At 40.2% G+C, this 230,686-nt stretch carries 237 protein-coding genes, 1 pseudogene and 1 riboswitch (2 of these 239 running past the window's edge); of the genes and pseudogenes, 83 read left to right on the forward strand and 155 right to left on the reverse strand.

Annotation, left to right across the window (positions count from 1 at the left end):
• From AC5WOE_RS03120 to AC5WOE_RS03140, 5 genes are all read right to left on the reverse strand, one after another.
• On the reverse strand, positions 1 to 847 hold the 5' portion of the coding sequence (locus tag AC5WOE_RS03120; protein ID WP_496051885.1) for a cytochrome ubiquinol oxidase subunit I. It extends 512 nt beyond the left edge of the window; only the first 847 of its 1,359 coding nucleotides appear in the window; the start codon lies at positions 845 to 847; the stop codon falls past the left edge of the window.
• Positions 848 to 933: 86 nt separating this feature from the next.
• The gene (locus AC5WOE_RS03125; protein ID WP_496048527.1) at positions 934 to 1,908 is read right to left on the reverse strand and encodes an alpha-ketoacid dehydrogenase subunit beta; all 975 of its coding nucleotides are present in this window, start codon (positions 1,906 to 1,908) and stop codon (positions 934 to 936) included.
• Positions 1,880 to 2,932, reverse strand: a complete 1,053-nt coding sequence (locus AC5WOE_RS03130; protein ID WP_496051886.1) for a thiamine pyrophosphate-dependent enzyme — start codon at positions 2,930 to 2,932, stop codon at positions 1,880 to 1,882. The genes AC5WOE_RS03125 and AC5WOE_RS03130 overlap by 29 nt, the downstream gene beginning before the upstream one ends.
• A gap of 183 nt (positions 2,933 to 3,115) precedes the next feature.
• Positions 3,116 to 3,376 (reverse strand): AbrB/MazE/SpoVT family DNA-binding domain-containing protein, encoded by a 261-nt coding sequence (locus AC5WOE_RS03135; RefSeq protein ID WP_028777806.1) that lies wholly within the window; start codon positions 3,374 to 3,376, stop codon positions 3,116 to 3,118.
• Between the two features lie 185 nt (positions 3,377 to 3,561).
• Positions 3,562 to 5,502, reverse strand: coding sequence for an AMP-binding protein (locus tag AC5WOE_RS03140; protein WP_496051887.1), 1,941 nt, complete (start codon positions 5,500 to 5,502; stop codon positions 3,562 to 3,564).
• A 213-nt stretch (positions 5,503 to 5,715) separates the two neighbouring features.
• Between AC5WOE_RS03140 and AC5WOE_RS03145 the strand changes: the two genes are divergently transcribed.
• Complete coding sequence (locus tag AC5WOE_RS03145; protein ID WP_496051888.1) at positions 5,716 to 6,435, forward strand: alpha/beta hydrolase; 720 nt, start codon at positions 5,716 to 5,718, stop codon at positions 6,433 to 6,435.
• A gap of 219 nt (positions 6,436 to 6,654) precedes the next feature.
• On the opposite strand, the gene AC5WOE_RS03150 is transcribed toward AC5WOE_RS03145, so the two are convergent.
• From AC5WOE_RS03150 to AC5WOE_RS03175, 6 genes are all read right to left on the reverse strand, one after another.
• Positions 6,655 to 7,587: a UCP032817 domain-containing protein gene (locus AC5WOE_RS03150; RefSeq protein WP_496048531.1), complete on the reverse strand. Its 933-nt coding sequence runs from the start codon at positions 7,585 to 7,587 to the stop codon at positions 6,655 to 6,657.
• Between the two features lie 112 nt (positions 7,588 to 7,699).
• Positions 7,700 to 8,116 (reverse strand): BrxA/BrxB family bacilliredoxin, encoded by a 417-nt coding sequence (locus AC5WOE_RS03155; protein ID WP_496048822.1) that lies wholly within the window; start codon positions 8,114 to 8,116, stop codon positions 7,700 to 7,702.
• A gap of 343 nt (positions 8,117 to 8,459) precedes the next feature.
• The gene (queF, locus tag AC5WOE_RS03160) at positions 8,460 to 8,936 is read right to left on the reverse strand and encodes a preQ(1) synthase (protein WP_496048532.1); all 477 of its coding nucleotides are present in this window, start codon (positions 8,934 to 8,936) and stop codon (positions 8,460 to 8,462) included.
• A complete protein-coding gene (locus tag AC5WOE_RS03165; protein ID WP_496051889.1) occupies positions 8,937 to 9,329 on the reverse strand; it encodes a 6-pyruvoyl trahydropterin synthase family protein in 393 nt (130 codons plus the stop codon).
• A gap of 47 nt (positions 9,330 to 9,376) precedes the next feature.
• The gene (gene queC, locus AC5WOE_RS03170; protein ID WP_496048534.1) at positions 9,377 to 10,048 is read right to left on the reverse strand and encodes a 7-cyano-7-deazaguanine synthase QueC; all 672 of its coding nucleotides are present in this window, start codon (positions 10,046 to 10,048) and stop codon (positions 9,377 to 9,379) included.
• A gap of 2 nt (positions 10,049 to 10,050) precedes the next feature.
• Positions 10,051 to 10,737: a 7-carboxy-7-deazaguanine synthase QueE gene (locus AC5WOE_RS03175; protein ID WP_496048535.1), complete on the reverse strand. Its 687-nt coding sequence runs from the start codon at positions 10,735 to 10,737 to the stop codon at positions 10,051 to 10,053.
• 180 nt (positions 10,738 to 10,917) lie between these two features.
• On the opposite strand from AC5WOE_RS03175, the gene AC5WOE_RS03180 reads away from it, so the two are divergent.
• Positions 10,918 to 12,297, forward strand: a complete 1,380-nt coding sequence (locus AC5WOE_RS03180; protein WP_496051890.1) for a TcaA 3rd/4th domain-containing protein — start codon at positions 10,918 to 10,920, stop codon at positions 12,295 to 12,297.
• Positions 12,298 to 12,455: 158 nt separating this feature from the next.
• The gene (locus AC5WOE_RS03185) at positions 12,456 to 13,241 is read left to right on the forward strand and encodes a hypothetical protein (protein ID WP_496048537.1); all 786 of its coding nucleotides are present in this window, start codon (positions 12,456 to 12,458) and stop codon (positions 13,239 to 13,241) included.
• Positions 13,242 to 13,265: 24 nt separating this feature from the next.
• Here the strand turns inward: AC5WOE_RS03185 and AC5WOE_RS03190 are convergent, their stop codons facing one another.
• From AC5WOE_RS03190 to AC5WOE_RS03210, 5 genes are all read right to left on the reverse strand, one after another.
• Positions 13,266 to 13,697: a hypothetical protein gene (locus AC5WOE_RS03190; protein WP_496048538.1), complete on the reverse strand. Its 432-nt coding sequence runs from the start codon at positions 13,695 to 13,697 to the stop codon at positions 13,266 to 13,268.
• 19 nt (positions 13,698 to 13,716) lie between these two features.
• Positions 13,717 to 14,457, reverse strand: a complete 741-nt coding sequence (locus tag AC5WOE_RS03195; protein WP_496048539.1) for an IclR family transcriptional regulator — start codon at positions 14,455 to 14,457, stop codon at positions 13,717 to 13,719.
• Between the two features lie 234 nt (positions 14,458 to 14,691).
• Positions 14,692 to 14,844 carry a hypothetical protein gene (locus tag AC5WOE_RS03200; RefSeq protein ID WP_496048540.1) on the reverse strand — a complete coding sequence of 51 codons (153 nt, stop codon included), beginning with the start codon at positions 14,842 to 14,844 and terminating at the stop codon, positions 14,692 to 14,694.
• A gap of 205 nt (positions 14,845 to 15,049) precedes the next feature.
• Positions 15,050 to 15,661 (reverse strand): DedA family protein, encoded by a 612-nt coding sequence (locus tag AC5WOE_RS03205; protein WP_496051891.1) that lies wholly within the window; start codon positions 15,659 to 15,661, stop codon positions 15,050 to 15,052.
• A complete protein-coding gene (locus AC5WOE_RS03210) occupies positions 15,627 to 16,217 on the reverse strand; it encodes a class I SAM-dependent methyltransferase (protein ID WP_496048541.1) in 591 nt (196 codons plus the stop codon). Before AC5WOE_RS03210 ends, AC5WOE_RS03205 begins: the two co-directional genes overlap by 35 nt.
• Positions 16,218 to 16,409: 192 nt before the next feature.
• Between AC5WOE_RS03210 and acnA the strand changes: the two genes are divergently transcribed.
• Together acnA and AC5WOE_RS03220 are read left to right on the forward strand one after the other, a co-directional pair.
• A complete protein-coding gene (acnA, locus tag AC5WOE_RS03215; protein ID WP_496048542.1) occupies positions 16,410 to 19,121 on the forward strand; it encodes an aconitate hydratase AcnA in 2,712 nt (903 codons plus the stop codon).
• Positions 19,122 to 19,305: 184 nt separating this feature from the next.
• Positions 19,306 to 21,213 (forward strand): FUSC family protein, encoded by a 1,908-nt coding sequence (locus AC5WOE_RS03220; protein ID WP_496051892.1) that lies wholly within the window; start codon positions 19,306 to 19,308, stop codon positions 21,211 to 21,213.
• A gap of 33 nt (positions 21,214 to 21,246) precedes the next feature.
• On the opposite strand, the gene AC5WOE_RS03225 is transcribed toward AC5WOE_RS03220, so the two are convergent.
• Entirely contained in the window at positions 21,247 to 21,507 is a 261-nt protein-coding gene (locus tag AC5WOE_RS03225) for a hypothetical protein (RefSeq protein ID WP_496048544.1), read from the reverse strand.
• A 214-nt stretch (positions 21,508 to 21,721) separates the two neighbouring features.
• On the opposite strand from AC5WOE_RS03225, the gene AC5WOE_RS03230 reads away from it, so the two are divergent.
• The 4 genes from AC5WOE_RS03230 to AC5WOE_RS03245 all read left to right on the forward strand — a co-directional run bounded on the left by AC5WOE_RS03230 (position 21,722) and on the right by AC5WOE_RS03245 (position 25,962).
• On the forward strand, positions 21,722 to 23,284 hold the full coding sequence (locus AC5WOE_RS03230; protein ID WP_496051893.1) for a hypothetical protein: 1,563 nt from the start codon (positions 21,722 to 21,724) through the stop codon (positions 23,282 to 23,284).
• Between the two features lie 164 nt (positions 23,285 to 23,448).
• On the forward strand, positions 23,449 to 23,988 hold the full coding sequence (locus tag AC5WOE_RS03235) for a hypothetical protein (protein ID WP_496051894.1): 540 nt from the start codon (positions 23,449 to 23,451) through the stop codon (positions 23,986 to 23,988).
• Between the two features lie 214 nt (positions 23,989 to 24,202).
• Positions 24,203 to 24,781 carry a hypothetical protein gene (locus tag AC5WOE_RS03240; RefSeq protein ID WP_496051895.1) on the forward strand — a complete coding sequence of 193 codons (579 nt, stop codon included), beginning with the start codon at positions 24,203 to 24,205 and terminating at the stop codon, positions 24,779 to 24,781.
• Positions 24,782 to 25,431: 650 nt separating this feature from the next.
• A complete protein-coding gene (locus AC5WOE_RS03245) occupies positions 25,432 to 25,962 on the forward strand; it encodes a hypothetical protein (RefSeq protein WP_496051896.1) in 531 nt (176 codons plus the stop codon).
• Between the two features lie 120 nt (positions 25,963 to 26,082).
• Here the strand turns inward: AC5WOE_RS03245 and AC5WOE_RS03250 are convergent, their stop codons facing one another.
• Both AC5WOE_RS03250 and tpx read right to left on the reverse strand, forming a co-directional pair.
• Positions 26,083 to 26,889 carry an ATP-binding cassette domain-containing protein gene (locus tag AC5WOE_RS03250; RefSeq protein WP_496048566.1) on the reverse strand — a complete coding sequence of 269 codons (807 nt, stop codon included), beginning with the start codon at positions 26,887 to 26,889 and terminating at the stop codon, positions 26,083 to 26,085.
• Between the two features lie 326 nt (positions 26,890 to 27,215).
• The gene (gene tpx / locus AC5WOE_RS03255; RefSeq protein WP_496048567.1) at positions 27,216 to 27,737 is read right to left on the reverse strand and encodes a thiol peroxidase; all 522 of its coding nucleotides are present in this window, start codon (positions 27,735 to 27,737) and stop codon (positions 27,216 to 27,218) included.
• A gap of 128 nt (positions 27,738 to 27,865) precedes the next feature.
• Here tpx and AC5WOE_RS03260 point away from each other — a divergent pair, with 128 nt between their 5' ends.
• Both AC5WOE_RS03260 and AC5WOE_RS03265 read left to right on the forward strand, forming a co-directional pair.
• Positions 27,866 to 28,207 (forward strand): iron-sulfur cluster biosynthesis family protein, encoded by a 342-nt coding sequence (locus AC5WOE_RS03260; protein WP_496048568.1) that lies wholly within the window; start codon positions 27,866 to 27,868, stop codon positions 28,205 to 28,207.
• The gene (locus AC5WOE_RS03265; RefSeq protein ID WP_496051897.1) at positions 28,200 to 28,772 is read left to right on the forward strand and encodes a YdcF family protein; all 573 of its coding nucleotides are present in this window, start codon (positions 28,200 to 28,202) and stop codon (positions 28,770 to 28,772) included. Before AC5WOE_RS03260 ends, AC5WOE_RS03265 begins: the two co-directional genes overlap by 8 nt.
• On the opposite strand, the gene AC5WOE_RS03270 is transcribed toward AC5WOE_RS03265, so the two are convergent.
• Positions 28,746 to 29,129, reverse strand: a complete 384-nt coding sequence (locus tag AC5WOE_RS03270) for a DUF309 domain-containing protein (RefSeq protein WP_496048570.1) — start codon at positions 29,127 to 29,129, stop codon at positions 28,746 to 28,748. The genes AC5WOE_RS03265 and AC5WOE_RS03270 overlap by 27 nt on opposite strands.
• Positions 29,130 to 29,164: 35 nt before the next feature.
• Here AC5WOE_RS03270 and AC5WOE_RS03275 point away from each other — a divergent pair, with 35 nt between their 5' ends.
• Positions 29,165 to 29,383 (forward strand): DUF1128 family protein, encoded by a 219-nt coding sequence (locus AC5WOE_RS03275; RefSeq protein ID WP_496048571.1) that lies wholly within the window; start codon positions 29,165 to 29,167, stop codon positions 29,381 to 29,383.
• On the opposite strand, the gene AC5WOE_RS03280 is transcribed toward AC5WOE_RS03275, so the two are convergent.
• Positions 29,371 to 29,763 carry an acyl-CoA thioesterase gene (locus AC5WOE_RS03280; protein WP_496048572.1) on the reverse strand — a complete coding sequence of 131 codons (393 nt, stop codon included), beginning with the start codon at positions 29,761 to 29,763 and terminating at the stop codon, positions 29,371 to 29,373. The genes AC5WOE_RS03275 and AC5WOE_RS03280 overlap by 13 nt on opposite strands.
• 202 nt (positions 29,764 to 29,965) lie before the next feature.
• Between AC5WOE_RS03280 and AC5WOE_RS03285 the strand changes: the two genes are divergently transcribed.
• Positions 29,966 to 30,238, forward strand: coding sequence for a hypothetical protein (locus AC5WOE_RS03285; RefSeq protein ID WP_496048573.1), 273 nt, complete (start codon positions 29,966 to 29,968; stop codon positions 30,236 to 30,238).
• Between the two features lie 2 nt (positions 30,239 to 30,240).
• On the opposite strand, the gene AC5WOE_RS03290 is transcribed toward AC5WOE_RS03285, so the two are convergent.
• The 8 genes and pseudogenes from AC5WOE_RS03290 to AC5WOE_RS03325 form a co-directional block, all read right to left on the reverse strand.
• On the reverse strand, positions 30,241 to 30,819 hold the full coding sequence (locus AC5WOE_RS03290) for a carbohydrate-binding protein (protein ID WP_496051898.1): 579 nt from the start codon (positions 30,817 to 30,819) through the stop codon (positions 30,241 to 30,243).
• A gap of 417 nt (positions 30,820 to 31,236) precedes the next feature.
• Positions 31,237 to 31,731 (reverse strand): DinB family protein, encoded by a 495-nt coding sequence (locus AC5WOE_RS03295; RefSeq protein WP_496048575.1) that lies wholly within the window; start codon positions 31,729 to 31,731, stop codon positions 31,237 to 31,239.
• A 261-nt stretch (positions 31,732 to 31,992) separates the two neighbouring features.
• Positions 31,993 to 32,121 (reverse strand): annotated as a pseudogene (locus AC5WOE_RS03300) (hypothetical protein); the annotation flags it as partial.
• A gap of 190 nt (positions 32,122 to 32,311) precedes the next feature.
• On the reverse strand, positions 32,312 to 32,554 hold the full coding sequence (locus AC5WOE_RS03305; protein WP_496048576.1) for a hypothetical protein: 243 nt from the start codon (positions 32,552 to 32,554) through the stop codon (positions 32,312 to 32,314).
• 333 nt (positions 32,555 to 32,887) lie between these two features.
• Positions 32,888 to 35,668 carry a type 2 lanthipeptide synthetase LanM family protein gene (locus AC5WOE_RS03310; protein WP_496048577.1) on the reverse strand — a complete coding sequence of 927 codons (2,781 nt, stop codon included), beginning with the start codon at positions 35,666 to 35,668 and terminating at the stop codon, positions 32,888 to 32,890.
• Between the two features lie 601 nt (positions 35,669 to 36,269).
• Entirely contained in the window at positions 36,270 to 37,766 is a 1,497-nt protein-coding gene (locus AC5WOE_RS03315; RefSeq protein WP_496051899.1) for a malate:quinone oxidoreductase, read from the reverse strand.
• 375 nt (positions 37,767 to 38,141) lie between these two features.
• Positions 38,142 to 39,983 (reverse strand): HEAT repeat domain-containing protein, encoded by a 1,842-nt coding sequence (locus AC5WOE_RS03320; RefSeq protein WP_496051900.1) that lies wholly within the window; start codon positions 39,981 to 39,983, stop codon positions 38,142 to 38,144.
• Between the two features lie 208 nt (positions 39,984 to 40,191).
• Positions 40,192 to 40,731 carry an Rrf2 family transcriptional regulator gene (locus tag AC5WOE_RS03325; protein WP_496051901.1) on the reverse strand — a complete coding sequence of 180 codons (540 nt, stop codon included), beginning with the start codon at positions 40,729 to 40,731 and terminating at the stop codon, positions 40,192 to 40,194.
• Between the two features lie 167 nt (positions 40,732 to 40,898).
• On the opposite strand from AC5WOE_RS03325, the gene AC5WOE_RS03330 reads away from it, so the two are divergent.
• A complete protein-coding gene (locus AC5WOE_RS03330; RefSeq protein ID WP_496048581.1) occupies positions 40,899 to 41,336 on the forward strand; it encodes a carboxymuconolactone decarboxylase family protein in 438 nt (145 codons plus the stop codon).
• Positions 41,337 to 41,587: 251 nt separating this feature from the next.
• Here the strand turns inward: AC5WOE_RS03330 and AC5WOE_RS03335 are convergent, their stop codons facing one another.
• The 3 genes from AC5WOE_RS03335 to AC5WOE_RS03345 are packed head-to-tail and all read right to left on the reverse strand — an operon-like array spanning position 41,588 to position 45,336.
• Entirely contained in the window at positions 41,588 to 42,676 is a 1,089-nt protein-coding gene (locus tag AC5WOE_RS03335) for a GerAB/ArcD/ProY family transporter (protein WP_496051902.1), read from the reverse strand.
• Positions 42,677 to 42,679: 3 nt separating this feature from the next.
• Complete coding sequence (locus AC5WOE_RS03340; protein WP_496051903.1) at positions 42,680 to 43,852, reverse strand: Ger(x)C family spore germination protein; 1,173 nt, start codon at positions 43,850 to 43,852, stop codon at positions 42,680 to 42,682.
• The gene (locus AC5WOE_RS03345; RefSeq protein WP_496051904.1) at positions 43,849 to 45,336 is read right to left on the reverse strand and encodes a spore germination protein; all 1,488 of its coding nucleotides are present in this window, start codon (positions 45,334 to 45,336) and stop codon (positions 43,849 to 43,851) included. Before AC5WOE_RS03345 ends, AC5WOE_RS03340 begins: the two co-directional genes overlap by 4 nt.
• A gap of 268 nt (positions 45,337 to 45,604) precedes the next feature.
• On the opposite strand from AC5WOE_RS03345, the gene AC5WOE_RS03350 reads away from it, so the two are divergent.
• Genes AC5WOE_RS03350 through AC5WOE_RS03360 form a run of 3 tightly spaced genes read left to right on the forward strand, consistent with a single transcriptional unit; the run spans position 45,605 to position 48,384 of the window.
• Entirely contained in the window at positions 45,605 to 46,453 is an 849-nt protein-coding gene (locus AC5WOE_RS03350; RefSeq protein ID WP_496048585.1) for an ABC transporter ATP-binding protein, read from the forward strand.
• On the forward strand, positions 46,431 to 47,288 hold the full coding sequence (locus AC5WOE_RS03355; protein WP_496048586.1) for an ABC transporter permease: 858 nt from the start codon (positions 46,431 to 46,433) through the stop codon (positions 47,286 to 47,288). The genes AC5WOE_RS03350 and AC5WOE_RS03355 overlap by 23 nt, the downstream gene beginning before the upstream one ends.
• 55 nt (positions 47,289 to 47,343) lie before the next feature.
• A complete protein-coding gene (locus AC5WOE_RS03360) occupies positions 47,344 to 48,384 on the forward strand; it encodes an ABC transporter substrate-binding protein (RefSeq protein ID WP_496051905.1) in 1,041 nt (346 codons plus the stop codon).
• A 41-nt stretch (positions 48,385 to 48,425) separates the two neighbouring features.
• Here AC5WOE_RS03360 and AC5WOE_RS03365 read toward each other — a convergent pair whose 3' ends face one another.
• From AC5WOE_RS03365 to AC5WOE_RS03390, 6 genes are all read right to left on the reverse strand, one after another.
• A complete protein-coding gene (locus AC5WOE_RS03365) occupies positions 48,426 to 49,121 on the reverse strand; it encodes a response regulator (RefSeq protein WP_496051906.1) in 696 nt (231 codons plus the stop codon).
• Between the two features lie 14 nt (positions 49,122 to 49,135).
• Positions 49,136 to 50,713, reverse strand: coding sequence for an ATP-binding protein (locus tag AC5WOE_RS03370; protein WP_496051907.1), 1,578 nt, complete (start codon positions 50,711 to 50,713; stop codon positions 49,136 to 49,138).
• Positions 50,714 to 51,127: 414 nt separating this feature from the next.
• The gene (locus AC5WOE_RS03375) at positions 51,128 to 51,277 is read right to left on the reverse strand and encodes a hypothetical protein (protein ID WP_496051908.1); all 150 of its coding nucleotides are present in this window, start codon (positions 51,275 to 51,277) and stop codon (positions 51,128 to 51,130) included.
• 440 nt (positions 51,278 to 51,717) lie between these two features.
• Positions 51,718 to 52,494, reverse strand: a complete 777-nt coding sequence (locus AC5WOE_RS03380) for an SDR family NAD(P)-dependent oxidoreductase (RefSeq protein ID WP_496051909.1) — start codon at positions 52,492 to 52,494, stop codon at positions 51,718 to 51,720.
• A 5-nt stretch (positions 52,495 to 52,499) separates the two neighbouring features.
• A complete protein-coding gene (locus AC5WOE_RS03385) occupies positions 52,500 to 52,934 on the reverse strand; it encodes a GNAT family N-acetyltransferase (protein WP_496048591.1) in 435 nt (144 codons plus the stop codon).
• A gap of 130 nt (positions 52,935 to 53,064) precedes the next feature.
• A complete protein-coding gene (locus AC5WOE_RS03390; protein WP_496051910.1) occupies positions 53,065 to 53,559 on the reverse strand; it encodes a DNA glycosylase AlkZ-like family protein in 495 nt (164 codons plus the stop codon).
• 222 nt (positions 53,560 to 53,781) lie between these two features.
• Here AC5WOE_RS03390 and AC5WOE_RS03395 point away from each other — a divergent pair, with 222 nt between their 5' ends.
• Entirely contained in the window at positions 53,782 to 54,387 is a 606-nt protein-coding gene (locus tag AC5WOE_RS03395; protein WP_496048593.1) for a pentapeptide repeat-containing protein, read from the forward strand.
• Between the two features lie 365 nt (positions 54,388 to 54,752).
• Here AC5WOE_RS03395 and AC5WOE_RS03400 read toward each other — a convergent pair whose 3' ends face one another.
• The 4 genes from AC5WOE_RS03400 to AC5WOE_RS03415 form a co-directional block, all read right to left on the reverse strand.
• Positions 54,753 to 55,649, reverse strand: coding sequence for a quinone oxidoreductase family protein (locus tag AC5WOE_RS03400; protein ID WP_496048594.1), 897 nt, complete (start codon positions 55,647 to 55,649; stop codon positions 54,753 to 54,755).
• Between the two features lie 99 nt (positions 55,650 to 55,748).
• Positions 55,749 to 56,306, reverse strand: a complete 558-nt coding sequence (locus tag AC5WOE_RS03405; RefSeq protein ID WP_496048595.1) for a TetR/AcrR family transcriptional regulator — start codon at positions 56,304 to 56,306, stop codon at positions 55,749 to 55,751.
• Positions 56,275 to 57,117, reverse strand: a complete 843-nt coding sequence (locus AC5WOE_RS03410; protein ID WP_496051911.1) for an alpha/beta fold hydrolase — start codon at positions 57,115 to 57,117, stop codon at positions 56,275 to 56,277. Before AC5WOE_RS03410 ends, AC5WOE_RS03405 begins: the two co-directional genes overlap by 32 nt.
• Positions 57,118 to 57,487: 370 nt before the next feature.
• Positions 57,488 to 57,958, reverse strand: a complete 471-nt coding sequence (locus tag AC5WOE_RS03415) for a hypothetical protein (protein WP_496051912.1) — start codon at positions 57,956 to 57,958, stop codon at positions 57,488 to 57,490.
• A 291-nt stretch (positions 57,959 to 58,249) separates the two neighbouring features.
• On the opposite strand from AC5WOE_RS03415, the gene AC5WOE_RS03420 reads away from it, so the two are divergent.
• Entirely contained in the window at positions 58,250 to 59,716 is a 1,467-nt protein-coding gene (locus AC5WOE_RS03420; protein WP_496048599.1) for a tetratricopeptide repeat protein, read from the forward strand.
• 302 nt (positions 59,717 to 60,018) lie between these two features.
• Here AC5WOE_RS03420 and AC5WOE_RS03425 read toward each other — a convergent pair whose 3' ends face one another.
• From AC5WOE_RS03425 to pdhA, 5 genes are all read right to left on the reverse strand, one after another.
• Entirely contained in the window at positions 60,019 to 60,699 is a 681-nt protein-coding gene (locus AC5WOE_RS03425; RefSeq protein ID WP_496051913.1) for a DUF1361 domain-containing protein, read from the reverse strand.
• 233 nt (positions 60,700 to 60,932) lie between these two features.
• A complete protein-coding gene (lpdA, locus tag AC5WOE_RS03430; RefSeq protein WP_496048601.1) occupies positions 60,933 to 62,339 on the reverse strand; it encodes a dihydrolipoyl dehydrogenase in 1,407 nt (468 codons plus the stop codon).
• A gap of 1 nt (position 62,340) precedes the next feature.
• Positions 62,341 to 63,630 (reverse strand): dihydrolipoamide acetyltransferase family protein, encoded by a 1,290-nt coding sequence (locus tag AC5WOE_RS03435; protein ID WP_496048602.1) that lies wholly within the window; start codon positions 63,628 to 63,630, stop codon positions 62,341 to 62,343.
• Between the two features lie 62 nt (positions 63,631 to 63,692).
• A complete protein-coding gene (locus AC5WOE_RS03440) occupies positions 63,693 to 64,670 on the reverse strand; it encodes an alpha-ketoacid dehydrogenase subunit beta (protein WP_496048603.1) in 978 nt (325 codons plus the stop codon).
• A 12-nt stretch (positions 64,671 to 64,682) separates the two neighbouring features.
• A complete protein-coding gene (gene pdhA / locus AC5WOE_RS03445; protein WP_496048604.1) occupies positions 64,683 to 65,780 on the reverse strand; it encodes a pyruvate dehydrogenase (acetyl-transferring) E1 component subunit alpha in 1,098 nt (365 codons plus the stop codon).
• A gap of 720 nt (positions 65,781 to 66,500) precedes the next feature.
• Between pdhA and mnmL the strand changes: the two genes are divergently transcribed.
• The gene (mnmL, locus tag AC5WOE_RS03450) at positions 66,501 to 67,481 is read left to right on the forward strand and encodes a tRNA modification radical SAM protein MnmL/YtqA (RefSeq protein ID WP_496051914.1); all 981 of its coding nucleotides are present in this window, start codon (positions 66,501 to 66,503) and stop codon (positions 67,479 to 67,481) included.
• Between the two features lie 196 nt (positions 67,482 to 67,677).
• On the opposite strand, the gene AC5WOE_RS03455 is transcribed toward mnmL, so the two are convergent.
• The 5 genes from AC5WOE_RS03455 to AC5WOE_RS03475 form a co-directional block, all read right to left on the reverse strand.
• Positions 67,678 to 69,105, reverse strand: coding sequence for an MATE family efflux transporter (locus tag AC5WOE_RS03455; RefSeq protein ID WP_496048606.1), 1,428 nt, complete (start codon positions 69,103 to 69,105; stop codon positions 67,678 to 67,680).
• A 95-nt stretch (positions 69,106 to 69,200) separates the two neighbouring features.
• Positions 69,201 to 70,175 (reverse strand): threonine ammonia-lyase, encoded by a 975-nt coding sequence (locus AC5WOE_RS03460; protein WP_496051915.1) that lies wholly within the window; start codon positions 70,173 to 70,175, stop codon positions 69,201 to 69,203.
• 316 nt (positions 70,176 to 70,491) lie between these two features.
• On the reverse strand, positions 70,492 to 71,292 hold the full coding sequence (locus AC5WOE_RS03465) for a hypothetical protein (RefSeq protein ID WP_496051916.1): 801 nt from the start codon (positions 71,290 to 71,292) through the stop codon (positions 70,492 to 70,494).
• A gap of 94 nt (positions 71,293 to 71,386) precedes the next feature.
• Complete coding sequence (locus tag AC5WOE_RS03470; protein ID WP_496048609.1) at positions 71,387 to 72,190, reverse strand: hypothetical protein; 804 nt, start codon at positions 72,188 to 72,190, stop codon at positions 71,387 to 71,389.
• A gap of 172 nt (positions 72,191 to 72,362) precedes the next feature.
• Positions 72,363 to 72,767, reverse strand: a complete 405-nt coding sequence (locus AC5WOE_RS03475) for a S1 RNA-binding domain-containing protein (RefSeq protein ID WP_160801283.1) — start codon at positions 72,765 to 72,767, stop codon at positions 72,363 to 72,365.
• Between the two features lie 271 nt (positions 72,768 to 73,038).
• On the opposite strand from AC5WOE_RS03475, the gene pckA reads away from it, so the two are divergent.
• Positions 73,039 to 74,610, forward strand: coding sequence for a phosphoenolpyruvate carboxykinase (ATP) (gene pckA, locus AC5WOE_RS03480; RefSeq protein WP_496051917.1), 1,572 nt, complete (start codon positions 73,039 to 73,041; stop codon positions 74,608 to 74,610).
• Positions 74,611 to 74,811: 201 nt separating this feature from the next.
• Here the strand turns inward: pckA and AC5WOE_RS03485 are convergent, their stop codons facing one another.
• From AC5WOE_RS03485 to AC5WOE_RS03505, 5 genes are all read right to left on the reverse strand, one after another.
• The gene (locus tag AC5WOE_RS03485) at positions 74,812 to 75,228 is read right to left on the reverse strand and encodes a hypothetical protein (RefSeq protein ID WP_240873161.1); all 417 of its coding nucleotides are present in this window, start codon (positions 75,226 to 75,228) and stop codon (positions 74,812 to 74,814) included.
• 186 nt (positions 75,229 to 75,414) lie between these two features.
• Positions 75,415 to 75,639 (reverse strand): DUF2553 family protein, encoded by a 225-nt coding sequence (locus AC5WOE_RS03490; protein WP_496048611.1) that lies wholly within the window; start codon positions 75,637 to 75,639, stop codon positions 75,415 to 75,417.
• Positions 75,640 to 75,657: 18 nt separating this feature from the next.
• Complete coding sequence (gene gcvH / locus AC5WOE_RS03495) at positions 75,658 to 76,038, reverse strand: glycine cleavage system protein GcvH (RefSeq protein WP_496051918.1); 381 nt, start codon at positions 76,036 to 76,038, stop codon at positions 75,658 to 75,660.
• Entirely contained in the window at positions 76,035 to 76,484 is a 450-nt protein-coding gene (locus AC5WOE_RS03500) for a TlpA family protein disulfide reductase (RefSeq protein ID WP_496048825.1), read from the reverse strand. The genes gcvH and AC5WOE_RS03500 overlap by 4 nt, the downstream gene beginning before the upstream one ends.
• A gap of 70 nt (positions 76,485 to 76,554) precedes the next feature.
• Positions 76,555 to 77,094: a peroxiredoxin gene (locus tag AC5WOE_RS03505; protein WP_496048613.1), complete on the reverse strand. Its 540-nt coding sequence runs from the start codon at positions 77,092 to 77,094 to the stop codon at positions 76,555 to 76,557.
• 437 nt (positions 77,095 to 77,531) lie between these two features.
• Here AC5WOE_RS03505 and AC5WOE_RS03510 point away from each other — a divergent pair, with 437 nt between their 5' ends.
• Both AC5WOE_RS03510 and AC5WOE_RS03515 read left to right on the forward strand, forming a co-directional pair.
• Entirely contained in the window at positions 77,532 to 78,299 is a 768-nt protein-coding gene (locus AC5WOE_RS03510) for an AIM24 family protein (protein ID WP_496048614.1), read from the forward strand.
• Between the two features lie 512 nt (positions 78,300 to 78,811).
• Positions 78,812 to 79,543, forward strand: a complete 732-nt coding sequence (locus AC5WOE_RS03515; protein ID WP_496051919.1) for an LPXTG cell wall anchor domain-containing protein — start codon at positions 78,812 to 78,814, stop codon at positions 79,541 to 79,543.
• A 41-nt stretch (positions 79,544 to 79,584) separates the two neighbouring features.
• On the opposite strand, the gene AC5WOE_RS03520 is transcribed toward AC5WOE_RS03515, so the two are convergent.
• The 17 genes from AC5WOE_RS03520 to AC5WOE_RS03600 form a co-directional block, all read right to left on the reverse strand.
• On the reverse strand, positions 79,585 to 79,938 hold the full coding sequence (locus AC5WOE_RS03520) for an arsenate reductase family protein (protein ID WP_496051920.1): 354 nt from the start codon (positions 79,936 to 79,938) through the stop codon (positions 79,585 to 79,587).
• Between the two features lie 16 nt (positions 79,939 to 79,954).
• Positions 79,955 to 80,509, reverse strand: a complete 555-nt coding sequence (locus AC5WOE_RS03525) for a cob(I)yrinic acid a,c-diamide adenosyltransferase (protein WP_496048617.1) — start codon at positions 80,507 to 80,509, stop codon at positions 79,955 to 79,957.
• Positions 80,506 to 81,291, reverse strand: a complete 786-nt coding sequence (locus AC5WOE_RS03530; RefSeq protein WP_496051921.1) for an ABC transporter ATP-binding protein — start codon at positions 81,289 to 81,291, stop codon at positions 80,506 to 80,508. Before AC5WOE_RS03530 ends, AC5WOE_RS03525 begins: the two co-directional genes overlap by 4 nt.
• Positions 81,292 to 81,295: 4 nt before the next feature.
• Positions 81,296 to 82,306 carry a FecCD family ABC transporter permease gene (locus tag AC5WOE_RS03535; RefSeq protein WP_496051922.1) on the reverse strand — a complete coding sequence of 337 codons (1,011 nt, stop codon included), beginning with the start codon at positions 82,304 to 82,306 and terminating at the stop codon, positions 81,296 to 81,298.
• Positions 82,307 to 83,227, reverse strand: coding sequence for an ABC transporter substrate-binding protein (locus AC5WOE_RS03540; protein WP_496048620.1), 921 nt, complete (start codon positions 83,225 to 83,227; stop codon positions 82,307 to 82,309).
• 77 nt (positions 83,228 to 83,304) lie between these two features.
• A riboswitch (cobalamin riboswitch) is annotated at positions 83,305 to 83,510 on the reverse strand.
• 54 nt (positions 83,511 to 83,564) lie between these two features.
• Positions 83,565 to 84,068 (reverse strand): glycerol-3-phosphate acyltransferase, encoded by a 504-nt coding sequence (locus AC5WOE_RS03545; RefSeq protein ID WP_496048621.1) that lies wholly within the window; start codon positions 84,066 to 84,068, stop codon positions 83,565 to 83,567.
• A gap of 209 nt (positions 84,069 to 84,277) precedes the next feature.
• Positions 84,278 to 86,905, reverse strand: coding sequence for a transglycosylase domain-containing protein (locus AC5WOE_RS03550; RefSeq protein WP_496051923.1), 2,628 nt, complete (start codon positions 86,903 to 86,905; stop codon positions 84,278 to 84,280).
• A 346-nt stretch (positions 86,906 to 87,251) separates the two neighbouring features.
• The gene (locus tag AC5WOE_RS03555; protein ID WP_496048623.1) at positions 87,252 to 87,431 is read right to left on the reverse strand and encodes a hypothetical protein; all 180 of its coding nucleotides are present in this window, start codon (positions 87,429 to 87,431) and stop codon (positions 87,252 to 87,254) included.
• Between the two features lie 41 nt (positions 87,432 to 87,472).
• A complete protein-coding gene (locus AC5WOE_RS03560) occupies positions 87,473 to 87,814 on the reverse strand; it encodes a DUF2085 domain-containing protein (RefSeq protein ID WP_496048624.1) in 342 nt (113 codons plus the stop codon).
• Between the two features lie 3 nt (positions 87,815 to 87,817).
• Positions 87,818 to 88,060: a hypothetical protein gene (locus tag AC5WOE_RS03565; RefSeq protein WP_496051924.1), complete on the reverse strand. Its 243-nt coding sequence runs from the start codon at positions 88,058 to 88,060 to the stop codon at positions 87,818 to 87,820.
• Between the two features lie 52 nt (positions 88,061 to 88,112).
• Positions 88,113 to 88,391: a hypothetical protein gene (locus AC5WOE_RS03570; protein ID WP_496051925.1), complete on the reverse strand. Its 279-nt coding sequence runs from the start codon at positions 88,389 to 88,391 to the stop codon at positions 88,113 to 88,115.
• Between the two features lie 108 nt (positions 88,392 to 88,499).
• Complete coding sequence (locus AC5WOE_RS03575) at positions 88,500 to 90,143, reverse strand: transglutaminase-like domain-containing protein (RefSeq protein ID WP_496048627.1); 1,644 nt, start codon at positions 90,141 to 90,143, stop codon at positions 88,500 to 88,502.
• Positions 90,144 to 90,392: 249 nt separating this feature from the next.
• Positions 90,393 to 92,399 (reverse strand): NAD-dependent DNA ligase LigA, encoded by a 2,007-nt coding sequence (ligA, locus tag AC5WOE_RS03580; protein WP_496051926.1) that lies wholly within the window; start codon positions 92,397 to 92,399, stop codon positions 90,393 to 90,395.
• Between the two features lie 12 nt (positions 92,400 to 92,411).
• Positions 92,412 to 94,550, reverse strand: coding sequence for a DNA helicase PcrA (pcrA, locus tag AC5WOE_RS03585; RefSeq protein ID WP_496051927.1), 2,139 nt, complete (start codon positions 94,548 to 94,550; stop codon positions 92,412 to 92,414).
• Complete coding sequence (gene pcrB, locus AC5WOE_RS03590; RefSeq protein ID WP_496048630.1) at positions 94,551 to 95,261, reverse strand: heptaprenylglyceryl phosphate synthase; 711 nt, start codon at positions 95,259 to 95,261, stop codon at positions 94,551 to 94,553. It lies immediately after the preceding gene.
• A gap of 72 nt (positions 95,262 to 95,333) precedes the next feature.
• Entirely contained in the window at positions 95,334 to 95,630 is a 297-nt protein-coding gene (locus AC5WOE_RS03595) for a YerC/YecD family TrpR-related protein (RefSeq protein ID WP_496048631.1), read from the reverse strand.
• A 257-nt stretch (positions 95,631 to 95,887) separates the two neighbouring features.
• Positions 95,888 to 96,559 (reverse strand): PIG-L deacetylase family protein, encoded by a 672-nt coding sequence (locus tag AC5WOE_RS03600; RefSeq protein WP_496051928.1) that lies wholly within the window; start codon positions 96,557 to 96,559, stop codon positions 95,888 to 95,890.
• 405 nt (positions 96,560 to 96,964) lie between these two features.
• On the opposite strand from AC5WOE_RS03600, the gene AC5WOE_RS03605 reads away from it, so the two are divergent.
• The 3 genes from AC5WOE_RS03605 (at position 96,965) to AC5WOE_RS03615 (ending at position 98,387) form a co-directional block, all read left to right on the forward strand.
• The gene (locus AC5WOE_RS03605) at positions 96,965 to 97,144 is read left to right on the forward strand and encodes a hypothetical protein (RefSeq protein ID WP_496048633.1); all 180 of its coding nucleotides are present in this window, start codon (positions 96,965 to 96,967) and stop codon (positions 97,142 to 97,144) included.
• Positions 97,145 to 97,675: 531 nt separating this feature from the next.
• Positions 97,676 to 98,113, forward strand: a complete 438-nt coding sequence (locus AC5WOE_RS03610; RefSeq protein ID WP_496048634.1) for a peptidylprolyl isomerase — start codon at positions 97,676 to 97,678, stop codon at positions 98,111 to 98,113.
• Positions 98,114 to 98,174: 61 nt separating this feature from the next.
• Positions 98,175 to 98,387 carry a hypothetical protein gene (locus tag AC5WOE_RS03615; protein WP_496048635.1) on the forward strand — a complete coding sequence of 71 codons (213 nt, stop codon included), beginning with the start codon at positions 98,175 to 98,177 and terminating at the stop codon, positions 98,385 to 98,387.
• Here the strand turns inward: AC5WOE_RS03615 and rlmD are convergent.
• The 8 genes from rlmD to AC5WOE_RS03655 all read right to left on the reverse strand — a co-directional run bounded on the left by rlmD (position 98,371) and on the right by AC5WOE_RS03655 (position 105,762).
• Entirely contained in the window at positions 98,371 to 99,747 is a 1,377-nt protein-coding gene (rlmD, locus tag AC5WOE_RS03620) for a 23S rRNA (uracil(1939)-C(5))-methyltransferase RlmD (RefSeq protein ID WP_496048636.1), read from the reverse strand. The genes AC5WOE_RS03615 and rlmD overlap by 17 nt on opposite strands.
• Positions 99,748 to 99,755: 8 nt before the next feature.
• Positions 99,756 to 100,505 (reverse strand): sirohydrochlorin chelatase, encoded by a 750-nt coding sequence (locus AC5WOE_RS03625; protein WP_496048637.1) that lies wholly within the window; start codon positions 100,503 to 100,505, stop codon positions 99,756 to 99,758.
• Positions 100,502 to 100,807: a hypothetical protein gene (locus AC5WOE_RS03630; RefSeq protein ID WP_496051929.1), complete on the reverse strand. Its 306-nt coding sequence runs from the start codon at positions 100,805 to 100,807 to the stop codon at positions 100,502 to 100,504. Before AC5WOE_RS03630 ends, AC5WOE_RS03625 begins: the two co-directional genes overlap by 4 nt.
• Before the next feature lie 183 nt (positions 100,808 to 100,990).
• Entirely contained in the window at positions 100,991 to 102,418 is a 1,428-nt protein-coding gene (gene gatB / locus AC5WOE_RS03635) for an Asp-tRNA(Asn)/Glu-tRNA(Gln) amidotransferase subunit GatB (RefSeq protein ID WP_496048639.1), read from the reverse strand.
• Complete coding sequence (gene gatA, locus AC5WOE_RS03640; RefSeq protein WP_496051930.1) at positions 102,415 to 103,863, reverse strand: Asp-tRNA(Asn)/Glu-tRNA(Gln) amidotransferase subunit GatA; 1,449 nt, start codon at positions 103,861 to 103,863, stop codon at positions 102,415 to 102,417. Before gatA ends, gatB begins: the two co-directional genes overlap by 4 nt.
• A gap of 11 nt (positions 103,864 to 103,874) precedes the next feature.
• Positions 103,875 to 104,165, reverse strand: coding sequence for an Asp-tRNA(Asn)/Glu-tRNA(Gln) amidotransferase subunit GatC (gene gatC / locus AC5WOE_RS03645; protein ID WP_496048641.1), 291 nt, complete (start codon positions 104,163 to 104,165; stop codon positions 103,875 to 103,877).
• Between the two features lie 225 nt (positions 104,166 to 104,390).
• On the reverse strand, positions 104,391 to 104,540 hold the full coding sequence (locus AC5WOE_RS03650; protein WP_496048642.1) for a hypothetical protein: 150 nt from the start codon (positions 104,538 to 104,540) through the stop codon (positions 104,391 to 104,393).
• Between the two features lie 265 nt (positions 104,541 to 104,805).
• Positions 104,806 to 105,762, reverse strand: a complete 957-nt coding sequence (locus AC5WOE_RS03655) for an MBL fold metallo-hydrolase (RefSeq protein WP_496051931.1) — start codon at positions 105,760 to 105,762, stop codon at positions 104,806 to 104,808.
• Between the two features lie 117 nt (positions 105,763 to 105,879).
• Between AC5WOE_RS03655 and AC5WOE_RS03660 the strand changes: the two genes are divergently transcribed.
• Positions 105,880 to 106,689, forward strand: a complete 810-nt coding sequence (locus AC5WOE_RS03660) for an HAD family hydrolase (RefSeq protein ID WP_496048644.1) — start codon at positions 105,880 to 105,882, stop codon at positions 106,687 to 106,689.
• A gap of 234 nt (positions 106,690 to 106,923) precedes the next feature.
• Here AC5WOE_RS03660 and AC5WOE_RS03665 read toward each other — a convergent pair whose 3' ends face one another.
• Positions 106,924 to 107,220 (reverse strand): hypothetical protein, encoded by a 297-nt coding sequence (locus tag AC5WOE_RS03665; protein WP_496048645.1) that lies wholly within the window; start codon positions 107,218 to 107,220, stop codon positions 106,924 to 106,926.
• Between the two features lie 171 nt (positions 107,221 to 107,391).
• Here AC5WOE_RS03665 and AC5WOE_RS03670 point away from each other — a divergent pair, with 171 nt between their 5' ends.
• Positions 107,392 to 108,351 (forward strand): DMT family transporter, encoded by a 960-nt coding sequence (locus AC5WOE_RS03670; protein ID WP_496051932.1) that lies wholly within the window; start codon positions 107,392 to 107,394, stop codon positions 108,349 to 108,351.
• A 69-nt stretch (positions 108,352 to 108,420) separates the two neighbouring features.
• Here AC5WOE_RS03670 and AC5WOE_RS03675 read toward each other — a convergent pair whose 3' ends face one another.
• From AC5WOE_RS03675 to uptA, 5 genes are all read right to left on the reverse strand, one after another.
• Positions 108,421 to 108,627 carry a DUF397 domain-containing protein gene (locus AC5WOE_RS03675; RefSeq protein WP_496048647.1) on the reverse strand — a complete coding sequence of 69 codons (207 nt, stop codon included), beginning with the start codon at positions 108,625 to 108,627 and terminating at the stop codon, positions 108,421 to 108,423.
• A 233-nt stretch (positions 108,628 to 108,860) separates the two neighbouring features.
• A complete protein-coding gene (locus AC5WOE_RS03680; RefSeq protein ID WP_496048648.1) occupies positions 108,861 to 109,064 on the reverse strand; it encodes a DUF397 domain-containing protein in 204 nt (67 codons plus the stop codon).
• Between the two features lie 206 nt (positions 109,065 to 109,270).
• Positions 109,271 to 109,480: a DUF397 domain-containing protein gene (locus AC5WOE_RS03685; RefSeq protein ID WP_496051933.1), complete on the reverse strand. Its 210-nt coding sequence runs from the start codon at positions 109,478 to 109,480 to the stop codon at positions 109,271 to 109,273.
• 115 nt (positions 109,481 to 109,595) lie between these two features.
• Positions 109,596 to 109,784: a twin-arginine translocase TatA/TatE family subunit gene (locus AC5WOE_RS03690; protein WP_496048650.1), complete on the reverse strand. Its 189-nt coding sequence runs from the start codon at positions 109,782 to 109,784 to the stop codon at positions 109,596 to 109,598.
• Between the two features lie 80 nt (positions 109,785 to 109,864).
• The gene (gene uptA / locus AC5WOE_RS03695; protein WP_496051934.1) at positions 109,865 to 110,473 is read right to left on the reverse strand and encodes an undecaprenyl phosphate transporter UptA; all 609 of its coding nucleotides are present in this window, start codon (positions 110,471 to 110,473) and stop codon (positions 109,865 to 109,867) included.
• Between the two features lie 222 nt (positions 110,474 to 110,695).
• On the opposite strand from uptA, the gene AC5WOE_RS03700 reads away from it, so the two are divergent.
• The 5 genes from AC5WOE_RS03700 (at position 110,696) to AC5WOE_RS03720 (ending at position 114,711) form a co-directional block, all read left to right on the forward strand.
• Entirely contained in the window at positions 110,696 to 111,376 is a 681-nt protein-coding gene (locus AC5WOE_RS03700; RefSeq protein ID WP_496051935.1) for a response regulator transcription factor, read from the forward strand.
• The gene (locus AC5WOE_RS03705) at positions 111,369 to 112,418 is read left to right on the forward strand and encodes a sensor histidine kinase (RefSeq protein ID WP_496051936.1); all 1,050 of its coding nucleotides are present in this window, start codon (positions 111,369 to 111,371) and stop codon (positions 112,416 to 112,418) included. Before AC5WOE_RS03700 ends, AC5WOE_RS03705 begins: the two co-directional genes overlap by 8 nt.
• A 129-nt stretch (positions 112,419 to 112,547) precedes the next feature.
• On the forward strand, positions 112,548 to 113,336 hold the full coding sequence (locus AC5WOE_RS03710) for a hypothetical protein (protein WP_496051937.1): 789 nt from the start codon (positions 112,548 to 112,550) through the stop codon (positions 113,334 to 113,336).
• Positions 113,337 to 113,391: 55 nt separating this feature from the next.
• A complete protein-coding gene (locus tag AC5WOE_RS03715; RefSeq protein ID WP_496051938.1) occupies positions 113,392 to 113,646 on the forward strand; it encodes a hypothetical protein in 255 nt (84 codons plus the stop codon).
• 711 nt (positions 113,647 to 114,357) lie between these two features.
• Positions 114,358 to 114,711 (forward strand): hypothetical protein, encoded by a 354-nt coding sequence (locus AC5WOE_RS03720; RefSeq protein ID WP_496051939.1) that lies wholly within the window; start codon positions 114,358 to 114,360, stop codon positions 114,709 to 114,711.
• A 146-nt stretch (positions 114,712 to 114,857) separates the two neighbouring features.
• Here AC5WOE_RS03720 and pruA read toward each other — a convergent pair whose 3' ends face one another.
• Positions 114,858 to 116,402 (reverse strand): L-glutamate gamma-semialdehyde dehydrogenase, encoded by a 1,545-nt coding sequence (gene pruA, locus AC5WOE_RS03725; RefSeq protein WP_496051940.1) that lies wholly within the window; start codon positions 116,400 to 116,402, stop codon positions 114,858 to 114,860.
• A 166-nt stretch (positions 116,403 to 116,568) separates the two neighbouring features.
• On the opposite strand from pruA, the gene AC5WOE_RS03730 reads away from it, so the two are divergent.
• From AC5WOE_RS03730 to AC5WOE_RS03740, 3 genes are all read left to right on the forward strand, one after another.
• Positions 116,569 to 117,492 (forward strand): proline dehydrogenase family protein, encoded by a 924-nt coding sequence (locus tag AC5WOE_RS03730; protein ID WP_496051941.1) that lies wholly within the window; start codon positions 116,569 to 116,571, stop codon positions 117,490 to 117,492.
• 144 nt (positions 117,493 to 117,636) lie between these two features.
• On the forward strand, positions 117,637 to 118,125 hold the full coding sequence (locus tag AC5WOE_RS03735; RefSeq protein ID WP_496048659.1) for an Lrp/AsnC family transcriptional regulator: 489 nt from the start codon (positions 117,637 to 117,639) through the stop codon (positions 118,123 to 118,125).
• A 21-nt stretch (positions 118,126 to 118,146) separates the two neighbouring features.
• A complete protein-coding gene (locus tag AC5WOE_RS03740) occupies positions 118,147 to 119,349 on the forward strand; it encodes an aminotransferase class I/II-fold pyridoxal phosphate-dependent enzyme (RefSeq protein WP_496048660.1) in 1,203 nt (400 codons plus the stop codon).
• Between the two features lie 55 nt (positions 119,350 to 119,404).
• Here the strand turns inward: AC5WOE_RS03740 and AC5WOE_RS03745 are convergent, their stop codons facing one another.
• The 3 genes from AC5WOE_RS03745 to AC5WOE_RS03755 all read right to left on the reverse strand — a co-directional run bounded on the left by AC5WOE_RS03745 (position 119,405) and on the right by AC5WOE_RS03755 (position 126,179).
• On the reverse strand, positions 119,405 to 120,181 hold the full coding sequence (locus tag AC5WOE_RS03745; RefSeq protein WP_496051942.1) for an alpha/beta fold hydrolase: 777 nt from the start codon (positions 120,179 to 120,181) through the stop codon (positions 119,405 to 119,407).
• Positions 120,182 to 120,325: 144 nt separating this feature from the next.
• Complete coding sequence (locus AC5WOE_RS03750) at positions 120,326 to 124,657, reverse strand: PDDEXK-like endonuclease domain-containing protein (protein ID WP_496051943.1); 4,332 nt, start codon at positions 124,655 to 124,657, stop codon at positions 120,326 to 120,328.
• Between the two features lie 385 nt (positions 124,658 to 125,042).
• On the reverse strand, positions 125,043 to 126,179 hold the full coding sequence (locus AC5WOE_RS03755; protein WP_496051944.1) for a transglutaminase domain-containing protein: 1,137 nt from the start codon (positions 126,177 to 126,179) through the stop codon (positions 125,043 to 125,045).
• A gap of 191 nt (positions 126,180 to 126,370) precedes the next feature.
• Here AC5WOE_RS03755 and AC5WOE_RS03760 point away from each other — a divergent pair, with 191 nt between their 5' ends.
• Positions 126,371 to 126,763: a hypothetical protein gene (locus AC5WOE_RS03760; RefSeq protein ID WP_496051945.1), complete on the forward strand. Its 393-nt coding sequence runs from the start codon at positions 126,371 to 126,373 to the stop codon at positions 126,761 to 126,763.
• Between the two features lie 157 nt (positions 126,764 to 126,920).
• Entirely contained in the window at positions 126,921 to 127,655 is a 735-nt protein-coding gene (locus tag AC5WOE_RS03765; RefSeq protein WP_496051946.1) for a YheC/YheD family protein, read from the forward strand.
• A 99-nt stretch (positions 127,656 to 127,754) separates the two neighbouring features.
• Here the strand turns inward: AC5WOE_RS03765 and AC5WOE_RS03770 are convergent, their stop codons facing one another.
• Together AC5WOE_RS03770 and AC5WOE_RS03775 are read right to left on the reverse strand one after the other, a co-directional pair.
• Positions 127,755 to 127,880 carry a hypothetical protein gene (locus AC5WOE_RS03770; RefSeq protein ID WP_496048666.1) on the reverse strand — a complete coding sequence of 42 codons (126 nt, stop codon included), beginning with the start codon at positions 127,878 to 127,880 and terminating at the stop codon, positions 127,755 to 127,757.
• A gap of 72 nt (positions 127,881 to 127,952) precedes the next feature.
• Positions 127,953 to 128,963, reverse strand: a complete 1,011-nt coding sequence (locus tag AC5WOE_RS03775; protein ID WP_496051947.1) for an asparaginase — start codon at positions 128,961 to 128,963, stop codon at positions 127,953 to 127,955.
• Between the two features lie 465 nt (positions 128,964 to 129,428).
• On the opposite strand from AC5WOE_RS03775, the gene AC5WOE_RS03780 reads away from it, so the two are divergent.
• Positions 129,429 to 131,180, forward strand: coding sequence for an MFS transporter (locus tag AC5WOE_RS03780; RefSeq protein ID WP_496051948.1), 1,752 nt, complete (start codon positions 129,429 to 129,431; stop codon positions 131,178 to 131,180).
• Positions 131,181 to 131,339: 159 nt separating this feature from the next.
• Here AC5WOE_RS03780 and AC5WOE_RS03785 read toward each other — a convergent pair whose 3' ends face one another.
• Both AC5WOE_RS03785 and AC5WOE_RS03790 read right to left on the reverse strand, forming a co-directional pair.
• A complete protein-coding gene (locus AC5WOE_RS03785) occupies positions 131,340 to 132,236 on the reverse strand; it encodes a YitT family protein (RefSeq protein ID WP_496048670.1) in 897 nt (298 codons plus the stop codon).
• Positions 132,237 to 132,295: 59 nt separating this feature from the next.
• Positions 132,296 to 133,243 (reverse strand): tyrosine-type recombinase/integrase, encoded by a 948-nt coding sequence (locus AC5WOE_RS03790; protein WP_496051949.1) that lies wholly within the window; start codon positions 133,241 to 133,243, stop codon positions 132,296 to 132,298.
• Positions 133,244 to 133,486: 243 nt separating this feature from the next.
• Between AC5WOE_RS03790 and AC5WOE_RS03795 the strand changes: the two genes are divergently transcribed.
• Both AC5WOE_RS03795 and AC5WOE_RS03800 read left to right on the forward strand, forming a co-directional pair.
• Complete coding sequence (locus AC5WOE_RS03795) at positions 133,487 to 134,323, forward strand: hypothetical protein (protein ID WP_496051950.1); 837 nt, start codon at positions 133,487 to 133,489, stop codon at positions 134,321 to 134,323.
• A gap of 246 nt (positions 134,324 to 134,569) precedes the next feature.
• A complete protein-coding gene (locus AC5WOE_RS03800) occupies positions 134,570 to 134,866 on the forward strand; it encodes a hypothetical protein (RefSeq protein ID WP_496051951.1) in 297 nt (98 codons plus the stop codon).
• Positions 134,867 to 135,041: 175 nt separating this feature from the next.
• On the opposite strand, the gene AC5WOE_RS03805 is transcribed toward AC5WOE_RS03800, so the two are convergent.
• The 5 genes from AC5WOE_RS03805 to AC5WOE_RS03825 form a co-directional block, all read right to left on the reverse strand.
• On the reverse strand, positions 135,042 to 135,824 hold the full coding sequence (locus AC5WOE_RS03805; protein WP_496051952.1) for a trypsin-like serine peptidase: 783 nt from the start codon (positions 135,822 to 135,824) through the stop codon (positions 135,042 to 135,044).
• Between the two features lie 220 nt (positions 135,825 to 136,044).
• On the reverse strand, positions 136,045 to 136,305 hold the full coding sequence (locus tag AC5WOE_RS03810; protein WP_496051953.1) for a hypothetical protein: 261 nt from the start codon (positions 136,303 to 136,305) through the stop codon (positions 136,045 to 136,047).
• 113 nt (positions 136,306 to 136,418) lie between these two features.
• Positions 136,419 to 137,435 (reverse strand): P1 family peptidase, encoded by a 1,017-nt coding sequence (locus AC5WOE_RS03815; protein ID WP_496051954.1) that lies wholly within the window; start codon positions 137,433 to 137,435, stop codon positions 136,419 to 136,421.
• An 89-nt stretch (positions 137,436 to 137,524) separates the two neighbouring features.
• On the reverse strand, positions 137,525 to 137,995 hold the full coding sequence (locus tag AC5WOE_RS03820; protein WP_496051955.1) for a helix-turn-helix domain-containing protein: 471 nt from the start codon (positions 137,993 to 137,995) through the stop codon (positions 137,525 to 137,527).
• 5 nt (positions 137,996 to 138,000) lie between these two features.
• Positions 138,001 to 138,528, reverse strand: a complete 528-nt coding sequence (locus AC5WOE_RS03825) for a DUF6932 family protein (RefSeq protein ID WP_496051956.1) — start codon at positions 138,526 to 138,528, stop codon at positions 138,001 to 138,003.
• Between the two features lie 382 nt (positions 138,529 to 138,910).
• On the opposite strand from AC5WOE_RS03825, the gene AC5WOE_RS03830 reads away from it, so the two are divergent.
• A complete protein-coding gene (locus tag AC5WOE_RS03830; RefSeq protein ID WP_496051957.1) occupies positions 138,911 to 140,041 on the forward strand; it encodes an SMP-30/gluconolactonase/LRE family protein in 1,131 nt (376 codons plus the stop codon).
• Between the two features lie 444 nt (positions 140,042 to 140,485).
• Here the strand turns inward: AC5WOE_RS03830 and AC5WOE_RS03835 are convergent, their stop codons facing one another.
• The 3 genes from AC5WOE_RS03835 to AC5WOE_RS03845 are packed head-to-tail and all read right to left on the reverse strand — an operon-like array spanning position 140,486 to position 145,738.
• Positions 140,486 to 142,207, reverse strand: a complete 1,722-nt coding sequence (locus AC5WOE_RS03835) for an acyl-CoA dehydrogenase FadE (RefSeq protein ID WP_496051958.1) — start codon at positions 142,205 to 142,207, stop codon at positions 140,486 to 140,488.
• Positions 142,208 to 142,218: 11 nt separating this feature from the next.
• Entirely contained in the window at positions 142,219 to 143,397 is a 1,179-nt protein-coding gene (locus AC5WOE_RS03840; protein WP_496051959.1) for an acetyl-CoA C-acyltransferase, read from the reverse strand.
• Between the two features lie 13 nt (positions 143,398 to 143,410).
• Positions 143,411 to 145,738, reverse strand: coding sequence for a 3-hydroxyacyl-CoA dehydrogenase/enoyl-CoA hydratase family protein (locus AC5WOE_RS03845; protein WP_496051960.1), 2,328 nt, complete (start codon positions 145,736 to 145,738; stop codon positions 143,411 to 143,413).
• A 353-nt stretch (positions 145,739 to 146,091) separates the two neighbouring features.
• Here AC5WOE_RS03845 and AC5WOE_RS03850 point away from each other — a divergent pair, with 353 nt between their 5' ends.
• Entirely contained in the window at positions 146,092 to 146,949 is an 858-nt protein-coding gene (locus AC5WOE_RS03850; RefSeq protein ID WP_496048684.1) for a PIG-L family deacetylase, read from the forward strand.
• A gap of 27 nt (positions 146,950 to 146,976) precedes the next feature.
• Here AC5WOE_RS03850 and AC5WOE_RS03855 read toward each other — a convergent pair whose 3' ends face one another.
• From AC5WOE_RS03855 to AC5WOE_RS03865, 3 genes are all read right to left on the reverse strand, one after another.
• Positions 146,977 to 147,249 (reverse strand): hypothetical protein, encoded by a 273-nt coding sequence (locus tag AC5WOE_RS03855; protein ID WP_496048685.1) that lies wholly within the window; start codon positions 147,247 to 147,249, stop codon positions 146,977 to 146,979.
• Between the two features lie 82 nt (positions 147,250 to 147,331).
• On the reverse strand, positions 147,332 to 148,102 hold the full coding sequence (locus tag AC5WOE_RS03860; protein WP_496051961.1) for a sporulation protein: 771 nt from the start codon (positions 148,100 to 148,102) through the stop codon (positions 147,332 to 147,334).
• A gap of 30 nt (positions 148,103 to 148,132) precedes the next feature.
• Positions 148,133 to 148,936, reverse strand: a complete 804-nt coding sequence (locus AC5WOE_RS03865) for a hypothetical protein (RefSeq protein ID WP_496048687.1) — start codon at positions 148,934 to 148,936, stop codon at positions 148,133 to 148,135.
• A 210-nt stretch (positions 148,937 to 149,146) separates the two neighbouring features.
• Here AC5WOE_RS03865 and AC5WOE_RS03870 point away from each other — a divergent pair, with 210 nt between their 5' ends.
• Complete coding sequence (locus tag AC5WOE_RS03870) at positions 149,147 to 149,584, forward strand: hypothetical protein (protein ID WP_496051962.1); 438 nt, start codon at positions 149,147 to 149,149, stop codon at positions 149,582 to 149,584.
• A 376-nt stretch (positions 149,585 to 149,960) separates the two neighbouring features.
• Positions 149,961 to 150,572, forward strand: a complete 612-nt coding sequence (locus AC5WOE_RS03875) for a hypothetical protein (protein WP_496051963.1) — start codon at positions 149,961 to 149,963, stop codon at positions 150,570 to 150,572.
• Between the two features lie 133 nt (positions 150,573 to 150,705).
• Here AC5WOE_RS03875 and AC5WOE_RS03880 read toward each other — a convergent pair whose 3' ends face one another.
• The 3 genes from AC5WOE_RS03880 to AC5WOE_RS03890 form a co-directional block, all read right to left on the reverse strand.
• Positions 150,706 to 152,220, reverse strand: coding sequence for a carboxypeptidase M32 (locus AC5WOE_RS03880; protein WP_496051964.1), 1,515 nt, complete (start codon positions 152,218 to 152,220; stop codon positions 150,706 to 150,708).
• Between the two features lie 150 nt (positions 152,221 to 152,370).
• Complete coding sequence (gene speD, locus AC5WOE_RS03885; RefSeq protein ID WP_496048691.1) at positions 152,371 to 152,784, reverse strand: adenosylmethionine decarboxylase; 414 nt, start codon at positions 152,782 to 152,784, stop codon at positions 152,371 to 152,373.
• A gap of 206 nt (positions 152,785 to 152,990) precedes the next feature.
• Positions 152,991 to 153,764, reverse strand: coding sequence for an enoyl-ACP reductase FabI (locus tag AC5WOE_RS03890; protein ID WP_496048692.1), 774 nt, complete (start codon positions 153,762 to 153,764; stop codon positions 152,991 to 152,993).
• 137 nt (positions 153,765 to 153,901) lie between these two features.
• Between AC5WOE_RS03890 and AC5WOE_RS03895 the strand changes: the two genes are divergently transcribed.
• Entirely contained in the window at positions 153,902 to 154,084 is a 183-nt protein-coding gene (locus AC5WOE_RS03895; RefSeq protein ID WP_496048693.1) for a hypothetical protein, read from the forward strand.
• On the opposite strand, the gene AC5WOE_RS03900 is transcribed toward AC5WOE_RS03895, so the two are convergent.
• On the reverse strand, positions 154,085 to 154,471 hold the full coding sequence (locus AC5WOE_RS03900; protein ID WP_496048694.1) for a hypothetical protein: 387 nt from the start codon (positions 154,469 to 154,471) through the stop codon (positions 154,085 to 154,087). It lies immediately after the preceding gene.
• Between the two features lie 62 nt (positions 154,472 to 154,533).
• Here AC5WOE_RS03900 and AC5WOE_RS03905 point away from each other — a divergent pair, with 62 nt between their 5' ends.
• The 5 genes from AC5WOE_RS03905 to AC5WOE_RS03925 all read left to right on the forward strand — a co-directional run bounded on the left by AC5WOE_RS03905 (position 154,534) and on the right by AC5WOE_RS03925 (position 156,292).
• Positions 154,534 to 154,842, forward strand: coding sequence for a DUF1811 family protein (locus AC5WOE_RS03905; RefSeq protein ID WP_496048695.1), 309 nt, complete (start codon positions 154,534 to 154,536; stop codon positions 154,840 to 154,842).
• Positions 154,843 to 154,928: 86 nt separating this feature from the next.
• On the forward strand, positions 154,929 to 155,336 hold the full coding sequence (locus AC5WOE_RS03910) for a hypothetical protein (protein ID WP_496051965.1): 408 nt from the start codon (positions 154,929 to 154,931) through the stop codon (positions 155,334 to 155,336).
• Positions 155,337 to 155,597: 261 nt separating this feature from the next.
• Entirely contained in the window at positions 155,598 to 155,768 is a 171-nt protein-coding gene (locus tag AC5WOE_RS03915; RefSeq protein ID WP_160801367.1) for a hypothetical protein, read from the forward strand.
• A 178-nt stretch (positions 155,769 to 155,946) separates the two neighbouring features.
• Positions 155,947 to 156,084 (forward strand): hypothetical protein, encoded by a 138-nt coding sequence (locus AC5WOE_RS03920; RefSeq protein ID WP_496051966.1) that lies wholly within the window; start codon positions 155,947 to 155,949, stop codon positions 156,082 to 156,084.
• Positions 156,085 to 156,124: 40 nt separating this feature from the next.
• The gene (locus AC5WOE_RS03925; protein WP_496051967.1) at positions 156,125 to 156,292 is read left to right on the forward strand and encodes a hypothetical protein; all 168 of its coding nucleotides are present in this window, start codon (positions 156,125 to 156,127) and stop codon (positions 156,290 to 156,292) included.
• A 157-nt stretch (positions 156,293 to 156,449) separates the two neighbouring features.
• On the opposite strand, the gene AC5WOE_RS03930 is transcribed toward AC5WOE_RS03925, so the two are convergent.
• Both AC5WOE_RS03930 and AC5WOE_RS03935 read right to left on the reverse strand, forming a co-directional pair.
• A complete protein-coding gene (locus AC5WOE_RS03930) occupies positions 156,450 to 156,647 on the reverse strand; it encodes a YwbE family protein (RefSeq protein WP_496048698.1) in 198 nt (65 codons plus the stop codon).
• A gap of 271 nt (positions 156,648 to 156,918) precedes the next feature.
• Positions 156,919 to 158,316: a ubiquitin family protein gene (locus AC5WOE_RS03935; RefSeq protein WP_496051968.1), complete on the reverse strand. Its 1,398-nt coding sequence runs from the start codon at positions 158,314 to 158,316 to the stop codon at positions 156,919 to 156,921.
• Between the two features lie 396 nt (positions 158,317 to 158,712).
• Between AC5WOE_RS03935 and AC5WOE_RS03940 the strand changes: the two genes are divergently transcribed.
• The gene (locus AC5WOE_RS03940) at positions 158,713 to 159,177 is read left to right on the forward strand and encodes a hypothetical protein (RefSeq protein WP_496051969.1); all 465 of its coding nucleotides are present in this window, start codon (positions 158,713 to 158,715) and stop codon (positions 159,175 to 159,177) included.
• A gap of 378 nt (positions 159,178 to 159,555) precedes the next feature.
• On the opposite strand, the gene AC5WOE_RS03945 is transcribed toward AC5WOE_RS03940, so the two are convergent.
• Positions 159,556 to 159,984: an exosporium protein C gene (locus tag AC5WOE_RS03945; protein ID WP_496051970.1), complete on the reverse strand. Its 429-nt coding sequence runs from the start codon at positions 159,982 to 159,984 to the stop codon at positions 159,556 to 159,558.
• Positions 159,985 to 160,105: 121 nt separating this feature from the next.
• Between AC5WOE_RS03945 and AC5WOE_RS03950 the strand changes: the two genes are divergently transcribed.
• A complete protein-coding gene (locus AC5WOE_RS03950) occupies positions 160,106 to 160,300 on the forward strand; it encodes a hypothetical protein (RefSeq protein WP_496051971.1) in 195 nt (64 codons plus the stop codon).
• 98 nt (positions 160,301 to 160,398) lie between these two features.
• Here the strand turns inward: AC5WOE_RS03950 and AC5WOE_RS03955 are convergent, their stop codons facing one another.
• Positions 160,399 to 161,784, reverse strand: coding sequence for a tetratricopeptide repeat protein (locus tag AC5WOE_RS03955; RefSeq protein WP_496051972.1), 1,386 nt, complete (start codon positions 161,782 to 161,784; stop codon positions 160,399 to 160,401).
• Positions 161,785 to 162,061: 277 nt separating this feature from the next.
• Here AC5WOE_RS03955 and AC5WOE_RS03960 point away from each other — a divergent pair, with 277 nt between their 5' ends.
• Positions 162,062 to 162,310, forward strand: coding sequence for a hypothetical protein (locus AC5WOE_RS03960; RefSeq protein ID WP_496051973.1), 249 nt, complete (start codon positions 162,062 to 162,064; stop codon positions 162,308 to 162,310).
• A 17-nt stretch (positions 162,311 to 162,327) separates the two neighbouring features.
• The gene (locus AC5WOE_RS03965) at positions 162,328 to 162,642 is read left to right on the forward strand and encodes a hypothetical protein (protein WP_496051974.1); all 315 of its coding nucleotides are present in this window, start codon (positions 162,328 to 162,330) and stop codon (positions 162,640 to 162,642) included.
• A 65-nt stretch (positions 162,643 to 162,707) separates the two neighbouring features.
• On the opposite strand, the gene AC5WOE_RS03970 is transcribed toward AC5WOE_RS03965, so the two are convergent.
• Entirely contained in the window at positions 162,708 to 162,938 is a 231-nt protein-coding gene (locus AC5WOE_RS03970) for a DUF397 domain-containing protein (RefSeq protein WP_496051975.1), read from the reverse strand.
• A gap of 791 nt (positions 162,939 to 163,729) precedes the next feature.
• Between AC5WOE_RS03970 and AC5WOE_RS03975 the strand changes: the two genes are divergently transcribed.
• On the forward strand, positions 163,730 to 164,971 hold the full coding sequence (locus AC5WOE_RS03975) for an MFS transporter (protein WP_496051976.1): 1,242 nt from the start codon (positions 163,730 to 163,732) through the stop codon (positions 164,969 to 164,971).
• Positions 164,972 to 165,625: 654 nt separating this feature from the next.
• Here AC5WOE_RS03975 and AC5WOE_RS03980 read toward each other — a convergent pair.
• From AC5WOE_RS03980 to AC5WOE_RS03990, 3 genes are all read right to left on the reverse strand, one after another.
• Positions 165,626 to 165,922 carry a hypothetical protein gene (locus AC5WOE_RS03980; protein ID WP_496051977.1) on the reverse strand — a complete coding sequence of 99 codons (297 nt, stop codon included), beginning with the start codon at positions 165,920 to 165,922 and terminating at the stop codon, positions 165,626 to 165,628.
• A gap of 98 nt (positions 165,923 to 166,020) precedes the next feature.
• Positions 166,021 to 166,854, reverse strand: a complete 834-nt coding sequence (locus AC5WOE_RS03985; protein ID WP_496051978.1) for an Rpn family recombination-promoting nuclease/putative transposase — start codon at positions 166,852 to 166,854, stop codon at positions 166,021 to 166,023.
• Positions 166,855 to 167,040: 186 nt separating this feature from the next.
• Positions 167,041 to 168,003, reverse strand: a complete 963-nt coding sequence (locus AC5WOE_RS03990; RefSeq protein WP_496048711.1) for a 4-hydroxy-3-methylbut-2-enyl diphosphate reductase — start codon at positions 168,001 to 168,003, stop codon at positions 167,041 to 167,043.
• 143 nt (positions 168,004 to 168,146) lie between these two features.
• Here AC5WOE_RS03990 and AC5WOE_RS03995 point away from each other — a divergent pair, with 143 nt between their 5' ends.
• Together AC5WOE_RS03995 and AC5WOE_RS04000 are read left to right on the forward strand one after the other, a co-directional pair.
• Positions 168,147 to 168,542, forward strand: coding sequence for a hypothetical protein (locus tag AC5WOE_RS03995; RefSeq protein WP_496048712.1), 396 nt, complete (start codon positions 168,147 to 168,149; stop codon positions 168,540 to 168,542).
• 489 nt (positions 168,543 to 169,031) lie between these two features.
• Positions 169,032 to 169,844, forward strand: a complete 813-nt coding sequence (locus tag AC5WOE_RS04000) for a sporulation protein (protein WP_496048713.1) — start codon at positions 169,032 to 169,034, stop codon at positions 169,842 to 169,844.
• A 41-nt stretch (positions 169,845 to 169,885) separates the two neighbouring features.
• Here AC5WOE_RS04000 and AC5WOE_RS04005 read toward each other — a convergent pair whose 3' ends face one another.
• The 6 genes from AC5WOE_RS04005 to AC5WOE_RS04030 form a co-directional block, all read right to left on the reverse strand.
• Complete coding sequence (locus tag AC5WOE_RS04005; protein WP_496051979.1) at positions 169,886 to 170,647, reverse strand: DUF4397 domain-containing protein; 762 nt, start codon at positions 170,645 to 170,647, stop codon at positions 169,886 to 169,888.
• Positions 170,634 to 171,254, reverse strand: coding sequence for a DUF4397 domain-containing protein (locus AC5WOE_RS04010; RefSeq protein ID WP_496048715.1), 621 nt, complete (start codon positions 171,252 to 171,254; stop codon positions 170,634 to 170,636). Before AC5WOE_RS04010 ends, AC5WOE_RS04005 begins: the two co-directional genes overlap by 14 nt.
• A 7-nt stretch (positions 171,255 to 171,261) precedes the next feature.
• Positions 171,262 to 171,882 (reverse strand): DUF4397 domain-containing protein, encoded by a 621-nt coding sequence (locus tag AC5WOE_RS04015; protein ID WP_496048716.1) that lies wholly within the window; start codon positions 171,880 to 171,882, stop codon positions 171,262 to 171,264.
• A 94-nt stretch (positions 171,883 to 171,976) separates the two neighbouring features.
• Positions 171,977 to 174,166, reverse strand: a complete 2,190-nt coding sequence (locus AC5WOE_RS04020) for an NHL repeat-containing protein (RefSeq protein WP_496051980.1) — start codon at positions 174,164 to 174,166, stop codon at positions 171,977 to 171,979.
• Between the two features lie 9 nt (positions 174,167 to 174,175).
• The gene (locus AC5WOE_RS04025) at positions 174,176 to 174,826 is read right to left on the reverse strand and encodes a hypothetical protein (protein ID WP_496048718.1); all 651 of its coding nucleotides are present in this window, start codon (positions 174,824 to 174,826) and stop codon (positions 174,176 to 174,178) included.
• A 143-nt stretch (positions 174,827 to 174,969) separates the two neighbouring features.
• A complete protein-coding gene (locus AC5WOE_RS04030; protein WP_496052041.1) occupies positions 174,970 to 176,508 on the reverse strand; it encodes an FAD-dependent oxidoreductase in 1,539 nt (512 codons plus the stop codon).
• Between the two features lie 193 nt (positions 176,509 to 176,701).
• Here AC5WOE_RS04030 and AC5WOE_RS04035 point away from each other — a divergent pair, with 193 nt between their 5' ends.
• A complete protein-coding gene (locus AC5WOE_RS04035; RefSeq protein ID WP_496051981.1) occupies positions 176,702 to 178,483 on the forward strand; it encodes an ankyrin repeat domain-containing protein in 1,782 nt (593 codons plus the stop codon).
• Positions 178,484 to 178,636: 153 nt separating this feature from the next.
• Here the strand turns inward: AC5WOE_RS04035 and AC5WOE_RS04040 are convergent, their stop codons facing one another.
• The 5 genes from AC5WOE_RS04040 to AC5WOE_RS04060 form a co-directional block, all read right to left on the reverse strand.
• Complete coding sequence (locus AC5WOE_RS04040; protein ID WP_496051982.1) at positions 178,637 to 179,098, reverse strand: hypothetical protein; 462 nt, start codon at positions 179,096 to 179,098, stop codon at positions 178,637 to 178,639.
• A 179-nt stretch (positions 179,099 to 179,277) separates the two neighbouring features.
• The gene (locus AC5WOE_RS04045) at positions 179,278 to 179,625 is read right to left on the reverse strand and encodes a hypothetical protein (protein WP_496051983.1); all 348 of its coding nucleotides are present in this window, start codon (positions 179,623 to 179,625) and stop codon (positions 179,278 to 179,280) included.
• Positions 179,626 to 179,759: 134 nt separating this feature from the next.
• Positions 179,760 to 180,233 carry a hypothetical protein gene (locus AC5WOE_RS04050; RefSeq protein ID WP_496048722.1) on the reverse strand — a complete coding sequence of 158 codons (474 nt, stop codon included), beginning with the start codon at positions 180,231 to 180,233 and terminating at the stop codon, positions 179,760 to 179,762.
• Between the two features lie 19 nt (positions 180,234 to 180,252).
• Positions 180,253 to 180,798, reverse strand: a complete 546-nt coding sequence (locus AC5WOE_RS04055; RefSeq protein ID WP_496048723.1) for an NAD(P)H-dependent oxidoreductase — start codon at positions 180,796 to 180,798, stop codon at positions 180,253 to 180,255.
• 347 nt (positions 180,799 to 181,145) lie between these two features.
• Entirely contained in the window at positions 181,146 to 181,352 is a 207-nt protein-coding gene (locus AC5WOE_RS04060; RefSeq protein ID WP_496048724.1) for an oxidoreductase, read from the reverse strand.
• A 173-nt stretch (positions 181,353 to 181,525) separates the two neighbouring features.
• On the opposite strand from AC5WOE_RS04060, the gene poxB reads away from it, so the two are divergent.
• From poxB to AC5WOE_RS04075, 3 genes are all read left to right on the forward strand, one after another.
• Positions 181,526 to 183,244 carry a ubiquinone-dependent pyruvate dehydrogenase gene (gene poxB / locus AC5WOE_RS04065; protein WP_496048725.1) on the forward strand — a complete coding sequence of 573 codons (1,719 nt, stop codon included), beginning with the start codon at positions 181,526 to 181,528 and terminating at the stop codon, positions 183,242 to 183,244.
• 285 nt (positions 183,245 to 183,529) lie between these two features.
• Complete coding sequence (locus tag AC5WOE_RS04070) at positions 183,530 to 185,536, forward strand: hypothetical protein (protein ID WP_496048726.1); 2,007 nt, start codon at positions 183,530 to 183,532, stop codon at positions 185,534 to 185,536.
• Positions 185,537 to 185,854: 318 nt separating this feature from the next.
• Complete coding sequence (locus tag AC5WOE_RS04075) at positions 185,855 to 186,412, forward strand: DUF2179 domain-containing protein (RefSeq protein WP_496051984.1); 558 nt, start codon at positions 185,855 to 185,857, stop codon at positions 186,410 to 186,412.
• 40 nt (positions 186,413 to 186,452) lie between these two features.
• Here the strand turns inward: AC5WOE_RS04075 and AC5WOE_RS04080 are convergent, their stop codons facing one another.
• The 5 genes from AC5WOE_RS04080 to AC5WOE_RS04100 all read right to left on the reverse strand — a co-directional run bounded on the left by AC5WOE_RS04080 (position 186,453) and on the right by AC5WOE_RS04100 (position 192,284).
• The gene (locus AC5WOE_RS04080) at positions 186,453 to 187,307 is read right to left on the reverse strand and encodes a hypothetical protein (protein WP_496051985.1); all 855 of its coding nucleotides are present in this window, start codon (positions 187,305 to 187,307) and stop codon (positions 186,453 to 186,455) included.
• 17 nt (positions 187,308 to 187,324) lie between these two features.
• The gene (locus AC5WOE_RS04085; protein WP_496051986.1) at positions 187,325 to 188,320 is read right to left on the reverse strand and encodes a DUF4097 family beta strand repeat-containing protein; all 996 of its coding nucleotides are present in this window, start codon (positions 188,318 to 188,320) and stop codon (positions 187,325 to 187,327) included.
• 143 nt (positions 188,321 to 188,463) lie between these two features.
• The gene (locus AC5WOE_RS04090; protein WP_496051987.1) at positions 188,464 to 189,711 is read right to left on the reverse strand and encodes an RNA-guided endonuclease InsQ/TnpB family protein; all 1,248 of its coding nucleotides are present in this window, start codon (positions 189,709 to 189,711) and stop codon (positions 188,464 to 188,466) included.
• Positions 189,712 to 189,891: 180 nt separating this feature from the next.
• Entirely contained in the window at positions 189,892 to 190,713 is an 822-nt protein-coding gene (locus tag AC5WOE_RS04095) for a hypothetical protein (RefSeq protein ID WP_496051988.1), read from the reverse strand.
• 161 nt (positions 190,714 to 190,874) lie between these two features.
• A complete protein-coding gene (locus tag AC5WOE_RS04100) occupies positions 190,875 to 192,284 on the reverse strand; it encodes a protein kinase domain-containing protein (RefSeq protein ID WP_496048732.1) in 1,410 nt (469 codons plus the stop codon).
• A 134-nt stretch (positions 192,285 to 192,418) separates the two neighbouring features.
• On the opposite strand from AC5WOE_RS04100, the gene AC5WOE_RS04105 reads away from it, so the two are divergent.
• The 3 genes from AC5WOE_RS04105 to AC5WOE_RS04115 all read left to right on the forward strand — a co-directional run bounded on the left by AC5WOE_RS04105 (position 192,419) and on the right by AC5WOE_RS04115 (position 194,947).
• Positions 192,419 to 193,474 (forward strand): tetratricopeptide repeat protein, encoded by a 1,056-nt coding sequence (locus AC5WOE_RS04105; RefSeq protein WP_496048733.1) that lies wholly within the window; start codon positions 192,419 to 192,421, stop codon positions 193,472 to 193,474.
• Positions 193,475 to 193,486: 12 nt separating this feature from the next.
• Complete coding sequence (locus AC5WOE_RS04110; protein ID WP_496048734.1) at positions 193,487 to 194,023, forward strand: SgrR family transcriptional regulator; 537 nt, start codon at positions 193,487 to 193,489, stop codon at positions 194,021 to 194,023.
• Positions 194,024 to 194,089: 66 nt separating this feature from the next.
• Positions 194,090 to 194,947, forward strand: a complete 858-nt coding sequence (locus tag AC5WOE_RS04115; RefSeq protein ID WP_496051989.1) for an SAM-dependent methyltransferase — start codon at positions 194,090 to 194,092, stop codon at positions 194,945 to 194,947.
• Between the two features lie 112 nt (positions 194,948 to 195,059).
• Here AC5WOE_RS04115 and AC5WOE_RS04120 read toward each other — a convergent pair whose 3' ends face one another.
• From AC5WOE_RS04120 to AC5WOE_RS04130, 3 genes are read right to left on the reverse strand one after another with little or no spacing between them, the layout of a single operon-like run.
• Positions 195,060 to 195,587 (reverse strand): class IV adenylate cyclase, encoded by a 528-nt coding sequence (locus tag AC5WOE_RS04120; RefSeq protein WP_496051990.1) that lies wholly within the window; start codon positions 195,585 to 195,587, stop codon positions 195,060 to 195,062.
• 1 nt (position 195,588) lies between these two features.
• Entirely contained in the window at positions 195,589 to 196,671 is a 1,083-nt protein-coding gene (locus AC5WOE_RS04125) for a radical SAM protein (protein ID WP_496051991.1), read from the reverse strand.
• The gene (locus tag AC5WOE_RS04130; RefSeq protein ID WP_496051992.1) at positions 196,661 to 196,993 is read right to left on the reverse strand and encodes a hypothetical protein; all 333 of its coding nucleotides are present in this window, start codon (positions 196,991 to 196,993) and stop codon (positions 196,661 to 196,663) included. Before AC5WOE_RS04130 ends, AC5WOE_RS04125 begins: the two co-directional genes overlap by 11 nt.
• Before the next feature lie 159 nt (positions 196,994 to 197,152).
• On the opposite strand from AC5WOE_RS04130, the gene AC5WOE_RS04135 reads away from it, so the two are divergent.
• From AC5WOE_RS04135 to AC5WOE_RS04145, 3 genes are all read left to right on the forward strand, one after another.
• Complete coding sequence (locus AC5WOE_RS04135; protein WP_496051993.1) at positions 197,153 to 197,872, forward strand: GntR family transcriptional regulator; 720 nt, start codon at positions 197,153 to 197,155, stop codon at positions 197,870 to 197,872.
• 238 nt (positions 197,873 to 198,110) lie between these two features.
• Positions 198,111 to 198,848, forward strand: a complete 738-nt coding sequence (locus tag AC5WOE_RS04140; RefSeq protein ID WP_496048737.1) for an AAA family ATPase — start codon at positions 198,111 to 198,113, stop codon at positions 198,846 to 198,848.
• Position 198,849: 1 nt separating this feature from the next.
• A complete protein-coding gene (locus tag AC5WOE_RS04145; RefSeq protein WP_496051994.1) occupies positions 198,850 to 199,677 on the forward strand; it encodes a hypothetical protein in 828 nt (275 codons plus the stop codon).
• Between the two features lie 130 nt (positions 199,678 to 199,807).
• Here the strand turns inward: AC5WOE_RS04145 and AC5WOE_RS04150 are convergent, their stop codons facing one another.
• Complete coding sequence (locus AC5WOE_RS04150; protein WP_496051995.1) at positions 199,808 to 200,146, reverse strand: hypothetical protein; 339 nt, start codon at positions 200,144 to 200,146, stop codon at positions 199,808 to 199,810.
• A 140-nt stretch (positions 200,147 to 200,286) separates the two neighbouring features.
• Here AC5WOE_RS04150 and AC5WOE_RS04155 point away from each other — a divergent pair, with 140 nt between their 5' ends.
• The 5 genes from AC5WOE_RS04155 to AC5WOE_RS04175 all read left to right on the forward strand — a co-directional run bounded on the left by AC5WOE_RS04155 (position 200,287) and on the right by AC5WOE_RS04175 (position 205,648).
• Positions 200,287 to 201,186 (forward strand): LysR family transcriptional regulator, encoded by a 900-nt coding sequence (locus AC5WOE_RS04155; RefSeq protein ID WP_496051996.1) that lies wholly within the window; start codon positions 200,287 to 200,289, stop codon positions 201,184 to 201,186.
• A gap of 127 nt (positions 201,187 to 201,313) precedes the next feature.
• A complete protein-coding gene (locus AC5WOE_RS04160; protein WP_496051997.1) occupies positions 201,314 to 202,489 on the forward strand; it encodes a M20 family metallopeptidase in 1,176 nt (391 codons plus the stop codon).
• A 24-nt stretch (positions 202,490 to 202,513) separates the two neighbouring features.
• A complete protein-coding gene (locus AC5WOE_RS04165; protein ID WP_496051998.1) occupies positions 202,514 to 203,914 on the forward strand; it encodes a YfcC family protein in 1,401 nt (466 codons plus the stop codon).
• 205 nt (positions 203,915 to 204,119) lie between these two features.
• On the forward strand, positions 204,120 to 204,788 hold the full coding sequence (locus tag AC5WOE_RS04170; protein ID WP_496051999.1) for a hypothetical protein: 669 nt from the start codon (positions 204,120 to 204,122) through the stop codon (positions 204,786 to 204,788).
• 266 nt (positions 204,789 to 205,054) lie between these two features.
• The gene (locus tag AC5WOE_RS04175; protein ID WP_496052000.1) at positions 205,055 to 205,648 is read left to right on the forward strand and encodes a class I SAM-dependent methyltransferase; all 594 of its coding nucleotides are present in this window, start codon (positions 205,055 to 205,057) and stop codon (positions 205,646 to 205,648) included.
• Positions 205,649 to 205,724: 76 nt separating this feature from the next.
• Here AC5WOE_RS04175 and AC5WOE_RS04180 read toward each other — a convergent pair whose 3' ends face one another.
• The 8 genes from AC5WOE_RS04180 to AC5WOE_RS04215 form a co-directional block, all read right to left on the reverse strand.
• Positions 205,725 to 207,758 (reverse strand): hypothetical protein, encoded by a 2,034-nt coding sequence (locus AC5WOE_RS04180; protein ID WP_496052001.1) that lies wholly within the window; start codon positions 207,756 to 207,758, stop codon positions 205,725 to 205,727.
• Positions 207,759 to 207,776: 18 nt separating this feature from the next.
• Entirely contained in the window at positions 207,777 to 208,448 is a 672-nt protein-coding gene (locus AC5WOE_RS04185) for a DUF11 domain-containing protein (RefSeq protein WP_496052002.1), read from the reverse strand.
• Positions 208,449 to 208,464: 16 nt separating this feature from the next.
• The gene (locus AC5WOE_RS04190) at positions 208,465 to 210,090 is read right to left on the reverse strand and encodes a DUF11 domain-containing protein (RefSeq protein WP_496052003.1); all 1,626 of its coding nucleotides are present in this window, start codon (positions 210,088 to 210,090) and stop codon (positions 208,465 to 208,467) included.
• A 29-nt stretch (positions 210,091 to 210,119) separates the two neighbouring features.
• Positions 210,120 to 211,772, reverse strand: coding sequence for an alpha-helical endospore appendage domain-containing protein (locus tag AC5WOE_RS04195; protein ID WP_496052004.1), 1,653 nt, complete (start codon positions 211,770 to 211,772; stop codon positions 210,120 to 210,122).
• A 99-nt stretch (positions 211,773 to 211,871) separates the two neighbouring features.
• Positions 211,872 to 213,524, reverse strand: a complete 1,653-nt coding sequence (locus AC5WOE_RS04200; protein ID WP_496052005.1) for an alpha-helical endospore appendage domain-containing protein — start codon at positions 213,522 to 213,524, stop codon at positions 211,872 to 211,874.
• 27 nt (positions 213,525 to 213,551) lie between these two features.
• On the reverse strand, positions 213,552 to 215,591 hold the full coding sequence (locus tag AC5WOE_RS04205; RefSeq protein ID WP_496052006.1) for an alpha-helical endospore appendage domain-containing protein: 2,040 nt from the start codon (positions 215,589 to 215,591) through the stop codon (positions 213,552 to 213,554).
• 905 nt (positions 215,592 to 216,496) lie between these two features.
• Entirely contained in the window at positions 216,497 to 217,183 is a 687-nt protein-coding gene (locus AC5WOE_RS04210) for a GNAT family N-acetyltransferase (RefSeq protein WP_496048751.1), read from the reverse strand.
• 649 nt (positions 217,184 to 217,832) lie between these two features.
• Entirely contained in the window at positions 217,833 to 218,009 is a 177-nt protein-coding gene (locus AC5WOE_RS04215) for a hypothetical protein (RefSeq protein ID WP_496052007.1), read from the reverse strand.
• 274 nt (positions 218,010 to 218,283) lie between these two features.
• Here AC5WOE_RS04215 and mgsA point away from each other — a divergent pair, with 274 nt between their 5' ends.
• From mgsA to AC5WOE_RS04230, 3 genes are all read left to right on the forward strand, one after another.
• Positions 218,284 to 218,691: a methylglyoxal synthase gene (gene mgsA, locus AC5WOE_RS04220; RefSeq protein ID WP_496048752.1), complete on the forward strand. Its 408-nt coding sequence runs from the start codon at positions 218,284 to 218,286 to the stop codon at positions 218,689 to 218,691.
• Positions 218,692 to 218,869: 178 nt separating this feature from the next.
• On the forward strand, positions 218,870 to 219,469 hold the full coding sequence (locus AC5WOE_RS04225; protein ID WP_496052008.1) for a hypothetical protein: 600 nt from the start codon (positions 218,870 to 218,872) through the stop codon (positions 219,467 to 219,469).
• Between the two features lie 155 nt (positions 219,470 to 219,624).
• On the forward strand, positions 219,625 to 220,215 hold the full coding sequence (locus AC5WOE_RS04230) for a hypothetical protein (RefSeq protein WP_496048754.1): 591 nt from the start codon (positions 219,625 to 219,627) through the stop codon (positions 220,213 to 220,215).
• Between the two features lie 42 nt (positions 220,216 to 220,257).
• Here AC5WOE_RS04230 and AC5WOE_RS04235 read toward each other — a convergent pair whose 3' ends face one another.
• Complete coding sequence (locus AC5WOE_RS04235; protein WP_496048755.1) at positions 220,258 to 220,479, reverse strand: hypothetical protein; 222 nt, start codon at positions 220,477 to 220,479, stop codon at positions 220,258 to 220,260.
• Between the two features lie 116 nt (positions 220,480 to 220,595).
• On the reverse strand, positions 220,596 to 220,928 hold the full coding sequence (locus AC5WOE_RS04240; RefSeq protein ID WP_496048756.1) for a metal-sensitive transcriptional regulator: 333 nt from the start codon (positions 220,926 to 220,928) through the stop codon (positions 220,596 to 220,598).
• A gap of 675 nt (positions 220,929 to 221,603) precedes the next feature.
• Here AC5WOE_RS04240 and AC5WOE_RS04245 point away from each other — a divergent pair.
• The gene (locus AC5WOE_RS04245) at positions 221,604 to 221,975 is read left to right on the forward strand and encodes a hypothetical protein (protein ID WP_496048757.1); all 372 of its coding nucleotides are present in this window, start codon (positions 221,604 to 221,606) and stop codon (positions 221,973 to 221,975) included.
• A 24-nt stretch (positions 221,976 to 221,999) separates the two neighbouring features.
• Positions 222,000 to 222,320 (forward strand): antibiotic biosynthesis monooxygenase, encoded by a 321-nt coding sequence (locus AC5WOE_RS04250; RefSeq protein ID WP_496048758.1) that lies wholly within the window; start codon positions 222,000 to 222,002, stop codon positions 222,318 to 222,320.
• 82 nt (positions 222,321 to 222,402) lie between these two features.
• On the opposite strand, the gene AC5WOE_RS04255 is transcribed toward AC5WOE_RS04250, so the two are convergent.
• The 5 genes from AC5WOE_RS04255 to AC5WOE_RS04275 form a co-directional block, all read right to left on the reverse strand.
• Positions 222,403 to 222,774, reverse strand: a complete 372-nt coding sequence (locus AC5WOE_RS04255; RefSeq protein ID WP_496048759.1) for a hypothetical protein — start codon at positions 222,772 to 222,774, stop codon at positions 222,403 to 222,405.
• Positions 222,775 to 222,878: 104 nt separating this feature from the next.
• A complete protein-coding gene (locus tag AC5WOE_RS04260) occupies positions 222,879 to 223,553 on the reverse strand; it encodes a phosphatase PAP2 family protein (protein ID WP_496048760.1) in 675 nt (224 codons plus the stop codon).
• Positions 223,554 to 223,558: 5 nt separating this feature from the next.
• Positions 223,559 to 224,437 carry a hypothetical protein gene (locus AC5WOE_RS04265; RefSeq protein ID WP_496048761.1) on the reverse strand — a complete coding sequence of 293 codons (879 nt, stop codon included), beginning with the start codon at positions 224,435 to 224,437 and terminating at the stop codon, positions 223,559 to 223,561.
• On the reverse strand, positions 224,434 to 224,952 hold the full coding sequence (locus tag AC5WOE_RS04270) for an anti-sigma factor family protein (RefSeq protein WP_496048762.1): 519 nt from the start codon (positions 224,950 to 224,952) through the stop codon (positions 224,434 to 224,436). Before AC5WOE_RS04270 ends, AC5WOE_RS04265 begins: the two co-directional genes overlap by 4 nt.
• 5 nt (positions 224,953 to 224,957) lie before the next feature.
• Positions 224,958 to 225,500 carry an RNA polymerase sigma factor gene (locus AC5WOE_RS04275; protein WP_496048763.1) on the reverse strand — a complete coding sequence of 181 codons (543 nt, stop codon included), beginning with the start codon at positions 225,498 to 225,500 and terminating at the stop codon, positions 224,958 to 224,960.
• Positions 225,501 to 225,796: 296 nt separating this feature from the next.
• On the opposite strand from AC5WOE_RS04275, the gene AC5WOE_RS04280 reads away from it, so the two are divergent.
• On the forward strand, positions 225,797 to 226,600 hold the full coding sequence (locus AC5WOE_RS04280; RefSeq protein ID WP_496052009.1) for a polysaccharide deacetylase family protein: 804 nt from the start codon (positions 225,797 to 225,799) through the stop codon (positions 226,598 to 226,600).
• A gap of 47 nt (positions 226,601 to 226,647) precedes the next feature.
• On the opposite strand, the gene AC5WOE_RS04285 is transcribed toward AC5WOE_RS04280, so the two are convergent.
• Positions 226,648 to 227,730 (reverse strand): low temperature requirement protein A, encoded by a 1,083-nt coding sequence (locus AC5WOE_RS04285; protein ID WP_496048765.1) that lies wholly within the window; start codon positions 227,728 to 227,730, stop codon positions 226,648 to 226,650.
• Positions 227,731 to 228,003: 273 nt separating this feature from the next.
• Here AC5WOE_RS04285 and AC5WOE_RS04290 point away from each other — a divergent pair, with 273 nt between their 5' ends.
• The 4 genes from AC5WOE_RS04290 to AC5WOE_RS04305 all read left to right on the forward strand — a co-directional run.
• On the forward strand, positions 228,004 to 228,423 hold the full coding sequence (locus tag AC5WOE_RS04290; RefSeq protein ID WP_496048766.1) for a hypothetical protein: 420 nt from the start codon (positions 228,004 to 228,006) through the stop codon (positions 228,421 to 228,423).
• Between the two features lie 146 nt (positions 228,424 to 228,569).
• Positions 228,570 to 229,085 (forward strand): hypothetical protein, encoded by a 516-nt coding sequence (locus AC5WOE_RS04295; RefSeq protein WP_496052010.1) that lies wholly within the window; start codon positions 228,570 to 228,572, stop codon positions 229,083 to 229,085.
• 204 nt (positions 229,086 to 229,289) lie between these two features.
• The gene (locus AC5WOE_RS04300) at positions 229,290 to 229,958 is read left to right on the forward strand and encodes a phosphatase PAP2 family protein (protein ID WP_496052011.1); all 669 of its coding nucleotides are present in this window, start codon (positions 229,290 to 229,292) and stop codon (positions 229,956 to 229,958) included.
• A gap of 182 nt (positions 229,959 to 230,140) precedes the next feature.
• A protein-coding gene (locus AC5WOE_RS04305) for a class I SAM-dependent methyltransferase (protein WP_496052012.1) crosses the window boundary here: on the forward strand, positions 230,141 to 230,686 show its 5' portion. It continues 99 nt past the right edge of the window; the window shows 546 of its 645 coding nt (coding positions 1-546); its start codon is at positions 230,141 to 230,143; the stop codon falls past the right edge of the window.

Raw genomic sequence — 230,686 nt, forward strand, 5'->3', positions numbered from 1 at the left:
CTTCATGAGTAGCGGGGTCAGTATATCCACCGATAGACAAGGGGGCATAACGCTGGGTTTCAAATAAGCCCTCAGCAGCAGCAAGTTTTTCTGGTGAGTGTTCATGCAGCCCTTGAGCAGAGCCATGACCCGATAATGCTGTGATGGCACTCATCACGAATCCCACAACCAACGAAACAAATAAACTTTTACGATGAAAAGTGAGTACTTTTCTATCTTGTGTCGGCGTTTTGAGGTAGCGATAGGCAGATACAGAAGCAATAGCAAATGCACCTGCCATAAACGCGCTTATCGCTACATGAAATGCTGCCCATCCATAACTTGGATTGAAAAAGGCAGCCCAAGTATTCACATTTTTAATGGTTCCATCTGCATACATATCAAAGCCTGCTGGAGTGTTCATCCACGTATTTGCAGAAGTAATGAGTGTCGCAGATGCAGTAGCTCCCACACTTACAAAAAAAACGGATAAGACTCTCATTTTTCCGGACAAGCGATCTGCAGCATAAACATAAATAGACATAAATAAAGCTTCTAAAAAAAAGGCAAAAATCTCGATTTGAAACGGAATCGAAATCACTTGCCCAACGATTTTCATGAAACCAGGCCATAGCAATGTAAGCTGAACACCGACAATCGTTCCACTCGGTATACCTACACCTAATAAAATAGCAAATGCTTTTGTCCATCGTTTTGCCATTAGCTCATAATCTTTATCTTTTGTTCGTTGATAAATGATCTCGCTTACCAAAATCATGAATGAAATGCCAACTGCTAAAGTGGCAAAAATGATATGAAAAGCTAAAGAAGTGCCAAAGAAGGCTCTTGTGAGTGTCGTTTGATCCATTTTTCGAGCCCTTTCAAAAACGTATTTGGCTTCATTCTTTCCTATTGAACCCTCTTTTATGAGAAATTATGGAAGATAATTTTGATTCATTGAAAGTAGACAAGCTCCATTACTGCATGCACAATCTTATCAACACTCGGCAAATAAGCATGTTCTAAAGCAAATAACGGATAGGGGACATCATAGCCAGTAACACGTTTTATCGGGGCTTCTAATGAATCGATCACTTCTTCGGCAAGGCGCGCTGCAATTTCTGCTCCTACTCCACATGTACGAGGTGCTTCATGAACAATGACTGCTCGACCTGTCTTTTTAACGGATTCAAAAATCGTAACTTCATCAATCGGAGAAAGCGATTGTACATCGATTATTTCTGCTGAGATGTCTTGTTCAAGCAGCAATTGATCTGCTTCTTTCAATATCGAAATCATTGCACCCCATCCAATTAGTGTCACATCTTCTCCTCGTTTGATCACCTTCGCTCTATCGATAGGGAGAGTGTAATGGTCAGCAGGCACCTCTTCTTTTTGGGTACGATACAGGCGCAGAGGCTCTAAAAACAATACTGGATCAGGACATTCAATCGCACCGAGCAACAATCCTTTTGCCGTAAAAGGGGAAGAAGGAACAACAACCCTCAGACCCGGAGTGTGAGCAAAATACGCTTCCGTTGAATCTGAATGCAGCTCAGGAGCGCCAATACCGCCTCCATAAGGTGCTCGGATGACGATGGAATTAGAAAATGTACCTTGTGAACGCAGACGCATTCTGGCAACATGGGACACAATTTGCTCAAATGCTGGTGTAATAAAACTGAGAAATTGTATTTCTACTATTGGTTTAAAACCACCCATAGCCAGTCCTAAGGATGAACCAACAATCCCTGCTTCTGACAAAGGTGTATCGATCACCCGTTCACTTCCAAACTGCTTCCAAAGCCCTTCTGTAGCACGAAAAACACCACCATTTTTCCCGATATCTTCCCCCAAAAGCAAAACACTTTCATCCGTTTCTAAGGCAACACGTTGTGCATCAGCAATGGATTGAACCATTGTTAGCATATGATGCTACCTCCTCTTGCTGCTTTTTCAAGCATTCTGGTATTTGGTGATAAACATGTTGAAATAAACCTATTGGTAAGTCAGGTTGGTATTTTTCGACTTCTCGAATTGCTTGATCTAACTGTTTTGCCACCTGCCCATCTCCTTGTAATTGCTCATCCTCGTCTAGTAATCCTTCTCTTAGACATAGTTGCTCATAACGGTAAAGAGGATCACGATTTAGCCAAATACGTACCTCTTCTTCTGAACGATATCGACTTGCATCATCAGCGGTAGTATGAGCTCCAGTCCGATAGGTGATCGCTTCGATCAATGCAGGCCTTTGTTTACCTCTAGCTGTCTTAACAACATCATATACTGCTAATACATCGTTTCCATCTACTTGATAAGCATCCATATCATAGGAAACTGCTCTTTCTACTACCGTTTTGCTGGCAGATTGCTCTGAAAAGGGCACGCTGATCGCATAGCCATTATTTTGGCAAAAGAATAGAACGGGTAAGTCATATACACCAGCAAAATTTAACGCTTCATGGAAATCGCCTTCTGAAGTAGCCCCATCCCCAAAGTAGGCAATTGCAATCCCTGTCTCTCCTCTTTTTTTCATGGCCCATGCTGCCCCTGCTGCTTGAGGCAGCTGAGTTGCTATTGGTACGGTTGGTGGTACGTAACGATATCCAGCGGGAGGTTTGCACCCTTCGATTTGTCCGGACCAATACTGAATGATAGAGGTAATAGGAATACCTAACGTATAAGCTACTCCTTGTTCTCGGTAACTTGGAAAAATCCAATCCGTTTTATCTAATGCATAAGCACTTCCAACTTGTGCCGCCTCTTGGCCTTCAATTGGAGCATAAGTACCAATTTTTCCTTGTCGTTGCCATAAGACCATTCTACGATCAAAAAGTCTTACTGAACGGAGTAAACGTAAGAGATCTAATTTCTCCTGCTCCCTAAGTGTCAACCAAAAAGAGGCTCCATCATCTGTTAAAGTACCGCATGGCAATAAATGGTTAATTAACATTGAGCCACCCCGTCATCTTTTTGTTAAATTAGTCTATTCATCACGGAGTTAGGCGTTCGTGGAAAAACAAACTCAATATTTAACCTGCCTTTTCGCAAAACAGACAATATTTTCATATATAAAATTACATAAATTTAAGATTATTTATTCTATTTATCTATAAAAAATAGCCGGTTGAACCGGCTATTCTGTAGGTGATGTTGCATATTTTGATGTTTCATTTACACAATCTTCGCAGATTATTTTTTCACGAAAATAAAAAAGTTGTTCAATACTTCCACAGATCACACAGCTAGGATTATAGCGTTTTAGCACAATATGAGTTTCATCAACAAATATCTCTACCCCATCTTGAGGTTGGATATTTAATTTTTCTCTTAATTCTTTTGGCAATACTATTCTACCTAAATGATCTACTTTTCGTATGATGCCAATGCCGTTCATGTTCCATCCCCTTTGCTTTATTTAATTATGCAAACATTGCCATCCGTTCTATCATACCAAATTTTGCGAAGTTAGAAATGAGACAATCTGGGGACAAATCAAAAAAGCCATCGATTTTCTTCATCAAATGGCTTTTTTGATATGTTTAACGTCTATTTTTTCTTCTTTTCAACAAGGGTACTTCATCAGAATTTTCGACATTGTTTGATAGCCTCTACAGCCTTTGATTTGTCTAATGTTGCATAATCTTCTAGCTGCTCTCCTAAATAAGAAGCCTTCACTACGGATCGCAAAATTTTTCCAGTTTTTGTTTTAGGAAGATCAGGAACAATATGCACACGTTTTGGTCGAAAAACTTTGCCCATTTTATCTGCTGCAAAGTTCATTAACTCTGATTCTATACCACTGGTATCTTCAATTTCCGAAATATGATGTAAAATAACAAAACAAATAACAGACTCACCTTTTTCCTCATGCGGAACTCCGATGGCACATGCTTCTAAAACAGCATGATGCCTCATTAAAATAGATTCCAGTTCAGCCGGGCCAAGTCTTGCACCACCTATTTTGATCGTATCATCCGATCGTCCATGAGTAAACCAATGACCGTCTACTTTACTGACCCAATCACCATGAACCCATACGTCTTTCCATCTTCCCCAGTAACCTTGCATATATCTCGCTTTGTTATTCCAAATTCCTTTCGTCATTCCTACCCAAGGCTGTCGTAACACTAACTCTCCAATTGTCTGAGTGATGGAAGTACCAGATGGATCTAATATATCTGCATCCATCCCAGGTAAGACACTGTTAAAGCCACACGGCACATGTGGTTTTATTAAAACATTGCTGAGTATTCCTCCAGATACTTCTGTTCCTCCTGCATAATTAAAAATAGGTACTTGTTTTTTGCCAACTTGCTCAAATAGCCAATACCAAGAATCTTCCGTCCATGGTTCCCCAGTTGAACCGAAAACACGTAATGAACTGATGTCATGCATGGTGAGCCAAGATTGATCATGCTTCATAAGCCTACGAGCAATAGAAGGGGAAATCCCAAGATGTGTTACTCCATGTTTCTCCACAATGGCCCAAAGTCGATCGGCTGTAGGGTAGTCAGGAGTTCCCTCAAAAAGAAGCATGGTACTTCCATTCATCAGTGCTCCAAATACCATCCAAGGTCCCATCATCCAGCCCATATCTGTTGACCAAAACAATATATCTCCAATTCCCACATCCATTCCATAACCTGCATCAAACCCAGATTTGATCGGAAAACCAGCATGTGTATGTACTGTCCCTTTTGGTTTACTCGTATTTCCGGAAGTATATAAAATCATAAAAGGATCATCTGCATGAGTGATAAAAGGAACAGCTGGAGGCAACTGTTCCACAGGAGTATCCCATAAAACATCTCTTGCCTCATTTTTTTCAATATAACATCCTAATTTTTTTATCACTACCACTTTTTCGATAGTGGTTTGTTCAATTGCTTTATCCACTTCATCTTTCATATGTATTAATTTGCCGCATCTCCAGAACCCATCCGCCGTGATGACGACTTTTGCTTCACAGTCTTTGATTCGATATTGAAGGGCAACAGATTTATATCCAGAAAAACAGGGAACAGCAATTGCACCAATCCGAGCAATTGCCAACAGTGCAATCACATTTTCCGCAATCATTGGTAAATAGATGAGAACTCGGTCAGATGGACCAACACCTAATTGAAGAAGCAGTTTTGCAAATCGATTTACTTCATACAAAAGATCACGATAGGAGTACTTGATCGTTTTTCCATCTTCTCCTTCCCAGATAAGAGCCAATTGGTTTCTCATCTTCGGGTCTTCTACATATCGATCTAAACAATTGGTGGTAATATTCACCTTCCCACCTGCAAACCAGTGAGGAAAAGCTTTCCCTTGATTCAAATCGAGTACTTGTTGATACTTTTCATGCCAAACAATTCCCATATCTTCTTGAACGGCAGCCCAAAACTTACCCACATCATCAATAGAATATTGATAAAAATCATCCCAGTTATCATAGCCTAACTTTTGCATAAATGAGTAGAGCCTGCTTTGTTCTATCTGTTCTTGTTTCGGAATCCAGACAGATTGTTTCATCTTAAAAAAACACTCCTTGAAAATAGGACATAAATTAAAATTGCGAAAATAAAAAGACTATCATCCTTAAATAATAATAATAACTACTCTATCAAACTCTTTGCATTTTACCTAATCCCTGTTAATCTTGCTGACAAAAACGACATGGATTGATACGATATGGTGGAATAATAATAGGAACTGTACTACCTTGACTACGAAGGAGAAGTAAAAATGGAGCAGAAATATTTGAAACGAACCATAAAAAAAGAAAGTTTACTGAGCAGATACCTAGAAACTGAGAAGAAAGCTTTGGTATATCTTCCACCAAACTTTGATAAAAATCACAAATATCCTGCTTTATTCCTGCATGATGGTGATGATTACTTTTCATTGGGCAGAATTGCTACTCAGGCAAATAAGCTCATCGACGAGCAAAAAATAGAACCTATTATCATGATTGCAGTACCTGTAGAAAAAAAATTACGAACACGTGAATACTCTCCTATTGGAGATCGACAGCAAGCTCACATTGATTTCATGACAAAAGAACTACTTCCTTACATACAAGAACGTTATCCAATCAATAATGAAAACTTAGTTGCAGGGGGTTCTTCTCTTGGAGGGACTGTATCCTTATATATGGCTCTTCAGGACCCTATTTTGTGGAACAAGGTATTGTCTCAATCTGGTGCTTTTCTACCTCAGACCACTTCTTTGCTTTCTGGTAAAAAACTCGACTGGCTTTCCATTTACCAATCGATTGGTCTAGAAGAAATAAGTGTACCAACACATGTTGGAAATGTCGACTTAGTCAAACGAAATCGGGAGGTACATGAAATTTTCCAAGCAGCTGGAGCCAATGTTCATTACGTAGAACAAGATGGAGATCATACGTGGGGCACTTGGCAAAAAGAACTGCCTGTAGCTTTACAATTTTTCTTTGCAAAATAGGACAAAAAAAGGACTGTATTCTCTTTTTTAGAGACATCCAGTCCTTTTTAAACAAATTATTTATCGCGATGGGTTTTGGATCAATGGTATTTAAGTGACTAGGTTGTAATGGTTAAGAAGAGAACAACTGCCAGTAGCAAGTGGATAAGTCCACCAAATGTTATTTCATCAATAACCCGATGAGCCAAACGATAAATACAATGCTATAAATATGCAAACCTAAGCTCCTACTTTTATTTCTTTGTACCACCTTTTGTTTTTCTCATAAAAATCTTCACGGTGATACATCGCTAAAAATAACGTACCAACGAGATGATTTTGGAGTGGATGTTCGTTTTTCGGTTGGACAGTTGTATTGAGACGGAATCGTTTCACATCTATACCGTGAACATCAACATGGGTTGCTAATAACTCAAGCATTGATTGTATTTTTTCAATTAAGGTATGAACAATCTCCTGCATAAAGGCAAAATGCGTGATGACATTTATATGGAAATATTTTTTCTCAAGTTCATCAGGTGTTAATGTTTGAAAATCGTGAATAACATCTTGCGAGAGTGCATGGCGCAAAAACGGCCCTAAAGCTGTGATACTATATGGTGTTGGTTCAAAAAGAAGCAAATAGATTAAATCAAACCAAGCTCGCTGCTCCCCGGGAGTTTCCGCTGTTTTTGGTTTCTCAACAATATCTGATTTACCTTCTGGAGGTCTAGAAACATTAGGTGAATGATGCAGTGTTGTCTTGATATATCGACTGGAAAACTCTTCATACTCCCTTGTAAACATCAGCATTTCATGCCAGATCACGTCTATTTCCTCGCTGTACATGGGAGCAGTTTTGAGCAATGCCGCCATAATTAAAAATCGTTGCCACTCAAACCATCTATTTTCAAATTCAACCATATTAATGTAATACTCTCGTATTACTCTTTCTTGAATCCAGGCTGGATAGTTTTTAGGATAAGATTCTTCTAAATGTTGCAACATATGTTTCATTGCTATTTGGTATTCTTCTCCATGGTTTACCGTACCGAGATTGGGCATTACATAGCTTTTTTCTATATTTACTTTCTTTGCTTGTCGATAAAAGACCATACCCATGATCATCATACCTATCAAAATAAACAACAAAAACGCAGCAAAAAGCTCCAAAAAAATTCTCCTTTCTCCTATGTTAGAAAACTTGTCCAAATGTGCAAAGGCACAAACCGCTAAAAAAAAGACACCCCAAACACTCTGATAAAGAGAGTGTTGGGCGGGTCTATTATTTACAGTGTTTATTGTAAGCTTCTGTGAGATTAGCTGTAATATTTTCTACTGGGACATTTTCAATTTCATGACGATGAATCATATGAACCAATTTCCCGTCTTTCATGATCGCAAAAGACGGGGATGAAGGCGGTTCTTGACCAAAATAAGTACGAGCTTGTTCTGTCGCCTCACGATCTTGACCTGCAAATACCGTATACAGATGATCTGGCTTAATTTCATTTTGTAAGGAAAGACCTACTGCAGGACGAGCAAGCCCAGCAGCACAGCCACAAACTGAGTTCACTACAACGAGTGCAGTACCTTTTGCGGCCTCCCCAGTTAAAGCCTCATCCACTTCTTCTGTAGTACGTAATTCTTTTATTCCTAATTGCGTAAGTTCGTCACGCATATGCTGCGTCATCATACGCATTTGATCCAAATAGAAATTTTGCATCGATTTCCGTTACGAAATGTATCCCTTATTTATTTCGTAACAGTTTCACCTCCTGGTTACTAAAATCTATAAAAATCTAAAAGAGGGCCACCGAACCAAGTAAAAGATGACATACCGTGGAGATTCTCACTCCATTCCGTCAGAAAGAGCGTTGCACTTGTCAGGTACCTACTGTATCAGACACAATCTGCGGCTCCCTGTTAGGGACGGCGATTGCGACAAACCATTTCTGTCATGGATCAGTTTGTCGAAAGGAATTTTAGCAGCTCCTCTCGCTATTGTAACCAACTATCGTGCGAGAGTAAATGGGGGAGAATTCCTATCGATTTGTGATTACTTCGGGATTCATATCATGTTGGAACAGTCGCTGATTCGCAACTTCTTCCCATCTTGTCCCTTTTTTACCGTAATTGGCATAAGGATCGATACTAAGTCCTCCTCGAGGTAAAAACTTACCCCAAACTTCGATATATTTTGGATCCATGATCTCTTTTAAATCTTTCATAATCGTCACAATGCAATTTTCATGAAAATCACCATGATTTCGATAACTAAATAAATATAGCTTTAACGATTTACTCTCCACGATTTTCTCATCTGGCACATAACTGATATAAATGGTAGCAAAGTCGGGTTGGTTGGTGATGGGACATAAACTTGTAAACTCCGGGCAATTGAATTTCACAAAATAATCTGTATCTGTATGGCGATTAGGAAATACTTCAAGTACATCAGGATCATAGGTAAAAGAGTAGACTGTCTCCTTTCCTAAGTGCTGCAAATTATGCTCTTCCATTTATGTCAACATCCTTTCGAAACGAACTGTAGCTTCATCTGTCTCTTGGATTTCTATCCACATCACTGCTGGTTGATTGTCCTTTTCTCTACATAAGCGATCCACTTCATGAAAAAAAACTTCAGCTACCCGCTCTGTCGTAGGAGAAAATCCACCCATTTCCGGATTAAACTCAGGGAACTCATTTAACAAATGATGGTCATACTTTTTTGCGATGGCATGTTTAATATCACGATAATCGATTAGCATATGCTTCTCGTCTAGTTGAGTACCTTCTATACAAAACGTAACTTTATAGTTATGACCATGAATTCTTTCGCATTTACCTGCCCCATAAACTTGATGTGCACAGGCGATCCAAAAATGTTTCACTAAACGATATTTGCCTCTCACGTAAATGACATCCTTTATTAACCATTTTTCTTCTTGTTCATACCATCCTATTGATAAACAATGGGGTCCCTGATACCAGCTTCTTCAAAGCCCTTTATCCGAAGTCTACAGCTGTCACAAACTCCACAAGCAGCTTTAGCACCTATATAACAAGAAGTTGTTAAATGATAGGGAACTTGCAATTTTGCACCTAATTTTATCGTCTCTGCCTTACTCAATTGAATAATCGGGGTTTCAATCGATAATTTTTCTTCACTCGTCACCCCTATTTTGGTAGCTAAGTTTATGGTTTGATTCATCGATTCAATAAACTCTGGACGACAATCAGGATATCCACTGTAATCCACAAAACTAACTCCAGTATATATTTTTTTTGCCCCGATCACTTCTGCATATGCAGTCGCCAAAGATAAGAAAATCATATTGCGTGCTGGTACATAAGTGTTTGGTATCTGATCGGTTATTCCATCTGTTTGTACCATTTCCGTTTTATCCGTCAATGAGCTCCCGCCCAATTGCTGGAAAAAAGAGAGATTTACAATACGATGATGCTTGCTGACACCATAGTAAGCTGCAATTTGTTTGGCACACTCTACTTCTCGTTCATGTCTTTGTTCGTAATGAAAAGTAATGGGATATAATTCATATCCTGCATCTTTTGCAATTCCCATACAAGTGGTGCTATCTAATCCTCCACTGAGAACGATCACTGCTTTCATCCTTAAACTCCCCTTAAATCTGGATCCCAAATATATTTATGTGTTTGCAAGTTTAATTTCACTTTGGTAAGTTTATCAGCTAAAATCCAATTTACCAAGGTATCTGGTGCAAGTTTCCCCCAGACAGGACTAAACAACCCTGTTCCTTTGCGGTGAAGGTTTTTATAAGTGTGAATAGCGACCTCATAATCATTTCGATCTTGAACGACAAACTTAATCTCATCTTGATGATCGAGTAGATTAAAATTTTCTTCTATCATTTTATCTATCTCGCCACTCGCCGGGAGTTTATAGTCCATTATAAACCGCATCTTTTTCCCTACATTTTCATTTTTTTTGCGTAACGCTACAAATGGATCAAGTGCTATTGCTCCATTTGTTTCGATATGAATATCTTCAATGAATGATAAATTTGCCAATTCCTCAATTAGCTTTAATGACTTCTCCCCATGCATCAAAGGTTCTCCGCCTGTGAGACACACATTTACATTTCCCAAATCTGTTACTTTTTGGACAATTTCCTCAATGGTCGCGTAAAACTCCGCTTTCGATGGTGCATAGCTGTATGTAGTATCACACCACGTACATCGTAAATTACAATTAAATACTCTTACAAACGTAGTAGGAAATCCAGCCCGTAAACCTTCTCCCTCAACCGTTTCAAAAATTTCCACCATTGGCAATTTCATGTGATCACTCCGTTCTCCGATGTCCGAAATATAACGATTCATTATAGCATAAAAGAAATAGTGCCAATATTAAATTCCTTTTTCTTCTACATTTTGTTTAAGATAGCTATTATCGAAAGACATCTTTATTTAAATCTGTTAAAATACGTAATAGTCTGATACGCAATGGAGGAATTTTCATTGGAACCAAAACAACAGCTGACCGATTTTCAAAATACGATGAAGCAAGCTACAAGTAAAGTAGTGCCTTTTTTCCAAAGGAATAAAAAATTAAGCTTCATCCTTCTTGGAGTTATTTGTATTATCATCTGTGCGTATATTGCAGGGGCATATTTGATGGACCCCAGAGACAAAGTTGCCAGCTTTGAACAAGCAGTACGAGATGGAGATGTAAAGACACTATCAAGTTTGCTTCATTCACCAGACAGCAAACTGGACATCGATGAAAAACATATCAAAGATCTCATCACATACAACAAAGAAAATCAAGATTATTTACCTGAGCTTATATCCAGTATGATGACCCAGATTAATGATGAGGAAAATGGTATCACAAACATCGGGGCAGACCATGACTATTATCTCAAACGCACCAAAATCCCTCTATTCTACAGTCTGTATTCGATTCAAATCCGTCCTTATTTTCTTGAGATTTCTACCAATGAACCTGGCGCAACCATTAAAGTAGATAACAAGCAGGTCTTTAAAACAACAGATAAAGAAAAGACTTATACCATGGGACCTCTTATGCCTGGAAATTATATTACGTATGCAGAAAAGAAATATCCCTATGCTCTGCTCAGCCAAGATGATACTGTCAGTGCATTTGACGAAAAAACTGCAACTTCCGTGTCCGACCTTGAATTAAATGGCGGCAATCTCAAATTAGAAAGTAACTTCGAAAATACCAATATTTTCGTAAACGGAAAAGCAATCAGCAAGACAGTGAAAGACATGCCTGAAATTGGTCCGATTTCTTTTAATGGCACAATTCGTGTCCATGGAGAACTGCAACTTCCTTGGGGTCTTGAAAAAAGTCCTGATATTCTAGTAGAGGATGATACAAGCAGTGCAGATATTTCTCCAGTTCCATTTGCAACAGAAGCAACTCGCAAACCGATTATTGATCTCATCAATCTTTTTTCCAAACAAGACATTGAGGCCAAAGTGAAACATAATGCAAATATATTGACTACGGTTGGCGACAGCTTAAAAGCTGCATATATCGAAAACATCAACAATGACGTTCAGTGGAATTATACTTGGAAAGGAAATGCTCTTGGAACTCGAATCGACTTTGATCATATCACCTTGTCACAAGATGATGAAACGAAAGTATATCAAGCAGCTGTACCTGTCGAAGTACACGCCAAATACCGAAAATATTATTCCATTGAATCTGGAAACGAGCCGCTTGAAGACAAAATAGAGTACTATGAAATTGTCCTTTCTTATAACGAAAAAACAAAAAAATGGCTGATTACCTCAACAAGTGATCAGTATTATTCCACTGATGAATATTTTAATGGTAAAAATACGGTTAAAAGTGAATTTAAATAATTACACCTGAAAACTCCGCTAAAAAAGTGGAGTTTTCTTTATTTGCATTTAATTACAATTTAGTGATTTATATTAAAATAATAAAAAATTATTTTATTTTCGATTCATTTTATAATAAAATAATGTTATTGGATATTTATTACTAAGGACATGGTGATATGATGAAAAAACTTGGATTTATCGCTTCTTTTTTAGCACTAATATTTTTACTTGCTACTGGTTGTACCTCCAACAAGAAAACAAACGATGACACAAAAAAGACTGATAAACCTGTAGTTGTCGAGGAAAAGAAAACTCCACTTCAAGTGTTGAAAGAAACCCAAAAAGTTTTACCAACTATCAAAGCTTATAAGTTTACTCGTACTACTTTAGAAAAAGGAACGAGTGGATCGAATTACAACAATACAGAAACAGGAGTAGAACAACTCAATCCTGAAGTTGCTCATTTCACCAACTCTCGAAATGTAGAATACTATTATGATAAACAGAATGTTTACATGAAAAAAGATGGACAATGGCTCAAACAGGCTAATTCAGATGGAAAAGTTCTAGTTAGTGTTTTATTTACCAATAACATAGACTTTCTTATCGAAAATCTCGCAACAAAAGATGCACTCCCTGGAATCACCGTAACAAAAAATGGAGATGAATATGTAGTTTCTATCGATTATTTAATTTTTAAAGATCCACAAATGACCGATGCTGAGTATGCACAATCCAAGGCTGAAACCATCAAACGTAAAACAGAACTTACCATAGACGCCAACACATTCGAACCCAAAAAATACACCTTTAACTATGAATCAAAAGCTGGTAGTTTGCGCTCAGTTGAATTGGACTTAAGTACGTATACTTCTCCGATTGTTATACCTAGCGAAGTCGTGCAGGGTGCTACACAGGCTCCTGCTCAAAACCAAACACAATCTACTACTCCTACAACCTAAAAACTAGGGCATTTGCCCTAGTTTTTATCCTTTTAACCAGAAGTAAATCGATGCGATCGTTGCTAGAAACCACACTGGCCACAAGTTGGGTATCCATCGACCGAACAAAACCTCAAAAAAACCCTCCTCTGTACCAACCATTGAAGCACTTTGCTCGCTCCAAATCAGTAGATAGCCGGTCTTTACATCCAATATTCGATCTAAATAGTTACCCTCTAATTTCTGTGTCATTTTCTCCTCTTGTCCAACAGGTATATAGGTGACCTGCTGTTCCACACCCGCTATCCAATTTTCATCAAGATGAAACAACCACCCACTAGAACGATGAACTCCAACTTCCATAAAGTCAACCACTTGAAGTCCTGTGCCTAGCTGTTGCTGTAACCAGCGAACCATTTTTTCTGGCTCTGTATGGGCAGGGAAAAATTGATATAACGGGACTTTTCGTTCTCCCATTTCCCATTTCCTCCCGAAATTATTTGGCGATCTGCCTGCAATGTTCTGCTGCACGTTTCAAACTACTAGCAAAGGCAGACATCTGATCGATACTCATTCTCGATACTGGACCAGAAACTGCAAGCGCAGCTAGCAAATGTCCGTCTCGATGGAAAACAGGTACCGATATTGCTGCTGTACCTGTTTCTCGCTCCTCTACACTCAATGCATAGCCATGTTGTCTTATTTCTTGCAACTGTTTTTCATATTCTCGTTTTTCTTCCTCAGACATGCCGGATTCTGTTAATAACTGATTTCGATCATGCTGCTGTAAAAAAGCCATAAACACTTTACCAGAGGCACCGACAAGAATCGGCATACGTACACCGATTGGGGCTACTCGTCTTATCGCTTGATTGGACTCAACAGCTTGAACACGAATACGCTCTGCCTCATCTCTTATGTAAAGACTTACTGTTTCATCTAAGGTATCTCGTAATTGTTCCATTTCAGGTAAAAATAACACCGCAGGGTCACTAGATTGATAAATTTGCCCTGCTAATTCCCATATTCTTATCCCAAGTTGATACTTATCCGAACGCAAATCTCGTTTGATAAACCCTTTCCCCTCAAGAGTCGCAAGGAGTCGGAAAACAGTACTCTTATTTAAACCCGTCTTTTTTGCTATATCGGTTAATCCTAGTTCTGCTTGGTTGGTAAAACATAATAATATATCCAAAGCACGTTCTGCTGCCCGTACTGTATTTTTCTTTTCATCCATAATATGTCTTAAGACCTCCCTCGCAAAGTCTTTTGTCTATTATATAACAAAACACATTTATGGAGGTGCTTGTCTTTATAGATTAATAGATGATACTCCTCTGATCCTACTATTTCTCACTCTTACAGCCTTTCATAAAACAATTCTTTACATGAATCTTGTGCTCGCATTTTATCTACTATAAAATTTATATAATCCACAGAAGTTCTGTGGTCATGTGATCTTAAGAGGAAATCATGAGCCAGTCTGAGAACCGTCCGTCCGCTGTGGACCCAACCAACGACCTTCCCACTGTCGCGGACATGTGGGCAGAAGTAAATCAGGAGTACCACGATGGTGAGCGCCGGGAGATGCAAGACCTCCGGGAACAGCGGTAACTCGACCCAAGAACTCCTCAAATGATCCAAGGTGGTGCATCTGTCAATAGTAGTTGCACCGCCAGCGAAAATAAGCACATTCATATAGAAAGGCTAACGTTTTGATAACGTTAGCCTTTGTTATTTCTGATCTCTCACAAGGAAAACATGAATTCAAATGTTATTTTTCCTTTGCCACCGTTTGTTTCATGCACTACAAGAATGATTATCGGTATTTAACTGCTCAACTTCGTAACTTTTTTTTGTCGATAAACACGGATTACTTGAAAAATAACGATACTAACAAAAATCACTCCTAAGGCTACAAATCCCCAGTTACGGCTTGCTGAAGCTATCGCTGGAATCGCTTCTCCAAATTGATATCCAACTAAAAAGAATGCTGCTGTCCAAATCAGTCCAATGGAATAGGAGTATAAAGCATAATGTCTAAATTTCATTTTGTGGCTGCCTACTACATATGGGATTACATGGCGCACAACTGGCAAGAAATAACTCAAAATAAGGGCAAACTTGCCGTACTTGTCCACCAATTTCTCCGATTTTAATAGATAAGGACGCCACTTTTCTTTCTCTTGAAATTTCTTCGTTAAACCTACTCCATATTGCCTTCCTAATGTGTAACCGATCGATAGACCTGATACTACTCCTAGATAAGTTACAATAAATGAAGGAACTAACTGCAACACTCCAAGAGACGAAACAAAACCGCCTGTCATTACAATTACTTCATCTGGTATTGGCATCCCTACAATCCCTAGCCAGAGACAGAAAAATAAGGCAAAGTAACCATATTCACTGATCCATTGCATCAACTGTTCCATTCCCATCGGATCTACCTCCATTCGGCTTACAAATATAAACAAAACTCGGTGGTATATTTATAGGTACAAAGCGAACACTTACTTGAGAAAAATGTGCCAAGAGGTGTTTGCGCATTTGTAAGGAATATTGAAATTGAACAAAAACTCCATCGTCATGCAGAGCACGACTTGATTCCTGTAAGATTCTCGTTGTTAAGTAGCTGGGAAAGTTGGCAAATGGCAAGCACGATATAATTGCATCCACTTTTTGAACTCCATTTTTCTGAAACACATATCGCATTTGCTCCGCATCTTCTGCATGCTGAAAATGTGGAAACCGCTCTCTGAGTTGTCTGCTAAAAATAGGATCGTTTTCAAATATGATGGCTTTTGCATCTGGTGCAATCCGCTTTTGAATTTCCTTGGTGACTACACCTGTGCCACCCCCAAGCTCTACTACTGTTTTTATCTTGTCCCAAGGAATTGGATTAACCAAAGCATGTACCAAAAACTTGGAACTGGGTACAATACTACCTATACTCCTTGGTGAAGTTAGAAAACGTTCCAGCAGCTGAAAATGCATACCGCCACTTCCTTTCTTTTCGATTACAGCTCAACAAGGAAAAATGAAATGAAAAGTAAGGTATTTTTAAGATTCCCTGAAGAAAAATAGTTATAAGTTGATTTACAGAATTACGAAATCACGTTATAATGAGTACGAAAAAAGAAACCGAGTTCCGCCTGATGAAACAACCAATAAAGGAGGTCCTTTTCTATGGATTTATCCAAAGTAAAAGTTCCCTTGAAAATCAAAGATCGTTCTTATGTGATGTATGATATCAACCAATTAGAAAAACAAGGATTAGGTGATGTTTCTAAACTTCCCTTTTCCATCAAAGTAATTCTAGAGGCGGCTGTCCGCGGATTTGATGGAAAATCGGTAACAACTGAGCACATTGATCAACTCTTGAAATGGACAAAAAACAAAAGCGATAAAGAAATCGCATTCAAACCTGCACGTATTGTACTTCAAGACTTTACAGGAGTTCCTGCTGTTGTAGATCTTGCAGCTCTTCGCTCTGCTATGGCACGTGTTGGTGGCGATCCAAAACGAATCAATCCCCTCATTCCAGTCGATCTAGTCATTGACCACTCTGTCATGGTAGACGAAGCAGGAACAGCAACTGCGCTCACTACTAACATGAAATTGGAATTCGAGCGCAATGCAGAACGTTATCGTTTGCTCCGTTGGGCAAAAGAAGCATTCTCCAACTTCCGTGCAGTTCCACCAGCTACTGGGATCGTGCACCAAGTTAACTTGGAATTTCTCGCAAGCGTCGTTACATCAAAAGAAGAAGCTGGAGAAACCATTCTCTATCCTGACTCCCTTGTCGGAACGGATTCCCATACTACCATGGTAAATGGTCTTGGGGTTGTCGGATGGGGTGTCGGTGGTATCGAAGCAGAAGCAGGAATGCTCGGTCAACCATTATATTTTGTAACTCCAGAAGTAGTTGGATTTAAACTTACCGGAAAATTACCAGAAGGTGCGACAGCTACTGACCTTGCACTAACTGTCACCGAACTTCTCCGTAAAAAAGGAGTAGTTGGGAAATTTGTTGAGTTTTATGGAGCTGGACTTAGCAATCTCAGCCTAGCTGACCGTGCTACTGTTGCGAATATGGCCCCTGAGTATGGAGCGACTGTTGGATTTTTCCCAGTTGATGAAGAAGCGCTTCACTACCTAGCTCAAACAGGTCGAGATCAAAATCATATTGATTTGATCCGTGAATACTGCATCAAACAAGGATTATTCCGTACCGATAACACACCAGATCCATTCTTCCGTGATACGGTAGAATTGGATTTAAATGATGTAAAACCAAGTTTAGCAGGTCCTAAGCGTCCACAGGACCGTGTAAACCTCAGCGATATGAAAAAAGTGTGGCAAAATACACTTGAAAAACCAATCGATGAACGTGGTTTTGGTCTTACAAAAGACCAATTAGACGCAGCTGGAAGTATAACAAGAGATGGAAAAACCTATGAGCTGCCTCACGGAGCTGTTGCTATTGCTGCAATTACTAGCTGCACCAATACTTCCAACCCTTCTGTCATGATTGGTGCCGGGCTTATCGCCAAGAAAGCAGTAGAAAAAGGGTTAGAGGTTCCAGCTTATGTGAAAAGCAGTCTCACCCCAGGTTCGCAAGTCGTAACCAGATACTTAGAAAAAGCAAACTTGCTTCCTTCGTTAGAAAAGTTAGGCTTTAATGTCGCAGGCTATGGCTGTGCAACTTGTATTGGAAACAGTGGACCACTTGCTGATGATGTGAACAAAGCAATCACCGATAATGACCTGACCGTTGCTTCTGTACTCAGTGGGAACCGCAACTTTGAAGGTCGGATTCACCCATTGGTAAAAGCAAACTACTTGGCTTCTCCTCCACTTGTTGTCGCCTATGCCCTTGCTGGAACAGTCAATTTTGATTTTGAAACAGACCCAATTGGTAAGGACCAAAACGGACAACCAGTTTATCTTCGTGATATCTGGCCAAGTTCATTTGAAATCAGCCAAGTAATGGAGAAAGCGATCGACAGCGAACAATTCCGTACACAATACAGCAAAGTATTTGATGCAAATGAAGAATGGAATGCGCTGCCAACACCAAAAGGTATGTTATATGAGTGGGATGAAAAATCTACCTATATTCAAGAGCCACCTTTCTTTGTCAATCTGGATTCCAATTTGGAAAATATCGAAGCAATCCGCGGTGCACGAGCACTTGCCGTCTTAGGTGATTCAGTAACTACGGACCATATTTCACCGGCAGGCAGTATTGCGCCATCCAGTCCAGCAGGACGACACTTGCAAGATAACCATGTTGCTATAAAAGACTTTAATTCTTATGGTTCCCGTCGTGGTAATGACCGTATCATGACAAGAGGTACCTTTGCTAATATCCGTATCCGCAACAAAATGGTTCCTGGTTCAGAGGGTGGTGTGACCAAACACCTTCCAACAGGTGAAGTGCTCTCTATCTACGATGCTGCTATGCGCTATCAAAAAGAAGACACTCCACTTGTTGTGCTGGCTGGAAAAGAATATGGTACTGGCAGCTCCCGTGACTGGGCAGCAAAAGGTACCAATTTGCTCGGTGTCAAAGCGGTTATCGCAGAAAGCTTTGAACGGATTCACCGCAGTAACTTAGTCGGAATGGGCGTCTTGCCTCTTCAATTTAAAGAAGGTGAATCTGCAAGCTCGCTTGGTTTAACTGGTGAAGAAGTGTTCCATATCGCTGGTTTAAATGACCAAGTAAAACCAGGAGATATCCTGACAGTAAAAGCGGTAAAAGAAGATGGCACCACTACTTCCTTCCAAGCAATCGTGCGTCTGGATAGTGTGGTAGATGTAGAATACTACCGCAATGGTGGTATCCTTCAAACCGTTCTTCGTCAAATTTTAGATGATCAAGGTGTTACGGTTTAATCTTGATCTTAGCTTATCGAAATGGAAAGATAGACGATACCATCCACAGTTTTATCTTTTACTACGACTCAAGTCTTAAAAAAAAGCGGCCAAATTTGGCCGCTTTTTTTGATTGTACATGGTACAGAGCAAATTATCGAATAATAGAACCAATACTTCCCACCATTCCTAGAAAGGAATAGATATGAAAAAGACATTCCGATCGAATTCATTAATGAAACAATCTTTGTCGCTTAACAAGCAATCTTTTCCGTGGGGAAAAGCATGTGGTGCAGGTTTTGCTGCCTCTCTTCCCGTATTTATCGGATTGTTGTTTGGAAATCTCACATATGGGCTTATTGCTGGAATGGGCAGATTCACCTATTTGTATGTATTTCATATCCCATATGCACAAAGAGCAAAAAAAATATTTTATGTCTTACTCGGAATGACCTTCGTTTCAATACTAGGGTCTCTTGCTGCCCCTTATCCACTTGTAATTGCATTACTTATAGGAGTAATAAGTAGTTGTACGATATTCGTTTTTGGAGCATTAAAAATAAAAGGTCCGTCTGCATTATTTTTTGTTTTGGTTTTTTCCATGACAGCAGCCATGCCGATTCATCTCGAACTAACTCTGCTTCGAGCTGGCCTCATATTTTCAGGCGGAGTCTTGTCTTGGTTAATTGCTATGATTGGATGGTTTTTTGATCCTCATGGTCCTGAAACAGGAGTGATAAAAAGAGTTTATCTGCAATTAGCTAATCTACTTCATACTGTGGGAACAAAAGAATTTGATGAAACAAGACGCAAAGTTATGTCAAACTTAAAAGAAGCTGAAGAAACACTAATAGCAGGATATATACCATGGAAACAGACGGACCATTTTAACAGGTTGATGGTGTTAAATCAGCATGCAAAGGCTATATTTTTGTATGTGCTTGAAAATTTTTCAACAACCAAACAAAAATTGCCTATAGAGTTCAGCGTTTTTTTAAAGGAAATTGCTAAGTCGCTCGATCAAAAAAACCAGCATTCCATTCCTAAAAACATAAAACTGCCAAAAGAAATGAATGATTCTATGAAAGAACTTTTCACCCAAATTACCGATGCAGACGCTATCATGAACGAAACTATTTCTAAAATTAATGAAGATATTCAAATTCATAAAACACCACTAAAAACCATCTTCTCGGAAGCTTTTGATAAAAACTCAATTGTTTTTACCACTGCTAGTAAGTTCTGTATTATCACTACTATTGCTGCGATGATCGCATACTTATCTGGCTTCTCTCGTCCATTTTGGATTCCTATTTCTTGTGTTGCTGTTATGTCAGGATTCACCATTATTGCAACTTATCATCGTGCAGTCCAAAGAGCCTTAGGTACGGTTCTTGGAATTTTGATTGCAGGACTCCTTTTTGCCATTCATCCCAACGGTGTTTTCATTGGTTTATTCATTTTCTTCCTAACCATGGCGACTGAGTTATTGATTGTAAAAAATTATGGTCTTGCTGTAGTCTTTTTTACACCTAATGCACTGCTTATAGCAGAAAGTATGAGTCAAGGAAACTTCCGTTATTTTGCATCAACGCGATTAGTTGATATTCTTATTGGGATTCTATTTGGCTTGATCGGAGTATTTTTTATAGGGAGACGTTCTGCCTCTAACAAACTTCCGTATTTCTTATCTAATACGCTTCGCAGCCAAGCCCAAGTTTTATATGCTCTCTTCTCTGATAAAAATATAGATTCACTTGCTGGCAGCAGGGAAATCAAGGAACTGCAAACAAGTATTCATAATCTAAAAACCGTATACGATACAGCTGTTGGGGAGATCCCTGTTAATCATAAAACGTTAGCGTATTATTGGCCTATCGTGATCTTTGTGGAACAAATCGAATACTTATTGGAGAACTACACAAAAAAAGAGAGTACTCTTACTCTACCAGAATCTGCACTTGCTCCAATATTGATTTTTTATGAAGAAATGGCTCACTCTGTTTCCCGAGGAAAGTCTCCTGCCACGAAACAGATTCCACGACTAAAAGAATTTCCCAGCCTGGAAACAGAATTAAAAGCTTTACAAAAATCCTTGCAAGCTCCCATCTAAATCAAGGGACTGATCGTACAGTCCCATTACTACTCAAGATTTATTTAACCACCAATAAGATTTTACTTGTAATTCTGCTTCTAATCGATGGGTCTCTTCTTGTATTTCTTGCAATTTTGGCTCGGCAAATTCTCTGGCCAAATCTCCACGAAGATGTTTTCGTATAAGGTCAATCTGATATTGTCTCGCATCAAGTAACTCCATTGCAGTCTGATCTATGTTTAGATTGGTTTTATTTGACTGAAACCCCATTACCTCTTGGATCAATTTCTCCATATCCAATTGTTTTTTCATGATGTTATAAACCCCTTTTTCAAGACATTAAATATTATTATAAACGAAATTGTTTCTATATTCCTTTCCCGTATAAAACTGTTGTTTAAAAAATATAAACGCTGTCAGTAATCATAATTATGAATATTGCGAACATTGATTAGCCATACCATTTATTCTATAAGCTACGATTGATATAATGATGTTGTAGGTTTCCTCATCCAAGGAGAACAAAATGCTTCGACTCCCTCCCGTTCACATCGATCTGGCCATCATGTCATTGGCTGCCACAGAAAAGAAAACACGGAGCCAAGCATGGAGGACAATGATCGGTACTTGGGTACTTCTTGCAGGCTACGGATGGGCAACAGATGGATTTGTGCCATTCCTGCATATCGCGACTCACTTCCTGACAGGAGATCTGGCAACCGTTCGATCCTATCGTATGGCCGCTGAAGCAACGATTATCGCTACAACAGTTGTCATGATGGTTCTTACTGTGATCGCTGTTGTTCTTGCAATTTCTAAATTGCATCCCTCCAATGCAGATGAGGACCCAAACAATACCCGTATTAGAAAACGACAATTGGGTGAAAATTTGGGTTACTTGTTTGGAGAGGAACTCATTTTCCGGCTTTTCTTCTTGGGTATCCTAACAAAAATTCCAGGACTAGATGGATATCTCGCTTTCTATCTACTCGTTCTAGTAGGAAACGGCATATTTGCTGTCATCCACTGGAAGACTTTTGATGAAAAAAGTCTCCAGCTGCCTCTGATCACCAAGTTGCTGCTAGTTCTCCCTCAGTTCGTAGGCGGTCTTTTCCAGACCATGATCTATGTGTCCCACGGGTTCTTCGCAACCCTCCTAACACATTTCATCTACGATACAGTGATGTTCTCTGCCTATCGTGCTAATACATCACTTACGTTGTGGGGATTTAGAGTACTTTACTGGTACCACTTGATGTGGCTGAGCGGGGGATTGTTTTGTTTCTTGGTGTGGAGTGATCACTCCATTTGGGAAACATGGCAACTACTCACGTTCCAGTCGGATATAGTGGAAAGGGAAGATTGGAGCGACAATTTCATTGCAGCTGTCCTTCTTCTCTCTTTCTACTCCCTGTTGCTGGATGTACTTCAGTATGACCACGAAAAAGAAAGAACACGAAAGCTGGAGAAGCGCTCCTTGCTCCTTTATGGCGCTTTTCTATTTCTTTCTTATCCAGTATTGATTGGGATGGAAATATTCCTTCCAGGCAACTTTGAAATCAAGGCAATGGGAGTTGCCATCTTGCTGGTTTCACAAGATCAGACAAAAAGCTCGTGCGGTGTGGCTCGTCTGATCTGGAAGAGCTTGCTGATCGCCCAGCTAATGACTCTCATGCATGCTCTGAATATTGTAGCGATGTTTAGTCTCATCGCTCTCTTTCTGATTTACCAAGCGGGAACGCGGTTTATCATGTACTGCATGTACTACTTCCCCGTTCGCTATGTGATATATCTCCACAAGATCAAGTATTGGCTCTTTTTGAGGGGAAGAAAAGATGTTGCGCTTGAGGACCTAAATTCTCATATGGTTCATATCCAATCAAGGTTAAGAGTGCTTCATCAACGATTCTCCTCTGATCCTTCATCCGTAATCCCAGAATTTCAAGAACTGCAAACCCTTTTGCTTTCTTGTATAGAGAGAATCTTGGAAGAGAAGGATCTCTCACCTGAGGAACGAGACTTGTATGGAAGTCTCATCTATTTTAGTACGACAATTGCACAGAGAAACATAGACAAAAAACAAAAGTAAAAATTGGCGACCATATCCAAATATGGTCGCCACGAATTTCTAGGTGGTTTGGGACAAAAAAATTAACAGAATAATCAAACTGTGATAAAATGACAAAGAACCTGCTTAGTCTACTTCCTACATAGGGTAGGGAGGATTGTACTAAGTGGTGGAAGGGTCATTAGTTGAAACTTCAACTCAATCTCGGATGGGGTATCCTCTCCCTCAGGTGGAAGAACGGCAGCATGGACGGAAGCACCTGCGTCGACGTCGCCAAGATCGGACCCGACCTGGTCATCATCCGCGACTCCAAGGACGAGGACAGCAACCAGCTTCCCATCCTCGTGTCCGAACTGTCCTACATCTGTGGGCAGGTTCTGGACGGGGAGCTGACCGAAACCGCCAAGGTGTTCCGGTCTCACACGCTCGTACTGGTGAAGATCCAGTCCGGGAAGGGCAAGCCGGAATACAAGATGTACCTCGAAGGTGATGAGGACTACTTCCTCCTCTTCACTCAAGAGGAGATCGCCGCTTTCTGCGACGGCGTACGCAAGGCCAAGTTCTACGAACACACGGCCGGCGCCACCTACACCGCCACTGTCGATGAGGCAATCGCCCGGCTCTACGCCAACATCGACAGCGGAACGTTCACGGATGTTGAGGAGATCACTCCTCTCCTCAACTGGCTTCAGAAGAACCAGAAGCATCTCCTCGCTGTTTCGTAGCCAAAGACAAAAAGAAAAGGGCTGCTAGCAGCAACATAGTCCCCCTCGGATGAATGAGACTCATCCGAGGGGGACGCTGCTTTTATATAGCTATGAAGTAAACAACCCACCTTCGATCAAATACATTTACAACCTTTTGTATTTTGCACAACTATTATGTCTTTTATAAATAATGATATAATAAGGGAAAATAGATCTACCCTAAAGGAGTGCCATGCTTCGACTACCTCCCATTCCCATTCACCATGCCATCATGTCCCTGGCTACGACAAAAAAGAAAAAACAAAAGCCAGCATGGAGCACGTTGATTGGGACATGGGGACTAATCGCGATTTTCGCTTGGACAACGAATGGATTCGGCCTTCTTTTCCCTATCATGACCCATTTCCTAACAGGCGAACTAGCTGAGGTGCGGTCTTATGATACAACATCAACAGCTCCAATCATTGCTGCTTCGGTAGTAGTCTTGGTGCTTACGATTATCATTATTGTTGCGTTTTTGTCTAAGTTGGTTCCGTCGGATTCTGACGAAGATTTGAACGCAACTGATCAACCTACACGGCGTTTTGCAGTATGTGTGAGTTATATGTTTGGAGAAGAACTCGTTTTTCGGCTGCCTTTGTGGCACAAACATCGTTGGCATGTTCACTCTTATCACACTCTTTCTGCTCTACCAGGCTGGAGTGCGGTTTATGATGTACGGCATGCATTTCTTCCCCATTCGCTATATGGTGTTTGGAGCGAAAATAAGCTACTGGCTCCGATTGAAGGGAAAAGAGGATGTTGCCATTGAGGATGTAGACTTCCACATGGTGAATACCCTTGTCAAGTTGGATTCTCTGAAACGACGGTTTCCCTCAGACCCTTCATCCGTAATTCAAGAATATGGAGAAATGCAAACACTTTTGCTATCCTGTATAGAAAAAGTGTTGAGAGAAGAGGAACTTACGGATGAAGAACGAGATCTGTATACAAGTCTCAGCTTCATGAGTACAACCTACCTGCTGAGAAACCTAGACAAAATAACAAAAAAACAGAAGTAATAATCGGCGGCCATATGGGAACATGGCCGCCGCGAATTTTTGGGGAAATTTGATGCAAGAACAATAAAACCAATTACCTAGGAACAAATCTGCTTAGATAACTTCGGCGCTCTCCTCTACAAAGTTTATCCCCCAAGATTGGACAGCTCTCATCCACATTCCAAAATTTCACACTATTAATTTTCTAATCACTATTGTCATCATCTATATATTTATAAGTATATGCATTGTATTTTAAATAATTTATCAATTATTCAGAATATGATATAATGATTCCAAATCCACTTAACCAACACCTTACACAAGGTAGGATGATAGTGTTAGGTGGTAGAAGGGTAATTCGTGAGGAGTTTGAGGCTCAACCTCTCCCTCAACATCTTGGTGGGAGGTCACTCGCAGTTTGAATGGCCAAACGTGCTACACAGGCGCCCAGCTCTCCGACCACGGCAACATGGTCGCAGTGGAAGACAGCAAGACCGAGGGACGTGGAACCGCGCTGCTCTTCTTGAAGTGGGACCTCTTCCACTTCAAGAAGAAGGTCCGTGAACTCCTGAAGGGAAAGAACCCGAAGAAGCTCACACCGGATACGCTGTCCGATCTGATCGCCGACCTGAAGGACACCTCCGGCAACCACGTGTTGGAGCAAGTACTGCACGGGTCTCTCTATCAGGTGCACCACCGCCTGGACTCCCGGCGTCGCCTTCAGTTCACCTTCGAAGAGGTGCTTGTCCTCCTCGAAGGGTTCGTCAAGGACACCTACGACGAACACACCAAGTACGACGGTGTGGTCACCGACTACGCCGCCACCTTCGAGCAGGAGCTCGACTACCTCCTCAAGAACTGGAGGGAGATCGAGAACCCCGAGGAGGTCGAGAACATCCTCGCTCAGATCAACGAGGGAGAGTTCAAACGTCTGACTCTCGCCGCCTGAGCGAAATGCTGCCGGACAAAAAGAAAACATAGATTGAAGGCAGCATGAAATGCCCCCTCGGATAATGTAATATCTTTCCGAGGGGGGCGCTGCATTTTTATTTCTCATCAAGGATTACTTTCACTGTTCTTGTATTTTCAAGTCAGAAAACGTTTGCATGGCTCTGTACCAATCTTCGACTGTTCCCTTTTTAACACTTGCAGTGAGATATTTCTTTCTCCCCAATCTCCGACATGAACCCTTTTCCAATAAAATCAAATCATCTGCACACTCGGCGAATGCTAAATTGCTCGTGCTGATCAAAATGATCCGATCTTTTGGTTGATTGGTGATTTCTTGCCATAAGATATGTTTACCTATTGGGTCCAAGCCTTTTGTCGGTTCATCTAACAATAAGATCGTAGGGGATTTAACGAAGCATTCAGCCAAGTAATAACGCTTAAGAACAGGCCCAATTAATTTGGTAACACTTGTTTTTCTCCAGCCTGCTAAGCCCCACTTGGCAATGCACTCTGCTGTATACTTTTTCGGAGAGGCCACCCGACGAACCTGTGCAAAATAGAGCAAGGTTTCTTCTACTGTTTCGTCATAACGAAGTGCTGGTACGGATGGCAGATAGGCTATCTTATCCCGCCAATCACTTAAACTAGTAGAATCACTGGCTACGACACTACCTCGTGACCAAATAAAACGATCTCCTTCTTTTGAACCATAAGTGATTCTCCCATCATCTGGTAAAACCGTAGCTGCTGTAAGTCTTAGTAGAGTTGACTTTCCCGCGCCTTCTGGTCCTAATATCACTGTAACACCTGCGCGTACTGTCGCAGAAAAATCTAATAAACCGATCGTACTTTTTTGTTCTCCTGCTTTGTTTCTATTGTTATTTGTATTATACTTTTTTGTAATATGAGACCATTCAATCCACAAAGAAAACTCCCATCCTTTCTATTAGAAGTCTTGTTAGTTTAATTGTTGAGCCGATTAAAAAACAACTTTTTTACTCTTTTAAAAATTATATCTAGATGGTAAATAATTCTATCTGGAAATATCTTATCATATAGAATGGAAAATAAAAGGTGAAATTACTAAAAAACACATATTTGTAAATTTTGTATATTTGCCCTTCATTTACCAATCAATAATTTTATTATGTTTATTCTGATAATTTTATGGAAAATAATTTCAACTAACTAAAAATTGATAAAAAAAACGACCCCATACAATATCATTGAAGTCGTTTTTTATTACCATTATTAAGCTTGATTTGCTTTTTTTGCAGCTTCCACTGGTGCTTCATAGTTTGGATGATTGGTAGCTTCTGAGCAATATTCCACATACACTACTTTATCATTTTTATCGATTACAAATACAGCACGAGTGAGAAGACGAAGGTCTTTAATCACAACACCAAAAGCTGTCCCAAAAGAAAGATCACGATGGTCAGATACGGTTTGCACTTGATCGATCCCAGCTGCTCCGCACCAACGTTTTTGAGCAAATGGAAGATCCACGCTGACTGTCAATACTTTTACATTGTCTAATTTGCTAGCTTCTTCGTTGAAACGACGAGTTTGGGCATCACATACACCTGTGTCCAATGAAGGAACAACACTAATAATACGTACTTGCCCTTTGCTATCCTCTAATGTTACAGGAGATAGATCATTTGCAAGCACAGTAAAGGAAGGAGCTTGATCTCCTACTTTGATTTCTGGTCCTACTAAAGTTTTCGCAGCGCCTTTAAAGGTAATAGCTGCTTCGCGTTCGATTGCCATTGGTTTGCCCTCCTACATATGTATCTAAGTTCAATGAACTTAAGTTTATAGCTATGATTACAATTTTTAGTTTACCATATCCTATGCAATAGTGATATTAAGGTTTAAAATAAACAGTGGTGATAATGATGGAAATTAAATTAACAGAATTAGCTGCGACAAAACTACGACTATTATTATTTCAAGAAACGATTGATATACCCCTTGCCATCCGCATTGTGCTGCTCACTTCCGGATGCAATACACCATCGTTTGGTTTAGAAGTGATCGAACAAAAACCTGAATACCAAAAAACCAAAGTTCGAAATATCCCTTTTGTCTGGTATCCTGATGATGAACAATGGTTACACGGCATATCGATTGATATGAACCGAGAAAACGGAAAGTTTATTATCGATCATCCTGATCCTTCTCAGCTAACCAATTGCCCAATGGTACCTCAAGGGGTGGATGAACATCAAAATGAATAAAAGCTTATGGTTTATATTGGGCTGTCTCCTGTTTTTGTGTCTCTCGATCATATACCAATATATAAAAGTATCCTTTTATGACAACCAATACCCTGATAACAAGAAACGCGATGCTGCGATTGTACTGGGAGCCTCTCTTTGGCATAATAAACCTTCTCCTGCACTAAGAGAAAGATTAAATGCTGCTCTTAAACTATATCGAATGGGGAAAATAGATTATTTTATCTTATCTGGTGGATTAGGTGATGATGAACAGCAATCAGAGGCAAATGCGATGAGAACCTATTTACTCGAGCATCGTGTACCTGTTGATAAGATGATTTTAGAAGATAAATCCCGTAACACAAAAGAAAACTTACAAAATACAAAGGCTTTATTGAACGGTATTCCTATTCATTCGCTTTACCTCGTCACACATGACTACCATATGTATCGAGCATTAATCTATGCGAAGCAAGCTAATCTTGAGGTTTCCCCTGCACCAGTACACTCCACTGTATTATTTGGCCCGTATCATAAACTACGGGAATGCCTAGCACTATGGAAACTTTACTTGTTCAACTAACTCAATCAATTTTGGGTCCCAAATTTCAATCCATATCTCTTCGGGTATCTTTTTGCGATCTGCTGTCAACTCATTTAAGTAAACAGTTGCATCCGTGATCACTTTATCTACTTTTATCCCAAGCCAGCTAGCTGGATATAAGGATAACTTGGGAATAGCAGACTGCATCAGTTTGATCGCTCCTGCACGATTCCCATTTTTCATGTGGTAACAGGAAACTGCTACTTGAAGCAATCCTTGGTAGAAAGGCTCTCGTCCTTCTTCTAACCACAAATCTTCAAGTAAATCGTGACACTCATAATAGTCTCTCAAGACGTTAAAGGTGTACAAAAATATGATATACTGACGGTCATACATAGCAATAATTCCCCAAACAAAAAGGATGAGAACTTTTGAATACCAATAAGAACTTAGAAACACTGATCCTAGAGATCAAAAGTCAATTAAATGTGGTAAATGCTGCCTTGATCCAGCCGGAAGATTATTCGGAAGCTAATTATGATGATATCTTTGAGTTATATGAGTATGTAAGCAAGAAACAAGGGAAACTGACCTTGATGGAAATCGAAGGCGTTTTGGAAGAACTTCGCTCCCTTCGTCAATCAAAATAACGCCTGAGCAATTCTGGAAGTGGTTTGCTCTTTCGATTTTTCAAATCGATCGTTACACTGATGACTTCTGCATCAGCGACCACTTCTCCTTTTTCATTATGAATCTCTTGGAAAAAGACAAAACTACTATTTCCACAGCGCAACGGCCTTGTTTTAATCATCAGTTTTTCACCAAGGGTGGCTTCTTTCCGATATTGGATATGAATACTAACCGTCACCGTGCCTATTCCCATCTGAGTAAATTCATCAAAAGGCAGTTTTGCTTGGTTATACCACTCTTCTCTGCCCCACTCCATATACTCCAAATACTTGGCATTATTCACGTGCCCCATCACATCGATCTCTGTGGATCGCACCTCAATCGGTAAACATACTTGCATCCTATAACCCCCCTCTATTTTTAAGTTTATAAACAATTTGTGCTGCTTTGCAAGCGTTTTCCCGAAAAAATTACCAGAAGGAATGCGAAAGAATAATGGTTATCCATTATTCTAGAAAAGAAAATATGATTTGTTCCTCTTGACCCGAACAAATATTTGGTTATAATAAGAGTAACAGAACTTTTGTTCGGGAGGTTTTGCCATGAATCGTCTTTTATTAGAATCCAATCAAACTACTTCATTACCAGCTGTTCCTTATATCACGATGGAAAACGACCTTATGTACAAATTAGAAACTGCGTTTACAAAAGAAAAACCACTCCTCATTTTGTTTCAAACCCCTTTTGGTGATCATCAATTCAGTGGATATATTACAGAAATTTCCTTCCATGATAAATGGATTGGAATCGAAAATGGAGTGTTGGCGAAGCGAATTTTTATGGATCAAATTTTATTAGTGGTAGAATGGAGTTAATCTCATTCTCCCACTTCATCCCATGAACCCCCAAGCAAAACATTATTTTCATCAGGCGGAGAGTTCTTGTTTGTCTCATTGGCTTGATATTCTTTATCCTTATACATCACCCGCTCCCCTGCTTGATATGTTTTATTTTCATGCCACTCGGGATAGATTTGAGACGGAATGTTTTTTGCTCGATTTTCTTTCGGTTTTACTGGGAATACAGTTATTTTTTCTGTTACAACTTGGCTAGATGCTGGTGCAACTTCTTCTTGTTTGTCCATGCTTTGATGCGCTGTAGGGGGCATTGTTTTTTTATCTCTTGTTTGTATTGGCTTATTTGTTTTTTCTTTTATGATCGTAAAATCTGCATTTTCAGATTGAAGAGGAAGGGCTTGATGGTCATTTATCACATGCATAGTACCTTCTTTGACTGGGACTGGAAAAATAACTGAGTAAGCTACAAATACGATCATACTCAATCCCACTGAAAATAGCATCATTCGATATCTCCTGATTTTGGCAAGCTTTTCTACTGCTGCTTTTCTGGCGAATTTCTCCAAACGACTTTCTAGCATTCGCTTCTCTCTAACCACAAATTTTCCTTCTTTCCAATTACTTTCCAATTTTCATTATACCGAATATTTCGGATAAAGAAAGGAGGAAAATGGAAGCAAATTTCTAAGTTTTTCTTTCCTGGTTCTATATTCGTCTATTGAACTGGACAATATACTATATATCAGCAAATCCTTTGACTTGAAGGGATTGTTATCATTCTTTATTTGAGTCCACATCACAATTGAAAAATTGGGAGATTCATTGCAAAACGCTATTCTTCCTATATCCCTATAGAAAAAATAGCGTTTTTCTAATACTATTCTATTTTTTAGCTTGATTGGGGTATGGCAACCAAAAGCGAAATATGGAGCCAGATACAAGACATCCCCTCAGGTCTTCACTTTTCCTCTATTGGGTTTATTGCCTCAGAATCTGTTTATCGCCATGAATTTATTTCAGGATTCTCCGAATGACCGCTTAGCCGGCCAAGAACCTTGAAGTTTGCAGATTTGTATAATTTGCCCGGTGTGATACGCATCGTGAAGAATGAGGCTGTATAACCACATGCCAACAGGGTCCGGAATCTCGCGCTCCAAATCGTAATCGCTGTACCCAGCAATGATGTTGCGAATCGATTGATGTACGTCGTCCAGTTTCTTAACAGATTCTTCCCAAGCGGACGGTTCTACAGAAGTGACGGCAAATGTGTCGTTGTTTGTCAAACCTGAAGGATTCTCGGTTTCTTCACCCGTTAGACGCTTCAGGAACCGTTCCTTGTAAAACGTCAAATGGTGAACGTTCTCCCAGATCGTATTGATCGGAGCGCCTTCAGGCTTCCAATTCGCTTGCTCCGCCGTAATGTCTTTGAGCGCATCCGCCAACGGAGGATACCAGTCTTGTTTGTCGTAACCAATTTCCCATCCGTGCAATAACAATGCTTTCATGTCCATACGATTCCTCCTGAAATAAAAATATGTAACGACTAATAAATGAACCTTCGCTCAAACTTAGAGGCGGGGATTTCTTACCATAAAAAGCAAAGAAGTTCCTGCATCCACCAAGGTTACACTTGGGAAATTCAGGTCTGAGAACCGGGAATCCTCTCGGGTTCCTAAGTAAGCAACATACATCAGAAGGTGCAAGGGGCGGAACAACCCACCTACTACTTCTTACTTTAGCAATTTGTAAATATTTTCAATTGGTAATTGTGACTATATGTAGTATCTTACCATATAGAGCTTTGGAAAAGATATTTCTTGCTCCATGGATATCTCAGTGTTCGTTATACTCCACCTGCATCGATAGTTTTGAGAAGAGATTTTCTTCTTGCAGACCGGACATGTCTGACTCGTATAGGATTCGTCTACTTCGTGAAGTCAGGGCTAGAAGCCGGGGACTTCTTGTGCCTATTAATAAAAAAACCGATTCTAATTGGAGAATCGGTGATTATCATTATTTGATTAAAATGCACTTCGTGTGACGTTACTGGTTTTAAGCCTTCTAAATTACTTTATCGGCTCCTCACATGAATTATTTCACATACCAGCATGGACCACATCCACATCCCTGAGCATCACAGCAACCACCGTCATCATCCCAACTGCCGTCACTACCATAACTATTTAAACTTGGGCCACTGAAAAACGAAGATAGAACTGGAACCACTCCAGAAACTACCAGCGCTGGAATACCAACTAACAAATAGCCTCCTGAAATCAATTGAACTCCACTGATAGCAAAGATAAAAAAGCTCATGATGGATAAAAGAAACAAATTACCCCTCCTTTTCTTTGCAATACATGAATTTTGATTTTTCTATAAAATCATTATACTATAATTTAGATTTATTGACAGGTTTTCTATTTGCTTTTGATTCACTTCTCTACTTCTAAATTACTTTTTCAAATATCATGCAATCCATGTTTTGTATATTATTCATCTATGGACAGAACTCTTACAAATTTTAAATATTAATCCTTCATGAATACCGCCTCTTCTAGTTTTGAACGTAAAAATACCACTCGGTGCGTGAGTGGTTTAGCATATTTCTTCATCACTATCTACTTTATTATCCAATCGACTAGACAGCAATTCTTCAATGAGGTCTTATTCTAATACCAAAACACAGGGAACAACCTCAGGAGCAACCATACGAAGGGCACCATAACCAATACCAGCAAGTCCAGTCATAAACCCTGGTGTTCTCACTTGCTGAGGAGTTCCACAGCACCAATCATTTCTCACCAAACTGTCTCCTACATATGATTTAATATTTTCTATTTGTTTCCTCCATCGGCTATCTTCGAGAAACCTATTGGCTAAAACCAAGAAATCGAGATTTCCGAGATCACCGTGACATAAAGAGTGGTTGTTTCCAAATCCCCTTGCAAGGGTAGTATCTGCTGAGATGTGTAATTCCTCTTGTAGTACAGGATCATCCATGATCGGAATCAGCCTCAAACGAGAAAAACCAACGCCGACTGCTCCTGCACACCATTTCACAACATAACTGGAACTACGTAAATCTATCCAGTTTCTCTCGTTTGGGTTATACTGACTTCGCTCATATGCCAGCGATTTTCGCACTGCCTCTTTATATCGTTTATCACCTGTATTGGTATAAAGTTCAGACAAGGATAACGAAAAACCAGAAGCTCCATGAGCCATGCCAGTTAAAGGTTGACGATCCTTTACTGATGACCAACCAATACCAGTGTCCATCGGAGACGCTATATCAAGTAAGCGATCTCCATATCGAATCGCAATTTGTTTCAGTTGGGAGTCCCCAGTAGCTTCATACAAACGAAGCAAGATCAGCAAAGTCCCCGCAGATCCACCTATCCAATCCAGTTCTTGATCTTTCTCAGGAATGTCTAGATGCTGAACGATAGATATCGCCTGCTTAAGTAATGATTGATCTCCCCATAGCTTGGAGAGATGCAAAAAGACATAAGCGACCCCACTCCAGCCTGAAAAAACACCGATAGGTAAATCGTTTGTATCTGTATTCTGAAACATTTCCCATATTTTCTCGCAGATATCCTTTGCTATCGTTGTAAAACGATTCTTTCTTGATAGTTCTCCTAGATAACCCATAAATAAAGCAATACCAGACAGCCCATTATAAAAATCATGATCCAGTCCTGTTAACTTCCAACCATTGTTCGTTTGATGAAGACCAATCCAATCATCTTGAATTTTATAGGTTTGTATCAGATGATCACCAATAGCTAATGCTGGTTGCAGCCAATCTGTCACAAGACCAATACCTACATCCCTTTTTCTCATGACTGATAGTTTCTCTTCGTGCTTCTTTGGATCTAAAATAGACAAAGCAGCACGAATCACCCAAGATTGTCGTTCCATATTTTCCTTGGAAAGCGACAAAATTCTTTCATTCACCAACGCCTGAGAGGAAGAAGAGAAAAAATTTTTTATCTCTCCTCCTTTATCGTTCCAAAGACTACAAGAGTCAGGTGATGATTTAAAATAAGGAATATCCATTATTTTTAAACTATTTATCTCCCACTCCAGTACGTCACCTAGATAACCTTGATCTTTGAGTGCGAGTTTCAAATAATTAGCAAAAAAAGACTTTTGAACATCATTCGATTGTACCAGCTTTGGATGATTCGCATCTCTAAGCAGTAGCCCGTAAGTCCTAGTATCGCGGAGAATCACACGAATCGAATCAGATCGAAACAAATCAGTACGCCTGATAAGTTCATGTTTATATTCTGTTAAAAACAGGTACATCTTTTGAAATCCATAGATAAAGGAATCCGCATAATCATACGCAGATACAGATTTTCCATTTTGCGATGGTCTATTTTCAGAAGGTGACGACTTGACCTCCTTGTATACCAAATGCATGGTATCTGTTCCTTCCTCTTTCCAATAACCCCTCTTATTTGGGATAACCTGCCCTTCTTCTCCACCAAATCCGCTAATATCAATCCCATCCGTTTGATCTTTTCCTCGAATTCTAATCGGTACCAAACATGTTCGAATTACAGAATCACTTAATGGGTCCTTCTTCCCGATTCGCGGATGGAACAGAGACTCTGTATCGACAATCACGGGATATTTTCCTACTGCAATACAGTTTTCTTGATGTATATCTGTTGCATCAAACACATACAAAACAGCTAATAATCCCCCTAAATGCTCATAAAAAAAGACAAGTTCCTCTTCTTGTTTACAGGTTTCCTGTTTCACTACTTCTACCCAACCACTATGTTGGCTGCTAATCATCGTTAACAACTTAAACTGAAATCCACTACTTTCATTTAACCAGCACAGCAATTGCTGAAAGTGTTTTTCAACTGCAATGGATCGTGGCTTATAAATGAGTTCGATACCAGTATCAAACATTAATTTTGTCACCGTTTTACCAAAATTATGTTCATCTCCCAAGCCTAACTCCATGCCCTTTACCTTTCCAATAACACCGTTTTCTCCAAATGTATGATTGATCTGATCCCAATCCGATTGCAGAGCATCAATCAAAAAGGAGAGCGAAGAAACCCAATTAGAGAGTAAGATGTACAATTGGTCTTGGAGGACAGGATATTTCTCCCAAAAAGCTTTTTTATGTTCTTTCAAAGACAATTGATAACAAAAAAAAGCAAATCTCGTTCGCGGGGAATCTCCTTCTAATTTTCCGTCTACTCGTTGATAGTTGAGTTCCAGTACCAACGCTTTTCCCAATAGATGAAATGTCTTGAAATGAATGTATGGGATCAAATCATTCAATACTAAGTCAACATGTACAAGATCAGAGTCTTGCATCTTTGTCCTTACTTGAGCGATCGCTTCCTCTAATTCATGATCAATAAAATGCAACATAGCTACTTTTGATTCAGATAGTATATCTTTTATCTCCATTAACCCCCTATTTTTATGATGAATCAAAACCACCCGTTCACACACGAGTGGTTTGTTCAGCATCGAAAAGCTTTTTTACAGGGCTATATACGGTTTGCCAACTGTCTTTTTCTAGAAGACTAATGGACTAACCTACCAACATATGTCGGTTCGACCATAGCTATCGCTAAGTCCTAGAGAAGATTCGATATCGCTTTCTGATACTTGGATATCACCAATCACTGTTTCCATTAACAACTCTTTTTCCAATTAAACTGCACCCCTTCAATTCATAGTATCGTAATCATACATCATAGGAATATAGCTCTTCTTTTTAGAAGACTATTCTTATTATAATAGAAAACACAAAAATTAACAAGTTTTCCCTAATTTGCAAATAATGATCACTTTTACCGTTTAAGGTTGATTTGATTTCCATTACTTTGGGACATGACTAGAAGCTACTCCATGTTGATTTTCATTTCTTGGATTTAGCTATTTACAAAAAAACATATAGGCATGTTTGTAAAAGGAAAAAGCGCATGCAGACTTATGACATGCGCCAAAATAATAAAAAATCTTGTTTTTTCATTTATACCTTGGTTTTCACCTTCAAAAATAGCTAAAAACCAGCTGCTTTTTCGGTTAGACCTAGCGTCTGCACTGTTAAAGCATGAATTTCGTGCAGAAGCGATGGGTTTTCCCGTAGCGACACACCATAAGAGGGTATCATTTCTTTGATTTTTGCTTCCCACTCTTCTATCTGGTGCGGGAAACATCTTTTGACGACTTCAAGCATCACATGAACAGCTGTAGAAGCACCGGGAGAAGCGCCTAGCAATGCAGCAATCGAGCCATCAGCAGCCGTAATTACTTCCGTACCGAATTGAAGCGTCCCTTTTCCGTTATCCGTATCTTTGATAACTTGTACACGCTGGCCTGCCACTACTAAATCCCAATCTTCACTTTTAGCGTTTGGGATAAACTCACGTAACTCTTCCATGCGCTGTTCTTTCGACAGCATCACTTGCTGAATCAAGTATTTCGTCAGTGACATCTCTTTTGCACCTGCCGCCAACATTGTTAGGACATTATTTGGTTTTATGGAAGTTACTAAATCGAACATGGAACCAGTTTTTAAAAACTTTGGTGAGAAACCAGCAAATGGCCCAAATAATAACGATTTTTTATTTTCGATATATCTGGTGTCCAGATGCGGAACAGACATTGGCGGAGCACCAACCTTAGCTTTACCGTATACTTTTGCATGATGCTGTGTGATGACATCTGGATTATTGCAGACCATAAATATTCCGCTTACTGGAAATCCACCGATATGCTTTCCTTCTGGAATACCAGATTTTTGCAATAAATGCAGACTTCCTCCTCCTCCACCTATAAAGACAAATTTTGCAGTATGACGTTTCGTATCTCCACTATCGAGATCCCGTACTTTTAATTCCCACAACCCGTCGCTTGTACGTTTCATATTAGTCACACTATGTTTGTAGTGAATATCGACATTTTTACGCTCTAAGTGGTCAAATAACATGCGCGTCAAAGCACCGAAGTTGACATCTGTTCCAGAATCTATTTTTGTTGCTGCTATAGGTTCGTTCGATGCACGGCCCTGCATGATAAGCGGAATCCATTCCTTCAGTTTTTCCGGATCATCAGAAAACTCCATATCTTGGTATTGAGGATTGTCTGACAGCGCTTCAAAACGTTTCTTTAAAAACGCTACATCTTGTTCCCCCTGTACAAAACTCATATGAGGTAATGGCATGATAAAATCATGTGGATTATTTATCAGCTTTCTATTAACAAGATAAGACCAAAACTGCATGGACAGCTGAAACTGTTCATTTATTTTTACCGCTTTACTAATATCTACAGACCCATCCGATTTTTCGGTCGTGTAGTTAAGCTCACACAATGCAGCATGTCCTGTTCCCGCATTATTCCATTCATTCGAGCTTTCCTGTCCTGCGTTTGGGAGCTTCTCAAACACTGTAATTTCCCATTCTGGTACTAACTCTTTCAAAAGTGTCCCCAAAGTCGCACTCATGATTCCAGCACCAATTAAAATCACATCTGTTTTCGTTTCTCTGTTGCTCATTTTTACCAACCTTTTACCCTGAAATTTGCAGAAAAGATGTGGGCGTCACATTAAGCTAAGGCGTAGTCACACACCTTCCTGTTCCACTATGACCATAACATAGCGTACTACAATTACTTGTAGAATGAAATATCTTCAAACATATCATTATTTACTAGTTTGAATCTGGTAGGTTCCATGTTGTTCATCTAACTCCATGAAATGCTTTCCATGACTTTCTGAGACCAGGACGGAATTACTACTACATCATCTATTTTACAAACAACTTTAAATAAGTTCAATTTCATATGACATATTAATCTTCTTGAATGAAATGTATTTTATGAAAAACTATAAAACCTCGAAAAATAGATATTTCTTCTTTTCTTCCAAACTCTAGTTCTTTTTTAGCACAATGATATGTGGAGTTAATCCACCCATTTCAACAGGTTGATCTAATTCCAGCGTAAATTTATTTTTATAAGGAGATATCGCATGATGTAACAATTTTACTTCTTGCGTTAATAGGACTGCTCTTCCACCTGAATCAAGTACTCTGTTAACTTCCTTTATAAATGATGGATACAGGGCAACATTTGCCTCATGATCACCTACGCGTCGACCGAAAGGTAAGTTCGATACCATTACAGACACACTGTTGTCTGCTAGCGGGAGAGATGCAGCATTCCAAACTTGTAAATCAACATTCTCACATTCGCTTAGGTTTCCAGCAGCTGTTTGCACTGCTTCCTCATCCAGATCTCCACCTTTTAATGAACGATAAGTTCCAAATGCCGCTCGATCAAGCAACAAAGTTCCCGATCCACAAGTGGGATCAACAAAAACATCATGTGGAGAAGGCTTTGAACATAAAACCATTGCTCTGGCAACCCGCCAATCAAGAGATGTGGAACGTAATCTCCTCGCAGGTCTACTCATTTCTTTTTCTGTAATAACAGGTACCATTTGGAATATTGTTGACTGTATTTTTATTTCCTTAAATCGATTGGTTAGCTGCCCTATGTTGTGATCATGAACATAAGGATTGATGGTAATATCCTCCTTTTCCTTCTCATTGAAATAAGCTAGAATACCGTGAACCTGCATGATGGTATGTAATGATCGAAATTTTTCCAAGTCGAATTCGTCTAGTACGACTTCGATCCAGCCATCACCTGTTACACCTTTATGAAGTGTAACCCCTTGCAAAGCTGCCTCTTCCGCTATAAAATTTTCCAACCCTGGTAAAGTTTCTAAAATGTAGCGGCCCCATTTTGGAACTAATGATTGAATCTGCTGCAATACTGTTTCATTTTCTATCATTGTTTCTGCGAGATTTCTTAGTTTGGGAGAGGCATGATTTAATTTTAATGACTCTATGCTATTCTTGACTTTTTCCTCATTCAGATAAGGAAAAAGATGTTCTAAAGAAGATTTAACAACTGCATTACTAGAATCACTGAGCAATTTGATAAGATAAGACAGCTTAATATTTTTGGGTAACAATGAATTTGCTATCGAGCGACAAACCGCTAATCGAACATTTTCACGAGAGTCATCTACTAACCTTTTATAATCAGCATCATAAAAAGTAACATAAGGTAGTGCACGGAGTAAGGACGATAACACTTGATTATCTTTTGTTCTAACAATTGCTCGAATAAAAGCGCCTCTAATATCCCCACTGGAACTAGAAGCATCTTTTAAAGCAGCTTGAACAGCTTCTTGTGTACAGTCCAATGATGGAATGAGTTTCATAAATGCAGAGTGACCTAACTTCATGCCACTAACCAGTACTCCTTCTGTTAACCTTGCGCTCGCTCCTTGCAATAGTTGATTCAAATCAGCTATAGCAGATTGATCTCCAATTTCCCCTATCGCCCAAACAACCGTCTTTGTAACTTTGAATCCAAATCCTTTGTTCAACAACTCAGATAAAGCAGGAATACCTTTTTTCCATCTAAGCTTACCCATCGCCCATACAGCCATCTGCACGACATCAGAATGCTTGTCTTTTAATCCTTTTAGGATTTGATCCGCAAACCCCATATCATGCATTTCACCAATTAAAGCGAAGGTTGTTCGACGAACCTTAAAATCTTTTGCATATAATCCTTGCACGATAGCCTCTTCTCTTTCCTCAACAGAAGAAGACAAGAGTTTTTTTGCCACTTTTACACGAGACTTTTCTTTTCCTTTTGCTAAATCCAAAATAGATACATATAAAGTGCTGTTCAAAAAGCCTACCACCTTTATTTTCAACCTCCATAAAGCACAAGGTCTTTTTCTCCACCCTTATGTACTCTCAAAAACACTGTTTCTAATATATCCTACCTAGAGCTAATGTGGAAAAATATTAAGGTAGAAACTCATCATTAGTTGACATCGATTGAATTTTCAGCCCAAAAAAGATGCCCTAAAAAACTGGACATCCATAAGCCAAGCTTTATTTACCTTTTGTTTCCTTTATCTGCTTATCCGCCCGGATTGCAGCAAAATATGCTTTTGCATCTTCCCGAAATTTCTCTGATAGATGCTTCTTGAGCTGGTTATCTAACCATCTCAATGTTTTATCGCGTAACTCTTGGCGCATTTTCTCTTCCGCTCTGAGCATCGAATTATTAATTACACAAAAAGGATTTGGTGAATCCATATCCACACATCCTGCATCATTCTTATCACTCAAAATACTTTTGCATGAGACATTTTTACATTGGAAAATAGGTTTTGCACCTTCTACTGCCTCAATAACATCCCAAAACGAAACGGATTCTGGTGTTTTGGCTAAACGATAACCTCCTTTAACCCCAGGAACAGAATCAACAATCCCTGATTTTGATAGCTTACCAAACATCTTGGATAGATATGTTTCTGAGATTCCTTGGAATTCAGCAAGTTCCTTAATCCCGATTGTAGTGTTAGGCGGAATATCTATTAAATAAACGAGAGAATGCAGACTATATTCTACTCCAACGCTGTATGCCATACTAATTCCTACTTTCTTATTGCTAATCCTTGTATAAATCCTAGTGAGAATAGTATTAATCTGTCAAGTACAGAAAATACTGTTGACATATTTGTAAATCGATAGTATCATCAACTTGTGTTATCGACGATATAATTAGTCTACAATACAACAAAGGAGTGTTCAACATGGCACAACGCATCAATTACGCGGGACAAAAAAGTGAAAGTCTCGATATCTTATATGGAATGGAAAAATATATTATGAAATCTTCCATTTCAAAAACAATTAGGGAACTAGTTAAAATTCGTGTTTCCCAAATCAATAAATGTGCTTTTTGTATTAACATGCACACAGAAGATGCTCGTAAAGCAGGAGAAACTGAAAAACGTATCTATGGTTTAAATGCTTGGGAAGAATCTCCTTTCTATACAGACGAAGAAAAAGCGGCATTAAAATTGGCAGAAGACATGACTCTATTACCATCAAAAGGCGTTCCAGATTCACTATATGATCATGTTCGTACCTATTTTAGTGAACAACAATTTATAGATCTAGTATTGGCTATTACCCAGATCAACACTTGGAATCGTATTTCCATCGCAACAGGTAATGTTCCTCAGTGAATGAGAAATTGAGACACGGTCCATTTGGACCAAAATTGCAAAAGATCGTTTCCTAACGAGGAAAATGTAATACAAAAAGGATGGATTCCGTTAAAGGTTTCCATCCTTTTTTGCCAACTACTGCCGCCCTTCCAAGACTTCCGATTAAACTCATGAAATAACTCGATCATCGTTCGTTTTTCAATTCGTGAGACATAGGAACAGGATATCCTTAAATTCTTCGCAATCTCCCTCCATCAATTAATTTCTTACTACCTTTGTTGAACAAAACGACTTTTGATTAAATGAACAATCCATAAAAGCAATGGAATTCCGATGATGTCCACTATAAATATCAATTGATACCATATGGTCTTCCAGAAGGTTAAATTTGTCATTCCTGTTTTGGGTACAGCAAAGAATCCAATACCAACCAGCAGAAGAACTACAATTAAAACTTTTTTCCAATCTTTTAGGTGAAAGTATTGAGCTATCCCATAGCTAAGCATAAACGTAAAGGTGGACAGCAAAACCAGATATTGTAATATCCAAACCGAGACAGTGAAAATTTCTATATTTTGAATAAAGTCAAAGATCGAAGTCATTTTTACATAGCTAATGAGGGGGTAAGACAAATCCATTGTCACCTTAGAGCCAAAAGCAAGGAAACATATTACTGTCCAAATGACAATTACAATCAACATGGAACTGACACCCCATAGAGCTGTAAAGGTTTCCTGCTTTGGCTTAGAAAAGTAGGGGATGAGCATTAGTGGTAGTGAGGAGACTAAACTCATTATGGAAGTAGCGATAAATGCCCCATAGAGAATATTTTTCCATCCTGATTCTGCATAGATAGGTAGAAGTTGTTCCCAGTCCCATAGTTTTATATTAGCAACCATAATGATGACAATAACGACACAAAAGAGTGGACCCACCCATTCACTAAGTCGACAAATTGCGGTTAAACCGCCTTTAAATAATAGGTAGGCAATAGCTAGGAGGAACAGTAAGAATAATATGGATATAGGTGTTTGTTTGATGACAGCAAGATTTAAGATCCCGATTAAGTCAAAAAAGCATGCTACGATTAACAGGTACCAGGCAATAAAATAGGGAAGAACCAGTAGTTTACCTAGCCATCTCCCCATGATTTCCTGGCTAAATTCTACAATCGTTTTATTTGGATATAACATACATAGTTTTGCTAATAAATAAGTAATGCCAACGGTAAAACAAGTTGCTAAGATCATGGAAATCCAAGCATCTTGTTTCGCGTATAATACGGGAGGACTAATAGCCCAAAAGACGACACTCATCAGGAAAAAGAGCCAAAATATTTGCCACTTAGATATTTTCACCAGCTATTCTCCCCGCTTAAAAGGTATGCTTGGTCCTGTATATCCATGATTACGAATCGTTACCTTGACTTTCACCTTGACAACTGCTTGTGGAAATAGTTTTTGCCATTTGGATTTAATCTTTTTCCAATCAGAGGGATGATAACGACGTAAATTCTCACCAAATCCTAAAATGTCCGTTTTATATTGATGTTGTATCTTTTGGATTGTACGTTCTGTTTCTTGTTGGAGCTGTTTGCTGATTATCTTCTCTATCTTCTCCAAATTTTGCTGTGGAGTTAGGTCAAAATCAGATTGGTTTTCATGAATTACTCCTGTTCCGGAAAGTTGAATATCGATGTAAACTTGATTACCCTTTAATTTGGATGAGATATTACGCTTCATTTTTTGCATGTTCACAGACAAATAACCTTGTCCATTAGGTATCCATTGCGTAAAAATTTTGTTGGATATTTTTCCAGAAACCCATAGTGCTTCTGCAGCCTCATCATCTTTTAAATAACCGACCAAAAATTGTTTTCGATTGAACAGTGCAATTTGATTGATTTGCACTGGTTGTTCCTCATTAAATTTATCTTTAGGGTGAATTTCAATGGTTTGTATGATAGGACTGGTTCCCTGACTATTAGCAACTATAGAATATGTACGAAAATCAGTAAATCGTTCCTGTATCATACTAACTTTATTTCCTTTAAAAACGGCATCTGTTGAGAATATTTCCAAAGGAACCTCCATTTTTAGAAAGTCTACTGCATCTATACCTTTAATTAAAAACATTTTCGTTTTTAAATTACTTTCAGGACTTCGCGCTATAAAATCCATCCACTTCCCAATTCCATGCTTACAGAAACGTTCACTTAAGAAAACATCGTCCCGATAACCAAGAAATATTTTTCGTGGCAATTTCTCTTGAAGATGTTGAACTGCTGCTTCAATTGTCTTCCCAACAGCGGAAATCACAGTAAAGCTTTTTTTCTTGTTGCCACTTCCTGTCGACTGTCCGCTGATTCCTCCAGGAACAGCTATTTCATAACTTACCTTAACCTGTCCGTCAGATATTTCGTCAAAAGAAGTTGATTCGATTATAGCTCGTTGATTTGGTTCTACCATATCCCAACATCCTGTTAATGGAAAACAACAAATGAGAATAACAAAAAAAATTAAGGCTGCTCTCACTTTTGATTCTCTCTATACTTACTTCGAGCCATAATATCACTTGAACGATTCTCACTAAAAGGAGCAATGGGAGATAGGTAAGGAACACCAAAAGGTTCCAACATCATCATGTGAATAAGAATCATACTGATGCCTAATACCAATCCAACTAATCCAAAACATCCAGTCAAAACAATTAAGAAAAAGCGAAGTAAACGTAATGGAGCACTGAAACTATACCGAGGGATGGCATAGGAGGCGATTCCAGTAATTGCCACAACTATAACGATTGGAGCGGAAATAATACCAGCTTGGACAGCAGCTTGGCCAATTACAATTGCTCCAACGATGGAAACAAGAGGCCCAATCTGATTTGGTAGTCGAATTCCTGCCTCCTGTAAACCTTCAAAAACAAATTCCATCAGAATTACTTCGATTACAGTTGGAAAAGGGGAACGCTCACGGGCAGTAGCAATGCTGGTCATGAGAGATTCGGGCATCATTTCTGGATTGTATGTACTTAAAACAACATAGATAGCAGGCAAGGCAAGAGACAAACTAACCAAAATATACCGTACCCATTTTCTAGCTATGGCAAATACATAACGGTCATAATAATCATCCGATGCCTGTAATCCAGACCAAAAGGTAATGGGGAGAACAAGTACAGCCGGACTCCCATCAACGATAACTACTATCCTGCCTTCTACTAGGTTAGCTGTTGCCACGTCTGGTCTTTCCGTGTTTTGGATTTGTGGAAAAGGGCTATAAGAGTTATCTTGAAGCTGCTGTTCTACCTGACCTGAATCAATCACATCATAGTCAGCCATTTGTATGATTCGTTTTCGAATCACTTCTAAAATGGATGGATCTGCAAGATTCTCAATATATGTCATGGTTATTTGTGTTTGTGTCAATGAACCTACTTGGAATGATTCCATTTTTAATCTGGAGGATACAATCCGTCTACGCAGCAAAGAAGTATTCACACGGATACTTTCTGTAAAACCTTCTCTTGGTCCGCGAATAGCTGCTTCATTGCGCGGTTCCTCAACTGATCGTTTTTCAAATTTATTTAAGCTAGTAATAAATGCTGTTATTTCATGATCGACTAGGATTGCCACTTTTGCTTTTAAGATGGATGTTACCAGCTCTTTGAATTGGCTTGTGGAACTGACATTCAGTAATGGAAATAGTTCGAGTTCAGTGGCTTCAGTGAGGTTCAACTCTTGTCTAAATCCTTTTGGTACCCCTTCATATACAAGAGGTTTTACTAAGGTTTGTTCTAATATGTTTGTATCGACCAGTCCCTCGACATAAACAATCAACATGGATGTATCCTGATCAAGGCGAAGAGATCGAAAAACAATATCTGAACAGTTTTTAAAGGCTAATTTTAAATCATCCATATTTTGTTGTAAATTTGTGGACAGTGGATGATCTAACATATCTATATTTTCAGTTGGTTTGAGTGGAGTCTTTTTCTTTGAAAACCATATATTCATCATGATAATCCCCTAAGCGTTGATCTTATGTAGTATGATTCAATATTATGGTTTTCATTCTTTCTACATAGTTGTGAAGTAAAGAAAAAGACACCATCAGTTGTATGACATCGCTTATAAGCTGATGTACTTTTCATTGCATTAACAAAATCGTCAAAATCACTTTTATTGTTTATTTGTAATTAATTAACGAAATGTATGCAAAAACTGCAACATTTTATAAACTTCATGTAAGCGCTACCATAAAAATGGAGAAAGGAGCAGGAAATTGAACTTGACAACAAAAATAAGCCTTGCAAATAAACCAAACCAAAATGATTCTGTCATGATCGAGTTATCGGGAGTTAGTAAAGAGTTTGTCAAACCATCAGGTGAAGTTCATACTGTTTTGCGCAATATTGATTTACAAATTGGCAAAGGAGAATTTTGTTCTATCGTTGGGCCTACGGGATGTGGGAAATCTACTACGTTGGGTCTAGTAGCTGGATTTGATCAACCGACAAATGGAACCATTAAAATCCAAGGAGAAATGCTTCAAGGTATGAATCAACATGCTGCGTGTGTATTTCAAACAGAAAATGCTTTTCCTTGGAAAACAGTGATCGATAATGTTTCTTTAGGACTTACTTTAAGAGGAGTCGAAAAAGCAGAAGCATACAAAGAAGCGAGGATATGGATCGAACGCGTTGGCTTAAAAGGATTCGAGAAACATTATCCTCATCAATTATCGGGTGGAATGCGGAAACGTGTTGCGCTGGCACAATGCTTGATCATTCAACCACAAATATTGCTGATGGATGAATCCTTTTCGGCACTTGATGTCCACACTCGCTCTTTAATGGAGAGTGAACTTCTCACCATTTGGGAAGAGACATCTGCATCGGTCATCTTTATTACGCATGATCTAGAAGAGGCTATAGCGCTTAGTGATCGTGTTATTGTACTCACAGCAGGTCCTGCCGCGACTATAAAAGGTGACTATCGAATTGACCTTCCTCGTCCGAGAAATGTATCAGAAATTCGGTTTGACTCTGATTTTATGAGATTACATGAACAAATTTGGAATGATTTACGAGATGAGGTGATGATTAGCTATGAGCAATCCAATCAGTCTTAATAATTCGCTCTCTTCTGAGCCGGTTTCTCGTTTGAAAGAAATGCGTACAAAAGCACTAAAGCGTCGTTTACGTAATCTTGGGCTGCAAATTGGTGTATTTATTGTCATCATGGGTGCTTGGCAACTGCTTGCTAATTACAAACTGATTGACCCTTTCTTTTTCTCCAGCCCCAAAGCAATTTTTTTACAAATCATAGATTGGTTTCAAAATGGAACCAGCCAAGGCCCTCTATATACGCATTTTATAATAACCTTTGAAGAAACGATTCTGTCCTTTGTAATTGGTGTTATTTTGGGTATCATTGCTGGTTATGCACTAGGTATGAGTGAAGTGTTATCTGTCATTTTTGGACCATATATACAAATGTTAAATGCTCTGCCTCGTGTTGTATTAGCTCCGATCTTTATTCTTTGGCTTGGTTTGGGGATGTCTTCAAAAGTGGCTCTCGGAGTGACACTTACCTTTTTTGTAGTATTTTTTAACGCTTTTCAAGGCGTAAGAGAAGTGGATCGTAATCTAGTTAATAATGCACGTCTACTAGGTGCAAACAAAAGGCAATTGGCTATTCATGTCATTATTCCATCCGCACTTACTTGGATTCTTTCGAGTTTGCATTCTAGTTTTGGATTTGCATTAGTAGGTGCAGTGGTAGGAGAATTTATCGGTGCGACAAAAGGACTAGGCTTTCTTATTTCGCAAGCGCAAGGGGCTTTCGATACAACTGGAGTATTTGCAGCGATGGTTTTATTATCTATCACAGCATTAATTGCAGACTGGGCTGTTGGACGATTAGAAAAACGATTTATCGCATGGCGAAATGTACGTCAAGACTAAGCCTATAAATTCGAATATTCGTAATATAATACATGCACAGAGGAGATAGGTAAAAATGAAGGGAAAATACAGGAAACTAAGATGGACATTTATCGTTGGATTAATCGCTTTATTAGTAACAGCGTGCAGTAGTAATGCCGGCACCAATTCTTCTGCACCCAAAGTAAAAATAATGGTTGGCGGAATGGAGAAAATTATCTATTTACCAGCAAAACTGACGGAAAACCTCGGTTACTTCAAACAAGAAGGAGTAGATGTACAACTGATCAACCAAGGCTCAGGACAAACTGCTGAGGAAGCATTGATCGCCGGACAAGTAGAAGGGGTTGTCGGATTTTATGATCATACCATCGACCTACAAGCAAAAGGCAAAAACCTCACATCCGTGATCCAGTTTGCCTCTACACCTGGTGAAACGCTGATGGTTTCCAATAAACTATTAGGTCAGGTCAAAGGAATACAAGATTTGAAAGGCAAAAAAATCGGTGTCACTTCTTTAGGCGCTTCGACTAATTTTTTGGCTAACTATCTGGTTACTAAGGGTGGATATACATCAAAAGATTACATCCCTGTCCCTGTAGGATCAGGTAATACACTGATTGCTTCCATGCAGCAAGGCAGAATTGATTTAGCAGTAACAACAGAACCAACGGTTTCCCTGCTGCAAGCAAAACATCTCGCTACTCCGCTTGTAGATATGTCAGGTGAAGAAGGAACCAAACAAGCACTTGGAGGAGACTATCCGGCTTCCAGCTTATACATGCAATCGGATTATGTGAAATCACATCCAGAAGTAGTTCAAAAAATAGTAAATGCATTTCAAAAAACATTAAAGTATATTCAAACACATACACCAGAAGAAATTGCTAGCAAAATGCCTGGCGAGTACTATGCTGGTGACAAAGACTTATATATTAAAGCATTGACGCATAGTATATCGATGTTTACTGCTGATGGGAAAATGCCTGCTGACGGTCCAGCAAAAGTATATGATGTATTGTCTACATTTAAGCCAAAATTGAAGCAAGCAAATATCAAGTTAGAAAATACCTATACGACAAAATTTGTGGATCAAGCAAGTAAATCCAATAAATAACCAAACAAGTTGCCCAACTCTATGAGAATGGGCAACTTGTTTTAATCTTTGCAGCGATACAATCGTTGGGGACGCCCTACTGTTCCATATAATAATTGTTCTTCTGCTTGCTGAGATTCAACTAAATGGACAAGGTAATTTCTAGCTGTTGAGCGACTAACACCTGACATACTAGCTACTTCTTCTGCACTTAAAAAACGATTTGCTTGCATTAAACAGTCTCGAACACGTTCTAGTGTACGCAAATCGATTCCTTTTTGCTGAAGTTGATTTAGCGGTTGGTTGACAGAGCGCAACTGTTTTAAATCATCGACAACAGTTTGATCGATGGAAATTGTATTTGATTTTGCTAATGACATTTTGTACTGAAAATATTTTTTTAACGTCTTCTGTAAACGATCCAGATCAAAAGGCTTGATTAAATAATCAAAAACTCCAAAGCGAAATCCTTCTTCGATTACTTCCAATTCTTTCGCAGCCGTGATTAAAATGACATCACAAGGTAAAGTTTTGGCTCGAATGGTTCTTACTAACTCCATTCCTGATCGATCTGGCATATATACATCTAATAATAATAAATCCGGCTGTAATTCGTTTACTAAATGTAATGCGGTTTCATAATTATTTGCTGTTCCAACTAATTGGTAATAAGGGATAGAATCGACTAGCTTACCATGTAACCTTCCGATCATAAAATCATCATCTACTACAACTACTTGAATGTTTTTTTGCGACAAAGTTGATCCCCTCTTTACTTAGGCAATGTTGCTTTTAAAACGGCTCCAGTACTTGTTGATGTTATGGAAATCTTCCCACCGATGTTTGAAACTAACCGGTGAACGATAGTCAAGCCAAAACCACGGTTCTTTCCTTTTGTAGAAATTCCGTCTTCAAATATACGTTGTTCAATTTCTGAATCTAGGCCTGGACCTGTGTCATGAACTTTGATTTCTAGGTGATCTGTTTGGTCATTGATATAGATACGAATAATTGAATTTTGATTGATCTCCATCGATTTTGATAGCGCTTCCAAAGAATTTTCTATTGCATTTCCTAAAATAGAGATAACAACCTCTCTATGTGGGCAAGGATCGAGCACATGGGAGGATTGATCGATAGTTAATTGAATACCTAACTCTTTTGCTCGATGCATTTTACCGATTATAATACCGACTACTGCTGGATCATGTATTTGTGCTAGGAAAAATTCCATAAGCAGCTGTTGTTCTTGATTTACTTGACTGATAAATTCTGTCACTTGGTCATATTCTTTTAATTGTATCATGCCAGAAATAGCATGGAGACGGTTCATGAATTCATGTCTCTGACTTCGTAAATCGTTTAAATAATGCCCTACATCATTCAGCTGTTGGTTTATTTGATCCAATTCTATCTTATCACGGAAGGAGGAGACAGCTCCGATAACTTTCCCATCCAACCAAATGGGTAATAGATTGGCGACAACTAATGTATTTTGAATGATGATTGGTTGATCAATCTGACTAACTCCATCTTCCAAAACTTCTGGAAGTCTAGAGTTTGGTACAATAGCTTGAATCGGCTGACTAATAATCTCCTCGGAAAGATCTAACCCCATAATTCGTTTTGCCTCTTGGTTACATGCAGTAATTTTTCCTTCTTGATCTACTGCTAAAATTCCCTCTCGGATTGATTCCATAATTGCCACTTGATTTTGAGCTAACAAAGCGATTTCATATGGTTCCATATTGAAAATTTGTTTTTTGATATGACCAGAAAGCAAATGAGCACCAATGAAGCCGAGTAGAAGACCAATCCCAGCAACAATCCCAATGTTCTTAAGCGTTGCAAAAATATCATTCCATATATCTTCAATCAGGAAACCGACAGAGACGACACCAATTTGATGATGGTGATCATCGAAGATCGGTACTTTACCGCGTATGGAGAGTCCAAGTGTACCGACTGCTTGGGTAATACTTTCTTTCCCGTGCAAAACCAAGTTATTGTCACCACCAACCATCTTTTTTCCAATTAAAGCAGGATTAGGGTGACTATAGCGGATTAAGTCCATATTACCTACAACAATAAACTCTGCACCAGTTTCTTGCCTTATTTTTTCAGCTAATGGCTGTATTTCGGCAGCAGGATTTTTTTTACGAAATGCTTCCCGTATTTGGATAGAATCTGCAATCGTTCTTGAAAGAATGAGTGCACGATTACCAACATCTCGAAACCGTAATTGAATAATGCTGAAAGATAAGACGGATATAACAAGAATTAAGATTAACATAATAATCAAAACTACAAAAATATTAATTTTTGTACGAAGTTTTACATTCTGTTTCATCAATTTGTAATTCACCTCTGTTAAGGGGTAAATATAATCCTTTCAAAATATTAAAAATAAGAAGATGCCTCTTTCACGGAAATACAAAACTTGAGGGGATAGTTTCTATATAAAATTTAACTTCTTTTAAAAATATTATATAATTTATTCTCAAAAAAGAAGTGGAAAAGTTTACAATTATACATTTCCACACCTGATTGATCATGATGTTTTTATACGACTGAAAAAACGAACGAGAACTACTCACTTTAAACCAGAACACATGTATGTGAAATGAATCATACATAAGAGCCTATTACATTTTCCATCTCAAAAGCACAGATGGTGCAAGAGTAAAGTAAAAAAATGATCAATTGGATAACCAAACGATCATTATACTTGAGAATCCAAGCGGCAAGCGTACCCTTGTCGTATCTATGTACTATCAAACAAAAATCTATGCATCTGCTCGATTTTGTTTTTGATCTGCTTTTTTACTTCTAAATTTACCTTTTCAAATGTCATCCAATCAATGTTTCTTTTACTTTTATCTATTGTCCATACACCGATTGCTTTTCCATTCAAGATAATACTAGCTCTTGATTCGCTAGATCACCAAGCAATATCCTTGATAAAAACAGGTTCAAACCGATCAAATTTAATAATATTTTACAATTAATACTAGTGATTGGCAGTTTCATTAGTTTGTTATGATTCTAGTTTTGAGTTTAGCATGGGGTTATTTGATAGGTTATTTCTTATTTCATGCGTCAGAAGAATAGGTTGAAGGAGTTATAGTTGGAATTATTGTTTTCTTGATCACTTTGAGGCTAAAAACACTTGATTGATTACTCTTTCTTCGATAGGTACTGAATATTACATAAAGTTTAAGTTTAAACAGATAGTGTAAAATAATGCATTTAAAACAAATTGTTATATGGATAGAGGCTGTTGCATGAATCAATTTGAACAAGGGTCACAGAGAACAAACTTCTATGTAACCCTTCTTGAAAGTACAATACTGTTTACTCAGCAGGTACAATGTGAGGATGTCCAGCTAGAAAGCCTCCATCGACAGGTAAGGCCACTCCCGTAATAAACGAAGCTGCGGATGAAGCCAAAAAGCACACTGCTTCTGCGACTTCATCAGGCTTCCCAAACCTTCCTTGGGGTGTCTTTTTTAGAAGGTTGTTTCTATATTCCGGCAGTTTCATCACGTTTGCCGATAACGAAGTTTGAATATATCCCGGACTAACCGCATTCACTCGAATATTATGTTTTGCCCACTCGACAGCAAGACTCTTTGTGTACTGGAGCAACGCTCCTTTCGACGCTGCATAAGCTCCTTGGTAAGGTGCCGTTATATGGGACATCATCGATGTAATATTGACTATGGAACCATTGCCTTGCAGGATCATCTTCCTTCCCACCTCCTGGCACATTCTGTATGTTCCTGTTAAGTTAATATTAAGAATAGTCTCCCATTTATCTTCGGGATAGTCTTCAGCAGGGAAACGTGAATTAATACCAGCACAATTAACCAGTACATGTACCCGATTGTATTTCGAATATAATTTCTCGACAAATTCGGTACAGCTTACACGTTCGCCAACATCCAGTGTATATCCATCCGCGCGACCGCCGTTCTCTTGAATGTGCGCTACCGTATCGTCAACTTCTGAAATCGTTCGGCTGCCAATCACAACTTTGGCTCCGTAAACAGCGAATTTTTCTGCAATAGATCGTCCAATCCCACGCGAACCGCCGGTTACAACTACAACTTGGTCTTGAAGCTCCTTCATCTAAATCACTCCATTAATGTTTTCTTGAAATATGTGGCGGATTCATGATACCCAATGGCGCTGTAGAAAATTCTGGCTCTTCTAGTAGCAAGTGCAACCAGTTTGGAACCACGCTCAACAGCTTTTTCTTCTATTAGTACCATCAGTTTCTTCCCAATTTTCATTCCCCTATATTTTTCTAAAACAAATAATTCTTCTACCCAACTTATTACACCATTAGCGTAGAAAGTTGAGTGATGAAATGCTAATACATATCCAATTATTTTTGATTCTTTCTCTGCAATAAATAAATCAGCATTTTCGTTGCTTAAAATCTCTTTGAAAACTGTAGAGAAATCCCTTTTATTTATTTGAAAACTTGTCGCAAGTTTTGCTGCTAAAGAAAATAATTCCTCTTCGTCTTCAAGAAGTACTCTTCTGAAATAAATATTAATACTCATTCCAATCACCTTCAACAATTTATTTAAATATCAGTAGGGGTCACCTTAATATTGAGTAAGATAACCAAAATGAATTTCAATGTCGCATTGGATATTATGTACTAACCAAACAAAAAGCTATGCATCTGTTCTATTTGCTTTTGATCTGTTTTTCTATTTCTAAATTTACCTTTTCAAATGTCATCCAATCAATGTTTCTTTTACTCTTGTCTATTGTCCATACACCGATTACTTTTTCATTCAAGACAATACTAGCTCTCGATTCTCCGATCTTATTCAACAATAGTTCATAATGCTTTTGGTCAACATACAAAAAACGACTTTCATAATATCCTTTTAAAGTTGGGTCTTCATAAGCTAAAAAAGTTAGCCATCCATCATGCTGAAAAGAGGTGTCTAGGTACTGAGATAAACATTTTGAAGTCATATAATACTCGGTATTCGCTGCATCTAACTCAACTATGATTACCTCACCAACTAATTCTTTTATTGAATCTCGGATTACTTTTACACTTAATCCTGACCACCAAGCAACATCCTTGATAGAAACAGGTCCAAACCGATCAATATGATAATAGACTAATTTTCTCTGCGCTTCTTTTATGTTGGAAATTCGCGAGAACATTGTGTTTCATAAATATATAGTTCATCACTTTTGATCTATCTAATTTTTCTTTTATAGCCCTCATCATATCTCCTCATTCTTGCAAAAAACTCCAAAAATATTTTCTTAATAACAAGAAACTAGTTCATTATTAACTTTACTGATTCTCATTCATACAAAGCTGTTTGAGTAGAGTCTTTTCATATATAATTACTCTATTCCAATATAAAGGGAAGAAATGATATGGGTAACTGGATTGACCGTGAATTTATTAATGAAGACTTTAGCCATAGAAGATTCCCAGTATCTAAATTAAAGAACTGTCGCTTCACTTCCTGCAACTTTCATCTTGCTGATCTACAAGAAATAAATACTACAAGTTGTATGTTTGATCATTGCAGCTTTGTTAATAGCTCTTTAAATTCTTCTCACCATAAAAATACTGCCTTCACGAATTGCAAATTTGAAGGAGCTAATTTGTTTGTAGTAGTATTTCAAGATTGTAAAATGACAGGCTCTTCTTTTGGCGAAGCAAACATGTCGGGCGTCTCTATCAGAGGCGGGAATTGGTCGTACACCTCTTTGAGACATCAAAAACTGTATCGTTGTAACCTATCCGGTGTACAATTTATCGAAGCTGATCTATATCAAGTGAGTTTTGAAAAATCAGATTTAAAGAATGCCGATCTATCCTACGCACAGGTAGCAGGTGTTTCCTTTCAAGGGACCGATTTAAGAGGAGCAACATTAGATGGTATTGACCTTAAAAATTTAAATCTTAAGGGAGCCCAGATGGATTTAGTACAAGCTGTACAATTAGCAAAATCCCATGGTGCAAAAGTAGAATAAAAAAATGATCGGTTGGATTAGCGACCAAACGATCTTTTATATTATTTGTAAAAGATGAGTATCCATTATTGAGTCGATCTATTAAATGCTTTAAGATTTTCAATTCTTCCAGTGTATTTATCTATCCCTTACTATCTTCCTTAACTCGTATTCCCCCGCCTAAGCAGAGCTGATAGGGGTCAATCCGGGTGATTCTCCCGTTATCGGCTAGGTGGGCATGGGCGTTTCGCCTTCTTCCAAGTCAAGGTATCCATACGCGCCGCACCGCCGATGGTTGATAACCCATACTGTTAACCGACGCCGCTTCGATTCTGCTGACTCCCTAGGTTTATCAATGGCATCAGCCTCTACCAAACCCTAATTCTTCACCAAGACGTAGGAAGTAATATGATTTTCCCCGTCGTTTGACGAGCTTCCATTAAGCGATGCGCTTGCGCTGCCTCCTCCAAGGGGAAAAGGTGATTCACAATCGGCCTGATTTGTCCTGAACTCACGCGACGGAAAAGATCGCTCAAGTCCTGAAGAAACAAGTCGGGTCGAGTACTAATAAACCCGGAGTAATACCCTGTCACTGTATGACATCGTGAAGTGAGCTTTTCGCTGTCAACGATCCCTCGTTGCCCACTAATAGCTCCGAACATGACAATGCGCCCCATCGGTGCCAAGTAGGTGAAGTTCTCGGAAAATGTGCTCCCTCCCTTCATTTCAAGAAGCAAGTCGACTCCTTTTCCATCCGTTTCTTCCATAACGCGGTCTATCCACCCCGTTTGGGTGTAATTGATCCCTACGTCGGCCCCAAGGGAAAGCGCTAGATCGAGTTTCTCCTGGGTACTGGCTGAGGCAATGATCTGCCCTGCACCCAATGCTCTGGCCAATTGCACGGCCATTGTTCCTACTCCTCCCGCAGCGGCTTGAATAAAGATTCGTTCACCTGGTTGCAAACGCCCAAAAGTGGAAATAATTTGGTATGCAGTGATTCCCTGCAATGGTAGAGCAGCCGCATCCACCGCATCCATACCTGCCGGTATTGGGAAGACCACAACGGCAGGTACCGTAAGATACTCTGCGTAACCACCGTGTGGAACTAGCGCGATCACTTGTGATCCGGTTGAGACACCTGTAACACCCTCTCCTATTTCTATCACTGTTCCCGCCACTTCAACTCCAGGAGTATACGGTAATGGCGCTGGTTTTCTAGTGGCATTGCGACGAACTGAAATATCGGTGTAATTGACGCCAATTGCTTCGGTTTGGATTAACACCTCGCCAGGTTTCGGTTTGAGAGGATCGGTCTTCTCTACCTTCAGTACTTCAGGTCCGCCGTATTCATACATACGTATAATCTTCATGATTTCATCCTTTCAATCCTCATTGTTTTTTTCAGCACCCTGTTCAATATGCGCAAAGCGCCAGAGTGCTTGTCGAACAGCATCGTTATGGCCCGTTTCCAGTTCTATCAGTGCAGCCTCCGCTATTAGAACAACAAAGAGTTGGGCGCTGATATCGGCATCTGGCCATCCGAGTGCCGTAAAATCCGCATGAGCCAGAGTGAAGAATTCCGCTCTGCGCCGTTGCACCTCCGCGCTAATCAGTGTTTCAGAACGCGCCTCCAGCAAAAGCGCTTTGACTGCGCGCTCCTGCAAACACCCATCCAAGTACGTTTTCGTGCTAGTACGAAGGCGCTCTCCCCCCGGAGATAATCCTGCGATTGCCTTGAAAATTGTGTCACTTAATCGATCGTAAAACTGCTCGTGGAGCGCAGCAAGAAAGCTGGTGCGATCCTGGAAATGCACATAAAATGTGCCTTTGGCCACCCCTGCCTTTTTGACTATAGCGTCTACCGTAAGACGGGTGAGGCCTGTGGTCACGCTGAGTTCGTAGCCAGCATCAAGAAGAGCTTGTCGTGTTGGATGAACCATAAGATCTCCTTTCCGATAAGAGAGATTGCAAAAATGGATCGATCGCTTGCAAAAATGCTTCCGGATCTTCTGAAAAAGGCTCATGACCTGTTTCCAAAACAACCGTTGTTGCACCTGGCACACTTGCTAGGGTATTCTGGCCATCACGGTCAAAGCGAATAACTGGATCATAACGACCGTAGACTAAAAGTGTTGGAGATGTAATATGTGAGGCTGAGGAACGTAAATCATACTCGGGATGGAGAAAGCTACGCCAGACAGCAGCGTCAACCGCTACCCGTGAAGAAACTGTACGTCCTTTATCTATACGTGAAATAATTTTCTCCACAAGTGGTGTGCGATTTTTGAGGTAAAACTTAGCAAAACGAGTAGCAATTTGACGAGTGACAAATTCGTTCCCTTTGATTCTACACAACAATCGGGTCAACATCGTTTTTGACGTAAATCCACCCGAAGAAACAAGGATAAGCCCGAGAATGCGATCAGGTTGTCGAATCGCAAGACGTGCGGCTGCATAACCTCCAACAGAATTTCCTATAAAAATGGCAGATTCGAGATTCATCTTCTCTACGAACTCTTCCAACACATCAGCCATCAACATAGCGGTGGCCGATTGAGAAGGTTGGGGTGCTGGAGAACCTCCGTAGCCAGGCCAGTCAAGAGCAATAGTGCGATATGTTCGGGAAAGAGTTGGAATGATACCTTCGAAGTGCTGGTGATCACCTGGATTCGCATGAAGAAGAACCAAAGGAATTCCAGTTCCTTGTTCCTTGTAAGCCACCCTTCCGATGCTTGTTTCAATGGTGAGCATGTAAAGACCTCCTAAAGATGTTGGAAATACTCCATTCAAATACTGAGACTGACCAGTCAGTCATATTATATGAATTAGTTTAGAATATGTCAACTCGGTTCCGGTGCAAGAAATCAAAATTGACTAACCTTCTCAATTATCCCCAGTTCGAAAAAATCGAAAGAAATTCTCCAGTCTCTTCTGGTTCATTCCCTTCATTTTTTGATTTAAATAATGATCTCCGTAATGCAGGAGAATATAAACCGCTTCCAAGAGAGTGTAACGGGTATCGGCTTTCTTTAATCTTTCTACAAGCTCCACATAGTGATCTCCCTCGCCGCAACAGTAACAAAATATTCTGATAATTCTTTGCTTGTCTCCACTGTTTCTCTTAGTTCCATCTCTGACATTCTTCCTTTGTATCCACCACTGTGCATGTAACTACTTCTACTTCGTTCCTCTGAGTGTGAATGGGATTGGCGAATATGTCATGCGATTTCCCCTGTATATAGGTCATTCCATTCAGCATTTCTATGACCTGAACATTTAACAAAGAGAATTCAATCTTTTTTCCATCTATCGTTTGAATTTGAACCATACTCTCTTTCTTACGAAAACGAGATAGAAAGGATGGTGTCTCTTCTAACTGCATGACCATATGCAAATCTTTCTTCTGATCCAAATGATCAAATAGTTTCTGGTAATTATGAGACAATCGATATCCTGAAAAAGACTTGATAAACTCCCAAAATCTTTTTACTTTGTCCCAACTTCCAGCAACGATAAGCTGAAAAAAGTTTGATTCTTTTTCCTTCCAATTTGGTAGAGATGGTAAAGATGTATTTACTTGATTTGCTTTCATGATCATCCTCCTGATTTATAATAGTGTTTGTTTAAAGGTTATACTCAACACACCACGAATAAAAAACAAGCAAGTAAAAGTTTAATTTCACATTCTTTATTGTAATTTCATTTGAAAACAATCCATTTCACAGTCATTTTCAAAGCAAACATCTTAAAAACATCAATTAGTACTCTACTCCATTATTCTGAACAATTATAATTGTAATTTAATTAGAAAATAATTACAAATTTATATATTTACTGTTTTTTCTAATAAAAATCCATCAATCGGAAGGAATTACCGTTTCTTTTGCTTAATTATAAAAACACTAATGTAAACTCTAAGAAAAATACAAGGAGGATCATTTTCATGTCCCTTCCGAATTTTAGCAAAGAAAAATTGGGAGAAATTTTTCGTACAGCTAGAAAGAAACTTGGGTTAAGACAAGAGGATATAGCCCACAAATCAGGATTATCTGTTTCGACGGTTAGTAACATCGAACTTGGAAACCACCGAGTCAAAGAAGAAAACCTGATTTCTTATGCAGAAGTGATAGAGATGAAAGAAGATATATTCGGATTACTATCAGAAGCAAAAAAAAGAATGCAGGATACTCAACAAGAACTCTTAAAAATTGAAATGATTACTTCTGCTGAACCGGATGAAGCGCTAATGAAACTAGATAAACTTAATAAAAATAAATATCTCGAACACAGTAAAAATCTTGCACCTATTGCTTTTTATTTATGGGGGAAATGTTATTTTGAGAAAAAAAAATGGTCACAGGCTGAAAAATCTTTACGAGATGCTATTGCACTTATAGAAGAGCAATATGAGGAAAATCAAGAGTTGAAGAAGTCTAATATTTTAGCTGGTTGCTTGAATGATCTTGCAAGGATTGCCTTTTTCCAAAGTGATTTTAAACGAGCACTTCAATATGTTGAAAAAGGATTACAGAGTTTTATTGATCAAGGTGATCGGTTGTATATGAAATATTTTCTATTGTTAAATAGATGCGTATACCTTGAGAAAATGAACAATGATAAGGTTAACAATCAAGAGAAAATCATCGTATCATTAGAACAGTTACAAAAAAGTATTTCTGCATTTGACAAAACAGAGGATATGTTTCAGCTTGTAAGATTATCAGTCATCATCCAGTATTATGAAATGTATGCGAATGTATGGAACAAAATTGGTATGACCGAAAAAGCATACGAACTTGCTCAAAAAGGTATTAATATCGCTTGGTTAAACCTTGAATTCGACAGGTTATTGACACTTTGGAATACAATGGGTAATATATTTCTCCATAAGGGTAACATTTTGAAAGCTAAAGAATACTTCTTTCAAGCTTTAGACATTCAATCAAAAATAAAGCGGGAATATTTATTAATACCTACTTATATGAATGTAGGAATGCTATATTTGAAAGAGAATGATCCAGAAACTGCAAATAAATATTTAGAGAAAGCTTTATTTATCAGTAAAAAAAATGGGGATGCAATTGGACAAATCAAAGCATTACAAGCAAAGGGACATGTAAACATCGTACAAAATGCCTACACTGATGCTATCTCCTCTTTTGAAAAAGGCTATGAACTTGCAGAACATCATGAATTTCTCTATCTTAAACTTGAGATGATGGACAACATATGTACGTGTTATAAGAAACTTGAGCAAAAAGATGAGTTTTTAACATCTGTTGAGAAGACATATCTTATCAGGCAACAAATTAGAGATAAAGAAGAAGGAGGTCTTTTAGAAAATGTCTAGTTATTATGAAGGCGATCCAGAAGGTTAACTATTAAGGATAAAAAACAGACTTTTATTATAATTAGTTCTGTTTTATAAAATTCAGTAACATATTTTGAGGTTCAAGCGGAGTAATCAATTAAATTGATTACTCCTTTGTTTGAATAGCTTTCTTTTACTCCTAGCCAACTACTTCCTTTTAAAACCCCAACATTTTTAAAAAGAAGGCTCTGTTAAATAATATTGTTGATAATCGTATAAAATGAAAGGACCTAAATTAAGGTCCTTTCATTTTGTTACCCCTTCACAGAAAGATAAGCATTCTAATCAAATAAACGAATATATTTTTTTATTCTTTGAAAAAACAAACTACGAAAAAGAAAATAAATGAAGTTACAGAGTAGTCCAAATAATATTAACAGTTTTAAAAGATCAAAAGACACGAAGATATTTATCACTAATTCAACCACTTTTAGTGGATTGGTAAACAGTATCCAAGAATTTATATGCTGAAATCTCCCCAACACCACTCCAAAAGCAACAAGGAAATTAAAAAGGATTAACCATATAACTTTTCTTTTTTTGAAAACATTTACTCGTTCCACAATTTTCTCGATTGGAAGAAATGAAAAGAGAAACGTTATTATTCCGAACAATTCCATTAGTAAATACTGCACAAGCAACAGCATGCGACTAGATGGAAATGCTGTAATATTCCATTGATAACTTAAATGTCCCAAATCGGTGAATAAGTAAGCTGTGTTTGGCAAAAAGAGTAACCATAATAAACCAAAGATAAATTTTGTGACTCTTAATCTCACACGTAAAAAGAGATATGTGAATACTACTGAGATAAGTGCGATGGTACAATTTGAAACTTCAATTTTGAGCCATTTGGGTTTTTCTAAAAATCCCCAAATCAAAAACAACACAGAAAAAATAAAGAAAATTGCGATTAGAACACCCCACCAGGTCTTATACCATACTGGTTTTGACTGATCCACACTAATCACCCTCCTAAGTGCTTTCAAGCTTATATGAAAACTCATTTTTAATGATGTCCTTTCATGCCATTTGAAACCAATCACTTTTGCCATAATTATATAACCGTTATAGAACAAAAATTCATTTTATTCAATTATCAACAAAATCGTTTAACAGAGCCAAAAAAAAAAAGCATCACCATGAGCATATCCCAAAAGGAAACTGCCATGACAATGCTCTATATAAGCTAACTCTACTTATTCAACCGCAATACCAAAGAATCAGCAGCTTCCATGATTACCTCAGGTAATGTTGGATGCGCATGGATGGTGAGGCTTAGGTCTTCCGCTTGTGCACCCATTTCGATGGCAAATGCTGCTTCTGCGATCAAGGAGGATGCTTCTGGGCCGACGATTTGTACTCCTAGAAGGAGTCCACTGTCTTTGTCTGCTACGACTTGGGCAAATCCTTCGGATTGGTTCATGGACAATGCGCGTCCATTTGCTACGAAGGAGTAACGTGATGCAACAGGGTTATAACCTTGTTCTTTTGCCTGTGTTTCGGTGAGACCGGTGTATGCGATCTCTGGGTCACTGAAGATAACAAAAGGCATCGCTTGATAATCGATCGCACTGTTTTGTCCTGCGATCACTTCAGCGGCTACTTTCCCTTCGTAACTTGCTTTGTGTGCAAGGAGTGCTCCACCTGCACAGTCACCGATTGCATAAATATGTTCCACGCTGGTGCGGCATTGGTCATCAATTTTAATGAAACCACGCTCATCCAGTTCTACACCGATATTTTCAAGGCCGATTTCATCGGTATTAGGTTTCCGTCCAACCGCTACAAGGCAGTAATCTGCGGTGAACTCTTTTTCTTCTCCGCCTATTTGGGCCTTGACGACAACTTCTTCCCCTTTGTTTTCTCCACCTTGAACCATAGCCTCGGTAATTACTTCTACACCGAGTTTTTTCAGTTTACGGGAAACGATACGGGTAAGTTTGTCATCTGTACCAGGCAGTAAAGATTTTGTTCCTTCTAAGATGGTAACTTTCGCACCTAGTTTTGCATAAGCGGTTCCTAGTTCAAGACCAATATATCCACCGCCAACGACTACTAGTCTTTCAGGAACTTCTTGCAGGTTGAGTGCTTCGGTTGAAGACAGAATGCGTTTTCCATCAAAAGGCAATATCTTCAATTCAAATGGACGGGAACCAGTTGCGATGATGATGTCCTGGAATTTATATGTTTGGCTTGTTGTTTCGCCTACAACGCGAACAGCATCTTTGGCATTGAAAAAGACATCACCTGTAACTACTTCTACTTTGTTGCCTTTCATCATTTGGCCTACGCCGCCAGTCAGCTTTTTGACTACGCCATTTTTCCATTCCATCAGTTTTTGCATATTGACTGCAACGTCACCTTTTACTTCCAAACCAATTTCTTCTGCTTCTTTGATTTGGGTAAAACGCTCTGCCGCAGTAATGATTGCTTTACTTGGAATACAACCGCGATTGAGGCAGACTCCACCGAGTTCATCTTTATCAACAATCGTAACACTACGACCTAATTGTGCTGCACGTGCAGCAGCAACGTATCCACCTGGTCCAGCTCCGATAACGAGTACATCTACTTCTTGTGCTAAGTCTCCAACTACCATTTTATCTCATCTCCATCATCAATAGGTTGGGGCTCTCAATGAGGCGTTTTACTTGGCTGAGGAAACGAGCAGCCACATCTCCATCAACTAAGCGATGGTCCACTGTAAGGGACAAGTACAACTGTGGACGAGCTACAATTTCACCTTGATATACAACGGGTTTTTCTTTAATCGTACCTACACCAAGTATCCCCACCTCAGGGTAATTAATAATTGGTGTAAAATGTTGTGTTCCATATCCACCAATATTGGAAATGGTAAAGGTACTGCCTTTAAACTCGGACGCTTCTAATTTCATATCACGTCCACGAACAGCTTTATCGATAATTTCGTCTGCAAGATCAAAGATGGACTTGCGGTCTGCATCACGCAGAACAGGAACCATCAAACCATTGTCGGTAGCTGTAGCCATACCAATATTGTAGTAGTTCTTGATCACAATCTCTTGCTTCTCATCATCAATCGAAGCATTCAAAGTTGGGAATTGACGAAGAGCAGCGATTACAGCTTTTATGATGAACGGCAAATAGGTAAGTTTTGTGTTGCGCTCCTGTGCAATCGGCTTTGCCCAACTGCGTATGGCTACTAATTCCGTAGCATCTGCTTCATCCATGATGGTTACATGTGCTGCGGTATGCTTGCTCTCTACCATACGTCTAGCAATGGTACGGCGGATGCCGCGCAATGGAATACGTTCTTCAGAACCGATCTCTGCTGGTGCAGCAGGACTTGTTGTACTTGGTGTTTTTTCTGTCAACAGTTTCACTTCATCTGCTTCGGCAGCTTTCGCTTCTCCACCCTCGGCAAATTTCCGCACATCTTCTGCGGTAATTCTGCCGTTTTCACCCGTAGCTGTTACCTGATGAATATCTACACCAAGTTCACGAGCTAACTTACGAGTTGATGGCATTGCCAGCACTTTTTGCTTCTTATCACTAGCTGGTTTACTTTCCTCTTTTGCAGCAACAGGTTTTTCTTCTTTTACTGGCTCTTCTACTTTTGCAGGTTCTTCTGGTGCTGCTTCCTCTTCTGCTTGATCATGAACTTCGCCTTCTGCATCAATAACAGCGATGACAGAGTCTACAAGGGCGACTTCTCCTTCTTCTACCTTCACTTCTTTGACAGTTCCAGTTACAGGAGAAGGAATCTCAACTACTGCTTTATCTGTTTGTATTTCAGCAAATGGGGCAAATTCTTCAATTTTATCCCCAGCTTTTACAAATAGCTTAACAATTTCACCTTCGTGGATACCTTCACCCACGTCAGGCAGTTTAAATTGATAGGCTGCCATATGTAAGTCCTCCAATCATCTTAAAAGCTCTTAAGAGACGGTGGTGCATCCACCGCCTTACCTTAGTAAGACATCACTTTTTGTATCGCTTTTTTCACACGTTCCGGACTTGGAATCCACTCTTCTTCAATCAGCGGGAAACCAAGTACGGTACTTGGTCCAGTAACACGAAGTACAGGAGCTTCGAGATGAAAAATAGCTTTTTCATTAATTTGAGCAATTAACTCTCCAGCAATACCTGCTTGCTTAGGTGCTTCTTGGACAACAATTGCCCGGTTTGTCTTTTCGATGGACTGGACAACTGTATCCATATCCAATGGACTCAATGTACGAAGATCGATCACTTCTACGCTCACGCCTTCTTTTTCTGCTGCTTCCGCCGCTTTTAAAGAAGTGTGAACCATTGCTCCATAAGTAAAAAGACTGACATCTTTACCTTCTTTCACCACATTCGCTTTGCCAATCGGCACTGTGTACTCGCCTTCTGGCACTTCGCCTTTTATGGAGAAATACAATTTTAGATGTTCCATAAAGAACACAGGATCATTATCTCGAATGGCAGAGATCAGCAGTCCTTTTGCATCGTATGGATTGGAAGGACAAACTACTTTGATCCCAGGTGTTTGTGCGATAAGCCCTTCTAAACTATCACTATGTAACTCTGGAGATTTTACACCAGCACCAAAAGGTGCACGGAATGTTACAGGGCAGTTATAACGGCCGCCAGAACGATAACGCAGACGAGGTGCTTGCACCAGAATAGAATCCATCGCTTCAAAAATAAATCCGATAAATTGAATCTCAGCAATTGGCCGGAAACCTTGTGAGCCAAGTCCTACTGCGAGTCCACCAATCCCAGATTCTGCAAGTGGTGTATCAAAAACACGGTCAACCCCAAACTCTTTCTGTAAGTTTTCCGTAGCTCGGAATACTCCACCATTTACCCCTACATCTTCCCCAAAAATAAGGGTATTTTCATCTTTGGATAATTCTACACGCATAGCATCATTGATTGCTTTTACCATTGTTAGTTGTGCCATGTTAATGTCCTCCTAGTCTGCATACTCCGCTTTTTGTTCTTCCAGATGGGGAGGAGTCGTTTCGTACATGTTATCGATCAAATCGACAATTTTCATTTTTGGATATTGGTCTGCTTTTTTGATCTCCGCAGTGACCGTATTTTTTGCTTCTTCGATGACCCCTGTTTCCATCTCTTCTGTCCAAAGTTTTTTGCCTTCCAGATATACACGGAAACGGGTTAGTGGTTCTTTTTGTTCCCATTCGGTAGGTTCTTCTTTGGTACGGTATCTCGTTGGATCATCTCCGGACATGGAGTGAGGCCCAATTCGATAATTCAATGCTTCGATCAGAGTTGGTCCTTCACCATTGGCAGCACGTTCTTTTGCTTTTGCCACAGCTTGGTAAACAGCTAGTACGTCCATTCCATCTACTTGAATAGAAGGGATTCCAGCAGCTATTCCTTTTTGAGCAAGAGAAGCGGCAGCAGTTTGTTTGGTTACAGGTGTGGAAATCGCATAGCGATTGTTTTGAACAACAAAGACAACAGGCAGTTTATAGACACCTGCAAAGTTCATTGCTTCATAAAAATCACCTTGTGAACTGCCACCATCACCGGTATATGTAATTACGACGTTTTTGGTATTTCGTTTCTTAAGAGCCATCGCTACACCAGAAGCTTGTACATATTGTGCACCAATAATAATTTGTGGTAACAGGACATTTACCCCTTCAGGTATTTGTCCGCCGTGTTGATGTCCACGAGACCAGAGAAACGCTTGATACATGGGATAACCATGAAAATGAAGCTGAGGAATATCACGATATCCTGGCAAAATAAAATCTTCTTTGTCCAGTGCATATTGGCTGCCGATCATGGTAGCTTCTTGACCAGCAACTGGTGCATAAAATCCTAGACGACCTTGACGTGCAAGTCCTGTAGCACGCTGATCCCAAACACGAGTAAATACCATGCGTTTCATCAATTCTTGCAGCTGTTCGTCACTGAGATTGGGCACTTCATCTTCATTGACGATCTTACCTTCAGGTGAAAGCACGGAAAAAGTTGTAATCGGTGCAACTTTAATTTCCGATTCCAGTAAACTCTGGGCTTTCAGTTTGGTTCTAGCCATGAAAGATCACCTCGAAAAAAATATCAACAAAATAAGTATGATTCAACAAACGATCTGGAGCTTTCTTGGTAGTTTAACGATTAAAAGAAATCAATGCTATGTATCCTGACGAGCCTACTTGTTTTACTCATGTCTATCATACCGTAAGCCTGCCCCTTCTTCAAAGGCATGAGAAAAGAATACATACGCAGTGCAACATATGCCCATAAGAAAACATGAATTTATCAGTAGCATTAGCCTAACAAACTGTCGCTATACCAATTATACCTCCAAATGTTGTAAACCCGAAAAACAGACAACATAAAAAGAATTCCCTCTCTAACTCTACTGCTTTCCTCTGAAAGAAACAATACATAAAAGCATAGTATTTCAATCGACTGCTCTGAACATATGTAAGTCGGATTTTTTTAGGGATTCCTTGATTTAAAAAGCAAAAACATGCTTGGATAACACTTACATTTTTTTGAAAAAGTAATATTATGGAATTATTTACCAATATCATTCCGATCATATACACCTTGTGATAAAATAGAGCTATTTGAAAATAAAGTTAGGACACAGAATAAGTTCTCCATCTAATAGATCAAAATCAAAATACAAACACAACATACCTCCCTCATTTAAAATACATGCATTCTTATTTTAACATATTTGCGCAGGAAGTCTCTCGCTTCTATATAAGCTAAGAGGGAAGTTCATCAGATTAAAGGATGATTACTCATGATTTTACCAAGTCAACATACACCCTTACTATGGGGAGACAAACGTTACCATACATGGAACTATCATTTGCGCCAAGTTCATGGGCAAAAAATATGTAAAATTCCGCTGGATGGAGGATTTACATGCCCAAACCGCAATGGCGAAGTCGCTGTGGGCGGATGCACGTTTTGCAGTGCTCGGGGCTCTGGCGATTTTGCAGGTTATCGACGAGATGATTTAGTAAAACAATTTGCAGCAGGAAAGAAAATGATGCATGAAAAATGGCCGAATGCAAAGTATCTTGGTTACTTTCAAGCATTTAGCAATACGTATGCTCCAGTAGAAGAATTGAGGGAAAAATACGAAGCCATCTTAGAACAAGAAGATGTCATCGGTTTATCGATTGCCACCCGTCCTGACTGCCTTCCAGATGATGTAGTAGAATACCTATCGGAATTAAACGAACGCACTTATCTTTGGGTAGAACTGGGACTGCAAACGATCCATGAACACACTTCCAACTTGATCAACCGAGCACATGATTCACAGTGTTTTATAGACGGAGTTGCCAAACTGCGAAAACATGGCATTCGCACTTGTGCACATATCATTCATGGATTACCAGGTGAAACACCCGATGAAATGCTAGAAACCGTCCGAGCATGCGCCAATATGGATATTCAGGGGATCAAGATCCACCTCTTGCACCTTCTACGCAATACTCCGATGGTGAAACAATATGAAGCAGGGCTACTAGAGTTTTTGGATAAAGATACGTATGTAAATTTAGTATGCGATTCGCTAGAAATGCTGCCGCCTGATGTCATTATCCATCGGATCACAGGTGATGGACCGCCAGAGATCATGATGGGACCGATGTGGAGTACAAAAAAATGGGAAGTTTTAAATGCGATTGATCAAGAGATGGCAAGACGAGGGTCTTGGCAAGGGAAATTTGCCAAAGTAAGAAATGAAAAGGAAATTATTAAAACGGCATGAGTACAGTTTGATTAACCGATTAATTAGAAAAGTAGTATCACATCATTGATCTAATCATTATGATCTCACTCCACCTTCTAAAGAGATTTATGGATGTTACTTAATTGAAGTTACAAAAACATCAGAGATGTTCAGTCTTATTACACTTCCATATACGGCTACACCCCTCCTGTTGAAGCAGGAGGGGTGATCTGTCTCAATTCGTTTTCTTTTTCTTATCGAGACGAGTGATCCATCTACGGAAATAGAACCACACCGATGCAAGCAGGGCAATACAGACGTACTGAGCAGTCTGTGCGATGAACAGTTGTTGCCATCCCCAGTGGTTATGGGAGACCAGCCACACCCCGCCGACAAGCAGTGCAGATCCCACCACCCAACCAAAGAGAATTGGTCTGGTATTGGAAGTACCTCGAAAAGCACCATTTACGATCGAACCGATTGCCCAGAAACTATCCATGATCACGAACACAGACAACATGAAACTAGCATGTTGCAATACCCGAGGATCATTGGTAAATAGACGAACAATCCAATCACCGATCAGGAATTGGATGAGCCAAACAACCCCTGAAAAGCAGGTAACTAGACCGATTCCCCAACTACAATACCTCATCACTTCCCGGTAGTTTCGCTTTCCATATTGCTCTCCTACCAGTGTAATGGTGGCATTGGTATATCCAGACACCATCGGAGGCATCAGAACTTTTTTAATCTGTTGTGTGATTCGTGAAGCAGCGTAGACATCTGGCCCATAGGAAATGAGGATGCGGAAGTAGTAAAACATCGTGACCTCATTGGACAAATTAGATCCCATGAGTGGCAGGGACTCCGTCACCAATCTTTTCTGAATTGGCCAGTCCAGCTTCCACGAAACCTTCTTACCAAGGAAGATCTTTCGCCGAAGCTGAAAAATCAGATAGCTCATGCCCACCATACGAGAAAGGACAGTTGCACATGCAACCCCCACAACTCCAAAGTGGAACCAGAAGATGAATGCTGCATCGATTACCAGATGAAAAGCATTCATCCAAAATCCTGCCTTAAGAGCAGATTTGCTATCTTTGATTCCTCGAAGCGCACTTCCAAACGTGACCATCAGAAATGAAAAGATCGAAGCACCACCCACGATTCGCAGATAATCCGCGCCGATCTCCACGATCTGTTCGTCAGCTCCATAGAGCCGGAACATTTCTGGTGCAAAAACGATACATAGCAGCCCCAAGAGCAAACTGAGCCCAGCAGATAGGTACACCGCCTGGATGATCATCATTTGACGAAGCTCGTTTGTTCTTACCCTTACACCAAGTGAACGCAAGTGCTTCACTTTCCAATGAGGAAAATGCTTCGATCCGGGTAGCTTCCTCTTCTTATAGGTAAGTGAATCCCTCTTCTTCGCACCCAGTGTTTGTGCTACCATGGCATTTGTCATGCTGCCGACTGCACTTGGGAATACGCCTACCACAATCAGAATAGAGGATGCCAATCCTAGCGAACTCACTGCACCTAGACCCAACCTCGCTACGAAAATAGCATCTACAAATACCACTCCGATTTGTAGTGCATTTTCGAGAATGTTCGGCCACGCTTGTTTGTTCAAATCTCGCACATATCGGTTAATCATTACCTTTCCTTACACTAGAAATACCACTATATTAAGTATACTACAAAGTAGCAATGATTCTAATATTCATTCTAAGATTATCGTGCCTTAAAATCTTACGAATGAGTTCGAATGATCTCTCTGAACTCCTGTTCATCTACATTACATCCAGTAAGAACAGCTGCTACGTTCCGCCCCTTCACATTGACGTATCCAGCGAGCAGTGCAGCGACACCAACGGCTGCCGAACCTTCGATCTTCAGATCATGTTCCTTGTACAGCCACGCCATCGCCAGAGCGATATCATTCTCTTCGACGAGCACAATATCGTCGACAAGACGAGTCACGATATCAAAACATCCTTGGCCAATGCCGCCACTGAGTCCCTCCGCCAAAGACTCTTCGTATGTCACCTTGATGATTTCGCCTGCACGAAAAGAGCGGAACCAAGGCGGAGATGCCACCGACTGAACACCGATGACCCGAATATCGCTTTTGATCGCCTTGGCCGCAATAGACAATCCACTTAATAGACCACCTCCACCAGCTGGGACAATCAGTGTGTCGATGTCAGGATTTTCTTTTAGTACCTCTAACCCAATCGTACCGTGTCCAGCGATGATCGACTCGTCTTCAGACCCATGAATATCGATCCAATCATTGCGGTAAGCAAGTTCTTGGGCGTGAGCCTCCGCCTCGTCGTATGTGCTGCCATACTCAAGCAACTCCGCTCCATTGGATTGGATTGCTTCCCGCTTCTTCAGAATGGTATACTCAGGCACGACGACTTTGGCTAGAATACCCAGTTTATTTGCTACATACGTGACTGCCAAGCCATGATTCCCGCACGAAGCGGTGATCACCCCCTTTTCACGCTCTTCTGCTGTCATCAACAGCATCCGATTGATCACGCCGCGGAACTTAAACGCGCCAGTCATTTGGCGGTTTTCCTCCTTGAGCCAAATATTGTTCGCCCCTATCATCGCCGACAGCTTGGGCGACTTTTCCATTGGTGTCTTGTTCACATAGCAACTAATCCGCTTCTGTGCCTCGCGGATATCAGTGTACGTTACATCCAAATGATGCTGCACTATGTCTCCTCCCCATTTATCCTGCTTGATATTTCCCTGTTAGTCTAACTCGTTTTGAAAACGCCGCGGTCTGGTAACGCCACTGAGTTATTTGTGCAACCTTATATTTCTAACAGTTAAAACACTGTTCTGCACTTCTAGCGCAGCTCTTATTAGTTATATTTCAATTTCAATATTATGAATAAATAAAAATTATTTTAGATGTTATTACAGAATTTCTTAACATCTATATTTTAATGATATTTTCAACTATATTACATGTTTTCCGACTCCTCCATGTTTTGAATTTGTTGAAACTAACATGGAGGAAATTTTCCTAATTGTAACTTTGCTTTATTCTTCCTGCTATTAGAGCTACTCGATTGTATCCTAGTCGAATGTCATTATTCCCAGATGTGACATAAATTTTATATTCCACTGGCATTTGATTGAAAATCTTATACAAATCCTCTAAAGTAAATCTCCCTAACGGAATACGAATCCCATCCGGAGTTATAAATTCTTCGGACTCCAACATAACAGCAGTGGCAAAAAATCCTTCTGGCTCCAGATATCCAAGCATGTTGTGCCAAGCGCGAATACAAATAGATTTCCGATGAGAAAAAGCCTCTCCTACAAAAAAAGCAACCACAGCACCATACGGAAAATCTGCAGGCGCCAGCATATTACCAGCAATCACACGAGTAGCTTTCCATGTTTTTTCCAGTGAATTTCGAAAGTAGCGCCCTCCTAGTTGACTTATGACAGAATCATACTGCTCAAAAGGTTCGTGAGTATAAAAACTCAATTGATTGCCATTCACGTCTCGATAATAATAGATTTTCTCATAGCTTAAGAGTGAGGCCATGAAATGAACATCATTGTAAGTGTGCTCCAAGTGATCAATCAAACCATATGGACTAAGTAATCCCACCATTCCCATAGCAGTAGTAAAATTAGCTCCAAGATTGAATATTCCTATTGAATCCAAACTCATTGCTTGTACTTTAAAGTCTTCTTGTGCTTCAAAAAGAAGAGTAAAGAGTTCGAGATCATCTATTGGAATTTTGGCGAAAGTCTTTGCATAGCTAACAGAATTCAGGTAACGGTTCCACAAATCAATGTTAACGTTTTTCACAGATACCCCTTTTTCATAATTTTTTTTAGAAAAATCCAATTAGCTCCCCTGTTTAACTCAAATGAAATAAACGTCTAGTTACATAAATTTGATACTATACCCTTCGACCAACGATTACAGCAACTCCTCCATGATCGGGGCGGAAGGTGTGTGGAGTCATGAATAAATTGTAATTAATAGGCATTCTGCTGAGAATGTCATGAAAATCTGCTTCTTGGAGATTTGTAGCAGGGAATTTCGTATACTCCCCTGCTCTATATCCGTCACTTTCCAACACTGCAGCTATTCCAAATGGTGCTCCTTCTATCAAAGAGTGAAAAAATTTTGTCCACATGTATTCAACTTGATTTTTAAAAGATGTAGCTGACTCTGCACAGTAAAATGAAGTGCCTATCGAAAACACTCCAGTTGGAAGTCGATTGATATCACCATAGACTGGCTCCCCAATACGCTGATATCTCTGAAACGTATTCTTAAAAGGGACAGGATCACCAAATATCTCTGTCCCTTGCTTTAAAATTTCTTTGTCGAACTTATCCCATGGACGAATAGTATCGATCTTTACTTTCCTCCCGCGCATATCTTCACTTTCGTAGACATGAGTTCCATTACCCACACGAAAAGCTATGTCGATCAGGTTACTATCACTAATATCCAAAGATTTAATTCTAGAACCATCGTTAAGAAAAATACTTGCTAGCATGGCGTCTAAAGGAGTAGGTCCTGCTCCAACACAAGCACAAATTCCCTTGATGCTTCTTGGCATGATTTCTAAGTCATAGAACCCACTGAGGAAAAGGCTGATCACATCTTTATCAACCGCCTGCATCTCACCATAGTTAGCACGATTGTATTCCGCAGAACTAAATCCAGTACTAAACGGAGTAAAAGCACCCATTTTTTCACCCCATTTTTATAATTTTCATAAATCAAAGATATAATTATTGCATTTATATGTTAATTGTATATATATTCAAACAATAAGTAAATACTTCCAAGCGGAATTAGACAACAAAAAAGTATCCCAAATAAATGGGATACTTTAAAAAATAAAAAGCGAAAAACCGATATCAACGGTTTTTCTTCTGCTTCGCAGCTAAAGCACTAAGACGTTCCTCGCTACTCTTCATCCACTTTTTCATCATATCTTCAAAATCGGTAGGATTATTGTTGTTGTTTCTCCGTGATCCACCACGGCGGTCTCCTCCGCCACGTTTGTTGTCGCGCGCTGGTCGATCGTCACTTAATGCTTTGATCGAAAGGGAGATTTTTCCGGATGGGTCTATCGATAGCACCTTTGCTTTTACGCTTAGTCCTACTTGGAGAACGTCTTCAACTTTTTCTACATATTTACTAGAGATTTGGGAAATATGCACTAAGCCTGTTTCCCCCGACTCTAATTTAACAAAGGCACCAAAGGGTTTTGTAGAGATTACCTCTCCCGTAACGACGGCCCCTTCCTTTAACTCACTCATTATAACACTCCCGATAGGATAATCAGTTCTGTAAGAAGATATCATTATTTTTATTCCTTGTCAATGGGCGTTTATGACTCTTTACAATCGATTTTCTTATTCTAACACCAATTTTCATATTCATATAAACCGAAGTATAATATTATTTAAATATTCAATATAATTCTCAACTATCTTTTACCCTGTTTAACAAAGATGTGAATTTTGTTATACTAGATCGAATGCATTCATACTTGATAAATATTTAAAAACAAAGGAATGAGGATGCTCGATGGATATGGTTCTTGGGAAAGCAGCTAATACCATCCCCCTTCAAGGATTGCTGCACAAAAATCTTACCGTTGCCCAGTTGACAGAACAAGCTGTTAAACGGAAAGAAGCTGTTTTGACGGAAAACGGAGCATTACGTGCAGTAACTGGTGAATTTACAGGTCGTTCACCACTTGACAAATATACCGTAAACAGCGAACTAGTGGCCGATAAAATGGACTTCACTACTAACCAAGCCATGGAACCTGAAAAGTTTGCCAAAATCTACGAACGCTTAGAAGAATATTTGAAAGAAAAAGAACTTTTTATTTTTGATGGATTCGCTGGTGCTGACAAAGACTATCGCTTACCAATCCGTGTAATCAACGAATATGCTTGGCATAATTTATTTGTACACCAATTATTTATTCGTCCTACTGAGGAAGAACTCGCTGAACATGTTCCATCCTTTACTGTGATTTGTGTACCACATTTTGAGATCGATCCTGAGAAAGATGGAACACGTTCCAAAACACTGATTGCAGTTAACTTTGAACAACGTGTCGTCGTCATCGCAGGTACACATTATGCTGGTGAAATGAAAAAATCTATCTTTACCGTGATGAATTATCTGCTACCAGACAAAAATGTCATGCCGATGCACTGCTCTGCAAATGTTGGCAAAGCAGGAGATGTGGCACTTTTCTTCGGTCTATCTGGGACTGGTAAAACAACATTGTCTGCTGATCCAGAACGTGGATTAATCGGTGACGATGAGCACGGTTGGTCTGAAAATGGGGTATTCAACTTTGAGGGTGGATGCTACGCAAAATGCATCGGACTTTCCGCTGAAAAAGAACCACAGATATGGAACGCTATTCGTTTTGGTACAGTACTTGAAAATGTAGTTTTAGATGATAATCGCACACCTGCATACGATGACAACACTTTGACAGAAAATACACGTGCAGCTTATCCAGTAGACTTCATTGATGGCGCAGTAATTCCTGGTGAAGCTGGTCATCCAAAAGTTATTTTATTTTTAACTGCTGATGCTTTTGGTGTACTTCCTCCTATTTCCAAACTTACACCTGAGCAAGCAATGTACCATTTCTTGTCTGGATATACCAGTAAATTAGCAGGAACGGAGCGGGGTGTAACAGAACCAGAAGCTACCTTCTCCACTTGTTTTGGTGCTCCATTCTTACCAAGACCTGCTCATGTATATGCAGACTTACTAGGAAAGAAAATCGCAGAACATCAAACACAAGTTTACCTTGTGAATACAGGTTGGACTGGCGGTGCTTATGGTGTTGGGAAACGGATGAATCTCAAATACACCCGTGCCATGGTCACAGCGACTTTAAATGGAGAACTCAACAAAGTAGGTTACATCCATGATCCAGTCTTCCAATTCGCTGTACCAACTCGTTGTCCTGGTGTTCCAGCAGAGCTATTAAATCCACGCAACACATGGAGCGATCATGCTGCTTATGATGAGCAAGCTAAGGCACTAGCAGCGCGCTTCCAGAAAAACTTTACGAAGTTCTCTGATGTGGAAGAGAAAATATTAGCTGCTGGACCAAAACTTTAGATTGGTTTTGAAGAAACGACTCCTTTCAGGAAGAAGGAGTCGTTTCTTATACTTCTATTGGAAATAAGTTATATTCACCGGATCATCAATCCTTTTTCATTGGAATAGTGATCCATTCTCCTCCCTTATAAAAAACATCAATCAATACGCATTTTTAGAATTAACTGAAAGAAAAAAAGCCCTCAAGGGGCTAAAAAGCTATTACAAACTGCTCTCCTTTTGTTTTTCCAATTGGACTAACCGTTTACTCAGAACTCGGAGGCGGTTCTTCAGTTCATTGGCCCAAGATTGGTCGGGTTTCGAGATGAGCAGAAGATCGAGAGATAAATCAATCTGTTCTCTTAATACTGCCTCTACATCATCTTCCTGGAAGCTAAAACAGGATTCCTTCCAAGTAGCCATAAGTTCGGGGTCGACTTGTTCGTAGAGGGACGTTTCTTTCACACGATCTTCTAAAGCATACTCTAGCACCAAATCAAACTGCTCTTTGGCTGCTGGGTGAACCTCGACATTGTGGCATACAGGACAAAATAGCAACGGTACCTGATGAACCTTCACTGATTTTTGTTTCAGTGATCCAACCATCCCAATCATGCTAGCTCCACAACAGTAGATCATGTATATTCCCTCCTTACCCCTCATTGATCAAGAAAGATCAAAAAAGGTCTGAAGAACTTGTTTGTTACTAATATTTTACCACAAAATTTTGTTTATCAAACCAAAAAATAATAGCTAGAAGACCTTATTTTCTTAAATTTTGGCCTCTAGCTATTAGAATCTTACTTTTTTCTGCTTATTTCCTTACTAACACCAACCCATGTCGCAGTTTTTGGCATATTGTTCTTCAAAAGCATACGTTCCTACTGCATAGACATGATACTGATCCAATTCAAAACCATCATACATGGTCATACCTTGGTCTTGTACAGGTAACTCACCGATTGGTTGATGATTATGATACAAGATCAACTTTCCGTCTTCCAATTTTCCGGTAATTTTTCTTGTAATATTAACTCGATAATCGCTCATCGGTGAACCCCCTGTCTCTTATTCAGAGATACTTTCTTGATATTGCGCAGCAGAGAGCAAATTTGCCAATTCACTTTCATTTGCAATTTCGACCTTGATCATCCAACCTGCTGCATATGCTTCTTGGTTCACATGTTCTGGTGTATCTTCCAGCTCGCCATTTACTGCGATTACTTTTCCAGAAATCGGAGCATACAATTCAGAGACTGTTTTCACGGATTCTACACTACCAAACACGTTACCAGTACGGATAGCAGAACCTGCTTCTGGCAATTCGACAAATACGATATCCCCAAGCTCGGACTGGGCAAAATCAGTAATCCCAATAATAGCAGTGTTACCTTCTACTCTCACCCATTCATGTTCTTCTGTGTAACGAAGTTCATCTGGTAGATTCATGAAGCTGCCTCCTCTGTTTGCAATACTCTCTCTAATGGTTTTTTGAGCATGGAAAGTGCTTTCTCACCAGCTGATCGATGGCGAAGTACTCCTTCTCTATCGAACAGATAAAAGGCAGGAACAAACTCATTTTGAAAAGCATCTACAACATTATGTTCGTTGTCGATCCCTTGGGAATGTTGTAATTCATATTTTGCAATTGTTTCCTTTACAGCATCGATGTCCGTATCTTTTTGGGAACGCGGCATATGAATACCAACAATCTGCAAGTCTGGATATTCTTCGCGCATTTTATTAATTGCTGGCAGACTTTCCTTGCACATTCCACAGCTGATCGACCAAAAGTGAACAAGCACAGGTTTGGAAGCAAGGTCATTCTTGTTAACTTCTCCATTAATCCACTCTGTTATACCGGAAATTTCCGGCATTTCCGTACGCAAACGCATCGGCATCATTTAGTTCCTCCTTAACATAAAGACTTAGCGACCCCTACTATAGGAGCCGCAAAAGTCTAACTTATAGGTTATCTTGTCCAGGTTTCCAGTCTGCTCCACAAAGCCCGCCTGTTTGTAATGCTTCGAGCACACGCAATGTCTCATCTACACTGCGCCCAATATTATTATCTGTTACAACTTGGTAGCGAACAATACCCTCTGGATCAATGATAAAGAGTCCACGAAGGGCAATTCCTTCATCTTCTAAAAGAACTCCGTAGTCTCTACTAACTTTATGTGTGGTATCGGCTCCAAGTGGATATTTGATGTCACCTAGACCGTTATCATCGCGGGATGTATGTATCCATGCACGGTGTGAGTACTTACTATCTGTACTCACTCCAAGAATTTCGCAATCCAAATCGGTAAATTCTTCGTAACGATCACTCAAAGCAGTGATTTCAGTAGGACATACAAATGTAAAGTCTAGTGGATAGAAAAATAAAACCAACCATCTACCTTCATAATCTGCAAGGGACACTTTTTCATCTAAAGTTTCAAGATCTTTTGTACTCTCTAGTTCAAAAGCTGGTGCTGGTAATCCTACTAAACGTGATGCCATTGCTTAATTCCTCCTAAAAAATAAAAGCTATTTTTTCCTAATATATCCAAATCGGTCTTTGCAATCCAAGGCTAAGATAACACATTTTTTTATTGATAGTCAATCCTAAATAAAAGTTACTATAATTTGAAAAATATTCTCAGGTAGTAGGATTATTTGTTTTAAATATGAGAAAAATCCACTAAAATGAAAGAAATATGAATCATTAGTAGTTATTGAACCAATCGAGCTGAAATATCGAAAATCTCCCTGCAATATAGGAAACGAACGATGCAGGAGCGAAAAAGCAAAATCTGCGAGAACATTCTTTATCAAAAACGTTTTCTTAACAGGAAAAACTCTCAAAACTAGTAAAATTTTTCGTTCTTTATGGCTATTTTCATGTATCATAGAAGGAGAAATTTATTTTTTCTTCATTCGAGGAGGAACAACTGTATATGTCAGAAATGTTTGATGTTGTAGAGTCTGTCCAAGGTGCAGCAGCACGATTTGATATCTTACGCTACAAACCTCTGCAAGTCGCCAGCTTGTACAGTGCTCAAAAAGCAGGAGCACGCCTTCATCAAGTACGTGTTACTCTTCAAAATGGCAGTGTGATTACCGAAGCTGGTGCACTATCCTTTGCCAAAGGGCATATTACGGCAGAAAACTCCATTGGTGGCGGAAAAGGTGCAGCTGGTTTATTGAAAAATCTCGCTAGTTCTGTACTCACTCAAGAATCCACCTTTAAACCAAGCTATACCGGCTCTGGTGAAGTATACTTGGAACCTAGTTTTGATCACTTTCTTCTATATCAATTGAATAACGAAGAAATTATTGTCGACAAAGGAATGTTTGTAGCTTGTGAAAGCTCTGTAACTGTAGGAGTAGCAGCACAAAAATCGATTTCTGCTGCACTAAAAGGTGGAGAGGGACTTTTCCAAACAAGCTTAAAAGGTTACGGTCTAGTTGTCCTCTTAAGCCCAGTTCCTGCTCATGAAATCATGAAACTTCAATTGAACAACGAGCGTCTACAAGTGGATGGTAACTTTGCTATCCTTCGTAATGGGAACATTAGCTTTACAGTAGAGCGTTCCTCAAAATCGATCGTTGGATCTATGACAAGTGGAGAAGGTTACTTGCAAACGTTTACTGGTACTGGAACCGTTTGGGTAGCACCTACCTACTCGATCTATCATCCACCAGTTGTCCCCACAAGACCATAAGGAACATCGAAACAACCAGTTATATACTGGTTGTTTTTTTATGTCTACTCTCGATTAACATCTGCCTTAAATTTTCCATATATGACAAAAGCAAAAACTATATTCCCAAATAATATTTTATTTGTTAGACTATTCGAGTGTCTTTCTCACCATAAATTAACTAATCAATCTACTACGATCGAAAAGTATTTACGAATCTTATTGAAAATACGTACATTTCGAATACTAAAATATCAATTTGACCTGATTTTATGTCTAAATTGTTAATGTTAAGCAAAAATGGCAAATTTTTTTGCAAATGGAGAAGGAGATACTCGAGAAATAAAAAATATATATAAGCATAACAAGGAGGTAAGATTTAAATGTTAAAATCTGTTAAGCGTTATTCTGCACTTGCTCTTGTAGCTGTATCTGCTTTTAGTTTTCTCCCATCTGTAACTTCTGCAACTGAGGTGAAACAGGATGTAGACGTTAAAATTCTAGGTGAAGCTAATGTACTAAATCTTGTAAAAGTGGGCGGAGAATGTGACAAAATTTATGTTAAACTTCGCACCAAAGAACTAAATAAAATTGTTGATATTAGCAAACTTCAAGTTTCTGTTAAATATGACATCTACTTTGATCTTCACAAAGATGCATTAAAAGGTAAAGTTGTAGGTTCTGGTGAAGTTAAAACCAAACAAAAAGGTGACTTCTACGAAATCGTTTATGATCCAACCGCTAATCCAAACGGACCAGCTGGTAACTACGCATTGAAAGTTTACCTTGTTATCGGTAAACATCATTCCAAAATTCCAGTGATTGTTCGTGTGAAAATCAACGAGCCATGCAAAGGTGACAACAACGGTGGCGCTAACAATGGTGGTCACAACAACGGTGGTACAAACGCTGGTAACGGTGGTACCGACAACGGTGGCGCTAATGCTGGTAACGCTGGTAACAATGGCGGTGCTAATGCTGGTAACGCTGGTAACAACGGTGGCGCTAATGCTGGTAACGCTGGTAACAACGGTGGTGCTAATGCTGGTAACGCTGGTAACAACGGTGGTGCTAATGCTGGTACAAACGCTGGCACAAACGCTGGTACTAATGCTGGTGCTAATGCTGGTACAAACGCTGGTGCAAAAAATGGTGGTAAACTACCAAAAACCGCTAACGACTTCGCTAACTCTGTAGCTACTGGTGCAGCAATTGCTTTAGCTGGTACAGCACTTCTTGCTTATCGTCGTCGTGAAACAAACTAATAATGAATGACATAAAAAAAGCTACGATCTCGTAGCTTTTTTTATGTCCACTTTTCTTCCCATTCTGCTTCCTTAAAACCAACAGTCACTGATTCTCCATCTGATATAATAGGCCGCTTCACCAACATTCCATCCGAAGCTAACAGCTTCAATTTCTCTTCATCTGTCATATTCGGCAGGCGTTTTGATAATTCTAATTTACGATACACTTGCCCGCTTATGTTAAAAAATTTCTGGATAGGTAGGCCGCTAATAGTGATGAATTCCCTTAATTCTTCTACTGTTGGAGGATCTTCTGCGATATGACGTTCTTCATAAGATACTCCTTTGTCATTCAAAAATTTTTTCGCCTTTCGACATGTACCGCATTTTGGATATTGAAAAAAAGTTAACATGTTTCGTGTTCCCCCACTACCTGAGCTCTTGAGCCTTTTTGTATGAAATATCTGTTTTTCCTGCTCTCGCATTTGCAACTCTTGCCAAAACAAAGAAAAAATCCGATAAACGATTGAGATAACGACGTATTTCTTCATTTGTTTCTTCCGTCGAACATAGCGTAACTACTCTTCGTTCTGCTCTCCTAGCCACAACTCTACAGAGATGGAGAGCCGTTGACTGAGCTGTTCCACCAGGGACAATAAAGTTAGCAAGCTCAGAACACTCTCTATCATACTGGTCTATTAAATATTCTAAATCATCCACCATTTTTGCCATTACAAGATAAGTTCGGTTTTTCCCAACTTGCGCTAAATCTCCACCAGCATCAAATAACTGATGTTGGATAATCGCCAAATCTTTTCTCATATCCGAATAAAGGTCTTCTTGCAACCTCACAATAGCTTCCCCAATGAACGCATTTAACTCATCGATCGTACCATATGCTTCCACTCGCAGATTATCTTTTCGTCTTCTTTCCCCTATTAATCCTGTTTCTCCTTGATCTCCTGTTCGGGTATAAATTTTCACGAAGACTCTCCTTTCAATAAAATTTGTGGTACTTTCTTCACTGGATGCTCCAAGATAATTGGTTCAATACCATAAGTTTGTTTTACATTGTCTAACGTGAGGATTTCTGTTACCTCTCCCCCATCGATTAATTTGCCATCTCGTAGCAATAAGCAACGATCACTATATAGACTTGCTAAATTCAAATCGTGTAAGACAGAAATAATGGTGGTTTTGTTCCTTTTTTGCCACTTTTTCAGAAGATCAAAAAATGCTAGTTGATAGTATACATCTAAATAAGTTGTCGGTTCATCAAGCAGCAGAATTTCCGGCTGTTGTGCTAATGCTAATGCCATAGAAACTCTTTGCCGTTCTCCTCCACTTAACTGACTCATCTGTCGATGACGCAATGAAATAGTTTCCGTGAATACCATCGCCTCTTCTACTACTTGCATATCCTGTTTTTGTAACCACGGTAAACGAGACGTTTGATGCGGATAACGGCCCATCTGGACAATCTCTTCCACCGTATTCGGCATATCAGGCAGTGCTTCCTGCGTTAAAAAAGCCATGATTTTTGCTTTTTCTTTTTCTGCATATTGATAAATATCTTTCCCTTTTATTTCAATCTTACCAGAGTCAATTTTACTACTTCCTGCTAGGCAAGATAATAATGTACTTTTCCCACTGCCGTTTGGTCCTAAGATACTAACCCATTCGTTTGGTTCTATCAGTATGTCTACCCGATCTAAAACGGTTTGCGACCCGAAAATCTTTGATATCTCTTTTGCATGTATAATCATTTGATCACCTTAATGTGGAAGCAGTAGTTTTTTTCAAGAGGATTGCAAAAATAGGCGCTCCCAAGCAAGCTGTTACAACCCCAACTGGTATTTCTCTAGATTCAAATAATACACGAGACAAGGCATCACTTCCGACTAAAAATACGGCACCAACTAAAAACGAGTATGGCAACAAATAACGATGATCCGAAGTACGAATTAACATTCTCACAAAGTGAGGAATAATCAACCCAACAAAACCAATCATCCCAGAAACGGAAACAGCAATCGATGTAATCAAAGATGCGATAATCAAAAGAATAAGACGAGTCCGATATACAGATACGCCTATATGAGCAGCAGGACGTGTACCTAATAAAAAAATATTCAACTCCGGACTCTTAAGCCATACGAAAATACTCCCAATCAGACTTACAGGGAGCACCAACAGTACATGATCCCAGTCCCGAAGGGTGAAACTGCCCATCAACCAATATTGTATTCTAGCTAGTTCTGCTTGGGATATGGAGAGCAAAAATGTGAGAATAGCAGCAAAGAAAGCATTTACGACTACTCCTGACAAGAGCAATGTTTGCACCTGAAAATGGGAACGTGACAACAATAAAACACAAGTTAGAGCGAGTAAAGCTCCTATGAAAGAAAAAATCGGAATTTGCCACTCCTGAAGCAATGCAGCACCAAAACCCCCTGTAATAGCAATAACGCTGCCCACAGCTGATCCAGAAGATACTCCCAAAATATAGGGGTCAGCTAACGGATTTCGTAATAAAGATTGATAAATGACTCCTGCTAATGCCAATGAACCTCCTACTAATGCTGCAATACATACTCGTGGAAAACGAATCTTCCAGATAATTGCATTAATGGCAGGATCATTGCTTCCAAATGCAAAGATGGTTTTCCACACTACTACTAATGGAATAGAAGAACTCCCTACTGACAACGCAATACTCAATGTTAGAAAAAGAGTGAGGAGAAAAAATCCTCCCCACCCCATTTTGCCAAATCTTTTCATTTATTTTACCTGACCTGGATAGAACGTTTTTGCAAGTTGGTGGAGCGCTTCAATGATTCTTGGACCAGGCCGGGAAACGATATTCGGATCGATTGCAGTTATTTTTTTCTCTTTTACCGCATTTATGGCATTCCATCCTGCCCGGTTACGAATAGCAGAAGTATCTCCATACATGGAAACAATCACATCTGGGTTCCAAGTCACTACCTGTTCTGACGGCACTTGGGGCCAACCATTTAAATTTTTCGCTACATTGTCTCCACCTGCAATCGTAACTAATTCATTTAACAGTGTGCCTTTTCCAGCAGTGTACAGAGATGGATCAGACTCCAGCCATACTTTTACAGGTTTGTCCTTTTTCGCTTTCGCTACTTCCTGGAACACTTGTAATTTCTCTGCTTCCATGTTCCCAATTAATTGATCTGACTGATGTAATTGATTGGTGACCTGTCCTGCTAAATCAATCGATTGATAAACCCCTTTGATCGAATTTGCATCTAAAACAAACACCGTCAATCCTAGTTTTTTTAATTTATCAATTGTCTCTTGTCCATTTAATGCAGATGCAAAAATGATATCAGGTTTAAGTGCCACAACCTTCTCTGCATTTATCGTCATGTCTCCTACTTTTGGCAGGTTTTTTACTTCTTTTGGATAATCATCATTCGTTGTTACTCCTACAACCTTCTTACCAGCACCAATGGCAAATAAAATTTCTGTATCGCTGGGAACCAAGGAGACAATACGTTCAGGAATTTTAGAAATCGTTACTTTGTTTCCTGCTTGATCCTTAAGAGTCAGTGGATAGTGAACATCCCCAGGATCTACAGGAGAATCTTCATTAGACAGGTTTACAGATTGGCAACCTATGAGACTAAATACAAATAACAATAACGCAAAGCTCCAAGCAAACTTTTTCATCTTTTCCTCCTCAAACTTATATGACTTTCTGGGAGGATACATGCGAAGTAGTCGCATCTCCTTTATCCCGAAGGAGAACGAAACAAAAAAAATAGGCAGGTATCCTGACTCAGGGGTCTACAGCTTCTAGAACCTTCCCATCACCATTTTTATCAATGGTTAAGCATTATGCTTATAAATGACAGTGGTCTCTCACTAGTCGCCTCATCCATCACAGTGGCGGGACCGTGCTGGATTCACACCAGCTTCCCTTTTTTAAAACACCTATTTTTGTACTTATCGTTCACTTCATTATACACAAAAAGATCACAAAAAAGCAGGTACTCTCTTATGTGAACTACCATTTCATCTGTTTTTCTACACCATGTTTATATCGCCGAAAATGTTTTCTATGCTCCATACAGATGACAATCCCAAGGCAAACTATGGTAGCCCAAATCGCGATATGCGCCGCAAATACTAGTCCCAAAATAATAACCGCAGCTACAGTGAGATAAGTAGAGAGAAAATAATATCTAGTGACTAAGAGACTAATAGCAAAAACGATAATACCAAGCAAAATCAAAATCGGACTTAAAACCAAAGTAGCACCTGAGGCAACAGCAAGGGTATTGCATTTGAGAGAATACATAGAGGTGATGACAGCAAGTATAGACGCCAAATATGCAGCTGCCCATCCACCAAGCAAATAAGCTAAATAAGTAATACATATCCCTTTTCCTAAATCCAATAACCAATACGTGATAACTGAAATAGAATAATGACGTGGATGAAACACAACAAATTTGGAGACTGGCAAAAGTATGATAGCGATAGCAAGCAAACTAGTAAGAATAATCATGTCTTAACATCCTGTCCTTTTTTGGTAGACAAGTGAAAATAAATTTTATCTTATTCGCAAAGCGAGACTAGGAGCATAAGTGCAACTAAGCCTCTGTCTACGTCTTGAACGGCAAGACACATCGGCAAGTTTTCTTTACAACTTTATGAGAAAAATAGAAACTTAGAACACAAAAACAGACCAGTTTAACTGGTCTGTTTTCTTAAATCTTATTGTCCACCATTTTTACGATTTCCACTGTTTCCACCAAAGATATTTCCACCATCATTTGTGGAGTTCGTTCCATTGTCTGTTGTTGTTCCATTTGTTTGGCCGCCGTTGTTAAGCCCGCTGCCATTAGCATTGTTTTGGCCGCTGTTGGCATTTCCATTATTTTCTTGCGGAGTACAACCTGCTGGTTGACCATTCTCATCACAAGTTTGTTGCGAATTGTCTTGTTGTTTGGCTTTTACTTTCACTTGCAGTGCTCCAGATGCTTTTTGGGCTGCTGCTTGATCTGTGGCTTGAGTATCAGTCGCAATTACTTTGTAGTAATAAGATTTCTCGTTGTCACTGCTGCCGAATATACCACCAACGCCACCGGGCTGCTGCACACTTGTATCGGTAAAGGAGTTACCACTTACGTTGGTTTGAAGATCTGTAAAGTTCACTCCATCTTCTGAACGTTGAATCGTGTAGACGACTCTGCTATCTTGTTGTTGCCAACTTAGCTGAATACTGTTGTTATCTGCATTATAACTTCCAGATAAGTTTGGTGTTTGCAATTGGAATGGTGGTACTGGATCTTTTACACCATCCGGTTTCTGGAAGTCTTTTGCTTGGGTTCCTTCCAGTGTGTGTTTCATAATGTAATTGAACACTTTAGCTGGCATCGAACCACCAGTAATTTGTGCATTTCCTTTTACACCATCTACTACATCGTTAAAGACATTGACAGCAAGCACCAGATCAGGAGTATACCCGACAAACCATCCTGCATCTTCTTTACTGATCGTACCTGTTTTACCAGCTACCTGTCTTCCCAATTTAATCGCACTATGTGCGGTACCATGTGGATTTTCCACAACATCACGCATCATATTGGTCATATACCATGCAGTAGTTGGAGACAACACTTTCGATGGATTTCCTTTTGCATCAATTTCTTGTCCATCTTTTGGCTGCACATCACTACCGTTTTTGTCCACAATCTTGATAATCGTATGAGCAGTCGCCATCTCACCGTTGTTAGGGAAGGAGGTATAGGCTTGTGCCATACTGACTGAGCTCACACCATGAGTCAATCCACCGAGTGCGAGAGCCGCTGGTGCTTTATCAGCATCTACTAAAGGCAGTTTAAATTTATCTTTTGCATATGAAAATGCATTGTTCAATCCTACATCTTCCATCAACATTTTTACAGTAACAACGTTAATGGAATCATAAACAACTTCATCCATCGTAACATCTCCTGCGAAACTATTAGAGAAGTTTTTCGGGCTCCAGCTTCCAACTTTATAAGGAGCATCCACAAATGGAGTATACTGATTAAATCCTTTTTCTTCTACAGCAGGTGAAAATACAGTAAGAGGTTTAATGGAAGAACCAGGTTGCACTTTTTGACGAGCACGATTCAGGCTTCCCGGTTTATAATTACGTCCTCCACCAATCGCTTTGATCAGTCCAGTGTGAGGATCAATCATAGTCACCCCTGAATCTACTTGACCTTCATAACTCTTCTTCCCTTTAAATAAGGAATCTGTTTTTAAAGCTTCTTCTACTACTTGTTGGGCATGTATGTCTATACCGGTAATAATCTTGTAACCATTTGAATTTAAGTCTTCACTACTTAAATTATAACGGTCTTCAATTTCTTTCATTACTTGGTTTGTATAAGCTTGGTATTTGCCTCGTTTACTAAACTTAGCCAAGTACTCCTCATTGGTTCCTAAAGGCAGCTTTTGCAATTTTACTTTTTCCGCTTCTGTAATAAGAGGTGGAAGTTCATTGCTCTCCGCCATCTTCATTAATACCACATTTCTACGTTCGATTGCTTTTTTCACACCCTCTGAACCGCGGTATGGGTTATAGGTAGAAGGTGCTTTTGGAAGTCCAGCTAAAAAAGCGATCTCTTGTGGTTCAAGTTTATCTTTTTTTAAATCTTTCCCAAAATAAATCTTTGCTGCCATCTCAATTCCTGCTACTTGGTTTCCAAAGTCGATATAATTAAGATATGTCTCTAAAATTTCATCTTTGCTATATTGACGCTCAATATTGAGAGCTGCTCCAATTTCTTTTAATTTCCGTGTGTAGGTTTTTTGTCTATCTTTCAATAGTACGTTACGAGCAACCTGCATGGTGATGGTACCACCACCTTCTCCTTTACCGAGAGAAACGACGTTTTTCAACGTTGCACGAGCTAATCCATACCAGTCCACACCAGAATGCTGATAGAAACGTTGATCCTCTACTTTTACAAATGCTTTTGGGAGATCTGGATTTAACCTTTTTAAATCTTTCATAGAGATATATTCTCGATACACGCTCCCAATACGACCAATCTGTTTTCCATTGTTATCAAAAACACTTGTTGAAAAATCTAATTTATTTAATTCACCAATTTTATAAACGTTTGCTGACATCATTACAGCTGAACAACCGCCTATGATCAATAGAAGTGTTGTAAGCCCGACTAAAATAAACCACTTTTTATTAAAAAATCGACTATATTTCCCTTTCTTTCCGTTCTTCCCGGACATTTGACTCACTCGGGAACCTAATCTTTCTGTACGCGTTCTTGGCTGAAATGATTGTTGATTATTACGTCGTTGATTATTGCGGCGTTGAAAATCATCCATCCAACTTACCTCCTATAAAACTTCTTCCACACAACTCATTCGCGTATTTTATTTGGAAATTATTAATTTCCATTTCAATTCATATTAAATTATAAAATTACGACCAAAACTTATGCCCATTTTGGCATGATAACATTATAACGCAAAGATAAATTTTTGGGACGTTTCTACACAAAAAATATTACAGTAATGTTACGATAATTCGCTAAGATTAGTCGTTTTCCCTCTAATGGATAATATTAGCTCTCTGAGTCGTTGTCAATGAAGAAAACCTTCCTAATATAACCAGTAACATATTTATATGGTTTGTCCTCACAAAAAAGAGCCAAATATTATTTGGCTCACCTTACTGGTTAAATATTTGAATCCATTTTATTACATCCCCCACCCAATCCGGTATATAAGGATTTTGCAACCACTGAACTGCATCTCCAAAAAAGTAGGCAATAATACCAATCCCTGCAATGGACAATACAAGAAAAATTACAATCACGATAATGAGACATCCTACGATAGTACCGATCAAAGTAATACCTCCTTAGGAAACTCGTAATTGTTTATTGTATACTACAGTTTTAAGTGTGTGGTGATAAAATCGGTCCAAAACCAGATAAATAAACATTGTCCAACGCCACCTATAAAACCAGTGATCATCCGAAGAGTGTTGTTACTTTCTCTCCATTTTAACAATTGTGTATAACCATCAATAAACATAGGTAATTGAAAAAGGATACCAAGAATTAAAAAGTATATATTTTTATGAATGAAAGCGAAAATAGGCAATAAAATATAGGAAGCGTAAATCGCGGTGCATCTCGCACATAGTGGAAATTGCTTGCCTTTAAAGAAAAGAGAGCGATCAGCTCGACGATGACAAGGAATTTTATAAAGCAGTTGTGTAAATTTCATTTATCAATCACATCCACAATCATTGCAAAAATCACAAGTGTCACAAGTATTTTCAACAGCTTCCCCAGTTTTACTATGCTTATGTTTATGTTTTTTGCGGCGACGATCACGCCAAAACGAAACAAAAACAGGGACAACCCCAGATAATTCCAATGTTGGGATGCCAGATAAAATATATCCTCCTGTAACAAGCTGAAGGCCACTCAGGGTTAGAATAAAAAAGCTGATAGTAGTAAGAATAAACAAAATTTTATTCCCCTCTCATGTAAAACAAATTTCAAAAGGGCCTTCACATCTATTAATCACAGCCACAATCACAGTCACCAAGGTCAAAACAACTCAAATCTCCAAAGTTGTCGAGACATTCACAACTATCACAGATACTACTTCCATCATCTCCACTTTCGTCATCATCGCTATGCCTTTTATAACGTCGACTACTCCAAAATGAAGAAAGAAGAGGAACTAATCCAGATACCGCTAAGGCCGGAACTCCAGAAATGACATATCCACCTGCAACAAGTTGTATGCCACTTAAAACAGAGATAAAAAAACTAATAATAGCTAAAAAAAACAATTTACCCCTCCTTTTATTTATAACATATAAATTTTAATTATTCCATGAAATCATTATACTATATTTGTAAATGAAATATAAAAAAACATCCTCCATTGGATGTTTTCACTAATATACAACACCGGTCCTCTTATGTGTTTTCTCTAGTCTTTTCTTAGGAATATCAAAAAAACTCTTATCATAATGCTTGATAAATCCTTTATTTGGATCAATATAACCAGACCCCCATGTAGGGTCCATCACCAACCAATCTCCATTTATCTTAGCTTCTACCCAAGCATGATTTTGACTATTGGCGACACCTTCTATAAATCGCGAAGGAATATCCAGCGATCGAAGCAAAGATATTGTTAAGAATACATAGTCCTGACAAACACCTCTTTTTAGCTTTAACGATTTTATCCCACCATCATCCCAAGCAAAACTATTTTCCTCAAATTTGCCCACATCATAGTTCATCGTCTTAGCTACATAGCGGTAAATCAACTTCGCTCGTTCATAATCCGAACTTGCAGCCATCGTTATTTTTTTGGCAAGCTTGCGAATTTTAGGATTATCTGGTTCAATCCCTCTGCTCGGTAATAAATCGCGTTTATCATCTTTGGCAAAACTAGATACTTGAAATTTGGCCACCATAAAAAACCGAAAATAATCTCTCTGTTGTTTTGTGATTTCTGGTACGTAAACGATCACATCGTAGTCACCAGCACCAAATCGCAAAGGTATTCTGCTATCAAAAGAAAAATGTTTAATAGGTACAAAGTATGTTGCCAATAGACCATCTTTTTTTGTTTGTATGATGAGATGCGTTGTCTCTTTTGCTTGTTCTGCATGAGAATCCAAGTAACCTTTGACTTGGTAAGAATATTCCCCTTGACCACCTCCAACGATAGGAGTAGTAAGATGAATTCCTCGTTGTTCATACATCACGGAGTACTGGACAGGAGAATGACTATCCCTTGTCCGATTATAGACGTAAAATTTAGCTCCAGACAGAAAGTAATTTGTTCTGTTTTCATCAGGCAGTAATATTTCAATCTGATGAACGCCTTCACCATACAACAAAGGTACTGTTTCTTGGAAAGTAGCTTGTTTGGAAATAGTAATAACCCTCTGCCATTTTTTGTTCCCTTTCATCACTTGCAACAACACCTGTTTTTTCGCCAAACGCTTATCCACTTTACCACGCAAAAAAAGAGAATCTTTACTGGATTGATAACCTTTTGTTGGGTTAAATATTGTAAGTCCTGTTTCTTTTGCCAACAAAGTATAGGTCACATCTGCTTGTATTTCAGGATTTTGTTTCGTTACATCAAACTGTGAAAAAAGATAATAAGAACGAGTTTTTTCACTTCCAGGAGCAAAAATTTTCACATGGTAATCGCCAATACCAGCAAATAATCGGATAAACTCTGAAAATTTCCCATGTTTAATTTCGGTGTAATATTCGAAAGTCTTTGAAAGTGAATTTTGCTCGCCTTCATAGCTGACTTGAATCCACATATATTTCCCAGTATGTCGTTGATATTGTTTGACAAAACCCTCTACTTCCACAGTATTATCCACACTAGAATCATTGTATTTGGGTGAGAGTATTTGTCCGCCTAATTGCTTGCCAAATGATGTGAGGATAATAGGGCTTTTTTCTAAACCTGTGTAAAATTGTTGTTCTATCGTACTCAGATCAGATAACCTGTTACTACAGCCTACTAATGTAAGTAGGGTGAGAACGAAAAGGACGATACGTTTCACCTTGTCTATCCTACCTTTCTAGACCACAAGCCATTCACCAGTTTATCCCTTTCCATATCTATCTGCCTAAACCCTTTTTCAACACAAAAAAAAGAGAATTGTTGGCCATTGCCATCAACTCTCTCATACAAAACACCAAAGATCAAAATTGAGAAAAACAATCATCTTCATCAGTATACATGGAATAGAGGGCAATTGTAAATGAATGATTGAACAAAGCTCCCATTACGCTAAAATCCTAACAATTCCTCACGAAGAAATGCTAGCTAAGAAAGCTTTCTCATCTAAAATCGTAATGCCTAAATCTCGCGCCTTTGTCAATTTAGAGCCTGCTTTCTCACCTGCTAGCAGATAATTGGTTTTTTTACTGACACTATTTGTTACTTGTGCCCCTAGCTGTTCAAGTCTTTCTGCTGCTTCTTGTCGTGTCATACTATCAAGCGACCCTGTAATCACAAACACTTTTCCAGCAAAAGGATGTTCTGTTTCACTAGTTCGCACTTTAGGACCCGTGTAGGACATATTGACATTTGCTTTTTCCAGCCTATTTAACAGCTCTTTTACTTCAGGTTTAGCAAAATAAGTGACTATACTGCTCGCCATTTTCGGTCCTACTTCTTCCACAGCTAAAAGGTCATCTTCTGTGGCCTCTACAATCGCATCCATTGTTTCAAAATGTTGCGCGATCATTTTTGCTCCTTTGGAGCCAACAAAGCGGATACCAAGACCAAATAGCAGACGTTCTAATGAATTTGCTTTGCTTTTTTCAATCGAAGCGAGAATATTACCAACCGATTTAGCTCCCATCCTCGGCAGTGCCAGTAAATCGTTTTCCTGCAAATAATAAAGATCTGCTACAGAAGAAACAAGTTTATGTTCAAATAGTTGAATGACTACTTTTTCTCCTAGACGTTCCATATTCATTGCTACACGAGAAACAAAGTGAATAATACCTTCCCTGATCTGGGCAGCGCACGCTGGATTGATACATCGCAGGGCAACTTCTTCTTCTAATCTTACAAGTTCACTATCACATTCTGGACAGTGTGTAGGCATGTGAAAAGCAGTTTCCTGCCCTGTGCGCTCAGACGTGATAACTTTCACAACTTCAGGAATAATGTCCCCAGCTTTTTTGACCACTACATGGTCTCCGAGTAATAATCCCTTTTCCCGAATAATATCTTCATTGTGCAAAGATGCTCTTTTCACTGTCGTACCAGCCAGAACTACAGGATGTAAAATAGCAGTTGGCGTGATAACTCCCGTACGTCCAACACGCAACTCAATATCTTCTAGTATAGAAACAGCCTCTTCAGCAGGAAATTTGTAAGCAATTGCCCAACGCGGGCTTTTTGCAGTAAATCCGAGTGTTCTACGCAAAGCATACTCATCTACTTTAATCACGATTCCATCGATCTCATAGCCTAAATTGCTTCGTTCTAGCTGCCAATTCTCAATATAACTCCAAACTTCATCGATATTTTGTGCAGCTTTCCATTCGGGATTTACTTTTAATCCGAGTTTCCTGATGGACTGCAATGTTTCTTGGTGTGTTGCAAATGTTTCTGCGGATTCACCATCCATTCCATAAATAAATAAATCAAGAGCACGTTCTGCGGCTAGTTTTGGGTCTAATTGGCGAAGGGAACCAGCTGCTGCATTTCTTGGATTGGCAAAGAGGGGTTCACCCTTCTCTGCACGTTGGTTATTGATTCGTTCAAATTCTTTCTTTGGTAAATATGCTTCTCCACGCACTTCTAAAGTGAGGGGTTCTGCTAATTTTAAAGGAAGAGAACGAATGGTTTTGACATTTTGAGTGATATTCTCCCCTATTTGTCCATCGCCTCTTGTTGCCCCCAGCATATATACCCCGTCTTCAAAGCGAACAGAAACCGCTAAGCCATCTATTTTCAACTCACATACATAAGTAATCTGATCTAATCCTGTCGCCTTTTTGATACGCCCATCAAACTCGATTAACTCTTCCCGATTAAAAGCATTGCCAAGTGATAGCATCTGCGTTGTATGCTCTACTTTTTCAAAATAAGGCAGTGGCTCTGCTCCCACCCGTTGTGTTGGTGAATCTGCTGTTTGCAACTCTGGAAACTCTGCTTCCAATTGAATCAATGCTCGCATCAACTGATCGTACTCTGCATCCGAGATGATCGGGTCATCCAGCACATAATACCGTCTATTATGCTCCAATAGTTGTTGATGCAATGATTCTACCCGTTCTTTGGCATCAGCAAAATTCATAAAAAATCCTCCCTACACTTTTTCAATCGGGGCAAATTGAGCGAGTAATTTTTTCACCCCAACCGGAGCTGGAAATGCAATATTTAGCTCCTCGCCATCTACCTTGACAACTGTTCCTAATCCCCATTTCTTGTGATTTACTTGATCGCCTACCGTCCAAGTTCCGATAGGTCGCGGGGTCGGACGATTTATTACTCTTTTTTGTACTTTAGGATTTGTCTTTCCTACTTCTAGTAATAGATCAGGAGAGATTTCCGATAAAAATCGAGAAGCGGTATTCATACTTGTAAACCCATATAAAGTACGAGTTCTTGCTCTTGAAAGGTATAACATTTCTTCAGCTCTAGTAACTGCAACATAAGCAAGTCTGCGTTCTTCTTCCATTTCCACTTCATCTTCTAATGAACGACTGTGTGGGAAAATATTCTCTTCCATTCCGACAATAAATACATGTGGAAACTCTAACCCTTTTGCACTATGGACTGTCATCAATGATACGCTGTCCGTCTCTATCGGTTCATTATCTACTTCTGCCACTAAAGCTAGTTCTGTAAGCAATGACAGAATACTCTTATCTTCATTTCTTTTTTCAAATTCCTTTGCAACGGAGAGAAACTCATCGATATTTTCCAATCTGGCCTGTGCTTCGATCGTCTTGTCTTTTTTATACTCTTCTCGATACTGCGAACGAGATAAAATCTCTTCTGTCATCTCAACAGCCGACAAATAGTCAGCCATGCCATGAAATGCTTGAATCATCTGGACAAACCCAGTAAGTGAATCTTTCACCCTTTTGGTCAGATCGATATAGTCTACTTCCAGTATGGCCGAAAAAAGAGAAACTCCTTCGCCTGCGGCATATGCTCGTATCTTGTCCATCGTTGTAGCACCAATACCACGCCTTGGCACATTAATAATTCTTTCCAAACTGATATCATCATGTGGATTAACAACGACACGGAGATAAGCCAAAATATCTTTAATTTCTTTTCGCTCATAAAACTTAATCCCACCAACTACTTGATAGGGAACATTCGCTTTTAGTAAAAATTCCTCTAGTACACGCGACTGGGCATTGGTTCGATACAATATCGCAAAATCTTGGTAGGTTTTATTTTCTTTGCTCAGTCTCGCAATCGTATCTACGATAAAATAAGCTTCTTCTTGCTCATTTTCAGCAATAAATAGGGAAATTCTTTCTCCTTCTGTTTTATCTGTCCATAAATTTTTGGGTCTGCGTTCTGTATTATTGGCGATAATTTGGTTAGCCACTTCTAAAATATGTTTAGTAGAACGATAGTTTTGTTCTAACTTGATCACTTTCGCATCAGGGTAATCTTGTTCAAAGCGAAGGATATTTTGGATATCCGCACCACGAAAACGATAGATAGATTGATCCGAGTCACCAACCACACAAATATTTTTATGACCTTCTGCTAATAATTTCATCAACATATACTGGGCGTGGTTTGTATCTTGGTATTCATCAACATGAATATATTGAAATTTCTTTTGATAATAGTCCAAAACCTCAGGAACCTGTTGGAATAATCGAACCGTAACCATCAAAAGATCGTCAAAATCAAGGGACTCATTGGTTCGCAGCTTTTGCTGATATCGTTCATATACTTGTGCAGCGATTTGCTCCATAAAACTTGAAGCAGTTGATCGATACATATCCACATCGATCAATTGGTTTTTCGCTTGGCTGATCTGAAAGAGTAAGCTGCGAGGTTCAAATTTCTTTGGGTCCATATTTTCTTCTTTTAAAATCTGTTTGATCACCGATAACTGATCGGAAGTATCGAGGATGGTAAAACTATTTGCATATCCAATCCGGTCAATATCCCTCCGTAAAATACGTACACACATCGAGTGGAAAGTAGATACCCATATATCTTGAGCGACGGAACCGATCAGTTTAGCGATCCTCTCTTTCATCTCTCTTGCTGCTTTATTGGTAAAAGTTATCGCCAATATATTCCAAGGATGAATTCGTTTCTCCCCCAATAAATACGCAACACGGTGAGTAAGCACCCTTGTTTTTCCGCTTCCTGCCCCTGCAATGATTTGCAATGGACCATCTGTTGTGAGCACAGCTTGTCTCTGTTCATCATTTAAACCTTCTAAAGAAATCGTTGTCGATTGCACCTAACTTTCTCCTCTCTTTTTTGTCGATTTTACCCATTTCACTGTATGTATTGCTTGTACTACATCTTCATAGATGAGATTCCCAACTACTACCATATCTGCCCATGTCGCCATCTCCTCAGCCTGTTTTTGGCTTCTTATACCACCACCGTAACATAGACGAGTGTGACGCAAAACAGCCGATACTTCTTGGACGATATCTACTCGACCATACGTTCCGCTATATTCTACATAAAAAATGGGAATTTGCAACCATTCTGCCATCTGAGCATAAGCGATTACATCTTCAATTTGTAAATTTGTGTTCGCATTTGTCCTTTTTGCCACTTTTGCTTCTGAATTTAACACGACATAAGCTTCTAGTAAGACTTTATCCCAAGGAACAAAAGAACCAAATGCTTTTATGGTCTGATGATGTATCCCCAAAATCCATTTTGCTTCATCTGTATTTAACACAGAGGGAGTAAAGTAACCTTGGAAACCAGGTACGAATGAAGTAGGCGTGGATATCTCCTGAAAACAGGGGATTGCATAATTTCGCAGTTGAGATAGGAGAACAGCTGTGTTTTGAAACGTAACCCCGTCTGTCCCTCCAACTAATATCGCATCCGTACCTGATGTCGCAAGCATCTGTATCGCTTTTTCTGAAATCGGTTTAGCAGGGTCTAATTTAAATACATGTCGAAGTGCTTTTACTCGCTCTCGTAACATCTCAAAAACCTCCGCTATCATTATACACTCTTAAACAAACAAAAAAGCGACTAAAAAAGTCGCCTTTTGTTCTTATGCCTTTCCTTCTATACGGTCTAATGCCAAATGATAACCGTCCATGCCGTAGGCAAGACATCTTTTCACTCTTGATATAGTTGCAGTACTTGCCCCTGTCTCTTTCTCAATTTGTGTATATGTACTTCCATTTCGCAGCATCTTTGCTACTTCTAATCGTTGGGATAGTGATTTCACTTCTCCAACGGTACACAAATCTTCAAAAAATAAATAACATTCATCCATCGACTTTAAATTTAAGATAGCTTGGAACAATTGCTCCACTTCTCTTCTGCTCAATTTATCAAGCTGCATATGGGTCCTCCCGCTTCCGTTCAACATGTTTGCTTGCATTTATTCGTGGAATGCAAATAAAACCTTTCCACAAATATTATCAGATTTTTGAATTTATCGCACGGCTACCAAAAATGCATTTACAAAAACAAAACATAGTGATTCACTTGGAATTATTTATTTCCTCCATTTTATACTATTTAAAAAGACAGCGCCCCTCTCTCCTTCGCATCGACTGCTTAAGAGAAAGGGGCGGGCCGCTGTCACACATATTTATTTTATTTGATCGGGACAGCGGCAAAGTACTCATATGGCCACAAATCCTCGGCTCCTCTACCTTCTCGAAGAGCGGGAAAAAGGAGATCCATTGATCGTACCTGTGTTTTATGTGTGTACATCACATCGTAGATGATACCCCAGTACTTCTCGACAGATACCCGGTACCTTGCGGGGAGATCATCATGCACGACATTGACTACACCGCAGTGGTCTTTGATTACACGATGGAACAGCTGTGTCTCTCCTGAATACTGGAACACAGCTTCAGTGGTGCATTGGCTGACCGCCATGTGATCCGGATGGTATGTCAAACCAGATGGGGGGAAAGTAACCACCTTATCAGGGCGTTCCTGCTCCAGAACCTCAAGAATATCTTTTTGAAGAAGTTCCTTCTGGAAATTCAGCTTTCCATCCCCAAAATCCCGGACAATTACCTTACTCACTCCCAGAAGATTCGCCACGCGACTCAATTCGCGGGAGCGTACCTCCGCCAGCTCATCTGGAGAGATTTCCTCCCCAAAAGCTTTTCGATAACCCGAGATACCACCCTCTCCTAAGGTAGCGTAGTAAAGTACTACGCGTTCACCAAGCGCTACGAGATGAGCGATGGTACCAGGACCAACTGCAATCTCATCATCTGGATGAGCGAGCGTGACTAACGTGGTAGACACCATTATCCTCTCTATTCACGGTTCTTACCTCTTATAAATAATACTTTATTCCGATTTAAAAGTAAATAAATACGATTCGATTAGTCGGATTTAAAGGTAGTTATCTCTCTGTATTTGATTTGAATTGGTTTCTATCGTAAATGTAAACATAATGAACTGTGATTAAATAAGGTGATTTTCTTTCTATCTTTGCCTGATTTTTTCCACTTATCTCTGACCATTAAGTCTCCACCCCCATCGTAATAGTTTCCACTGTCTGTTCAAGATAATCAAAAATATGCAATTTGATTAAACTATTTACAAGTTATTTGTGTTGTATCATACATATCTTAATAATCGGAAAATGGTATAATGAATACGGGACTAGTCCCACAGAAGATTCCACCTCAAGAAAAAGAGAAGAGGATGAGTCTGCTCGGCACGATCATGCTGGAAAGGCTGGGGGTCCCCCCCACTTCCCCGGCAAGAGGAAAACATCAGTCCGTCAACGGTCAGACCTGCCCGGATGTCTTCGAGATTCCGGGTCTGACCCTTGGCCAGTTCCTGCAGGAAACCGAGGATGCCACCGCAACCCCGGCGACCTGACCCGACAGTGGACAACGCACCTGCCGTGGCTGTGATGGGTACCTATGTGTCCCCCGGACAACTCGAAAACCTCCCCAAAGAGGTCTTCGAATACATGGGTCCCGATGCCATCATCGTCGTTGTCCCCAGGACAGTCCTTGTACATGCCATGAGAGACGCCGAAGCTAAGGCTAAGGCGGAAAAATCTCAGGAAGGTTCATAAGGACAATCTCCTCGCCCCCCTCCTGCCAGTGGCAAGAGGGGGGCGAGCCAGTAAATTTGAATTACAATAAGCAAAAACTTTTTGATACATTTGTGGATCTAGCAAGAATCCCCATTAAGAAAACCATTTTCTTTAGACTAGAATCCTTGCTTAATGATGAAATTTTATTTAACCTTTCCAGATAGGATAAACACATTCACCCTATTAACCTTCTTCCACTTTCCCTCATTCCTGCAACCTACATACAAACTAATATTACAGAAACAATTATGCCGTTTTTCCATCTGCTCTATTTTATGTTAATATGTCTGGTGAAGGAGATGATAGTCTTGCAAACAGGTCAAATTCTACTTGAAAACGGCGCAAAGATTGAGTTTGAACTTTATCCAGAAGCTGCACCGAATACAGTAGCAAACTTTAAAAAATTAGCAGATGAAGGTTTCTACAATGGACTTACTTTCCACCGAGTCATCCCGGGTTTTGTAAGCCAAGGAGGATGCCCTCAGGGAACCGGGTTTGGCGGAGCTGGATATACCATTAAATGTGAAACTGAAGGAAACCCTCATCAACATGTACCTGGCGCATTATCGATGGCTCATGCAGGGAAAGATACAGGCTCCTCTCAATTCTTTCTCGTTCATGAAAATCAAGCCCACTTAGATGGTGTACATACGGTTTTTGGAAAGGTTACTTCTGGCTTGGAACATGTATTAAACATGAAACAAGGAGAAAAAATGCAAGAAGTGCAAGTCTCGGAACAGAAATAATCAATAAAAAGAGGCTTCTTTAGGGAAGCCTCTTTTTAACTTTCACTCACTTATGGGGGTTATGATTATATTTACTTATGGGCTTATCTTTATTATTCTCATCTGTGTTTTTGCCTTGATTGCTACCTTCCAGCTCGGAAGAACGCAAAACAAACAACATAATCAACGCTATGACCAAAGTAGAAAAAACACATTGATTCTACTTAGCATTATCTATCTGATCGCAATCATACTTGGTGTCGTCTTTGTCTACTACTTCATACTTGCAAAGTAAACAGACCAACCACTTCTATATGGCTTGTATGAGGGAACATATCAACAGGCTGTACTTCTTGCAAGTGATACCCATGTTCACTCAAATATTTGGCATCTCGGGCAAAAGTAGCGGGATTACAAGAAACATAAACAATCCGCTCGGGTTGGATTTTCGATGCTGCCTCCAAAAAGGCCTCTTCACAACCTTTTCGCGGCGGGTCGACGACGATTACATCGGCATACCAACCCTCTCCTTGCCACTTGGGAAGAATTTCTTCTGCTTTTCCCAATTCAAAGTGAGCATTTTTTATTTTATTAAGGGCTGCATTTTGTTTTGCATCTTCGATCGCAGCAGGGACAATTTCCATTCCATATACTTTTCTTGCTTTATCCGCTAAATACAAAGATATAGACCCAATACCACAATAAGCATCTATCAAAATTTCTCTTCCAGTGAGATTCGCATAGGTTTTTGCTTGCTCATATAATACTTCTGTCTGTGTAGGGTTGACTTGAAAAAACGAATGGGGTGAAATCGCAAAACGAATTTTGCCAATGGTATCATAGATAACAGGCATCCCCCACAGCAACTTATTTTCTTTGCCCAAAATAACATTCGTACGAGCAGTGTTAATGTTTTGTTGGATGGAAGTAATAACTGGAAAAGAACGTCTTAACTCCGAAATCAACGTTTCTTTGTGAGGCAGTTTCACCCCATTTGTCACAAGTACTACCATCAATTCATCTGTATGAACCCCTTGACGAAGAAGAACATGCCGAAGAATCCCTGTATGTGTCGTTTCATCATAGATTGGAATACGTAATGTTTCCACTAGTGTTTTTATTTTTTTGGTTAATTCTGTTTGCAATTCATTTTGGATAAAACATGTTTCCATATCGACCACTTGATGAGTACCGAGTTGGTAAAAACCAGCTACCACTTTTCCATCTTTTGTTGAAAAGGGAATCTGCACTTTGTTGCGATAGCTCCATGGATTCTCCATTCCTTTAACTGGATGAATCGTTACATCCTGTAGTAAACCTATTCGCTCCAATTGATCGACTACTTGCTGATGCTTTAACTTTAATTCTTCTGTATAGGATATATGTTGCAACTGACAACCACCACAACTGTCAAAATGAGGACAGATCGGCTCGATGCGCTCGGGATGAGCAGTAAGTACCTCTAACAGTTCCCCTTCTGCAAATGTCTTTTTCACTTTCGTAATCCGGATTTTAACCTGTTCTCCTGGCAGTGCTCCACTGATGAACACAGCAAAACCTTCATATCTACCCACACCTGTCCCACTGTGTCCAAATCCATGAACCTTACATTCAATTATTTGTCCTTTTTGCACAGGTGGCTTTTGTTTCATCATTTACTCCCCTAAGCGGATAAATTTTCTTTTGCTACTGCTTCAATCCATTTTGATACGTTTGGATGAGGTAAATATGCTTTACCATCATACTTATAAGATAACCCTTCTACACGAGCTGGTATTTTCTTCCTTGTAAAATACCCTTCGCTCAAAAATAAAGGTAATAAAACAACTGTATTCTCTTTGCTTTCCTCTTCGAGACTCGCTCGCAATGTGTCAGGCAGCGTAAAAGCATACGATATGGATTTAGCATCTATTTTATCTTGCAATTGACTTGCAATTTTATCTGCTACTTTTTCCCATTCTGCTTGAAACCAAGGTAAGTCGCTTCCATGACCTACTAAGAGGATTTTTTCATTTAAAGTATTTGTTGACAATGCATGAATGCGTTCAGCCAATATATCTACAATATAAGGATGATCATTCATTGGAGCTAACAGCCGAATAGAAGCTCGGTGCCTAATCGGCTCCTCATCCATTGGTATACGAGGATTTTGCTCCAATCCCAAAAGGTAGCGAATTTCTTCAATATGAGTGCTCCCAGAAGAGACAAATAGCGGGATAGCTACTATTTCTGTCACACCTAAACGCTCTAGATGAAGTATTCCATCTTCGATTGTTCGATTTTCTACCATTTCCAGAAAGCTAGCAACAACAGGTACATCCAGCTGCACCAGATTTATACATGCATCTACTTGTTCGACCCAATTCCTACTGCTAGAACCGTGCGAAATAACAAGGACACCTTGTTTCTTCATTCTTCATTGTCCTCCCGCTGATCGATTTTCATCTGTTGATAAGACAACCAAGTATTAATAGCGAAAAAGATATGTACAATACCCATTCCGATATAAGCAATTCCTAACATACTAATAGAAAATAACCCTGTTCCTATATATACAAGACATAATAATAAATACGCTTTATGCGAGAAAGGCTGTCCTCTTCTCTCCATCAAACGAAACAACGGCTGCAAAGACAGAATAAAAAATAAGATGGCAATTAGCGAATTTACTGATAGAAGATAAATACCAATTAAAGTAAATAAAAAATATGCCAACAACCTCTTCTCCCCAGTCTCCCCATATGGGACAGAATACCTACATATGACAGCAGATCTTATAACATCTCTTCACTTATGAGAAAGATTATTTAATAAGAACCATTATAATAAAATTTTCCCCAGAAAAAAACTCGTCCCATCTGGGACAAGCTTATGGGATCAAGTTCTTTGGACTTACTTTTATTGATTTACTTCTTGACGGATCAATTGGTTTACTAGTTGTGGGTTCGCTTTTCCTTTGGTAGCTTTCATCACTTGTCCAACCAAAAATCCTAGTACTTTATCACGACCGCTTTTTAACTCTTCTACGATTTTTGGGTTTGCATTCAATACTTCGACAACAGCTGTTTTGATCGCACCTTCATCACTAATCTGTACCCAGCCTTTTTCTTCCACGATCGCTGCCGGTTTTTTTCCAGTTGCCAGCATTTCTTTTAGGACGTCTTTTGCTATCTTGCTACTTATTGTTCCTTTTTGAATCAGAGTAATCATCTCAGCCAGATGTACAGAAGTTAGTGGTGTATCTTTCAATTCCAGTCCCTGATTATTGAGATAACCGAGCACCTCCGACAGTAACCAGTTGGCAGCTAGCTTGGGATCTGCTCCTTTTGCTGCTGTATCCTCAAAAAAGTCTGCTAAAGCACGAGTGGAAGTAAGTACTCCAGCATCATAAGCAGGTAAACCAAACTCAGACTTGTATCTAGCTACTCGTTTGTCCGGCAGCTCTGGAAGCTCAGCGAAAATAGCTTTCTTCCATTTTTCATCAATGCGCAGACGCACGAGATCAGGTTCTGGAAAATAACGATAATCATGAGCTTCTTCTTTGGAACGCATGATTTTGATCGTATTTTGTTCCTCTGACCAGCGCAATGTTTGTTGGATGACTTTTTCCCCATCATCCAAGACTTCTGCTTGGCGAACTTCTTCAAACTCCAAAGCACGTTCCACATTTCGGAAGGAGTTTAAGTTTTTTAACTCGGTTTTGGTACCAAATTTTTCTTCACCAACTGGACGCAAGCTGATATTTGCATCACAACGCAAGGAGCCTTCTTCCATTTTCACATCGGAGACATCTGTATATTGAATGATAGACTTAATCTTTTCCAAATAAGCTTTTGCTTCTTTAGGAGAACGCAAATCCGGTTCAGATACAATCTCGATCAGCGGAACACCAACACGGTTGAAATCGACCAATGAATCGTCTCCATCGTGATTTAACTTCCCTGCATCTTCTTCTAAGTGGAGACGTGTAATGCCAATTCGTTTTGTTTCTCCATCTACTTCGATATCAATCCACCCATGTTCACCGATCGGCTTATCAAACTGCGAGATTTGATACGCTTTTGGTGAATCAGGATAGAAGTAATTTTTTCGGTCAAACTTTGTATCTTCGGCAACTTGACAGTTGAGAGCCATTGCAGCTTTCATCGCAAAGTTTACCGCTTGTTTATTGAGTACTGGCAATACGCCCGGGTGTCCAAGACAGATGGGACAAGTTTGTGTATTTGCTGGTGCACCAAAGGAAGTAGAACATCCACAAAAGATTTTTGTATTGGTAGCAAGTTCTACGTGTACTTCTAATCCGATTACTGTTTCATATTTGCTCATGCTCTCACTCCCCCTAACGCAGGCATTTCAAGACGGCCAGCCGCTTGCTCATACGCATGAGCAACGCGAAGCACAGTCTCTTCTGCAAAAGCCTTTCCGATGATTTGCAGCCCTACAGGCAGACCTTGTGCTAATCCAGCAGGCACACTGATAGCGGGTAGTCCAGCTAAATTCATCGGAATGGTGCATAGGTCATCCATATACATGGTCAACGGATCAGAAATTTTTTCTCCAATGCGATACGCTGTTGTCGGGACAGTTGGTCCTACGATAACGTCGTGTTCTGCGAAGATGTTATCAAAGTCTTGTTTGATCAAGGTACGAGCTTTTTGTGCTTTTAAATAATAAGCATCATAGTAACCGGAACTTAGTGCGTATGTACCTAACATAATACGGCGTTTAACTTCTGCACCAAATCCTTGGCTTCTCGTTTGCTCATATATATCGAGCAAATTTTTCCCTTGGCGGACACCATAGCGAATTCCATCAAAACGAGCAAGGTTAGAAGAGGCTTCTGCTGGTGCAAGTATGTAATAAGTAGCAACTGCATATTCCAAATTTGGGAGCGATACTTCCGAAATATGTGCACCGAGTTTTTCGAGTTGTTTTACCGCTTTTTCAATCTGCTCTTTAACCCCAGGGTCAATCCCCTCACCGAGCATCTCACGAGGAACGGCTACTTTTAATCCTTTGATTTCACCGGTTAAAGCGGATAAATAATCAGGAACTTCTTTGTTGACCGAAGTAGAATCCAACTCATCATAACCGGAAATGGTTTGCAGTACATATGCTGCATCTTCTACTGTTTGCGTAATTGGTCCAACTTGATCCAAAGAAGATGCAAAAGCGACCAAACCAAAGCGAGAAATACGACCATAGGTAGGCTTTAAGCCAACAATTCCACAAAAAGCAGCAGGTTGACGAATCGAACCTCCTGTATCTGATCCAAGAGCAAATGTCACTGCACCAGAGGCAACCGCAGCGGCTGAACCACCACTAGACCCTCCGGGAACACGGGTTGTATCCCATGGATTTTTCACTGGATAAAAGCCAGAATTTTCATTGGATGATCCCATTGCAAACTCATCCATATTGGTTTTCCCCATGATAATAGCGTCAGAAGCGAGTAATTTCTCCACTGCTGTCGCGTTGTAAATCGGTTGGTAATTGGCTAACAATTGACTTGCACAAGTAGTGATGATTCCTTCTGTAACCAAGTTGTCTTTTACTCCAGCAGGAATAGCGGCAAGTAAACCGCGTTCAGAAGTTGCAGACAATTTTTGCTCTAACTTCTTTGCTGCTTCTCTTGCACCTTCTTCATTGATCGCGAGAAAAGCACCGATTTCCGGTTGAACTTCTTTGATCTTTGTTAAAGACTCTTCTACTACTTCAGTTACTTTACGTTCTTTTTTTGCTAATTGACGATGTATTTCACGTATGGACAAACTATTTCCTCCTATTCTTCAAACACCGCAGGAACACGGAAAAGACCATCTTTTTGATCAGGCGCGTTCAGCAATACTTTTGCTCTATCGAGTGATGGCTTGACAACGTCTTCTCTCATCACATTCGTAACGGGATAAACGTGGCTGGTAGGCTCCACATTCTCCGTATCTAATTCATTTAATTTCTCCGCAAACTGGAGAATATCGTTTAATTGACTTGTAAACTGTGTTTTTTCTTCTTCTGACAACGACAATCGAGCAAGTTTCGCCACATGCTCCACTTGCGCACGATTAATACTCATATCCGTTCACCCCAATATGTAAACATTGCCTCCAGTATAGCATAAGCAATAGTTAGATTTATAGTTTTGGTACCAGGTTATTTCATGTTGTTTTCCAAAAAGCAAATTACATTTATTCATTTTTCTATTATTTCTTTTTATTCCCACTTTTATTAGAATGATACTAAGTCCACACTCGAACAATGAGGTTCAGCTATGAGGACACAGTCGGAGGTAGTAGAGACCCTACTTACCCAAGTCATCGAGACGGTAAGAACCGCCAACCCCCACAAGGGACAGGTAACACTCCGTCACTCTGTCGTCATCGCGTTTGCGAGTTGCCCAAGGGAGCTCTTCTTCACTCTGTTGAAACAGACAGAGCGTGAGCAAATCCAATTGGATCTATTCCGCTTGATCTGGGCACACATCGTGCCAACGGGGCAGGACGTGATTCCTGTGTCGGTGGTTTCCGCAATTGAGGCGTATGATGATCCCAATAACGGTGATCTCACCATCGCACGCACAAAGATCACCGAAGAACTCCAAAAGTTGCGCAAACAAACATGAAGCTCTCCGAGTGCTGGAGTGCTGCCCTCTGATCAAATCAGAGGGTGCAAAAACACCCGGACACAGTACTGTGTCCGGGTGCCGATTCTGCCTTTTAACTAGAAGCTAATACATCTTTCTCTGCTAATGTATACATCTGTCCATGTTCTGTCAGCACAATGCGATCTTTCTCTTCCCCTGCTGCTTTTAGCAGCCTCTCCAATGGCTCCTCTACAGGCTCTTGCGATAACACAAATGTATCCCAATGTATCGGAATCAACCACTTTGCCCCTGTATCCAAAAACATTTTCCAAGCCTGCTCAGGTGTACAGTGATTGCGTTGAAATGCATCTGGAGAGTACGCCCCGATCGGCATAAAGGCGAGATCGATGTCTCCTTTTTCTTGCAGCCAAGTAAAATCAGCTGTATAAGCTGTATCCCCTGGGAAGAAAATACGTGTATTGTTTCGTTCAATCAAATAACCTGTATAGCCATAATCCGTGTTCCAAGGGAATCTATTTCCCCAGTGTCTCACTGGTACAGCTTGAATCTTCACATCTTCATCTATGGTTAAGGAGTCTTTTCCACCGAGTTCTAAAACTTCAGCAAAGGGCAATCGTTTTATCAACCCAGCAGTTCCAGTTGCCGTGATGACTTTTGTTTTTTTATTCGCTATTTTTCTTAGCGTTGGGATATCAAAATGATCCATGTGACCGTGGGACAATAAAATCAAATCTACCACTCCAATATCTTCCAAACGGAGGGCGGGTGCGACATGCCTTTCCATACCGATTTGATAAAATCCGAGTGAAACTCCGACTCTTTTCCCAAAAACAGGGTCTGTCAAAATACGATAACCATACAAATTGATCAAAATTGTTGAGTGACCTACCCAACCAACAGTTACTTCGTCATCCTTCCAAGTGGAAGGGTCTAAATACTGCTTGGGTTCTTTCGCTGTCACTTTTGCACGAAAACGCCACTGCATAAACAGAAAAAAAACACTAACTAAAATCAACAACCCGACGATAAATAGGAGTACCCATCCTACTATTTCCATCTTCAAATTCATACTCCTTTTTGCAAGAAATGCTAACTTATTCTAAAATAGCATAAGAAAGCGAATAAATATATCAAGAATTATTCAAAATTAAAATAACTTAACATCCATTTTTGAAGGGAGATTTTTATGATACGCCTTTTTGCTACTGATCTTGACGATACCTTATTGAACGCCGAAAAACAAATTGATCAACATAATTTGGACGCATTAGAAAAACTTCAACAATCTGGTGTTCATGTCGCTGTTGCTTCGGGACGTAATGAAGTAGAGATTGAGCAAGTTGTCCACAACCTGCCAGGTGACTTCCATCGTGTCTGCCAAAATGGCGCATTCATTTATTTGAACTCAGAAGAGAAGATTTACGAGGGATACTTCGAAACAGAACTGGCCAAAAAAATCTACCAAGTCGGGAAAGATGCTGGTATGTACTGCTTTATCGGTACTGCCCGCACGATGTATATCCCAGAAAAAAACCACTTTATCGAAAGAAAATCCAGGCAAGTCGCCATTAACTTAGAGTATGACCCGAGTATCGAAAATCGAATCGGTAAAGATGTCATCCCTAGTAAATTTTGCTATCTAGGAGACGGCCCTGAGTTACAGCAATTAAAACAATTACTGCTCAAAACTTTCCCTGGACAAATTGATGTCTTTATCTCTGCTCCTCACTGCCTTGATGTCATGCCGCTGGGAGTAAACAAAGGTAACGGACTCCGGCATCTAGCGGATCGTCTTGGCTTTGATCTATCAGAAGTCGCTTGTATCGGAGACTCCGAAAATGACATCCCCATGTTTCGGGTCGTCCCTCATAGCTTTGTGATGAGCGTCGCAAAACCTTCCGTGCAAAAAGAAGCAAAACAACAAGTTTCTTCTGTTTCTGAAGCTGTAGAATGGGTCATCACTTATAACGAAAACCTCGCTGTGCAGCAGAAATAATCTAGGGAATCGAATAAGAAGGAGATTGGTATATTTCATTGTACGAACCAATCTTTTTTTTATGTAAACATTACAAGCAAAAACACGATCCATTGACCGTGTTTTTGCTGTTATTTTGTGTGAATTATATAAAAAAGATGCAATTATTTTCATCCATTGTTGTTCAGCCGCCATGCGTTGCATCACGGCTGAACAACAGCTGGTTCCGAGCAGATCTGCTCAGAGGAGGGTCAGTCACAGAAAGGCCAGCTCGTACTGTTCTGCCCGCTCCTCGGCCTCACCGAAACGACCTTGGGCGCGATAGACCAGACCACAGACGTCGAACTGCTCACCGTTGACGTTGAGGTTGTCATAGGGGTAGAGGTTGTCGAAATGACCCTCGACGCCCCAGATGGCCAGGTCTCCCAGTGCCTTCTCAATCGCCTCGATGCCCTCACCAATCCCGACCTCGGAGCTGCCGAGGTGCTTCATCACGGCGGTGGTCAGTACTTCGTCAAGGGAGATGTCATTCCCTCGAATCTGAACCATCATTTGATGACTCCATCCTTCGATGAGTGATGCTCAAAACCGATAATATTCTTCTTTTATTATACAAAAGAAGCTGGGTGATGAGAAGTTGCAAAAACAGTTATGAAATCCATTCTAATAAAGATGTTTAGAAGAAATTATATGTATATGAAACTTTTTAAAAGAGGGAGAAAAATGGATACAAAAACAAATAAAAATACCATTTCTTATATACTATTACTCTTTACCATGGTCTTTTGGGGGAGTGCTTTTACAGGTGCCAAATTAGTAGTAGGACAAGTTGCGCCGGAAGTAGGGGCTTTTTTGCGGTTTGGGTTTGGGGCAGTGTTTATGTTTCTTATTTTGTTGAGTCGAAAAACGGGCAGAAAAGATGCGACATCCATAGGGAAGAAATATTGGTTTCCCATTGTATTATTAGGTATAACAGGTGTTGCCCTCTATAATCTATGCTTTTTTTGGGGAGTTCAGTATTCGTTTGCTTCTGATGGCAGCAGTATTGTGCCAACGATAAGCCCTGTCGTGACCACGGTTTTAGCGATCTTCTTTCTCAAAAACAAACTGTCAAAACGTCAAGTCATAGGACTTATAATCTGTTTAATCGGAGCCACCATCTACTTTATCGGAATGAATCACAATGCAGATAATGCGTCCCATCGTCTGCTTGGCAATCTATTTTTCCTTGCCTGTGCATTGTGCTGGGGAACCTATACCATTTTAGGAAATAAAGTGTTAACAACACTAAAACCTTTGCCCGTTACGGCCTATGCGACATTAGTAGGTGCAGTCATACTCGGCCTGCTTTCCCTCCCAAAAATGCTCAACGTAGCATGGGGTCAACTGGGACTTGATTTTTGGCTCTTGCAAGTATATTTAGGCTTCTTCTGTACTGCCTTAGCCAACTGGTTTTATTCGCTGGGAGTAAAGCATATCGGAGCTTCCAGAGCATCTGCCTTTATGTATTTTGTCCCGATAAATGGTTTGTGGATATCGATGGTTTTTCTTCAAGAATCACTGACAATTTTTCAATTTATTGCCATATTGACCATGTTAGTTGGAGTTTGGTTTGTTAATAAGAAAACTGCTAAACAAAATATCATATCCAAACAAAATATTAAAGCGAAAACTATCTCTTAAATAAAACAGCGCCCCCCAGGTGGTTTGGTAACCTCCTGAGGGGCTTTTGTGTGTCCTTCAGGGGCTAGATCAGCTCTTGATGGACTGGGTCAGTTCCGGTGCCCAGGCGACAAACGCCTCCCATGCCGGGACGGAAGCCGACGCCACAGGGGAGTCCTCCAGCTTGGAGTCCTTGACCCGAACGGTCACTCCGTCCGGGGTCATGGCCTCCACGCAGTTGGGATTGTTATCCGACAGACTGCGGCTGGACTTTGCCCACTTTTCGGTCAAAGCCATCTTACCTCCATGCCGCTCTCTGTTCACCATCCTTGTGACGGTGTTTCTTGCGGCATTATTAGTTTAGCATATACAATACAGAAAATACAGATAACTATCACTCCGTATAATAAACAAGTAGAATTATGTAAGTTTCTTTTACTAACATTTTAAATAGCGTAAAAACCAGCGCCCCCCAGACGGTTTTATTCCAACCATCTGGGGGGCTTTTGTGTGTCCGTCAGGTTGCTAGATCAGCTCCTGACGAGGGTGAGGAACGCCTCCCATGCCGGGACGGAAGCCGACGCCTCAGGGGAGTCCTCCAGCTTGGAGTCCTTGAACTGGACGGCAGTGTCCAGTGCCTTGACCTCCACGCAGTTTCCTTGTGCACTGTAACTGGACTTTGCCCAGTTTTCGGTCAAAGCCACTTTACCTCCATGCCGCTCTCTGTTCACCATCCTTGTGACGATGTTTCTTGCGGCATTATTAGTTTAGCATATACAATACTGAAAATACAGATAACTATCACTCCGTATAATAACCAAGTAGAACTATGTAATTGTTTTCTGTTACTAACATTTCAAATAGCATAAAAACCAGCGCCCCCCAGATGGTTTTATTCCAACCACCTGAGGGGCTTTTGTGTGTCCGTCAGGTTGCTAGATCAGCTCCTGACGAGGGTGAGGAACGCCTCCCATGCCAAGCTGGAAGCCGACGCCACAGGGGAGTCCTCCAACTTGGAGTCCTTGAACCGAACATTCGATCCGTCCGGGGTCATGACCTCCACGCATTTGCTGACGTCTGTGCTGTAACTGGACTTTGTCCAGTCTTCGGTCAAAGCCACTTTACCTCCATGCCGCTCTCTGTTCACCATCCTTGTGACGATGTTTCTTGCGACACTATTAGTTTAACACTAAGAAACGGAATAATATATCAATTCAAACAAGAAAAGAACACCTCCCAGCTCTTGAGATGTTCTTTCCTATCCACTAATTACTTTTATTCGCTTCGCTTTTCGTAACTTTCTTCTCTTCGTCGTCCAAAACGCCATTCATGCCATTTTTAAACTCGCGAAAGCTCTTCCCTACTGCTTTTCCAAGTTCTGGCAGTTTTTTTGGACCGAAAAGGAGGAGAGCAACGATTACAATCAAAATCCATTCAAAACCGTTTATGCCCATCTCTATCCCTCCGAAACATTATTGACCATTTTATATTATACTACCAACGAGGAAAAACCAAAAAGGAAAATCTTACATCATTACGTAATAGAGTTATTTTTCTTGCGTTTGATCAACCAATGAATACCAAAGTAAAGAATAAATAAAACTACCGCGCCGATCGCTATATAATGAATGTAGTTTCCTGCTACCGCTTCGATATTTTTCCAATTGTTTCCCAACTTCATTCCTAAATATAAAAACAAGATTGACCATGGAATAATCGCAAGCGTAGTAAGGGTGATAAATCGTGTGACAGACATTTTCGCAATCCCTGCGGGAATAGAAATAGCATGCCGTACAACAGGTAGGAAACGAGCTCCAAAAATTACTCCTGTTCCGTAATTTTTAAACCATTTTTCCGATAAATCGAGATGGCTTTTCTTGATCAATAAAAATTTACCGTATTTTTCCAAGAAAGGTCTGCCACCATAGTAACCGAGCCAATATAGAAACAGTTGAGCGATAACTCCACCGATAGTTCCTGCAATAACTGCTCCGATAAAGGTAATTTTACCGGAATCGACCAAGAATCCTCCATAAGCGAGGACAATTTCACTGGGAATGACTTCTACCATTAATCCTAATGCGATTCCAAAGTAGCCGAGATCTGTTAACCAATTTAGTATTGAAAAAAAGATGTTTTCCATGAATTTCTCCTTTTCTCTCGTTCTTCTATACAAGATGATAGACGACAATCCGCAGCTCGTCCACTATTGTCACACAATCGATCCAGATGTTCGGTCTTTGTTTGGTTTCCCAAAAGCTCATATTCTCATTACAAAACAGCTAGGAAATTCAATTATTCATGTTCCATTCACAAATCTCCTCTATACTAAAGAGAACAGAAAATGTACAAAGGAGAATCCTATATGGCACGTATTATGGTGGTAGATGACGATGATCACATCCGTGAAGTAGTGAGTATCTTTCTTAAGCAAGAAGGCTATGAAGTGGAAGAAGCGATAAATGGAAAAGAAGCATTGAAACATCTTGATTCCATCCAAGTGGATATGGTCATCTTAGATATCATGATGCCACAGATGGACGGTTTTGAACTATGTACCGAACTTAGAAAGTTTTATGATTTCCCCATTCTCATGTTGACTGCCAAAGGAGAGACCACCGATAAAATAAAAGGATTTCGGGTTGGTACCGATGATTACTTGACCAAACCGTTTGAAGTAGAAGAATTAGTAGTGCGCGTAAAAGCGCTACTTAGAAGATATCAAATTATATCCTCTAACCGCGTACAATTAGGAGAATTACTGTTGGACCGCTCACGACATGAAATATTACACAAACAGACTCCCATCTCAATTCCACTCAAAGAGTTTGAGCTCTTATTTGAGTTTGCTAATTATCCAAACCGAACTTTAACTCGTGAACATCTGATCGAACGCATTTGGGGCTATGATTTTGAAGGAGATGAACGAACCATCGATGTACATGTAAAACGCCTTCGCGAAAGATTTCCAGAAAGGCAATACGACTTTGCTATTCGGACGGTACGCGGTTTGGGCTACCGTTTGGAGGTAGCCCAACATGGCTAGGCTCAAAAAATTACTAGGTCCTTTAGTAGGAATCAGTTTTGTTTTATTCTTTTGGTCTGTCTCTTATTGGTTGGTAAATCTCTTATTCCCCACCCTTGAAGTTCTAACGAGCGAATATGTAAAAGACTTGCTCATCGGCTTGATTGGTTTTGTGTTAATGATATCTACGATGTATGTAATTGGGAAAATATTTAGCTCTCATCGAGATGATGTCTTTCATGTCATTGTTGATGCCATCAAACAGATCAGTAAGGGAAACTTTAAAGTTAAATTAAACTTAGGAAAACTCAATAGGGGACATCCTTTTGCAGCATTAGCAAGCAGTATTAATGATATGGCAGAAGAACTTGGAGAAATGGAAAAAATGAGACAAACTTTCATTTCCAATGTCTCCCATGAAATCCAGTCACCACTCACCTCCATCCGTGGATTTGCCCGTGCCTTGCAAAATGATGAGCTGTCATCAAGCCAGCGTGCACACTATATCGACATTATCATTACCGAAAGTATCCGCCTGTCAAAATTGAGCGATAACTTGATGAAACTTACTTCGCTGGAATCGGAACATCATCCATTTGCTGCTGCTGACTATCGATTGGACAAGCAATTGCAGCAAGTGATCTTAGTAAATGAACCACAGTGGTTAGGCAAAAAAATTGCGGTAGAACCTATTTTAGAAGAAATAACCATATCCGCTGATGCTGATTTGCTCAACCAAGTGTGGACAAACTTACTGCATAACAGCATCAAATTTACAAGTGAACATGGTACCATCACCATTTCCTTGCAGCAAATCAATGAAAATACAGTTGTTCAATTTACGGATACAGGATCAGGCATTTCCGAAGAAGATCAACTTCATATTTTTGAGCGCTTTTATAAAGGGGATAAATCACGAAACCGCAATGCGGGAGGAAGTGGTCTTGGACTTTCCATCGTCAAAAAAATTGTCGAACTTCACCATGGAACGATTCAAGTGAAAAGTAAATTAGGAGAAGGAACCACTATAATAGTTTCCATCCCCTTAAAATATAGAAAATAGCAATTTAGACATCTGAAAAAGATGTCTATTTTCGTTGCAGTAGGAAAATTTTTCTTTACGAAATAGACAAAATATTTCGCATAGGAATGCTTTACAATACAAATAAGTTCGAAGACAAGGAGTGGAGAAATGTCAAAGATACTTTGGAGAAGTTCCATTATTACTTTTTCTTTACTTGTAAGCCTTTCCATCTCACCAATCAACTCTCATGCGGAAGAAGATAATCCAACAAAAGGAACCATCGTCTTCCAAGAAGACTTCAATGACCTGCAAGTAGGTGTGGATAAGAAATGGGGCTGGAAAACAGCCTCTTATGAATTTTGCACGACAAATCCTAACCATGATAAGTTAGATAACCTCACTACGGATGCCATGAAGACCATAAATGGAAATTTACATATCCAAGCAACTCCTAAAGGAGATGGATACTGGGGTACAGGACTTGTCACGACAGGAGATTCTTGTGACTCTGGGGGCAACCAATTTCAAACGCAGGCAGGGGACTTCCTTTTGACGCATGTCAAACTTCCAACTGGAAATGTCGGCGCTTGGCCCGGCTTTTGGACTTGGAAAGACGGTAAAAACGAAATCGATATATTTGAATGGCATTCGGATAATCCTAACAAACTAGAATTGACCAATCACGTTAAACCAGCAGGTTCCATCTATGAAGACGAATCGCTCATCGGACCGGGTAAATGGATTTACATTGGAACAAAAATCGGCGAGAACAACAACACCTGGTATATCGGCTCCTCCGAAGAAAACCTAAAAGCTGTATATTCCGATAACACTGGTGTAGGACCTAATTGGTCTGCATTTTTAATCTCCAATCTGTCGGTTGACAATGGAAAACGAGCTCCACAGGGAAATCAACCAATTGATTATGATATTGATTTCGTCAAAGTATTCCGTTAATTGCCTATCTATCGTATAATGGAATCCAAGTATTCCTGCTACAGGAAAGGCAACCATGACTATCCAGACTCTCGAAGAAGCTGAGTCGGCCATTGCCGAGCTCGCGAAGGAGGCGAAGAATCAAGAGGAACACAACTTGATTCTCGTCTTGGAGTGTTTTGCAGGAGGCGCTTGCTTCCTGTACGACAACCCCTTCGCGTGCCAGATCGAGACGGAGATCGAGCGACTGAGCGCAGGGGAACACCTGTTGTTCGAGTATGTTCCTCCAGTCGTTGATCTGCTTTACTTCTTCGCTAGAAGATCAAGATAGTTTTCATGGGGGGGGGCCTAACTTTTAGTAGGATGGATGTGAAATTCGTTCATTCGAAAATCGCATCCCCCCAAATCCAAAATTAAAAGCCCGTTTTAGGGCTTTTTTTAGTATTTGTGATTACCCTATCTTAAAAAATAAGAATAGAACACAACAAACCACCAACATCCATTTCCATCATGGTTGCTGGTGGCCTTTTCTTTTCATTTCAAATTGTCTAATCATCATTAAGGAATAGGACGAATATTAGTGTGCTGGAGGCGGAATAAAATCGCGCATTTAGCTTTCCTCCTTACGTCAAATATCACTCTTGATGAACTTAGACTTTCTCAAAGATTATTTCAGGATATCCTATATTATTAGGAGGATTCCTTAAATTCATTATAGCAATAAACATCAAAAAACACAATAGATTCATTCTATTATGAAATGAATTTTACAGGATGTGTTTGCTGATGAGAAACACCATGACTACAGAGTCGATAAGTCGCACATAGTAAAGATAAACCACATTTAAAAAATTATTAAAAAACGAATAAGTTTTATATATGATTCTTTTCATTTTACTTTTCATCCTTTATACTAAATGCGCAAAAATCCTACTCCCTATCACGGAGAATTCACATGACTTGCCTCCCTCTCACCGTAGAACAGGCAGCTGAAGTCTTTCAGGTCATCGTCAACGAAGTAGAACGCCCTGAGGACTGTGCAATGGAGTCGATTCCATCCGGAAACCCGGTCATCCACGACCTCGGCTCCGTTCTCGACGCCTACCGCAACCTCAAGAGGCTGGTGACTGGAGAGTCCACGCTCAACCAGCTCAAGGAGAAGCTCCAGCCCAATTCGGGCGCCTACTTCTTCACGATGATGTACGTCCGAGTCGCTCGTGGTGAGCAGGAAGCGCCGCCTAAGAGCAACGAGCGCTTCCTCGCTGCACTGCGAACCCTCGGCGAGGTGCTGAAGGGACAGGAGAAGGAGTCGCTCCCCAACAGCACCAATCGCTTCCTCGCTACACTGCGAATTCTCGTCAACATGCGGAAGAAGCGGAGGGGCAAGAAGAAGTAATCCCTCATAGGGAGAGGGCAGTGTTGGAGTGGAAACAGAAAAACTTCCACCCGACACTGCCCGGCCGAATACAAATACCATTCACATAAACGTTCCAACACACAAAAAGACCACTGTGCGCCAGTGGTCTTTCGTACATCACATTATTAAAGAGCTTCTGAAACTGACTGTGCTTGCAAGAATAATAAGAGATAATCCCGTCCACCTGCTTTGGAATCCGTACCAGACATATTAAATCCACCAAATGGATGAACACCTACTAATGCTCCTGTACATTTGCGGTTAAAGTAGAGGTTTCCAACATGGAACTCTTTGCGAGCTTTTTCCAATTTCAAACGGTCACGGCAGATGACAGCGCCAGTCAATCCAAACTCGGTATTATTGGCAATTTCAAGTGCTTCATCAAAGCTGTCTGCCTTGATAAACGCGAGCACAGGACCGAAGATTTCTTCTTGGGAGATACGTGCTTGGGGGTCAACATCTGCAAAGACAGTAGGCTCGATAAAGTAACCACTTTCGTCCCCTTTTTCTCCACCTGCGACAAGACGACTTTCCTTCTTCCCGATCTCGATATACTCTAAAATTTTATTATATGCTTTATCATCGACAACAGGACCTAAATCGATGGAAACATCGTCCGCTTCACCTAGTTTCAAGCTTTTGGTTTTCTCAGTCACTTTCTCTAAAACTTCGTCATACACGTTTTTATGCACGATTGCACGCGAACAAGCAGAACATTTTTGACCAGCAAAACCAAATGCAGATTTTACAATCGCATCTGCTGCTAGATCGAGATCAGCATCTTCATCCACAACAATGGAATCTTTCCCGCCCATCTCTGCGACAACACGTTTGATCCACTTTTGTCCTGGAACTGTTTTTGCAGCTAGTTCATTGATGCGAAGCCCTACTTCACGAGAACCTGTAAAGGAAATAAAGCGGGTCATCGGATGTTTGACAAAGTATTCCCCAACTACAGGACCTGGTCCTGGAACATAGTTGACAACCCCGCCTGGAAGACCTGCTTCCTCAAGTATTTTGACAAATTGGTAAGCGATTACATTGGTAGGAGTAGCAGGTTTTAAAACAACTGTGTTACCAGCAACAATCGCTGACGTCGTCATCCCAACTGTAATCGCAAGCGGGAAGTTCCAAGGAGGAATAACTGCCCCAACCCCAATTGGTAAATATCTCAATTCATTTTGTTCGCCGATAAGCGGTGTTACGGGTTGACGTTCAGCGAGGCGAAGCATCTCTCTTCCGTAAAACTCCATAAAATCAATTGCTTCTGCTGTATCTCCATCTGCTTCTGGCCAACTCTTACCTGCTTCTACCACCATCCAAGCTGAGAACTCATGTTTTTTGCGGCGAAGAATCGCAGCAGCTTTAAACAATACACTGGCACGCGCAGCCGGATCGACATGTTTCCACCATGAAAAAGCGTCAACAGCGGTCTGCATCGCTTGTTCCGCTAGTTTTTCATCCGCTTCTGAAACAATTCCCACTACTTCTTTTGTATTGGAAGGATTGATAGAATTCACTTTTTGGTCAGTTTTGATATGTTTACCGCCGATAATCAGATCGTATTCTTTTCCTAATTCCGATCTAACTTTATCCAAAGCAGCTTCAAATGCTCTGCGATTTTCTTTTACGGAGAAATCGGTAAAAGGTTCATTACGAAATGGGATCATATAAGTATTTCCTCCTAATTTTTTATAACTCGATAAAATTGTAACGCAGTTACGACCTAAAAACAATCATCTACGGGTCTCTATTGTCTATTTTCTCTATAATTTGTATAATAACAACTGTAAATTAAAGTTTATTCATTATTTCATAATAGAAGTAGGTGTAGTCATGTCATTTGCAAGAAAAATGGTTTTATCCCTAGCCGCGAATCCAGCGATACGCTCGATAGCTGGAAAATATGGCTTAAAGCTCGGTGCAGGTCGGTTTGTCGCTGGAGAAACGCTGCAAAATGCGATTACTCGTGCTGGCGAATTAAATGAACAAAACTTGTGGGTAACCTTAGATCACTTAGGGGAAAGTATCACTTCAAAAGAAGAGGCTTTGGAAGCTACCCGTGTAGCTATCGATACTTATGCCGCTATTTATGCAGCAGGACTCTACAAAACAAACATCTCCGTCAAGTTAACACAACTCGGCCTAGATATAGATTCCGCTTTTTGCTTAGAAAATATGAAAAAAATTGCAGCAAAAGCAAAAGAAACTCATAATTTTTTACGGATCGATATGGAAGATACTCCACGAATCGAAATAACGATGGACATCTTTCAAACTTTACTATCCGAATATGGAAACGCTACCATAGGACTCGTCATCCAATCTTACCTCTATCGGTCAGAGCAAGATGTAGCACACTTAGGAAAACAAGGGGTCAATCTACGAATTGTAAAAGGTGCCTATAAAGAGCCGAAAGAAGTAGCATTTCCAGCAAAAAAAGATGTCGATGAACAATTTATTCAATTGGTCAAACAACACCTTACCAATGGGGCTTACACAGCAATTGCCACTCATGATGAGAACATGATTTATCCCCTGCTGGCTTGGATCAAGGAGCAAAAAATTGCCGATCACCTATATGAATTTCAAATGCTGTATGGAATTCGCACTGATCTTGCCCGGAAATTAGTAGCAGAAGGATATAAAGTGAGAGTTTACACACCTTTTGGCAAACAGTGGTATCCATATTTTACTAGACGGTTAGCAGAGCGACCAGCAAATGCCCTTTTTATCCTTAAAAACCTCTTCAAGAAGTAAAGAATGGAAAAGTCAGGTTTATGAAACTTAAACGATGCTAAGAATGAAATTACATGAAAAAAAAGAGCCCAAACGCTCTTTTTTTGTTACTATATATAAAGCAAATTATTGCAGGCTGCCATTTATCAAGAAGGGGGCTAGAAAATGGAACTGCAAGAAGAAATCCTATCTGTGTTATCGGAAAATGCTCGACTCACCATCGAACAAATCTCGCATATTGTAAATCAACCTGAGGATAAGGTACGTAAGACTATTGGTTTATTGGAAAAAAAACAAGCTATCATTGCCTATCAATGTGTGATAGATTGGAAAAAAATCGGGAAGCAAAGAGTTCATGCACTCATCGATGTACAAGTAACCCCTCAGCAGGCTCATGGTTTTGATGTAATTGCGAAAAGGATTGCGATGTATGATGAAGTGGTGAATGTTTATTTGATGTCTGGAGCATACGATCTTTCCATCACATTGGAAGTAGATTCCCTTGAAGCAGTTGGACTTTTTGTAACCGAAAAACTCGCCCCTCTTGATTTTGTAGTCAATACCAGAACACATTTTATTCTAAAAAAATACAAAGAGGCAGATGTTCTTCTCGATACAGATGGTCCTGATAATCGACTACATATTGCCCCTTAATCTGGAAAAGGTTGTGTTGACATGGATTTAGAGTCTAAACTATCTCCCATTGTAAGAGATATGGCTCCATCTGGAATTCGGCGTTTTTTTGATCTTGTCAATCAAATCCCTGACGCTATATCTCTTGGAGTGGGAGAACCTGACTTTGTCACTCCTTATCACATTCGTAAAACAGTAACGGATTCATTGGAACACGGACCTACTAGCTATACATCTAACCAAGGTCTACCTGAATTGCTATCTGCGATTTCTGAATATTTACTGAAACGCTTTGGCTTATCTTATCATCCTGAAACAGAAATTCTCACTACATTTGGAGGCAGTGAAGCTATCGATCTAGCCTTACGAGCCCTCATCTGCCCAGGTGATGAGGTAATGGTAGTAGAACCTGCTTATGTATCTTACGAGCCTTGTGTCGTATTAGCTGGCGGTATCCCGGTTCCTGTAGCTACTCACGCTAGAGAAGGATTCAAATTACGGGTAGAAGATTTAGAACGACGCGTTACCTCGAAAACAAAAGCTCTTATCATCAGTTTTCCTAACAATCCAACAGGCGCTATCATGACAGCAGAAGATTACGCCCCTATCGTTGAATTTGTAAAAAAACATGAGCTGATTGTGATATCAGATGAAATATACGCTGAATTGACGTATAAAAACAAAAATCACGTTTCGATTGCGTCTTTTGATGGAATGAAAGACCATACGATCTTGATAAATGGCTTTTCCAAAGCATTTGCCATGACCGGCTGGCGAATCGGTTTTATCGCTGCTCCAGAAATCTTGTGGAGAGGCATGTTAAAAATCCACCAGTACACTGCCCTTTGTGCACCGAGAATGAGCCAGATCGCAGCACTTGAAGCACTGCAAAACGGTCTGCAAGAGTGTCTGAATATGAAACAACAATATGATCGAAGACGCCGTTTCGTCGTACACTCTTTAAGTGAAATGGGTCTGACTTGTATGGAACCAGAAGGTGCTTTTTACGTCTTTCCTTCTATCGCATCTACTGGATTAGATGCAGAAACATTTGCTGAACAGCTTTTACTGGAGGAAGGAGTAGCAGTAGTGCCAGGAGGAGTATTCGGCCCAAGCGGAACGGAGCACATTCGATGTTCTTACGCTACATCATTAGAACGACTGGACGAAGCGATGAAGCGGATGAAACGTTTTGTAGAGAAGAAAAGACAAACGAATAGTAAACATTATTTGCAACTTGGTTAACAAATAAGACCCTGATCAGGGTCTTATTTGTTGTCATCATTTTAGATTATAAATCTTACTTTATCAAAAAATCCGCCACAACTTGCTTAAACCGATCTTTCTCTTCAATAATTGGTGCATGTCCCGACTTTTCAAATAAGACAAATGTTGCATTGGGTATCAAAGATGCGACCTCTTTTCCACGTTCAGGTGGATTTAATCTATCATGTTGTCCACTAATAACCAATGTTTTTGCCTCTACTTTATGTAAATCTGAGCGGTAATCAAATCCTTCCAATGCCTTGTTGGCAGCTACCTGTTGTTCTGGACTTAGAATGGTACCTTTTTCTTCCCATTCTTTTAACTCGTTTCCAACAGCTATTGGATCGTAAAACATATACTTAGACAAATAAGACAATTGTTGTTGAGAATCCATACCATCCAGTTCTTCTCCATAGCGATGAAACATCTCCTGCATAGAGGAAGTTTTTCCATGAGCTTTTGGAACAACCAGTATTAATTTTTTAACTCGATGAGGAACCTCAACTGCTACACCTTGAGCAATATAACTTCCTAATGATATCCCCATTACGCTGGCTTTTTCAATACCTAAGTGATCCATCAGGGCAATAACATCTTGAACAAGATCTTTAAGAATATAGGAAGCAGGTTTGGATGATTTTCCATGCCCACGAGCATCTAAAGATATTATACGAAAGTAAGGTTTGAGAAATTCTCTTTCATAAATGAGTGTTTCTATATCTTGGGTAAGTCCATGAAGTAAGATAAGCGGGCTTCCTTGTCCTTCTTCTTCGTAGTATAAGGTTGCATCATTGACAACAAAGGTAGGCATATTTATTCATCTCCATAATCGTATAATCGATAACGGCAAACCAAATAAAGAGATCTCAATACTTATTAAATTCTATCAGATAAACTACATATTACAATGTAATTAAATCCGCCTGTCACCCCAACACTATCCATACCTTCGCAATCATGCCTTCACAGTATCCTCTACTGGATAAATATTCAATTCATCCAATTTTTCCCATAATGCCTTCATCGCTTTCTCAGGATCACGGTAAAATTCCCTTCCTCTGACTCTCCAAAACTTCCATCCTACTCGTTCTAAAATGCGCTGTCGTTCAAGATCCGCTTCCCATCTATCGAGCCCATACCACTTATCTCCATCGCATTCTACTGCTATTCGGTTACCATTACCTTCGATGACAAGGTCAATTCGCTTTCCTACACTCCCTACTTGAACCTGAGGCGTTACCTGATAACCTCTTGCTGTGATGAATCGGTACACATCTTTCTCAAAAGTAGATTCAAATAAATGATCTACTTCTTTGATTTCTTGCGTTCTTTGCTTTTTTTGGTTCAGACAGTAGTTAAGAAGCTGATATCGCATGCAATTCACATTTAAATCATCCAGCTGTACAGAATGAAACAAAACCAGCTGGTCTCTAGCTCGGCTTGCTGCAACATTAAAACGTCTTCGATCAGATTCTTTCGTTAGAACTCCAATCGGCATATTGTTTGCTGCAACCATCGACAAAAAGATAATATCTCTTTCTGCCCCTTGAAATCGATAGGCATCTCCACAAATGATGTTACGCTGTACCATTTCACTCTCGCCCAATTTTTCTCGCAGTAATTGTTCAATTAACAATGCTTGATCATAACCTTGAAGAGATATAACACCCATTGATTTCCCTCTATATTTCTCTTGGCTGCAACAATGAAGAATAAATTCCACTATTGCATTTGCTTCTGGTTCGTTCCATGCTTTGGCCGTTTCCTTCCGATATCCATCTTTCACATGCACAGTGAAAACAGGATCATCATACATCTCTTCGATTAGCGGCAGACGAAGCGGGTCTATTTTTCCACCATACATGAGATCATTGCTGAATTGAATAATTTCAGGAACACTGCGAAAATGCTCTTTTAAGACAACTTTACTATTGGTAAAAATTCGACTAGCGGTGTCATACAGACTCGTCGAAAGCTCTAATTGATCTGCCCCAGGAATTCCTTTTAAATGTTGTTTGATTAATTCATCGTTTTGTAAGCGATCTAAACCGACTATTTCGGGACTTATTTGGTTATCGTCCCCAACGATAACAGCTTTTTTAGCACGTAACAGTGCACTCAAAGAAAATAAATTGCTTTGACTACTCTCATCCACTATCACAACGTCAAATAAGTTATTTGTGAGTTCTATGTTTTCAATGACGCGTTGAATCGGCATGATCCAAACAGGAATTGCATCCCTACAGTTATTTAGTTCTCTACTCGCACTTTTTCGGTATTTGGAGGCATATTTACCAGTACCTTTTCCGAGCTTTTTCATCATTTGCATCCAAGTAGTTAAACTTCTCTTTTGCTGATCATCTGCCCGTTCCAATTGAGCTTTCCATGTTTGATCCGCAACTAATTTACGAATTAAATTCGCTTCTCTTCGTCGCTCTAATTGGAATTCTTCTTCCAGTTCTTCTACAGACTTTTGCTGCTTTAATTCATTTAACCAATGATTGAATTGGCTCCAAATCCACGCTTTATCTATATCATCAGGTGGTAATGACGGACGCAGTGATCTCGAAATCAACTGTTCACACCATTTGGGACAGACTTCTGTCAATCTATTTTTTAATTGTTGATAGTGCAAAAAATCAGGTTCAATCTTTTCCAATCGAGTGACTTCCTCACACGCCTCCTCCCACTTCTTAGCATCTTTTTGCTGGCAAGCCGTTTGCAGGGAATCCCATATTGGATGAATGGTCTTTTGTTCTTCGCTTTCTCTGCTTAATTTGAAGGAAGTTTGCTGAAAAAAAGCTTCTATTTCTTTGATTTGATAATGGAGTTGCAAGACTGTTAAACCATATTGAAAGTCAGCGAATGACTCGGCATTAATCCAATCTACATCCTTTGCTCCTAATGATTGGGCAAAAGGAGCAAGTGGACCTATAATCTTTTTCTCCCACAAAATAATCGTTTCAAATTGCTTCAAAGCTTCCAGCACTTCTCTTATCCATTTTCTATCTCCTATATCGATAAGGGGCCCATCTACCTCTTCCATAATTCGATTCCATTTTATTTGAAATTTGCGTTTCAACTGATTACCAACTAAACGCTGTTTGACCAAATCAAACTGCTCTTGTCTTTGCGCAGGCAAACCATCAATAAAACATTGTTCAAACAGATAAGCATACTTTTTACCGACTATCCTTTTGTACATCCAGCCTGTAGATTTATTTTGATTGATCCTTTCCACAATCATTTCGATATCTTCTAGTATCTTACGTTCCGGATGCGGGGGAAGCTGAATTTCATACTCTAGCAATTCTTTTTCGATAAGAATTATTTGTTCTAATTGTGCTTTATAATCTTTAAAAAAACGAATCCACTCTTCTTTTTGGTTTGTATGATGAACCATATCAGTTAAAATCGCTATTTTCCAATTATCTTTGGACATGTGATCGAGAAGTTTTACATTTTTATGGTTTTGCTGAATTAACGCCTCAAGAGAAAAGGATAATCTATCAGGTATTTTCCAGTCTTGTATATAAGGACTTCCTTCATTGAACTTCTGTTTCAATACAATAAATTGATGCGTCTGCTCATGAAATCGATCAAGGCTCGGTAACTGTTCTCGATTAGGTCTTTTTAGATGCAAGCTTTCCAAATCCGCTTTTGAAAAACTTGCTAAAATGCGATAGAACGAGATGAGTTCTTCTTTTGATAAAGGAAACTTCGTTCCTGGAAGAATAGAATCAGGAAACCAATCATACTGCTCCTGTTCCTTTAGCCATTTAGCTGCTTCTAACGGCTTAAATGTTACTCCTGCAATACTTTTTTCTTCATTATCTATTTGGAGTACTTTGTTGATTTCCTCTTGATTTCGTGCCATTTTTCTACGTGTTTCCTCTAATTCTTTTTGGGACAGTTGAATATTTTCACAGAGAACAGAAATATTTTTCCGCTCCAAATTGTCAGCAATTGTACGAACTGAATTTTCTATCTCTTGTATGGATTTACTATCTCCACCAAGCACGCTTACACATAGATCCCTTACTTCTTCTGGAATTTTTTCTTTTAATACCTCTAAAGCCTGCTCCTTTTCACTTGTTACTAAAACTCTTTTGCCGTGGGCGAGTAAATGACAAATCAAATTAGCAATGGTATGGCTTTTTCCTGTTCCTGGTGGTCCTTGTACTACTACCCCAGCATTTCTTGCTAACTTATGAACGATTTCAGTTTGTTCCTGATTAGCAGGTAAAGGGAAGAGTAAGTTATCCTCTAAACTTTTCCACTCTCGGGAATAAACAGCTTTGGATTCTATCCTGCTTCCATCCTCAGAGGAGACAAGTTTTTTTAGGGTTTCTGGAATAGGGTAATTTTGTTCCAATTGATCCATTACAGTTTGATATTCCACATCCCAAACTCTTCCAGCTGTTTTGCGTATAAAAACTGCTGGACTGTAGGAAATCGTCAAATGAGGGGTGACTTGCTTGATCGGCACCCACTCTTCAACAAATTTCCCTTCAGAACTCAACATATTTGCTACTTGCTTTAAAAGACTAGCTACTTCTTCTTTGTTTTTGGGTTGCACTTCCACTTGGTCTAACTCTTGAATCATTCTCACATTCGGAATATCTAAATGCAGTAACATATCTGTTTCCACACGTGATCCCTTTGTAGTGGAACATAAAGTAAACAAACCTCGTTCAGCATCAAAGCGTAATTCTAACGGCGTTGTGAGGAGATGTCTTTGTATTTTCACATCGTCTTTTTCCCATGTTAACAAACCTTGTCCCCATACAATCTCCCAGTTATCCCCTTCATCTTGCAGCAGCTGAAACATTGTAAACATTTCATCATAAAACTTTTTTGCCTGCTGTTTTTCCTTTGTTTCCTTTGCCCAAGGTATCCATTCATTTATTAACCAATGATCAAACACTTCCTTTCTCGCTTTATCATCGATAAATCGTTCATAAATAGAGTCTTCTCCCGTTCCGCTTTCTTTAGGTATCTGTATTATCACTTCTGGCTTTTGCTTAGGATTTCCCCAATTGATCACCCATTCTTGCAATTGCTCAGGTATTTTTGGAACAGGGGATAAGACTGGTCTATGCGCAATGACCCACTGGTCGTTTTCTAATCTATCATCGTGAATCCAAATATCTGAAAGACGTGCTAAATCCGCTTGCCACCAGTATTTTTCAAAATCTGTAATTTTACGTTGAATGCGGTAATTTAATCTTTTTAGTTCACACAGATATTGAAATACTTGATTCACTTTTGTCTGAACTGAGTCCATAAAAAACATCCTCCACATAATAAAAAAATAAAAATAAGAATCTATATTCGCTGCATATAGATATACATATAAATTTAATTATACAGAAATTTATGGTAAAAACTAATCTCGTTGAGGTATATATTTCTCTAGAGGTTGTTGCCTAAATAAGATTGAATACTGGATAAAATCGCTTGATGTGAGTGTTATCCGCGTCTGTTGTTAAAAAAACACAAAGGACGCTCCATCCACCCAAAGCGAGACTAGGAGCACAGCGACATAGCGAGATTTGTGCCCTTGTCTGAGGTGCACATCTGCGCTTTTACGTTGAATAATGCAAATTAGAAAAACAACATTGGAGCTGGTTACTCCAAAGAAAAAAGGCAGGAATATAGGCTCCTGCCTTTTATAAAGCTTTTTTATCTGGGTGATGGGAAACATAGAAATCACGGTTATCAAAGTAATTTCCTGATTTCTCCCATGTAGGATCACAAGGAATCTGTTTGTTTTCATCTTTCAAATACACCACATTCCAAGCGTGAGCTCCTCCGCTTCCATCAGGTAATACAGCTTGACCCAGCTCTTGTTTTACTTCAAGCCCTACTGCTTTCCCCATCGCTACCATTAATGCAGAGTAATCCGAACAAATACCCATTCTCGTCTGGAAAGTTGGAATCGCACCATATGTGAGCGAGCGGAAATTTCCTGATTGAATGGCTAACGCTTTATTATCATCGTACCTAATATTTTCCCCAATCCATTTATACAGTCGATATGCTTTTTCTCGATCACTTTTCGCCCCTCTGACTATTGATTTTGCGGTTCTATCAATTTGGGCATTGGAGTCAAATCTCGTTTGCCATGTCCAAAAGCTTGTGCTGTCTTTAGGCCCATATTTTGCTGCTTCTTGACTGATCTGATGAAACCAATCTTTTGTTTGCTGACCAAGGACAGGGAGTTCTTTACTCCATGTGCTGGCCAGCACTGGTGTGATTACTTTCTGATCGGTCCAATGATAGACACCACTATTTTCCGCCATCTTCGAGAGGTCAGAAGAAGGCAGATAGGCTAATCCAATGTGAACTGCGATTAGAAAGATCAATGTTTGCAAAATTGCTTTTGGAACATTTATGATCACTCCAAACACTCTACTTAATCCCTGAGGCAGTCGCTCTGTCCATCTGCTCACATGATGAACGCTTCCAGTCAACAGCGAAATGATTGGCCATGCGATTAATTTAAGGAGCCAATAGATAAGTAATGCAAGGATAGGAACTGCTGCCGCCCATGCAAAAATACTAGCTTGTAATTGTTGTTGTATCCATTGTAATCGGCTTATATCTGGCAAGTTATTAACTTTGACAAAGCCACGCAGTAACCAAAACGTGATGCCATAAGAGAAAAGCCATAAAACAGAGGAACATAGAGAATGAAGGCTGTATGTCAATTTATCTAATTCACGTGGTAAACCTCTGATTAAACCTATCAACAGAGGGCTAACAAGCAAAAACACTACAATGATGGTGATCCAGTTGGTTTGCAAAATAGCAGTCCCCTTTTTGTTGATTTTTCCCCGTACTTTATAGTTTAATCTGGAATGGGGAAAAGGTCTATATTCTATTCATTTCCACAGCATTTCCTGTTGTCTTAAAGCAAAAAAATTAATGCAAGTATTTTGTTTTTTTAACCAATATTTTATATACTAAAAGAGTAAACGAAACGATTGGGAGAAGGATGAAGCCTTTTGGAATATTGGAAGCGGTTTCTGCTGAGGTCGATGGTGAGATCCATACCTTTGCTGATATCTATGGACCCATAATCATCACCATCAGCACTTTTCACCCTGAGCTAGTCCAGTGGACAGGAAGGAGAGTTATTTGTGCGAGTGGCCTAGTAACTTTGGACTTTATCCCAGATGAAGGTCACTCGGAGCAAATCTCTTTTGAAATCGATGTAAAACAAGAGCAAATATTCCAACTTGATCAAGGCAAGTCATTTTTCACAATTACCTACAAAGGAAACCACAACAACTTCATTCCATTTTTCACCGATCCTTTTCAGTTTTTCAGGGATGGAAAATTTCTCCCTGCACGAGACCGCCTGAAAGAACGAGTTATTGTCAGGTGATCACAGACCGGGTTCCCATTGGGAATCCGGTCTCGCCATGTTTCCTGCATTTGTTTCTATCTTCTACTAGATTTCCTTACAGTATCGTGTGCCCTTCCCATTCTATCTTTCACCACATAAACTGATAGAAACTTGATCCTGACAGGCTGGTGAAAATATGCAAAAAGAGATTAGTAAAGTCGGGAATGCCAAAATATTGTCCAGCAACTATTATGTTTCATCCCATATCCCGGAATATCACTCTCTTACCAAATCCAGTCTACAAACCATGCTAAACAAATATACTACGATTTATGTTAAACCAAATAATTCATGCCAAGGAAAAGGCGTGATTCGCATAGAGAGAAAAGCCAATGGTTATCTTGTCAAACCACGTGACCGCAATAAAACATTTCATAAAAATACGATCGAATCACTCATGAGATGTATCCAACGTGAGAAAATGAATCGGCCTTATCTCATTCAACAAGGCATCGCTAGTTACACCAAAAACGGACGGCTATTTGATATCCGTACACACTTACTGCGGATTCATGGAGAATGGGAGATGGGAGCAATAATCGGTCGTGTGGCAAGTAAGCGAGGGGTTGCAACCAATGCTTATAGCGGAGGGACACCAGTCCCCATCCGTCCTTTATTAAAAGATCATTTGGGATTAAGCGCTGAGGAAAGAGAAGCATATATCGAACAATTAACCACCCTATCAGTAGAAGCAACAGAAACATTTGGCCAAGAGTTTCCTAAGTGGGCGGAGCTCGGATTAGATATTGGTGTCGATGAAAAAGGACACTTGTGGATCTATGAAATTAACATCAAACCGGGGATGTTAGTATTTCGCAAAGATCAGCCCTCTTATCAGCGTATTATGAAAATGAAGAAGATGAAAGGCTAAAAGGTCGTCGATAGATGGTGATTGCTATTAAAAGGAGTGACCGACAAATTAGTAAGCTGTTTGTCGGTCACGGTGCTTCCATAGGACATATAAGACAGTTCACTCATCCAAGTCGACAGTGACTATCTCAATATCTACAAGTTGTCCCTGATCATTGGTATAGTCGATAGCGATGTCTTGTCCACTTGATTCGGGATCATCGATTATGTTTATCTCAATTCCCATCTCTATTCCTCAAGTTGAAAGCCCCTTCTCCTATTTTACTTCAGAAAAAGGGAAATGACATTTTCCAAAAAATTACGTTGCCAATCGGTCATGGGCGATAGGAGTCTCCATGAATTTCTTCACTTCATTTGGTTCATTACTTTTCCCTAATGTCCACATCAATTTTGCAACAATCGCCTCTGTATTCATATTCCTTGTATGAATAATACTCTTTTCAACTACTTTTCTGCCTACTTCGTACCGATGCAAGTCTTCTCCTTCTTCCAAACACTGGGTAGTAATCACTACTGCTATTCCACTGTCGATCAGTTCTTCGATTTTTGGCAATAAATTGCGACCGACAATCGGAATACCCCCACTGCCAAAACTCTCGATAATAACCCCTCTATACGCTTGCTTAAGATAATCAAACAACTCTGGCTTGATACCTGGATACAATTTGACAACTATCACATCTGTACAGACGGAAGTATCACATAGAAGTACATGCTGGTCGTTTGTTGGTTTCCCTAAAGGATATGTGATCTCCTCTCCATCTACATAACCAATGTAAGGGTGATTGATGCTTTCAAAAGCATCATAACTCTTGGTCTTTATTTTTACTGCTCTTGTCCCTTGAATCACTCGACCATTAAACACGACAAATACACCATTTACATCTTCACACGCAAACCGAATGGCGTCCTGTAAATTGCGTTTGGCATCAGTAGGTTCGAAATTCATCGGGACTTGTGAACCTGTCAGTACAATCGGTTTACTCCCCTGCTGTAACATGTAAGACAGAGCGGAAGAAGTATAGGCCATCGTGTCTGTTCCATGAGTGACCACAAATCCATCGTAGTCAGCATAATGATCGCGGATGGCTTCTGCGATGGTAACCCATGATTCCGGTTGCATATTAGTGCTGTCAATATTCATCAATCGTTTCGTGTCAAGTTGGTACAGGGGAGGAACTTTATCCACAAAGTGAATCAATTCATCTGGAGTCATTCCTGGAACCAATCCATTATCGCCTTGAAGCGAGGCGATTGTCCCACCTGTAGCCAACAGCAATAGCTTTTTCTTCAACTTGAGCACTCCCATTTCTTCTTGTGATGTCCATTTATTATTATGTCTGATCTAGTCTTTTTGTTGTGTAAAAGAGAAAGAGATTTGATATTCTAGAGATTTTATCCTTTTATTGCTGCAATAGCTTCCATTTCGACCTTGACCACTTGAGTAAAAGCTGGACTTTTAGGAAGGCTTTCTGGGTTAATATGTGTTATTTTCATACATTCATGATACCCATTTAGCTATAGATTGCAATCATTTATTATTCAAATGACTATTCCTAATTCGAATGAGCTTCTTTAATGAGAAATCCATTAGACTCAACAGATGAAGCGGAAGCGACCTTTAAAATCATGAAAACAGAATGAATCCGCCAAAATACTTTTGACTGCCTAGATTTGTTTTGTTATCTTATCGAGATAAAAAATCGAAATTTTTGTATTACGGAAAAAAAAGAAATATAATATTCAAAAGGCCACCTGTTCTTTAGGAGTAGATATGAAAAGGCTGAGTTTGCGGAGACAAGCAGGAATCGAACTTGCCGCAGCAATGCTGGGGCAGATGCTCGCTATCGCTGTCATTCCCTCCCTCATCTTTCAACCACTGCACATTACCCTTTATCAACAGAAATTTCCAGTGGGGTTGATTGTTGGCGTATACTCGCTGACTACGATGCTCTGTGGACTTTGCTTTGGATGGATGACAGATCAGTATGGACCAAAAAAGGTTTTGCTGGTCGCTATGCTTCCTCTAACAGGAGTATATCTCCTATATCCTTTTGCCGATGAGCTTTGGGAAATCATCAGTGTACGAGTGATAAATGGGATTCTATTTTCGCTCGTCATGAATGCGCTCATTGTTTTGGTGAGGCAGAAGGTACTAGCCACTGATCAGGTCTTTCAAGCTAGAGTCCACGGCATCATGTTGAGCCTGAATTTCGCAGGCTCAGGAATCTCCATGTACTATGGTCTGCAACTGGTTAACAATCCGATCTTGCTGTGGTCTTCCACGGGAATCATCGGTGGAATTGCTGTTATACTGGTTTATTGGACCATTATGACGGTTTCCTCTATTCGGTTGGAGTGTAGGAATGTAGGAAACAAACTACTTTCCTACATTCATTCCTTTGCAAAGAGAATAATTGCGAAAAATTCTCTTCATGCATCACTTCCAGATGTAGGTGTTAGTTCCGCGTATTGGGCATTTCTCACCTATTTCGCACTATATATTGGAGAGCGTGCTGGGGTCATCCTTTTCCTCTCCACTGTAGTCAACGGTATTGCCGTAATCTCTGTGATGCCAAAGTTGGTAGTAAACCGCAACAAGTTGGTCATCGGTGGAAGTATTCTCACACTGATGCTCAGTTTTATTCTTATCAGCAAAGATCAGCCATTTTGGGTGCTTCTGCTAATCGGAATAATGGTTGGGGTTGCGATGGCTGGAAACAACCTAGGCATCTTGGAGAGAGTAAACTTTACGGCAGATCGAAATCAACTGGGTAGAGCGAATGCTACTGCTGTACTGCTAAAACAGCTTGGGGGGATCATCGGACCTGGTTATGCAGGGTTGATGTGGAGTCTTGTGGGATCTGACCACATGTGGATTTCCATTCTTCCACTGCTTCTAGGCTCCTTTGCAGCTCTTACTTTCTGCGGGCCTCCCAAACCTTTCATTGAGCTGCGTCTGGAAATTAAAAAGAACACGATCTGTGTCCACCTGCTTAATCCTAACCCATCGGAAGTGGATAGGTATGCAAGGGAAATCATTCAGATTAAACAGGGAGATGGAATTCCACCTGTAAAAAAGGGAGATCGAGAACGGGCGCTTGTCCTAAAAATCGAAAATGCCTTTAAAGCACTTGGTTATCTACAAGCTGCTCTAAAGGGATCACCGTTGAATTCCCCACTCCATCAAACAATCGAGCGGAAAATTCAACAAGTACGAACGATTATCCTCCATCTTTTGCAGGAGGTTGGAGCAAAGGACTTTGTGAAATATTCTCTCCCTGGAAAGTGGCTCTACTGGCCTGAAAAAGTCCAAGGAGCTGCATATTTAAATCGTACCCTAGCTCTTTTGGAGACTAAGTACTGTGAAAGTACCAAATATGTAGAGGCGAGAGGTATAGAAGAAGTAGAGTGCCTGCTGAATGCGGTACAAGTTCTTGATTTGCCGGGAATTGAACTCCATGATGTCTTCTCATCCTATGGACTAGAGGATAGGTGGTCTAAGGCACTTAAGGCCGTTTCATAGAGAAAAAAGTTAGGGCCAAAGCACCTCCTTTCCCATTCATAGGAAGGAGGTGCTGTCATTTTTTGGTATAAGCTAAAGGCATGAATCAAAAATGGTTTCTACTTTTTTCTTAGAGTAATCTGAACGTCTACTTCTTGGTAAAATTTGATTGTGTTTTAGCTAGTGAATATCCCGTTTCTTAAAGCTCTCTCCTCGCACCTCGTGTATATTACCGATAGCAAGAAAGGCTTGAGGGTCGATATCTTCGACAATTGCCTTCATTTTTGCTTCTTCCAATCGGGTGATCACACAGAAGATAACTCTTTTATCTTCTCCCGTATAAGCACCTTCTCCTTTCATATAAGTAACACCACGTCCGAGACGATTAAGGATTGCATCTCCTAAGTCCTTTGACTTTTCACTGATGATCCATACCGACTTTGTCTCTTCAAAACCTTCGATGGTAATATCGATTACTTTAAATGCGATAAAATAAGCGATCAACGAGTACATGGCCCGATCCCAGCCAAATACAAAGCCCGCACTTCCTAAAATGAATAAGTTGAAGAACATCACCGTCTGTCCGACCGAGAACGGAATTTTTTTGTTGAACAAAATCGCTAATATTTCCGTTCCATCAAGCGATCCACCATATCGAATAACTAGGCCAACCCCAATTCCGAGAATAATCCCCCCAAAAACTGCTGCTAGTAATGGGTCTTTTGTCAAAGCTGGGACAGGATGCAGATATGAGGTGCCAAGTGACATGACAGCGACACCAAATAGCGTGGAGATAGCAAATGTTTTCCCGATCTGCTTATATCCCAAAAAGAAGAAAGGCAAGTTGAGGACAAATAAGAATAATCCTAAGTTCCATCCTGAAAGATGAGATAACATGATGGAAATGCCGACGATTCCTCCGTCAATAACTTGGTTTGGAACCAAAAATATTTCCAGTCCAATCGCTACCAAGATAGCCCCGAGTAATATCATGGTTCCCCGCTTCAGTAGTTTTAGGCTGGTCAATTTTTTATGGTTTGTTTTTTCGATCGCTGATGCTGTTATAACTTCTCCCATAACGTATACCTCCCTTTATCTGTTTTCTTCGATGCTGCTAGGAAGAGGAATAAACGCTTCTATATATTTTTCCCCTCTATTTGTTTCAGTTTCTCTTTTATCTGCTCTCTATTTAACTGTGTATATTTTGCAGTTGCTTGGATGGAGGGTGTTCCTTGTTTGGTCACATGGCCGAGGTAATAAGCGATCTCCTCCAGACTCCATCCCGCACTTCTAGCACGATGCGCAAAATCTTGGCGTAACTCATGAAACGTAATATCGTGAATAAACTCCCATTCATCTTGGGCAGCCTTTTTCTTCAAACTGGAAAACCAACGATGAATACCATTTTCCGTCAAGTGTCCTGATTTTTGTGATAAGAAGACAAAGCTGCTGTCTTTCTTCCTCCGTTCCTCACTATACAAGTATGCATAGAGTGGTTTGCGCACTTCTTCCAATAAATCAATATCTCGTTTCTTCCCACTCTTAGTGCCAACTGTTATCCACCCTGTTTTGGAGCCAAGATGACAGTCTTCCATTTGTAGCCAAGACACATCACACACTCGGCATCCTGCCCAGTATCCTAGAGCGAAGATTGCTTTCCCACGTAAATTTTGCTGTCTTTCCACTAAACTCTTCAGTACTTCTCGTTGTCTATCAGTCAACTCCCGTGGAGTAAAAGTAGCTTGAGGCGGTACATAGACAGCATACGCTGGATTTTGGGACAACAGCTGTTTTTCTTGAATCATCCAGTTTGCAAATCGGCTGATTGCCGCTCGTACTTTGTGTTGATGCGCACTGCTGTAACCTTTTTGCTGGAGTTTCGCTAAAAATACTTCTACTTCATCACGAGACAAATGTTCCACCAAAAATATTCCTTTATCACTCGGACATTCACCAATCCATTCGATAAACTGCCGAAGAATTCGCAGGTAAGCATCAACAGTCTGATCACTTTTGGAAGATAGCAAATACTGCTCGTATTCCTCCAATAAATCAAGACATCGCTGATCAAGAGGGGCTCTCATGAGGTTAAACCTTCTTTCAAAAAATTCCGTTGTATAGTTAAAAGCTCGATTATCACCTAAATACTGTTTGCGAATTTTATCATGCTTTATTTCTATGGTTTTATTATAACACAAAAACGCAACGGAAAAAATATTCCGTTGCGTTTTTTATAAGATTTTATTTTCACCCTTGTTCATCAGAAGATTGGCAATAATGATATACTACTTTTAGTAACTGTTCACCCGAACTCGAAGGAAGACATCGTGAACACCACCGCGCCCCAGAACCAGACCGCCCAGCCCGAAAGCGAGGAAATCATCCTCGGGGTCGACTACATGCCCATCCTCTGGTCCGACTACGAGAAGGCGGTCGGCGGGGGCACATACCTGTACATGGCAAGCCACATCACGGAGGCCATGCAGGTCTTCACCGACGGTACGTACCTGGTTCAGGCTGTCGTCGTTCAGGGGAACTCCCAGTGGAACGACCAACCGTACTCCTGCTCGCCCGCAAACACCTTCGCGTTCTGCACCTGGCTGCTCCAGCGGGACTTCCGCGGACCGATCGTCATCGTCAGCACTCTGCTCAACACGGCAGAGATCGAGAAGTTCAAGAGGCTCTCACCTCAGATCGAGGTGATGAACAAGGAGGAGTTCTTCGTCAACGGCTCCGAGCTGCTGAGCAGCTCCTACAAGCGCTCAGCACGAGCCCTGATCAAGGAGCACCTGAGCGGAGAACTGGCAGAGTACGCAGCCGAGTCGTTGAAGCGGCTCGACGCACTCGTCGCGAGTTTCAGCGACTGCGACACGGCCGTTCACAACGCGTTGATCCAGACGCGAGTCGGTACACCCTGGGAAAACACCATCGATCCATGGTTCGACCAGTACCGTTGGCTCGTAAACCTGGCTGTTCGGGAGATCTTCCTCGATCACCCGGACAAGCTCGCGTCCATGCGTGAACTGCTGGGAGACACCATCTCCGGTGACCTCCGCGGGGTCGAGCGCAGCTCAACCAGTGCGAGTGAGCGCATGAACGCAAGGTTCCTATCGATCTTGACGGACGACCCCCACTGGGGCTGGTTCATCCAGCCGGCCTCCTGAGTCTTCCCAAGTTCGGTGAGAACAAAAAAGTCCATCTTCACCATTCAGGCTAAATGGTGAAGATGGACACTGTACGGAAGCTACCCGGCTAGCCGTACCCTCGACGGGCTGTCCCACATAGGTACAGTCCGTCGGTCGTTTTAAATCTTAAACAAATCAAACTGAACAGCGAAAAAGAAGTTTGATCTCATATAGATATTTGTATATGCTGAAACTGTTAGGTTCTCGCATAGATGGAGACTTCGTATGTATCTATTGAAACTTCTTGGTCTTAGTTGTAACATTCAGGGGGAGCTAACAGCACTAGATGAGCACAATCTCACAAAGATCAGGGACAAGGTTCTGGGAGCTGGTATCAATGCCATCCGAGGCCTAAACCTCACATCTGGTCAACTCCAAGAAAGCCACCACAAACAAAAAGCCTTCACCGTTGCTTGGATTGCAATGTTCAGGGCAGTATGCACACTATCTCACCGACCAGCTTGGGAACAACTTCCCAGCCCCAAAGATGCGTATGAAAAGGCTCTAAATCTACCAAACTGAACCGAACTGTCGAGGCAACGTCCAGTTGTCTCGACCCGATAAAAAAACAGCCACCTTAAAGGTGGTTTTGTTGCAATTGCAAAAGTTAAACACTATTTCTCCAAAAATGGCGACGGACTGCTACCTTGGTGAGGTGCAGCCCGCCGGGGGAGTACTAGTGCAGATCGAGCCATGCTCACTTGCTCATGGTGATCCACATTCTAATCTCTATCAGCACTCGGTCCGTGAATGGAACGAAGTAGGTCACTTGTTCCTTTGGACAAATTTCATGCTTGTCACAGGCCGTCCCACCCCAAATAATCCCCTTGGCTACAAACCGATTTCCCTCTACTTGAAAAAGCGGGGAACCAGACTGACCATGAAAAGCCACTCCACCAGAAATGACTCCCTTTTCGCCCAAATAAGCGAAACCGTGGTACTTGCTTTCCCACATGGTGAAGAAATTTTTGTCACCGGGATACCCCGCGGAGACCATATCAGCAGACTCAGCATCCTCAGGGAATGCTTGCAAGCCGAAGTGGGCAGAAAGGATGGGTTCGGGCAGAAAAATGACGCCGTAGTCCTGACCACTCGCACTCACTTGGAAGCGGGTGGACTTCATGTGTGCTGAGAGAGTGGTGATACCCCCTTCTTTTTTTTCGACAATCTCGACCAGTGCCGAATGAGCGTCCTCCAAGCAGTGCCTATTTGTCAACACTGCTCTAGGGGATATGACGAATCCCGTGCAGTAAGTTGTCATCCCAGGCTTATCCATCGTGAGATGGGCAATCGCCTGATAGGGACCATCGAAGGGCTGTTCCACCTTAGTCCGCACATCCGGCTTCTTCTGAGCCTCAATAACTTCGTACTGGTGGATTGACTCCACGGCATTGGAGACTTTACAAACACAGAGACCCATTGTGATCAAAGTCAGAAGGATGATCAGGAGAGCTATACACTGAAAACGAGATAGTTTCACTAGTACTCCGCTGTTGAAGTTAACCTTGGATCTATTTTATCAAAAACGAATCAAAATTCACTTTGGAATCTAAAATTATTTCGTATTTATAGAAGCATTTATCCTCCATACTGTAATAGTATTAAACAAAAAATGTATCCAAAGGAAATAACAAAACCATACAATTCCTTAGATTCAAAGAAATTGTATGGTTTTCACAATCTATAGTAAGCTTCATCGCTTATTTTCGGGCGGGCGTGCAGAGCCCAATGTTGTTCTCTGCACGCCCCAGCAGGGAAGGTTCCCCACTAGAACAGGTCAGCGATCTCCTGCTGCCAGGACTTGCCCGAATCGGAGTCGTCCGAGCCTCCGGAGCCCGAGCTGCCGGAGTTGTCTGAGCTGCTGGAGCTGCCGGAACGGTAGGTGGTCGAGACGTCGGAACCGGCGGAACCGCTGGAGTGGGACGGATCACTGGGTCCGCTGTAGTGCGGTGCATTGCCACCCATATTGTAGGGTCCTTCCTCGCAAGTGGAGAACGGGTTGTTCTCCGATATATTCAGTATAAACATAATTCCAATAAAAATCAAAACATAATCTTTTCCTTATCCCTAATCTCTACCAACCAAAATCTTTGCAGCTAGGAACAATCCCCTGATATCCCCCATCAAATGTTATCGACTCTGCCTTCAAACAAGCATCATAAATACTCTCCAGTACCGCCCTTGCAGCAGCATTCCCTACTCGATCTACCTCCATACTCGGCCAGTCTGGGTTGTCATCTATCGCTTTTACTTCCTCCGTAGAAAAAACAAAGATTGTATCCCCATCAAGCGAGGTATGTACAGGATGAATAGCCCTTACATGTCCATGTGAAGCGAGGTGTGCTACACGGTCATAGTTTTCCCGTGTCCGTAAATCCGCATTGATCCCAACGATAGAAATGGTCGTATTCATACTATCGGATGTCGTAAAACCATTCACTTCCTCATACGTTAGTACAGGCTTGTGTTCCCCTCTATTTCCTGCGAGAATTTTCCCATCTGGAAGTACAACATTCCCTACTGGATTGACGACAGACAATGCACAAACTAGCACCCCATTACCTAAATCTACTCTAGCCGACCCAACTCCAGACTTCATCGCTGGAAACTTAGTTCCATCCTCCAAATAATAAAACTTCCCTGTTGTCGTACCTGTGCCAGCTCCAACATTGCCATTTTGCACCGGCCGGCCTGTGGCATTGTCATATGCTTCACGTCCAAAATCCCCATCAAATTGGGTAATTCTCGTCCCAAGGTCATAAACAATTGCCCCACTGATGCTCGGATTGATGATATTTGCTGCAAGATCGCCAATACCATCTTCAATCATCCGTTCCATAATGGCAGAAGCACTTGAAAGTCCTGGTAAACATCCTCCAGCGACAAACAACCCATTCCGGCGGTAATATGATTTGCCAAGGTGCAGGGTATCGGTGTTAAAGGTACTCGACGCTCCCCCATACGCTGTGTAGGCAACAGGAAGCGAATGATCAAAGGTGACAACGGTACAGCCTGTTAATTTATCCAAGTGTGTTGCATGTCCTACTTTTACTCCTGTTAGAGCTGTCAGTGTGTTATTTACGTTATTCACTAGTCCCTCCTATGTAAAAAGGCTGCTTCTCTTAGTGGTATTATCCCCTCATAGTTGCAGCCTTTCTTGCGGATTTAATTATTTTCCTATTAAGCACTTTTACTTGCTGATGTTTCTTCTTTTCCTGAAGCAATTTCATGAATAGAAACATGAAGATTAATATCCATTGCTTGGCAGACGCGCTGCAACTTCTCAAAACCAATCTTTGCATATTCATAACGTTCATCTCTTGCGACTGCTGGCTGTGTTACCCCTAATTTTTCGGCTAACTGCGCTTGTGTCATTCGTTTGTATAATCGACACTTGATCAAATGGCGTCCAAGTTCAAAATCTGTGCAGTGGGTAGGGTCAAAATTACCGTTAAAGATATCCTCATATTCTTGAATATCTTGTTCCATCTGGGTCAACTGATGTTTTTTCCGACGGAAAACTCGATCTAGAACTGTTTCTTCAACCCCTTCTGAACGAAGCTCCTCTATTTCCTCCTGTAAAAAAGAAAGATTTTCTTCTAAGTCATTCTTAAGTTGTTTATATTCTTCCTCATTGGTAATCAGAGCCATCTTTCTCATCCTTTCTCTATTTGGATTATACCCCGAGGTCTTCCAGATCGATCTTCTGAAAAATATTCATGAAATGTCTTTACCAATTTCCCTCTCCTCTTTCCTGGTACTTCTGCAAAATAAGAGGGATGAACATCTAGCCCCTTTTCACAAACCACATCATTAGAAAATGGTTCCCACCCTTTTTGTATACAAGCCTCATCCAAACGCTGATAAACCTGATCTACATAGTAGATTGCCTTAGCTCGATTTCGACCTATACAAGGTGGGATATTGATTTCAAAGAATGCATCCAAATCATTACAGGGATGTATAGAACAAAAAGACCCTCCCAGAAATACTGCCAAAACATCTTCGCTTTCTAACAATAAAGCTAAATATTTTTCCGCATGTGACCATAGTTGTTTGCGCTTTGCGATGACTTGATTATTCATCTGTTTGGTACCCAGAACGAAAATGGAAGTAGTAAATTGTGAAAGGGTCATAGAATATATCCCTAGTTGCAAGTTTCCTTCACTCGTTAATACAAACATCTTTTATCCTCATCTATTATATCATTATATTTGAGTAAAATATAACATATGTATTATACATAAATAAAGATGTTTTAAAAAAGTTTCCGTTTTAAGGATTTTGTCTTCACTCATAGCAATTCCTTCTGATTCTTTTTTCCTAAAACAGATTAAATCCATACTAAATATATATAAATAATTAAAATTTTAACTATAACAATTTTCTTCATTCTTCATTATAATAGAGTTATCGTTTCAGAAAGGAGGAAGTATGCATATATCGCGAATTTCCAAATAATTATTTAAGAATTTATTTCTTAGACGATCTCTTATTTTCTTAACAGTCTCTCTATGTTGAATTTCCAAAAATTACTTATCCAAACTTCTGTAAAGGGTGATACTGATGAATTTCGAAATAAATCGAGAAAGCCATCGATCTATTTTAGGAATTGCTTTGACTGTCTTAATTATCTCTATCCTTCTTTTATCTACGGTGGCAGCTCCTGTTCAAGCAGCCTCAACATTAAAAACAGAAGTTTTCGCGAAAGTACCAGCTCCCGGATTTCCTGAAGGGGTTGTCGTATCAGACGATAACACCATCTATGTTGGAACACACCAAAGTGGAACCAATCCTGCAAATACACCTTCCCATGTGTTCGCTTATGATAAAAACGGAAACCTCAAGAAAGATTATGTCATCCAAGGACAAGCTTCCAGTGCACAAGGTATCCTTGGAATGGCTTTAGATAAACAAGGCAACCTCTATATCTTAGACCGCCATCCATCTCGTATCATCCGTCTAGATCCAAAAACAGGTGAGCAATCTACATATGCCACTTTCCATGAAGTACAGCCATGCGTCAATGGACAACCTACTGGAGACTGCTCCGCTGAGTCCGAAGATCGTACCTCTTATGCAGACGATCTTGTATTCGCTCCAGATGGTACTTTATACGTGACAGATATCCAGCAATCTCTCATTTGGAAAGTTCCAAATGGCGGGGGAAAAGCGAAAATTTGGTATACTGATCCTGACTTAGACTCCGTCTTTGGTGCCAATGGTATTCGCTTCGCTGATAACGGAAAAACGCTTGTGCTTGCTGTTTCACTCTATCATGTTACCGATCCAAATCAAATTTTCAGTGGAAGAGGCCGCATTTACAAACTCCCTATCAACAAAGACGGCAGCCCTGGGACGAAGAAATTGATCTGGCAAGCACAACAAGACGGGGAAGGACCAGATGGATTTGCGATTGGTCAATCTGGTAAATTGTATGTAGCTTTAGCTTTACCAGGTGCTTTTCTAGTTCTTTCTCCAGATGGAAAAGAAATCACTCGTACACCAGCTACTCCAGAGGAAAACCAACAGCAAGCAGTTCCATACTCCCTACCTGCAAACGTCGCTTTCATGGGAACGAACGTCTTGATCACAAACCAAGATTTCTTTGCAGATGGCCCTAACGATAAGCAAGTAGTATTTAAAGTGAATGTCGGAGAACTTGGAAAAGAATTATTTAAACCTTATGTAAAATAAACAGGAAAACCAAAAAGCCATTCCAAAAGGAGTGGCTTTTTTAATATGTGAAAGTTATACACTTTATATACGGGTGGATCACGACTGGCTGCCATGATCCCGTTCTTCCTAACGGTTCGTCCGCTCCGCTCGTTTATCCTTCAATCGAACAAAATGCCTCGTTAGGCACCTCGGAGGAAGGTATCATCAGAGGGGAGGACCTGTTAGAAGAACTGTTCAGTTGTTGAGCATAAGAATTTATCCTGCATCGTTTTACTGATTTTGTGTATCGATTTTTATTGATTCTTATGATTTTTACTGATTTGTCGGTTATTTATTATTCTTGAGCTCAAGTCTAAGATTAGTATATCCATCCTTCTTTCATATTGTCAATACTGGGAATAATCATATTCACCATCAAAAACTTTTCGATTTTAAAGATTTTCAACCTCGTGTTCCGAGTTGTTATATACTTAATAAATTCTCCGCAATCGAACGCTTCACTTTCACTTCATTGATCGGTTTCACCCGATTGTATCTCCGCAAGATCGCTAAGTGGGTCGTCAGTTCATCTCCCGAGAAAATAGCAGATAATGCATGTCTAGAGGCTCTATCGATTTTCTCTTTGATGTCAAAAGCCAATGCTAAGGTCATCTCTTCTTTGGATTCATCAGGATGTTTCTTGGTGCGAAGAAATGCGCTCTCCAAGGCAAACAGCAGAGTGACAATATCCGCTAAGTCTCGTAAAACTTCCTGCTCTTGATCCATTTTTTCCCGGTATTTATCTACTGCTGTACCTGCTGCAAGCAAAAATATTTTCTTGCTGTTTTGGACGATTTTTTCGATCACTGCAAGGTTATCTGTTTCCTGTTCTAGACTTGGGGTATAATTCATGATTTCTTTCGTCAGATCACCCACTGCTGCCATCAAAGGAAGCTCGCCGGATAATGCTTTCTTTAACAAAGTTCCGGGGATCAGCAGCCGATTGATCTCATTTGTTCCTTCAAATATCCGGTTGATTCGCGAATCGCGATACATATTTTCAATCTCATACTCTTGCATAAAACCGTATCCACCGTGAATTTGAACCCCTTCATCTACAACATAATCCAGTGTCTCCGAGCCGAAAACTTTAGCTAAGGAACACTCAATTGCCCATTCGTGAATCGACTTGGCGACTCCTGCTCCGTCGGACTGCTCAATGGTACTCAATCCTAGTTCAAACAACCCAGCGATTCGGTATACCATACTCTCTAAGGCATACGTTTGAATCTGCATATTCGCTAGTTTCTCTCGAATCAAAGCAAATGTAGCAATAGGTACGCCAAATTGTTTGCGTTCTAAGGCATATTCTTTCGAAATTTCAATTGCTCGTTTCGCTGAACCGAGTGTTCCCGCAGCGAGCTTAAATCGTCCCAGATTTAAAATATTAAAAGCAATCCGATGACCTTTGCCGATCTCGCCGAGGACATTTTCAACAGGTATCTGAGCATCTTGTAAAATCAAAGTACGGGTAGAAGAACCTTTGATGCCCATCTTCTTCTCTTCTGCCCCTGTGGAAACTCCCGGGAAATCTCGTTCCACGATAAAGGCGGTAAATTTATCACCATCTACTTTAGCGTAAACAATAAACAGGTCAGCAAATGCAGAGTTGGTAATCCACTGTTTTTCTCCGTTTAATAGGTAATGGGTTCCTGCTTGATTTAAAACAGCTGTCGTCTTTGCGCCTAAGGCATCTGATCCAGACCCTGGCTCTGTCAAGGCATATGCGGCCAGTTTTTTACCGCTCGCCAAGTCAGGCAAGTATTTTTGTTTTTGAGCTTTTGTGCCGAAAAACACGATAGGCAGTGTTCCGATTCCTACATGGGCACCATGAGAGAGCGCAAATGATCGAGAAAGTGCCATCTTTTCTGTGATCAAGGTAGAACTGATCTTATCCAATCCAAGTCCATCAAACTCCTCTGGAACATCAGCACCGAGTAAACCTAATTCCCCTGCTTCTTTGAGCAGACGGACGGTATGCGAAAATTGGTGCTCTTCGATCTGGGCAAGCACTGGCCAAACTTGCTCTTTGACAAACTCCTCTGTCATTTTCGCCATCATTTTTTGCTCTGCTGTAAAATCTTCCGGTGTAAATATATCAGATGGTAATGTTTCTGCAATGAGAAAAGAGCCTCCCTTACCCATGTTTTCCCCTCCTATACGCGTTCAAATAGTCCTGCTGCACCCATACCGCCACCGATACACATCGTCACAATTCCATACTTCTTCTTTTCCCTAATAAGTTCATGCAAAATAGATACCGTTAACTTTGTTCCCGTACATCCCAAAGGATGACCTAAAGCAATTGCCCCGCCATTTACATTTATTTTGTCTTCATCTAGGTTTAACTCTTGGATTATTGCCACAGACTGCGAAGCAAATGCCTCGTTTAGCTCAATGCGGTCAATCTGCTCTAATGTCACCCCTGTTTGCTTTAACAGCTTTGGTATCGCTTGAACTGGACCTACTCCCATCACTTCCGGCTCAACACCTGCTACTGTGAACCCTCGAAAAACAGCCAATGGCTTAAGTCCGAATTCTTCCGCTTTTTCACGGCTCATAACGATAACTGCTGCCGCTCCATCACTCGTTTGTGAGGAATTTCCTGCTGTTACTGTCCCGTTTACTTGGAATGCCGGGCGGAGTTTTGCCAAGACTTCAAACGATGTATCGAGCCTTATTCCTTCGTCTTCGCTAAAGTGACACCTGCTTTTAACAGGAGAACCGTCCTCTGATTCTTTCCACTCCGTCACTTCTATCGGGATTATCTCTTCCGTAAATTTTCCCTCCTGCTGTGCTTTTGCTGCTTTTTGATGGCTGTTAAGAGCAAATTGATCCTGCATCTGACGGCTTATCTGATAACGCCTCGCTACTTCTTCTGCTGTGTGTCCCATCGATAGATAGGTTTCGGGATAATGCATCATCAAGTATGGATTAGGCGAAGGACGAGCACCTCCCATCGGCACCATACTCATGCTCTCAATTCCACCTGCGATGATCATATCTGCAAATCCACACATGATTCGCTCGGATGCTAAAGCAATCGATTGCAGTCCAGAAGAACAGTAACGATTGATCGTCATCGCAGGGATTTCCACAGGTAATCCCGCTCGTAAGCTGACCGTCCGAGCGAAATTCATCCCTTGTTCTCCTTCAGGAAATGCGCAGCCAATAATGATGTCATCGATTTCTTTTGGGTCTATCTGGGGATATTGCTGGAGCAATCCTTGTAACACCAATGCTCCAAAATCATCTGGACGCGTATGGCGCAAGGCACCTCTCGATGCCTTTCCAACCGCAGAACGTTTTGCTGCCACGATTACTGCTTCCCGCATCTTTTTTCCCTCCTCAATTGCGAAGCGGTTTTCCTGTACGCAACATGTGAGCCATTCGAGCTTGTGTCTTGGGTTCTCCGATCAAACTCAGGAAAGCCTCTCTCTCTAAATCGAGCAAATAAGCAGGATCGACCAATGTATCTTCTGGAACTTCTCCACCAGCTAAAACATATGCAAGTTTAGAAGCAATTTTATAATCGTGCTCTGATATATAGCCAGACTTCCAAAACTGATAAGCTCCCAGTTTCATCGTATTGGCACCATTACTTCCTAAAACAGGGATTTTGCTCGTTTTGGGTACTTGATAGTTTACTCGATCTAATGCAAGTACTGTTTCTTTGGCGTCATGCAGCAAAAAGTCGCGGTTCATGGTGATTGCGTCCAATGGACGTAAATAGGTATAGCTCTTTGCATCTAACCCGCTTGTAGACACTTTTGCTTGCCCGATTGTTTGAAATGCTTGATGGACAAACGGTTCTATTGCCCTTGCATTCGCTCCATTGGTCTGCTCATGAATACGCAGCAGTAATTCTTTGCAACCACCCCCAGCCGGAATCAATCCAACGCCTACTTCTACCAATCCCATATAGGTCTCCGCTGAAGCTTGAATGCGGTCGGCAGGCAGACACATCTCCACTCCACCGCCGAGGGTCAGCCCATAAGGAGCCGCAACTACCGGACGAGAACAAGTGCGCAGAGACCCTAACGTTTTTTGGAACCGGCGGATCATAAGATCAATCGCATCATAATCTTCATCTTCAACAAACATCAACATCATCAAAAGATTGGCTCCAACTGAGAAATTGATCCCGCTGCCTGTAATGACCAGTCCACGGTAATTAGCAGCTACTTCTGTAACAGCATAGTCGAGCATCTCCAAGGCGTCATTGCCAATAGCTTGTTTAGGGGAATGAAACAAGTAACAGGCTACATCATCCCCAATATCGATAAGACTCGCACCTTGGTTTCCTTTGATTTTGGTTGGAGAGGCAGGACGAATCGGAATTATTTTTGGATGCTCCTCAATTGGCTGATAAGAACCATCCAGATCGATGAATTGATCAGACTGATAAAAGGACGTTTTCCCATCCGCAATGAGTTGTTCAATCCAAGCCGGAATCGTTTCTCCTTCTTGTTTCATTCGCTCTACTGTCGCAGCCAAACCTAGCTGATCCCACAGCTCAAATGGACCAACATCCCAGTTAAACCCCCATTTCATCGCCCGATCCACATCGATGAGATGGCGGGAAATAGCAGGAGAATAGGTTGCAGTGTAAAGCAGTGTCTTTTTCGTGATGTACCAGAGAAACTTCCCGATATCATGGTTCAGTTGAAACAAAGCTTGCAAACGAGACCCCAGATTCTTCTCTCTTTTGATCTGTTCCAGTTCTGGGATATTTGCTTTTTTTCGATCTTTGTACTGCCATGTATCAAGATCGAGAGCTTGAATCGTATTTTTCTGTTTGCGATAAAACCCTTGCTTGGTCTTTTCACCTAACGAACCTTCATTTATTAACTTTTGGATAACAGCAGGAGTTTGAAATGCATTTTGCTCTTCTTCATCTTGCGATTGATCACGAACATTTTTGACAACATGGGCATAAGTATCTAGACCGACCAGATCGAGTGTCCGAAAAGTGGCACTTTTGGGTCTGCCTAAAAGAGGTCCTGTTAATTCATCTACCATCTCAGGAGAAAAAGACCATTGTTCCATCGCCTTGAGGATCACTTGAATACCATAGGTGCCAATCCGATTGGCAATAAAATTTGGTGTATCGCGCCCGATAACAACGCCTTTTCCAAGGCGTTCTTCGGAAAATTTTTGGACTGTATTGGTGATAGAAGGAAGTGTGTGTTTCGTTGGAATCAGCTCAAGAAGCTTCATGTATCTGGGAGGATTAAAAAAATGTGTGCCTAAAAAATGTTGTTGAAAAGATACCTTTCGATCGTTTATGATTTTATTGACGGAAATACCAGAAGTATTCGAACTTATAATAGATCTCCCATTCCAAACTTGCTCCACGTTTGCAAGTAACTGCTGTTTGATCGTTTCATCCTCTACAACCGCTTCAATTATCCAATCTACTTCTGCTAACTTGTGAAAGTCATCTTGGAAATTTCCGGTTTGAATAGATGAAGCAATCGTTGAAGAAAAAAGGGGAAAGGGCTTTTCTCGAAGAAGAGATTCTTTGGCTTTTTCTGCTAGAATATTTCGATTTTGCTCGTTTTCTGGCACCCGATCGAACAAATATGTGACAAAACCTGCATTAGCAAAATGGGCAGCGATCGCACGACCCATCACACCAGCACCCAATACTGCTACCTGTTTTATCTCTAGCATTTTCATAGCTCCTTTTCGTTAATCCGTCTGTAACAAACCGTTCGGAATAGAGGGAAAATAGCTACATTTCAACTCGAGCGAAAAGAGATAAAAATAATCCAGCGAATATATCCATAGCTGAAGCGTCCTTTGTGTTTCTCAACAACAGCGGACTTGGATCAAAATGTATGTTAGTAAATTTGCTCAACCGTAGTACATCACTTTATTATTTCGCTACATTTGAAAATAGTCAATATTTTTTAAAGAGTTATCTATTAACATTTTAGTAATAAATGTTAATCTTAAAATAAGCTTTCTCTCCTTTCTATTAGATATTGCACATATGGAATCATTATGCTTAAGGGGAATGTATGATGGGCAAGTGGATATTTCGTTTTTTCTTACTATGTTCGTTTTTTCTAGGATGTTATGTGATCTATAGTTTTTTTGAAATGGGTTATGGAGTAAATGCGATAAGCATATCCGATGGAAAACTCCACAAAAAGGAAGATATTAAAGCATACGGTTTGACCAAACTTCGTATTCCAGAAGAATCACTTAGAAACAAACCCATCTCAGTTTACTATGTCCCCCATCCAGACGACGAAATTTTGACGTATGGCGTACCAATTCGAAATGATTTAACTGCGGGCAAGATTGTATTCTTGGTACTGTTTACACATGGCGAAGGCTCCGCTATTTTAGGAAAATTAAATAAAATGGCAGCACCGAAAAAAATTACCCATGAAGAATTAGGAAGATCACGGGTACGGGAATTTTTATTTTCCGCTGAAGCATTAGGCATAGACGAAAAACACCGAGATGTATATGACCCTAATAAAAATGGATATAAAATGAATTTAATAAGATCAGTAGCTCTATACTTTGAAAGCCTATCCAATGACGTAACACATAATGGAATGAGTGAGATGGATACTCTTCCAGAACACTCCATGACAGGAAAAGTACTCAATGAGCTCTACAAACAAGGAAAAATCAAAAAGAAAAGAACTTTTGCATCTGTCTACATGTCTCGACTTGCCAAGAAAAAATTAAGAGGACCTCATATCAAATTAGTCAATCCAACTGATAATTATTACCTTGATTCTTCCATTAACACTTATAACCATTGGGACCCTGAAAATGGATGGTATGCATGTGGTTATATCAGCGTTAGCGAACAATTCAGATCTTTCTATGCTCACAAATATTCGGTATTGACCAAAAAATAAAAAATAACCAGAGTCTTTACGCTCTGGTTATTTTTTATTAAAGATAAATGCAAACAGCACTCCACCAATTGCTAAGATTAACAATCCAGAAGATTGGAAGCCATGATCTGTTATAAATTTTTGAATAGGAGCAGCTACACTATTGCCTCCGCTATTGGAAGCACTATAATTGTGATATAACCAATATATGCCGAAAGCAACTGCTGCAAAAAAGAGAATCCCGATGATAAATCCTCCAATTTGCTTTCCATTAAAACCACTCGAATATCGAGACTTTCCTTTTTTAATCGGTTTTGCCATCTATTTCCCTCGCTTCGCATCATCCGTATAAAAAGTTTATTCGATGCAGGCGATGTATTCAATAAAGAATTATTTTACTTTATTAACCATATAAACCTTCCGAATGTTGGATAATAAACTGTTGAATGGTTTCCGCAGCACGTTCCACAGAGGAAAGATCACTTGAATAGAACGTATAACGACCTTTCTTCTCATCCAAATCTAATTCGTCGGCAAGTGCCCCCATCAAACCACGTGCCTTTTTATCTAATTCAAACCAACCAGTGATTTGTGAACTGGCAAGCTCAGTTGCATAAGAAAACACGATTTCATCATATTTCCCACGTAACCAAGTAGTGGGTCGAAACTGAATAATTTGTGTTGCGTCTCTTCTACCTGTATATCCTTCTGCATAATGCTGAAATCCTAAAGAATGAAAAGCATCTAAAAAGTTTTTAAGTATTCCTGATGGTAAAACATCCATATAATCTCGATCTTTCGCATCTACCGCCTGATCAATATCTAAATCGGTTTCAAAATAATAATGAGTACAAACAGAGCTTACAGGTAATCCATCTGGACAAACAAAATGAAAAGGATACTCATACCGAGAACCTGGGCCCAAAATAAGCTTTTCATTGGTAATCGGGATCGTCGCTACCTTTTCATGTACATGGTGTTCATGCTCACCCCTTGTATAACGGGAAGTAAGATGAAGGGAAACTTTTAACCCTTCTGTCACTTGTTCGGATTCTCCACCGACGACGAAAATGGTTCCAGAGATGGGCTGTCCCATCGTCATAACTGCTTGATCCAGTTGTAAGTTTACTTTTGCTGCTCCAAATCCAATCGATGCCAGAAACTTTTTCAACATGGTAGTTATCACCCTCCTGATCTTATTGTATCAGAGAAACCGCCCTATAAGATCAATGAGATGATAAGTTGTATATACATTTCCATCTTTGGTTCGAAATCCTTGATTATATGCTTTCATCCAATTGTGCAACAAATGGTTATTATCGTCTGCTAATTTTTGTTCCATTGCATGAAAATAGCCGAATAAAGCGGCCATTTGAAATACTCCTTGGCTATTGTGATAAGTCTTGCGGAACTGAACCTCTTGTACATCTTCCAGATGAAGTCCGTCTTGCTCCAAACGCTTTTCCCAATAGGTTCGCGGGTTAAACTGAGCAGGCGGGTAACTCCCTATTTCCGAATCATCAATCCAGCTCAAACAATTATGTAACTCCATAAAGGTATGGGGGCCAAAAAACGTCGTTGCCACAATGCCGCTTTCTTCTAACAACTCCCCACTAAACTGAAACAATGCTGGCATCTCCCGCTGAAACTGGCAATTAGGCGAGATGATGATAATATCAAACTTATCTGGAATACCATCTCGATGATGAGAGATAATCTGTACGACAGCATTTTTATTCCAAGCAACAAAAATATCAGCGTTCATTTTGAGTGAAAAAAGGTCTGAGTCTGGGTAGACATCTTGAATAAGATCAGTAAACATCGGCTCGGTAACATATATCTCCAAGATCGAGATCGCAAATTGCCTCCGTTGTTTGATCATATGTGCAAGTCGAAACGCAATTTTTTGACAAATTTCATTCTCTTGAAAAGAGGAGGGAGCTGATAGAAATGATGATATTCCGTACTCATGTTCTTGATTCACATCTGCACCTTTCTTTCTTTTCATCGTTATCAACTTGCTTCTCTTTTTGGTTAGGAAAGTCCTTCTAATCGATGTAAATAATCCTGTTTTTTGGCATAAAAACACATAAGTTCGTATATTCATTCAGTGAACTTCATGACATTGTTTTTCCATTTAACGTGTCATATCTATTCAGATTTCTTTTATTTTCATATAATATATATAACACCTATCACACACCCGAAGGAGCCGACCATGGCCTCCGAGACCAGCACGCCGGTTCGGCCCACCATTGAAGCGACCATCACCATCGTCGACATCTCAGGCAGTGAGATGAAGCGGGTCGTGGTCAGCGACATCGACGAGATCAGCGGCTTGCCGGAGATCCCTGTTGACCCCGAGACCGGCCGCAAGCTCTACGACCAGCTCACCGACACGGAGCGCTCTGTCAACGCTCGAATCAACTTGATCCGGGGGTACCTCCAGGAGATCTACCGCAACGTCAAGCGGATGGTCAACGGTGTACCGGTGATCAAGGGCTGGACCATCTCCATGAAGGAGCTCGCCAAGGCTGAAGCTCTGGAAATCGACAAACCGGTCACCGAGGAAACGGCCGAAGAGATTCGCACCTACTTTGTGGAGGCGGTGGCCAACGCCCAGCAGGAACTTGAGAAGGTGTGGAACTCCGACTGAAGGAAGTGAGAACAACCTCACGTAAGCCTCCTGACGGACACTCCGGTTCCAGCAGAGATGACAGTTCCCTGAGCTGTCGTCCGTTGGAGCCGGAGCATGAATTTAATTTGTTGATATAAATAAACCCCCACTTCTGTATGATTTAGAAGTGGGGTTCTAACTTTTCTTTGCTGTTTGCAAAAAAGGATAGATCGTTCCGAGTTTCTTGCATATACATGAAACTTCCTAAGTTATAACGCTGTAAACCATTAAAAACATGTAAACAGCGTCAACTCTTATATTTGAAAACTTTGATTTTAGATTTTCTAAAATCTATACAAACTTACTGTACTTCCATATAATAAGGATACAGTCAAACCTGATGGAGGAGCCGAACATGGCCGCCAACAGCACCTTCCAGCCCGTCCAGCCTGCCATTGAGGCGACCATCCACATCGAACTGATCTCGGGCATCAAGCAGTTCATCCCGGGTACCAAGCGGTACAAGATCGTGATCGGTGAGATGCGTGTCACCGGCACGCTGCCGAAGAACATCGTGGACGACTCCGACGATGACGTCCGCTACGCGAACGCCTCCACCAAGGAGGAGTTCGTCGACGGCCAGATCGAATCAGCCAAGAGGAACTACGAGGAGTTGGTCCGCAACGTCCAGCGGATGCTCCACAACCTCCCGGTCCTCAACGAACCGAAGCTCGTGAAGTCGATCTACGACGTCCTCGGCATCGAAGAAATCGATCCCCATTTCGACTCGATCCCCGCGGAGCAGTACGAAGCCGCGGAGCAGGAGGCCGAGGCCCCGTACCGGGAGGCGGTCGACGCCGGGAACGCGCTCTACATCGGTGTTCCCGTCACCAAGCTGATGGCCGAAACGGCTGTCGCCTACTTCGAGAGGGAGCTGGCCACCACGGTTCAGTCCCCCATCAACGGGCGTGTCTGGGAGACCTGGGCGAAGTACGTACGGGAGCACCCCGAAGAGTACGTCGCCTGAGGCGCTTCGGTTCCAGCAGAGATGACAGTTCACCTGAGCTGTCGTCCCTGCTGGCCGGAGTACGAATAATTTGTTGATTTTGTTGACATAGATAAACCCCACTTCTGTATGATTTAGAAGTGGGGTTTCAAGCTTATGATGTTTGCAAAGAAGGATAGATCGTCTGATACTTTTCCGTTAAATATTTCACATATGGATCAATGCTGAGCGCCTGACCTGTAGCTCGATGAATGATCTCAGTTGTAGTGAACTTTTTGCCATGCTGATAAATGTTCGATTTCAGCCAATGGTGCAACGTGGCAAATTGCCCTTGTCCCATTTCGGTTAGGATCGAAGGATGAGCTGCTTTAGCAGCATCAAACAATTGGCAGCTGAGTATATTTCCGATTGTGTATCCTTGAAACTGCCCTCCGATAAAGTCAGCAAACCAATGTACGTCTTGCAATACACCATCTTTGACCTCTGTCACCTCTACTCCTAAATCCTCTTTGTAACGCTGTCTCCAAGCTTCTGGGAGATCGGCGATATCCAGCTTTCCTGTCAACAGATCCAGCTCCAGGTCAAAACGAATAATGACATGTAAATTGTAGGTGATCTCATCTGCCTCTGTTCGGATTTGAGAAGGTGAGACATGATGCATCGCCCGATAAAACGCCTCCATCGGTACAGAACCTAGTTGAGAAGGAAATACAGATTGCAATTTAGGATAGAAAAACTCCCAAAACTCACGGCTTTTGCCCACTAAGTTTTCCCATAAGCGCGATTGGCTCTCATGAAGACCAGAAGATACACCTTTCATCAGAGGGGTATCGAATAATTCTGGTGCAATACCTAACTCATATAACGCATGACCAGACTCATGAATACTGCTAAAGAACCCGTCAGTCACTTCCCATTCCCTGATCCGTGTGGTGATGCGAATATCATCTCCTGCTAGACGAATCATAAAAGGGTGCGGGGAGAAATCTTGTCTCGTTCGACTTCGATCCACCTTGAGATGATCGAGCACCATATCGATAAATTGTAACTGTTTTTGCTTCGGATAGTGTTGGATCAAACAATTGCGATCTACAGGTTCCGATTCCCGGATTTGTTCGATCATCGGAACTAACTTTTTCCGTAAGTCATGAAAGAGAGGCTGCAAGATAAAAACATACATACCTTCATCACTGCGATCAATTAAAGGATCAGCGACATGCTGAGCATCGGGAAAAAAAGATGAATACTCCTTGCTGTATTCCAATGATTCACGCAATAAAGGAGCGACAAGGGAAAAATCGTTTTTCTCTCTCGCCTCAACCCAAGTCTGATAAACACGTGCAGTATGGCTAAAAAACTTTTCCATAAAGGCAGAGGGAATATTGACTGCGCGCTCATAATCTTTTGCTACTTCTGCGACAAGTCTGGCCTCTGTTGAATCCGGATCAAGCATTGCTGCCCAAGGTACAAGCTGATTCAGCATTCTTCCCATTTTTGGGTCTGCCAACTTTTCATGTGCCAGTTTGCTGATGAAACCGATTTGATGACCGCGATAATCGGCATTTGCTGTTGGCATATTTGTGGATTGATCCCATACGAGCATATGAATATATGAATCCAAAGTCATGTATTCCTTTAGGTAACTTTTAAAGGATTGGTAAAGTTCCAAAATAAAGACTCCTTTCTACTCCATAGGTAACATTTACGACGATCAGTCGTTTTTCCTGCTTTGCTCCAAACTTCCTTACTATCATCGCAAAAAAAAGCGGCCTTTTCTACTATATGAGTAGAAAAAAAACCGCATTTAAAGGAACTCAAACTATATTGATATAATTTTTTTTGTGTGCTCTATCACGGGCTTATCCCAATCGACAATCGGCCCATCGCCGCGTTTCAAAACTTTGGCGAAGGCTTGTGATGGCTGCAAATACTCAACCATATAGTCGATGGCGATCTGTGGGTCAACGGTATGACCACAGGTATAACAGTCCAGCGCAGCAAATCCTTTTTCGGGATACGTATGAATCGACAGATGACTCTCCGATAACATGACTAGCACTGTAACGCCTTGAGGGTCAAATTTTTGGGCCTGTACCGATAGAACAGATGCTCCACAGGACTCAGCTGCCTGTATCATATACTTCTTTAATTCTTCTGCATTGTTTAAAAGGTCAAACGGCACACCCCAGGCATCCATAGCCACATGCCTTCCGAAAGTAGAATATTCTTCCATCTTTCGGCCCCCCTTCCTAGCAAAAAATTGGTGTGAGCCAAATTCCGCTAGGATCGTATTGGATCACTTATGGGGGAAGGTTAGTCCAATGAGGTCCCAACCCTTCGAGTGAATCACTGATCCTAATAGCTCAAGTTGGTTTGGTTGCAACATCCTGTACCTTATCATATTATCTGAAGAAATTCAATTGGTTTCATAAAATTAATCTACATCCCAATAATATTATACCCACCGTCTACATGTATGATTTCTCCAGTGATACCCCGCCCTAAATAACTGCATAAAAAAAGCGCTGCATCTCCTACTTCTTCTGCGTCTATCCCTCTGCGAAGCGGAGCACGTTCTTCTACGACTGAGAGCATATAATCGAAATCTCTCACGCCTTCTGTAACAGAAGTTCGGATGGGACCTGCGGAAATCGCATTAACCCGAATATTTGCCGGACCCAATTCATTCGCTAAGTAACGAACGCTCGATTCCAATGCCGCTTTCGCAGCCCCCATAACATGGTAATGAGGAAGTACTTTTTCTGAACCCATATGGGTGAGGGTAACGATTGTTCCACCATCACTCATATATTGTTTTGCTTCTCTTGCTGCGGCAATGAGGGAATAAATACCAATGTCTTGAGTCATAGTATATTGATCACGCGTAGTTTGTAAATACGAATAGGGCAAATCTTCAGTTTTTGTATAAGATATACTATGTATGACACCATCAATTTTTCCCCAATGGTCGTAAATGTGAGCAAATGAACTTTTTATCTGTTCGTCTGCTGTAACATCACAGACAGTACTATAAGAACTAGGGATTTCCGTATGAACAAGCGAACTCACAGATTGCTGGATTTGTTTATTCTCATATGTAAAAGCGAGCTGGGCACCGGCAAGGTGCAGCGACTTCGCGATTGACCATGCAATACTTTGTCGATTTGCTACACCCATCACGACTATTTTCTTTCCATCCAATAAGCCTTTCAACGAAGCACCTCTTTCTCCCAATAAACCAAAAATGAAAGCCGATACATGACAGCCTACAAAAAAATGATAGCGATGTCAATTTTAAAGCTGTTTTGGGAGATACTAAAAAAGAATGAACTCTTGAGGAGGCTGGCTGTATGATTTCGCTAAATGAACATGAAAAGGAAATTGTGATCCTTGCCTTGACCAAAGTATTAGAAACCGAACAATCTTATGTACGAGTAGACGAATACAAAAAAGTATTGGATCGTCTGCGCGCAGATCATCACCATGAAGATGTAGGGCATATCCATTTGCTTCATGAAATCGATGAATATTAATTACCAACCAGCACTTGGATGACGAACCAAATTTATATCTTCAATCAGCAAAACGGAATTCGATGAGCTCACCTCTTGCAATCCTTGATTCATAATCATCATCGAGAACGTTCCTTTTGCATGCTCGTCTTTTAACAATAAACCAGCATGGTCAGAAATAAAGGCGATTGCTTTTTCCGTGCCGTCTTTTAACTGATAGCAAAAAAGATAAGCGTCTTGCTCACGATCATACATCCACACATATGCACGGATTTGCTCTGGGTCTGTTTCTAAGTCTTCCCAAGTTGGGATGGATAATAAAAGAATAGGGTGCTTTTCCCCTTCTACCCAGCCTCCATCTTCTGGGATCGCTGCTTCTTGTATTTTGGGAACATATCGTTCTGACATTCTATCACCTTGCCTTATCTATTTATTGTATGATCATTATTATACAGAAGGAGGCAAACGAAGTGAAACGATACAGCCAAATGATACCAGAAGAACTTACCAAAACCATCAAAGAACTGGAAAAACAGCTTGCAGAAGCTGAAAATAATAAATTAGAAAGCAATGCCGCAATCCTCAGGCAAAAAATAAATCTCGCCAAATCGTACCTCATCGACCCAAAAACGATTTCGTTAGATGCAAAATATCAAATTGAAGGAGAATGGAAGATTTTCCATGTTGAATATCTCAATGGGATATATGCATGGGGCACATTTGAAGGAAAAACCGAAAAAGAAGCATTTCCATTATCTTTATTAAAACCTCAGGACTAGAAAGTAGTCTTAATATTCTTATAGATAAGTGCAATAAAACAAGATATAATTAAATATATTCACCTGTAGGCAATGGAGGAGCTCCCATGATGGTCGAGTCTCAGCGCATCAAGGGCATCTACGGAAACCAGTTCCTGTTCTTCACCAACCTTGTGGAAGACCCTTACACGAACAAGGAAGGGGATGCCATCGTCCCTGGCATCGAGCTGTCGACATTCGCGACTGGCTTCGGTGACAAAACCGCGGATGTAACGATCACCAGGTACGAATCGGTAAAGGTTCGTTCGACGAAGGCACCCTACTTCGCAGGGTTCAACCACCTGGACGCGTACATCATCGTCCGCGGCGGGACCCTCATGGTTCACGGAAGTGTGCCGGTGAGGATCTCCGTCCCGGAGGGGCTTTACGCCCACGTCTTCTGTATGGAAGGAAAGTGGTCCGTTGTTTTCCGCACTGACGACAGGTTCGACCCCCAGTTGACTCTGGGCTTCTAGGTCGAGCACCCCGCCCGCCTACAGGCGTACTCTGGATGACAAGCATTATCGTTGTCCAGAGGCCTGAACACAAACGAAACTTTATATAGATGAACAAAACCAAAGCCTCTTGTTTGAAACTTGGCATTGGTTTTATTTTTAGAAAATAAGAAGCAAAAGTGCTAATTCTATGAAACTAACTTAGCTTAAAAAATAATAAACTTGTACAGCATGGTTAATTCTTCCTCTTTTCGATCATAATACAACTAGGAGGTGCTCGGTATGTATTATGTGATTCGAGATTCGGAGAAATTACCCCCATCTATCATCCATGAGGATAACTATTTCGCTTGGTACAATCCGATGAAAAAAGATCATCGGATCGAATTTAGAGGCACGATGAACCAATGTTATACGTTTATGAATCGTGATCAAAAGCAATTAACTTTATAGTAAATATTCGAAAATTTCTAGCGACCATCGGTCGCTTTTGTTTTTAGGATGTTTTCTGTGACAAGGGAACTTTCTTCTTGTTGCATGTTAGTGTGATTTACAATAAAAATGCCACACCCTATAATGGAGATAACCGTGTAAGGTACCATGCTTTACACAATGAACTCTGAGGAATAACATGCCGCTGGACTCCAAGGTCGACCCCCAAGACTTCACCGAGGTTCAGGAGGGTGAAAACACCAAGTTCACCGTCACGTTCACCAACACCAGCGACCCAACCAACAAGGCCGTCGTCGAGGTGATCAAGGAACGGTGACAACCTGAGGTACCGCCTCCTTCCCTCCACCGCGTGGATCGTGATCACCGACTCCAGCCAGGCCACCATCGTGCGTGACGAGGCGAGCGGTGTCGTCATCGTGCAGTGGGCGGAGAACCACTGGCGCACCCTCACCTCATGGGTGGAGCTCGGTCCCGAGGGCATGGCAGAAATCGATCGAGCCTTCAAGGAGACCTTCACCGACTGAAGCTGAGCATCTCTTCGGAGTGCGGCGGCCAGACTACAATGTAGTTTGGCCGCCGACCCAATAATTAAGGAATAGTAAATAGATTCTTTTAGAACCTAAACAACTAATCACCATATAGAAATAACGCCAATAAAAGGCGTTATTTTTTGATTCAATCTTATTCCTCAATAATTTCAATCACTCTGCCAACCTGTCCATCTTCTAACCGCACTTTGATTCCATGTGGATGGGTTGGAGATTTAGTTAGTAAATCTTTTATTACTCCCCTTGTTCGATTTCCTGTACGTTGATCTTTTTTTAAGATGATATCTACGAGCAGTCCAGGGTGTAAGTTGCTTCTTGTTTTTCCATCCATTTTGATGCCTCCAAATTGTTTCTTCTTATTTTAAAGCTTTTCTTTGAAATTTCCTATTTCTTTTGAAAAAACGAGTGTATAACTCTAAACAGCAGAAGTGTATTTCAAATTATATGATACAAATCATGAGACAACAGAAGCTATCTATGTATGGAATTAACGTAAAGGAGAGGAAATTTCCTAATGTCCATAAACTAAGAATTAAAAAATAAATTGGGGCCGAGCACACAAGCAGGGACGCTTGCGGCTCAGCTCCGGTTCTTGATTGTGCTCAACGAAGGGACGCGATGGTCAGCGATACCAGCCGATTCGTCGGCAGGATGAGCTCCAGCTCCTCCGCCCTCTGACTCGCAGCTCGGAGAGCTTCCTTGATCCAGAGGTACACCTTCTGGAACGCCTCATCGAAGTTCTCCCGGTACCTTGCGAGGGCACCGTTGTAGAAGCCGAGGTACGGCCGTACAGCATAGGTGACACTCACTGTGATTTCCTCCCACTCAGCCCCATAGGAGTCCAAGCGGGCCTTGCGCTCTTGATGAGCCTGCTGCTCTGTAGGAACATAGCACTCATCGAAGATGACTTGTAGAACCTTCTCTGTGGGCAGTTCCTTTGCCTTGTCATAGACACGCTGCAGAGCATCAGCAAAAGCGTTGCTCGCAACTACGGTGGAGTTGATGTCGTCCTGCATCGGGAAGTCATGGCGCCGAAACACCTGGGCTGCCGCTTCGGCGACTTCCTGCTCCTTGCGGAACCGCTCAGCCACGATGCCGTAGCAGAAGCTGTAGCAGACATCCAGCAGAGCATCCTCATCCACGTTCGGCTGGCGAACCCGTTCCATCAGACTGCTTACGGTCTGGAACAGGTTCTTGCCGATGGAGTTTGCACTACTCAGATCGATCCGCTCGTTGAGCATCTGGCGGAAATCGCCAGCGAGCTCATCGCTGATCACCGGAAACACAGTCCCCTTCTCCTGCCCCTCCCCCGCATTGAGGACGGAAGGGAAAAGGAAGAAAACCGTATAAACCAGCAGCCACCCTTCAGTCAAGTGGAGCTTGCGTTCCACCGCCTCCTGACGAACAGCCGGGAGAAGGCTCTCCACTTCACGGAGAACCCTCTCAATGGTGACGGCCCAGACCTCGTAAGAGACATCGAATGTTTGACTTGCGACCTCGTAAACCCAGCGCTCCTTGTCGCTCCATGAGTCATCGAAGTTCTTGCGGCAAGCACCGGAGAGGATGGACAGCAGCCTGTCTGTAGACAGAGTGGAGCTCCCCTTCTCCTGACTTACCACCTCAGCCAACACGCGATCCACCACCCTCACGGCGGAAGACACGAACTCATCCGCGTCGTTCAACTCCGGCATCAGAGAAGCAAGGTTCACCGTGCTCTTACTGAATGCCTGCCGGAACTCTTTCCATACACGGATGAACGGAACAGTGGCGAGGAAAAAGGTGTTCACCTTCTCCAACTCGCTAAGGTTGAGCCCAAGCTGCTCCATCGTTTCTTCTGCCCTGTAGAGAGCAAGTTCCATCTGAGTGTGTACAATCTTCATGACACCATGGGCAGAATAAGGGTTCTGCCGGGTGTCGCGGAGACGTGCGTTGAGCCTGTGTTGGAATGCCTCGTTCCCGAACACCTCGTCGATGATCTGCTGCTGAGTGTAAGGCGCCATCACTCGTTCCTTTCGGTGGGTTTGATCCAGAACCGGTTACTTCTATGTTGGCATATCCATATATCCAAATCAACCAGATTAGAGTCAATCTTCTCTATTTTTCTAAATAGACCGTAGAGGTAGAACCACTTGCTCCTCAAGTACCCTAGATCAAAATTTTGAGCTTTTTAAACACATTCCGCATAGAGCATACTCCTCGTCACCTTGTTAAGAGACGAAAATCGGCTGAATCATCGTATCCAAGCCGATTGCCGTTTATGGGGTTATGTGAATGATTTGAGGAATGAAGGACTACAACGAAAAGTTTTTCATAAATCAAATACTGAAAACTGTTGCTTGTTCCAACCAAATAGTCAAGCTTATAATATAAGTAAGGACCTCGACCGAGGAGGAAATATGACCAACACTGCTCTCTCCGAGAACACCCGCACTGCACTGCACGCGCTGATCCAGCAGGCTCGGGAGGAAATCGAGCAGGTGTACGGTGAGTACGAGTGGGAACTGGGAAACAACCCCACGAAGGCTCACGAACTTCTCTTTGCCGGCAGCTGTGCCCTGGCGAAGAAGTTCCTGCTCGTCACCACTCTGAATGCTTCCAACGCGGAGCCCGAATATGAAACAACGCTTCTGGGGCTGGAGTCCCTGCTGCTCAGTTCGGAAGAGCTGACCGACTCCGAGCGCCAAGTCACCTGTGAGAAGATGATGGCAGTGAGGACATGGGGTGAGGTAGCCGAGCTGATCCGCTTGGCCCGCTCTTACGTTCGACGCGCCATCCGCAGGGCGTTCGACGAGCTCCCCAACAAGGAACTCGTCCGAAACGAGCTCGTGAAGGTGCTCGGAGAAGACCGCTGCTGGTCGTGAAACAACCCCGCCCTCGGTCCCGCAGAATGGTGATGTACCAAACCATTCTGCGGACCAATTTATTGATATATTCCTCTTCCTACATTATCTTAGTATGCTTCTTTTATAACCTTCCCATTGTCGTATTTATCAGTTTGTTCCCATTCCCAGCTAAATCAACAAGAATAGTCTTGGTATAGAGACTTATTTCCAAAAAAATGAATTCCTTTAAATAGAAGAAGGTAGTTTGAGCGAACGGAAAGTCATAACGGTACATGCAACTTTTATTAGAATTGTTTTTTTGCATTTAAGAAGGGGGCGAGATTTAGAGGAATTAAAAAAACTAGCCCTTTTCTAAATCTCACCCCCTGTTTCCTATAAGGGAATGTAATATGAAAATTATATGGTTGTTTTAACAGCTAGTCCACTAAATGATACTGGGCCAACAACATCAGCTCGGGTGTTTGCGGTTTGATTTTCAGCGGTAACCGTGTATACATGTCTACCTGATTTTACATTTATATCAACTGCCTGAAATGTGACAGCATAGTTTTGTTCAGAAGCTGCCGATTCAATACCTTGCAGTGTATTGAAAATCTCTACTCCGTCGCGGAAGATTCTAAAAAGAACCTGAGCGATACCAGTAACCCCACGGACACCAACAGTTGCTACTAATTCAACTCTATTAGGTTGGGCATTTGCAGCAGGTATTCTTATACGTATGGTTGCTAGGAGAGATCTTGCTGGTGAACGTTTGATAATAAAAGACTTTGCTAAGTTAAATTTACTTAGTGGTTGAACAGCAGCTTTATCAATAATTCGTACCAAAAAAGCATCTCCTTTCATTTAATCTATTATCAATATATGTCTGGCAAAAGGAAAATGATTGGACAAATTATATGTTTATAAAGTTTTTATAAGTACTAATCTTTAAGATAGAGGACATGCAATGCGCAAGAAAACGGGGAAGTTCGATACGCTGATGTGTCAGTTGGGCATGTTCGGCTTCAACGACGCCATACAAATCATGGAGAGGGTCGCAGGCAGTTCATTCTCGCTGACTACCCCGGCACTGTCATCAGACGCCACCAAGAAGGAAATAGATTTTGTGCATCCATACAACCTGTGTAACGATTCTTCTTAAAAGAAAAGCCATTGATCCATATATAAAAAGGTTCAATGACTTTTGTTATTCGCAACTGTTCTATTCTAGCTTTTCAAAGCTAATCTACTAATTCACCATCACCATATTCCATGTGCATCCTGAACCCCTTCCTTTTTAAGAATCAAATACAGAGCGAGAGAATGATTTTTCAATTCTTCAGGGGAAATTTCCTCATAACAATCACACAAACTAATCAGTATCTTTTTCTCTAAATGTAAGAAACCATACTCTTTAGACATATCTCTTGCCTTATTTAACGTTTTTATCGCTTCCTCAAATAATGATTGCTCCACATACCATCTTCCTAGACCCAAAAGGGATTCTGTCTGGAACAATCTATTATTGTATTTTTCACTGATCGCGATTGATTTGTCAAGAATCACTTTCGCTTCTTCAAATTTATGCTGTTGAACTAAAAAAGGACCAAGAAATCTATAATTATAAGGTTTGATATGTTCTCTACTTACCATACCATCTACTTCCAAGGCTTTATAAAAATACTCCTCAGCATTTTCTAATTCACCAAGAGAAAAATAGATAATGCCTACACAAGACCATAAAGAAAAAAGTTTGTTGTAATCCCCATTTTTAAACGCAATCCTAATTCCCTTCGCTGCTTTCTGCAATGCTTCCTTGGTAAGACCTAATTTATGTAAGACTGATGCATAGATTAAGTACATCTGGATTACTACAGGAATTTTTACCTCGTAGGGGTCAGTTGCCTGTTTGATTGCTGCATCTAAATCTTTTAAGGCAGATAAAGCTTTTTCATTTTGATTGAGATCATCTAAATAAATAGCTTTGTTTAATAAGAGATTATATTTGGTATGTTCCCGTTTTCCACCCTCTACAAAACAATCTATCCCTTGTTGAACAAAATTCACTCCACTCACATAATCATTTCGACTGTGGGCAAGTATACACAAAAAGTTATAGCTCATTGCCTTTATATTTGTATTTGAAAGAAAATGCTCTTCGTCGATCTGATGGATGACAAGTAAGAAATACTTCTCTGCTTTGGCTACTATGTTTTTTGAGGAATCGGTTTTTATACCTTTGGCTTTCATACTCTTATGTTTTTCGTAGTAGCATCTCCCTTGCAAAAAATAATAGAACGGAGCTAAATTCGTATCCATCTCAATTTCCATTTCTTCATTCAACAATTCTAACTGATGCTCCCATTTATCTGGATCACTTACTAAGAGATCGTCTACATTTTTTAATTTCTTTAAGTAATCCCGTTCTTTCTTCACTTCTTCTGGTATCACACCACAGAGTTCTTCTGCTAGTCCAAATTGTTGGGCATATGAGATATATTTTTCTTCTGCTACTCCGTCAAATCCACGTTCCAGATTGCTAATCGTGGTTGTACCCACTTTGAGGATATCCGCTATTCCCTTTTGCAAAATACCTCTTTTGTTCCGTTCTGCTTTTAGTTTCAATCCGATTCTCTTCTTATCCATTTCCCAGACACTCCATTTCAGAATTGGTAAATTTTGATTACCGTAATTATGACACTTTTTCAATTATTTTCAACTAGGTATACTATCAGCTACAGGATTAAAGCGAAGGAATCCAGTCAGTGCAAATATCCAATCTATTCGTTATAATTCTAAAAAAGAGAAAGTTTCTCTCCTCCAGAAAACCAATTTACTGCTGCAAACCTACCAGCAGGAAGAAATTATTTTTATAACATAAAAAATATAGAAAGGAGATTACAATGAACACTACCTGCTTGAAATGGATTTAGAATGGGTAATCGAAAACAAAACCATACCACTTGAAGTTACGGAAACATTGCAACAAATAGCAGATCATTACTGCTATACGGCTGATCAAATGCATCAACAAAAGTTGCAAATCGTGGATGAGCTTTATCAGCGAAACAAAGGGTACATCGTTACATTTTTATTCCCAAATGGAATAGACGACAACGACAGATGGATACACGCCCTTATCCGAATGGAAGTCAGAAGATTACAAAAATAATACTGAGGTGATTGACTATGGCATTGCGATTGATCGTAGAAGGATGCAGAGATAAAGTGAGACAATTTGTGGATTTTCTAAAAATAAGCCAACAATGGCGGTTTTACAATCGATCAAGGCTCTCGCTCGGAGCAGATGAACTGCGAATTGATTACTTTTTTGATGAAAATCCCTATATGAAACCGAGCATCATCACAAGACAAGTGAGTAAACTAACGCTCACTTGCGAAGATGGAATGAAAATGGAAATTACGTTATTGGATGCCGAAGTGGTCGAGATGGGCAATGGTGTTACCTATATACACGGAAAAAGCTATGACGCCTACTCTTAGATAAAAAAGACGTGCCCCCTTGATGGTTTGTGACCACCAAGGGGGCTTTTCATGCCGTCAGGCGACTAGATCAGAGCCTGACCAAGCAGCTTGACCTGTCCCCATGCCGTCTGGGAGAAGGTCAGGATCGGATACCCGGAGCCGTCCTGCTCGGACCCGACCGTTTTGGAGTCACGGACATCGACCTTGGCTCCATCGACCCGCGCCTCGACGCAGTTCGATGAGCCTTGGGATCGCGATGACTTTTTCCAGCTTGCGGAAAGCAATCTTACTCCAGCCGCTCTTTCTTGCACCATCTATTTGATGGATCTTTCTTGCGGCTTTTTTATTATATACAATCCAGAAGTAAAAGACTATATTTTTTTAAAATTCAATTAACAAATTTATTTCGAATTCATTGAATACGAAATTCCTTGCAGTGTATTGGAACAATAACAAACTCCCATGAAGGTAAGGGAGTTTGTTGGTTATAAATATATATGATAATAACGGCACCCCTCCCCGCATGGGAAGGGGCAGGAACCGGAAAGTACTGAACTTGTTACTACAAGTCAAGACCACCTTGCCAGTCTATGTTCGGGTTCCCATTGGTGTCCGTGTCATCAGGGTCTATCGGGTCCAGCTTGTCGATTCGCACTTTTTCGACAGGACTCGGTATACCGTCGAGACAGGACCTAGGGTTGATGGAGCTGTCCGTACAGGATTCTACAGCCTCAGAACGAGGCTTGTAATTACACCTGTTCATATAGCCTCCTCCCCCGGTTCCATAATCCTTCCCAACGGAAGGACACTTATAAGTATAACACAAAATATTCTGAGTATACCTATCGATTTTACAATGGTATAAATTACAATTTATAACTTTCATCACATCACTCTGTATTAAATTCTTATTTATAGACATAAAAAAGATACTTACATATAAATATTCAATTTATTCTGCCGAATGCATTTCATTGTTACTATCTATTTGATTTAATAATAGAAGAGAACGAGCAAGGATCGTTTTCATGCTTGAATCAGCAAACTACAAAGAGAGAAATGCTGAAAAAGCAACCTTGACGAAACAACTCGAAATAGGAGAAAGATGAAACAGCCGAAATGGCTTAGTCATGCCAACCCTACTGTACTATTAGCGACTTTCTTCAATGGCATTTTTGTATCCTTGGTAGGATACAGCTCCATTTCCAAGCTGCTCCAGATCCAAGGAATGGCACGATCTATCCCTGAAACAAAAACTGGGACAGCGGCTACCTACCTTATCAGTAGTGCGTTTCTCCTATTTCTAGGAGACAGAATCGGTCCGAAGAAGATTGCATCGATCGCATTTGGTTTGTCGTGCTTGGGACCATGGTTGATTACGATGTCAATCGTCCATCATACAACATGGATTATTCTGATTGCCTACCCGATCATTTTTTTCATGACTGTAGTAGGCGGCTCCAGCATCAACGCGCTCCTTGCCTCAACTTTGCCTGATAGCAAAACTCAAGAAGGAATGACAAACAATGCGATCGTATGGGGCATTGGTTCATCTGTTGGCATTGTTCTCAGCTTCCTTCAGTTTCAATTGTTGGAATCTTGGTCCGGTTTCTTGTGGGTTTGGACTGGAATTTCCTGCGGAATGAGTTTACTCACGCTAAAGGCTGTCTGGAATATCCCACAAGACAGCAAACAGCAACGGAGGAAACAAACCAAGGCAAAAATGAACCCCCGACAATGGGTAAAACAATCTTCAGGGACAAGTCTCCATCATCTTAAAGTGGTGGGACAACTCGTAGGATGGTACCTGTCATGCATCGGAAATACGATGGCTGGATTCATGATCTTGTCATACGGAGTCTTGTTCATCAAAGAGCCGCTCCTAGCTGGTTCCATCCCAATCATCATGCTTGTCGCTAACCCATTTGGACAATGGATAGCAGCAGAAAAACTGTCTAAATGGCGGGACAACAAAACGATTATCATGATCGGTATCGTCACTTTGGCGATGGGACTCGGAGTGGCCGCTTATGATCCGTCTCAATCACCTTGGCTCATCATCAGTGTAGTGATCGCAGGAACGAGCTACGGAGCCATCAACAACTCACTGTGGACCCTTGTCAAGCAAAACACACAGCACCATGCTGCCCACACCGGAGCTCTCCAGCTCGTATCAACTCTGGGTACCTTGATGGCATCTATGCTTGCAATGATCACAGGAGCAGATGACCGGACATTTTGGCTTTTGGGCATTCCTATTGTCCTCGTTAGTCTGGTTGTCCTCCCCTTTGTCAAGTTCTCACCTATAAGCCCAGTAAATGAAGAAGCAGAGAAAAAACAGCATTAAAGCTGATGTTAGGATCATGTGATCTTCGATAAGATCAAAAGAGGTCCACGTAAAACGATAGATTCCGCTCTTCTAGAGTGAGAATACGGCGACTGAAATCACACAAAAGCTTAGTTAAATCTAAGAGTGATTCCAGTCGCCAAACGTTTTTTGCTGGATAGAGTATGAAATTCCGTAAGTACGAAAACTATATTCCTCTCTTAACACAAAACAAACTCCCTTGTCTCAATAGGAGTTTGTCATGATAGAAAATATATATTGAAATAATTGCGGTGCCCCGTCACACCACGGGGCAGGAACCGAGGAGTCCAGGTATTACTCTGGATTAGTCAAGGTCGTAGTAGTCATACCACGACACATTGTTCTGGGTGTCCCAGCGGGACAGTTCGTCTGCGGTAGCGTGGTCATACTTGCAGGAGGAGCAGTATCGCTTCTCCGGCTCGGATTCTACCGTCCACACGCTGACATTTTCTTTGCCGCAGTCGTCACACTTACCGAACATGTAACCTCCTCTCCAGGTTCCGTGATTCTTCTCTTGTGAGAAGAATGCTTACTGTGATTATAGCATGTAGAACATTCCTAATAAATAAAATAATTACTTTCTACCATTACAACATGAGAAAAAAGAAACCCTAATAGAATTTATCAAAACAGCTATTCCATAGTTTCTTCGATTTTCAGGATTTCTTCTTCTGTCAAACCCACTCCTCTAGCTATTAGTGAAACAGTAACCCCATGCTTTAACATGTTTTTAACAAACCCTTCTTTCCATTTTCTAAGCCCTTGTTCTAATCCTATTTTTAATCCTTTCTCGTATCCACGTTTCTCAGCATAATCTAAAGCAGAAATTTCATCCATTAACGCTCTCTCTCTCATTTGATCTAATATACGTGCTTCTTGCTCTGGACTTAAATACTCCAATGCAGCCATTGCTTTTTTTAATTCAGGCATAATCCATCGCCTCCTCCCTTAGATTTATACTCTCTAAAAGAAAAAGCCCAAAAGGGCTTATTCCATATAGATAAAATCCAAATTCGCTCTTAGAGTGATCACTTCATACTTTCTTTGATTTTAAGAACTTCTTCTTCTGTCAAATTTGTTGCTTCTGCTATTAATGAGACAGCAAAACCTAACTTAAACATATTTTTAACGATTTCTCTTTCCTTTTTTTCTACTCCACGTTTCTCAGCTTTATCCAATGCAGAGCGTTCATCCATTAACGCTTTCATTCTCATTTCATATAACATACGCGCTTCTTCATCTTGGCTTAAATACTCCAATGCAGCCATTGCTTTTTTTAATTCAGGCTTATCCATTGCCAACTCCTCCCATTTACTCTTATCGACTTCTTTTAAAAAAGAAAGCCAACGAACGAGATGATCTGACGAATTACTAGAACTAACTAGTTTAGGCAGTTCCAAAAAATGAATCTCGATATCATCCGTTAAAATGTGCTGTGTATGATCTTCACGCAAGTGGAAAATGCTGTGATAGCGGTCATTTCGTATCACACGGAAGTTTAAGATATTGATCGTTATAGTTTTCTTCAGGTCTCCATAAGGTTGCCCTTTCTTCAATTGCTCACCATACATTTTCGACCAGTAAAATAATGTGCGTTTTTGGATATCGTATTTATTGAAAAGCTGAATTTCTAAATTGATTTGTTTTCCATCGGCAGTCACCGCTCGCACATCTAATATGGATAATTTGTCTTTCACCATTGTTGTGTCAAGATATGGATTGACAAGGATAATATGAGTGAGCGGCTGTTGTTTTGTTTCTTTTAGTGTATCGTTTAGAAAAGACAGAAGTACATCTTTATTTTCTTCACTGCCAAAAATCTTTTTAAATACAAAATCTACCTTTGGGTCTAATACGTCCATTACCATCGTCCTCTTATTATAATCATTATATCACTCAAAAATCCCTCTTCGATATCGTGTTACGACTGGAAGGATTGGAATTTTTTAGAATGATTAATTTTGGACAATTCTAACATCAGAATGTATGTTTGTAAATGTTTTTTTCCAGAAATCATATTCCCTAAACGAAAAAAAGCCCAAATGGGCTTATTTTTGCGGGGAAATACCTTTTTTCTTTTTCACTGGCGGAAGAATCTTTTTCGGATTTACTGTACGTTTTCGCTCCCAAGTTGATTCTTCTTGTGGGTCGTACTGTTCTAAAAACTGGATGACTTCTCTGGTGATTGGTGTTGGGGTAGAAGCACCAGCAGTCACTCCGATCAAGTTTTTCCCTTCCAGCCAATCGAGTTGAATTTCGCTGACATCTCCTACTCGATAAGCAGGGACTCCAGCGATATCTAGGGATACTTGGGCTAAACGGTTGGAGTTGTTGCTCATCGGATCTCCCACTACGATAACCAAATCGGTTCCTATTGCTTGCTGGGCTACTGCCTCTTGGCGTTCTTGGGTAGCGAGGCAAATTTCATTGTGAATCTCTACTTTTGGGAACTTTTCTAGCACTTTATTCATCAAGTGTTTGGTATCCCATTGACTCATGGTAGTTTGGTTCGTCACAAGTAATTTAGCATTTGTCAATGTCAGATCCTCGATGTCTTTTTCATTTTCGACCAAATGCACATGGCCTGGTGCTACTCCCTGTGCACCTTCTGGTTCTGGATGACCTTGTTTCCCAACGTAAATGATCTCATAGCCTTCCGCTACTTTTTCTCGGATGAGATCATGGGTTTTGGTCACATCTGGACAAGTAGCGTCCACGATTGTCAGCCCACGTTCACGAGCGCGTCTGCGAACTTCTGGGGAAACCCCGTGTGCGGTAAAAATAACAGTACCTTTATCTATTTTCTCTAGAATCTCCAAGCGATTTGGGCCATCTAACGTAATAATATCTTCGTCCGTAAAAGCATCAACAACATGCTTGTTGTGCACAATCATACCCAAAATATAAATAGGACGCGGTAAGTCTAGGTCTTGTGCTGCTTGTCTGGCAAGTACCATAGCATCCACAACCCCATAGCAATAGCCACGTGGAGTTATCTTTTTCACTTCCATCTAAAAACCCTCCCAATCGTCACAACTATTATATCGAATCCAAATGAGGTTGCAAACGAATATCCCAAAAGTTGGGCAAATAGAACTGGTACATTTGCTTAGGGGCATACATACGATATCGTGTCATCAGAACAGAAGGGATTGTGATTAACGTGGAACAAAGACCACCTGTAAAGCCTGTATTACCACCAATGCCTCCTAAAAAAGCAATGCCAATGCCAATACCCAGACCAACATATCCACCTTACCAACCACCTTATCAAGCACCGTACCATCCACCAAAACATCATTACAGACACCATCATAAACATCACTGTGCTGTCCCATGTGATCCAAAAATGTTACATCACATGTATCGCCATATGAAAATGTGTCATCGTTATGAAATGCAAATGCTCAGAATGTATATGAAATGGTGCAAGGAGCAATGGAGACATCGTGACTCTCGTCGCTATGATCCTTGCGATCCTCGTCGCGAATCCTCTTCTTATCGTCGGGAATCCTCTTCTACTCATCATCACGGCGGTTGTGGATGCTAAACCATCATTTGGCGGGAATCCCGCCTTTTTTTGATTTCTTCCAATCCCTGCGAAAAAAAACCTTGCCCTACAGGCAAGGTATCCATTTATGATTTGGATGAATTCTTGATTCGCTCCCGAATATACAAAGTTGCTAATACAAATGAAATACTCATGGAAAAAATAAGTAGAGCAGATGAGTCCAGAAAAGATTCATTCATTTTCCAACAAAACCTCCTCACCTTTTGATAATGATCTTCACTCCATACTATAATATTTTTCATGTTATGAATGGTGAACTAATGCTAAATCGTCATAAAATGTTGCTACTTAACTTGGATGTATTCTTGTCTATTATACACGAAAATCACATGTTACACCCATTAATCACCACATTATCACAGAATTTACTTGTTTGAAAATGGTGTCTCCTCTTTTCCTTGCACAGGAAAAACGCCACTGTATATGGTAAACTAAGTACATAGCGTTTGACAAGGATGGGGATTTACCATGTTTAAGAAAATGATGGCCATATTAGGAAAGGGAGCAGCAAAGATAGATCTTGTTCTATATCAAGCTGAAGTCCCGCTAGGCGGTCAAGTAAAAGGAGAACTCGTTTTACAGGGTGGCACAGTGGAACAAGTGATCAATAAAATTGAAGTGGAACTTTATTTTGAATTAACGACAAAAGATAACAAAAAAATCACTCATCTGATTGCTGTCATCCCATACCAAGCATCCTTCGCCATCCAACCTGGACAACAAAGAGTAGTTCCTTTTGAACTGCCGATACCAGAAGACTTGTTAATCACAAGTCCAACCGCTTCTTTCTATCTTTCCACCCATTTAGACATACAAGGTGGAATAGATGCTTCAGACCGTGATGAAATTATTGTTATCCCCTCCTTCGACCTAAGACAAGCCTTGTTAGCACTGGAACAATTGGGTTTTCAAGAACAAGCTGATTCACGTTTATTTAATGGTGTCACACAAGAATTTATTTTTACTCCTACTACTTTTTTATTTGACAAGTTAGAACGCATGTCCTTTATTGTCGCATTAGACCCTAATCAGATAAGACTTTTAGTTGACCTTACCATTTATTCATTTTTCGGAAGTAAACATAAACAACATGAAATTATTCTTCCTATGCATCTTCTCGAAAACCTTGGAAAATTAAAATCTTATTTACAACAAACCTTATCCACTTTGGTTGATGGAAGGGAACAAAGAAAAGATGCTCATGGCCGATCTTCATTTGTGGGCGCGATGGGCAAGTTTGTCAATGATCTCGTAAACGAATTTGACCGCCGAAAAAAATAAGCTACGATGCGGTAGCTTATTTTTTATTGTCTGCTTCTTTCCTAACGGTCTAATAACAATAACCAATATAGATTGTTCGCATTGCCAGCAGCAATTAGCGTGTAAGCATGATCTTTGGTTGTATCAAAAGCAATTGCAGCGATGTTGTTTTGTGTTCCTGTCACTCTTACTTGTATATTTGTCCTACCTGGATTTGCTACTGCATATGGGGTGTGTTCTTTATAGGGAACATCTGAGAAAGAGATATTTTGCTGTCGTTCCACCAAATCTAGCGATGGTGCATCAGGGGAGAGATGAATAAAACGAATCTTCGCTTTATTGGCGGGAATCGTATCCGTCTCTTCATAACGAATCAGCTGCACACCATCAGTGGGTTTTTTACTTTTATTGGCAACTACAAATAAATATCGTTTTCCACTATCCACTGTAATCTCTTGCTGCCAAATTGGATTGGTAGTTTGTCTTGTTGGATACAGAGTAACCGTATGTTTTCCTGCTTTAAGGGGAATATGGGGATTAACTGTCAAATATGTAATCGTCGCTGCATATCTCCCATCAATATGTACATCTACTGGTTGCCTGGCAGCTACTACTGCTGCATGTAAAAAACGAATTCTTGCCCTTCTCGCCTGCACTGGAACCGTTTGTTCATGAGTACTACTTTGTATGAATGATTCCTCGTACTTTTTTAAGTGATGGTGATAAGCTTCGGTATATTTTTCATATTTTTCCTTGTCTACTTCTTGGTAGTAGTTTGCCAAAAAGTAGTATTGTGTCACTTTTTCCAGCTCATCTCTCCACAATGTTATCTGCCTCCTTATTGGACTTCAAAAGTAAAAGTTGAAATTTCGGCTTCTGATGTTTTTTTCCTACTGTAAACAAGGTATATGATTCTCCCGGTTGGAAAGCCAACTCAGGTACACGGTAAATCAGCTCATTGTTAGGTGTAAAACAAACTTGCAGGGCTGAAGTATATGGCGATAACGTTAGAAAACGCGCCTCTCCAAATGCGACATTAGAAAACAACACTTGCCGTTCATTGGCAATACTGACAGGCTCTATGTCTGGTGATAATTGAATCATTCGCAGCTTTGTTCTGCCTGTAACTGGCGACACGTCATCCCGAAAAAGCGAAAGTCGTGGAGTATGACGATTTTCCGTAATCGCTAATGTAAAATGATCTGCATCTGGAAGTTCAACTTGAGATTCCCATAACACTCGCTCTGGCTGCATAGACGAAGTAATCTTTATAGTCGGAAATGGGCTCATCACTTCAAAAGACACTGTTATTTCACCAAACCTGAGGGAATGAACACATTTCATTTCGTTTACATATATATCTATTGGTGTCGGGAGTAATGTACAAGCATGCAGTATCTGACAAGTAGAAGCCTCTCTTTTCATATACATATCTTTTTCATCCTTCTTTTCCTGTATGTTTCCTTTCTCTATGGAGATGGCTCTCCCGATCAGGAACAATCAGAACATGCAGATCGAAATCAGGGGAAGTTCCCATGACATAGACAGAATAAGTATGGTTCGATTCTAAGCGATAAATAGGCGAATGAAATAAGATGTTGCGTGTACCAGATACCCTTAACGAAAAGTTTGTAGTCTGAGGAGTGACCGCGCGATAAGGACTCACACTCATATAGCTATTGTTTGAAAAGAAGCAAGAACCACTAATGTTTACCAAATCCATATTAGGTCCTTTTGTTAAAAAATGAATAAATCGCAAATAAGGCCCAGAAGAACGATTTTTCGATAGGAGACTGTCTTCTACAACAAATATTTTTTTTGGCTGCAAACAGACGGTATAGCACTTATTTCCTCGTACCGATATCATCCGTCGATGAATGGCTTTGCTCTGATCTCCTACTCGATATACCTCTACCCAATTGTCTCCAGCAGGAAGTCTCATATATTGGGTGATCGCTGTAAAAGGCAGCCCTTTCGTACATAAAGCATCGTTGACATACACATCAAACTCGCCCATATCTGTACTCGCATGAATTATTCGAACCCCCGCTGCTGTCACTTCTCTCCCCCCATTCCATACAGCTCTTTACTACTTTTATGCATGGGAAGGGCAACCCATGTTAGAAAATATAAAAAAGAGCAGGGTTTATACCCTACTCTTCCGGTTTATATTTTACGAGATTTACCCCAATGTTCACCTTTGGACCAGCTTTCATATACAAATCATTACCAATTCTCACCAATCGATATAGATTGGTTTTATAGGGAATTCGCCACCTTTTCCACGTTTTTGGATCGATCTTGAATAAGCTTCCATCTACTGTAACATAGAGGTATCCATTTGGATGAAATACCATCGAAGTACCTGTCGAGCTTGCCCCTCGAACAAGAGGTGCCTGTCGTACTGCTTGCCTCTTTACAGGATCAAACTGAAACAATATCCCGTCGGATATTCCCCACAGCATTCCATCAGGACCTACTGTCAAGCCACTGATTCTTAGTGGTATACCTTTGACTAACGGAGAGTACTCAGCGACTTTTGTATTTGTATTTGGATCAAATTCAAATAATACTGCTTCTGATTCCTTTGGAGTTGTCGCGTCTCCGCCTTCGATGCTCGTACCTACCCATATGCGGTTATTTTTTGCTGCAAGAGTGGTGATCGTTTGATTGGGAACGATATTACGGAACACATTTGGTTTGTCTTTTTTCACGAGGTCATAGACGGTTAGCGCCCCGCCCCATGTCCCATATTCGGATCGAGTCCCGACGTATAGCTTGTGATGGAAAGCAACAAGAGACAACGGTCTGATTTGCTCATATTCTTTTAAATGAAAGAGCATCACCGGATTTTCTTTTACCCGCCAAGTTTGCTTGGGATCATATTCTAATATTTTCCCTTCTGGATATGTTCCAACATATAACTTATCACGATCCCATACCCAACCTTCTACTTGACCTAGACCAGGAAACTGACTGTGTTTGCCTGTTTCTGTATCATAAATCCCAAGTGACCCATTGATATAAGCACTGGAATACAATTTTCTATCTGGTCCTGCAATAACATGGTAAAGATCAAGCGGCTGTGGTGGAAAAGGAAGCGTATACTCTTCATGATTTCCTGTGGTCGGATTATAACGAAAAACTCTACCATCGTAGTTACCAATCATTCCAACTAATGATTTGCCAGGATAACCGGGTTCATCAAATTCTTCCCAGCCCCAACTGATCACATTATTTGCAAGGGATGTACCAGGAACAGGCGCATAGGTTTTGGTGGTCGTATCAAACCGATAAAGTTGATACTTATAGGAGAAATAAACGGATTTCCCATCTGGTGCAAGTGGAGATACACCACGTGAACCAATCGAAAAAAACTCTTGTTGCTGCTTGGTCAATCCATTTGTCACCATATCGGGTTTACCCGTTACAGGGTCCAACAATACCTCACGAAAAGACGGTTCTAATTTGACAAATAATCTACCGGCAACAAAATCGAGATCATAAGCGAAAGAATCTGTCTGATACTCCACTGGTAAGATCGGTCTTTTTTCTCCTGTCCTCAGATTGAATCTAACCACATTTGCCCGAATTGCACCAACTCCTGCAAAGAGCACATCATTTTCAGCATCTAATGCCAGATCTCTAGCATACACATCTGGAAATACCGACCCTAGATCATACGATTTCCCGGCTACATTATAAGCAAAAACTTTTGCAGCACCATAAGAACCGCCATATACAGTTCCATCTTTGCCTGGGTCAAGCCCATAGAGGACATTGCTGCCAGATGGAGATACACCCATATCTGTCAAAACTTCTGTAATTGGATCATAGCGATAGACATGACCATTGCTATATGACCCCAGCCATACTTTCCCGTCTGTTGATATGGTAACAGTCCATATTCCTTTTGCTCCGGGAATAGGTATGACCTTTTGAACTTTCCTTGTTTTCAAATCTGCGATGACCAATTTGCTAGGATTGCCAACAATCGGCGCATATACGACAGGTCTGCCTTTTACATCTTTGCCAAAAGCAGACTCATAAAGTGTCAAATCGTAAACTTGTGGACCAAGGTCCTCCATTTCATCCGCATATACTGTTCCCTGAAGCCATATTCCAAAACCAAGACCAACAATAAAGAGAATCGAGGAACAAAAACTGCCATTTTTCCATTTAGATATATGATGAATGTTTTTCATGATACGTTTAGTCTTATCTGCCCGGTCTATCTTATTCTTTATTTGCAAAAGAAAATGAAAGAGCAGGCACGTCACCTGCTCCAAATGGTTAACATATATATGATTGCGCTCCGGGCGGTAGCCATACTCATCTACCACCCGGACTCTCTAAGACACCAAAGATTCCTCCAGAACCTTAGCAGCCTGAAGAGCTCCACGCCGAATCCAATTAGGAAGGCGTGTTTTCACATTTCCAATTTCAAACCAGTCTCTGATTTTCCCAAGTTCTAGCCAATAGGCACATTCATGATAAGGAAACTTAGGATCGCCACCAGGCTTGTCTATAACGTAGATGACAACCCTGCCAGGAGCCAGATCAAGCTTCCTGTAAGTCACAAAGAGAAGCGAAGATTGAGCAACATCCAGCTGGGTCTTACGCTTGATCAATTGAGGAATAACCTCTCTGGCACGTGGGATGCCAGTCTTGTTTAGCATCCTTCGCTTGACGAAAAACTTAACCTTAACAGCTTTACTGGCTTGGAAAACTTCCGAGGAAAACTCATCCTTGTTGACATTGACTTCGACAAAGTCTCGGTGTTCTTTGAACATCAAGTCACTGTTGTTCTTGGAAATTTCCCACATCACCGAAAATACTCTGCCGCTGACCAGCCCCAGACCTTGGCGAGATTCTACTCCCTTATAATCATCTGGCTTCCTCTGAAGAATCAGCACCCGCCACTTTGTCCAATCATCGAGAAAGTTCCCATCGGGACCCCTTCGATCGATGATAAAAACATTGGCTACAAGCTTTCTGCTCATCAGTGACCTTTCTTTTGTATATAAAATGGCCTGTTTTCCTATCATATCAAAACTACAGAGAGGTGATAAGCGCTTTCATTAATTTTATGATGGAATACTATTTTTTTATCTAAACAATCAATTTCGGAACTGGTCTGGTTCCATTATCTTTGCTCTACTTCTAATGCAACTTTGCCTAGCGGTCTTTCTGCTGGTCCTTCGATGACTTCTCCATCTGTAGAGAAACGAGATCCATGACAAGGGCAGTCCCATGTACGATCGCCATGGTTCCATTCCACTTCACAACCCAAATGGGTACAGGTGGAATCAACAATATGAAGATCTCCATCTGTATCTCGGTATGCTCCACATCGTTGTCCGTCCACCATTACAACTGCGCCTTCATCTTTCGCTAAATCTTTAGGCTCTTTAAAGGTTAAACCTACTTTACCTGCAAGGAGTGTTCCTGCAACATTTAGATTTTGCACAACTACGTTACGAAGACTTGGATCTGCTTGGAAACGTGATGGTGTATACAACGCTTCATAAGGATTAGGCCGTTCCATGATCAAATCGGTAATCAATAACGCAGAGACAGTACTATGAGACATTCCCCATTTGCGAAATCCAGTTGCTATATAAATGTTGCGGTGTTTTTTTGTCATTCGCCCAATGTAAGGAACATTATCAAGTGTAATCAAGTCTTGGGCGGACCAGCGATACAGATACTCTTTCATTCCAAGGGTATCACGGGCAAATTGTTCCAATATCTCATAGTGCTGCATCGTACAAACACCTTTACCAGTCTTGTGTGACTGACCTCCAACTAAAACATGCGGTTCTCCATTAATCGCGACTTCTCGAAGGGAACGGGTTGCTGGAGAATCGATCGATAAGTACATCCCACCTGGGTAAACCTTTTCTGGTTTTATTGCTAGAACATAGGAACGTTCTGCATGAAGTCTAGCAAAAAACGCCCCTTTATCGTAGCAAGGAAAGTGGGTACACAAAACAACATCCTCACAAGTGATTTTTAAATTTTCACGAGTAATAACGATAGGATGCTGACCTTCTTCTATATCTACAACTGTCGTATTTTCAAAAACTTTTCCACCAAAAGACACAAATTCATCTAATAATATTTGTAGATAGCGCAGCGGATGAAATCTCGCTTGGCTGGGCATCATCAATCCTGCTTTTTCCCCTAATTCCAATGGCAGTTTATCGATGTAGGAACCTTTGATCCCTAATGTTTGGTAAGCTTTGGCTTCTGTTTCCAATTTTGCTTTATTGGCATCATCTATCGTATAGAGATAGGCGTCATCTTGTTTAAAATCGCAATCAATCGCAAGCTGATGGATCGTATCTTCGATAAATTTTTTAGCAGATGTATTTGCTAAATAATACGATTCTGCTTGAACTGTACCAAAATGCTGAATCAACTCATCATAAATCACATCGTGCTGAGCGGTTATTTTTGCTGTGGTGTGTCCTGTAGTTCCATTCCCCACTCTTCCAGCATCTACAAGTATGATATTTTTCCCTTCTTTGGCAAGCAGATATGCTGTTGTAATACCAGCAATTCCTGCTCCGACCACAACTACATCTGTCTTCAAATCTTCCTCTAGACTAGGAAACCCAGGAAAAGGATTTGGATCTCTCCAGTAAGGTTCTGGGTAGATAGGGATCTGACCGTCCAAGATATTAACCTCCATTGTCATAGACATCACACACTCAAAAGATATATTCACCGAAACGAAAAATGGTTATACATTTCCAATAGTCAGCGAATACTTTTCCCATTTGAGAGAGCGATCCTATAAAAAAAGTTCGCTTTTCTTGTAAAATGAAAAACGAACCTTCAAAATAATAATGTATTTACCCCAATACAAAGGAGTGCTACTTATCTTATTTATTCGACATATCGACCAACAAGACAAAGAATTTCAAACGACTTGTAACTTAGTGAGAAACGATGATTTAGAGAAAGTAAAAGAAAGATTACAAGAGTTTCCTGTACATTTGAAGCAAAAAACATCAGACGGCATCACGTTATTTTATTTTAGTAAAACAAAAGAGATGACCTCGTATCTCATCGAACAAGGATTGTCTGTCCTCAGCACAGATGAATGGGGCAATACACCATTACATTTAGCAGCATATGAAGGGTTTACAGAAGCGATTGCAACCTACTTACAAAATGGAGCAAACGCAGACGCGGAAAACAAATGGGGACAAAAACCATATCAGCTCGCTTTGACACCAGCAACTTGTGATGCATTTGTGAAATCAAGACAGAACGCCCGAAGAAGCTTAGAAGATGATTTGTTACATATCTCCTTATATGATGCTGCAAAACAAGGAAAAGAATCAGCTATTCGATATATGCTTTCGTCTGGAGTGGACCCAAATCGACTAAATCATGAAGATTTCCAAGCAGATTACTGGGAGAAAACGCCTTTGTATCACGCAATTTATATTGGCTACCATCGCATTGTTGATCTTCTCTTGCAACATGGAGCAAATCCAAATGTACACAGTGGTGTTTCCCTATATCGCTGTGCATACAATGCTGCTACTGTTCAAGCACTGCATAAATACGGCGCAATAGCTACTCCTGATCAACTCGATCAGGCATGCTGGGAAGCAGTAGTTAACGTAGGTAATAATGCGATGTTACAAGAACTCATTAAATTAGGAGCTCCGTTAGAAAAAAAATCTATTATTCACGACGCAATCAGAAGAGTAGATCAAACTACAGCGGAATATCCAAAAGTCATCAAAACGCTGGTCCAACATCGTCCTGATTTCTTAAACAATATAAGCGAAATAGATGAAACGCCGCTTATTAAAGCGATAGACATGGGTAATCAATTGATTATCGAGTGTTTAGTCGAACTTGGAGCTGACATCAATAGACCAAATAAGCAAAATGTTACTCCGCTTCTCCAAGCGAGCAAACGAGGTTATGTGAATATCGTAAAGGGCTTGATTGAACATGGTGCCGACTGTACTTCCAAAGATGGAGTTGGCCTGTCCCCTTACACATGGGCTGTATTTAATCGACAAACGAAGACAATCGCTACGATGGAAACAGCTCTTATAGAGGCGGGACAGCCTATTCCTGAAGCTGCTCTACCACCGAGGTCAACAGACTTCCAAACAGATACAAGCCATCTCACCCATTTCTTCCATGATGACGATTGGAATGATGCCATCTTTATACGTTGGGATAGAAATAAATTTTTAAACCTTGCCTATCAACTAGGGTTTGTCAATCGGTATGTAGCAGTACATGAAATCGCTGCGAATCAAGTAAATTTCTTCTTTTATGCAAAAAAAGAACTTCACCTTGAATCAAACGATCGAGAAGATATGATGGTGGTAACGCAATACTTTGCCTTTCATCCAGAATATCCTGATGCTTGGATGTTATATACCAACTGGTGGAATGAAGAATCCGATGTGGACTATACGCAATTTCACTTTCGTTGTCCTGATGAATTACGAGAGGAAACCCAAAATGTGATAGCGGAAAGTGATTTGATCACGAGTTTTACTTTGGATCATGTGGAAGAGGGACAGCCTATTGCACAATTATACGATTATAGCAAAGAGATTTTGCAAATTGGATTAGATGAACTCTGGCAGACTTCTTTTTATAAAACATCCAAATAAACAAACATTAAGAACACGTCTCAAAAAAGATGTGTTCTTTTATCTATTTCACCTATCTTTATGTGCTGGTGTGCTGGCGACGAATCAGGATAATCCGTCAGCAGCACACAACCCAGAAGGAGAAACACAATGTGCTCGTGATTCACTTTCTGTTTAAGCGAACACCAATTTCATATTCGTTTCCTGAGGATCGCTCCGCTCCTGCACTCTCAAAGCTGACGCTTTCTCTTGTCCTGCCGTTGTGCGGTCTCTCTTCTTTGCAGCGATCTCCTTCTTCTGCACCTTCAGGCTGGCAAGTCTCCTCTTCAGCTTCTCCTGACGGTAGATGCTGTAGGGAATGAGCCCAAAAACGTAGAAAAAAGCAATGGACCAAAAGAGAAGTTTACCGAAATTGTCCGGCAAAAAGTCGGTGCAAATGGTGATTACCATAGTGGCAACCCCCATCAGGGCGACGATGAAAATCCACCCGAAACAGGAGGCACCTCTTTTCTTCCACATCTGCACATCGACATAGAGCAACACGATGAGACGCAGCCAGAGTAGGAACGAACAGAGATGGATGACCAAGGTAAGCTTCTTGGTCTTGTTGAGCGAGAACAGACTCACACGATGCACAACTGTTTCCCTTCCTGAGCCTTATTACACTGCTTATCCTCATATTACCCTATATTTTATTAACAACAAATAGCCATTTACTTGATTTACTTTATTTTTGTCCTAAAAACACCTACACCAAAGCCAGAAATTAAATAAATCGACTCCTGAAAAGGAGTCGATTCTTTTATAAAATGAGATTAGGTAAATCTCCGACGACAACTTACAACAATCCTTGTTCCGCGCTGTAATAATATGGTTCTCGTAAATATGGCTCTTTCACAAACAAAAATAAATCTGCGGCGAGAAGAACGGCAAATCGCTACAAGTACCTCTCCACGACGAAGTCTTGCCGTGATCGTTCTACCTGAAAACGAACCACAGGTACGAGTAGCCGTTTGACCTTGACGTAAAACAATCACTTCTGTGCGAAAATGGCTCTGAGGATCACTGTGATGACGTCTGTGGTGATGTCTACGGTGATGTCTGCGGTGATGTCTACGGCGGCGATGTCTGCGGTGACGCTCGTTATTGTTAAATGTTTCCAATCTATTACCCCCTCTCCATAGATTGCTATATTTTATGAAAGAGAAAAGGAAAAGGAGATAATGCAATTAACCATTTTACATAAATTGAGCATAAAAAAATCCCCTTTGTTTTCATAACAAGGGGATTTTAATGATTATTTGTCTTTCTTTTGCATCGATCGAAGTGCACTGCGATAGTCTGAATCAGAAATCTGGATTTTCTTTTTAGCTAGCCCCGGCTTTTGGGATTGGAACTTTTTCAAAGCTGCCCGATAGGTACTATCTTCGATCTTAAAAGGCTTTGTCTCTTTATTTGATTCTTTTTCTATTTCTCTTTTCGATTCTAGATTTACTTCTTCAACATGTTCCTCTTTTGTTACAGGTTGCAATTCTGCTTCTAATTGTTCTTCTGAAATCCGTTCTTCTTCTGCTACCTCTTCCGCCACTTTTTGAATCGTAGATTCAGCTGGATTGGATTCTAGTACTTCTTCTGGTGTTTCCACAATGGATTCAGCTTCTAAAACTTGTGATTCCTCTTTATTACGGTTGGATGCAGCGCGAACATTTACCACGATTAGAACAATCAAGAGAATAGCAGCAATTGCAAAACAAATAATAGGTATAATCATGGGGCTTACTCTCCCTTACCTAGCCTCGATTTTCAACAAATTGTTTGGTCACTTCTGCAACCCTTTTTCCAAGTGCCCGTCCTAGAGCGGTATCGTTTGCCGTTAATGTTGTAGCAACTCCAGGTGTATCTTCTACTGGACAAGTAACACCAACACCATAGTATGAACCATAGAGTGCATTTTCTGGAATATCGGCAGGAAGGCCAACTACAATCATTCCTTGGTGCAACATAGGAGTTATCAAATTGAGCAGGGTCGCTTCTAAACCACCATGATGTGTAGCAGTGGTACAGAAAACTCCTCCGATTTTATTGATCAGTTTTCCCTCAGCCCATAAATAACCGAGTTTATCAATCCATGTCTTTAGCCCAGCGCTGATTGTTCCAAAATGACCGGGACATCCCCAAATAATAGCATCCATATCTACCATTTGATAAACATCTGCATCATTTACATGGTGAATATGTACTTCAGCACCTTCTACATTACCTGCACCTTGAGCTACAGCTTTGGCCAATGACTCTGTGTGTCCACCTTCACTATCATAAACAACATATACTTTCATGGCGTTTCCTCCTGATACGAGCTAACATTAGTCTCTCTTTACTAGGGTGTCAATCCTCCACATATTCCATACGAAATAATTGATACCCTTTGAGCAAATTGTGTCCCTGTATGATTATATCAAAGAAATCATTATTGTGGGGAAAGAAATATGAACAACATTAAAATTTAAATACATGAATTAATGGGAAAATCTCATTCGACATCTGAATTTCCTTGTAATAACTCATTTTTGTTGTTTTTAGCTTGTTTCATCGTAAGGGGAAATTTAACAAAACAAATCCTAAAAAAACCCTTATCTTGTCGACTCCTCTCGTCGGAGAAGGACGAAAACATGAGGGGTCGCTTTTATTCCTTTTCGAGCATTTTTTTACCATATAACGGATCATCGAGTAAAGGTCTACCTATTGCAATTATATCTGCTAGTCGATCTGCTAAAATAGCATTTGCCAAATTTGTCGTATAGATCTTCCCTACTGCTATAATCGGTAATTTTACATACTGTTTGAACTGTAAGTTTCCAATCATCACAGGGCTTGTGATAGTATTTATCATAAGTTACCTCTCCTCTTTTAAACTATAAGCTTGAAAGGTAGTATAGATATGGATTCCAGAATCCAATGAAAAAACGATCCACAAACCGTTGTATCTTTTGATCTCATATGACTTTTAAGAGAATAACTCCGTTGAAAATCGACAGACTAAATAGATGACAAAGGAGAGATTCGATGAAAAGAACTATTGCTGATTCTATCGTCCAAACACTCATAAACGCTGGCGTGACACGAATTTATGGAATAATTGGAGATTCACTTAATGCACTCATCGATGCTATTCGGCGTTCAGGAAAAATCGAATGGATTCATGTACGTCATGAGGAAGTTGCTGCATTTGCAGCAGGAGCAGATGCCTCCTTAAATGGGAGCATCGCAATTTGTGCCGGAAGCAGTGGACCTGGTAATTTGCATCTCATTAATGGGTTGTACGACTGCCACCGAAACCGAGTACCTGTACTTGCCATTGCTGCCCATATTCCCAGCTTTGAAATCGGAAGCGGTTATTTTCAAGAGACTCGACCAGATCAATTATTCAAAGAATGCAGTTCTTTTTGTGAAATGGTAATGGGAGCAGAACAAATCCCTCATATGGTCACCATGGCCATGCAGTCAGCAGTCGCAAATTCAGATGTATCTGTTTTAGTGTTACCTGGGGATGTTGCCGCTTTTGAGTACGATAAAACAGATGTGCCTGAACATGTTTTCCACCCAACTCATCCCATCATCCATCCCGATAATAATGAAATCAAACGACTTGCTGAATATTTAAATGATGGAAAACGTGTAACTTTGTTGTGTGGCGCTGGTTGTGCAGGCGCACATGATTCTCTAATGAAATTATGTGAAAAGTTACAATCCCCAATGGTCATAGCTCTCAGAGGAAAAGAATATTTAGAATATGATAATCCTTATTCTGTCGGACTCACAGGATTAATCGGCTATTCTTCTGGATATCATGCCATCATGGAATGTGATGTATTGCTTATGCTTGGAACCGATTTTCCATATCGGCAATTTTACCCGGAAAAGGCCACCGTTCTTCAAGTAGACATAGATCCTTCTCATCTAGGTCGCCGAACGGCACTTACCTACGGTCTTTGCGGAGATGTAAAACAAACTATCGAAAAATTGTTACCTCACTTAGCAGACCACGACCCAGACCATCTTAAGCGGTTCTCCAAACATTATGCTCATGTCCGTAAAGAATTAGATGAGCTGGCTGCTCCGGGACGCAATGTGATTCATCCCCAATATTTGACTAAACTTGTAAGCGATCTTGCCTCAGAAGATGCTGTTTTGACATGCGATGTTGGAACACCTACTCTGTGGGCGGCTAGGTATTTGCGTATGAATGGCAAACGACGACTCTTAGGATCATTTACTCATGGCACGATGGCAAATGCACTGCCGCAAGCAATTGGAGCTCAAGTTTCCCAGCCGGGACGTCAAGTCATTTCTTTGTCTGGTGATGGAGGTCTATCGATGTTAATGGGGGATTTGCTGACTCTTAAACAGCATAAACTTCCTATAAAAATCATCGTTTATAACAACGGTTCACTCGCTTTCGTAGAATTGGAGATGAAGGCTGCTGGTTATCTTGAAATGGGGACAGAACTCGACAATCCCAACTTTGCTGCTTTGGCTCAAGCTATCGGAATGAAAGGAATACGAGTGGAAAATCCGCTGGAGTTAGAAGGAGCAATATCTCAAGCACTAAAGGAGGATGGTCCAGTGGTTGTCGATGTTGTTGTCAATCGACAAGAATTAGCGATGCCGCCTTCCATTACATTTGACCAAGCAAAAGGCTTTACTTTGTGGATGCTAAAAGCAGTGTTGAGTGGTCATGGAAATGAATTAGTGGAACTGACAAAGACAAACTTGTTTCGGTGATCTATCCAAAAGTTTCTGTTCTATGGTACCATACTTCCAACACGTGCGTTTCTCGATATTTTTACAGACATATGATTCTACTTTTTCCCTTCAAAAATCATCTTCTTATGAGATTTATTTACAATATTGTTAAAAATATCAAAAACATTTGTAACCGATATATAGAAATAAACGCCTAAAAAAGTGAGCTTTTCTTCTTTTTTAGGCGTTTATCATTTGAAATATTAAAATATTTTCGATACAATATTTGTAATAAAGTAAAATTATTTAAAAGGATGTGGACAATTGCAACTTATCGATTGTTTGCAACAACTTTATAATGAGTTGCAGGAAGTTACCATTCATTATGAACCGAACAAAATTCCTAGCTATGACAATGAAGTGTTTATTGGAAATGAATTATTTTCTTATTATCAAAACAAACTTGTTTACTACTATCAAAATGATGGCTATGAATCTACAACCGAAATGTTGTACCACTTAGAAGAACTGCACCTCCTCCATAACAAACCCTTCCAAGAGTACTCTTTTTATTTCGAAGATTTATCATTAGATGCATGTCTGACATTTATTATGTTTTATTGCCGACATCATAATGTAGACAGAAAAGATTTCCCCTTTGAATGGATAGACTATACCATCCGATGGGAATCAGATGATGTAAAAACAACAGGAAAACCATTTCAGTCTTGGGGATGCTTGCACAGTGCATTGGCACACTCTTTTTTCCTTATTGAGGAGCAGATCAATGAAGATGGTAAAATGTTTACTATCATTGATGAATCCAATGTAACAGAAGGCCTTCAGGCATGTATCTATCTTGCTATTTCCCTGATGATGGATCAAGTACTCCCCTATGAGATTCCCAACTCCGACCACATCGAAGAATATAACCGTGCTTTACTTTACTTGAAGCGAGAGTATCAAAAGTATGAATTGAGCATCAAACAAGCAACCATTACACAACTAGAGCTGCCCGTCAAAGACTCGCAGAAAACCATGCTTGTAGATGCATTTATAACGACAGAAAACACCTATATCGGACTGCTCAAATCTTTTCTTATCCATGATAAAGAACGAACATGGCTTGAATCAGGGTTCCAATTTTTCGCCATCTATCGCCCAGAATTAAGCGGCACTGGTCGTGACATTGTTATCCAAGTAGAAGCAGGGCAAAATCTCCATTTAAAAGACTTATGGTATAAACTCGAATCATTGGAAAATGAACGTTGGGGTGTCCATCGGCCTACCGATTGTCATTGGCATGATCAAAACGGAAACTATCAAACTGTAACTGCCCCAAAATGTAAATATCATCAAAAAGAACATTCCAAAGTACAGTGGTCTGATGTAATAAACACTATCTGGGAGCTATACAATCCTGCTAAATCTATTACTGTAAATCCCTACCTATCTAATGGAACAATTGGAGACTCTTGCCGAATATATGAATGCAAACCTATCTGGGCAAAAGAAAAATTTTTAACTGCTGCAAAATGGAATTCACTCGGACAGCAGCAAGTTTTAGTGACATCTCCAACACTGCAACGATATTTAGCAATATGCGCATCACGCATTCGAGAAGACGAGATTCCGCCTATCTATCCTTTACCTCCGGAAAGCTCGTTTGATTTTGTTGAAACTCCATTTGGTTATGCTATCGTGCATGAAAATGGTGTTTTTTTACTAGATGATTGGAATACAGAGTCCCTTGATCTGCCCGCATATCAGCAAGAAATCGAACATGTAGTGAAGCAGGTCACTCTCTTCCAAAGCGTACATCAAGATTGTATTCAGATGATGTCGAAAGTGTTGGAATGGTTAAAAATGAAACAAACCTTGTCCAATGTAAAACTCATGGAAATCAATCATTGGATCAGCTCCAATAAGACGAAAATTCGCTATGCCATTCTTACAACCATGTTCTCTTCTTCGGATTATCATCTGCAACTCTTTCGTGAAACGCTGGAAAAACGTTGGACCTTGCACAGCCAACTCCAAGAATTATATGAATCTATTTCTGAGTTAGAACAAATCATTGAAAACCACACTAATTTAAAGACAAATCGTTTGATTGTGCTCATCACGATTTTTGGATTTCCTGTTGTATTATTCAGTGGTCTATTGCAACTTATTTTTGAAGATGTCCCTAGTTATAAATGGTTAGGAATCCATTGGACAGGATTGGCCCTTTTTATTGTCCTTTCTTTACTTGGGATGGGAGGATTGGTTTCTTACTTGAAATATAGTCCTGCTCCCAAAAAAGGTGAGCTAAATAAGTCTACTCCTTAAAAATCTTTTGTTGGAAAAAGTAAAACAATTACATCATTTTTAGATTATTCGGGCCTATTTCAAGGCTCTTTTCTTTTTATCGGTACATGAAACCATGAGAAAAAGAACATTAAAATAAAAAAACAAAAAAAGGAGAATAATTTTCAAAAACCTATTGCCGAATAAGAACTGCCGGTTGTATAATCTTATCGTCTAAACGAATGATTCCCTATGAAAAGAGAAGCTATCCGCTCATTCATGCACTCATATCATCTTATAGCACTGGATATGCCTCGAAAAAGGACGAGACAGTATTTTACCAGAAAAGAAGGATGCCCTATGTTCACCACTTTGCTGCTGATTGTCGTACTGCAAATTGTTTATGTATCCATGCTTACTGTTCGTACCATACTCACCATCAAAGGTTATCAGTTTATGGCAGCATTGCTAAGTAGCGTGGATGTATTGGTTTATGTAATTGGATTCAAAATTGTATTGGACAATTTGGGTCAACCGATCAATTTGATCGTCTACTGTGTCAGCTATGGCATTGGGTTATTTTTAGGCATGAAATTAGAAGAAAAGCTAGCACTTGGATATCTAAATATTTCCGTTATCACCAAAAAAGAGAACATTCAACTTGCAGGACAGCTAAGAGCGGCTGGTTATGGAGTCACAGCATGGTTTGGCGAAGGTATGGAGGGAGAGCGATTGGTTCTGTCTATTACAGCTCATCGAAAACAACAGCATAAACTTTCTAAACAGATCACAGAACTAGACCCAGATGCCTTTATCGTAGCTTATGAACCTAAACATTTTCAGGGTGGTTTCTCTTTCCAACCTTTTCGTAGAGCATCCAATGTATTAACTCTCCCCAAAAAGAAAAAAGCAATTTAAGTGTAAAAAATGCTTTGCCCCTAAAAAAGGAGCAAAGCTTTTATTTTTGCTGGAACTGTTGTTCAAATTGCTTCATTGGATCATTCTTGTCCGCTTCACTTACTACATCTTTGGGCACAACTAATTTCTTTGCACCAGGGTACTTGATAACAGTTTGGATATCGAGATGTTTTTGTCCTTTCACTCCATTATCCAGATTTATCGTTTGTCTTGTATAGAAAACTTCATTTTCAATGATTTGAACCGTAAAAGTTTTTTTGTCGATTACCATTTTCGTATGATACTTTTGAAACGCTATTTCCTTAGGATCAATCACGTCTGCATATCGTTTTAGATAGCCTTGCATCCATTTGAAGTTATTATTTTGATCTGTACTTGTTACATTTAATTCATAGGTTTTGTCTGTTTCTTTCATTTGGACTTGATCCCCAACTGATTTTAAAATAGAAAAATAAGTTTGGGCCTTTAAATCGTTTATACTGCCAGAAGAAGTCATAGACGCTATATCTTCCGCTTTGAACGGTCTCTCATATGGGATTTTCTCCCATGCTTTTTTCTCGCCATCATATATATTTCGATAGTATTGGTATCCGGGTAATTGATAGACTTGTTCGTCCGAAGACCCATCGCTATATTTCGATTGCGTATAGTATTCCTTATCCCCATAGTATTCGATCTTAGACTCCACCCATCCCCCAGCAATCAATGTCTCTCTGCGATGATATTGGACAGGGATTAGCTTCGTTTGTTTTTTCAATTGCTGAGAAACCTTTGACATCACTTGATCTTTTGTCAACGGTTTTACTACTACTTTTGCAGCTTTTCCTGAGCAAGCTGACAGAACAAGCAGCAACATAAACATAGGAATGAAATAAGCTATTTTTTTTACTCGCATTTTTATTCCTCACTGATTTATTTTTTTAAGGATACATGGATATCACCTTTCTTGGTATCAATAACTAAGTTTCCTGTTCCATTACCGAGGGTTCCTTTGATGTATCTAATATGATAATAATCTTTATCTTTATCGATCATTTTTTTAATTGGTAAGCTATTATTCATCGTACCGCTTTCACTTGTAAGAGCGAGATAGAGGTTAGCTGGTAAGGTTTGAAACGTAAAATCCACATTTCCTGTTTCTGTTGTTATTTCATCACTCGTGTATACAGGTGCAATTTGTTCAGCTCTTATACTTCCTGTGCTCGATTTCAAAATCATCGATCCATTATAGCGGGTGATGTTGATGTCTCCAGATTGTGATTCTCCTTTTACCTGTCCCACAGAGTCTAGGAGTGAAATATTTCCATCCCATGAAGTAAGCGTCATGTACCCAGCGTTGATTTTTTTCAACTGGATATTTCCCTCATCACTTGTAAAATGAACTTGATCTCCGGAGATATTCGAGAGATTTGCTGATCCTGCTTGTGTATCTACTTTTATTTCACTAGCCTGTAGGGGAATATCCGATGTTAAATTACCATCGTGTGTACTCAATTCGATAGAATCATAGACTTTACTTGGGATGAAAACATCTAAGCTTAGCTCTGAGGGGAATGCTTGTTTTTCTGTTTCTGTTTTCACATTATTTTCTTTATCATAAACTTCTAAGTATACTTCGTCCCCTTGTTTCGACCATTTCAACTCAACATCATCTTGTTTCGGTATTTTCCCGTTAATTTTCGCTTGCATTTGATCATTGTTACTCTTATGTAGGTGTAGATTTGCTCCACTTGAGTAGATCCCTATTATCTTTGCTGATATACCATCAACATTTTTCACCTGATTTACCACTTTGCGATCATCTACGGGTTTTGTTTGAAAAAGATCTGAATAAGAATAAACGATTCCAACTCCTAGAAGTACAACTATAATCAATGCAGTCAATATGATTTTTGTTTTGTTTTTCAACTGTACACCCCTTTCGAGGAAATGACGCTAAGTTCCATTTATTTAAATTAATACTATACATTTTGACATAGTTTTATATAGCAGTCCATGTAAGTGAACCTCTCACGACTGAAGTCGCGAGCTTCGTCAACGAAGGTTGATAGCTAGGCTACCCTTATTCGTACAGGCGTGTCCACTTCGCCTCTAGCGTATAAGCCCGTTAGAGCTACAACGTTACTTTTTCGCAAGATATTTAATGCGCCGTTGATATCTGCGTTGAGCAGCCTACCTGAAGTTGTACGATACAGTCCACGTTTCACCCGTGATCCGCTAAAGGTGTACGTTTTCGTGTTAGATGGATCATAGGTAGGCAGTTCATCCTGATCCCAAAAACTCGCTTTGGACGTGTAGCTTTCTTCTTGTTGTACCAACACCATCCCATATCGCTCACACATGTATTCCAACTTCTCTTTGATCATCCCAATGGGGATATTCACGAAATTTTGGTTGTTGCGTTTGCCAAGATTACTGCCTTTTTGCAGATTTTCGTTATATCCAATGACCAGTGTCCCAATGCGATATTTCAAACAATAGTGGATTATCTTACGACAGGTCTTGTTCAGGTAATCGTTCACTCGACGATTTCGTTTTGCCACCAAAGCATCTTGTTGACGCGTATACCCTTTCTGCTTTTGTTTATCTTTGATTCGCTGCAAATGGGCATTTCGTTTGTTATACCATTGGTTGATTGCCTTTAATCGTTTCCCATCGATCAGAAAACTTCTTCCTTTGGAAGTGACACAAGCTGCGAGATTGCTGATCCCCAAATCGATTGCAAGTACATGGTTTTTATCGGTATCCCTTTGAACTGCCTGCTCTTCATACGTGTAGTGCACTTCAAAGAACCTTGCACGATGTTTGGGAAGAATACGAATCTCTTTGATTTTCTTGTCTGCCAACAAGGGAGGAATGCGAATCCCCAACGGTTGATGTTTCTTCTGATAAGAACGAGAAAACGGCAGCACAAACCGATTTCCATGTAAACGAATGAAGCCGACTATTAACGGATAACATCCATCTTTTGGTAGGTATCGAGGCATCTCAATGGCTCGAAAGTCGTATTTTCCTTGCTTGGCGAGTCGAATCAACCCAAAGAAAGACTTCCATACTCCATCGACTTCTTTTAATATTTGCTGTGCCATATTGCTATTCAACCGCTTGTAATTTTCGCTTCCCTTCAAAAGCTGATTATTTTTCTGGTAATTCAGATATTTTTTCTCCTGAAAGTAATGCTGACGCACTCGGTATAAGCCTTGGTTGTACAAATTTTTGGCAGTATGACACAAGTCTTTTAAAAGGAAATATTCTTCTTTCGAAAGATGTTTGAGTTGTTGTTTTACGGTGAAATACATGAAAGGATCACCTCTTTTCTAGACAAAGATGAATCCTACTATACAAAATATGGATGGATTTGTCAAAAAAGAAAACAAAAATCGTAGCAATTCATTCCATGAATGAATTCACGGGTGTTCTCGCCACAAAAATAAAAAGAACTTAATCCTGTTTAACAGACTAAGTTCCCTTTTCGATTACTATTCGGACACTTCGACACTTACAAGTTTAGATTCTTTTTCATTCCATGCAAAAGTAGCCGTACTCTTTCCGAGATCGTAGTCACTATAGTAGATTCCATCATATTCATGAGTTTGATCTGGATTTCCAAACACACGGACCAATTCATCTTTGTCATTATTAGGAACATCAATCGGGAATTCTTTTGTATTTATCATCTTAATCATCCCTACATGATCACCGTACATGGTAAAATAAATATCCCCATAATCGAGGAAATTTGGGCTCTCTGTTTCAGGTTTTCCAAAAAAATCAATTATTTCAGCACGGGTCGATCCAATATGAACGCTTGCTCCATATAAATATCCTGTTTTTATAAAAGTTTGAAGCATCACCCAGCCACTATCAGGATTTTGGCGCTCCAAAGGCACTTTATCTACCTCATCGTAATCCAACACATAAACCTTATCCGATGTTACTTTTTCCCCATTTACTATCCCTGTAAAATTTATATACTGCGTGTAATAGCTTTTGTCGTTTTCATGCCCCTCTGGGATCGTACAGTCTGCAACACTATGAATAACAATGGCTCCTTTATTTTTTTGTATATCTTGTTCTCCACAATCTTGAATTGTCCAAGTTCCTTTTGCTGTTTGTGCATTTAGCAATTCGAATTTCAGCTCTACTCCATCCTCATAATGTTTGTAAATAGTGACTCGGATTGGGTTTGGATTGGAATTGATATCTTTTTGTCCATTCTCACTAGCGAAATTCATGGTACAACCGGATATTATGGCAGTAACCGCTAGGAGTAAACAGAATAAAAAATTAAATTTCCTCATAAAAAGTTCCTCCGTATACCTCATGAGATACTTATTTCTACTTTAGTTTAAAAGCTTTATAACAAAGGAAAAAGGGTAATTTACAGTTTGAGGCTTACCCCTTTTGTTAACGAAAAAAGATGGATGAGAAGTAAGCCTTCCATCCATCTCTTCTATTTTCTTCATGACGAAGGGGCTGTTCCCCATTGTTGTAATAAGCTTTCTTCTGCCACATAGTTTTTTTCATTGCTATTCGGGTCATTTTTCCAGTAAAATTCGATTTTTGCAATGCCTTCATTTATCGGCAACAATTGTTCTGGAACAGTTACATGAAATTTCACCGGAGTTAGTGTCGATTGTGAAGAACGTTTGTATTGAACGGTTTGCTTCGATATCACAAGCCTTGAACTTATCCGATCGATTACATAAATGTTGTAATAAAATTTAGTAGAAGGTAAATCCCCCACATCTACACTCACATCATACTCCCCATCTTCTCCTTCTACCTTGCGATTATGAAAAATACGGCTTAGTTTATTATTTTTGGGGAGTTCTTTCCACCAAGGGTACTTCCCTTTTGCCTTCGATGTTGGTGTATCTACACTTTTTTCGTTGATTTGTGTTTGTTTTGTTGCTTCACTTTGATACGCATTATACCAAATGTATGTACCAACAGTGCCCAGTACCAATAGAATCGTTATGGACAAATAGACTACAGGACTGCGGTAGAGATATGCAGTTTCTTTATTCTTTAATGTTGTAGGTATACTCGGTTTCATAAGCCCTAAAAGCGATAATTTCATTTCATTTGCTGTCTGGAAACGACGAGCAGGATTTTTTTCCAATGCCTTATAAATAATTTGTATTAACTTTGGGTTTATCTTATTGCCTAAACCCTTTAAAGAAGGCACAGGTTGATTGATATGCTTCATTGCAATGGCAATATAACTCTCTTCATCAAAAGGCACCATACCTGTCATCATTTCATACATCACAATACCCAAAGAATAAACATCGGAGGACGGCTGTACAGCTTGGGCAGAAGCTTGCTCTGGAGAAAAATAATGGACCGATCCCATTACCATACCAGTTAACGTCATCTTTGTAGAATCCATTAGTTTGGAGATTCCAAAATCAGCAATTTTTGCGACGCCGCTTGCAGTGCATAAAATATTATGAGGCTTAATGTCACGATGAATGATTCCATTTTCATGTGCATGAGCTAAACCGTCACAAATTTGACTTGCAAAATGGATCACTTGATCTTCACTTAAGTTTTCATTTTCTTTTAATACTTGATGCAGAGATGGACCATCCACATATTCCATTACGATAAAATGCGTCTCATCTTGATGAACAATATCATATATTTGAACAATATTGGGGTGATTTAAACTGCTGACAATTTTCGCTTCACGTATAAATCTTTCTATTCCCTCTTCTCCATTTAACTGCCTATCATCGATCACCTTTATCGCTACGTTTCTTTCTAAACGTGTATCCCATGCCAAATATACAGTAGCCATTCCGCCTTGGCCTAACTTTTTGATCAGGTCATACCGATCGATGAGTCTCTGTCTATCCTGTAACACCTTGCCTTTTCTCCTTTTAGAAAACATTAATGAGTGCAATAATAAAAATTATTTTGAAAAAATGATATAATGGAAGTGATTACCTTTAAACTCTTTCCCTTCATTATAATGTAAAGGGTGAAAATTTGAACATCATGGAACCGAATAAAAAGACGCTCCGTCCTATATATATGGCAGAGAAAAAAATAGAACGGTATAAATTTCAAGAAGCTTATGATTTGATCAAAGATTTCCAAGCAAAGGAAGTAGAAACTTGGCCCAGTCGGGAACAAGGTATTTTTTATTGGATTTTAGGCCAGTGGGAATCGCACAAAAAACATATAGAAAATGCACAATCCTATTTTATCAAGAGCATGAACAACCTCGAATGCTACCCAGATAAAAATCCTCTTATTCGGACAATGATCGCCATGAGTAAAACGATCTCCTTATCAGGTGAAGAAGATAAAGCACTCCATTTGTTGATAGAAGCTTATGAGATTGCCATCTATGAACAGATTTCAACCTATACCCAGATAACACTATTCTTTCAACTAGGGGTTCAACATGGGAAACTAGGGGAAGTCTATTCTGCTATCTATTACTTTAACAAGGCTCTTCAGTTCAGTGCAAACCTAGATATAACCTATAAATCAGGCCAAATTTTTATGTCTTTAGGCGTTTGTTATATGCAACTCCACGATTTTCATCAATCCAGACAACATTTTGAAAAGGCTCTGCTTTCATTCGAGTTAGCTGGAGATGAAGAAAATCTAGCCGGAACACATATGAATCTGGGCATTCTTTATGGATATCATCATGTCTATGATCAGGCAACTCAAGAACTACAAAAAGCAATGTCTTTGTATCTCCAATTAGAACAACCCCAGATGAAATTGCAATGTATGAGTAAATTGGCCACCTTCTTATATCAAGATGGAGAATGGGAAGAAGCAACTTCTTACTGCAACATCATCTTATCGGAACAAGAAAACCATACTCCCTTTTCAATAAAGGCATATGAACTGCTAAGTGACATGAAACTAGTTAAAAATCAGTTGGATTCCTCTCTAGAATTTATCAACAAAGCGTTAGCGCTATCAGAAGAAAGCCAAATGGAAAGACAACACCTTATCACCAAAAAAATCCAGCTGCTCCGCCAAAAAGGAAGATGGCAAGAAGCATTGGATCTTATAGCTGCCAAAGCATAGGAGGTGTTAAAAATGAACACAATTGAATACTACATTGAACTGAGGCTTGCGTTTCATACTGTAACAGACAAAACTCCTATCACGGTTGATACCGCAAAAATATCCGAAATCCTTCACTGTTCCTCACGCAACGCACGGCTTCTGTTAAAAAAAATGCACAGTGATGGATTCATAGAATGGACATCAGGCAAAGGAAGAGGAAATCGCTCTCATCTTACCTTTAACTTCCCTCTATCATCTGTCATCATCCTTCATTTTCAAAGCCTTATCCAGCAAAATAATATGGAGGAAGCATTACAGTTTCTTGACAGAAAAGAAATCCCTATCGATATCAAAAAGAAATGCTATAACCAATTACGACCTCAATTTGGATTAAATCTACCACAAATAGACCAATCAGAAGACAAAAAGCTTTCACCTGCTTCTAAAAAAATGACCTTTAATCATATTGTTCGTTATGTTGGAAATCGCACTTCTTCGTGGGTATTAGGAAAAAAAATGCCCCAACATAATACCATTCAATGGCCAAAAAAAGATTCCGATTCTTAACTTTTCAAGTGGGAAGATACTTGCTGTTTCATTCTTTATTCCCTATGTAAAATTGGAGTGATCAGATTGAAAAGTGAAAAATCCAGTACAACAGCTATGGGAATCGCATTGATGCGTGCTCTTGAATCGAGCAGACCCGAAAAGGAACGTATTTGTTTTGATCCATTCGCTCGTTCCTTTGTGAACAGCATCACCTATATTTTCAGCAAATGGATTATGACTTCTGGATTATTTGAAAAATTCAACCATGGAGCTTTAGAGTTTGTCACTGCTCGGGAGCGTTATATCGATGACTTTTTGAAAAAATGCCTACTGCAAGATTTTGATCAAATTGTCATCCTTGGTGCAGGCTTCGATACCCGTGGATATCGAATAGATGGTATCGAGAAGACACAAGTATTTGAAGTAGATCATCCTGCGACACAAAAAGTCAAATTACAAAAACTAAAAACTATCATTAACCCCCTGCCTAAAAATGTTACGTTTGTATCAGTCGACTTCAATACACAAGATTTAAGAGAACGACTTTTGCAAAATGGCTACTTGGAAAATAAGAAAACACTCTTTATTTGGCAAGGAGTCACAGTCTATCTGAATCCAGAAGGCGTAGATAGCACCTTATCTTTCATTGCCAACCACAGCGCATCAGGCAGCGCAGTCATTTTTGATTACTACTACAAGGAAACATTACAAGATACAAACAATGTCCATATAAAAAGCATACATCGTTCCGCAAGATGGACAGGAGAAAACTATATTTTTGGAATTGAAGAAGGAAAAATCGAGTCCTTTTTAGATGATCGTGGTTTTCGAGATATTCATAATGCTTCATCTGATGAATTAAAACAACTGTATTTTAAAGGGGTTAATGCGAAACGCATCATGCTTCCAGGTTTAGCAATCGCCTCTGCGTATGTAAAATAGCGCAAAGGGATAGAGGAACAAGGGACGGATAGTCCCTTATTTCTTGTTTTATCACAGATAATAAGCAATCGTTGTAATAATAAATAAAAGACGGGGATTCCCGCCTTAATAATTAAAATCGAAGATCTTTTATATCGCCTAGGTTGATTCCATACCTAGAATAAATCTTAGTTGTATTTTCTCCAGTCAATTCTTTTTCCTTGTAGCCAAGTAGGAAGGCTATGTGTAACACTTGTTCTTTTGAATCAGCTTCAATTTCTAGATAGGGAGGAATCATAGGCCAGTGATCAATTTCAAGCTGTGCACCCTTTAATATAAAGCTTGTCCGTTTATTTTCTTGATAACCTTTTGGATGAAATCCGAGGTTTCCAAGTAGTTTGTTTGTTTCTTCAAAATCGCTGACAATAACTTCTGTCTCAATTGTTCCGTCGATCCCATCATGTACAATTTCTTTTGTGGTTAATGCTATTTCTTTTCCGTTATCTCTTAAACGAATCCACTTGCTCATGTCCCCCTGAACAATATCATATACATAACGTTTCATGATTACTTCTCCGACACATGAACCACCCAGCTTTATAATTCGTTGTTCTATAACTTCAGGATTAATTTCTATTACCTTTGCCTCGTATTCAATCATTTCATAAACTCCTTTGGTGTATATTTGTCAACTCTCTATATTCTCTTTCTCGAAATCCAACGATTTCCCTACACAGATCACTTTTAACAAATTGATCGAGTGGCAAGCAAAGATCCATTCTTTGGATACAAACACCAACTTGATATACATTACTACGATCTCTGTAGAGTCTGATGCCGTAGTACCCTTCTTGACAGTCTGTATCGTTGTTAAAACGACAAGACGAACATGTATCTGGTAGTCGTACGAGTCTAATTTGTTTGAAATAGATAACTCTTCCTGTTGGAAGTCGATAAGCGACTTTACTGCCAGATACACCAGCTGTAACATATCTAGCAATCGGGATTGCTTGCAATTCTTCGAGTATTCGGTGAATAGCGGACATGGATGTAGAATCGTCCAGTGAATTTAATAATCGAACGGATAAATTTGGCGAATATTCTTCTAGAATTCGTTTTATTCGTGGTGCATGACTGTAATTTGGAACAACAATATTGGCACTTGCCTTGATCCCATGGTGTATAACAGTTGATATTGACTTTTTCAAAGCTTCTATTTTACGCCCTGCAAGCATTGTATTCTGATATTTTTCATGCTGAACTTGGGATAATTCTTCTGAAGTAGTTCCAAAAATAGAAAAGTTGATTCGATCTAATCCCATACACTTATCTAAAATGTTCTCACCATTTTCCCCATTCGATGTCATACAAACCTTAAAACCTTCAGATCTTATTAGTTCTACAATGTTGGGTAAGTGAGAGTGCAAAGTTGGTTCACCACCTGTTAAGTGGATTTCATTAAAACTTAATGAATCACGTAAAACTTTGATAGCGTTACCAAATTCTTTGTCAGGAAAAATAGGGGCAGATAGAAAGCTAACTCCATTTGTATCTGCATAGATCGAAGTTCTTTCAGAATTGCCATGTGTAGTCCAATTACCTGTTTGATTCTTAACATTGTCTACTGTTACCGGAGTACCCTCATTATGACAAAAAGTACAAGTCATTCCACAAGTATCAATAATTTTAATTCGTAATGTTCGATCTCTGGAAATATACGTTGGAATCTCTTTTCTACATGCCATGTTCCTCATCCTCCGTTGGATCAAAAGATGTTCCTTGAATATACGTTGATCCATCACCCATATTAATTATTTTCGCATTTGAAAGAGTTATTTCTATGTTGTTGTTGTCCATTGTAGTCAATTTTAATTTCGAAAACATTGTTGAGACCTGTGGTTTTAGAAAACGATTCTTATCAAAGTAATATTCCACTCTTGATTCGGTAGGCGTAGTAGCCAATTTTGACTGATCGTAAAAACGATATCGCGGGTTAGAGGTACGAAGGTATTCCACAAATTCCGAAACAGATTCGGAACTTCCTTCTATAATGAGACGTAAAGACATAGAAAAACAACTCCTTTGAAATATTAGAATATTCTCTCGCTATTAATATATATCTATATCAATATTTGTGCAACTGCCTGTTTCAATTTATTGAATTTAGTGTACTATATTGGTATAGATCAAATAATCAGAGATCAATTACGAAGGGAGGTACACATGATGGCTAAAACAAAGTGGACAGAAATATTCGAAGTTCTAAAAGAACGGATCAAAACGGAAATATATGCACCTGGTCAAAATTTCCCGACGAATTTAGAGTTAAGCAAAGAATTCAATGCTCATCCAATGACTATTCAATCTGCTGTGAATGCTCTCATACGTGAAGGATTGGTTATTTCTTCAAGTACCAGAAACCCTCGAAAAGTACGACCGAAATTACCTCACAAAAGCACAAGAAAAAGCTTCTCTAGAGATTCAGCAGGGAAGAAGTATCATAAAAATTTACTTGAGTTAAGGATTATAAGCGATAAAAAAGATATCCCTGATGAGGTATTGGCTGAAATGCAAGCACCAGTATTGTACTACTGTCATGAACAATGGTTGGAAGATAAACTCGCTGCTGTGTCTCGTTCTTACATGCCAAACTATATCAATCTACCGGAACTTGAAGGAAGAATTAAAGAAAAAGGATCAGGCCTATACCGATCCATGCGAGCAATGGGATTGAAGCCAAAGTATATTGATGAAACATTGCGAGCTACATTGCCCACTGATCAAGATATAAAAGATTTGAAGTTAGATGATCCAAAGAAGAACGAGGTAGTCATCATGAATATTTTGCGTAAAGTATTCAATGATGATGGAAGATTACTTGAATATTGCTTGTTAACAGACCGAGCAGATATCTATGACTTTAACTATCAATTTACAATGGATTGATAGTTTTTTAGCATATGAGCATTCATGAAAAATATCCCCCCTCCCCAACTGTCTACCAGAAGGAGAAATACCGAAACATTTCGAGAAATCGATACATCCGAGAGAGTGAGGAAAAGGGGGTTAACTTGTTTTCTGAGTGCGTGGATTGAAGAAATGGAGAAAACAGAATCAATAAATTCGATATGATAAAAAGATCAGTTGTTGGCTAACTTATTTTGATTAAAAGACAGGTGAAACCATGATTATAGAAGAGGTTATCTGTGACTGTAATTTAATAGATGGAGATAGATGGCCTTTTGATGTTCCTTCTGTTTCTCAAATTGTACGCCAAGGATTAACGTTTCAAACTCCTATTACGTTCTTAGTAGGAGAGAACGGTTCTGGTAAATCCACTATTATAGAGGGTATTGCAGAAGCTTATGGATTAGATGCTCATGGAGGTCGTGCGGGACGAAAATTTGTTAATGATCGTCCCCAAACCCCTTTGGGTGAAGTAATGAAACTAAACTATACACCTATTGGATCAAAGGTGTCTGCGATTCCTAAAAAAAGAAAAGGGTATTTTTTACGAGCTGAAACCGCACATGGATTCATGTCTTTTGTCACAGGAATGCGTGGTTATTGGGAAAAGAATGTGATGGAAATGAGTCATGGGGAAGGGTATCTGGAAGTATTAGATACCATGTTTACAGAACCCGGATTATATCTACTAGATGAGCCAGAGGCAGCCCTTTCTTTTTCATCCTGCCTCCATTTAATATCCATCATGAACCGCCTGTCTGAAATCGGCGCACAGGTCATTTGTGCTACACATTCTCCTCTGTTAACTGCATTACCTAAAGCTGATATTTTAGAACTTAGCACAGAAGGAATCAAAAGATTACCTTGGAAAGAGCTTGAGTTAGTAGACCATTGGCAAAGATTTCTCTCTAATCCCTCCATTTATTTACGTCATATTGTGAATGAGGAAAAATAATATGAATTTCTCGAATCCATATGAAGGTAAGCAATTTGAAATGTATGAAGCACTTGTTAAATATGCAAAGCAATATGATTTATTGCTATTAGGTGATCCTTTTTTTGGTTGGAATAACCGATCAATAGGATGCAAAGTAAGAAAACTGGAGGATACATACTGGCTTCGAGTGGTTTCTGAACAAAAGTGGTGGGCGCAAGGAGACTGGTGGGAAGGAAATAAAGCTGCTAATGCCATTCAAAGTATCTCTAAATCGAAGGTTCTCAGAGTAACAGAATATGAAGAAGGCGATACTCTTTACCGTGCTGAGTTACACACTTATATAAATAGTCGAGTGTGTTCAGCTACACCAGAGTTACGAACGAATATCAAATTATCCACTCAATGGTGGTCAGATTTACGAAAATTTTTAGATGTTCTATCTTCCTATCAGACAAATAGAACTACTATAAGCCAAGAAAAGGTATCTCGGCGATTTCTTGTATTCTATGGTGATGATATTGATAGTGAAGTTTGTAACTGGACTACTGCACATGCTGATCTGCACTGGGCTAATTTAATGAATCCATTATGTAGTATTTTAGATTGGGAGAGTTGGGGAATGGCCCCTGCTGGATATGATGCTGCATATTTGTATTGCCACAGTTTACTCGTTCCTGAAATCGCAAACCAAGTGTACGAAACATTTCAAGATATATTGGATAGTAAAGATGGATATTTAGCACAGTTGTATGTGATAACACATATGCTGCGCAGAGTTGACCAAGGTGATTATATGGAACTTGCAGGTCTTTTACACAGGGAAGCAAATAAACTAAAAAAGAAGTAAATGAAATTATTGATATCCTTTCCTGTATTAAAAATCAAATTATTCAAATAACTTATTGAAGTATAGTGAATCAACATAAAATAGGTCATCTAAAGGTTCATGAAAATCTTTAGATGACCTTTATCTTATTCTACCGAGAACCAATGTGAATAAAAAAAACAAGCAGGCCAATGAAAGCTCCGCCGCCGATTGCTATATTTCCGCTCGCAAACATACCCAATACGGTATAAGCGATTAGTCCCCAGATGATACTCAGTGGTACAAATAATACAACTCGTAAATATGGGATAACAAATAATATGGCCAGTATGATAACAGAGCCAAAAAATGTAGGCCATGAGTGGAAATAATACCCTAAAATTGCGGAAAGAATCAAAATCTCAACCACGATAAAATTACGACTGCTGCGGACATTTTCCATCTGATTCATGATATCCGCGAAGTCTCTCTCCATTTTTCTTCTATCCATCTCCATTCTCCTCCCTCTTCCCAAATTGCAACAATCCATCAAATATTATATCATCTTACAATTCCAATTGGTTATCTATCTATCTTCATAACTATTAGTATAGAGTGCATATTAACATTATCATAACGGAGGATAACAGTATGACGGAACAAGATTGCTTGCTTTTGATATACATAAATGAAGAACGCAATTTAACACGAACTGCTGAACGGCTTTATATCACTCAACCTGCACTGAGCTATCGACTCCAGCAAATCGAAAAGGAATTTGCTGTCCCCATCATTGTTAAAGAAAAGAAAGGAATTCGTTTCACTCCAGAAGGAGAATACCTCCTTACCTACGCAGAGAGAACACTAAAAAATCTGCGGAAAGCAAAAGACTTCGTCATCAACATTCGTCATGACGAGAGAGGAACTCTCCGATTAGGTGTTTCCAGTTACTTTGCTCAATACAAGCTCCCGCCCTTATTAAAAACATTTCAATCTGCCTTTCCTCAAATTCAAATCCATGTCACAACAGGAATGAGCAATGAGTTAATCGATGGGCTACTAGCAGATGAGCTCCATGTCGGGATTATTCGCGGGGATTACCATTGGTACGAGGAAAAATACTTTTTAGAAGAGGAAAATATCTGCATTATCTCCAAAGATCCAATCGATCTTAATAAACTGCCTGATCTACCAAAAGTACATTATCGAGAACCTCTCAACTCCATTCAAGCAAAAAGCAGCTCTCATACAACAATTATCCACAGTATTGATCAATGGTGGAATGATCACTATGACCAGCCTCCCTATATTGCCATGCAGGTAGATAGTTATGAAACGTGCCGGGAGATGGTGCGAAACGGGATGGGATATGCAATTGTACCTCGTATTTTTATCCATCAGGACGACGATCTTTACACGTATGATCTTATGGCAAAAGATAGCAAAGCTTTAAAACGGAACACTTGGCTGATGCATAAAAAGGAAACCGAACACCTGAAAGTCGTTCAACGCTTTGTAAACTATATCAAATCCACTTATCCGCATGATTAACTAAAAATTTTTTATGAATGAACCAAAAAATTCTTGAATTCCCTTATCCCAGAGGAGTGAGTACAATTTAAGTAATGATAACGCTATCACCTTCTTTAAGAAATGGATAGAGAAAGGATTACTTTCGATGGGAAATAATAAGGATAAAATTCAAGTTGCTGTAGAAAAACGAAGCGAAGAAATAAAAGCGCTATCATTAAAAATCCACGCGAACCCAGAATTAAGTTTTGAAGAACATCAGGCACAAGGCTGGTTGATTGAACCTTTAGAGAAAGCAGGTTTTCAAATTGAAAAAGGCTTGTCAGGACTCCCCACTTCTTTTCGTGCTACTTGGGACAATGGAGAAGGACCTGCTATTGCCTTTCTTGCAGAATATGATGCACTGCCGAAAATTGGACATGCCTGTGGTCACAATATCATCGGATCATCAGCTGTAGGAGCTGCTTTAGCGTTAAAAGATGCTGTACCGGATCTGCAAGGGAAAATTGTCGTCATCGGAACACCTGCTGAAGAAGAAGGTGGCGGGAAAATCTTGATGGCTGATGATGGCATCTTCGATGATATCGATGCAGCTATGCTGTGCCATCCACAAAAGAAAACATGGGTACTTCGCGGTGGATTAGCTTGCGTGGACGCGACGATTCAATTTTTCGGCAAGCAATCACATGCTTCTTCTGCCCCAGAAAAAGGAATCAGTGCATTGGAAGCATTGATCACTTCTTACAATGCAATCAATGCCTTGCGCCAATTTTTCACTGATGATGTACGGATTCATGGCATTATCACGCATGGCGGTGAAGCGACAAATGTCGTACCAGACTTCACCGAAGCCAAATTTTTGATGCGGGCTGCAACTGTCAAAGGACTTGAAGTTGTTAGACAAAAAGTGTATCGCGCAGTGGAACATGCAACAGAAGCTATGGGAGCCAGATGCGAGATTACAGAAGGACTCATCTATGCAGAACGAAATAACAATCATGCTTTAGCAGATCTTTTTCGCCATAACCTCGAATCCATGGGAATTGAAGTAAGTGAACCGCCGACACAAGGTGGATTAGGCTCATCCGATATTGGAAATGTTGGACGAGTAACAGCTACTATCCACCCTTATATTCAAATCGGAAATGAAACCACCCATACATCTGAATTTGCAGCTCTTGCAGGTTCCGAAGCTGGTATGGCAGGTCTGATGCAGGCATCTAAAGCACTTGCTATGACAGCATATGATCTGATCGACAATCCAGAAGCTTTTCAGCAAGTTCGACAAGAATTTGAAGCTTGGAAACAAAAACAATCATCTTAGATGCGACTAGTAGGGGGAAATTTTATGAGCAAAGTACTCAAATATTTCAAGTTTCCACACACGTATGTCTTGCTAGTTTTATTGATCATCATCGCTTCTTTTTTCACATACTTGATCCCTTCTGGCGAGTTCAAACGGGTTGAAGATAAAAAAACAGATCAGACCGAACTTGTACCAAATTCTTATCATCATATCGAATCAAGTGCAGTCAGCATTGTCCAAGTTCCGAAAATGATCGTCAAAGGATTAAATGATTCTGCTGATATCATCATGTTTATTTTTATCGTCGGCGGTGCTTTTCAAATTATTACGGCAACAGGCACTATCAATGCGATAACTGGGAGGATAGCCCATCGATTTCAAAACAAAGACAAGCTCATTATCCCCATTTTCCTCACCCTGTTTTCGGTTGGCGGCTTTTCGATGGGGATGTCTACCGAGTGTATGGTGTTTGTTCCGATTGGTATAGCTGTCGCCCGATCACTTGGATATGACGCAATTGTAGGAACGGCGATGGTTTCCCTTGGTGCTTCGATCGGTTTTACAGCAGGACTTTTAAATCCATTTAATGTAGGGATTGCCCAAACCATCGCTCAAATTCCCATGTTTTCTGGACTATGGCTGCGTGCTATTTTACTAGTTGTTTTACTTATCATCACAAGTTACTACCTCATCCGCTATGCACAAAAAGTAAAAAATAATCCGAAATCTTCTTATGTTGCAGATCTAGAAAAAGAGAAGAATAATAGTCAAACTTTGGAGCAAGTAGATGTTCCAAAAATGGAAAGCAAACATTATCTTGTTTTACTCACACTTTTAGTTGGTTTTGGCAGCTTAGTATGGGGAGTATCTACACAGGATTGGTGGATCGAGGAGTTATCCGCACTCTTCTTGAGTATGGGCATCATCGCTGGATTCTTATCCGGGTTTGGCCCGAGCAGAGTAGCAAAAGAGTTTGTCATCGGAGCTAAATCAATGACATATGGAGCACTGATCATCGGTTTAGCTCGTGGTATATTGATGGTCTTTGAAGAAGGACATATCATCGATTCCATTGTCTATTCTTTATCTGGACTTATTGGTCATCTTCCAAGTTCTATTCAAGTCCTTGGCATGTATTTCTTCCAGACTATTATGAATGTTTTTATCACCTCTGGTACAGGGTTAGCTGCAACTACGATGCCGATTATGGTTCCACTTTCAGACCTCATCCATGTAACAAGACAAACAGCTGTATTAGCTTACCAAATGGGGGATGGATTTACGAATATCATCTTACCAACTTCCTCTATGTTGATGGGAAGCTTATCGGTATCAGGGATTACTTATCAAAAATGGCTCAAGTTTATGTGGCCACTTATGATCGTATGGGTGATCATCGGCGCCGTATTTGTAATCATTGCAAATCTGATCCATTATACGTAAAGCTAAAAAACAAAGCTGCTTTTCTCATCGTAGAGGAAAGCAGCTTCTCTATTGTTTAAACTGTCGGGAAAGAGCTGGAATCTATAATAGATGAGTTTGTGATATTTAGTCAGATATTACAGAAAAGAGGCTGAAAACAATACCAACTCCCTTATTAGTGTGATATATTTTACGTACAACCGTAACTCAACCGGAAGAAGAGTATATGAACAACCGTTTCAAGCGCATCCTTCGGGCTCTGCTGTTCGTGAGCGTCATCTTCGTGGCGATCCTCTACCCCCTCTTCATGATGGGGGAGATTCAGGGGGAGAACTCCCGGTACTACCAGAGCCTGTTCGAGCACTACCAGACCAGCTCGTACGAGCACCAGAGCCTCAACGCGCTGGGGGTAGCCACCACCTCGTTCCTGATCATGGGAGCGATCTTCGTCTATGTGACACTCGGTGCAATGAAGATCGCCTTTGGCGACCGCTTCAAGTTGGTCGTCGTTGACGAGAGCAAGCGCTCTGAGAAGAAGCTGTCTCCGGTCGTCGAACCGCTCCTCTCGCTGGCCGGCTCAGCGTTCTACTTCTGGGCGAGCTGGTGGCTGTTCTCACTCAGCTCCAGCAACCGGGACAACGCCCAGAGCTGGAGGCAGAAGCCGGGCAACTCCGGTCGTGTCTCTGAGCTCTGCCAGAAGTTGAGCGAGAACCTCCACGATCTGTCCAACATCTATATGTGGGGAAGCATTCTGACGCTCGCAGCCGGACTGTTCCTGCTCAGCGGCTTTTTCCTCTTGATCGCAAAGTGGAAGAAGCTGCGCAAGAACACGGACACGGTGGAGCCGAGCCAGGAAGGAGTCGAACCCGCTGCGGACGGAGTCAAGAAGCTCTGAACTTCTTCCGAGTAGAGAATACGGCACGTCACCTTGATAGATACACAACTGATAGGTGACGCAGGATCGGCTGGATCATCGTATCCAGCCGGTTGCCGTTTATAGAGTATAATCCTTTACATGGTTAAAGCTGAATGGAAGAAAATCATGGAAAAGTCCATATTATAAATGTAAAACCATCAGTTTATTAGGCTGATGGTTTTAACGTTTTTAGCATTTACTTTGAGTGATTCCATATTTTACAATGGATGTGAGGTGATCGAAAAATGCCAACATTTTCACAATGGGATGAAGCTTATCGGACTGGGGAATACCAGCAGCTTTGGGGAATGTCCCATCCATCACAAGAACTAGTCAGTTTTGCTGCTGCTTACGGTTCCACAGTTGGAAAAGTCGCTATTGATGTAGGTTGTGGAGCAGGATCAGAAGCAATTTTCTTAGCACAGTGCGGATTTACTACATATGGATTCGACCAAAGTGTAGAAGCTCTCAAGATTGCCACTGAGCGTGTAAAAGATTTAGGATTATCCGTCACCTTTCAGGAAGCAAATATACTTCATGTTCCGCTTGCTGACCAAACTGTCGACCTCATCAATGACCGTGGATGTTTTCATGTGCTATCTAATGACATTCGGCCTGATTATGCAAAAGAGATGGCTCGTTTACTAAAACCAGGCGGTAAAATCTTCATACGCGGCTGTAGAGATACCAGTAATGAACGTTTTCATGCCATTACCGATGAAGCAATAAAAACATATTTTAGTGATACTTTCGATGCAACCCCTGTCTATCCTTTAGAAATGAATGACGGAAGACCTATTTTGTTACATGGAGGCCTTGTGATTCTGACTAAACGATAAAGAGGAGAAAAAAGCAAACGCCTATTCTTCTAGGCGTTTGCTTTCCATTAGATGTAATGTTGGTGTGGAAAGTAAGCTAGCAACAGAGTTTCTTACCTTTTTCTAAAGTCAAAAGCAATGCTGATTCACGAGAAATAACTCTCTGCAATTTTTGATTTAGATTTTGGTTGACCTCTAAAAGTTCTTGGGCATCTTTTGCTCCAGCAAAAATGGAACGGATGGTATCTTGAATTTTTACTTTCTCTTGAACAATCTCTCCTGCTATTGCCAGTTCCTCTTCTCCTATTTTACCAATGACGAGCTTTTGTGCTTCTTTACAGTTGGTGACAAGTGTTGCTGTTACTTCATTTGTATTTGTATCCTTCTCAAATACTTGGTCTCCGGGGATCAGTTCGTATTCATAGTGAACCCCTGCATCATTGACCACTTTTTCTGGTTCTGGGCTATCGATTTCTACTTCAAAAGTAACGAGGACAAGTTTACCTGCTTCAACCGTTCCGATATTTACTCCTGTTTCAATATTCCCACTAACCGGAACACCATCTCGTTTTAAGCTGCCAGCGACATACTTTGTACCATTTGGAATGACGTCTTCTACGACAACATTTATCAGATCAGTGTCTCCTGTGTTGTCAATCTCGATCGTGTACAAAATCGTGTTTCCTGCTCGATTATACACAGGCACATCTTCTCTTTTGGCTATCTCTACTTGAACAAAACGGATAACCGTTGTCGCTTCATTGCTTTCCGCTGTACCTGTAGAGGTCGGCAAACCAGGACCACTTTGAAAATCGTAGATGACAGAAGCCTTATTTACTGCTACGTTATCTGGGGGAACTTTATTTACCTTTACTTGAAATTCAACCACGACCGGCCCTTCGATAGAAACCGAACCAATATTTACTCCTGCTGTTGGATCACCACTTGGTTGTAACACGCCATCGATCAATAGACTGCCGGGAATAAATGAAACCTCAGGTGGAAGTGTATCTTTTAAAATGGTGTTTTGTGCTTCGGTTAGTCCATCGTTCTCTACAAAGATGGTATAAGTCAGAATTTCTCCCACTACTTCTGCCTTCTTATCTACTTCTTTGGTAACTTTGATTTCCGGGCTGTTTACATCGATTTGCACCCCTAAACCTGTTACAATATATCCATCCGATTTGGAAGTAAATTGAACAACTGCGTCTGTCTGGCTATTTTCCATCGCATCAGAGACGTCCACATTGGTGATATCCCAGCTATAGCGAACCGCTCCAGCGGCATTTCCCGGGGTGGCATTTAACGAACCATCTGTTCCGCTTGTATCTAGATTTCCATCATCATCATTGATCTGCGATGCAAAGAAATTATCTACAGGATTATTCGGTCCTGATACAGGGCTCAGTGAAGACGCATCTTTGCCAAATAGGAGCTGATCTCCTGGTATTCTGGAATCACCTTCCATAGCCGTAACGAGCAGTCTGGCATGAACATCTCCTAAATCAGGAGTGGAGAAACCAGTAATGGATTGATTGATCGCACCAGCCCGCTCAATAGAAGCTGTCCCGACGTATACATTCATATTTCGCAGAGGAAGCGAAGCATCTTGATAGACCACTTGCAATGTCCAACCTGCTACGTTGTTACTTTTAAATCGCTGAACCGTTGCAGGTACACCGCTGACTGTGTACGTACCTGCCCCATCACTGTTCACTAAGCTCGTCACATTGGCACTGCGGACATAAAACGTTTGATTTGCTTGGTTTACTTGTTGTGCAGTAGTGGTATCTGGTGTGATAGTATACGTACTGACTGGTGAAGCAAACGTAATCGCTCCATTAATCTCACTGGTCACATCTTCTGTACTTGTCTTGGTAGAACCTCCCCAGATAAGCTCTGCATATAAAACCGTTGCTCCAGTCGGTATTTGTAAGCGAGCAGCAGAACCATTTTCCCTCCAATCCTGTGTAGAACCAGGAGGATATCCGATTACTTGCTTTGTAGTGTCGAGGGTAATAAATGCTCCAATATCTGAATAGATGGTATTGGTATTGCTCAATCCAAGGGTGTTTCCGGTAAACGTAACTGCCCCATTTGTCGTTGTCGAATAACGCCTTTGAAAGCTCATCTCATCCATCCTTTCCCTTTAGCTACAACCACAACAAATATCTTTGCTTTGATCTAATTTTTGAATTAACACATCTTCCAATTGTGCAATGGAACGCACGGCATTTATTGCACTCTGGTTTAACTCCAACAACTCCGCTACGGTGAGCAGACCGGCGCGAAATAACTGGGAAGCCGCTTGAATCTTTTCTCCTTCCATATCGATTACTCCGGCAATCGCCTTTTGTTCTTGGGCGATGGAGTGTATGATCAAATCTCTCGCCCACTCACAAGCTGATCGCCCAGCAGGAACATTGGTCTGTGCTTCGTTACTCGTTGCGCTGTCTTTGACCGGTGGTTCACCTGGTTCTCCTTCATACTCATACTCCGCACTTGCTGTATTCCCAATAACACCACTAGGATCAGGTTTCAGTACTTCCACTTCAAAGGTAACTACGATTGGACCTTCAATGGATATAGAGGAAAGAGGAAATCCGACAGTCGGATCAGCACTCGTATTCGGAACATCATCAATCTTTACACTTCCCGGCACAAAAGCCAGTTCTTCTGGTAATTCATCTTTAAAAATCACATTACTCGTTTCTACCAAGCTATCATTTGTCAAAAACACGGTATAAGTCAAAATATCTCCAACGACAGCATCTGTCTTATCTACTTCTTTTGTCAACACCACTTCTGGTTTTTCCGCCATCTTTCACCGCTCCTCTCTATTTACATCCACTACATAAATCTGTGAGGCTGGCTCTTTTGTCATCAAGTGCTTGTTGCAGCACACGAAGCGCATCGGAAACACCATCCGCACTTTGGATGATCCGGTCCTGCTCCGCAGCGGTTATGGTCCCATCTGCAAATGCTTGATTGGCAGCATTCACTTTGAGCAGCTCCGCATCTTGAAGCAATTTCATATTTTGTTCTTCTTGGCGAATGGAATTTTCAATTATTTCTTTGTTTCGTTCACATGGAGTCGGAGGTCGAACGACTACTTTTGTTTCTGCGATTGTACTGGATGCCTCGCCTGTCGCAATTGGCAAACCAGGGGCACTCTCAAACTCATACGTGAGCGAAGCTTCGTTTTCGATAATCTCATCTGGAGGGACATTCACAATCTTAGCTTGGAATGTGATTTCCACTGGTTCATTTAAGCCCAATGTACCAAGGGAAACACCTGTTGCAGGATCACTGCTCGGCTGGGGAACTCCATCAACTCGAATACTTCCCGGAACAAATTGAAGTTCGGCTGGCAATATATCGGTCCAAACAGCATCTCTTGCTTCGATCTCTTTTGTGTTCACCAGCAGGACAGTGTAAGTGACAACATCTCGTACTTTTGCTTCCGAAAGGTTCGCTGTCTTCTCCATTCGGATCTTTGGACTGTCCACATCGATCTGAACCGCTAAGCCAGATATGAGATAAGCATCACTATTGGATGTAAAGCGAGCAACCGCTCGATTTTGGCTGTTGATCATCGCCGTGGAAGCATCGACATTGGTAATATCCCAACCATAACGAACAACACCGTTTGAACCACCGATAGCAGGATTGAGATTACCTGCTGTTCCACTTGTATCTAAGTTTCCATTGTCATCATTGATTTGGGTAGCAAAGAAATTATTTGCTGGATTGTTCGGACCACTCATGGGCTGCAAAGTGGAGTCCGTTGGTCCAAACAAAAATTGATCACCGACAAGGTTTGTATCTCCCTGCATTGCTGTCACTAACAAGCGCGCATTGACAGGTCCTGTCGTAGGAGTACCGAAATCGGTAACTTCAATCGATTGAGGAGAACCATTGTATATAAATGTGTCATTAACAAAAAACGTAATATTTCGACTTGGCATGGCAGCATCTTTGTATGCGACTGCCAATGTCCAACCAACTGCTCCTAAAGTAGCTGGTACCTTGCCAACTGCATACCTGCCATCCCCTGCTGCTTTTACCAAATCAGTCACATCCGCAGAACGAACGTAAAAGTTGCCATTTTGTTGTGCGGTGGCAGGATCAGGAGCAAGCGAAACCGTGCCGTTAGGAGTGGTAAAATCAACAGGATTGTTCAATGCACCATTGACATTTGCATCTGTTGTACCACCCCAAATTAGCTCTGCATACTGCACCTCTGCACTGCTTGTGAGCCGCAAAACGGCCGCAGACTTATTTTCCGCCCAGTTTGTTGTCGTTCCTGGTGGAAAACCAGATACTTGCTTTGTTGTATCTGTAGTGAGAAATGCGCCAATATAAAAGTTCCCTGGATTACTCAGATCAGCAAGCCCCAGCGCATTGCCAGTAAACGTGATTGCCCCATTGATCGTAGCTGCATAGCGGCGAATGAGTGCCATAATACACCTTCCTCCCCATTTGTTTTGATTTAGCAGTAATCACAGATTTCTTTGACGGTCGATAGTTTTGTTATTAACTTCTCTTCTAATTCAATCACCGCATCGAGCATCTGCTCTACACTTTCATTAACTGCAATGAGATCACGGATCAAAACTTCATCATTTTGGAATGCACGGGATACAGCCTCTACTTTTTCTGCCTCTGCGCGAATGATATGGGCAATTCCTTTTTCTGCCTCTGCAACGGTTTTGATAATCTCATTTTTGCTCTCATCACACGAAGGAGGCTCGATCACTTCGATTCCCGGTACATTACTGATCACAGTTGCTGTAGAAATCGGCAAATCAGGTCTGCTCTGAAAATCAAAGGTCATGGACGCTTTGTTGTGAACAACCTTACCTGGGGGTTCTTCTTTTATCTTTGCTTGATACGTAATGATGATTGTCTCACCAACTGCGATCGTACCGACATTTACTCCTGCTTCGATATCTTCTCCCGGAAAAGCTACCCCTCGTACTCGCAAACTATCTGGTAGATACTCCAGCTCAGGATCAAGGAAATCTTGAAAAATAATATTGGTAGCAGGTACAAATCCCTCATTTTTGACCTCCAAGGTGTAGGTAACAATCTCCCCTACTACCGCCTTGGTTTTATCTGCTGATTTTGTCATTTTGACAATCGGACTATTGGCATCCAGTTGCACACCATACCCACTGACCATATACGTATCTTGCGCCGTAGCGATACGTACAATCGCCTCACCTTGGCTGTTGCGTAACGTACTGGATACATCCACATTTGTAATATCCCAACCTGAGCGAACACCAAAACCATCTGAACCAATAGGTTTGTTTAATGTACCTGCTGTCCCGCTCGTATCCAAGTTTCCATTGTCATCATTGATCTGGGAAGCAAAAAAGTTGTTAGCGGGATTATTAGGACCAGAGATGACTTGCATAGAAGAAGTATCTGGTCCAAACTCAAAGCGATCGCCTGGAAGATTGGAGTTTCCTTCCATCGCAGTCAGCATCACACGACCTTTTACTTCACCTGCTTCCAATGTCATAAAGCCATACAAACGTTCATCGACTGGCGGATTAAACTGTGTAATCAATTGCGAACCAGCATAAATATTCATATTTCGAATCTTCAGACTAGGGTGTTTATATGCTACTGCTAACGTCCATCCAACCGTATCCGTTTCACCTACTTTGGGTCGAACTGTTCCGGGTACACCTCCGGTCGTATATACTCCTGCACCAGCCGCTTGCACCAAACTGGTCACATTTGCTGAACGAGCATAAAATATTTGACCTTGTTGAGATGGTTCTTCTCTAGAAGTTAGCGGATCAGGACTTACCGAAAAAGTGCCTGTTGGTGTGATGAAAGTAATAGACGTATTGATTGAACCTATTACATTTTCTGAATTGGAATTGGTCGATCCACCCCACATCAGTTCCGCATAGAGTACTTCTGCATCATCGACCATACGTAAAACTGCTGAGGATGAATTCTCCCACCAATTCATCGTACTTCCTGCTGGATACCCGCCTACCTGTTTAGAGGTATCAATCGTAATAAACGCCCCGATGTCGGTGCTGCCATCGGCATAGCCCAACGTGTTACCAGTAAAAGTAAGTTGACCATTTGTCGTTTTTGTAAAGCGTTGATAAAATGGCATGCTTCTCCTCCTTTGCCTTGATTTTCGTTACGAGCAACAAAGTATTCTTGGCAACATCTCATTTTTATTTGAGTATATTTTCCAACTGCACATTTTCACCTAACAGTAGTCACAAACATCTTTGACGATTGATAATTTGTTTATTAATTTCTCCTCTAATTCAATCACTGCATCCAACATCTGTTCTACGCTGTCATTCACTGCGATCAAATCACGAATCAATACAGTATCATCTTGGAAAGCACGGGAGACAACTTCGACCTTTTCTGCCTCTGCACGAATGACATGAGCGATGCCCTTTTCGGCTTCGGCCACGGTCTTGATAATCTCATTTTTGCTTTCTTCACAGGGGGGAGGTTCAATCACTTCTACAACAGGCACATTACTTACACTAGTCGCAGTAGAGATAGGTAGATCAGGTCTACTTTGGAAATCAAATGTCATCGAAGCTTTGTTGTGAACAACCTTACTTGGCGGTTCTTTTTTTATCTTTGCTTGGTAGGTAATGATAATCGTCTCACCAACGGAGATCGTACCAACATTAACTCCTGTTTCCATATCTTCACCCGGAAATGACACACCGCGAACCCGCAAACTATCTGGAAGATACTCTAGCTCTGGATCGAGGAAATCTTGAAAAATAACATTGGTCGCAGGTACAAATCCTTCATTTTTGACTTCTAAGGTGTAGGTGACAATCTCCCCTACTACCGCCTTTGTTTTATCTGCTGATTTGGTCATTTTCACAATTGGACTGTTGGCATCGAGTTGCACACCATATCCGCTGACCATATACGTATCTCCTGCTGTAGCAATACGTACAATTGCTTGATCTTGACTGTTTCGTAATGTAGAGGATACATCTACATTTGTAATATCCCATCCCGAACGAACACCAAAAGCATCTGAACCAACGGATTGGTTTAATGTACCTGATGTTCCACTCGTATCCAAATCCCCATTGTCATCGTTAATCTGTGAAGAAAAAAAGTTATTCGCGGGATTGTTTGGGCCAGAGATCACGGAAAACAATGAAGTATCAGGACCAAATTCAAAACGATCTCCTAAAATACTTGAGTCGCCCTCTATCGCGGTCAACATCACTCGACCTTTGATTTCACCTGCTTCTAGGGTCATAAACCCAGATAAAATTTCGTCTGTAGGCGGATTATTTCTGTTGATCAGTTGGGAACCTGCATAAATATTCATATTTCGAATCTTCAGATCTGGGTGCTTATATGCAACTGCCAGTGTCCATCCAGTAGTATTTGTTGCTCCTGCTTTCGGTCGTACGGTACCAGGAACTCCAGCTGTCGTATAAACACCTGCTCCAGCCGCTTGCACCAAACTCGTCACATTCGCTGAACGACTATAAAATACTTGGCCATAAGTCGCTGGTTCTTCTCTTGCTGTAAGCGGGTCCGGACTTACGGAAAAAGTACCAGCAGGAGTGATAAAAGTAATTGGCGAATTGATCGATCCCATCACATTTTCCGAATCAGAATTAGTTGATCCACCCCACATCAACTCAGCATAGAGCACTTCTGCATCATCGACCATCCGCAATATTGCCGAAGATGAATTGTCTTGCCAATTCATCGTACTTCCTGCTGGGTATCCACTCACTTGCTTGGATGTATCAGTTGTGATAAAAGCTCCAATATCATTGCCACCATCGGAGTATCCCAACGAATTACCAGTAAACGTCAATTGACCATTTGTCGTTTTCGTAAAGCGTTGATAAAATGGCATGCTTCTCTCCTTTTGCTTTGCATCACGTTACGAGCAACAAATTTCCTTGGCAACATCTAATTTTTGTTTGAGAATATTTTCTAACTGCGCAATTTTCCGAGTGACCCGATCAGCACTTTGATTGATTCTAGCTAGCTGATTAGCGGATATTCTTCCTTCAGAGAAAGCTTCTACTGCCGTTTTTACTTTGGTACTCTCAGCCTGTAGCAATCTAGCTAATGCGATTTCTTGCTGTGCTACCGATTCAAAAATTTGATTTTGTGCTTTCTGGCATTCTGTCAAAATCACTGCTGTAATAACATTTGTCGTCTCGCTTTCTGATACAACCTCACCATCTGGCTTTAATTGATAGTCATAACTCACTTCTGCTTGATTATCGATTTGCAGAGGTAATGGAGCTAACACTGACACTTGGAACGTGATTTCCACACTCTGATCAGGTGCGAGGGAACCAACTGGGATACCAGATGTTAGATCACCTGTTATGGTAGTACCATTCACTTTTATACTGTTTGGAACAAGGGCAGTTCCATCAGGAATCACATCTTTGACCAAAATGTTATTTACATTGACATCGCCATTATTAGAGACGAGAACTGTATAAGTAATGACTTCATTTTCTTTGTCGTAAACTGATTTATCTTCCATTTTCACAGCATCAATTTGAACTCGTTTGACCACTGTTTCCACTTCGTTGGATTCATTCGAACCATAGCTGACGGGAAGACTTGGAGCACTATGAAACTCATAATCTAACGTTCCTTTGTTTAGAACTTTTCCACTTGGCGGTACAGATGTTACTTCTACTTGGAATACGATTTCTACTGGTCCTTCAATCGAAACGGAACCAATGGATACACCTTTGGTAGGATCTGCTGTCGGCTGGGTGATCCCATCTATTTGCAAACTTCCGGGAACAAACGAGACACCAACAGGCAGTCTATCCGTAAAAATGGCATTCTCGGCTTCTACCAATCCATTGTTAGAAACCAAAATAGTATAGGTTAAAATATCTCCGACTACAGCAATATCTTTGTCAACCGTTTTCTCCATCTGTATATCCGGGCTGTTCACATCAATTTGCAGACCGAGACCAGATAAGACAAATCCATCTCCCTTAGTGGCAAGACGTGCAATTGCAGATGTCTGAGATGTATCCATCGCGTTAGAAACATCGACATTGGTAATATCCCAACCATAGCGGTTGGCAGATTGCTTTTGACCAGGGATAACATTGTTTGTACCAGCTGTCCCATTGGTGTCCAAATTTCCATTGTCATCATTGATCTGAGAGGCGAAGAAATTATCTGCTAAATTATTTGGCCCAGAAATCACTTGCAAACTGCTTGTATCAGGCCCAAATAAAAACTGATCTTTAGGGATGAAACTGTCACCTTCAATCGCTGTCAATAAGGCACGGGCAGCGAATGGTCTTGTATCAGGGGTAGCAAAACCAGAGATGGTTTGATCGACAAATCCAGTTCGGTCGATCGAGGCAATACCTACAAAGAGATTCATGTTTCGAAGAGCAAGGGATACATCTTTATAAATAACTGCCAGCGTCCAACCAGCAGCGTTACTTCTACTCGTATGGAGTACCGTTGCTGGTACACCATTGACCACATAAGACCCAGCACCACTGTTTTTCACGATATCTGTAATATCAGCAGAACGAATATAAAACACTTGCGATTCATGGGTGACTTGCTGGGCTGTTGCAGGATCAGGTGTGATCGACTGCAATCCACCTAATGAATCCATCAGCGTAACGGGAGTATTGATCTCATTTGTCACATCTTCTTTACTTGATTTGGTCGATCCACCCCAAATCAATTCTGCATATAACACTTCACTGCCGGTAGGGAGATTGAGATAGGCCATCGAAGAATTCTTTTTCCAATCGAGCGTACTTCCAAGAGGGTAACCAGGGACTTGCAGAGAAACATCGAGGGTCAGAAATGCGCCAATGTCATTGTAGATGGTATTTAGCTCGCCATAGCCGAGCGTATTACCAGTAAAAGTCATCGCGCCCTTCGTAGTTGTCGAAAACCGCCGAAGCAGTGCCATCCACTTCATCCTTTCGAGGAAAAATAATGATGGAACAAAATATCTGTTTTGCATACAAAGCAGCCCAAAGCGGGCAGAGGAAAACAACTATTTTCTTCGGCGTAAGGAAAGAACACTATTTCTATTCTATTATCATTTCGGAGATTTTTGCAGGGACAACAAATTTGCAAAACAGAAACATAGCAGCAAAGTATATCAGCAAACTGAAAAACATTCCTGTCACACTTCAATATTGTAACATATAGGAAAAATAGTCTGTCAACCCCAAAAAAATAAATAAATACAAAAAATAAGAATTGTATAATTATAGGAGATCAGATATTATAAATGTAGAGCGGAATTCTTTTCACAACAAATATTTTCCATTTTATGAGAATAAACTGATCACCTCTTCTCTATCAACGATAGTAAGCATCACATACACCTGAGTTAGTTTTGAATCTAGGAAAAGAAAATAATGGAGTTATTAATAGATAAATAAAAAAAGAGGAGGCTATAAAAATACAAATAGTTATGTAAGAAGCGTAAACACAGGTTGAAAGGAGTTTATATCATCAAAATATTCAATCTATTTATGTGGCGCCTCCCCACTGGTTCAGATGAAACACTCTAGAGGTGGAGTTCATATTATGCGACAATGGATCCGCTTTCCTACATGGCGAGGCAATCCATTCGTGTCACCGTATGTCTAACAATTGGAAGATAACTCAGAAGTATGTGACTTTCTTTTTTCTTTAACAAAATAGAAACCCTTACTATATAAGGGTTTCAAAGAAGACGATATAAGCAAAATGTACTAAATGAATACTCAAATATATACAACCAAAAGTCTGGTTCATTTCATTATCAGGTGAGCCGGGCACGAAATGTGCCCGACTCGGAGAAGTTCTCCCCATCCTGATGGATCAACCGGTGGTGGAGTCCTTCCAGAGCTCTTCCATCTGGCGCTCTGCGCCCGGCCAGTCCTCGGCGAGAAGGCCCATCAGCAGCATGTCGTGACGCTGCTGGGTCCCATCTTCGTTCTGGAAGGCGACCTTCATGTGCTTGCGGCGGCGGCCCTCCTCAAGGAGTCCTGCCAGAGAAGCAGCCTTGATGGAGGCCTCGTTCTCGGCCGAGACGTCGGCCTGAACCCGCTCGAAACCAGCCACGCGGAACGCCCAGTCGATGAGCCAGATGGCGAGTTCGGAGATCACCCTCTGTCCGCGGTACTCCGGTCCGGCGATGGCCCAGCCCAGCGTGCACCGCTCGTGCTTGTCGACGATGTCGACGTACGAGATGACCGCCTTGGCCTTGCCATCGATCTTGTCGATGGCGGTGAAAGGCAGGCGCTCGCCAGCCTCACAGGCCGCACGAGCTGACCTGATGAAGGCGATCACTACTTCACGAGCGGTCACGCCGTCGCGAGGACTCATGCGCTCGGCGGTGTCGGGGTGGTAGAAGCCCCACGTGGACAGCTTCTTGCCTTCCGGCTCGATCAGAACCGGAATCAGGTCGTCCACGTGCTCCTCCGACGTCGGCACGAGCCAGAACCGGGGGGTCTCGATGATCAGCTCTCCGGTCAGTGCCTTCGCGAAAATCTCAGAGAGGTTCACTACTTTGCTCCTTCTAGGTCGGTTGTACATTCAGGGGGGGGAACCCCCTTTAGGTGCCTGTATTAGGCTAATTACTATTATACAGATGATTTGTTGTTATTTGAACGTTATATTTTTTATTATTTAGCCTGTGATATTAGTTAAACTATTTTCCTATAAGGACAAGACTTATCAGAGTTTAAATTAATATCCCAATAAAAAGGCTGAAACTCCCTTTTCAATTTTTAAATCAAACCATTAAATTATTTCCATAAATATTAAACTACAAAAATAACCTCCCTCAACTATTCATTTACTGGATATTCACAAACCAAAACAAAAATAAATTTAAAAACAAAAATAAATTATTGACAAAGACAAGTTTTTCGCGTAAAACTGAGTAATAAGAAGAAATCGCTTTCAGACACATACACCAAAAAAGACAGATTTCCGCATTAGGCAAAAAGAGTTTGACCTAATATCCAAACCTGTCTCTGGTATAAATACTGCTTAATTAGCTAGTACTATGCAATTCTTGCTAATATTCATCTGAAAATAACTCCTTTAAAACAATGACATAGAAAAAGTGAAGAGTGGGAATTTAGGTAATCAAACGACGATTGGAATAACAAATACAGAAGAAGCAAAGCGAGTGAGAAGAAGAGGAATCCTAGAATTTGAGAAAAGGGACTACACGTAACCAATTCATCCATTTTGGTTTTGTGCTCGTAGAAACGCCTGTTGGGATAGTGGATTCCAATTCTGTCGCAGGAATACTTTTTACTTCTCGGTAAATTTTGCTTCTCGTGTCATTTGTATAAGTTTCCAAATGAAAGTAAGATTCCAAATTAATTCATTCCTTTCTTTGCTGTGCAGTTTTTTTATTGGTAGAACCTTTATAAGACTAATAAAATTATGCTTTGACGTCAACAGAAATATCGAAAAATTAGCCATTTGGCATTATTTTTATATATTTAATTAATAAATCTATACTAATAATGGAAAATCAAACAGTCATTTCTTTCTCTTTAAATTCAATCTATCTTTCATATATACTGATAAAAAAGTATAATATCTACTAGAAATAAACAGATGAAATCTAATAAAATGGGGCGGTCACGTTGAAAATAGCTCTAGTAGCCCACGATAAAAAGAAAGTAGAAATGGTTGAATTTATGAGGAAATATGAATCTGTTTTTCTGCCATATTCCCTCTACGCAACAGGAACAACCGGAAAACGCATCATGGAAGCAACTAATTTAGACATTCATCTATTAAAATCAGGTCCATTAGGCGGAGATCAACAAATAGGTTCTCTCATTGCTATGGGTGATCTCGATTTGATCTTTTTCTTTCGTGACCCACTCACCGCACAGCCTCATGAACCAGATATCAGTGCTTTGCTCCGCCTATGCGATGTTTATGGTATACCTCTAGCAACAAACCAATCAACTGCTACTTTATTGGTACAAGCACTAGAAATTGGCTGGCTGTTAAAAGAACAAAATGAAGAAAACAACCATGCTTGAGTTTATTTTATCAAGTATGGTTGTTTTTTTATTGAGATACAAAAAGAGTCAATATTCGCTATATGAAACGAAAGAAACCCGCGGATCTGGTTTGCATTTTTCTAATAAAGTAAAAAATACTCTGATGGAACAGTAGATAGAATATAAAATGAATACCAATCAGAAAAGGAAGTACAATATGCCGGTACAAAAGACACAGCAAAAAAATACTTATTCTCACCTCTTGATAACTATCATGACTATCGTTTTCGTTCCACTTCTTCTCATCGGATGTGCATGGCTGGCCCAGCATCCTTCTCTTGATATAATTGGCGTCTTTCTTGCACTCTTCGTGATCTGTATCGCTTGGGCACTATGTGGTGCAGGCCCAGGTACTTTTGTTAGTATTACTGCATTTGCCTTTCTACTGTTTGTCGGCCCTGCACTACATGACATATCAATGGAAAAATCCGGAGTTCAGTATTCTGCTATTTTAGCAAATATAGCTCATGAAAATAATCGAAAAGGTGCAGATTGGAATTGCACAATTGTAACAACAGATGGAAAGCCTGTACGATACACGATGACAGAAGCAACGGGCTGTTGGGATAACTTAAAGGTTGGACAAAAAGTAAACGTTGTAGTAGACCCTTCTGGTTGGCTTCGACCGATGCTTGCAACGAAATTAGATGGTTCAATCACTCAGCAAATTTGGACTTCCGTTGGAATCGGGCTACTGATGGAAATCTTTATTTTGTATGGGAGATTGCGGAGAAAAAAATCACTGCATAGCGTGTAGCAGTGATTTTTTTTATGAAAAAGACCAAACAATTCACACTCGCTTCTTATTTACAGAAAAATACAATAAATTCAAAAGGATAAGTATTTTATCCTCCGCCTTATTGTATAATTAATCGAAAGATAAAGATAATATCACAGAAAAGGATGTTATCAGTGGAAACACAAAAAACACAGAATGGTATTTCTGTTTCCTACACGATGGTCACTATATCCTTACTGATCGTTATCCCTCTGCTTCTCATCGGCTGCGCATGGCTCATTGATCATCCACCTTTTATGTTCATTGGTTATTTACTTGCTCTTTTTATTATCGCGATAATTTCCATTCGTGGATTTTCACTTGGTATATTAGTCGGCTTCGCTTCTTTTGCATTTCTGATGTATGCAGGTGCTGCCATACATTATGTATCCATGGAAAAGTTAGGAGTAAAAGAGCTTGCCATCGTTGTAGATATACAACTATTCAACGGAAATCAACAAGAGGAAACTCAAGATTGTAAATTAGTCACAATGGACAAAAAACCAATTCGTTATCCCCTCACTAAAGCTACTGGCTGTTGGGGTTTAAAAATAGGCCAGCAAGCAACCATTTTAGAAGACCCATCGGGATGGTTTCCTCCTATCGTCGCAAACCGAGTAGAAGAAAACAGTACAGAAGCGCTTTGGATTTCCTCAGGAATTGGACTATTACTGGAAATCCTTATTCTAAATAGTAGACGAAAATTAAGTCGCAGAGCCATATAGGAAACCACTGCTATCTATTAAGCAGTGGTTTCCTTTTCTTTACTATCTATTTGACCTACGAAAACAATATCGTGCAAAATATCCTACTAATACGGGAACGATTATAGCACCGATAACTCTTCCTAAACGCTCAGCAGAATCACCACCACTTGCACCAGCAATATTGTTTACAGCGGCTAATGCCAAAAGTACAGTAAGTGCAACACACACATAACCAAGTATTTTCCAACCTGTATGGACTTTCTTTTCTCGATCAGGATGCAACAAAGACAACTCCTTTACTATGGCTTGCTTTCTGAAATATCAGTTGGACTTATACTATTTTAACGAAAAAAAGACAGAGACGTAAAATGGGATAACTCGTCCCGGTGTCTATCCTCTTATTTCATCAACTTGTTGACAGTAATCAATAGTTCATCAATTACCTCTTCATCGCCTTCCTGAAATCGTTCTACTACACACGTTTTCAAATGCTGTTCTAGCAGCAGTTTGCCAACACCATTCAATGCGGATTGAATGGAAGCAATTTGGTTTAACACATCATCGCAATACGTATCCTTTTCTATTAATCCTTTGACACCACGAACTTGTCCTTCTATTCGACTTAAACGGTTCATCAAATTTTTCTTGATCTTATCAGAGTGATGACTTTTGCGGACATCCTCTACATGACAAGCTTCTTGTGTCAATTTTTCATTTGTATTTATATCCATTATCATTCTCTCCGATCTTAGAAACTGATACTTCCCCTTATTTTAACATAGCCCCCTACCCTATATCCACTCCATTTGTCCCTTGCTTGCTATTAGGGAACAAAGCGACCGGCTGATGTCATCTGTCAGTCGGTCGTTTGATTTTTACAAATAAAAAAACGAGGAATTTCCCTCGCTTTCTTTTATATCAATTGGAAATATCGCATTGGGTGACCGGCTGATCTGTATTCGCACACAGATCAGCCGGCCTTGTCTCCAACTAACAGGAACGATCAGCTCCTATTACCGGAGATTGGAGTAGTCCCTTGCGAGCTCCCGCTGCTCTTCGGGGGTACTCGGGTACTGCGTCTGATCCTGCGGTTCAGACTGACCCGTTCCCTGATTCTCTTCGGTGGGATCGGCGGTCATGTGCACCTCCATGAGGTAGACGCAGAGATAGCCTTATTGCTACCTCTAATCATAGGATACAACAGTATAACGATAATATCATCCCATTATTCGAATTTAAAAAAGATTAAATTTATACAACACACTAAAAAAAGTACTTTCTCCTAACAGAAAAAAATGGCAGTAGATGAATACCTACAAAATATCACTTTGACACTTTGTATACAAACGTATACAATTAAAATCGTAGTCAGTTGTATACAAACGCATACAAACAGGAGGGGTTTCATGAGATATCCCGGATTTAAAGAGTATGAGAGGTTCAAGCATCACTTTGGTGAGGAGCATAGGCGAAGAGAACATAAGATGCACAGACATGGGGCTAAAACGTTTCGCAGAGGCAGAGCCATCGCTTTCTTGGAGATGCTGAATATGAAACGATCTACCCTTAAACAACAATTAAATTCAGCCGAACTTCAATCCATCCACCCCGTTCTAGTAGGGGAATTAAAAGCAGTGGAAATGGTCATCAATGAGTTTGTTCACTTATTTGAACTTCATGAATTTGAAGAAGATGGATCAAGCAGCATAGGAAAAGCAGATCAAGGAAATCTCTCCGACATGGAGACTTCTAACGATGAGAAGAAAGAAGAAGACTGAATTATTTATATGGGAGGTAATAGGGTGTTTGTGCAGCTAAGGAAAATGACCGTCACAGAAGGAAATGCCGAACAAGTAGTCCAGCGATTCAGCCAAGAAGGGATCATTGAAAAACAAGATGGGTTTATTGATTCAACTATCATGGTCAAGAAAGCTCGACGTGGTGATGAAGAAATAATCGTCTTGATACGGTGGGAATCAAAAGAACACTGGAAACAATGGGGGAAAAGCGAAGCACATATCGCCCAGCATAAAGCAAAAATCGGAAAACCAAAACCAGAATATATCCTTGGTATGGAAGTCAGGAAGTATGAAGTAAAGGCTGTCAAAAAAGCAGCAGAATAGTATTTTATAAGCTGTTTTAGCTTTAAATCGGCGGGACGCCGGCTCTGGTACCACATCGGTACCAGAGCGGTGCCCCCCACCCCTAACTGTCGGACCGCATCAGATCCAAGGGGACGAGGCGAACGATCTTCTGCTCGATGGCGTGGATCACGTGCGGATCGGTCTGGCCGCGGAGCTCGTTGACCAGCTCCAGCAACTCCTCCGCCTTGGTCAGGTAAGGCTTGGCCCCTCGATACGGGCTTACCCCCCTCTGACCGATGGGGAGCATCTCCATCTCGTACCCTGTATCGCGGAGCTTCGCAGCTGCCCGCCGGTACCACCTGATGGAGTCTTGGGCGAGAATCAGCAGCTTCTGAAGCCACCGATTCTCGCCCTCTTCGATTGCGTCGCGCACCTGCTGTACGTCAACACCATCCTCTTCGATCTGGTTGAACAGATCATCCAAGCTGCTCACCTTGTCCTCCTCACAACTAGGGCTGGTTACCTATAGCTTAACACAGATGTCTGTCCAAATAAAAAGAATACTCCTACAAAGAGTGAAACTAACTTCTTGTATGTCTAGAAGTTAGTTTCACTCTTCTCTCTTGCCCCAATTACAAGCCTCAAACCTATTAAACAAATCGTTAACCATACTCCACCAGCTGCATATCCAGCTAGAACATCACTTGGATAATGGACTCCTAAATAAATTCGACTCAAACCAACCATCACGATCATAATAACAGTACATAGGAACATGATAACTTTTGGTGTTCTAGATTTTAAAAACACCATGAATAACATACAAATCATTCCATAAAAAATAAACGAAGCCATGGAATGTCCGCTGGGAAAACTATAGCCTGTTTCTTGAATGAGACGATGCAAAGTTGGTCTTTGGCGATGAAAAATCCACTTGAGTAATAGATTAAACAGCCCTCCTCCTCCTATCGCAATGACAAGAAACAAAGCTTCCCATCTTTTTCTTTGCCATAGCATACACAATACAGTAATGATAAGAAATAATATTAATGCTAGTGGAGAACCAAAAAAGGTAAAGACTTTCATGATGGAAGTAAGTTTTGGATTAATAAATGTCTCTACCCAATCGATAATCGTTTGGTCGAAGTGAAATAAGTCAGCTTCCACCAGTTCATCAGCAAATCTGGCAAAGACAAAAGTGAAAAAGGATAAAAACAAGGTAGAAATTAGTATATAATTTTTGGTATGTGCTAAAACCTTAGACCAGTTCATCTATTTCATCCTTTAATTTTCCGTTTGCTCCATCTATCCTTTTTCTCCCATAACCATGTAGTCATGAGACCTAACGATAACCAATGAAGACCTAATAACAAAATTCCTCCTAATAATGGAAAGTTAATAACAGACGCAAGGATAGCTGAACCAACTGCTGCGATCAGCCATTTTTCGCGGCCCCTTATCAAGGAAATCTGCTCGCCGATCATGATCGAAACAGCCGTTAAACTAATGATGCTAAAGACGATGAGGATAAGGGCTAAAATAATGAGGATCGGTATTCCAATAATACTAATGATAAGAAGGCTAGCAATAGCAAGCAATAATAAACTTGTTGTTATACCTATTAGCATTGTTTGTTTTAACTCTTGACGAATTCTCACAATAAAAGGTTCGATTCGTTGCTGTGTGATGAGAACAGTCGCTATAGGCAGAATGAACAGTAACAAACTTAAAGAGAATCGAAAGAACCACCAACCAAACATAAAACTGCTGGTGATCAGCAAATTGTTTGCCATTTGATTGTCAAAAGACAGATGGAAAATTTCATCTGTAACTTTGGCTCCTGGCTCCTGTGTGATCTTTCCACCTATGACGAGTACTAATTCTTCTACATGTGCATTTTTCTTAATATGAAGATTACCACCTACCACGATGATTTCTCTAGCCGATCCTGCTAATGTAACATCACTGCCAAACTCGACGACATGATCGATTTTTTGTCCCTCGGAAATTACCAAATCTTTATGTGAAAACACCGTATTATTGTTAGAAAAGGGCAAGGTATCTGCACTATTTGATGCATATACATTTCCGCTTCCCATCCATATATACCCAAAAACACAAAATAGGAGATTTAATAAAATGAACTTCCGTTTCATTGTTGTATCTCCACCTTTTTTGAACTCAACAATAGGCGTAAAGACCAAAGCGATGCCCCTATCAAAGGAATACAGAAAATAGCTACAGTTAGACTTAAGTATGGTATAGCAGAAAAAACGGTATGAAAACTATGAACGAGATGGTACAAAATACGAATAGGAGTAAAAGAAAATAGACTCCCTAATAGAAAAAACAGAGATATATGGATGACAAGCAGAAGTAAAATACTACTTATGGTACTCCAACGTAAGGCCGTATACGAAAGGATACCTTGTATTTCTCGATAAGTTTGCTCTTCATCAGAATATATTCCTGCCATTACCTTGCTGGTTATATCCTTCGGTAATAAAATGCTTTCAAAAGTATTTTTTAGTTGCCCATTCATCCAAGTGAAATCTTCATATAGTTCGAGGCAATCTGTACAATCTTGCAAATGCTTCTCTACTACTAATCTTTCCTGCTCTTTCAATTCATTATCTACATAGGCAGATAGCAAATGATCCACATGTTGCATTTTGATCACCCCTCTCTTTTTAATTCTTTTCGTAATGTCATACGAGCCGTATGTATTCTTGATTTGACAGTTCCTTCAGGAATATCCATCATTTTCGCTATATCTTGATATGAATATCCTTGTATTTCTCTGAGTAGAAAAACGGAACGATGCTCAGAAGATAGAGACTCTAAAGCTTGATATAAATCCATTTCCAATTGTTTTTGTTCGATAGGAAGATTTGAGTTATGAATACTCTCTATTTTATTTGTTAGCCAATCACTGACAACCACTTTCTCTTTATATCGCTTCTTTAAACGATCATTGCATAAATGATACACAATCTTACTTAACCAAGAAGTGAAAGCAAAGGGACTTTTTAGATTCTCCAAAGAGAAATAGGCTTTGATAAAAGCTTCTTGAAGGACATCTTCTGCCTCAATGGTATCATTTAACATAGCTACAGCTTGATAGTATACCTGTCTTTTGTACCGCTCTACAAGGGCTTCAAATGCATTTTTATCCCCTTGTTTTGCTTTGGTGATCAGATCGTAAAGCTCTTGGTCCACACCCTACCCTCTCCTGCCTCCACTTCAATAAGAAAGTTCATACCTTAATAGACGGTGAACAACACTCAAAAGTTCATCTACTACTCATTATTTATATTTTCTTTTTTTTTATACGATTGATAAAATGTATTTTCGTCCTATCTAAAATCAATAAAAGAAAAAAATGATAAAAAATACTTGTTTGGTGAACTTTTCTTGTACTTCAGTCGTCTTTTTTATTGTTTATAATAGGCTTAGCTTTATAAGAACAACTTTGTGGCATATCACGAAAAGCTACAAAAAAGGAGTTTTCACAAATGTTACATTTTGTTGAGGGGCATTTTCTAGTGACAGAAATAATATTTATCGTAATTCTATTTTTTGTTTATGCAATCCTTCCGGCTATCGCTACTTTGGGATTAGGTATTGGGGTATACAAAAGAAGACCTATCCAGCATGGATTAGCCTTTACTTTTGATGATGGTCCTGATCCAACATATACTCCTCAACTGCTAGATCTTTTAAAAAAATATAATATCAAAGCTACCTTCTTTACTCTTGGGTCGAAAGTAGAAAAATACCCGAATTTAATTCGTCGTATGCATCTTGAGGGACACTTGATCGGTGTGCACAATTATGTACATAAATCTAATTGGTTTCGTACACCATGGGCCCTTCATCGTGAATTGAATCGATCAGCTTCACTTATTGAACAAATCACTGGAGTCCGTCCCATTTTTTATCGACCTCCTTGGGGTTTACTGAACTTATTTGACTTTGGATTACGAAAACATTTTCAAATTATACTGTGGTCCCTAATGGTTGGCGATTGGAAAAGTAAGGGAGGAAGCGAGAGAATTAAGAAAAATTTACTTCAAAACATAAAAGACGGGGATATTATTCTGTTACATGATAGTGGAGATACATTGGGTGCTGATATCGATGCTCCATCGTTTACAATCGAAGCACTGGAATATGTTTTCCAAAATGTTCTCCACAAAGGATATCACTGTATAAGAGTAGATGAAATGGTGAAAAAAAAATTCTTCCCTCCAATTTCTTCTTCACAAAGCCATTCTGGCGCAGAACAATATGTGCAAAAGAACCAATTGGGTTCATAGTTTTCACAGCCTTAGAGTTGAAAGTAACCTGATCAAAGTGAGTTTGATCAGGTTACTTTTTTAAAGACTAGAAAGAAGATACAGAGTTCTAGAAAGATGACCAAGTTGGAAACAATCACAAAGTAGTCAAAGATCAAAAAGATAACCAATAAGACGAATAATAGACCCAAATGGGAAAACTTTAGTTTATGCTCTTCGATTCGATATTGATGAAACACCAAAATGGTAGAGATTACATACAGGAATACGATAGAAAAAGTTAACACCAATAAAAATTTGTAATCCATCTTGTATAAAGAAGATAGTTGCAAAAGTGCCGCAATAACACTTAAAGATAGATAAATAAATAAGTGACCATAAATGATAGATTGACCGGATGAAGCTATTTGCTTATCTAACTTTTCTTCCAAATTATCATAATATTGCCACCACATAACAATTACGATAATAAATGAGAGTAAAGCAAATGCAATTGTCCTCCAATTTAGATCTTCTATGTTAAGAATTGCAATCAAACTAACGATAGATTCACCAAATAAAATGATTGTAAATAAACCAAACCGCTCGAACAAGTGTCCGAGATGAGTAGGCACCCTTTTTAAATATTTGCGTCCAAACACAGGAATGAATACATCAATAAATATTCCTAAATACAAAACGAAATATCTTAACCATGAATCAAAAAATAAAGAACATAAAGAAATCAAAATGCCGATGAAAAAGCCATAACCTAAATATGCTGCTGTCTGTTTGCGTACACCTTTTTCCTTACGACTAATCCATAAATACTGGAGTGAAGTAAGAAAACGAATCCCAACATATCCAATGAGAAAAGTAAAATAATAGGTGTCAAAATCGACATGGAGGCTTGCAGTCATCAATAGAACAAAAAACATTTGCACTATCATAAATAAACGATGCCTAACTGTATCCTCTCCAAATCTGTTCATAAAAAGAGATTGCCCAACCCACGCCCACCAAATAGGAACAAACATCAACAAAAATTTTAATAAATATTCGAATGGAATCTTACCATGATGTTCATGTAGTAATACATGGGTCGTTTTTGCAATAGCTGCTACAAAAATGAGATCATAGAAAAGTTCCAGCCAAGTAACCTTTTTGTCCATCCTTCCTCCCTCGACGCTGTAATCATTCGAGCAGTTACACAAATGATTAATTGTCTTTTTCTTTTTAACTGTAGTATTTTAACGATTGTATCATTTCATACTTACGATGAAATTTCTAGCCTATCGATTATCGTGCAAGAACCATAGCAGTTTTCCATAACAAGCAAAAAAACGACAGTTGCTTATTTTGAGGCATCTTGCTCCTCCCTCCCCACATCACCATCTATTTGTTATAATGGCAATAATTAGAATGATCAAGGAGAGACAACTGTTATGATCACAAAATTATATGCCAAAAATAAATTAACACCGGATGAATTATCTTACTTAGAAAAACTGGTCAAAGAATGTATTTTATTTTTCACCAAACACCTTTTATGCAAAGGCAGTCCAATCTTAAACCCTCCATCTAATAGGGAATATGTGAAAACAACTAACCAATTAAATGCTTTGAAAAACCTAAAAGAAAAGTTTCAACTTCGTAAATTAGAAAGAATAAACACAATAGAGTTTCAAAGCCTTACAAAATTAGTTGATGAAAGATTAGAAACACTAGAGTTTGAGTCTCAGAAACTTTCTTTCGAAGCTGCATTTGCTGAGCAGACAGAACGAATAGAAATAAACAAATTACTAGATAAATACATAGAAGAAGAAATAAAACTGAAAATTATACAATCTAAATTACAACCTTAATGGGCAATTTACTTATTGTTATCATATACCCTGTGAATTATTTTAAAAATGCATGAAAGTGAGTTATATTTTTCCTATACCAAATGAAATAAATGCAAACTAGAATGATAGCAACAGTTCGTGTGAAAACAGCAGGAGTGATTATTTTGGAATTTCATACAATTTTAGCGTTTAGTCGTCATTTAAATCCACTAAACTGGTATATCCGTGCGATTTTCTTAATCGTCAGCTGTTATTTTGCTTATAAACGCCACTGGCTAGGATTAGTTATTACCTTTCTTTTTATGACTTTTAGTATAGTAGGCTTAATTGCAAATGGAACGTTCAATAACCTCCACATGCAAGCGGGTCTTGAATATGAAAAAATAATATTCCACAGCCCTCTCTCTGCTTTGGTTATAGCCATTCTATATCTTATATTTGCTGTATTTTTGTGTTTGGCTTTTTGGAAACACTCCATTAAATTAGGTCTTATCATATGGAATATATACTTAGCTGGAAAAATTGTATTGGGATATATTTATATGGGAGATAGTGCATGGACTACTATCAGCTATACCATTTTCGGTTTCATCATCGTAAATCGAATTGGACTTTACTTGATACGACAGAACAGAAAAAAAAATCTTCCTAAAACAAATCATCATAACTCAAAATATTAACAGCGATCCCCTTAACCAATTGGTAAGGGGATCTTCCTATATGCACATGTTGAGACATTTGAAATAAGAAAATATGGTAAAGTTTCGTCGTAGATTTGCATATCCATGTTCTTAACAATCAAAATTTAGCTTCCCAACTTAACTAATTTCTGACAGTCAACATCAATCAACTATATACAAGTACTCCTGAAAGGATACGTTTTCATGCGAGGTTTTTCGCTATCTCGATCAACCAAAACATATATCCTATTTTCTCTTGTAATGCTTGGCTTGTTTATTACAATGTTTGGGAAGATTTCCACTGAACTAGCAGAAGGAAAGCTTTACCACTTGGACCAAGCCATCATCAATTGGCTGCACACTTTTTACCCTTATCTAAATAAACCGATGAAGTTTATTACCTTTTTTGGGTCAAATGAAGGCATATTTTTACTCCTTATCATTTTTTCGACTCTATTCATTTGGATGCAAAAAAGACTGGAGGCTTTTTTTCTCATAATTGGAATAGTAGGAGCACAGTATTTCAATCTCCTTTTGAAATCCATATTCCACCGTCAACGTCCAGATTTGGATCGAATACTAATAAATTCAGGTTTTAGTTATCCTAGTGGTCATTCGATGCGGTCGATTATTTTTTATGGCATGTTATGTGTTTTGTTTGTTACAGCTATGAAATCAAATTCTGCTAAAGCTTTTATTATCATAAACACTTCTATTTTCGTTACCATGATTGGGATTGGTAAAGTTTATTTTGGAGTTCACTATCCAAGTGATATTTTAGGTGGGTATGCTGTTGGAGGAGCTTGGTTAACCATTTGCCTCATAGGGTTAAAAATAGCAAAAGACATAGAAAATCAAATAAACCATTCCTAGGCCAAGATATATAGCATTTACGCACCATATGTTAATCATTCACTTCTCTGTGAATTTCTCCTTTTTTCCTTTGTCTATTTTTTTACTTGCTGAAAGAAAAGAGATGTGATAATTTGAGAGAAATTAACATTTAAAATCACACTATACTTATAGAAATTATAATCATTAAAGGAGTGCACATCATGGGTCGGGAATTTTTAGACATCTTTGAGGGTTGGGCAGAAAAATATGATTCTTCGGTTTCTGGACAGGATGAAGAGTACAAGGAAGTGTTTGAACAGTATGAAGCTATTTTGCAGGATACAGCAGAGTCAGCATTTGGAAATGTGTTGGAGTTCGGGGTTGGAACAGGAAATTTAACAATAAAACTCCTTAACAACAATTTAAATATATATGGAATTGAGCCCTCGAAACCAATGAGGGATCTAGCGGTGGAAAAACTAGGTAATCGTATATCCATACAAGATGGGGATTTCCTCCAATTCCCACAACCGGATGTTCAAATCGATAGCATTGTCAGCACATATGCATTTCACCATCTAACCGATGCAGAAAAAGAAGAAGCCATTGAAAAGTATGGGGAGTTTCTTCAATCTGGCAGCAAAATACTATTCGCTGACACCATGTTTGAAAATGAAAAAGCATTTATGGATACGATTAAGCACGCAAAACAGCGTGGATTTCATCATTTAGCCGAAGATTTACAAAGGGAGTACTATACAACCATT

This window comes from Shimazuella sp. NTD248, assembly GCF_059510395.1.

Coding starts and splice junctions, on each gene's coding strand:
- AC5WOE_RS03125 (WP_496048527.1), bottom strand. CDS start 1,908: ATGCTAACAATGGTTCAATCCATTGCTGATGCACAACGTGTTGCCTTA.
- AC5WOE_RS03130 (WP_496051886.1), bottom strand. CDS start 2,932: ATGTTAATTAACCATTTATTGCCATGCGGTACTTTAACAGATGATGGA.
- AC5WOE_RS03135 (WP_028777806.1), bottom strand. CDS start 3,376: ATGAACGGCATTGGCATCATACGAAAAGTAGATCATTTAGGTAGAATA.
- AC5WOE_RS03140 (WP_496051887.1), bottom strand. CDS start 5,502: ATGAAACAATCTGTCTGGATTCCGAAACAAGAACAGATAGAACAAAGC.
- AC5WOE_RS03145 (WP_496051888.1), top strand. CDS start 5,716: ATGGAGCAGAAATATTTGAAACGAACCATAAAAAAAGAAAGTTTACTG.
- AC5WOE_RS03155 (WP_496048822.1), bottom strand. CDS start 8,116: ATGCGTATGATGACGCAGCATATGCGTGACGAACTTACGCAATTAGGA.
- queF (WP_496048532.1), bottom strand. CDS start 8,936: ATGGAAGAGCATAATTTGCAGCACTTAGGAAAGGAGACAGTCTACTCT.
- queC (WP_496048534.1), bottom strand. CDS start 10,048: ATGAAAGCAGTGATCGTTCTCAGTGGAGGATTAGATAGCACCACTTGT.
- AC5WOE_RS03175 (WP_496048535.1), bottom strand. CDS start 10,737: ATGAAATTGCCAATGGTGGAAATTTTTGAAACGGTTGAGGGAGAAGGT.
- AC5WOE_RS03185 (WP_496048537.1), top strand. CDS start 12,456: ATGATGAAAAAACTTGGATTTATCGCTTCTTTTTTAGCACTAATATTT.
- AC5WOE_RS03190 (WP_496048538.1), bottom strand. CDS start 13,697: ATGGGAGAACGAAAAGTCCCGTTATATCAATTTTTCCCTGCCCATACA.
- AC5WOE_RS03195 (WP_496048539.1), bottom strand. CDS start 14,457: ATGGATGAAAAGAAAAATACAGTACGGGCAGCAGAACGTGCTTTGGAT.
- AC5WOE_RS03205 (WP_496051891.1), bottom strand. CDS start 15,661: ATGGGAATGGAACAGTTGATGCAATGGATCAGTGAATATGGTTACTTT.
- AC5WOE_RS03210 (WP_496048541.1), bottom strand. CDS start 16,217: ATGCATTTTCAGCTGCTGGAACGTTTTCTAACTTCACCAAGGAGTATA.
- acnA (WP_496048542.1), top strand. CDS start 16,410: ATGGATTTATCCAAAGTAAAAGTTCCCTTGAAAATCAAAGATCGTTCT.
- AC5WOE_RS03220 (WP_496051892.1), top strand. CDS start 19,306: ATGAAAAAGACATTCCGATCGAATTCATTAATGAAACAATCTTTGTCG.
- AC5WOE_RS03225 (WP_496048544.1), bottom strand. CDS start 21,507: ATGAAAAAACAATTGGATATGGAGAAATTGATCCAAGAGGTAATGGGG.
- AC5WOE_RS03230 (WP_496051893.1), top strand. CDS start 21,722: ATGCTTCGACTCCCTCCCGTTCACATCGATCTGGCCATCATGTCATTG.
- AC5WOE_RS03240 (WP_496051895.1), top strand. CDS start 24,203: ATGCTTCGACTACCTCCCATTCCCATTCACCATGCCATCATGTCCCTG.
- tpx (WP_496048567.1), bottom strand. CDS start 27,737: ATGGCAATCGAACGCGAAGCAGCTATTACCTTTAAAGGCGCTGCGAAA.
- AC5WOE_RS03260 (WP_496048568.1), top strand. CDS start 27,866: ATGGAAATTAAATTAACAGAATTAGCTGCGACAAAACTACGACTATTA.
- AC5WOE_RS03265 (WP_496051897.1), top strand. CDS start 28,200: ATGAATAAAAGCTTATGGTTTATATTGGGCTGTCTCCTGTTTTTGTGT.
- AC5WOE_RS03270 (WP_496048570.1), bottom strand. CDS start 29,129: ATGTATGACCGTCAGTATATCATATTTTTGTACACCTTTAACGTCTTG.
- AC5WOE_RS03280 (WP_496048572.1), bottom strand. CDS start 29,763: ATGCAAGTATGTTTACCGATTGAGGTGCGATCCACAGAGATCGATGTG.
- AC5WOE_RS03285 (WP_496048573.1), top strand. CDS start 29,966: ATGAATCGTCTTTTATTAGAATCCAATCAAACTACTTCATTACCAGCT.
- AC5WOE_RS03295 (WP_496048575.1), bottom strand. CDS start 31,731: ATGGACATGAAAGCATTGTTATTGCACGGATGGGAAATTGGTTACGAC.
- AC5WOE_RS03310 (WP_496048577.1), bottom strand. CDS start 35,668: ATGGAGATAAAAGATATACTATCTGAATCAAAAGTAGCTATGTTGCAT.
- AC5WOE_RS03315 (WP_496051899.1), bottom strand. CDS start 37,766: ATGAGCAACAGAGAAACGAAAACAGATGTGATTTTAATTGGTGCTGGA.
- AC5WOE_RS03325 (WP_496051901.1), bottom strand. CDS start 40,731: ATGGCATACAGCGTTGGAGTAGAATATAGTCTGCATTCTCTCGTTTAT.
- AC5WOE_RS03330 (WP_496048581.1), top strand. CDS start 40,899: ATGGCACAACGCATCAATTACGCGGGACAAAAAAGTGAAAGTCTCGAT.
- AC5WOE_RS03345 (WP_496051904.1), bottom strand. CDS start 45,336: ATGAATATATGGTTTTCAAAGAAAAAGACTCCACTCAAACCAACTGAA.
- AC5WOE_RS03355 (WP_496048586.1), top strand. CDS start 46,431: ATGAGCAATCCAATCAGTCTTAATAATTCGCTCTCTTCTGAGCCGGTT.
- AC5WOE_RS03360 (WP_496051905.1), top strand. CDS start 47,344: ATGAAGGGAAAATACAGGAAACTAAGATGGACATTTATCGTTGGATTA.
- AC5WOE_RS03370 (WP_496051907.1), bottom strand. CDS start 50,713: ATGAAACAGAATGTAAAACTTCGTACAAAAATTAATATTTTTGTAGTT.
- AC5WOE_RS03380 (WP_496051909.1), bottom strand. CDS start 52,494: ATGAAGGAGCTTCAAGACCAAGTTGTAGTTGTAACCGGCGGTTCGCGT.
- AC5WOE_RS03385 (WP_496048591.1), bottom strand. CDS start 52,934: ATGAGTATTAATATTTATTTCAGAAGAGTACTTCTTGAAGACGAAGAG.
- AC5WOE_RS03390 (WP_496051910.1), bottom strand. CDS start 53,559: ATGTTCTCGCGAATTTCCAACATAAAAGAAGCGCAGAGAAAATTAGTC.
- AC5WOE_RS03395 (WP_496048593.1), top strand. CDS start 53,782: ATGGGTAACTGGATTGACCGTGAATTTATTAATGAAGACTTTAGCCAT.
- AC5WOE_RS03405 (WP_496048595.1), bottom strand. CDS start 56,306: ATGGTTCATCCAACACGACAAGCTCTTCTTGATGCTGGCTACGAACTC.
- AC5WOE_RS03410 (WP_496051911.1), bottom strand. CDS start 57,117: ATGCTCACCATTGAAACAAGCATCGGAAGGGTGGCTTACAAGGAACAA.
- AC5WOE_RS03415 (WP_496051912.1), bottom strand. CDS start 57,958: ATGAAAGCAAATCAAGTAAATACATCTTTACCATCTCTACCAAATTGG.
- lpdA (WP_496048601.1), bottom strand. CDS start 62,339: ATGGTAGTTGGAGACTTAGCACAAGAAGTAGATGTACTCGTTATCGGA.
- AC5WOE_RS03435 (WP_496048602.1), bottom strand. CDS start 63,630: ATGGCAGCCTATCAATTTAAACTGCCTGACGTGGGTGAAGGTATCCAC.
- AC5WOE_RS03440 (WP_496048603.1), bottom strand. CDS start 64,670: ATGGCACAACTAACAATGGTAAAAGCAATCAATGATGCTATGCGTGTA.
- pdhA (WP_496048604.1), bottom strand. CDS start 65,780: ATGGCTAGAACCAAACTGAAAGCCCAGAGTTTACTGGAATCGGAAATT.
- mnmL (WP_496051914.1), top strand. CDS start 66,501: ATGATTTTACCAAGTCAACATACACCCTTACTATGGGGAGACAAACGT.
- AC5WOE_RS03455 (WP_496048606.1), bottom strand. CDS start 69,105: ATGATTAACCGATATGTGCGAGATTTGAACAAACAAGCGTGGCCGAAC.
- AC5WOE_RS03470 (WP_496048609.1), bottom strand. CDS start 72,190: ATGGGTGCTTTTACTCCGTTTAGTACTGGATTTAGTTCTGCGGAATAC.
- AC5WOE_RS03475 (WP_160801283.1), bottom strand. CDS start 72,767: ATGAGTGAGTTAAAGGAAGGGGCCGTCGTTACGGGAGAGGTAATCTCT.
- pckA (WP_496051917.1), top strand. CDS start 73,039: ATGGATATGGTTCTTGGGAAAGCAGCTAATACCATCCCCCTTCAAGGA.
- AC5WOE_RS03485 (WP_240873161.1), bottom strand. CDS start 75,228: ATGATCTACTGTTGTGGAGCTAGCATGATTGGGATGGTTGGATCACTG.
- AC5WOE_RS03490 (WP_496048611.1), bottom strand. CDS start 75,639: ATGAGCGATTATCGAGTTAATATTACAAGAAAAATTACCGGAAAATTG.
- gcvH (WP_496051918.1), bottom strand. CDS start 76,038: ATGAATCTACCAGATGAACTTCGTTACACAGAAGAACATGAATGGGTG.
- AC5WOE_RS03500 (WP_496048825.1), bottom strand. CDS start 76,484: ATGCGTTTGCGTACGGAAATGCCGGAAATTTCCGGTATAACAGAGTGG.
- AC5WOE_RS03505 (WP_496048613.1), bottom strand. CDS start 77,094: ATGGCATCACGTTTAGTAGGATTACCAGCACCAGCTTTTGAACTAGAG.
- AC5WOE_RS03510 (WP_496048614.1), top strand. CDS start 77,532: ATGTCAGAAATGTTTGATGTTGTAGAGTCTGTCCAAGGTGCAGCAGCA.
- AC5WOE_RS03520 (WP_496051920.1), bottom strand. CDS start 79,938: ATGTTAACTTTTTTTCAATATCCAAAATGCGGTACATGTCGAAAGGCG.
- AC5WOE_RS03530 (WP_496051921.1), bottom strand. CDS start 81,291: ATGATTATACATGCAAAAGAGATATCAAAGATTTTCGGGTCGCAAACC.
- AC5WOE_RS03535 (WP_496051922.1), bottom strand. CDS start 82,306: ATGAAAAGATTTGGCAAAATGGGGTGGGGAGGATTTTTTCTCCTCACT.
- AC5WOE_RS03540 (WP_496048620.1), bottom strand. CDS start 83,227: ATGAAAAAGTTTGCTTGGAGCTTTGCGTTATTGTTATTTGTATTTAGT.
- AC5WOE_RS03545 (WP_496048621.1), bottom strand. CDS start 84,068: ATGATTATTCTTACTAGTTTGCTTGCTATCGCTATCATACTTTTGCCA.
- AC5WOE_RS03550 (WP_496051923.1), bottom strand. CDS start 86,905: ATGGATGATTTTCAACGCCGCAATAATCAACGACGTAATAATCAACAA.
- AC5WOE_RS03560 (WP_496048624.1), bottom strand. CDS start 87,814: ATGAAATTTACACAACTGCTTTATAAAATTCCTTGTCATCGTCGAGCT.
- ligA (WP_496051926.1), bottom strand. CDS start 92,399: ATGAATTTTGCTGATGCCAAAGAACGGGTAGAATCATTGCATCAACAA.
- pcrB (WP_496048630.1), bottom strand. CDS start 95,261: ATGTTACGAGAGCGAGTAAAAGCACTTCGACATGTATTTAAATTAGAC.
- AC5WOE_RS03595 (WP_496048631.1), bottom strand. CDS start 95,630: ATGCAGCTTGATAAATTGAGCAGAAGAGAAGTGGAGCAATTGTTCCAA.
- AC5WOE_RS03605 (WP_496048633.1), top strand. CDS start 96,965: ATGAGTCTGCTCGGCACGATCATGCTGGAAAGGCTGGGGGTCCCCCCC.
- AC5WOE_RS03615 (WP_496048635.1), top strand. CDS start 98,175: ATGATTATATTTACTTATGGGCTTATCTTTATTATTCTCATCTGTGTT.
- rlmD (WP_496048636.1), bottom strand. CDS start 99,747: ATGATGAAACAAAAGCCACCTGTGCAAAAAGGACAAATAATTGAATGT.
- AC5WOE_RS03625 (WP_496048637.1), bottom strand. CDS start 100,505: ATGAAGAAACAAGGTGTCCTTGTTATTTCGCACGGTTCTAGCAGTAGG.
- gatB (WP_496048639.1), bottom strand. CDS start 102,418: ATGAGCAAATATGAAACAGTAATCGGATTAGAAGTACACGTAGAACTT.
- gatC (WP_496048641.1), bottom strand. CDS start 104,165: ATGAGTATTAATCGTGCGCAAGTGGAGCATGTGGCGAAACTTGCTCGA.
- AC5WOE_RS03655 (WP_496051931.1), bottom strand. CDS start 105,762: ATGAATTTGAAGATGGAAATAGTAGGATGGGTACTCCTATTTATCGTC.
- AC5WOE_RS03660 (WP_496048644.1), top strand. CDS start 105,880: ATGATACGCCTTTTTGCTACTGATCTTGACGATACCTTATTGAACGCC.
- AC5WOE_RS03665 (WP_496048645.1), bottom strand. CDS start 107,220: ATGATGGTTCAGATTCGAGGGAATGACATCTCCCTTGACGAAGTACTG.
- AC5WOE_RS03670 (WP_496051932.1), top strand. CDS start 107,392: ATGGATACAAAAACAAATAAAAATACCATTTCTTATATACTATTACTC.
- AC5WOE_RS03675 (WP_496048647.1), bottom strand. CDS start 108,627: ATGGCTTTGACCGAAAAGTGGGCAAAGTCCAGCCGCAGTCTGTCGGAT.
- AC5WOE_RS03680 (WP_496048648.1), bottom strand. CDS start 109,064: ATGGTGAACAGAGAGCGGCATGGAGGTAAAGTGGCTTTGACCGAAAAC.
- AC5WOE_RS03685 (WP_496051933.1), bottom strand. CDS start 109,480: ATGGTGAACAGAGAGCGGCATGGAGGTAAAGTGGCTTTGACCGAAGAC.
- AC5WOE_RS03690 (WP_496048650.1), bottom strand. CDS start 109,784: ATGGGCATAAACGGTTTTGAATGGATTTTGATTGTAATCGTTGCTCTC.
- uptA (WP_496051934.1), bottom strand. CDS start 110,473: ATGGAAAACATCTTTTTTTCAATACTAAATTGGTTAACAGATCTCGGC.
- AC5WOE_RS03700 (WP_496051935.1), top strand. CDS start 110,696: ATGGCACGTATTATGGTGGTAGATGACGATGATCACATCCGTGAAGTA.
- AC5WOE_RS03705 (WP_496051936.1), top strand. CDS start 111,369: ATGGCTAGGCTCAAAAAATTACTAGGTCCTTTAGTAGGAATCAGTTTT.
- AC5WOE_RS03710 (WP_496051937.1), top strand. CDS start 112,548: ATGTCAAAGATACTTTGGAGAAGTTCCATTATTACTTTTTCTTTACTT.
- AC5WOE_RS03715 (WP_496051938.1), top strand. CDS start 113,392: ATGACTATCCAGACTCTCGAAGAAGCTGAGTCGGCCATTGCCGAGCTC.
- AC5WOE_RS03720 (WP_496051939.1), top strand. CDS start 114,358: ATGGAGTCGATTCCATCCGGAAACCCGGTCATCCACGACCTCGGCTCC.
- pruA (WP_496051940.1), bottom strand. CDS start 116,402: ATGATCCCATTTCGTAATGAACCTTTTACCGATTTCTCCGTAAAAGAA.
- AC5WOE_RS03730 (WP_496051941.1), top strand. CDS start 116,569: ATGTCATTTGCAAGAAAAATGGTTTTATCCCTAGCCGCGAATCCAGCG.
- AC5WOE_RS03735 (WP_496048659.1), top strand. CDS start 117,637: ATGGAACTGCAAGAAGAAATCCTATCTGTGTTATCGGAAAATGCTCGA.
- AC5WOE_RS03740 (WP_496048660.1), top strand. CDS start 118,147: ATGGATTTAGAGTCTAAACTATCTCCCATTGTAAGAGATATGGCTCCA.
- AC5WOE_RS03745 (WP_496051942.1), bottom strand. CDS start 120,181: ATGCCTACCTTTGTTGTCAATGATGCAACCTTATACTACGAAGAAGAA.
- AC5WOE_RS03750 (WP_496051943.1), bottom strand. CDS start 124,657: ATGGACTCAGTTCAGACAAAAGTGAATCAAGTATTTCAATATCTGTGT.
- AC5WOE_RS03760 (WP_496051945.1), top strand. CDS start 126,371: ATGAAGCCTTTTGGAATATTGGAAGCGGTTTCTGCTGAGGTCGATGGT.
- AC5WOE_RS03765 (WP_496051946.1), top strand. CDS start 126,921: ATGCAAAAAGAGATTAGTAAAGTCGGGAATGCCAAAATATTGTCCAGC.
- AC5WOE_RS03770 (WP_496048666.1), bottom strand. CDS start 127,880: ATGGGAATTGAGATAAACATAATCGATGATCCCGAATCAAGTGGACAA.
- AC5WOE_RS03775 (WP_496051947.1), bottom strand. CDS start 128,963: ATGGGAGTGCTCAAGTTGAAGAAAAAGCTATTGCTGTTGGCTACAGGT.
- AC5WOE_RS03780 (WP_496051948.1), top strand. CDS start 129,429: ATGAAAAGGCTGAGTTTGCGGAGACAAGCAGGAATCGAACTTGCCGCA.
- AC5WOE_RS03785 (WP_496048670.1), bottom strand. CDS start 132,236: ATGGGAGAAGTTATAACAGCATCAGCGATCGAAAAAACAAACCATAAA.
- AC5WOE_RS03790 (WP_496051949.1), bottom strand. CDS start 133,243: ATGAGAGCCCCTCTTGATCAGCGATGTCTTGATTTATTGGAGGAATAC.
- AC5WOE_RS03800 (WP_496051951.1), top strand. CDS start 134,570: ATGTATCTATTGAAACTTCTTGGTCTTAGTTGTAACATTCAGGGGGAG.
- AC5WOE_RS03820 (WP_496051955.1), bottom strand. CDS start 137,995: ATGGCTCTGATTACCAATGAGGAAGAATATAAACAACTTAAGAATGAC.
- AC5WOE_RS03825 (WP_496051956.1), bottom strand. CDS start 138,528: ATGTTTGTATTAACGAGTGAAGGAAACTTGCAACTAGGGATATATTCT.
- AC5WOE_RS03830 (WP_496051957.1), top strand. CDS start 138,911: ATGAATTTCGAAATAAATCGAGAAAGCCATCGATCTATTTTAGGAATT.
- AC5WOE_RS03835 (WP_496051958.1), bottom strand. CDS start 142,207: ATGGGTAAGGGAGGCTCTTTTCTCATTGCAGAAACATTACCATCTGAT.
- AC5WOE_RS03840 (WP_496051959.1), bottom strand. CDS start 143,397: ATGCGGGAAGCAGTAATCGTGGCAGCAAAACGTTCTGCGGTTGGAAAG.
- AC5WOE_RS03845 (WP_496051960.1), bottom strand. CDS start 145,738: ATGCTAGAGATAAAACAGGTAGCAGTATTGGGTGCTGGTGTGATGGGT.
- AC5WOE_RS03850 (WP_496048684.1), top strand. CDS start 146,092: ATGGGCAAGTGGATATTTCGTTTTTTCTTACTATGTTCGTTTTTTCTA.
- AC5WOE_RS03855 (WP_496048685.1), bottom strand. CDS start 147,249: ATGGCAAAACCGATTAAAAAAGGAAAGTCTCGATATTCGAGTGGTTTT.
- AC5WOE_RS03860 (WP_496051961.1), bottom strand. CDS start 148,102: ATGTTGAAAAAGTTTCTGGCATCGATTGGATTTGGAGCAGCAAAAGTA.
- AC5WOE_RS03865 (WP_496048687.1), bottom strand. CDS start 148,936: ATGAAAAGAAAGAAAGGTGCAGATGTGAATCAAGAACATGAGTACGGA.
- AC5WOE_RS03870 (WP_496051962.1), top strand. CDS start 149,147: ATGGCCTCCGAGACCAGCACGCCGGTTCGGCCCACCATTGAAGCGACC.
- AC5WOE_RS03875 (WP_496051963.1), top strand. CDS start 149,961: ATGGCCGCCAACAGCACCTTCCAGCCCGTCCAGCCTGCCATTGAGGCG.
- speD (WP_496048691.1), bottom strand. CDS start 152,784: ATGGAAGAATATTCTACTTTCGGAAGGCATGTGGCTATGGATGCCTGG.
- AC5WOE_RS03895 (WP_496048693.1), top strand. CDS start 153,902: ATGATTTCGCTAAATGAACATGAAAAGGAAATTGTGATCCTTGCCTTG.
- AC5WOE_RS03900 (WP_496048694.1), bottom strand. CDS start 154,471: ATGTCAGAACGATATGTTCCCAAAATACAAGAAGCAGCGATCCCAGAA.
- AC5WOE_RS03910 (WP_496051965.1), top strand. CDS start 154,929: ATGATGGTCGAGTCTCAGCGCATCAAGGGCATCTACGGAAACCAGTTC.
- AC5WOE_RS03915 (WP_160801367.1), top strand. CDS start 155,598: ATGTATTATGTGATTCGAGATTCGGAGAAATTACCCCCATCTATCATC.
- AC5WOE_RS03920 (WP_496051966.1), top strand. CDS start 155,947: ATGCCGCTGGACTCCAAGGTCGACCCCCAAGACTTCACCGAGGTTCAG.
- AC5WOE_RS03930 (WP_496048698.1), bottom strand. CDS start 156,647: ATGGATGGAAAAACAAGAAGCAACTTACACCCTGGACTGCTCGTAGAT.
- AC5WOE_RS03935 (WP_496051968.1), bottom strand. CDS start 158,316: ATGGCGCCTTACACTCAGCAGCAGATCATCGACGAGGTGTTCGGGAAC.
- AC5WOE_RS03940 (WP_496051969.1), top strand. CDS start 158,713: ATGACCAACACTGCTCTCTCCGAGAACACCCGCACTGCACTGCACGCG.
- AC5WOE_RS03950 (WP_496051971.1), top strand. CDS start 160,106: ATGCGCAAGAAAACGGGGAAGTTCGATACGCTGATGTGTCAGTTGGGC.
- AC5WOE_RS03955 (WP_496051972.1), bottom strand. CDS start 161,784: ATGGATAAGAAGAGAATCGGATTGAAACTAAAAGCAGAACGGAACAAA.
- AC5WOE_RS03960 (WP_496051973.1), top strand. CDS start 162,062: ATGGATTTAGAATGGGTAATCGAAAACAAAACCATACCACTTGAAGTT.
- AC5WOE_RS03965 (WP_496051974.1), top strand. CDS start 162,328: ATGGCATTGCGATTGATCGTAGAAGGATGCAGAGATAAAGTGAGACAA.
- AC5WOE_RS03970 (WP_496051975.1), bottom strand. CDS start 162,938: ATGGTGCAAGAAAGAGCGGCTGGAGTAAGATTGCTTTCCGCAAGCTGG.
- AC5WOE_RS03975 (WP_496051976.1), top strand. CDS start 163,730: ATGAAACAGCCGAAATGGCTTAGTCATGCCAACCCTACTGTACTATTA.
- AC5WOE_RS03980 (WP_496051977.1), bottom strand. CDS start 165,922: ATGCCTGAATTAAAAAAAGCAATGGCTGCATTGGAGTATTTAAGTCCA.
- AC5WOE_RS03985 (WP_496051978.1), bottom strand. CDS start 166,854: ATGGACGTATTAGACCCAAAGGTAGATTTTGTATTTAAAAAGATTTTT.
- AC5WOE_RS03990 (WP_496048711.1), bottom strand. CDS start 168,003: ATGGAAGTGAAAAAGATAACTCCACGTGGCTATTGCTATGGGGTTGTG.
- AC5WOE_RS04000 (WP_496048713.1), top strand. CDS start 169,032: ATGTTTAAGAAAATGATGGCCATATTAGGAAAGGGAGCAGCAAAGATA.
- AC5WOE_RS04010 (WP_496048715.1), bottom strand. CDS start 171,254: ATGTATATGAAAAGAGAGGCTTCTACTTGTCAGATACTGCATGCTTGT.
- AC5WOE_RS04025 (WP_496048718.1), bottom strand. CDS start 174,826: ATGAGCAGAAAGCTTGTAGCCAATGTTTTTATCATCGATCGAAGGGGT.
- AC5WOE_RS04050 (WP_496048722.1), bottom strand. CDS start 180,233: ATGATTATACCTATTATTTGTTTTGCAATTGCTGCTATTCTCTTGATT.
- AC5WOE_RS04055 (WP_496048723.1), bottom strand. CDS start 180,798: ATGAAAGTATATGTTGTTTATGATAGTGAAGGTGGACACACAGAGTCA.
- AC5WOE_RS04060 (WP_496048724.1), bottom strand. CDS start 181,352: ATGATAAATACTATCACAAGCCCTGTGATGATTGGAAACTTACAGTTC.
- poxB (WP_496048725.1), top strand. CDS start 181,526: ATGAAAAGAACTATTGCTGATTCTATCGTCCAAACACTCATAAACGCT.
- AC5WOE_RS04075 (WP_496051984.1), top strand. CDS start 185,855: ATGTTCACCACTTTGCTGCTGATTGTCGTACTGCAAATTGTTTATGTA.
- AC5WOE_RS04080 (WP_496051985.1), bottom strand. CDS start 187,307: ATGCGAGTAAAAAAAATAGCTTATTTCATTCCTATGTTTATGTTGCTG.
- AC5WOE_RS04090 (WP_496051987.1), bottom strand. CDS start 189,711: ATGTATTTCACCGTAAAACAACAACTCAAACATCTTTCGAAAGAAGAA.
- AC5WOE_RS04095 (WP_496051988.1), bottom strand. CDS start 190,713: ATGAGGAAATTTAATTTTTTATTCTGTTTACTCCTAGCGGTTACTGCC.
- AC5WOE_RS04105 (WP_496048733.1), top strand. CDS start 192,419: ATGGAACCGAATAAAAAGACGCTCCGTCCTATATATATGGCAGAGAAA.
- AC5WOE_RS04110 (WP_496048734.1), top strand. CDS start 193,487: ATGAACACAATTGAATACTACATTGAACTGAGGCTTGCGTTTCATACT.
- AC5WOE_RS04120 (WP_496051990.1), bottom strand. CDS start 195,587: ATGATTGAATACGAGGCAAAGGTAATAGAAATTAATCCTGAAGTTATA.
- AC5WOE_RS04125 (WP_496051991.1), bottom strand. CDS start 196,671: ATGGCATGTAGAAAAGAGATTCCAACGTATATTTCCAGAGATCGAACA.
- AC5WOE_RS04130 (WP_496051992.1), bottom strand. CDS start 196,993: ATGTCTTTACGTCTCATTATAGAAGGAAGTTCCGAATCTGTTTCGGAA.
- AC5WOE_RS04135 (WP_496051993.1), top strand. CDS start 197,153: ATGGCTAAAACAAAGTGGACAGAAATATTCGAAGTTCTAAAAGAACGG.
- AC5WOE_RS04140 (WP_496048737.1), top strand. CDS start 198,111: ATGATTATAGAAGAGGTTATCTGTGACTGTAATTTAATAGATGGAGAT.
- AC5WOE_RS04145 (WP_496051994.1), top strand. CDS start 198,850: ATGAATTTCTCGAATCCATATGAAGGTAAGCAATTTGAAATGTATGAA.
- AC5WOE_RS04150 (WP_496051995.1), bottom strand. CDS start 200,146: ATGGATAGAAGAAAAATGGAGAGAGACTTCGCGGATATCATGAATCAG.
- AC5WOE_RS04155 (WP_496051996.1), top strand. CDS start 200,287: ATGACGGAACAAGATTGCTTGCTTTTGATATACATAAATGAAGAACGC.
- AC5WOE_RS04160 (WP_496051997.1), top strand. CDS start 201,314: ATGGGAAATAATAAGGATAAAATTCAAGTTGCTGTAGAAAAACGAAGC.
- AC5WOE_RS04165 (WP_496051998.1), top strand. CDS start 202,514: ATGAGCAAAGTACTCAAATATTTCAAGTTTCCACACACGTATGTCTTG.
- AC5WOE_RS04170 (WP_496051999.1), top strand. CDS start 204,120: ATGAACAACCGTTTCAAGCGCATCCTTCGGGCTCTGCTGTTCGTGAGC.
- AC5WOE_RS04175 (WP_496052000.1), top strand. CDS start 205,055: ATGCCAACATTTTCACAATGGGATGAAGCTTATCGGACTGGGGAATAC.
- AC5WOE_RS04180 (WP_496052001.1), bottom strand. CDS start 207,758: ATGAGCTTTCAAAGGCGTTATTCGACAACGACAAATGGGGCAGTTACG.
- AC5WOE_RS04185 (WP_496052002.1), bottom strand. CDS start 208,448: ATGGCGGAAAAACCAGAAGTGGTGTTGACAAAAGAAGTAGATAAGACA.
- AC5WOE_RS04190 (WP_496052003.1), bottom strand. CDS start 210,090: ATGGCACTCATTCGCCGCTATGCAGCTACGATCAATGGGGCAATCACG.
- AC5WOE_RS04195 (WP_496052004.1), bottom strand. CDS start 211,772: ATGCCATTTTATCAACGCTTTACAAAAACGACAAATGGTCAACTTACT.
- AC5WOE_RS04200 (WP_496052005.1), bottom strand. CDS start 213,524: ATGCCATTTTATCAACGCTTTACGAAAACGACAAATGGTCAATTGACG.
- AC5WOE_RS04205 (WP_496052006.1), bottom strand. CDS start 215,591: ATGGCACTGCTTCGGCGGTTTTCGACAACTACGAAGGGCGCGATGACT.
- AC5WOE_RS04225 (WP_496052008.1), top strand. CDS start 218,870: ATGCCGGTACAAAAGACACAGCAAAAAAATACTTATTCTCACCTCTTG.
- AC5WOE_RS04240 (WP_496048756.1), bottom strand. CDS start 220,928: ATGGATATAAATACAAATGAAAAATTGACACAAGAAGCTTGTCATGTA.
- AC5WOE_RS04245 (WP_496048757.1), top strand. CDS start 221,604: ATGAGATATCCCGGATTTAAAGAGTATGAGAGGTTCAAGCATCACTTT.
- AC5WOE_RS04260 (WP_496048760.1), bottom strand. CDS start 223,553: ATGAACTGGTCTAAGGTTTTAGCACATACCAAAAATTATATACTAATT.
- AC5WOE_RS04265 (WP_496048761.1), bottom strand. CDS start 224,437: ATGAAACGGAAGTTCATTTTATTAAATCTCCTATTTTGTGTTTTTGGG.
- AC5WOE_RS04270 (WP_496048762.1), bottom strand. CDS start 224,952: ATGCAACATGTGGATCATTTGCTATCTGCCTATGTAGATAATGAATTG.
- AC5WOE_RS04280 (WP_496052009.1), top strand. CDS start 225,797: ATGTTACATTTTGTTGAGGGGCATTTTCTAGTGACAGAAATAATATTT.
- AC5WOE_RS04285 (WP_496048765.1), bottom strand. CDS start 227,730: ATGGACAAAAAGGTTACTTGGCTGGAACTTTTCTATGATCTCATTTTT.
- AC5WOE_RS04290 (WP_496048766.1), top strand. CDS start 228,004: ATGATCACAAAATTATATGCCAAAAATAAATTAACACCGGATGAATTA.
- AC5WOE_RS04300 (WP_496052011.1), top strand. CDS start 229,290: ATGCGAGGTTTTTCGCTATCTCGATCAACCAAAACATATATCCTATTT.